The organism is Pseudomonas sp. GW823-FHT02E01, assembly GCF_058797535.1.
The window spans coordinates 1-226433 of sequence record NZ_JBXAJS010000002.1 but is presented as its reverse complement, the minus strand read 5'-3'; the positions used below and the strand labels follow the sequence as shown (position 1 = coordinate 226433).

At 59.6% G+C, this 226433-nt stretch carries 214 protein-coding genes and 3 pseudogenes (1 of these 217 running past the window's edge); 106 read left to right on the top strand and 111 right to left on the bottom strand.

What is annotated here, in order from left to right; translation table 11 throughout:
• Positions 1-442 carry the 3' portion of a hypothetical protein gene (locus AC1RDQ_RS04795; RefSeq protein ID WP_057712738.1) on the top strand. 299 nt of this gene lie to the left of the window's left edge, so only the last 442 of its 741 coding nucleotides appear in the window; the start codon falls outside the window, past its left edge; its stop codon occupies positions 440-442.
• A gap of 138 nt (positions 443-580) precedes the next feature.
• On the opposite strand, the gene AC1RDQ_RS04790 is transcribed toward AC1RDQ_RS04795, so the two are convergent.
• Positions 581-1438, bottom strand: a complete 858-nt coding sequence (locus AC1RDQ_RS04790) for an SDR family oxidoreductase (RefSeq protein ID WP_150812725.1) — start codon at positions 1436-1438, stop codon at positions 581-583.
• A 188-nt stretch (positions 1439-1626) separates the two neighbouring features.
• Between AC1RDQ_RS04790 and exbB the strand changes: the two genes are divergently transcribed.
• From exbB to AC1RDQ_RS04760, 6 genes are all read left to right on the top strand, one after another.
• On the top strand, positions 1627-2598 hold the full coding sequence (exbB, locus tag AC1RDQ_RS04785; RefSeq protein ID WP_090452168.1) for a tonB-system energizer ExbB: 972 nt from the start codon (positions 1627-1629) through the stop codon (positions 2596-2598).
• A gap of 6 nt (positions 2599-2604) precedes the next feature.
• Positions 2605-3033 (top strand): TonB system transport protein ExbD, encoded by a 429-nt coding sequence (gene exbD, locus AC1RDQ_RS04780; protein ID WP_007989589.1) that lies wholly within the window; start codon positions 2605-2607, stop codon positions 3031-3033.
• Positions 3030-3779: an energy transducer TonB family protein gene (locus AC1RDQ_RS04775; protein ID WP_492586552.1), complete on the top strand. Its 750-nt coding sequence runs from the start codon at positions 3030-3032 to the stop codon at positions 3777-3779. Before exbD ends, AC1RDQ_RS04775 begins: the two co-directional genes overlap by 4 nt.
• 283 nt (positions 3780-4062) lie before the next feature.
• Positions 4063-4992 carry a hydrogen peroxide-inducible genes activator gene (locus AC1RDQ_RS04770; protein ID WP_008047093.1) on the top strand — a complete coding sequence of 310 codons (930 nt, stop codon included), beginning with the start codon at positions 4063-4065 and terminating at the stop codon, positions 4990-4992.
• Positions 4993-5001: 9 nt separating this feature from the next.
• Complete coding sequence (recG, locus tag AC1RDQ_RS04765) at positions 5002-7077, top strand: ATP-dependent DNA helicase RecG (protein WP_492586550.1); 2076 nt, start codon at positions 5002-5004, stop codon at positions 7075-7077.
• Between the two features lie 78 nt (positions 7078-7155).
• A complete protein-coding gene (locus AC1RDQ_RS04760; RefSeq protein WP_057712733.1) occupies positions 7156-8559 on the top strand; it encodes an aminoacyl-tRNA deacylase and HDOD domain-containing protein in 1404 nt (467 codons plus the stop codon).
• Between the two features lie 141 nt (positions 8560-8700).
• Here the strand turns inward: AC1RDQ_RS04760 and AC1RDQ_RS04755 are convergent, their stop codons facing one another.
• On the bottom strand, positions 8701-9072 hold the full coding sequence (locus tag AC1RDQ_RS04755) for a helicase (RefSeq protein WP_090452172.1): 372 nt from the start codon (positions 9070-9072) through the stop codon (positions 8701-8703).
• A 202-nt stretch (positions 9073-9274) separates the two neighbouring features.
• Between AC1RDQ_RS04755 and AC1RDQ_RS04750 the strand changes: the two are divergent.
• Positions 9275-9535, top strand: a pseudogene (locus AC1RDQ_RS04750) (DUF6124 family protein); the annotation flags it as partial.
• Between the two features lie 88 nt (positions 9536-9623).
• Here AC1RDQ_RS04750 and AC1RDQ_RS04745 read toward each other — a convergent pair.
• From AC1RDQ_RS04745 to AC1RDQ_RS04735, 3 genes are all read right to left on the bottom strand, one after another.
• On the bottom strand, positions 9624-9899 hold the full coding sequence (locus AC1RDQ_RS04745) for an HU family DNA-binding protein (protein ID WP_003195589.1): 276 nt from the start codon (positions 9897-9899) through the stop codon (positions 9624-9626).
• Positions 9900-10093: 194 nt separating this feature from the next.
• Positions 10094-11242, bottom strand: a complete 1149-nt coding sequence (locus tag AC1RDQ_RS04740) for an NAD(P)/FAD-dependent oxidoreductase (RefSeq protein ID WP_008045504.1) — start codon at positions 11240-11242, stop codon at positions 10094-10096.
• 18 nt (positions 11243-11260) lie between these two features.
• Positions 11261-11431: a rubredoxin gene (locus AC1RDQ_RS04735; RefSeq protein WP_007995385.1), complete on the bottom strand. Its 171-nt coding sequence runs from the start codon at positions 11429-11431 to the stop codon at positions 11261-11263.
• A 199-nt stretch (positions 11432-11630) separates the two neighbouring features.
• Here AC1RDQ_RS04735 and AC1RDQ_RS04730 point away from each other — a divergent pair, with 199 nt between their 5' ends.
• A complete protein-coding gene (locus tag AC1RDQ_RS04730; RefSeq protein WP_057712730.1) occupies positions 11631-12194 on the top strand; it encodes a chorismate--pyruvate lyase family protein in 564 nt (187 codons plus the stop codon).
• Complete coding sequence (gene ubiA, locus AC1RDQ_RS04725; protein WP_492586548.1) at positions 12194-13084, top strand: 4-hydroxybenzoate octaprenyltransferase; 891 nt, start codon at positions 12194-12196, stop codon at positions 13082-13084. The genes AC1RDQ_RS04730 and ubiA overlap by 1 nt, the downstream gene beginning before the upstream one ends.
• 121 nt (positions 13085-13205) lie before the next feature.
• Here the strand turns inward: ubiA and AC1RDQ_RS04720 are convergent, their stop codons facing one another.
• Positions 13206-13592 (bottom strand): COG4315 family predicted lipoprotein, encoded by a 387-nt coding sequence (locus AC1RDQ_RS04720; protein WP_090452175.1) that lies wholly within the window; start codon positions 13590-13592, stop codon positions 13206-13208.
• A gap of 153 nt (positions 13593-13745) precedes the next feature.
• On the opposite strand from AC1RDQ_RS04720, the gene phoB reads away from it, so the two are divergent.
• The 3 genes from phoB (at position 13746) to AC1RDQ_RS04705 (ending at position 17267) form a co-directional block, all read left to right on the top strand.
• Positions 13746-14435, top strand: coding sequence for a phosphate regulon transcriptional regulator PhoB (phoB, locus tag AC1RDQ_RS04715; protein WP_003229608.1), 690 nt, complete (start codon positions 13746-13748; stop codon positions 14433-14435).
• Between the two features lie 80 nt (positions 14436-14515).
• Complete coding sequence (gene phoR / locus AC1RDQ_RS04710; RefSeq protein ID WP_492586846.1) at positions 14516-15802, top strand: phosphate regulon sensor histidine kinase PhoR; 1287 nt, start codon at positions 14516-14518, stop codon at positions 15800-15802.
• A 124-nt stretch (positions 15803-15926) separates the two neighbouring features.
• Positions 15927-17267, top strand: a complete 1341-nt coding sequence (locus tag AC1RDQ_RS04705) for a hemolysin family protein (protein WP_007975205.1) — start codon at positions 15927-15929, stop codon at positions 17265-17267.
• A 67-nt stretch (positions 17268-17334) separates the two neighbouring features.
• Here the strand turns inward: AC1RDQ_RS04705 and AC1RDQ_RS04700 are convergent, their stop codons facing one another.
• The 8 genes from AC1RDQ_RS04700 to AC1RDQ_RS04665 all read right to left on the bottom strand — a co-directional run bounded on the left by AC1RDQ_RS04700 (position 17335) and on the right by AC1RDQ_RS04665 (position 28052).
• Entirely contained in the window at positions 17335-18231 is an 897-nt protein-coding gene (locus tag AC1RDQ_RS04700; RefSeq protein ID WP_154860878.1) for a peptidoglycan DD-metalloendopeptidase family protein, read from the bottom strand.
• Positions 18232-18453: 222 nt separating this feature from the next.
• Positions 18454-19356, bottom strand: coding sequence for a response regulator (locus tag AC1RDQ_RS04695; RefSeq protein ID WP_154860877.1), 903 nt, complete (start codon positions 19354-19356; stop codon positions 18454-18456).
• A 168-nt stretch (positions 19357-19524) separates the two neighbouring features.
• Complete coding sequence (phoU, locus tag AC1RDQ_RS04690; protein WP_057712724.1) at positions 19525-20286, bottom strand: phosphate signaling complex protein PhoU; 762 nt, start codon at positions 20284-20286, stop codon at positions 19525-19527.
• Between the two features lie 121 nt (positions 20287-20407).
• Complete coding sequence (pstB, locus tag AC1RDQ_RS04685; RefSeq protein ID WP_007971742.1) at positions 20408-21241, bottom strand: phosphate ABC transporter ATP-binding protein PstB; 834 nt, start codon at positions 21239-21241, stop codon at positions 20408-20410.
• A gap of 165 nt (positions 21242-21406) precedes the next feature.
• Positions 21407-23077, bottom strand: a complete 1671-nt coding sequence (gene pstA, locus AC1RDQ_RS04680; protein WP_090452181.1) for a phosphate ABC transporter permease PstA — start codon at positions 23075-23077, stop codon at positions 21407-21409.
• Positions 23078-23093: 16 nt separating this feature from the next.
• The gene (locus AC1RDQ_RS04675) at positions 23094-25127 is read right to left on the bottom strand and encodes an ABC transporter permease subunit (RefSeq protein ID WP_191622239.1); all 2034 of its coding nucleotides are present in this window, start codon (positions 25125-25127) and stop codon (positions 23094-23096) included.
• A 422-nt stretch (positions 25128-25549) separates the two neighbouring features.
• A complete protein-coding gene (locus tag AC1RDQ_RS04670; RefSeq protein ID WP_150753828.1) occupies positions 25550-26551 on the bottom strand; it encodes a phosphate ABC transporter substrate-binding protein PstS in 1002 nt (333 codons plus the stop codon).
• A gap of 202 nt (positions 26552-26753) precedes the next feature.
• Positions 26754-28052 carry an MFS transporter gene (locus tag AC1RDQ_RS04665; protein WP_057712720.1) on the bottom strand — a complete coding sequence of 433 codons (1299 nt, stop codon included), beginning with the start codon at positions 28050-28052 and terminating at the stop codon, positions 26754-26756.
• A gap of 362 nt (positions 28053-28414) precedes the next feature.
• Between AC1RDQ_RS04665 and AC1RDQ_RS04660 the strand changes: the two genes are divergently transcribed.
• Positions 28415-28819 (top strand): acyl-CoA thioesterase, encoded by a 405-nt coding sequence (locus tag AC1RDQ_RS04660; RefSeq protein WP_007942704.1) that lies wholly within the window; start codon positions 28415-28417, stop codon positions 28817-28819.
• Between the two features lie 69 nt (positions 28820-28888).
• Entirely contained in the window at positions 28889-29788 is a 900-nt protein-coding gene (locus tag AC1RDQ_RS04655) for a D-hexose-6-phosphate mutarotase (protein ID WP_492586546.1), read from the top strand.
• A 138-nt stretch (positions 29789-29926) separates the two neighbouring features.
• Here the strand turns inward: AC1RDQ_RS04655 and AC1RDQ_RS04650 are convergent, their stop codons facing one another.
• From AC1RDQ_RS04650 to purE, 4 genes are all read right to left on the bottom strand, one after another.
• Positions 29927-30463, bottom strand: a complete 537-nt coding sequence (locus AC1RDQ_RS04650; RefSeq protein ID WP_090452186.1) for a DUF3299 domain-containing protein — start codon at positions 30461-30463, stop codon at positions 29927-29929.
• 87 nt (positions 30464-30550) lie between these two features.
• Positions 30551-30796, bottom strand: coding sequence for a GlsB/YeaQ/YmgE family stress response membrane protein (locus AC1RDQ_RS04645; protein ID WP_007928514.1), 246 nt, complete (start codon positions 30794-30796; stop codon positions 30551-30553).
• A gap of 106 nt (positions 30797-30902) precedes the next feature.
• Positions 30903-31985, bottom strand: a complete 1083-nt coding sequence (locus AC1RDQ_RS04640) for a 5-(carboxyamino)imidazole ribonucleotide synthase (protein WP_090452187.1) — start codon at positions 31983-31985, stop codon at positions 30903-30905.
• An 11-nt stretch (positions 31986-31996) separates the two neighbouring features.
• Positions 31997-32488, bottom strand: a complete 492-nt coding sequence (purE, locus tag AC1RDQ_RS04635) for a 5-(carboxyamino)imidazole ribonucleotide mutase (protein WP_046038893.1) — start codon at positions 32486-32488, stop codon at positions 31997-31999.
• Between the two features lie 429 nt (positions 32489-32917).
• Here purE and AC1RDQ_RS04630 point away from each other — a divergent pair, with 429 nt between their 5' ends.
• Both AC1RDQ_RS04630 and AC1RDQ_RS04625 read left to right on the top strand, forming a co-directional pair.
• The gene (locus AC1RDQ_RS04630) at positions 32918-33592 is read left to right on the top strand and encodes a hypothetical protein (protein ID WP_429521712.1); all 675 of its coding nucleotides are present in this window, start codon (positions 32918-32920) and stop codon (positions 33590-33592) included.
• Positions 33593-33658: 66 nt separating this feature from the next.
• Complete coding sequence (locus AC1RDQ_RS04625; RefSeq protein WP_492586544.1) at positions 33659-34222, top strand: zinc metalloprotease; 564 nt, start codon at positions 33659-33661, stop codon at positions 34220-34222.
• 63 nt (positions 34223-34285) lie between these two features.
• On the opposite strand, the gene AC1RDQ_RS04620 is transcribed toward AC1RDQ_RS04625, so the two are convergent.
• A complete protein-coding gene (locus AC1RDQ_RS04620; RefSeq protein ID WP_090452193.1) occupies positions 34286-35197 on the bottom strand; it encodes a LysR substrate-binding domain-containing protein in 912 nt (303 codons plus the stop codon).
• A gap of 180 nt (positions 35198-35377) precedes the next feature.
• On the opposite strand from AC1RDQ_RS04620, the gene AC1RDQ_RS04615 reads away from it, so the two are divergent.
• The 8 genes from AC1RDQ_RS04615 to AC1RDQ_RS04580 all read left to right on the top strand — a co-directional run bounded on the left by AC1RDQ_RS04615 (position 35378) and on the right by AC1RDQ_RS04580 (position 48946).
• Complete coding sequence (locus tag AC1RDQ_RS04615) at positions 35378-36802, top strand: aspartate ammonia-lyase (RefSeq protein ID WP_034152112.1); 1425 nt, start codon at positions 35378-35380, stop codon at positions 36800-36802.
• A 533-nt stretch (positions 36803-37335) separates the two neighbouring features.
• Positions 37336-38787, top strand: a complete 1452-nt coding sequence (locus AC1RDQ_RS04610; protein WP_090452195.1) for an alanine/glycine:cation symporter family protein — start codon at positions 37336-37338, stop codon at positions 38785-38787.
• 167 nt (positions 38788-38954) lie between these two features.
• A complete protein-coding gene (locus AC1RDQ_RS04605; protein WP_492586542.1) occupies positions 38955-39959 on the top strand; it encodes an asparaginase in 1005 nt (334 codons plus the stop codon).
• A gap of 174 nt (positions 39960-40133) precedes the next feature.
• Positions 40134-41126, top strand: coding sequence for an AraC family transcriptional regulator (locus tag AC1RDQ_RS04600; protein WP_057712711.1), 993 nt, complete (start codon positions 40134-40136; stop codon positions 41124-41126).
• Between the two features lie 269 nt (positions 41127-41395).
• Positions 41396-42424 (top strand): histone deacetylase family protein, encoded by a 1029-nt coding sequence (locus tag AC1RDQ_RS04595; protein WP_489339473.1) that lies wholly within the window; start codon positions 41396-41398, stop codon positions 42422-42424.
• 15 nt (positions 42425-42439) lie between these two features.
• Positions 42440-43540 carry a polyamine ABC transporter substrate-binding protein gene (locus AC1RDQ_RS04590; RefSeq protein WP_492586540.1) on the top strand — a complete coding sequence of 367 codons (1101 nt, stop codon included), beginning with the start codon at positions 42440-42442 and terminating at the stop codon, positions 43538-43540.
• Between the two features lie 157 nt (positions 43541-43697).
• Positions 43698-48281 (top strand): dermonecrotic toxin domain-containing protein, encoded by a 4584-nt coding sequence (locus AC1RDQ_RS04585; protein WP_492586538.1) that lies wholly within the window; start codon positions 43698-43700, stop codon positions 48279-48281.
• 377 nt (positions 48282-48658) lie between these two features.
• Complete coding sequence (locus AC1RDQ_RS04580; RefSeq protein WP_492586536.1) at positions 48659-48946, top strand: hypothetical protein; 288 nt, start codon at positions 48659-48661, stop codon at positions 48944-48946.
• Positions 48947-48981: 35 nt separating this feature from the next.
• On the opposite strand, the gene pdxR is transcribed toward AC1RDQ_RS04580, so the two are convergent.
• Positions 48982-50535 carry a MocR-like pyridoxine biosynthesis transcription factor PdxR gene (pdxR, locus tag AC1RDQ_RS04575; RefSeq protein ID WP_492586534.1) on the bottom strand — a complete coding sequence of 518 codons (1554 nt, stop codon included), beginning with the start codon at positions 50533-50535 and terminating at the stop codon, positions 48982-48984.
• 92 nt (positions 50536-50627) lie between these two features.
• On the opposite strand from pdxR, the gene AC1RDQ_RS04570 reads away from it, so the two are divergent.
• The 3 genes from AC1RDQ_RS04570 to AC1RDQ_RS04560 are packed head-to-tail and all read left to right on the top strand — an operon-like array spanning position 50628 to position 52396.
• On the top strand, positions 50628-51251 hold the full coding sequence (locus AC1RDQ_RS04570) for an FMN-binding negative transcriptional regulator (RefSeq protein ID WP_057712705.1): 624 nt from the start codon (positions 50628-50630) through the stop codon (positions 51249-51251).
• Between the two features lie 10 nt (positions 51252-51261).
• Positions 51262-51708, top strand: a complete 447-nt coding sequence (locus AC1RDQ_RS04565) for a GNAT family N-acetyltransferase (protein WP_057712704.1) — start codon at positions 51262-51264, stop codon at positions 51706-51708.
• Positions 51709-51724: 16 nt separating this feature from the next.
• Entirely contained in the window at positions 51725-52396 is a 672-nt protein-coding gene (locus AC1RDQ_RS04560; RefSeq protein ID WP_057712703.1) for a GNAT family N-acetyltransferase, read from the top strand.
• 254 nt (positions 52397-52650) lie between these two features.
• Here the strand turns inward: AC1RDQ_RS04560 and oadA are convergent, their stop codons facing one another.
• The gene (oadA, locus tag AC1RDQ_RS04555; protein ID WP_057712702.1) at positions 52651-54459 is read right to left on the bottom strand and encodes a sodium-extruding oxaloacetate decarboxylase subunit alpha; all 1809 of its coding nucleotides are present in this window, start codon (positions 54457-54459) and stop codon (positions 52651-52653) included.
• An 11-nt stretch (positions 54460-54470) separates the two neighbouring features.
• Positions 54471-55886: an acetyl-CoA carboxylase biotin carboxylase subunit gene (locus tag AC1RDQ_RS04550; protein WP_007971702.1), complete on the bottom strand. Its 1416-nt coding sequence runs from the start codon at positions 55884-55886 to the stop codon at positions 54471-54473.
• Between the two features lie 190 nt (positions 55887-56076).
• On the opposite strand from AC1RDQ_RS04550, the gene AC1RDQ_RS04545 reads away from it, so the two are divergent.
• On the top strand, positions 56077-57039 hold the full coding sequence (locus tag AC1RDQ_RS04545; protein WP_008018315.1) for a LysR family transcriptional regulator: 963 nt from the start codon (positions 56077-56079) through the stop codon (positions 57037-57039).
• Here the strand turns inward: AC1RDQ_RS04545 and AC1RDQ_RS04540 are convergent.
• From AC1RDQ_RS04540 to AC1RDQ_RS04530, 3 genes are all read right to left on the bottom strand, one after another.
• On the bottom strand, positions 56981-57190 hold the full coding sequence (locus AC1RDQ_RS04540; protein ID WP_008018316.1) for a PA3496 family putative envelope integrity protein: 210 nt from the start codon (positions 57188-57190) through the stop codon (positions 56981-56983). The two genes, AC1RDQ_RS04545 and AC1RDQ_RS04540, sit on opposite strands and share 59 nt — an antisense overlap.
• A 219-nt stretch (positions 57191-57409) precedes the next feature.
• Positions 57410-58276: a transcriptional regulator HexR gene (gene hexR, locus AC1RDQ_RS04535; protein WP_007954250.1), complete on the bottom strand. Its 867-nt coding sequence runs from the start codon at positions 58274-58276 to the stop codon at positions 57410-57412.
• Between the two features lie 200 nt (positions 58277-58476).
• The gene (locus tag AC1RDQ_RS04530) at positions 58477-61347 is read right to left on the bottom strand and encodes an EAL domain-containing protein (RefSeq protein WP_057712701.1); all 2871 of its coding nucleotides are present in this window, start codon (positions 61345-61347) and stop codon (positions 58477-58479) included.
• Positions 61348-61603: 256 nt separating this feature from the next.
• On the opposite strand from AC1RDQ_RS04530, the gene uvrD reads away from it, so the two are divergent.
• The 4 genes from uvrD to AC1RDQ_RS04510 all read left to right on the top strand — a co-directional run bounded on the left by uvrD (position 61604) and on the right by AC1RDQ_RS04510 (position 65970).
• Positions 61604-63787 (top strand): DNA helicase II, encoded by a 2184-nt coding sequence (uvrD, locus tag AC1RDQ_RS04525; RefSeq protein WP_492586532.1) that lies wholly within the window; start codon positions 61604-61606, stop codon positions 63785-63787.
• Between the two features lie 138 nt (positions 63788-63925).
• Entirely contained in the window at positions 63926-64366 is a 441-nt protein-coding gene (locus AC1RDQ_RS04520; RefSeq protein ID WP_492586530.1) for an EamA family transporter, read from the top strand.
• 179 nt (positions 64367-64545) lie between these two features.
• The gene (locus AC1RDQ_RS04515; protein WP_057712698.1) at positions 64546-65424 is read left to right on the top strand and encodes a Tim44 domain-containing protein; all 879 of its coding nucleotides are present in this window, start codon (positions 64546-64548) and stop codon (positions 65422-65424) included.
• A 138-nt stretch (positions 65425-65562) separates the two neighbouring features.
• Positions 65563-65970, top strand: coding sequence for an SMI1/KNR4 family protein (locus AC1RDQ_RS04510; RefSeq protein ID WP_003187120.1), 408 nt, complete (start codon positions 65563-65565; stop codon positions 65968-65970).
• Positions 65971-65992: 22 nt separating this feature from the next.
• On the opposite strand, the gene AC1RDQ_RS04505 is transcribed toward AC1RDQ_RS04510, so the two are convergent.
• Positions 65993-67756: a cation:proton antiporter gene (locus AC1RDQ_RS04505; RefSeq protein WP_057712697.1), complete on the bottom strand. Its 1764-nt coding sequence runs from the start codon at positions 67754-67756 to the stop codon at positions 65993-65995.
• A gap of 289 nt (positions 67757-68045) precedes the next feature.
• Between AC1RDQ_RS04505 and AC1RDQ_RS04500 the strand changes: the two genes are divergently transcribed.
• On the top strand, positions 68046-68528 hold the full coding sequence (locus tag AC1RDQ_RS04500) for an acyl-CoA thioesterase (protein WP_057712696.1): 483 nt from the start codon (positions 68046-68048) through the stop codon (positions 68526-68528).
• Positions 68529-68654: 126 nt separating this feature from the next.
• Here AC1RDQ_RS04500 and pdxY read toward each other — a convergent pair whose 3' ends face one another.
• On the bottom strand, positions 68655-69527 hold the full coding sequence (gene pdxY / locus AC1RDQ_RS04495; RefSeq protein ID WP_057712695.1) for a pyridoxal kinase PdxY: 873 nt from the start codon (positions 69525-69527) through the stop codon (positions 68655-68657).
• A 119-nt stretch (positions 69528-69646) separates the two neighbouring features.
• Here pdxY and AC1RDQ_RS04490 point away from each other — a divergent pair, with 119 nt between their 5' ends.
• Entirely contained in the window at positions 69647-70060 is a 414-nt protein-coding gene (locus AC1RDQ_RS04490; RefSeq protein WP_057712694.1) for a DUF3301 domain-containing protein, read from the top strand.
• Between the two features lie 4 nt (positions 70061-70064).
• On the opposite strand, the gene AC1RDQ_RS04485 is transcribed toward AC1RDQ_RS04490, so the two are convergent.
• Positions 70065-71036, bottom strand: a complete 972-nt coding sequence (locus AC1RDQ_RS04485; RefSeq protein WP_492586528.1) for a CobW family GTP-binding protein — start codon at positions 71034-71036, stop codon at positions 70065-70067.
• Between the two features lie 27 nt (positions 71037-71063).
• On the opposite strand from AC1RDQ_RS04485, the gene AC1RDQ_RS04480 reads away from it, so the two are divergent.
• Positions 71064-71420: an NADH:ubiquinone oxidoreductase gene (locus AC1RDQ_RS04480; protein ID WP_154909763.1), complete on the top strand. Its 357-nt coding sequence runs from the start codon at positions 71064-71066 to the stop codon at positions 71418-71420.
• A gap of 15 nt (positions 71421-71435) precedes the next feature.
• Here the strand turns inward: AC1RDQ_RS04480 and zigA are convergent, their stop codons facing one another.
• Positions 71436-72641 (bottom strand): zinc metallochaperone GTPase ZigA, encoded by a 1206-nt coding sequence (zigA, locus tag AC1RDQ_RS04475; RefSeq protein WP_492586526.1) that lies wholly within the window; start codon positions 72639-72641, stop codon positions 71436-71438.
• Positions 72642-72783: 142 nt separating this feature from the next.
• On the opposite strand from zigA, the gene AC1RDQ_RS04470 reads away from it, so the two are divergent.
• The 7 genes from AC1RDQ_RS04470 (at position 72784) to AC1RDQ_RS04440 (ending at position 78250) form a co-directional block, all read left to right on the top strand.
• Positions 72784-73161, top strand: a complete 378-nt coding sequence (locus tag AC1RDQ_RS04470; RefSeq protein ID WP_492586524.1) for a glutamine synthetase — start codon at positions 72784-72786, stop codon at positions 73159-73161.
• Positions 73162-73296: 135 nt separating this feature from the next.
• The gene (gene folE2, locus AC1RDQ_RS04465) at positions 73297-74193 is read left to right on the top strand and encodes a GTP cyclohydrolase FolE2 (protein WP_429521701.1); all 897 of its coding nucleotides are present in this window, start codon (positions 73297-73299) and stop codon (positions 74191-74193) included.
• A complete protein-coding gene (locus AC1RDQ_RS04460) occupies positions 74190-74858 on the top strand; it encodes a metal ABC transporter ATP-binding protein (protein ID WP_492586522.1) in 669 nt (222 codons plus the stop codon). Before folE2 ends, AC1RDQ_RS04460 begins: the two co-directional genes overlap by 4 nt.
• On the top strand, positions 74858-75724 hold the full coding sequence (locus tag AC1RDQ_RS04455) for a metal ABC transporter permease (protein ID WP_492586520.1): 867 nt from the start codon (positions 74858-74860) through the stop codon (positions 75722-75724). Before AC1RDQ_RS04460 ends, AC1RDQ_RS04455 begins: the two co-directional genes overlap by 1 nt.
• Positions 75725-75735: 11 nt before the next feature.
• Positions 75736-76611 (top strand): metal ABC transporter substrate-binding protein, encoded by an 876-nt coding sequence (locus tag AC1RDQ_RS04450; RefSeq protein ID WP_218494590.1) that lies wholly within the window; start codon positions 75736-75738, stop codon positions 76609-76611.
• Positions 76608-77168 carry a gamma carbonic anhydrase family protein gene (locus tag AC1RDQ_RS04445; RefSeq protein ID WP_057712685.1) on the top strand — a complete coding sequence of 187 codons (561 nt, stop codon included), beginning with the start codon at positions 76608-76610 and terminating at the stop codon, positions 77166-77168. Before AC1RDQ_RS04450 ends, AC1RDQ_RS04445 begins: the two co-directional genes overlap by 4 nt.
• 194 nt (positions 77169-77362) lie before the next feature.
• The gene (locus tag AC1RDQ_RS04440; RefSeq protein ID WP_340312775.1) at positions 77363-78250 is read left to right on the top strand and encodes a His/Gly/Thr/Pro-type tRNA ligase C-terminal domain-containing protein; all 888 of its coding nucleotides are present in this window, start codon (positions 77363-77365) and stop codon (positions 78248-78250) included.
• Between the two features lie 89 nt (positions 78251-78339).
• On the opposite strand, the gene AC1RDQ_RS04435 is transcribed toward AC1RDQ_RS04440, so the two are convergent.
• The gene (locus tag AC1RDQ_RS04435; RefSeq protein ID WP_057712683.1) at positions 78340-78861 is read right to left on the bottom strand and encodes a DUF3617 domain-containing protein; all 522 of its coding nucleotides are present in this window, start codon (positions 78859-78861) and stop codon (positions 78340-78342) included.
• 132 nt (positions 78862-78993) lie between these two features.
• On the opposite strand from AC1RDQ_RS04435, the gene cls reads away from it, so the two are divergent.
• Entirely contained in the window at positions 78994-80433 is a 1440-nt protein-coding gene (gene cls, locus AC1RDQ_RS04430; protein ID WP_057712682.1) for a cardiolipin synthase, read from the top strand.
• On the opposite strand, the gene cfaB is transcribed toward cls, so the two are convergent.
• The 5 genes from cfaB to hflK (AC1RDQ_RS04405) form a co-directional block, all read right to left on the bottom strand.
• On the bottom strand, positions 80430-81614 hold the full coding sequence (gene cfaB / locus AC1RDQ_RS04425; protein ID WP_057712681.1) for a C17 cyclopropane fatty acid synthase CfaB: 1185 nt from the start codon (positions 81612-81614) through the stop codon (positions 80430-80432). The genes cls and cfaB overlap by 4 nt on opposite strands.
• Before the next feature lie 218 nt (positions 81615-81832).
• A complete protein-coding gene (locus AC1RDQ_RS04420) occupies positions 81833-83743 on the bottom strand; it encodes a cation-translocating P-type ATPase (RefSeq protein ID WP_492586518.1) in 1911 nt (636 codons plus the stop codon).
• Positions 83740-84798 carry a protease modulator HflK gene (hflK, locus tag AC1RDQ_RS04415; protein ID WP_492586516.1) on the bottom strand — a complete coding sequence of 353 codons (1059 nt, stop codon included), beginning with the start codon at positions 84796-84798 and terminating at the stop codon, positions 83740-83742. The genes AC1RDQ_RS04420 and hflK (AC1RDQ_RS04415) overlap by 4 nt, the downstream gene beginning before the upstream one ends.
• A complete protein-coding gene (gene hflC, locus AC1RDQ_RS04410; RefSeq protein WP_492586514.1) occupies positions 84795-85832 on the bottom strand; it encodes a protease modulator HflC in 1038 nt (345 codons plus the stop codon). The genes hflK (AC1RDQ_RS04415) and hflC overlap by 4 nt, the downstream gene beginning before the upstream one ends.
• Positions 85829-87820 (bottom strand): protease modulator HflK, encoded by a 1992-nt coding sequence (gene hflK / locus AC1RDQ_RS04405; protein WP_492586512.1) that lies wholly within the window; start codon positions 87818-87820, stop codon positions 85829-85831. The genes hflC and hflK (AC1RDQ_RS04405) overlap by 4 nt, the downstream gene beginning before the upstream one ends.
• A 187-nt stretch (positions 87821-88007) precedes the next feature.
• On the opposite strand from hflK (AC1RDQ_RS04405), the gene lpdA reads away from it, so the two are divergent.
• Positions 88008-89408, top strand: a complete 1401-nt coding sequence (gene lpdA / locus AC1RDQ_RS04400; protein ID WP_057712677.1) for a dihydrolipoyl dehydrogenase — start codon at positions 88008-88010, stop codon at positions 89406-89408.
• 112 nt (positions 89409-89520) lie between these two features.
• Here the strand turns inward: lpdA and AC1RDQ_RS04395 are convergent, their stop codons facing one another.
• Positions 89521-89994: an Lrp/AsnC family transcriptional regulator gene (locus AC1RDQ_RS04395; protein ID WP_057712676.1), complete on the bottom strand. Its 474-nt coding sequence runs from the start codon at positions 89992-89994 to the stop codon at positions 89521-89523.
• A 145-nt stretch (positions 89995-90139) separates the two neighbouring features.
• Between AC1RDQ_RS04395 and AC1RDQ_RS04390 the strand changes: the two genes are divergently transcribed.
• Positions 90140-90769 carry a LysE family translocator gene (locus AC1RDQ_RS04390; protein ID WP_057712675.1) on the top strand — a complete coding sequence of 210 codons (630 nt, stop codon included), beginning with the start codon at positions 90140-90142 and terminating at the stop codon, positions 90767-90769.
• Between the two features lie 3 nt (positions 90770-90772).
• On the opposite strand, the gene AC1RDQ_RS04385 is transcribed toward AC1RDQ_RS04390, so the two are convergent.
• The 5 genes from AC1RDQ_RS04385 to AC1RDQ_RS04365 all read right to left on the bottom strand — a co-directional run bounded on the left by AC1RDQ_RS04385 (position 90773) and on the right by AC1RDQ_RS04365 (position 98090).
• Complete coding sequence (locus AC1RDQ_RS04385) at positions 90773-92890, bottom strand: hypothetical protein (protein ID WP_492586510.1); 2118 nt, start codon at positions 92888-92890, stop codon at positions 90773-90775.
• The gene (locus tag AC1RDQ_RS04380) at positions 92877-94073 is read right to left on the bottom strand and encodes a DUF3142 domain-containing protein (RefSeq protein ID WP_492586508.1); all 1197 of its coding nucleotides are present in this window, start codon (positions 94071-94073) and stop codon (positions 92877-92879) included. Before AC1RDQ_RS04380 ends, AC1RDQ_RS04385 begins: the two co-directional genes overlap by 14 nt.
• Before the next feature lie 274 nt (positions 94074-94347).
• Positions 94348-96378 carry a pyridoxamine 5'-phosphate oxidase family protein gene (locus AC1RDQ_RS04375; RefSeq protein ID WP_492586506.1) on the bottom strand — a complete coding sequence of 677 codons (2031 nt, stop codon included), beginning with the start codon at positions 96376-96378 and terminating at the stop codon, positions 94348-94350.
• A gap of 63 nt (positions 96379-96441) precedes the next feature.
• Positions 96442-97068: a glutathione S-transferase family protein gene (locus tag AC1RDQ_RS04370; RefSeq protein WP_349735862.1), complete on the bottom strand. Its 627-nt coding sequence runs from the start codon at positions 97066-97068 to the stop codon at positions 96442-96444.
• Between the two features lie 119 nt (positions 97069-97187).
• The gene (locus AC1RDQ_RS04365) at positions 97188-98090 is read right to left on the bottom strand and encodes a LysR family transcriptional regulator (protein WP_492586504.1); all 903 of its coding nucleotides are present in this window, start codon (positions 98088-98090) and stop codon (positions 97188-97190) included.
• A 582-nt stretch (positions 98091-98672) separates the two neighbouring features.
• Between AC1RDQ_RS04365 and AC1RDQ_RS04360 the strand changes: the two genes are divergently transcribed.
• From AC1RDQ_RS04360 to AC1RDQ_RS04345, 4 genes are read left to right on the top strand one after another with little or no spacing between them, the layout of a single operon-like run.
• The gene (locus AC1RDQ_RS04360; protein ID WP_057712669.1) at positions 98673-99803 is read left to right on the top strand and encodes an AI-2E family transporter; all 1131 of its coding nucleotides are present in this window, start codon (positions 98673-98675) and stop codon (positions 99801-99803) included.
• Positions 99804-99817: 14 nt separating this feature from the next.
• On the top strand, positions 99818-101329 hold the full coding sequence (locus tag AC1RDQ_RS04355; protein ID WP_057712668.1) for an efflux transporter outer membrane subunit: 1512 nt from the start codon (positions 99818-99820) through the stop codon (positions 101327-101329).
• Complete coding sequence (locus tag AC1RDQ_RS04350) at positions 101322-102440, top strand: HlyD family secretion protein (protein WP_340312766.1); 1119 nt, start codon at positions 101322-101324, stop codon at positions 102438-102440. Before AC1RDQ_RS04355 ends, AC1RDQ_RS04350 begins: the two co-directional genes overlap by 8 nt.
• Positions 102430-103455, top strand: a complete 1026-nt coding sequence (locus AC1RDQ_RS04345; RefSeq protein WP_057712666.1) for a DUF2955 domain-containing protein — start codon at positions 102430-102432, stop codon at positions 103453-103455. The genes AC1RDQ_RS04350 and AC1RDQ_RS04345 overlap by 11 nt, the downstream gene beginning before the upstream one ends.
• Before the next feature lie 46 nt (positions 103456-103501).
• Here AC1RDQ_RS04345 and glmS read toward each other — a convergent pair whose 3' ends face one another.
• From glmS to rpmH, 21 genes are all read right to left on the bottom strand, one after another.
• Complete coding sequence (gene glmS, locus AC1RDQ_RS04340) at positions 103502-105334, bottom strand: glutamine--fructose-6-phosphate transaminase (isomerizing) (RefSeq protein ID WP_218494554.1); 1833 nt, start codon at positions 105332-105334, stop codon at positions 103502-103504.
• A gap of 1 nt (position 105335) precedes the next feature.
• The gene (locus AC1RDQ_RS04335) at positions 105336-106112 is read right to left on the bottom strand and encodes a DeoR family transcriptional regulator (protein ID WP_057712664.1); all 777 of its coding nucleotides are present in this window, start codon (positions 106110-106112) and stop codon (positions 105336-105338) included.
• A gap of 220 nt (positions 106113-106332) precedes the next feature.
• The gene (gene glmU / locus AC1RDQ_RS04330) at positions 106333-107700 is read right to left on the bottom strand and encodes a bifunctional UDP-N-acetylglucosamine diphosphorylase/glucosamine-1-phosphate N-acetyltransferase GlmU (RefSeq protein WP_090452263.1); all 1368 of its coding nucleotides are present in this window, start codon (positions 107698-107700) and stop codon (positions 106333-106335) included.
• A 113-nt stretch (positions 107701-107813) separates the two neighbouring features.
• Complete coding sequence (locus AC1RDQ_RS04325) at positions 107814-108239, bottom strand: F0F1 ATP synthase subunit epsilon (RefSeq protein WP_007969909.1); 426 nt, start codon at positions 108237-108239, stop codon at positions 107814-107816.
• Between the two features lie 45 nt (positions 108240-108284).
• On the bottom strand, positions 108285-109664 hold the full coding sequence (atpD, locus tag AC1RDQ_RS04320; protein ID WP_008002330.1) for a F0F1 ATP synthase subunit beta: 1380 nt from the start codon (positions 109662-109664) through the stop codon (positions 108285-108287).
• Positions 109665-109691: 27 nt separating this feature from the next.
• Positions 109692-110552, bottom strand: coding sequence for a F0F1 ATP synthase subunit gamma (gene atpG, locus AC1RDQ_RS04315; RefSeq protein WP_008045673.1), 861 nt, complete (start codon positions 110550-110552; stop codon positions 109692-109694).
• Between the two features lie 50 nt (positions 110553-110602).
• Positions 110603-112147, bottom strand: a complete 1545-nt coding sequence (atpA, locus tag AC1RDQ_RS04310; protein WP_030132553.1) for a F0F1 ATP synthase subunit alpha — start codon at positions 112145-112147, stop codon at positions 110603-110605.
• Positions 112148-112168: 21 nt separating this feature from the next.
• Complete coding sequence (locus tag AC1RDQ_RS04305) at positions 112169-112705, bottom strand: F0F1 ATP synthase subunit delta (protein WP_008045680.1); 537 nt, start codon at positions 112703-112705, stop codon at positions 112169-112171.
• 12 nt (positions 112706-112717) lie between these two features.
• Entirely contained in the window at positions 112718-113188 is a 471-nt protein-coding gene (locus AC1RDQ_RS04300) for a F0F1 ATP synthase subunit B (RefSeq protein WP_008045681.1), read from the bottom strand.
• 58 nt (positions 113189-113246) lie between these two features.
• Positions 113247-113504, bottom strand: coding sequence for a F0F1 ATP synthase subunit C (gene atpE / locus AC1RDQ_RS04295; RefSeq protein ID WP_003097235.1), 258 nt, complete (start codon positions 113502-113504; stop codon positions 113247-113249).
• Positions 113505-113637: 133 nt separating this feature from the next.
• Entirely contained in the window at positions 113638-114507 is an 870-nt protein-coding gene (gene atpB, locus AC1RDQ_RS04290; RefSeq protein ID WP_057712662.1) for a F0F1 ATP synthase subunit A, read from the bottom strand.
• Positions 114508-114523: 16 nt separating this feature from the next.
• Positions 114524-114931 carry a F0F1 ATP synthase subunit I gene (locus AC1RDQ_RS04285; RefSeq protein ID WP_008045685.1) on the bottom strand — a complete coding sequence of 136 codons (408 nt, stop codon included), beginning with the start codon at positions 114929-114931 and terminating at the stop codon, positions 114524-114526.
• A gap of 148 nt (positions 114932-115079) precedes the next feature.
• Positions 115080-115952, bottom strand: a complete 873-nt coding sequence (locus tag AC1RDQ_RS04280) for a ParB/RepB/Spo0J family partition protein (protein ID WP_057712660.1) — start codon at positions 115950-115952, stop codon at positions 115080-115082.
• Between the two features lie 9 nt (positions 115953-115961).
• Positions 115962-116759, bottom strand: coding sequence for a ParA family protein (locus AC1RDQ_RS04275; RefSeq protein ID WP_046038783.1), 798 nt, complete (start codon positions 116757-116759; stop codon positions 115962-115964).
• Between the two features lie 18 nt (positions 116760-116777).
• Positions 116778-117422 carry a 16S rRNA (guanine(527)-N(7))-methyltransferase RsmG gene (gene rsmG, locus AC1RDQ_RS04270; protein WP_492586439.1) on the bottom strand — a complete coding sequence of 215 codons (645 nt, stop codon included), beginning with the start codon at positions 117420-117422 and terminating at the stop codon, positions 116778-116780.
• Positions 117419-119317, bottom strand: a complete 1899-nt coding sequence (gene mnmG, locus AC1RDQ_RS04265) for a tRNA uridine-5-carboxymethylaminomethyl(34) synthesis enzyme MnmG (RefSeq protein WP_349735866.1) — start codon at positions 119315-119317, stop codon at positions 117419-117421. The genes rsmG and mnmG overlap by 4 nt, the downstream gene beginning before the upstream one ends.
• Positions 119318-119867: 550 nt before the next feature.
• Complete coding sequence (gene mnmE, locus AC1RDQ_RS04260; protein WP_090452271.1) at positions 119868-121238, bottom strand: tRNA uridine-5-carboxymethylaminomethyl(34) synthesis GTPase MnmE; 1371 nt, start codon at positions 121236-121238, stop codon at positions 119868-119870.
• Between the two features lie 79 nt (positions 121239-121317).
• Positions 121318-122991, bottom strand: coding sequence for a membrane protein insertase YidC (yidC, locus tag AC1RDQ_RS04255; protein ID WP_492586437.1), 1674 nt, complete (start codon positions 122989-122991; stop codon positions 121318-121320).
• 2 nt (positions 122992-122993) lie between these two features.
• Positions 122994-123239 carry a membrane protein insertion efficiency factor YidD gene (gene yidD / locus AC1RDQ_RS04250; RefSeq protein ID WP_010207715.1) on the bottom strand — a complete coding sequence of 82 codons (246 nt, stop codon included), beginning with the start codon at positions 123237-123239 and terminating at the stop codon, positions 122994-122996.
• Entirely contained in the window at positions 123232-123633 is a 402-nt protein-coding gene (gene rnpA, locus AC1RDQ_RS04245; protein ID WP_056727027.1) for a ribonuclease P protein component, read from the bottom strand. The genes yidD and rnpA overlap by 8 nt, the downstream gene beginning before the upstream one ends.
• A 16-nt stretch (positions 123634-123649) precedes the next feature.
• Positions 123650-123784 carry a 50S ribosomal protein L34 gene (rpmH, locus tag AC1RDQ_RS04240; RefSeq protein WP_003213577.1) on the bottom strand — a complete coding sequence of 45 codons (135 nt, stop codon included), beginning with the start codon at positions 123782-123784 and terminating at the stop codon, positions 123650-123652.
• A gap of 566 nt (positions 123785-124350) precedes the next feature.
• Here rpmH and dnaA point away from each other — a divergent pair.
• Genes dnaA through gyrB form a run of 4 tightly spaced genes read left to right on the top strand, consistent with a single transcriptional unit; the run spans position 124351 to position 130561 of the window.
• Positions 124351-125871, top strand: coding sequence for a chromosomal replication initiator protein DnaA (gene dnaA / locus AC1RDQ_RS04235; protein ID WP_090452273.1), 1521 nt, complete (start codon positions 124351-124353; stop codon positions 125869-125871).
• A 39-nt stretch (positions 125872-125910) separates the two neighbouring features.
• A complete protein-coding gene (gene dnaN, locus AC1RDQ_RS04230) occupies positions 125911-127014 on the top strand; it encodes a DNA polymerase III subunit beta (RefSeq protein ID WP_007969885.1) in 1104 nt (367 codons plus the stop codon).
• A gap of 20 nt (positions 127015-127034) precedes the next feature.
• Positions 127035-128138: a DNA replication/repair protein RecF gene (gene recF, locus AC1RDQ_RS04225; protein ID WP_492586435.1), complete on the top strand. Its 1104-nt coding sequence runs from the start codon at positions 127035-127037 to the stop codon at positions 128136-128138.
• 5 nt (positions 128139-128143) lie between these two features.
• Entirely contained in the window at positions 128144-130561 is a 2418-nt protein-coding gene (gene gyrB, locus AC1RDQ_RS04220; protein WP_057716535.1) for a DNA topoisomerase (ATP-hydrolyzing) subunit B, read from the top strand.
• Positions 130562-130621: 60 nt separating this feature from the next.
• Here the strand turns inward: gyrB and AC1RDQ_RS04215 are convergent.
• The 5 genes and pseudogenes from AC1RDQ_RS04215 to glyQ form a co-directional block, all read right to left on the bottom strand.
• Positions 130622-130804: pseudogene (locus AC1RDQ_RS04215) on the bottom strand (winged helix-turn-helix domain-containing protein); the annotation flags it as partial.
• A 281-nt stretch (positions 130805-131085) separates the two neighbouring features.
• Positions 131086-131865: a lysophospholipid acyltransferase family protein gene (locus AC1RDQ_RS04210; protein WP_057712652.1), complete on the bottom strand. Its 780-nt coding sequence runs from the start codon at positions 131863-131865 to the stop codon at positions 131086-131088.
• A gap of 83 nt (positions 131866-131948) precedes the next feature.
• Positions 131949-132488, bottom strand: coding sequence for a D-glycero-beta-D-manno-heptose 1,7-bisphosphate 7-phosphatase (gene gmhB, locus AC1RDQ_RS04205; RefSeq protein WP_167362881.1), 540 nt, complete (start codon positions 132486-132488; stop codon positions 131949-131951).
• Positions 132489-132492: 4 nt separating this feature from the next.
• Positions 132493-134547, bottom strand: coding sequence for a glycine--tRNA ligase subunit beta (glyS, locus tag AC1RDQ_RS04200; RefSeq protein WP_349735868.1), 2055 nt, complete (start codon positions 134545-134547; stop codon positions 132493-132495).
• Positions 134544-135497, bottom strand: coding sequence for a glycine--tRNA ligase subunit alpha (gene glyQ, locus AC1RDQ_RS04195; RefSeq protein ID WP_003187265.1), 954 nt, complete (start codon positions 135495-135497; stop codon positions 134544-134546). The genes glyS and glyQ overlap by 4 nt, the downstream gene beginning before the upstream one ends.
• A gap of 81 nt (positions 135498-135578) precedes the next feature.
• Here glyQ and tag point away from each other — a divergent pair, with 81 nt between their 5' ends.
• The 3 genes from tag to AC1RDQ_RS04180 all read left to right on the top strand — a co-directional run bounded on the left by tag (position 135579) and on the right by AC1RDQ_RS04180 (position 137463).
• Complete coding sequence (gene tag, locus AC1RDQ_RS04190) at positions 135579-136136, top strand: DNA-3-methyladenine glycosylase I (RefSeq protein WP_057712649.1); 558 nt, start codon at positions 135579-135581, stop codon at positions 136134-136136.
• A gap of 40 nt (positions 136137-136176) precedes the next feature.
• On the top strand, positions 136177-137064 hold the full coding sequence (locus AC1RDQ_RS04185) for a lysophospholipid acyltransferase (RefSeq protein ID WP_057712648.1): 888 nt from the start codon (positions 136177-136179) through the stop codon (positions 137062-137064).
• Positions 137065-137223: 159 nt separating this feature from the next.
• On the top strand, positions 137224-137463 hold the full coding sequence (locus AC1RDQ_RS04180) for a PilZ domain-containing protein (RefSeq protein WP_057712647.1): 240 nt from the start codon (positions 137224-137226) through the stop codon (positions 137461-137463).
• On the opposite strand, the gene AC1RDQ_RS04175 is transcribed toward AC1RDQ_RS04180, so the two are convergent.
• From AC1RDQ_RS04175 to def, 5 genes are all read right to left on the bottom strand, one after another.
• Positions 137464-137778 (bottom strand): tetratricopeptide repeat protein, encoded by a 315-nt coding sequence (locus tag AC1RDQ_RS04175; protein ID WP_057397334.1) that lies wholly within the window; start codon positions 137776-137778, stop codon positions 137464-137466.
• 157 nt (positions 137779-137935) lie between these two features.
• A complete protein-coding gene (gene trkA, locus AC1RDQ_RS04170) occupies positions 137936-139312 on the bottom strand; it encodes a Trk system potassium transporter TrkA (protein ID WP_057712646.1) in 1377 nt (458 codons plus the stop codon).
• Positions 139313-139334: 22 nt separating this feature from the next.
• The gene (gene rsmB / locus AC1RDQ_RS04165; protein WP_429521690.1) at positions 139335-140645 is read right to left on the bottom strand and encodes a 16S rRNA (cytosine(967)-C(5))-methyltransferase RsmB; all 1311 of its coding nucleotides are present in this window, start codon (positions 140643-140645) and stop codon (positions 139335-139337) included.
• On the bottom strand, positions 140642-141601 hold the full coding sequence (fmt, locus tag AC1RDQ_RS04160; RefSeq protein ID WP_492586433.1) for a methionyl-tRNA formyltransferase: 960 nt from the start codon (positions 141599-141601) through the stop codon (positions 140642-140644). Before fmt ends, rsmB begins: the two co-directional genes overlap by 4 nt.
• A gap of 57 nt (positions 141602-141658) precedes the next feature.
• Complete coding sequence (gene def / locus AC1RDQ_RS04155) at positions 141659-142165, bottom strand: peptide deformylase (RefSeq protein ID WP_057712643.1); 507 nt, start codon at positions 142163-142165, stop codon at positions 141659-141661.
• A gap of 242 nt (positions 142166-142407) precedes the next feature.
• Here def and AC1RDQ_RS04150 point away from each other — a divergent pair.
• The 3 genes and pseudogenes from AC1RDQ_RS04150 to tsaC form a co-directional block, all read left to right on the top strand.
• A pseudogene (locus AC1RDQ_RS04150) lies at positions 142408-143160 on the top strand (peptidoglycan-binding protein); the annotation flags it as partial.
• A gap of 81 nt (positions 143161-143241) precedes the next feature.
• Positions 143242-144348 carry a DNA-processing protein DprA gene (dprA, locus tag AC1RDQ_RS04145; RefSeq protein ID WP_492586431.1) on the top strand — a complete coding sequence of 369 codons (1107 nt, stop codon included), beginning with the start codon at positions 143242-143244 and terminating at the stop codon, positions 144346-144348.
• Between the two features lie 54 nt (positions 144349-144402).
• Positions 144403-144960 carry an L-threonylcarbamoyladenylate synthase type 1 TsaC gene (gene tsaC, locus AC1RDQ_RS04140; protein ID WP_150812662.1) on the top strand — a complete coding sequence of 186 codons (558 nt, stop codon included), beginning with the start codon at positions 144403-144405 and terminating at the stop codon, positions 144958-144960.
• Between the two features lie 98 nt (positions 144961-145058).
• On the opposite strand, the gene AC1RDQ_RS04135 is transcribed toward tsaC, so the two are convergent.
• Entirely contained in the window at positions 145059-146036 is a 978-nt protein-coding gene (locus AC1RDQ_RS04135; protein ID WP_102669495.1) for an NADPH:quinone reductase, read from the bottom strand.
• Positions 146037-146199: 163 nt separating this feature from the next.
• On the opposite strand from AC1RDQ_RS04135, the gene hemF reads away from it, so the two are divergent.
• Entirely contained in the window at positions 146200-147114 is a 915-nt protein-coding gene (gene hemF / locus AC1RDQ_RS04130) for an oxygen-dependent coproporphyrinogen oxidase (RefSeq protein ID WP_057716534.1), read from the top strand.
• Positions 147115-147127: 13 nt separating this feature from the next.
• On the top strand, positions 147128-147949 hold the full coding sequence (gene aroE / locus AC1RDQ_RS04125; RefSeq protein WP_090452288.1) for a shikimate dehydrogenase: 822 nt from the start codon (positions 147128-147130) through the stop codon (positions 147947-147949).
• Positions 147950-148066: 117 nt separating this feature from the next.
• Here aroE and AC1RDQ_RS04120 read toward each other — a convergent pair whose 3' ends face one another.
• The 3 genes from AC1RDQ_RS04120 to betC all read right to left on the bottom strand — a co-directional run bounded on the left by AC1RDQ_RS04120 (position 148067) and on the right by betC (position 152322).
• Complete coding sequence (locus tag AC1RDQ_RS04120; protein WP_090452290.1) at positions 148067-149635, bottom strand: SulP family inorganic anion transporter; 1569 nt, start codon at positions 149633-149635, stop codon at positions 148067-148069.
• Positions 149636-149870: 235 nt separating this feature from the next.
• The gene (choX, locus tag AC1RDQ_RS04115) at positions 149871-150791 is read right to left on the bottom strand and encodes a choline ABC transporter substrate-binding protein (protein WP_154860837.1); all 921 of its coding nucleotides are present in this window, start codon (positions 150789-150791) and stop codon (positions 149871-149873) included.
• Between the two features lie 16 nt (positions 150792-150807).
• On the bottom strand, positions 150808-152322 hold the full coding sequence (gene betC, locus AC1RDQ_RS04110; protein WP_057712635.1) for a choline-sulfatase: 1515 nt from the start codon (positions 152320-152322) through the stop codon (positions 150808-150810).
• A 114-nt stretch (positions 152323-152436) separates the two neighbouring features.
• Between betC and AC1RDQ_RS04105 the strand changes: the two genes are divergently transcribed.
• Positions 152437-153387, top strand: a complete 951-nt coding sequence (locus AC1RDQ_RS04105) for a choline sulfate utilization transcriptional regulator (protein WP_057712634.1) — start codon at positions 152437-152439, stop codon at positions 153385-153387.
• Here AC1RDQ_RS04105 and AC1RDQ_RS04100 read toward each other — a convergent pair.
• The gene (locus tag AC1RDQ_RS04100; protein WP_057712633.1) at positions 153384-154046 is read right to left on the bottom strand and encodes an NAD(P)-dependent oxidoreductase; all 663 of its coding nucleotides are present in this window, start codon (positions 154044-154046) and stop codon (positions 153384-153386) included. The genes AC1RDQ_RS04105 and AC1RDQ_RS04100 overlap by 4 nt on opposite strands.
• 86 nt (positions 154047-154132) lie before the next feature.
• On the opposite strand from AC1RDQ_RS04100, the gene AC1RDQ_RS04095 reads away from it, so the two are divergent.
• Positions 154133-154459 (top strand): DOPA 4,5-dioxygenase family protein, encoded by a 327-nt coding sequence (locus AC1RDQ_RS04095; protein WP_057712632.1) that lies wholly within the window; start codon positions 154133-154135, stop codon positions 154457-154459.
• Here the strand turns inward: AC1RDQ_RS04095 and AC1RDQ_RS04090 are convergent, their stop codons facing one another.
• A complete protein-coding gene (locus tag AC1RDQ_RS04090) occupies positions 154460-154861 on the bottom strand; it encodes a GFA family protein (protein WP_349735879.1) in 402 nt (133 codons plus the stop codon).
• A gap of 320 nt (positions 154862-155181) precedes the next feature.
• Here AC1RDQ_RS04090 and AC1RDQ_RS04085 point away from each other — a divergent pair, with 320 nt between their 5' ends.
• The 9 genes from AC1RDQ_RS04085 (at position 155182) to AC1RDQ_RS04045 (ending at position 165547) form a co-directional block, all read left to right on the top strand.
• Positions 155182-156489 carry a CitMHS family transporter gene (locus tag AC1RDQ_RS04085; RefSeq protein ID WP_008045759.1) on the top strand — a complete coding sequence of 436 codons (1308 nt, stop codon included), beginning with the start codon at positions 155182-155184 and terminating at the stop codon, positions 156487-156489.
• 85 nt (positions 156490-156574) lie between these two features.
• A complete protein-coding gene (locus tag AC1RDQ_RS04080) occupies positions 156575-157342 on the top strand; it encodes a TerC family protein (protein WP_090452298.1) in 768 nt (255 codons plus the stop codon).
• Between the two features lie 293 nt (positions 157343-157635).
• On the top strand, positions 157636-159294 hold the full coding sequence (locus AC1RDQ_RS04075; RefSeq protein WP_150812656.1) for a Na/Pi cotransporter family protein: 1659 nt from the start codon (positions 157636-157638) through the stop codon (positions 159292-159294).
• 56 nt (positions 159295-159350) lie between these two features.
• Positions 159351-160727, top strand: coding sequence for a M16 family metallopeptidase (locus AC1RDQ_RS04070; protein ID WP_492586429.1), 1377 nt, complete (start codon positions 159351-159353; stop codon positions 160725-160727).
• A 228-nt stretch (positions 160728-160955) separates the two neighbouring features.
• Positions 160956-161984, top strand: coding sequence for a DUF5924 family protein (locus tag AC1RDQ_RS04065; protein WP_057712627.1), 1029 nt, complete (start codon positions 160956-160958; stop codon positions 161982-161984).
• A gap of 54 nt (positions 161985-162038) precedes the next feature.
• Positions 162039-163187: an ABC transporter permease gene (locus tag AC1RDQ_RS04060; protein WP_057712626.1), complete on the top strand. Its 1149-nt coding sequence runs from the start codon at positions 162039-162041 to the stop codon at positions 163185-163187.
• Positions 163184-163987 (top strand): ABC transporter ATP-binding protein, encoded by an 804-nt coding sequence (locus tag AC1RDQ_RS04055; RefSeq protein ID WP_492586427.1) that lies wholly within the window; start codon positions 163184-163186, stop codon positions 163985-163987. The genes AC1RDQ_RS04060 and AC1RDQ_RS04055 overlap by 4 nt, the downstream gene beginning before the upstream one ends.
• Before the next feature lies 1 nt (position 163988).
• Positions 163989-164927, top strand: a complete 939-nt coding sequence (locus AC1RDQ_RS04050; RefSeq protein WP_492586425.1) for an MlaD family protein — start codon at positions 163989-163991, stop codon at positions 164925-164927.
• On the top strand, positions 164924-165547 hold the full coding sequence (locus tag AC1RDQ_RS04045) for an ABC-type transport auxiliary lipoprotein family protein (RefSeq protein WP_492586423.1): 624 nt from the start codon (positions 164924-164926) through the stop codon (positions 165545-165547). Before AC1RDQ_RS04050 ends, AC1RDQ_RS04045 begins: the two co-directional genes overlap by 4 nt.
• A gap of 124 nt (positions 165548-165671) precedes the next feature.
• Here AC1RDQ_RS04045 and AC1RDQ_RS04040 read toward each other — a convergent pair whose 3' ends face one another.
• Positions 165672-166322: an HAD family hydrolase gene (locus AC1RDQ_RS04040; protein ID WP_349735882.1), complete on the bottom strand. Its 651-nt coding sequence runs from the start codon at positions 166320-166322 to the stop codon at positions 165672-165674.
• A 25-nt stretch (positions 166323-166347) separates the two neighbouring features.
• On the bottom strand, positions 166348-166893 hold the full coding sequence (locus tag AC1RDQ_RS04035) for a gamma carbonic anhydrase family protein (protein WP_340312705.1): 546 nt from the start codon (positions 166891-166893) through the stop codon (positions 166348-166350).
• Positions 166894-166981: 88 nt separating this feature from the next.
• Here AC1RDQ_RS04035 and prlC point away from each other — a divergent pair, with 88 nt between their 5' ends.
• The gene (gene prlC, locus AC1RDQ_RS04030; protein ID WP_492586421.1) at positions 166982-169033 is read left to right on the top strand and encodes an oligopeptidase A; all 2052 of its coding nucleotides are present in this window, start codon (positions 166982-166984) and stop codon (positions 169031-169033) included.
• Complete coding sequence (locus tag AC1RDQ_RS04025; protein ID WP_057712619.1) at positions 169030-169317, top strand: YheV family putative zinc ribbon protein; 288 nt, start codon at positions 169030-169032, stop codon at positions 169315-169317. Before prlC ends, AC1RDQ_RS04025 begins: the two co-directional genes overlap by 4 nt.
• A 41-nt stretch (positions 169318-169358) precedes the next feature.
• Here AC1RDQ_RS04025 and AC1RDQ_RS04020 read toward each other — a convergent pair whose 3' ends face one another.
• From AC1RDQ_RS04020 to AC1RDQ_RS04010, 3 genes are all read right to left on the bottom strand, one after another.
• Positions 169359-170003 carry a phosphatase domain-containing protein gene (locus AC1RDQ_RS04020; RefSeq protein ID WP_198530227.1) on the bottom strand — a complete coding sequence of 215 codons (645 nt, stop codon included), beginning with the start codon at positions 170001-170003 and terminating at the stop codon, positions 169359-169361.
• 109 nt (positions 170004-170112) lie between these two features.
• Entirely contained in the window at positions 170113-170661 is a 549-nt protein-coding gene (locus tag AC1RDQ_RS04015; RefSeq protein WP_492586419.1) for a hypothetical protein, read from the bottom strand.
• Between the two features lie 85 nt (positions 170662-170746).
• The gene (locus AC1RDQ_RS04010) at positions 170747-171049 is read right to left on the bottom strand and encodes a hypothetical protein (protein WP_492586417.1); all 303 of its coding nucleotides are present in this window, start codon (positions 171047-171049) and stop codon (positions 170747-170749) included.
• A 224-nt stretch (positions 171050-171273) separates the two neighbouring features.
• Here AC1RDQ_RS04010 and AC1RDQ_RS04005 point away from each other — a divergent pair, with 224 nt between their 5' ends.
• From AC1RDQ_RS04005 to AC1RDQ_RS03995, 3 genes are all read left to right on the top strand, one after another.
• Positions 171274-172332: a PA0069 family radical SAM protein gene (locus tag AC1RDQ_RS04005; protein WP_340312696.1), complete on the top strand. Its 1059-nt coding sequence runs from the start codon at positions 171274-171276 to the stop codon at positions 172330-172332.
• Between the two features lie 244 nt (positions 172333-172576).
• The gene (locus AC1RDQ_RS04000) at positions 172577-173308 is read left to right on the top strand and encodes a carbonic anhydrase (protein WP_008045785.1); all 732 of its coding nucleotides are present in this window, start codon (positions 172577-172579) and stop codon (positions 173306-173308) included.
• Positions 173309-173399: 91 nt separating this feature from the next.
• Entirely contained in the window at positions 173400-174926 is a 1527-nt protein-coding gene (locus AC1RDQ_RS03995) for a SulP family inorganic anion transporter (protein ID WP_492586415.1), read from the top strand.
• 119 nt (positions 174927-175045) lie between these two features.
• Here the strand turns inward: AC1RDQ_RS03995 and AC1RDQ_RS03990 are convergent, their stop codons facing one another.
• Complete coding sequence (locus AC1RDQ_RS03990) at positions 175046-175696, bottom strand: hypothetical protein (protein ID WP_057712613.1); 651 nt, start codon at positions 175694-175696, stop codon at positions 175046-175048.
• Between the two features lie 369 nt (positions 175697-176065).
• On the opposite strand from AC1RDQ_RS03990, the gene coxB reads away from it, so the two are divergent.
• From coxB to AC1RDQ_RS03970, 4 genes are all read left to right on the top strand, one after another.
• Complete coding sequence (gene coxB, locus AC1RDQ_RS03985) at positions 176066-177193, top strand: cytochrome c oxidase subunit II (RefSeq protein WP_057712612.1); 1128 nt, start codon at positions 176066-176068, stop codon at positions 177191-177193.
• Between the two features lie 82 nt (positions 177194-177275).
• A complete protein-coding gene (ctaD, locus tag AC1RDQ_RS03980; protein ID WP_057712611.1) occupies positions 177276-178868 on the top strand; it encodes a cytochrome c oxidase subunit I in 1593 nt (530 codons plus the stop codon).
• A 129-nt stretch (positions 178869-178997) separates the two neighbouring features.
• Positions 178998-179549 (top strand): cytochrome c oxidase assembly protein, encoded by a 552-nt coding sequence (locus tag AC1RDQ_RS03975; protein ID WP_056726726.1) that lies wholly within the window; start codon positions 178998-179000, stop codon positions 179547-179549.
• Positions 179550-179574: 25 nt separating this feature from the next.
• The gene (locus AC1RDQ_RS03970) at positions 179575-180462 is read left to right on the top strand and encodes a cytochrome c oxidase subunit 3 (RefSeq protein ID WP_057712610.1); all 888 of its coding nucleotides are present in this window, start codon (positions 179575-179577) and stop codon (positions 180460-180462) included.
• 8 nt (positions 180463-180470) lie between these two features.
• On the opposite strand, the gene AC1RDQ_RS03965 is transcribed toward AC1RDQ_RS03970, so the two are convergent.
• The gene (locus tag AC1RDQ_RS03965; protein WP_057712609.1) at positions 180471-180674 is read right to left on the bottom strand and encodes a twin transmembrane helix small protein; all 204 of its coding nucleotides are present in this window, start codon (positions 180672-180674) and stop codon (positions 180471-180473) included.
• A 71-nt stretch (positions 180675-180745) separates the two neighbouring features.
• Here AC1RDQ_RS03965 and AC1RDQ_RS03960 point away from each other — a divergent pair, with 71 nt between their 5' ends.
• Genes AC1RDQ_RS03960 through AC1RDQ_RS03940 form a run of 5 tightly spaced genes read left to right on the top strand, consistent with a single transcriptional unit; the run spans position 180746 to position 184645 of the window.
• Positions 180746-181486 (top strand): SURF1 family protein, encoded by a 741-nt coding sequence (locus tag AC1RDQ_RS03960; RefSeq protein ID WP_057712608.1) that lies wholly within the window; start codon positions 180746-180748, stop codon positions 181484-181486.
• Positions 181452-182045: a PA_0111/PP_0108 family redox-active disulfide protein gene (locus tag AC1RDQ_RS03955; protein WP_090457722.1), complete on the top strand. Its 594-nt coding sequence runs from the start codon at positions 181452-181454 to the stop codon at positions 182043-182045. The genes AC1RDQ_RS03960 and AC1RDQ_RS03955 overlap by 35 nt, the downstream gene beginning before the upstream one ends.
• Before the next feature lie 10 nt (positions 182046-182055).
• Complete coding sequence (locus AC1RDQ_RS03950) at positions 182056-183126, top strand: COX15/CtaA family protein (RefSeq protein ID WP_150812643.1); 1071 nt, start codon at positions 182056-182058, stop codon at positions 183124-183126.
• Positions 183114-184013 carry a heme o synthase gene (cyoE, locus tag AC1RDQ_RS03945; RefSeq protein WP_008045805.1) on the top strand — a complete coding sequence of 300 codons (900 nt, stop codon included), beginning with the start codon at positions 183114-183116 and terminating at the stop codon, positions 184011-184013. Before AC1RDQ_RS03950 ends, cyoE begins: the two co-directional genes overlap by 13 nt.
• On the top strand, positions 184010-184645 hold the full coding sequence (locus tag AC1RDQ_RS03940; protein ID WP_057712605.1) for an SCO family protein: 636 nt from the start codon (positions 184010-184012) through the stop codon (positions 184643-184645). Before cyoE ends, AC1RDQ_RS03940 begins: the two co-directional genes overlap by 4 nt.
• Positions 184646-184811: 166 nt before the next feature.
• On the opposite strand, the gene AC1RDQ_RS03935 is transcribed toward AC1RDQ_RS03940, so the two are convergent.
• The 7 genes from AC1RDQ_RS03935 to zur all read right to left on the bottom strand — a co-directional run bounded on the left by AC1RDQ_RS03935 (position 184812) and on the right by zur (position 190494).
• Complete coding sequence (locus AC1RDQ_RS03935) at positions 184812-185582, bottom strand: MetQ/NlpA family ABC transporter substrate-binding protein (protein WP_102669524.1); 771 nt, start codon at positions 185580-185582, stop codon at positions 184812-184814.
• 60 nt (positions 185583-185642) lie between these two features.
• Positions 185643-186317: a methionine ABC transporter permease gene (locus tag AC1RDQ_RS03930; RefSeq protein WP_057712603.1), complete on the bottom strand. Its 675-nt coding sequence runs from the start codon at positions 186315-186317 to the stop codon at positions 185643-185645.
• Positions 186317-187324, bottom strand: a complete 1008-nt coding sequence (locus tag AC1RDQ_RS03925) for a methionine ABC transporter ATP-binding protein (protein WP_057712602.1) — start codon at positions 187322-187324, stop codon at positions 186317-186319. Before AC1RDQ_RS03925 ends, AC1RDQ_RS03930 begins: the two co-directional genes overlap by 1 nt.
• A 367-nt stretch (positions 187325-187691) precedes the next feature.
• Positions 187692-188408 (bottom strand): PA5502 family lipoprotein, encoded by a 717-nt coding sequence (locus tag AC1RDQ_RS03920; RefSeq protein WP_492586413.1) that lies wholly within the window; start codon positions 188406-188408, stop codon positions 187692-187694.
• Positions 188409-188445: 37 nt separating this feature from the next.
• Positions 188446-189234, bottom strand: a complete 789-nt coding sequence (gene znuB, locus AC1RDQ_RS03915) for a zinc ABC transporter permease subunit ZnuB (protein ID WP_057712600.1) — start codon at positions 189232-189234, stop codon at positions 188446-188448.
• Positions 189227-190012, bottom strand: coding sequence for a zinc ABC transporter ATP-binding protein ZnuC (gene znuC, locus AC1RDQ_RS03910; RefSeq protein WP_007989407.1), 786 nt, complete (start codon positions 190010-190012; stop codon positions 189227-189229). The genes znuB and znuC overlap by 8 nt, the downstream gene beginning before the upstream one ends.
• Entirely contained in the window at positions 190012-190494 is a 483-nt protein-coding gene (gene zur / locus AC1RDQ_RS03905) for a zinc uptake transcriptional repressor Zur (RefSeq protein WP_008045818.1), read from the bottom strand. Before zur ends, znuC begins: the two co-directional genes overlap by 1 nt.
• A 57-nt stretch (positions 190495-190551) precedes the next feature.
• Here zur and znuA point away from each other — a divergent pair, with 57 nt between their 5' ends.
• Positions 190552-191481, top strand: coding sequence for a zinc ABC transporter substrate-binding protein ZnuA (gene znuA / locus AC1RDQ_RS03900; protein WP_492586411.1), 930 nt, complete (start codon positions 190552-190554; stop codon positions 191479-191481).
• Positions 191482-191595: 114 nt separating this feature from the next.
• Here znuA and AC1RDQ_RS03895 read toward each other — a convergent pair whose 3' ends face one another.
• Together AC1RDQ_RS03895 and AC1RDQ_RS03890 are read right to left on the bottom strand one after the other, a co-directional pair.
• Complete coding sequence (locus tag AC1RDQ_RS03895; protein WP_007969797.1) at positions 191596-192546, bottom strand: homoserine kinase; 951 nt, start codon at positions 192544-192546, stop codon at positions 191596-191598.
• Positions 192547-192606: 60 nt separating this feature from the next.
• Complete coding sequence (locus AC1RDQ_RS03890; RefSeq protein ID WP_057712597.1) at positions 192607-192894, bottom strand: DUF2782 domain-containing protein; 288 nt, start codon at positions 192892-192894, stop codon at positions 192607-192609.
• A gap of 74 nt (positions 192895-192968) precedes the next feature.
• Here AC1RDQ_RS03890 and polA point away from each other — a divergent pair, with 74 nt between their 5' ends.
• Positions 192969-195773: a DNA polymerase I gene (gene polA, locus AC1RDQ_RS03885; protein ID WP_492586409.1), complete on the top strand. Its 2805-nt coding sequence runs from the start codon at positions 192969-192971 to the stop codon at positions 195771-195773.
• Between the two features lie 501 nt (positions 195774-196274).
• Here polA and yihA read toward each other — a convergent pair.
• Positions 196275-196919 carry a ribosome biogenesis GTP-binding protein YihA/YsxC gene (yihA, locus tag AC1RDQ_RS03880; RefSeq protein WP_057712595.1) on the bottom strand — a complete coding sequence of 215 codons (645 nt, stop codon included), beginning with the start codon at positions 196917-196919 and terminating at the stop codon, positions 196275-196277.
• Positions 196920-197110: 191 nt separating this feature from the next.
• Between yihA and AC1RDQ_RS03875 the strand changes: the two genes are divergently transcribed.
• From AC1RDQ_RS03875 to AC1RDQ_RS03845, 7 genes are all read left to right on the top strand, one after another.
• Positions 197111-197401 carry a c-type cytochrome gene (locus AC1RDQ_RS03875; protein ID WP_218494524.1) on the top strand — a complete coding sequence of 97 codons (291 nt, stop codon included), beginning with the start codon at positions 197111-197113 and terminating at the stop codon, positions 197399-197401.
• A gap of 45 nt (positions 197402-197446) precedes the next feature.
• Positions 197447-198076 (top strand): c-type cytochrome, encoded by a 630-nt coding sequence (locus tag AC1RDQ_RS03870; protein ID WP_057712594.1) that lies wholly within the window; start codon positions 197447-197449, stop codon positions 198074-198076.
• Between the two features lie 199 nt (positions 198077-198275).
• Entirely contained in the window at positions 198276-198917 is a 642-nt protein-coding gene (gene dsbA, locus AC1RDQ_RS03865; RefSeq protein WP_057712593.1) for a thiol:disulfide interchange protein DsbA, read from the top strand.
• Positions 198918-198931: 14 nt separating this feature from the next.
• Positions 198932-199810 carry an endonuclease/exonuclease/phosphatase family protein gene (locus tag AC1RDQ_RS03860; protein ID WP_057712592.1) on the top strand — a complete coding sequence of 293 codons (879 nt, stop codon included), beginning with the start codon at positions 198932-198934 and terminating at the stop codon, positions 199808-199810.
• Positions 199807-201765, top strand: coding sequence for a GGDEF domain-containing protein (locus AC1RDQ_RS03855; protein WP_340312671.1), 1959 nt, complete (start codon positions 199807-199809; stop codon positions 201763-201765). The genes AC1RDQ_RS03860 and AC1RDQ_RS03855 overlap by 4 nt, the downstream gene beginning before the upstream one ends.
• Positions 201766-201868: 103 nt before the next feature.
• The gene (locus tag AC1RDQ_RS03850; RefSeq protein WP_057716533.1) at positions 201869-202648 is read left to right on the top strand and encodes an N-acetylmuramoyl-L-alanine amidase; all 780 of its coding nucleotides are present in this window, start codon (positions 201869-201871) and stop codon (positions 202646-202648) included.
• Positions 202649-202724: 76 nt separating this feature from the next.
• A complete protein-coding gene (locus tag AC1RDQ_RS03845) occupies positions 202725-204338 on the top strand; it encodes an EAL domain-containing protein (RefSeq protein ID WP_057712590.1) in 1614 nt (537 codons plus the stop codon).
• 7 nt (positions 204339-204345) lie between these two features.
• Here the strand turns inward: AC1RDQ_RS03845 and AC1RDQ_RS03840 are convergent, their stop codons facing one another.
• Positions 204346-206136 carry a KinB sensor domain-containing domain gene (locus AC1RDQ_RS03840; RefSeq protein WP_090452335.1) on the bottom strand — a complete coding sequence of 597 codons (1791 nt, stop codon included), beginning with the start codon at positions 206134-206136 and terminating at the stop codon, positions 204346-204348.
• 10 nt (positions 206137-206146) lie between these two features.
• Positions 206147-207493 (bottom strand): sigma-54-dependent response regulator transcription factor AlgB, encoded by a 1347-nt coding sequence (gene algB / locus AC1RDQ_RS03835; RefSeq protein WP_057712588.1) that lies wholly within the window; start codon positions 207491-207493, stop codon positions 206147-206149.
• A gap of 437 nt (positions 207494-207930) precedes the next feature.
• Here algB and AC1RDQ_RS03830 point away from each other — a divergent pair, with 437 nt between their 5' ends.
• The 4 genes from AC1RDQ_RS03830 to AC1RDQ_RS03815 all read left to right on the top strand — a co-directional run bounded on the left by AC1RDQ_RS03830 (position 207931) and on the right by AC1RDQ_RS03815 (position 212042).
• Positions 207931-208218, top strand: coding sequence for a hypothetical protein (locus AC1RDQ_RS03830; RefSeq protein WP_057712587.1), 288 nt, complete (start codon positions 207931-207933; stop codon positions 208216-208218).
• A gap of 71 nt (positions 208219-208289) precedes the next feature.
• Positions 208290-208454, top strand: coding sequence for a DUF1328 domain-containing protein (locus AC1RDQ_RS03825; RefSeq protein ID WP_090452337.1), 165 nt, complete (start codon positions 208290-208292; stop codon positions 208452-208454).
• 838 nt (positions 208455-209292) lie between these two features.
• On the top strand, positions 209293-210624 hold the full coding sequence (gene gltP, locus AC1RDQ_RS03820; protein WP_057712586.1) for a glutamate/aspartate:proton symporter GltP: 1332 nt from the start codon (positions 209293-209295) through the stop codon (positions 210622-210624).
• Positions 210625-210812: 188 nt separating this feature from the next.
• On the top strand, positions 210813-212042 hold the full coding sequence (locus AC1RDQ_RS03815) for a nucleoside recognition domain-containing protein (RefSeq protein WP_057712585.1): 1230 nt from the start codon (positions 210813-210815) through the stop codon (positions 212040-212042).
• On the opposite strand, the gene AC1RDQ_RS03810 is transcribed toward AC1RDQ_RS03815, so the two are convergent.
• Positions 212024-213121, bottom strand: coding sequence for an aminopeptidase (locus AC1RDQ_RS03810; RefSeq protein WP_150812636.1), 1098 nt, complete (start codon positions 213119-213121; stop codon positions 212024-212026). The two genes, AC1RDQ_RS03815 and AC1RDQ_RS03810, sit on opposite strands and share 19 nt — an antisense overlap.
• A gap of 59 nt (positions 213122-213180) precedes the next feature.
• Here AC1RDQ_RS03810 and AC1RDQ_RS03805 point away from each other — a divergent pair, with 59 nt between their 5' ends.
• Positions 213181-213603, top strand: coding sequence for a PA0061/PA0062 family lipoprotein (locus AC1RDQ_RS03805; RefSeq protein WP_090452343.1), 423 nt, complete (start codon positions 213181-213183; stop codon positions 213601-213603).
• Positions 213604-213643: 40 nt separating this feature from the next.
• Positions 213644-214063: a PA0061/PA0062 family lipoprotein gene (locus AC1RDQ_RS03800; protein ID WP_057712582.1), complete on the top strand. Its 420-nt coding sequence runs from the start codon at positions 213644-213646 to the stop codon at positions 214061-214063.
• Positions 214064-214067: 4 nt separating this feature from the next.
• Here the strand turns inward: AC1RDQ_RS03800 and AC1RDQ_RS03795 are convergent, their stop codons facing one another.
• Positions 214068-214301, bottom strand: coding sequence for a DUF1161 domain-containing protein (locus AC1RDQ_RS03795; RefSeq protein WP_057712581.1), 234 nt, complete (start codon positions 214299-214301; stop codon positions 214068-214070).
• Positions 214302-214480: 179 nt separating this feature from the next.
• Positions 214481-214912, bottom strand: coding sequence for an OsmC family protein (locus tag AC1RDQ_RS03790; protein ID WP_090452349.1), 432 nt, complete (start codon positions 214910-214912; stop codon positions 214481-214483).
• Between the two features lie 239 nt (positions 214913-215151).
• Here AC1RDQ_RS03790 and AC1RDQ_RS03785 point away from each other — a divergent pair, with 239 nt between their 5' ends.
• The gene (locus AC1RDQ_RS03785) at positions 215152-216153 is read left to right on the top strand and encodes an LLM class flavin-dependent oxidoreductase (RefSeq protein ID WP_150812635.1); all 1002 of its coding nucleotides are present in this window, start codon (positions 215152-215154) and stop codon (positions 216151-216153) included.
• 66 nt (positions 216154-216219) lie between these two features.
• On the opposite strand, the gene AC1RDQ_RS03780 is transcribed toward AC1RDQ_RS03785, so the two are convergent.
• Positions 216220-216441 (bottom strand): DUF1161 domain-containing protein, encoded by a 222-nt coding sequence (locus AC1RDQ_RS03780; protein ID WP_008045869.1) that lies wholly within the window; start codon positions 216439-216441, stop codon positions 216220-216222.
• Between the two features lie 121 nt (positions 216442-216562).
• Complete coding sequence (locus tag AC1RDQ_RS03775; protein ID WP_057712579.1) at positions 216563-216778, bottom strand: dodecin; 216 nt, start codon at positions 216776-216778, stop codon at positions 216563-216565.
• A gap of 157 nt (positions 216779-216935) precedes the next feature.
• On the opposite strand from AC1RDQ_RS03775, the gene AC1RDQ_RS03770 reads away from it, so the two are divergent.
• Positions 216936-217259 carry an ElaB/YgaM/YqjD family protein gene (locus AC1RDQ_RS03770; protein WP_150812634.1) on the top strand — a complete coding sequence of 108 codons (324 nt, stop codon included), beginning with the start codon at positions 216936-216938 and terminating at the stop codon, positions 217257-217259.
• On the opposite strand, the gene AC1RDQ_RS03765 is transcribed toward AC1RDQ_RS03770, so the two are convergent.
• Positions 217256-218149, bottom strand: a complete 894-nt coding sequence (locus AC1RDQ_RS03765; RefSeq protein ID WP_492586406.1) for a LysR family transcriptional regulator — start codon at positions 218147-218149, stop codon at positions 217256-217258. The two genes, AC1RDQ_RS03770 and AC1RDQ_RS03765, sit on opposite strands and share 4 nt — an antisense overlap.
• 124 nt (positions 218150-218273) lie before the next feature.
• On the opposite strand from AC1RDQ_RS03765, the gene trpB reads away from it, so the two are divergent.
• Positions 218274-219494, top strand: a complete 1221-nt coding sequence (gene trpB / locus AC1RDQ_RS03760) for a tryptophan synthase subunit beta (RefSeq protein WP_008002146.1) — start codon at positions 218274-218276, stop codon at positions 219492-219494.
• Positions 219494-220306, top strand: a complete 813-nt coding sequence (gene trpA / locus AC1RDQ_RS03755; protein ID WP_015092933.1) for a tryptophan synthase subunit alpha — start codon at positions 219494-219496, stop codon at positions 220304-220306. The genes trpB and trpA overlap by 1 nt, the downstream gene beginning before the upstream one ends.
• A gap of 153 nt (positions 220307-220459) precedes the next feature.
• Here trpA and AC1RDQ_RS03750 read toward each other — a convergent pair whose 3' ends face one another.
• From AC1RDQ_RS03750 to AC1RDQ_RS03715, 8 genes are all read right to left on the bottom strand, one after another.
• Positions 220460-222421 (bottom strand): DUF7844 domain-containing protein, encoded by a 1962-nt coding sequence (locus AC1RDQ_RS03750; RefSeq protein ID WP_057712575.1) that lies wholly within the window; start codon positions 222419-222421, stop codon positions 220460-220462.
• Positions 222418-222738: a DUF2388 domain-containing protein gene (locus AC1RDQ_RS03745; protein WP_057712574.1), complete on the bottom strand. Its 321-nt coding sequence runs from the start codon at positions 222736-222738 to the stop codon at positions 222418-222420. The genes AC1RDQ_RS03750 and AC1RDQ_RS03745 overlap by 4 nt, the downstream gene beginning before the upstream one ends.
• Positions 222739-222766: 28 nt before the next feature.
• Complete coding sequence (locus AC1RDQ_RS03740; RefSeq protein ID WP_492586404.1) at positions 222767-223084, bottom strand: DUF2388 domain-containing protein; 318 nt, start codon at positions 223082-223084, stop codon at positions 222767-222769.
• Positions 223085-223192: 108 nt separating this feature from the next.
• Positions 223193-223513 carry a DUF2388 domain-containing protein gene (locus AC1RDQ_RS03735; protein WP_057712572.1) on the bottom strand — a complete coding sequence of 107 codons (321 nt, stop codon included), beginning with the start codon at positions 223511-223513 and terminating at the stop codon, positions 223193-223195.
• A 142-nt stretch (positions 223514-223655) separates the two neighbouring features.
• Entirely contained in the window at positions 223656-223865 is a 210-nt protein-coding gene (locus tag AC1RDQ_RS03730; protein ID WP_223501719.1) for a DUF1127 domain-containing protein, read from the bottom strand.
• 258 nt (positions 223866-224123) lie between these two features.
• Positions 224124-224339, bottom strand: coding sequence for a DUF1127 domain-containing protein (locus AC1RDQ_RS03725; protein ID WP_008018491.1), 216 nt, complete (start codon positions 224337-224339; stop codon positions 224124-224126).
• Positions 224340-224658: 319 nt separating this feature from the next.
• Positions 224659-226152, bottom strand: coding sequence for a succinyl-CoA:acetate CoA-transferase ScpC (gene scpC / locus AC1RDQ_RS03720; RefSeq protein ID WP_223501721.1), 1494 nt, complete (start codon positions 226150-226152; stop codon positions 224659-224661).
• A 213-nt stretch (positions 226153-226365) separates the two neighbouring features.
• Positions 226366-226433, bottom strand: a 68-nt coding sequence (locus AC1RDQ_RS03715; protein WP_371047206.1) for a hypothetical protein, incomplete at its 5' end; no start/stop codon positions are given.

Below are 226433 nucleotides of genomic sequence, written 5' to 3'. Positions count from 1 at the left end.
GAAGCGTGACGGCAAACAACTGAGCCAGTCCGCCAGCGACAATGAGCCTGAGCAAGTCTTCGACCGCGTACAGATCCAGGTACCGGATGGCGCACCGATGGGTGCCACCTTCGAACGCGCCCTGTATTCAGCCTACATGGGCGGCGGCTGGACAATCGTCAACGGCCCGGGCGAAGGCAACACGGTTCAATTCCAGGCCGACGGCCAGGTGACCGGCCTGCCGGGCAGCGACCGTTATGCGTTGTGCCTGGCCGGCGATTGCGCATCCATGAGCGGCGGCAATGACAACATGTGGCTGCAACTCAATGGCCAGGGCAACGCCTGGATCTTTGCGCGCAAGGGCAAAGAGCTGGAGATTTTCCAGACCGTGAACACGGCGCAGGCGGACGAGATGCCTCAATACACGCCGGGTGATCGCAAGTGGTTGCTGGAGAAGCAATAAGCGTCCCTTGAAAGCACCACGAAACACTGTGGGAGCGAGCTTGCTCGCGATGAGGCCATAACATCCAACATTATCGTTGACTGTTATGCCGCCATCGCGAGCAAGCTCGCTCCCACAGGTGTTTACGGTGCCTGGAAGTCAGCAGCGCCCTTCAATGATCGCCGCATACCCCTCGCGAAAACTCGGATACTTCGGCGTCCAGCCCAACGCTTTGGCCCGCGCATTACTGCAGCGCTTGCTGCCAGTGCGACGCACGCTGTCGTCATCGGCCCATTCGGTCACACCCAGATATTCGCGCAACCAGCCCACCACATCGGCCAGCGCTGCCGGCGCATCATCGACGCCGATGTAGACATCATCCAGCGCCACCCCACGCCGATCCGCCTCAAGCAGGCACGCGATCAACCCTGCGGCATCGTCGGCATGAATCCGATTGGCATACAACGGTGGCTCGACCGCCACGCGATAACCCCGGCGCACCTGGGTCAGCAGCCATTCACGGCCGGGACCGTAAATGCCGGTCAGGCGCACGATACTGGCCGGAATGCCGCTCTTGAGGGCAAGTTGCTCGGCTTCGAGCATCACACGTCCGGAGTAGCCCGCCGCCACGGCCGGTGAAGCCTCGTCGACCCATTCGCCATTCTGCTGACCGTAGACACTGCTGCTGGAAACGAACAACAGGCGATTGGGCATCTGCCCGTAGTCGTCCAGCCACTCCAGCACATGCTCCAGCCCCTGAACATACGCAGCGCGGTAACCGGCTTCGTCGTGATCTGTGGCCGCCGCACAATACACCAGGTAATCCACGGCGCCGATTGGCCAAGTGTCCGGGCAGTCTTTGTTGAACAGGTCACCGGCCACGCCGATGACGCCCTTGGGCAGGCGTGAAACGTCGCGTCGCAGGCCATGGACCTCCCACCCCGCCGCCAGCAATTGCGTGGCCAGGCGGCTGCCGACATCACCGCAGCCGGCGATCAAAACAGTAGGCGCAGACATCAGAAAACTCCCATCGGAAAGCCACAGACTAGCGCCGGCAACAGACAGGCGGCTAGTAATGCAGGAAAAAAAGAGACGCTATTACTTCTGTTAACAAGAATTACTTGCAATAATGCCTCCCCACTTTTGTTCTCGGCCTTCGAGGCTTGGAAGAACATCACCCGTTTTTTCTCTCAGGTCCGGCCAGCATGACACGCAATCAACTCTCCGCTTCGCCAACCAAACGACCTCGCGCCTGGAGCGCGGTGGCCGCCCTGTTCTTCAGCCTGATGCTCGCGCCAGTCGCCGCTTTCGCCGATGCCCAGGCGCCAGCCACACCAGCCGCCACCGCGCCTGCTCCGGCCGATCACGCCGCCCCGGCCGTTGCTCCGGTCGCGACCGATCCTGCCCAGGCCGCACCGACAGAAGCGTTGGGCGAAGACGTCCCTGAAGTCCTCGAAGCCGACAACACCCTGGGCATGGCCCACGACCTGTCGCCGTGGGGCATGTACAAGAATGCCGACATCATCGTGAAAATCGTGATGATCGGCCTGGCCATCGCCTCGATCATCACCTGGACCATCTGGATCGCCAAGGGCCTTGAGCTGATGGGCGCCAAGCGTCGTCTGCGCGGTGAAATCGCCCAACTGAAAAAATCCGCCTCCCTCAAGGAAGCCAGCGCCACCGCGGCGAAGGAAGGCACCCTGGCCAACCTGCTGGTACATGACGCCCTTGAAGAGATGCGCCTGTCGGTCAACAGCCGCGAGAAAGAAGGCATCAAGGAACGCGTCAGCTTCCGTCTTGAGCGCCTGGTCGCGGCCTGCGGTCGCAACATGAGCAGCGGCACCGGCGTGCTGGCCACCATCGGTTCCACCGCGCCGTTCGTCGGCCTGTTCGGTACCGTGTGGGGCATCATGAACAGCTTCATCGGCATCGCCAAGACCCAGACCACCAACCTCGCCGTCGTCGCCCCCGGTATCGCCGAAGCCCTGCTGGCTACCGCGCTGGGCCTGGTTGCAGCTATCCCTGCGGTCGTGATCTACAACGTCTTTGCCCGCTCCATCGCCGGTTACAAGGCTCAGGTGTCCGACGCGTCGGCACAGGTCCTGCTGCTGGTCAGCCGCGACCTCGACCACCAGCCTGAGCGCAGCTCGCAACCGCACATGGTGAAAGTGGGGTAATCGGCCATGGGCCTGCATTTGAAAGAAGGGGCAGACGACGATCTGTCCGAAAACCACGAAATCAACGTTACGCCGTTCATTGACGTGATGTTGGTGCTGTTGATCATTTTCATGGTGGCGGCCCCGCTGGCCACCGTGGACATCAAGGTCGACCTGCCCGCCTCGACCGCCAAGCCGGCTCCGCGGCCAGAGAAACCGGTGTTCCTCAGCGTCAAGGCTGACCAGCGCCTGTTCCTTGGTGAAGACGAAGTGAAGGCCGAAGCACTCGGCGCCACCCTCGACGCCAAGACCCAGGGCAAGAAAGACACGACAATCTTCTTCCAGGCCGACAAAGGCGTGGATTACGGCGATCTGATGAGCGTGATGGACAACCTGCGTTCCGCCGGTTACCTGAAGGTAGGTCTGGTCGGACTCGAGACGGCAGCCAAGAAATGATCACGACGCGCCATAAGCTGATGCGTTACAGCGGTAGCCTGGCGGTGGTGCTGGGCGTTCACGCGCTGGCCATCGCGCTGGCGTTGAACTGGTCCGCCCGTCCGCCCATCGAATTGCCCCCTCAGGCAATGATGGTCGAACTGGCACCGGTTCCTGCCCCGCCACCGCCTGCTCCGCCGAAGGTCGTCACCCCGCCGCAGCCACCGGCTCCGGTTGAAGAACTGCCGATACCCAAGCTCGCTGAAGCGCCGAAAGCTGAAATTGCCGTGCCCAAGCCCGTCAAGCCAAAGCCAAAGCCGCAGCCACCCAAGCCGGTAGAGAAAAAACCCGAACCGCCGAAGGAAAAACCGGCCGAGGAAAAGCCTGCCGAAACGCAACAGACTCAGGCACCAACGGAGAAATCCGCCCAGCCTGCGCCGGGCCCATCGCCTGCTCAATTGGCAGCCAAGGCCAGTTGGCAAGGCACGCTGTTGGCACACCTGCAGAAGTACAAAAAGTATCCTGCAAGTGCCCAGGCGCGGGGCAAGGAAGGCATGAACCGTCTGCGCTTCGTCGTGGATGCCGAAGGCAATGTGTTGTCGTTTGAGCTGGTAGGAGCCTCGGGCACTGCCGATCTGGACCGGGCCACTCTGGAAATGATCCGTCGCGCCCAACCGCTGCCCAAGCCACCGGCCGACATGCTGACCAATGGCTCCATCGAAATCGTTGCACCGTTTGTTTATTCGCTGGAAAAACGCCGCCGTTAAAACAGTACTGCCCCTGTGGGAGCGAGCTTGCTCGCGATAGCGGTCTAACATTCAACGCAGATGTCGAATGCTGGGCCCTCATCGCGAGCAAGCTCGCTCCCACAGAGATTTCTGCCAGCAGGAAGCTCGCGTTCCAAGCCCAAAAGGCACCGAAAGGTGCCTTTTGCATATCTGCCAGCGGCAAACTGGGATTACCCGGTGTCACTCGACACACTCAGTCTGATAACGTGCGTCTATCGATTGCAGCCGGTATGCTTGGCCCGCAACTACATGGACGCTTGCTATGACCCTCACAGAATTACGCTACATCGTTACCCTCGCCCAAGAGCAGCACTTCGGCCACGCGGCCGAGCGTTGCCACGTCAGCCAGCCGACCCTGTCGGTGGGTGTGAAAAAGCTTGAAGACGAACTCGGTGTGCTGATTTTCGAGCGCAGCAAAAGCGCCGTGCGCCTGACGCCGGTCGGCGAAGGCATCGTGGCCCAGGCCCAAAAGGTATTGGAACAAGCCCAAGGCATCCGCGAACTGGCCCAGGCCGGCAAGAACCAGCTGACCGCCCCACTCAAAGTCGGCGCGATCTACACCGTCGGGCCGTACCTGTTTCCGCATCTGATTCCACAACTGCACCGGGTCGCCCCGCAGATGCCGTTGTACATCGAAGAAAACTTCACCCACGTGCTGCGCGACAAACTGCGCAACGGCGAGCTCGACGCGATCATCATCGCCCTGCCGTTCAATGAAGCCGACGTGTTGACCCTGCAGCTCTACGACGAGCCGTTCTACGTGCTGATGCCGGCGCAGCACCCGTGGACACAAAAGGAATCCATCGACGCCAGCCTGCTCAATGACAAGAGCCTGTTGCTGCTCGGCGAAGGCCACTGCTTCCGCGATCAGGTATTGGAAGCCTGCCCGACCCTGACCAAAGGCAACGACGGCGCCAAGCACACCACCGTGGAATCCAGCTCCCTGGAAACCATTCGCCACATGGTCGCCTCGGGTCTCGGGATTTCGATCCTGCCGTTGTCGGCGGTCGACAGCCATCACTACGCCCCCGGCGTGATCGAGGTGCGTCCGTTGTCGGCACCCGTACCGTTCCGCACCGTGGCCATTGCCTGGCGCGCCAGTTTCCCGCGCCCGAAAGCGATTGAAATCCTCGCTGACTCCATTCGCCTGTGCTCGGTCGCCAAGCCAGCGGCGCAAGTCGCTGCGGGCTAAGCAACGGTCATGAACGAGTTGTCGCAAGTGTCGGTGACGGCACTCAAGGGTGTCGGTGAAGCCATGGCCGAGAAACTGGCCAAGGTCGGCCTGGAAAACCTCCAGGACGTGTTGTTTCACCTGCCCCTGCGTTATCAGGACCGCACTCGCGTGGTGCCAATCGGCGCACTGCGGCCCGGTCAGGATGCGGTCATCGAAGGCACTGTCAGCGGTGCCGATGTGGTCATGGGGCGTCGGCGCAGCCTGGTAGTCCGGTTGCAGGATGGCACCGGGGGCTTGAGCCTGCGCTTCTACCATTTCAGCAACGCGCAAAAGGAAGGCCTCAAACGCGGCACGCGGATTCGTTGTTACGGCGAGGCACGGCCTGGTGCTTCGGGGCTGGAGATCTACCACCCGGAATACCGCGCCATCACCGGCGACGAACCGCCGCCGGTGGATGAAACCCTGACCCCGGTCTACCCGCTCACCGAAGGCCTGACCCAACAGCGCTTGCGCCAGTTGTGCATGCAGACCCTCACCCTGCTCGGCCCCAGCAGCCTGCCCGACTGGCTGCCGAGCGAACTGGCCCGCGACTACCAACTGGCACCGCTGGCCGATGCGATCCGCTACCTGCACAACCCGCCCGCCGATGCCGACGTCGATGAACTGGCCCTCGGTCACCACTGGGCGCAGCACCGTCTGGCTTTCGAAGAACTGCTGACCCATCAACTGTCGCAACAGCGCCTGCGAGAAAGCATGCGCGCCCTGCGTGCTCCAGCGATGCCCAAGGCAACGAAGCTGCCAGCCAAATACCTGGCCAACCTCGGCTTCAGCCCGACCGGTGCCCAGCAGCGGGTTGGCAACGAAATCGCCTATGACCTCAGCCAGCACGAACCGATGCTGCGGCTGATCCAGGGCGATGTCGGCGCCGGCAAAACCGTGGTCGCCGCCCTTGCCGCACTGCAAGCGCTGGAGGCCGGTTATCAGGTCGCGCTGATGGCGCCCACCGAGATTCTCGCCGAGCAGCACTTCATCACCTTCAAGCGCTGGCTCGAACCGCTGGGCATCGAAGTTGCGTGGCTGGCCGGCAAGCTCAAGGGCAAGAACCGCGTCGCCGCGCTGGAGCAAATCGCCAGCGGCACGCCGATGGTGGTCGGCACCCACGCGCTGTTCCAGGACGAAGTGCAATTCAAGAACCTGGCACTGGTGATCATCGACGAACAGCACCGTTTCGGCGTACAGCAGCGTCTGGCCCTGCGGCAGAAAGGCGTCGGCGGGCGCATGTGCCCGCATCAGCTGATCATGACCGCCACGCCGATTCCGCGCACGCTGGCCATGAGTGCCTACGCCGACCTCGACACCTCGATCCTCGACGAACTGCCCCCCGGCCGAACCCCGGTCAACACCGTGCTGATCACCGACACCCGACGGATCGAAGTCATCGAGCGAGTGCGCAGCGCTTGCGCCGAAGGGCGTCAGGCCTATTGGGTGTGCACGCTGATTGAAGAGTCGGAAGAGCTGACCTGCCAGGCAGCGGAAACCACTTTTGAGGACCTCACCGCCGCCCTCGGCGAACTGAAGGTCGGGCTGATCCACGGCCGCATGAAGCCTGCGGAAAAAGCCGCGGTGATGGCCGAATTCAAGGCCGGCAACCTGCAATTGCTGGTCGCGACCACGGTGATCGAAGTCGGCGTGGACGTGCCCAACGCCAGCCTGATGATCATCGAGAATCCTGAACGCCTGGGTCTGGCGCAATTGCACCAGTTGCGCGGCCGCGTCGGCCGGGGCAGCGCCGTCAGCCATTGCGTGCTGCTCTACCATCCGCCGCTGTCGCAGATCGGCCGCCAGCGCCTGGGCATCATGCGTGAAACCAACGATGGTTTCGTCATCGCCGAAAAGGATCTGGAACTGCGCGGCCCCGGCGAAATGCTCGGCACCCGGCAGACAGGTTTACTTCAATTCAAGGTCGCCGACCTGATGCGCGATGCCGATTTGCTGCCCGCCGTGCGGGATGCCGCCCAGGCATTGCTCGAGCGCTGGCCGACCCACGTCAGCCCGCTACTCGATCGATGGCTGCGTCATGGCCAACAATACGGCCAAGTGTGACAACCGTCACGGTTTCTGAGGCGTGGCCCCAAGCAAGCTGGTTATACTCCTGCAATTGTTTAAGTCCGGATACAGACCATGACCGACGTTGCCTTCGCACCCGACACCCCGCACGCTCCGTCGGTTATTCGGCTGATGCTGGGCAAGTTGGGCATTGCCTACGAAGAAGTGCTGGACCGTCACGGTCTCAATGCCGCGCGCAAAGTGCAGGCTGTTCTCCTGGATGACAGCATTGGCGTATTGATGGTGCTGTTCCCGCAGAGCCAATTGCTGGACCTAAATCGCCTGACCGAACTCACCGGTCGCCGCCTCGCCGCCGTACCCACCGAACGCCTGACAAAAATGCTCGGCAAGCACAATCTCAGCTTGCTGCCGGGCTTGCCGGCGCTGACCAGTTCACCGTGCCTGTATGACGAAAGCCTGCTGCGCGAGCCGAAGTTGCTGATCAACTCCGGTGAGCCGGGCGTGCTGCTGGAAATCACCAGCGAAGACTTCAAGGCGACCATGCTGACCAAGGCCAGCGCCGCCAACTTCGGCGAAAACCTGACCAGCATCCGTCCCAACCTCGACCGCCCCGATGACGACCGCGAGGAAATCACCCAGGCCGTCCAGGCGTTCACCGCACGGCGTATCCAGCAGCGTCTGGAAGCGACCATCGAAATTCCGCCGCTGGCCGAAACCGCGCAAAAAATCATCAAGCTGCGCGTCGACCCCAACGCCACTATCGACGACATCACCGGCGTGGTCGAAACCGACCCGGCGCTGGCCGCACAAGTGGTGAGCTGGGCGGCATCGCCCTACTACGCGTCGCCGGGAAAGATCCGCTCCGTTGAAGACGCCATCGTGCGCGTGCTGGGCTTCGACCTGGTGATCAACCTGGCGCTGGGCCTGGCCCTGGGCAAAACCCTGAGCCTGCCCAAGGACCACCCGCAACACTCCACCCCGTACTGGCAGCAATCGATCTACACCGCCGCCGTCATCGAAGGCCTGACCCGCGCCATGCCGCGCGCCCAGCGTCCGGAAGCCGGCCTGACCTACCTCGCCGGCCTGCTGCACAACTTCGGCTACCTGCTGCTGGCCCATGTGTTCCCGCCGCACTTCTCGCTGATCTGCCGTCACTTGGAGGTCAACCCGCACCTGTGCCACAGCTACATCGAGCAACACCTGCTGGGCATCAGCCGCGAACAAATCGGCGCATGGCTGATGCGCCACTGGGACATGCCCGAAGAACTGTCCACAGCGCTGCGCTTCCAGCACGACCCAGCCTACGACGGCGCCTACGCCGAGTACCCGAACCTGGTCTGCCTGGCCGTACGCCTGCTGCGCAGCCGTAACATCGGCTCCGGTCCCGACGAAGACATCCCCGACGCCCTGCTCGAACGCCTCGGCCTGAGCCGCGAAAAAGCCAACGACGTGGTAAGCAAAGTGCTGGAAGCCGAGATGCTGCTGCGCGAACTGGCTTCGCAATTCACTCAAGGCTGAAAAGCATCGCGAGCAAGCTCGCTCCCACAAGGATCACCAAAACCTTGTAGGAGCGGGCTTGCTCGCGAAAGTCGTCAACGATGACGCGTGCATCCTGGATAAACGCGGGGGGGCTTGAGTTTCTCGCGAGCAAGCTCGCTCCTACACCTTCTTCGGCTTCAAATACTTCGTCAGCCCCTGGAACCAGATCACCAGCGCCGGGTTGCCCTTGATCTGAATCGACTTGTCCTGAATCCCCGTCATGAACGCCAGCTGCTTGTTCTTCGCCTGCATCGTGGCAAAGCCATACGCGGCGTCTTTAAAGGCAATCGCAAACGCAGGCTCGGCATGCACACCCGATTGACTGGTGATGCGCTGGTCCTTCACGCGGAAATGCCGCGCCACTTTCCCGTCCAGGGTCTGCAGCTGAAAGACCAGGTCCTTGTCACCCAGCTGCTGCTGAAACGCCGGATTATTCCGGCTGGCCTTACCCATCAACAAACCCAGCATCCACAGCAGAAAACGAAATTTCATGCGCACAGCCTCAGAAGGAAAATGAACGGCTTGGGCAGTTTAACGGCTTCAGGCGATAACACCAGTATCTGCTTGCGTTAGAAGAAGATCAGAACTATTACCCTCACGATGACCACCAAGTCACAATTATCAAAACTTCCTTCAAGACCACTCCACACACCACTCCTACACCAAACGAAACACATTCTGTAGGAGCTCAACGAAACGCAGCGGCCAACTCTTCAGCGTCTGCCCGGACATCAACACCGAAGCACTCCTGGCCAACGCCTCGGAAGATCTGCTGTCCATCAGCGCCATCGCCGCTGACCTGGCCGATGATGTAGACGGCTCACACCGCTCAGTAGCCCTGGCGATCAGTCGCGTGGCTGAGGGTACGCATTTGCTGGTAGAGCGGGCGCTGGATCATCTGGATGAGCCGGAAATGGCGGCGGTTCTCGCCAAGCAACAAAGCGGGCTTGGCTGATTCGCACCCACAAAAAATGGGCACCCAACCCTGGTTGGCGTGCCCATTTTTTATTCCACTCCCCCGCTACGCGGAAGGTGAAAACGGATTACGGATTAACGCTGTCTTTCAACGATTTCCCAGGCTTGAAAGCAACGGTGTTGCTGGCCTTGATTTTGACGGGTTCACCGGTTTGCGGGTTTTTGCCGGTGCGGGCACCGCGATGGCGTTGCAGGAAGGTGCCGAAGCCCACCAGCGTCACGCTGTCTTTGCGGTGCAGGGCACCGGTGATTTCTTCAAGAACGGCGTTGAGAACGCGGTTGGCTTGTTCTTTGGTGAGGTCTGCTTTTTCAGCAATGGCTGCAGCGAGGTCTGGTTTACGCATGTGAGTGAAGCCCCTTTGACGGTTTGTTGTTGTTATGTCCGTGCTGCTCTCTACGGAGCAGCGCCCAAAGCGCCGCAGATGCTCTACTCTGCGGCAGACGGGAGTGAGGATGGCACGCAGTGAGGCCCCGCGCCAGTATCGGCGCGGCCATTGTTAGGGCAAAAGGGGGGTGATTCCGACAGAACGACCGGTATTTATGCCAACAGGGCCGGAAGCTCTTTGTTCAGGGCCAGTTTTTCCATCACGGCGGCACCGGTGAGGGCGTAACCGAGCAGCTTGCCCGCGGCATCGCGGCATAAAACCTTGATGTCGGCGCCCTGCCCTTCGACTGTCCAGATGCCCTCTGCGCCCCGTGGCGGCGGGGACACCACCAACGGGCAGACCGGGGTCTTGACGGTGATCGGCATCGGGCCATAGGTGACGGCGGTCGGGTTGCCGGCCAGGGTTTGCGCCAGCGCTCGCGCACAGCTCATCAGGGGCATCACGTACAGCAGGTTCAGCCCGTCGACCTCGGCGCAATCGCCCAGGGCGTAGATGTTGGCGTGGGAGGTCTTCAGGTGCCGGTCGACCATGATGCCGCGGTTGACCTGCAGACCGGCCGCAGCCGCCAGGTCGACGCGCGGTCGCAGGCCAATGGCCGAGACCACCACGTCGCACGGGATCACCTGGCCATCGGACAGGTGCGCTTCCAGGCCGTCAGCCACGCGCTGCAGGCGGTTGAGCACCGGCCCGAGGTGGAAGCGAGCGCCAAGGCTTTCGAGGCCTGCCTGCACCGCAGCGGCGGCCGCCGGGTGCAACAGGGTCGGCATGACTTGTTCGCACGGCGCAACCAGCTGCACTTCGTAGCCACCCAGGGTCAGGTCGTTGGCGAACTCGCAGCCGATCAGGCCGGCGCCGAGCAGCAGCACGCGGCGCTTGCCGGCTGCCGCCGCACGGAAGCGTGCGTAGTCTTCCAGGTCGTTGATCGGGAACACGCAGTCCGCCGCGTCACCTTCAATGGGTACACGCACGGTTTCGGCGCCCCAGGCCAGGATCAGGTCGCGGTAGATCACCGCTTCTTCACCGATCCACAAGCGCTTGTGGCCCGGGTCGATGCCGCTGATGCGCGTGTGGGTGCGTATTTCAGCCTTGAGCTGTTCGGCCATGGCGCCGGGTTCGGCCATGCTCAGGCCGTCGGCATCCTTGTTTTTGCCGAAGCCGGTGGAGAGCATCGGCTTGGAGTAGGAGCGCCCGTCATCGGCGGTAATCAGCAGCAGCGGGGTTTCGCTATCGAGTTTGCGAAACTCGCGGGCCACGTTGTAGCCAGCCAGGCCGGTGCCAATGATTACGACAGGTGCGTTCATTCCTTACTCCTCAATTATTCAGGCAGCGATTTCGATCATTTCAAAATCCATTTTGCCCACACCGCAGTCCGGGCACAGCCAGTCTGCCGGGACGTCTTCCCAACGGGTGCCCGGCGCAATGCCGTCATCCGGCCAACCGTCGGCTTCGTTGTAGATCAGGCCGCAGACGATACATTGCCACTTTTTCATCAGGTACTTCCTCAGGGTTCAGGCGTTTTGCCGGCCGGACGGTCGATGGTTGTAGCACTGCCGTCCAACTCAGCGCGTTTTGTACTGATCGGAGCCATCGGATGCAAGCCTGTTCGGCGCAACGGCAGGCCATTTCAATCGATATCGGCGGCTGACATGTTAAGCTCGCCGCCTCATTTGCTGCCAATAATGACTCATTGTGCATCACACAGAATCCCCCTCTCCAGCTCCTCTCTGGCTCTCGCGCAGCGAACTGGCGCCCCTCCCCGATGCCTCCACCCTCGACTGGCTGTTCGACGAAGGCTCGCTGACCAGACGTCTGATTCATCTGTCGAATGACGCCTTCAGCGTCTCGCCGATGTTCGAAGGCTGGCAGCCCCTGCGTGCCGACGAATGCGCAGCACTGGACCTGGCCGATGGCAGTGAGGGCTGGGTCCGCGAGGTGTATTTGCGTGGTCATGGCCAGGCGTGGGTGTTTGCGCGCAGCGTGGCGTCACGCAGTGCATTGCAAGGCGACGGCTTGCACATGGACGAACTGGGCAGCCGCTCGCTGGGCGAATTGCTGTTTTGCGATCAGGCCTTCCAGCGCCGGGCCATCGAGGTTTGCCATTATCCGCAAGCGTGGCTGCCCGCCGAGGTGCAATCGCCTGGACTGTGGGGCCGCCGCTCGCGCTTCGACCGCGGCGCCTTGAGCGTTTTGGTGGCCGAAATTTTCCTGCCTTCCCTGTGGGACGCCGCCTGCGCCCAATCGGAGAACCGTTGATGTACCAAAGCCTGCTCAAGTCCTTGAACCGCTTGAACCCTCGGGCCTGGGATTTCATTCAGCTGACCCGCATGGACAAGCCGATCGGCATTTACCTGCTGCTCTGGCCAACGCTGTGGGCGCTGTGGATTGCCGGCAAGGGTTCGCCCTCCCTGGCCAATATTGTGATTTTCGTCCTTGGCGTGGTGCTGACTCGCGCTGGCGGCTGCGTGATCAACGACTGGGCGGACCGCAAGGTCGATGGTCATGTGAAGCGTACCGAGCAGCGGCCGCTGGTGAGCGGCAAGATCAGCTCCAAAGAGGCACTGGTATTCTTCGCGCTGCTGATGGGCGTGAGTTTCCTGCTGGTGCTGTGCACCAATGCCGCGACCATTTGGCTGTCGTTGGGCGGCCTGGCGCTGGCGTTCAGTTACCCGTTCATGAAGCGCTACACCTATTACCCGCAAGTGGTGCTGGGCGCTGCATTTTCGTGGGGGATGCCGATGGCGTTCACCGCAGAAACCGGTGAACTGCCGGCTGTCGCATGGCTGCTGTGGATCGCCAACCTGATGTGGACCGTGGGTTACGACACGTATTACGCGATGACCGACCGCGATGACGACCTGAAGATCGGCGTGAAATCCACGGCGATTCTGTTCGGCGACGCGGACCGGGCGATCATCCTGACCCTGCAAGGGCTGGCGCTGGGTTGCCTGTTGCTGGCGGGTTCGAAGTTCGAGCTCGGTGGCTGGTTCCACCTTGGATTACTGGCGGCCGCGGGCTGCTTTGCCTGGGAGTTCTGGTACACCCGCGACAGGGACCGCATGCGTTGCTTCAAGGCGTTTTTACACAACCATTGGGCAGGGTTGGCGATTTTTGTGGGGATTGTTTTGGATTACGCAGTGCGTTAACGCCATATCGTGTGTAGGGGCGAGCCCGCTCGCGATGAATTTGAAGACGACGCGGTTATCCAGACGGCCCGCATAATCGTTCACGCTCATCGCGAGCAAGCTCGCTCCTACATGAGATGTCTTACATCTTCGGCCCTTGGAGGACGTGCCAGACCTTGTTCTTCATGTCGCCCGTCTTGTCTCCGGGTTTCTTGTCGTCGTCGTAGTAGTACAGCGGCTTGCCGTCGTAGGCCCATTGCATCGTGCCATCGTCACGCTGGACGACTGTCCATTTACCTTCAGCCTTGGCACCCGCTTCAGCCTTGAGCGGCGGCCAGTGTTTTGCACACTCACCGGTGCATACCGACGTGCCGCCAGTGTCCTTGTCGAACGTGTACAAGGTCATGCCCTTATGGTCGACCATCATGCCGTCTTTCATCATCGCCGGCTCAGCTGCGAAGGCCATGGTCGGCAAGGAAAACGCCGCAACCAGTAGCAGAGCCTTGAAGGATTGCGAGATTTGCTTCATGGAAACCTTCCTTTTGTGGTTGTCAGGATTCGGACTTAAAGCTTAGCCCAGGATCCCGCCAATCGCCGACCGACTAAAATACTGTCACACGACTGCAATAATTCCGTTATCTAATGCGGCGCAAGACAGTTAAATGACAAGAGGATTAAGGGCATGGTTGGCAGGAGCATTCTGATCGTCGACGACGAAGCGCCTATTCGCGAAATGATCGCCGTTGCGTTGGAAATGGCCGGCTATGACTGCCTGGAGGCTGAAAACTCCCAGCAGGCCCACGCCATTATCGTCGACCGCAAACCGGACCTGATCCTGCTCGACTGGATGCTGCCCGGCACGTCCGGCATCGAGCTGGCCCGTCGTCTCAAGCGTGATGAATTGACCGGGGACATCCCGATCATCATGCTCACCGCCAAAGGTGAAGAGGACAACAAGATCCAGGGCCTGGAAGTCGGCGCCGACGACTACATCACCAAGCCGTTTTCCCCCCGTGAGCTGGTAGCGCGCCTGAAGGCCGTGCTGCGCCGTGCCGGCCCGACCGATGGCGAGGCGCCAATCGAAGTCGGCGGCCTGCTGCTGGACCCGATCAGCCACCGCGTGACCATCGACGGCCGTCCTGCCGAGATGGGCCCGACCGAATACCGCCTGCTGCAATTTTTCATGACCCACCAGGAGCGCGCCTACACGCGTGGCCAGTTGCTGGATCAGGTCTGGGGCGGCAACGTCTACGTTGAAGAGCGTACCGTCGACGTGCACATTCGTCGCCTGCGCAAAGCCCTCGGCGATGCTTACGAAAATCTGGTACAAACCGTGCGCGGCACCGGTTACCGCTTTTCTACCAAAGCCTGACCCGGACCTTTACCGCCCGACAAGCTGACAAGGACGCGCGTCAAGTGAACCAAAACTGGCATGGCACCCTGATTCGCCACATGCTGCTGCTGGTCACCGCCTGCCTGGTGATCGGCCTGATTACCAGCTATTACGGCTGGAGCCTCGCCGCAGGCCTGGGTCTTTACCTGGCCTGGACCCTCAAGCAATTGCTGCGTCTGCACGAGTGGCTGCGCCTGCACAAACCCGATGAAGCACCACCCGACGGCTACGGCCTGTGGGGCGAGGTGTTCGACAGCATCTACCACCTGCAACGCCGCGACCAACGGGTACGCGGGCGCCTGCAAGCGGTGATCGACCGGGTTCAGGAATCCACCGCCGCGCTCAAGGATGCGGTGATCATGCTCGACACCGACGGCAACCTGGAATGGTGGAACCGCGCCGCCGAAACTCTGCTGGGCCTCAAGACGCCACAGGACAGCGGCCAACCGGTGACCAACCTGGTGCGCCATCCGCGCTTCAAGGAATACTTCGAGCAAGACAGCTACGCTGAGCCGCTGGAAATCCCTTCGCCAACCAACGACCGCGTGCGCATTCAGCTGTACATCACCCGCTACGGCAACAACGAACACTTGATGCTGGTGCGCGATGTGACGCGCATCCATCAGCTTGAGCAAATGCGCAAAGACTTCATCGCCAACGTTTCCCATGAACTGCGCACACCGTTGACGGTGATCTGCGGTTACCTGGAAACCTTGCTCGATAACGTCGACGAGGTGAACCCGCGCTGGGGCCGTGCCTTGCAGCAGATGCAGCAACAAGGCGGACGCATGCAGACCCTGCTCAACGACCTGTTGTTGCTGGCCAAGCTGGAAGCCACCGATTATCCGTCGGACAACCAGCCGGTACCGATCGACGGCTTGCTGCAATCGATCAAGAGTGACGCGCAGCAGTTGTCTGGCCAGAAAAACCAGAAAATCACCCTGGAAGCCGACCCGACGATTCTGCTCAAGGGCAGCGAAGCGGAGTTGCGCAGCGCGTTTTCCAACCTGGTGTTCAACGCGGTGAAATACACCCCGGCCGAAGGCAATATCCGCATTCGCTGGTGGGGCGATGACCAAGGGGCGCACCTGAGCGTGCAGGATTCCGGGATCGGCATCGATAACAAACACCTGCCGCGCCTGACCGAACGCTTCTATCGCGTCGACTCCAGCCGCAACTCCAACACCGGGGGCACCGGCCTGGGGCTGGCGATCGTCAAACACGTCTTGTTACGACATCGGGCACGCATGGAAATCAGCAGCGTGCCGGGCCACGGCAGTACCTTTACCTGCCACTTTGCCCCGGCCCAGGTCACCAAATCACGGGTTATCAGCACCGCTGACTGATACCGGCCAGCACGCGCCACTAGGCAACTGGCCGGTCAGCCGCTACATTGGCTGACTTGTGCCTGCCTTTCAGGCGCGGTTTTTTACTTCCCTCTCGAATATACGGAACCCGCAAAACTCCATCATGGACCCTTCCCCTGGCTTGACCCTCGCTACAATTTTCGCCGACTTCGGCATGATTCTTTTTGCTCTGATCCTGGTTTTGCTCAACGGATTTTTCGTTGCGGCGGAATTTGCCATGGTCAAACTGCGCTCGACCCGGGTCGAGGCCATCGCCGACAAAAACGGCTGGCGCGGGCACATCCTGCGCACCGTGCACAGTCAGCTCGATGCTTACCTGTCGGCTTGCCAATTGGGTATCACCCTCGCCTCCCTGGGCCTGGGCTGGGTCGGTGAACCCGCGTTTGCCCACATTCTTGAGCCGGTGTTGAGCGCAGTCGGCGTCGAGTCGGCCGAAGTGGTCAAAGGCATCTCGTTCTTCACCGCCTTCTTCATCATTTCGTACCTGCACATCGTGGTCGGCGAACTGGCCCCCAAATCCTGGGCCATCCGCAAACCCGAGTTGCTGTCGCTGTGGACCGCCGTGCCGCTGTACCTGTTCTATTGGGCCATGTACCCGGCCATCTACCTGCTCAACGCCAGCGCCAACACTATCCTGCGCATTGCGGGGCAAGGTGAACCCGGCCCGCATCACGAGCATCACTACAGCCGTGAAGAACTGAAACTGATCCTGCACTCCAGCCGCGGCCAAGACCCGAGCGACCAAGGCATGCGCGTGCTGGCCTCAGCAGTGGAAATGGGTGAACTGGAAGTGGTCGACTGGGCCAACTCCCGCGAAGACCTGGTGACCCTGGAGTTCAACGCGCCGCTCAAACAGATCCTGGCGATGTTCCGTCGCCACAAGTTCAGCCGCTACCCGGTGTACGACAGCGAGCGCCAGGAGTTCGTCGGCCTGCTGCACATCAAGGATCTGCTGCTGGAACTGGCGGCGCTGGACCACATTCCCGAGTCGTTCAACCTGGCCGAACTGACCCGCCCGCTGGAGCGCGTGTCGCGGCACATGCCGCTGTCGCAGTTGCTGGAGCAGTTCCGCAAGGGCGGCTCGCACTTCGCCGTGGTCGAAGAGGCCGACGGCAACATCATCGGCTACCTGACCATGGAAGACGTGCTGGAAGTGCTGGTCGGCGACATCCAGGACGAACACCGCAAGGCCGAACGCGGGATCCTCGCGTATCAGCCGGGCAAGCTGCTGGTGCGGGGCGATACGCCACTTTTCAAGGTTGAAAGGTTGCTGGGCATCGACCTCGACCACGTCGAAGCCGAAACCCTTGCCGGGCTGGTCTATGAGAGCCTCAAGCGCGTTCCGGAAGAGGAAGAAGTGCTGGAAGTCGAAGGCCTGCGGATCATCATCAAGAAGATGAAAGGGCCGAAGATCGTTCTGGCCAAGGTGTTGATGCTGGATTGATCTGCGGCTGAAGGGCATTTTGTGGCGAGAGGGCTTGCCCCCTCGCCACAGTTGATCACCGAAAACTTCACTTCCCGCCCAACGCAAAGTTGGGCAGCGCACCCACCGGCTGGTTGAACTGGTACGGAATCGAGACCAGCCCCAGCCCGGTATTGCGCTGCACCACAAAGTGCAAGTGCGGCCCGGTACTGTTGCCGGTGTTGCCGGACAACGCCAACGCACTACCTACCGTTACTCGCTGACCTTCCCGAACGCAGACCGAACCTTTCTTGAGGTGCAGGTAAACACCCATGGTCCCGTCATCGTGCAGCACCCGCACGAAATTGCCGGAAGCGTCGGTGCCGCGTCCGCTCTGCCTGTTCTCGGTTTTCACCACCACCCCGCCTCGCGCGGCAATGATCGGCGTGCCCTCAGGCATTGCGATGTCTATGGCATATCGGCTCTTGGGCCCGAAGTGGCTGTAGGGGCCATTGGCGCCCTGACTGATCCGGAATGGTCCACCACGCCAGGGCAACGGGTACCGATAGCCCACCGTGGGCCCAGAGGGGTCGCCCAGGGAGTATTTGAACTTCGGGACGTATGCGAGGGGCCTCCCGCCTTTAGTCGCCGTGAGCCGCGCCAGACGAACGCTGCTGCGTAGCGGTATCACCCGCCGAATCGTCCCGCCCGGCACGCCGCTGGCGTTCTTCACCCCGGCAAAACTCAATTCGACTTCTACTGGCGCATACAGGTCATTGCGCACGTACACGTTGTGCACGCCGTTCTTCTTCATGATGATGAGGCGCACCTGACGCTCAAGGTGCTCGACCATGCCATCGCGAAAAACGAACACATGGGCGCCTTTGCTGGGGCGGTCGCTGTAGGAAACCACGCCATAGGCGTCCTTGGACTTGTAGATGGTCATGGCCACGGCCGAGGTGGCGACCATGAACAAGCCACATAAAAACAGCAGGCGCGTGAACATGAGCAAGGATTCTGTCGAGTGAGATCTGGGATTGAGCCTAGCAGCTGCAATGGACCCGGGTAGCCGGCAGATGTTTCAGAAAAGGTGTTCAGCAGATGTGCGGTAAAAGTGATGACCCCTTCGTCGGATCGCCGCCCGGAGCAAGCTCGCTCCCACAAGAGAACGCATTACAAATGTGGAAGCGAGCCTGCTCGCGAAAGCGGACTGTCAGGCGGCCCTATATCAAGCGCCAGGAACAAAGTGCTTCTGCGCCGTACCCCGTGCAATCAGGCGGGAGATGTAATCGAGCTTCTGCGCATCCTGGTCGACAAAGCGGAAGGTCAGTTGCAGCCAGTCGCTGTCGGGCTTCGGTTCGTGGGCCACGACGGCGTGCAGGTAACCGTTGAGGCGGGCGATTTCGGCGTTGTCGCCCTGCTCAAGATCCAGCACGGCGCTGTCGAGGATCTGCGGCAGGGTCTCGGTGCGTTTGACCACCAACAGGGCTTCCTTGAGGCTCAAGGCCTTGATCACACATTGCGCGATGCCATTCGGCAAACGCAGTTGACCCTGGCCACGGCCACTGGTGGGTGCCGAGGAGGTCGCAGGCGTCTTGACCGGTGGACTGTTGAGCAAGCCTTTGGACGGTGCGGGTGCGGCCGTTGGGGTCGCTACGGGTGCCTTGCCACCGGTCAAGGCGGCAAGGGAGTCGTTACCGAAGGCAGGGCTGGTTTTGGTTGCGGCTACGTTGATCAAGGCGTCGAGTTTGCCGACCTTGTGCAGCGCCTGCTTGACCTTGGTGATCAGTTGCTCGTTGGTGAACGGCTTGCTGACGTAACCGGAAACTCCGGCCTGGATCGCCTGGACAACGTTCTCCTTGTCGCCACGGCTGGTGACCATCACGAAGGGCATTGTTTTGAGGGTGTCTTGCTCGCGGCACCAGGTCAGCAGTTCCAGGCCGGACATTTCCGGCATTTCCCAGTCGCACAGGACCAGGTCGAAGGCTTCCTTGGCCAGCATGGCCTGGGCCTTTCTGCCATTGATCGCGTCTTCAATCCGCATGCCCGGGAAATAGTTGCGCAGGCACTTCTTGACCAGGTCACGAATGAACGACGCGTCGTCCACGACCAACACATTGACCTTACTCATCCAAAACCCCTTTAAAAAATCCCGGCCAGCATACCGCCTTGCTGATGGCACATTGCCAAAAACCTTCAGTCACGCCGGACTTTTCGTTCGCGGGGTGCTGCTTTTCGAATTCGTGAAGCTCAAACAAAAACGCCCGGCCAAAAGGCCGGGCGCTTTACTTGGGCAACCTTACTTATCGTCAGTTTTGCCCGGAACATTAGCGCTTTCGCCGGTTGTTCCTTCGACTTCTTCCTTCATGCGCTTGAGACCCAGGTGCCGCACGTCGGTGCCGCGTACCAGGTAGATCACCAGCTCCGAGATATTGCGCGCGTGGTCGCCGATACGCTCCAGCGAACGCAGCACCCAGATAATGCTCAGAACCCGCGAAATGGAACGCGGATCTTCCATCATGTAGGTAGCCAGCTCACGCAGGGCAGTCTTGTATTCGCGGTCGATGATCTTGTCGTACTGCGCCACCGACAAGGCCAGTTCGGCGTCGAAACGGGCAAAGGCGTCCAGTGCATCGCGAACCATGTTGCGCACCTGGTCGCCGATGTGACGCACTTCGACGTAACCGCGCGGCGCTTCGCCTTCTTCGCACAGCTGGATGGCACGACGGGCGATCTTGGTCGCTTCGTCACCGATGCGCTCCAGGTCGATCACCGACTTGGAAATGCTGATGATCAGGCGCAGGTCGGACGCTGCCGGCTGACGACGGGCCAGAATGCGCAGGCATTCTTCGTCGATGTTGCGTTCCATCTGGTTGATCTGATCGTCGATCTCGCGCACCTGCTGTGCCAGGCCGGAGTCGGCCTCGATCAGCGCGGTCACCGCGTCGTTGACTTGCTTTTCCACCAGCCCGCCCATGGCCAGGAGGTGGCTGCGCACCTCTTCAAGCTCGGCGTTGAATTGCGCGGAAATGTGGTGGGTAAGGCCTTCTTTACTAATCATCTTTTTCGCTCCGCGAAAGTTGCAAGCTTCAAGCTGCAAGCTTCAAGCAGTTATGTACAAGTCCTGGAATCGCACCGCTTCTTTCTTGCCGCTTGTAGCTTGTAGCTCGCGGCCGCCTCAACTAGCCATACCGACCAGTGATGTAGTCTTCGGTCTGCTTCTTCGCCGGATTGGTGAACAGGGTATCGGTGTCGCCAAACTCGACCAGCTTGCCCATGTACATGAACGCGGTGTAGTCGGACACCCGCGCGGCCTGTTGCATGTTGTGGGTCACGATCACGATGGTGAACTTGGATTTCAGCTCGTAGATCAGCTCTTCGACTTTCAGCGTGGAGATCGGGTCGAGTGCCGAGCACGGTTCGTCGAGCAACAGTACTTCCGGTTCCACGGCAATGGTGCGGGCGATCACCAGACGTTGCTGCTGACCACCGGACAGACCCAGTGCCGACTCGTGCAGACGGTCCTTGACCTCGTCCCACAGTGCCGCGCCTTTCAACGCCCACTCGACGGCTTCGTCGAGGACGCGCTTCTTGTTGATGCCCTGGATGCGCAGGCCGTAAACCACGTTTTCGTAGATGGTTTTCGGGAACGGGTTCGGCTTCTGGAACACCATGCCGACGCGACGACGCAGTTCGGCCACGTCTTCGCCCTTGCGATAGATGTTGTTGCCGTACAGGTTGATCTCGCCTTCAACGCGGCAGCCGTCAACCAGATCGTTCATGCGGTTGAAGGTACGCAGCAGCGTGGACTTGCCACAGCCGGACGGGCCGATGAAGGCGGTCACGCGCTGTTTCGGGATGTTCATGCTGACGTCGTACAGCGCTTGTTTTTCGCCGTAGAACAGGCTCAGGCCCGGCACTTCGATGGCTACGGTTTCCTGCTCGAGGTTCAGGCTCTGTTTGTCGCGACCCAGCGCCGACATGTTGATGCCGTGGGTATGTGCTTCGTGCTGCATGGGAGGCTCCCTGTGCTAACAAATTCGGTTCGGTTGCCACTGGCCAAGGCCCGCGGTTACACAATTCTTTCTGTAGGAGCGAGCCTGCTCGCGATGGTCGTTCAGACACAGAAAATGTGTCGGATGTACCTTCTTCGCGAGCAGGCTCGCTCCTACAGGGTGTTATCAGCTATCCAGCGCCTTGTACTTCTCGCGCAGGTGGTTACGGATGTACACCGCCGACAGGTTCAATGTCGCGATCACCAGCACCAACAGCAACGCCGTGGCGTACACCAGCGGTCGCGCGGCTTCGACGTTCGGGCTCTGGAAGCCGACGTCATAGATGTGGAAGCCCAGGTGCATGATCTTCTGGTCCAGGTGCAGGTACGGGTAGTTACCGTCCACCGGCAGCGACGGCGCCAGCTTCACCACACCCACCAGCATCAGCGGTGCCACTTCACCTGCGGCGCGAGCCACGGCGAGGATCATGCCGGTCATCATCGCCGGGCTGGCCATCGGCAGCACGATCTTCCACAAGGTTTCAGCCTTGGTCGCACCGAGGGCCAACGAGCCTTCACGCACGGTGCGAGGAATCCGCGCCAGGCCTTCTTCGGTGGCCACGATCACCACAGGCACCGCCAGCAGCGCTAGGGTCAGCGAGGCCCAGAGCAGACCCGGCGTACCGAAGGTCGGTGCCGGCAGTGCTTCCGGGAAGAACAGACGGTCGAGCGAGCCGCCCAGCACATAGACGAAGAAGCCCAGGCCGAACACGCCGTAAACGATCGCCGGAACACCCGCCAGGTTGTTCACCGCGATGCGGATGATTCGGGTCAGTGCGTTCTGCTTGGCGTATTCACGCAAGTAAACCGCTGCCAACACGCCGAACGGAGTCACGATCATCGCCATGATCAGGGTCATCATCACGGTGCCGAAAATCGCCGGGAAAATCCCGCCTTCGGTGTTTGCTTCACGCGGGTCGTCGGACAGGAACTCCCAGATCTTGCTGAAATAGAAACCGATCTTGGTGAAGGTGCTCATGGCGTTCGGCTGGTAGGCGTGAACCACTTTGCCCAGACCGATTTCGATTTCTTTGCCATTGGCGTCGCGGGCTGTCAAAGCGTCGCGGTTGAACTGTGCATGCAAGTCAGTCAGACGTGCTTCGATATCCTGATAGCGGGCGTTCAGCTCAGCGCGCTCGGATTCCATGTCCGCTTGTGCGGTTGCGTCGAGTTTACCTTCCAGCTCCAGCTTGCGGCCGTGCAGACGGATGCGCTCCAGACCTGCGTTGATCGCACCAATATCACTCTTTTCCAGTGACTTCAGTTGCGCAGCAAGCTTGTTGACGCGGTCGACACGGGCCTGCAACTCAGGCCATGCAGCTTCGCCTTCAGCGACGACTTTGCCATCCTGTTTGACGTTGACCAGGTAACCGTAGAAGTTACCCCACTCACGACGCTCGATGGCCATCAACTCCGGCGGCGTCGTTTGCTGGGTCAGCCACTCGCCGACGATCCAGGTGAAGTCGTTGCCGTTCAGATCACGGTTGCCGACCTTGATCAGCTCGCGGGTCATGAACTCCGGGCCTTCGTCAGGCACCGGCAGGCCGGCGCTCTTCAGTCGGGCACGTGGCACTTCTTCTTTCTGCACCACTTCGCCAATGACCAGGTGTTGGCCCTGGCCCGGCACGTCATAGCTGGCGTGGATCAGATCCGCCGGCCAGAAGTGACCCAGGCCACGCACGGCAATCACTGCCAGCAGGCCAATGGTCATGATGACCGCGATGGACACCGCGCCACCGCTGATCCAGACGCCGGGGGCGCCGCTCTTGAACCATCCTTTCAGGGAGTTCTGTTTCACAGACTTCTACCTTTGCTTAAAGCGACGAGTATTTCTTGCGCAGACGCTGACGAATCAGTTCTGCGAGGGTGTTCATGACGAAGGTGAACAACAGCAGCACCAGCGCCGAGAGGAACAGCACGCGGTAGTGGCTGCCGCCGACTTCCGATTCGGGCATTTCCACTGCAACGTTGGCTGCCAGGGTGCGCAGGCCTTCGAACAGGTTCATTTCCATGACCGGGGTGTTACCGGTGGCCATCAACACGATCATGGTTTCACCGACCGCACGGCCCATGCCGATCATCAGCGCCGAGAAGATGCCCGGGCTCGCGGTGAGGATCACCACGCGGGTCATGGTCTGCCACGGCGTGGCACCGAGGGCCAGGGAGCCGAGGGTCAGGCCACGTGGCACGCTGAACACGGCGTCTTCGGCGATGGAGTAGATGTTCGGGATGACCGCGAAGCCCATGGCCAGACCGACCACCAGGGCGTTGCGCTGGTCGTAGGTGATGCCCAGGTCGTGGGAGATCCACATGCGCATGTCGCCGCCGAAGAACCAGTTCTCCATGAACGGGCTCATGTACAGCGACAGCCAGCCCACGAACAGGATCACCGGAATCAGCAGCGCACTTTCCCAGCCATCCGGGACTTTCAGGCGGATCGACTCAGGCAGGCGGCTGAAGGTGAAACCGGCGACCAGGATGCCGATCGGCAGCAACATCAGCAGGCTGAAGATGCCCGGCAAATGCCCTTCCACATAGGGTGCGAGGAACAGGCCGGCGAAGAAACCGAGGATCACCGTCGGCATCGCTTCCATCAGCTCGATCACCGGCTTGACCTTGCGGCGCATGCCCGGAGCCATGAAGTAAGCGGTGTAGATCGCAGCGGCAACGGCCAGTGGAGCGGCCAGCAGCATGGCGTAGAACGCGGCTTTCAGGGTACCGAAGGTCAGCGGTGACAGGCTCAGCTTGGGTTCGAAGTCGGTGTTGGCGGCAGTCGATTGCCAGACGTATTTAGGCTCGTCGTAGTTCTCGTACCAGACCTTGCTCCACAGCGCGCTCCACGAGACTTCCGGGTGCGGGTTGTCGAGCAGCAGCGGGTGCAACTTGCCGCCAGCTTCCACGATCACACGGTTGGCGCGCGGCGACAGACCGAAAATGCCCTGGCCTTCAGCGACCGGCTCCACCAGCAAAGTGCGGTGGGCAGTGCTGTGGAACACGCCGAGCTTGCCGGAAGCGTCGAGGGCGACGAAGCCCTTGCGGCGCTCTTCGGCTGTGATTTCAACGATAGGCGTGGTGCCCATCTGGAAGGTGCGGATCTGCTTCAGGCGTTGCTCGCCATCGGGGTCGCGCGCCATGAACCACTGGGCCAGGCCGCCTTTGGAGTCACCGATGATCAGCGAGATGCCGCCCACCAGTTGGGTGCTGGCGGTGACTTGAGCCTCACCGTCTTCAAGCAGTTTGTAGCGACCGTTGAGGCTCTTGTCGCGCAGGCTGAAAACGTCGGCCTGGGCACGCCCGTTGACCACGTAAAGCCACTGCTGACGCGGGTCGACGAAAATATTCTTCACCGGCTCGGTCATTTGCGGCAGTTCGATGCGCTTCTGCTCGTTGGTGACTTCGCCGGTCATCATGTTCTCTTCGCTGGTCAGCGACAGAACATTGAGTTGCGAACCGGTGGAGCCGACCAGCATCAGGGTCGAATCATTGGCGTTGAGGCTGACGTGTTCCAGCGCACCGCCGGCTTCGTTGACCGCGATTGGCGTTTCGCCGTACGGGTACTCGACGGCCGGGGTGATGGTTTTCTTGCCTTCCGGGTAGCTGACTTTATAGGTGTGACGGAACACCAGGGCCTGACCGTTGGACAGACCTACGGCCACCAGCGGGTGACCTGGCTGGTCTTCACCGATGGAGGTCACGGTGGTGCCGGCCGGGATCGACAGATCGACGCGCTTCAATTCAGCGCCACTGTCGATATCGAAGAACAACGCCTGGCCCTTGTCGGAAACGCGCATGGCCACCTGATTCTGCTCTTCGAGCGAGATCATCAGTGGCTTGCCAGCGTCCTGCATCCAGGCCGGGGTAATGGACTCTTTCGCGGTCAGGTCGGCACCCTGGAACAGCGGCGCAACAACATAGGCGAGGAAGAAGAAGATCAGGGTGATGGCTGCCAGCACCGCCAGGCCGCCGATGAGGACGTACCAACGGGTGAAGCGATCTTTGAGCGCGCGAATGCGGCGCTTGCGTTGCAGCTCAGGCGTATTGAAGTCAATTCGCTTGGGGGGATTAGTAGTCATGTTGGAATTGGCCAGATCATTCATGCGCTCACCCTAGCGATCCTGTATGACAGAAAGATGACAATGCAGTGACGCACCAAATCCACCGCCAGCGGGACTGGCAGAGGATCGAAAATTTGAGGTGTGTAAAAGGCCGGCCTGCAAGCAGATCCGGCCTTTTACTTGAGTCCGGAAGGGTTCACCCCGGACTCAATTTGTTACTTTTTTACGACTGCAGCGCCGCCTTCCGCCAGACCCAGGTCAGCCAGTGCTTTTGCAGCAACCTTGGCTGGCAGTGGGATGTAGCCGTCTTTCACCACAACTTCCTGGCCCTGTTTGGACAGAACCAGCTTCACGAACTCAGCTTCCAGCGGAGCCAAAGGCTTGTTCGGGGCTTTGTTGACGTACACGTACAGGAAGCGCGACAGCGGGTACTTGCCGTTCAGGGCGTTTTCTTCAGTGTCTTCAACAAACTCGGTGCTGCCTTTCTTGGCCAGGGCCACCGTCTTCACGCTGGCAGTCTTGTAACCGATACCCGAGTAACCGATGCCGTTCAGCGAGGAGCTGATCGACTGCACAACCGAAGCCGAGCCTGGCTGTTCGTTGACGTTTGGCTTGAAGTCACCTTTGCACAGGGCTTCTTCCTTGAAGTAGCCATAAGTGCCGGATACCGAGTTACGACCGAACAGCTGAACCGGCTTGTTGGCCAGGTCGCCGGTCACACCCAGGTCACCCCAGGTTTTGACGTCGGCTTTGCCGCCGCACAGACGGGTGGACGAGAAGACCGCATCGACCTGTTCCATGGTCATATGCTTGATCGGGTTGTCCTTGTGTACGAATACGGCCAAGGCATCCACGGCAACCGGAATAGCGGTTGGCTTGTAACCGTATTTGGTTTCGAAGGCCTGCAGCTCGTTGTCCTTCATTTTGCGGCTCATCGGACCCAGGTTAGCGGTGCCTTCGGTCAGCGCAGGTGGCGCGGTAGAAGAACCGGCGGCCTGAATCTGGATGTTTACGTTCGGGTATTCTTTTTTGTAGTTCTCAGCCCAGAGGGTCATGAGGTTGGCCAGGGTATCGGAGCCGACGCTGGACAGGTTGCCCGACACACCAGTGGTCTTGGTGTAGCTCGGGATAGCAGGGTCAACAGCGGCAACCGCGTTGGCAGTCGCAACGCCAGCAGCGACAAAAGTCATTGCCGCCATCAAACGCTTCAGTTTCATGCCTTACTCCTAGCAGATAGGGTGTGTTAAGTCGGGGCCAAGTATCAGCAGGCCGTGTGAACACTCTATGGCTGAAATATGACAATTGGATGAAAGGCCAGCATTCCGCTCGGAAGGCTGGCCTTTCAGTTGTAACTGTAAATGTTGAAATTGGCTGGATTTAGCCGAGAGCGCAGCGCCCGCCGTTGCCACTACTAACGGATCAACGGCCTTTCTTCCATAGCCAGGCGCCGACCAGGATCCCCACCCCGCACAGCACCGCCACATAATAGGCAGGCCCCATCGCACTTTCTTTGAGCAACAGGCTGACGATCATCGGCGTCAGACCACCGAAAATCGCGTAGGCGACGTTGTAGGAGAACGACAGGCCGCTGAAACGCACCACCGGCGGGAACGCCTTGACCATCACATACGGCACCGCGCCGATGGTGCCGACCAGCAGACCGGTCAGGGCATACATCGGGAATAGCCAGTCGGGATGATCGGCCAGGCTGTGGTAGAAGGTCCAGGAACTGGCCAGCAATGCGGTACAGCCGATCACGAAGACTCGTCCCGCACCGAAGCGATCGGCCAGTGCGCCGGCAATGATGCAACCAAAACTCAGGAACACGATCGCCACGCTGTTCGCCTGCAGGGACGTGGTTGGCGAGAAGTGATAGACCGTCTGCAACACAGTCGGTGTCATCAGGATCAACACCACGATGGCGGCCGACAGCAGCCAGGTCAGCAGCATCGAAATGGCGATGGCGCCACGATGGTCACGCAACACCGCACGCAGCGGCACTTCTTCGGCCAGGGCCTTGCGCTGTTGCAGCTCGGCGAACACCGGGGTTTCGTGCAGCCAGCGACGCAGGTACACCGAGAACAGACCGAACACGCCACCCAGCAGGAACGGAATTCGCCAGGCGTAATCCGCTACTTCCACCGGGGTGTAGATACTGTTGATCGCCGTGGCGACTAGCGAACCGAGCAGGATGCCCGCCGTCAGGCCGCTGGTCAGGGTCCCGCAGGCATAGCCGATATGCCGTTGCGGCACGTGTTCGGAAACGAAGACCCATGCACCCGGCACTTCACCGCCAATGGCCGCGCCCTGGATCACCCGCATCAGCAGCAACAGGATCGGCGCCCACATGCCGATCTGTGCATAAGTCGGCAGCAAACCCATGATCAAGGTCGGCACCGCCATCATGAAAATGCTCAGAGTGAACATTTTCTTGCGGCCCAGCAGGTCACCGAAGTGCGCCATCACGATGCCGCCCAGCGGCCGCGCCAGGTAGCCGGCGGCGAAGATGCCGAAGGTCTGCATCAGGCGTAGCCATTCAGGCATGTCCGCCGGGAAGAACAACTTGCCCACCACCGTAGCGAAAAACACGAAGATGATGAAATCGTAGAACTCCAGCGCGCCGCCCAGGGCAGACAGCGATAGAGTCTTGTAGTCGTTGCGGGTCAGCGGACGTGCGGGTTGGTCTGGCTGCGCGATGCTCGAGGGCGCTGTGGTCATGGCAAGGGCTTCTCTTATAGTCGGATCTGCTACCTCAACAACGCTGGCTGAGGTTTGGGCAGGTCCGGCACGATAGCAAATTGTTCGAAAAAGCACATAGAGGTGCGTTTTTGACAGTCAAAATGAGAACCGGACGGTCGTCGCGGAGTCTACCGACCGATATACTCAAAGCCTGCTCCGGTTTTTGAGGGGTTGCTGTGCGAAAGCGCCTGTCAGGTTCATAGGCGATTTCGCAGAGTTTCCCTTTAGGCGCCTGATGGAAAACGTGACGAACGTAGTATGTTCGGTGCTGAATCGTTTTTCCCGAAGACGGCTACCACCAGCAATACCAACGAAGAGTCACGGGTCAGAGGCCCCCCGGCATGATAGAACTCGAACAAGAAGATCCGATCCCGCAAGGCGACCTGGCCTTGCAAATCACCGCGCTCCCACGCGAAACCAACGGCTTTGGCGATATTTTCGGCGGCTGGCTGGTGGCGCAGATGGATTTGGCAGGCACCGCGATGGCCAGCAAGGTCGCCGGCGGACGCGTTGCTACCGTTGCAATCGACCGCATGGCGTTTCTGGTTCCGGTGGCGGTGGGCGCTCAGCTCTCCTTTTATACCCAGGCCCTGGAAATCGGCCGCAGCTCGATCAAGATGATGGTCGAGGTCTGGAGCGACGACCCACTGTCCAGCGAGTGGCGTAAAGTAACCGAAGCGGTGTTTGTGTTCGTTGCCATCGACGGCAGCGGTCGCACCCGTTCGGTTCCGCCCCGGGCTCGCTGAAAGAACTTCTAAACCTGGTAGCCGTTTTGCGGTCGATAGTCGTCCACGTTACTGATCGAGAGCTGTCCCATGAGCACGCCCAATGTTGAAGCCGTAAAACTGGATGAACTGAACTGCTGGCGAATTCGCCACGGTCAGGCTGAATTACTGGTGGCCCAGCAAGGCGCGCACATCCTCAGCTATCAACTGGCCGGCCAGCCGCCGCTGATCTGGCTCAATGACGAGGCCGTGTTCAAGACCGGCAAGAGCATCCGTGCCGGCGTGCCGGTGTGCTGGCCGTGGTTCGGCGTCTTCGACCGTAACCCGCAAAGCGTGCAGGCGATGCGCGTCAGCAATGAAGCGCCGTCGGCTCACGGCTTCGTGCGAGCGATGGATTGGGAGCTGGGCGGCATCGAAGCCGAAGGCGAAAGCCTGAAAGTCGAATTCCTCCTGCCCTACCCCGACGGCGGCTTTCCTGGCTGGCTGCACCAGGTGGACTTGACGCTGAGCATTCGCCTGGACGAGCAGTTGCACATCCACCTGACCAGCCATAACCGGGGCGCTGAAACCGTCAGCATCAGCCAGGCGCTGCACAGCTATTTTGCCGTCAGCGATGTGCGCGAGGTGCATGTCGAAGGTGTGGGCGGTCTCAAATACATCGAAACCCTGGATAACTGGAAAACCGTAACCCAGAGCGGTGATCTGCGTTTTACCGGCGAAACCGACCGCATCTATCTCGATGCCCCGCCACTGCTGAGCATCGTCGATCCGGCCTGGGAGCGACGCATCGAACTGACCAGCATGGGCTCGCGCACCGCGGTGATCTGGAACCCATGGATCGACCGCGCCGCCGCGTTCAGCGACATGGCCGACGACGGTTGGCAGCGCATGCTGTGCATCGAGACGGCGAACGTGATGGACGATGTGGTGAACCTGAAACCAGGGGCCAGCCATACCCTGGGTGTGAGCGTCGGTAGCAAGCCGCTCTAAGCAACACCACAAAACCAATGTGGGAGCGAGCTTGCTCGCGATGGCGGCGTAACAGGCAACATAAATGTTGAATGTTATGGCCTCATCGCGAGCAATCTCGCTCCCACAGTTTTTTGTGCCATGCCATCTGACGGCGCGTTACAAATCCGACTCTTTCACCACCCGTACCGTCGCCGCATCCAGCGCATACGCCGCATCCGCCAAGTCATTGCTGACCTTCTCGACCTTCAGCGTGCCGGTGACCCACAGCGGCGTGTAGATATCGTTCAGTTTCAGGCCCTTTGGATAGCGCACCAGCACCAGTTGGTTGGGCGGCGGCGGCGGCACGTGGATGCACGCGCCCGGGTACGGCACCAGGAAGAACAACGTACTGCGGCCCTTGGCATCGGACTCCAGCGGCACGGGGTAACCGCCAATGCGGATGTTCTTGTCGTTCATCGACGCAACGGTCTTGGTCGAGTACATCACCGCCGGTAAGCCTTTGGCCTGCTTCATCCCACCCTTGTCGGTGAAAGTGCCATTGGCTTCAGGGGAGTTGTGGTCGATTTCAGGCATGGCCTCGAGGGCCTTCTGGTCCGACTTGGGCATCAATTCGAGCCAGTCGGTTTCCGGCAGTTCACCGGCATGGGCAAGGCCCGTTCCCAACAAAAGTAGAGTCAGCAGAAGACGGCGCATGAAGGTGCTCGGTATAGGAAGGATCAGGAAACGCCGAGCATTCTAGCCCTCCCGGCTTGTGCGGCCGAGAGGACTTTGTCGCCTGGATCAGTTCTTTTTGACCAGGCCGTAGATCACCAGCAACACAACGGCGCCCACCAGCGCACCGATGAAACCTGCGCCTTGGCCGGCCTGATAGATGCCCAGGGCTTGACCGCCGTAAGTGGCCGCCAGCGAACCGCCGATGCCGAGCAGGATCGTCATGATCCAGCCCATGCTGTCATCGCCCGGTTTCAGGAACCGTGCCAGCAGACCGACGATCAAGCCGATAAAGATGGTTCCGATAATTCCCATGGCATTCCCCTCTCAATGAAGTCGCTATTGGAAAGCCTAGTCAGACTTTCGTGACCTGCCATGAGAGAACGGTGCAACCTGAAGGTTCCACCGTTGCACATAAATACTATTCGGCTATCAGTGCTTCAACCTTTAGAATCTGGGCCGTCAGCGTCTCGCGGTCTGCACAACGAAGGTTGGCGTGACCGACCTTGCGACCGACCTTGAACGCCTTGCCATAGTGATGCAGATGGCAATCGGCGATGGTCAGGACCTTCTCGGTCTCTGGCACTTTGCCGATGAAGTTGAGCATCGCGCTTTCGCCGACCTTGGCCGTCGAACCCAACGGCAGACCGGCAACGGCCCGCAGGTGGTTTTCGAACTGGCTGCACTCGGCGCCTTCGGTGGTCCAGTGCCCGGAGTTGTGCACTCGCGGGGCGATTTCGTTGGCCTTGAGGCCGCCGTCGACTTCAAAGAACTCGAACGCCATCACGCCCACGTAATCCAGTTGCTTGAGCACACGGCTGGAGTAGTCTTCGGCCAAGGCTTGCAGCGGGTGATCGGTGCTGGCCACGGACAGCTTGAGGATGCCGCTGTCGTGGGTGTTGTGTACCAGCGGATAGAAGCGGGTTTCACCGTCGCGGGCACGCACGGCGATCAGCGAGACTTCACCGGTGAACGGCACGAAGCCTTCCAGCAGACAGGCCACGCTGCCCAGCTCGGCAAAGGTGCCAACCACATCTTCTGGCGTGCGCAGGACTTTCTGACCCTTGCCGTCGTAACCCAAAGTACGGGTCTTCAGCACTGCCGGCAGGCCGATGGAAGCCACGGCGGCGTCCAGGTCAGCCTGGGACTGAATGTCGGCGAACGCCGGGGTAGGAATCCCCAGGTCCTTGAACATGCTCTTCTCGAACCAACGATCGCGGGCGATGCGCAGCGCTTCGGCGCTCGGGTAGACCGGGACGAATTGCGACAGGAAGGCCACGGTCTCGGCCGGAACGCTTTCGAACTCGAAGGTCACCAGATCGACTTCATCGGCCAGCTGGCGCAGGTGATCCTGATCGCCGTAATCGGCTCGCAGGTGTTCGCCCAACGCGGCTGCGCAAGCATCCGGAGCCGGGTCCAGGAAAGCGAAGTTCATGCCCAGCGGAGTGCCCGCCAGCGCCAACATGCGACCCAACTGGCCGCCACCGATTACACCGATCTTCATCGTCAACAACCTCAGGCGATGCGTGGGTCTGGATTGTCCAGGACGCTGTCTGTCTGCTCAGCACGGAAGGTTTTCAGCACCGCGTGGAACTGCGGGTGCTTGGCGCCAAGGATACTCGCCGACAGCAGCGCCGCGTTGATCGCGCCCGCCTTGCCGATGGCCAGGGTGGCGACCGGAATGCCCGCCGGCATCTGCACAATGGATAGCAGCGAATCAACGCCCGACAGCATTGCCGATTGTACTGGTACGCCCAGCACCGGCAGGTGGGTCTTGGCCGCACACATGCCAGGCAAATGGGCCGCGCCACCGGCACCGGCGATGATCACCTCGATGCCACGCGCCTCGGCTTCTTCAGCGTACTGGAACAGCAGGTCCGGGGTGCGGTGGGCAGAAACCACTTTCACCTCGTAGGGGATGCCGAGCTTTTCCAGCATATCGGCGGTGTGGCTAAGGGTGGACCAATCGGACTTGGAGCCCATGATCACGCCAACCAGTGCACTCATCGTCGTGCCTCTTCTCTCTGGGCGCCCGCAGGCGCATCAAAAAACAACAAGCCACGCAGGATGCGTGGCTTGATTGTACGAATTATGGCCGGTCGTAACCGGCCGAAGGCCGCGCAGTATACCGCAATACGACAGATAAACAGCCCCTGTCGCGACCATCTGTCATCTGGGGCCAAACAGCGGTTTATTGATTTTAAGGTCAAGAATTTTAGTTAGTAATGAAGCCTCGAAGATCACTAACAACTTCAAACCAATAAACTTCGATCACTGCCCTGCGCAATACTATTTAAAACACTATCAAAAGCAAACCCATGCGCCGGATGATATATAACTGCACGACAGTTATTTTTAATAATCGCCCCAACCTATTTATAGATACGTCAAATCCCCTCACATAGTTTGAAGGCGGATTCACAATGAGATATCGAAATGCAAAACCCGTTGATGAAATTCATGACTTTTATAGCTGCATTACTTTTGAGCCTCAATATTCACGCTAACGACAGCCCGCCATTGAAAGATGACCGTCTCGATCCAATTCGGATTTACTTCATCTTCCATGACGACATACCGAAGTCGAAAAGAGACAGCATACATGGTGATTACATTCATCCTTTCATTGAAGAGTTTCAAAGCATCACCGGCCGCAAGGCCCATGTGGTTTTTGATGAACACATAGCCCCATACAGTAACTTCAAATACAGAAGTTCCGACCGGGAGAAAGTAATAAAGGAATGGAGAGAACTTGCCTGGCAATACAGAAAGAAAAGAAATGATGATAAGGAATTTCGAATATCTCGCAACGACAGAGTGCTTTTGATCACTAACGATATGATTAACGGCCATCCCTTATTCGGAGGCGTTGGAGGTATCGCGGATGCACAACCGGGAAGAGCCGCCATTGCGTCTCTTGATTTCAAGCAAGGGGTCGGCCATGAACTGGGGCACACCTTCAACGCCGATCATGAAGATGGCGAAGTTTTGTACAACGGTTGGTGGTGCGAAACCTTCATGCTCCCAGCCCTGCAGCTCAGGTCGAATTGCATGGTATTTAGCGATGCAAATCGAAAGCGCATCAAGGACTATGTAGACAGCCTGTATTGAAACTTCAACGCACCCCCCAATTTCAACTCGAGCCATTTATGATTTGAAAAACCAATGGATTATATTATGTCAAAACGACCGATCAAGCTTAACGTCTTCCTGCACGAAGATCTGAAAGGCATTAACGAAGACTTGCTCCACCAAGATTATTTCGACTGGCTGGCAGATACGGTCTCCCGAATCTCAGGCCGCACAATGGACGTTATTTTAATACAACCTTCAGACGCCCTAACATTAAGCAGCTTCAACTATAAGTCGGATAATATTGAGCGCTTGATGGATAAATTTCAGGATGCTCTTCTTACCCATCTGGGAAATCAAGATCGCACCACTTACGATGCCTCCATCGATTTGTATTTGCTATTAACGCGCGACGACATCAATAAAACTACGCTGGGTGTTGCTCAACAACCGGGTGTGATGGGTATTGCCTCGATTACATCGAAATTAACTGCATCCCATGAGGTTGGGCATATGCTTAACGCTGCTCATGAAGACAGCGATGAAAACGTTTCGACCTACTACGGAACCTACAAATCGATAATGTACAAAACTGCATGCAAGTCAGCTTTTACCTTCAGCAAGAAAAACGAAGAGAACATTCGCAATTACCTCAATCAGTACCCTTGATCTGATTGACGCCGTTTTCGACAGATCAAGGCCAACTCGATTGGCCTTGATCACGCTTCGCCCTCAGGAAGCAGAACCCGCCGCTCCGCCTTCCAGTTTGCGCCACAACAACCGCACATTAGCCTTGCGCACAAGGGCGCAGCGGTAGAGACGAATTTCCAGCGGCACATGCCATTGCGGCCCTCCGCAGACCACCAGTTCACCGCGCGCCAGTTCGGCACGCACGCTCAGTTGTGGCACCCAGGCAATGCCCAGGCCTTCAAGAGCCATGCTTTTCAGGCTGTCGGCCATCGCAGTTTCGTAGATGGTGGTGAAGCGCAGCGCCCGTTGGCGCAGCAACATGTTCACCGAACGACCGAGGAACGCACCGGCGCTGTAGGCCAACAGCGGCACGCTGCCCTCGCCTTCCAGATCGAACAGCGGCTTGCCCTCGGCGTCTGCCGCGCAGACCGGCAGCATCTCGGTGTGGCCAAGGTGTAGCGAGGGGAAGATTTCGGGGTCCATCTGCATTGCCGCATCCGGGTCATAGAACGCCAGCATCAGATCGCAGCCGCCTTCGCGCAAGGCATGCACGGCGTCACCGACGTTGGTCGCCACCAGCCGCGTGGCGATGTTCAAACCTTCGTTGCGCAACTGCGCGATCCAGCGCGGAAAGAAACCGAGCGCCAGGGAGTGCGCGGCAGCGACCTGCATCACTTCGCCCTGCCCGCCCTCCAAGTGATGCAGATGGCGCAATACTTCGCCCAGCTGTTCGACCACGGTGCGCGCGGTGACCAGAAACAATTGCCCTGCCGCCGTCAGCTCCACCGGCGTGCGCGAACGGTTGACCAGGGTCAGCCCCAACGCGGCTTCAAGGCTGCGGATTCGCCGACTGAACGCCGGCTGCGTCACAAAACGCCGCTCGGCGGCCTGGGAGAAACTGCGGGTGGCGGCCAGGGCACTGAAGTCCTCCAGCCATTTGCTTTCCAGATTCATCACGTCCTCCCGGACACGCACCAATTTAGGTCACACGTTCGCCGTCAAGCCGGCGTCACACGGGCATTATGCCGAATATGCATAGCCTAGTGTTTAACAGCATTGGCCCAAAATTCTACACAAGCCTAGCATTCACAGCGTTCCGGCACAGACCGGGTCCATATTGAGATGATTTCTATCATGTCCTCCGCTGCATCATTCCGCACAGAAAATGACCTGCTTGGCGCCCTCGAAGTACCGGCTCAAGCGTATTACGGTATCCAGACCCTGCGAGCGGTGAATAACTTCCGCCTTTCGGGCGTTCCGATTTCGCACTACCCGAAACTGGTTGTCGGTCTGGCCATGGTTAAACAGGCCGCTGCTGACGCCAACCGTGAGTTGGGTCACCTGAGCGAAGCCAAGCACGCCGCCATCAGCGAAGCCTGTGCCCGATTGATCCGCGGTGATTTCCACGAAGAGTTCGTGGTCGACATGATTCAAGGTGGCGCCGGTACCTCCACCAACATGAACGCCAACGAAGTGATCGCCAACGTTGCTCTGGAAGCAATGGGTCACCAGAAAGGCGAGTACCAGTACCTGCACCCGAACGACGACGTCAACATGGCGCAGTCGACCAACGACGCTTACCCAACGGCGATCCGCCTGGGTCTGCTGCTCGGTCACGACACCCTGCTGGCCAGCCTCGACAGCCTGATTCAGGCGTTTGCGGCCAAGGGCAAAGAATTCGATCACGTCCTGAAAATGGGCCGTACTCAACTGCAAGACGCCGTGCCAATGACCCTCGGCCAGGAATTCCGTGCCTTCGCCACCACCATGGGCGAAGACCTGGCCCGTCTGAAGACGCTGGCCCCGGAACTGCTGACTGAAGTGAACCTGGGTGGCACCGCGATCGGTACCGGCATCAACGCCGACCCACGTTATCAAGCACTGGCGGTACAGCGCCTGGCACTGATCAGCGGTCAACCGCTGGTGCCAGCGGCCGACCTGATCGAAGCGACTTCCGACATGGGCGCCTTCGTGCTGTTCTCCGGCATGCTCAAGCGCACCGCGGTCAAGCTGTCGAAGATCTGTAACGACCTGCGCCTGCTGTCCAGCGGCCCACGCACCGGCATCAACGAAATCAACCTGCCGGCGCGTCAGCCAGGCAGCTCGATCATGCCCGGCAAGGTCAACCCGGTCATCCCGGAAGCTGTGAACCAGGTAGCGTTCCAGGTCATCGGTAACGACTTGGCACTGACCATGGCAGCCGAAGGCGGCCAACTGCAGCTGAACGTGATGGAGCCGCTGATCGCCTTCAAGATCTTCGACTCGATCCGCCTGCTGCAACGTGCCATGGACATGCTGCGCGAGCACTGCATCGTCGGCATCACCGCCAACGAAGCACGCTGCCGTGAACTGGTCGAGCACTCGATCGGCCTGGTCACCGCGCTGAACCCGTACATCGGCTACAAAAATGCCACCCGTATCGCCGGCCTCGCCCTTGAAAGCGGCCGTGGCGTGCTGGAACTGGTGCGCGAAGAAGGTCTGCTCGACGAAGCCATGCTCGCCGACATCCTGCGCCCGGAAAACATGATTGCTCCGCGTCTGGTGCCTCTGAAGGCATAACCCGACGCGTTACTTGTAGCACCGCTCACCAGGTCGAGGGACTAGACACCTCTCACCTTTTGAGGGCTTGGGGATTTAGTCCCCAGGCCCTTTTTTTTAACCATTTGCCAGTGAAAACCGTATGTCTGGGGACTGACCAATGTGGGAGCGGGCTTGCTCGCGAAGGCGGTGGCACATTCAACAATGACGTGTCTGATACACCGCTTTCGCGAGCAAGCCCGCTCCCACCAAGAGCAGTTCCCACATAGCCTGACAGCAAAAATGTCAGGTGTTTCAAAGGCTTCGTTTCACCGCATGCACCACAACCGTGCAGACGGACGGCACTGTCATCGGTATAGTGCCGCCCCTCTTCGCATGAGCGGTCGTCGGTAGCGAGGCCACAACCCATGCGAAACCCGAACTAATAACAAACCCGCGATATGAAACCGGGACGAACTTCGTACCGCCCATTGTGCCGTGCGCCAAGGGGTGTAACTCGATGTGTCTGTCCGGCCAGCATTGTTGCCTACACAAAAAACAGCGAGGAATAATCCATGCTCGAAGTCATTAACGACTTCCTCTCAGGGAAAGTACTGATCGTGCTCATTGTCGGGCTCGGTAGCTACTTCACGATCCGCTCGCGTTTCGTTCAATTGCGTCACTTCTTCCATATGTTCGCGGTGTTCCGCGACAGCCTCAAAAGCAGCGCCGGGCAACTGAGCTCGTTCCAGGCCCTGATGCTCAGCCTCGCCGGCCGCGTCGGTGCGGGCAACATCGCCGGTGTCGGCATTGCCGTGACCCTCGGTGGCCCAGGTGCGGTGTTCTGGATGTGGGTGACCGCGCTGGTCGGCATGTCCAGCAGCTTCTTCGAATGCTCCCTCGGCCAGCTCTACAAGCGCTGCGATTCCGAGGGCCAGTTCCGCGGTGGCCCGTCCTATTACATCCAGCACGGTTTGCAAAAACGCTGGTTGGGCATGCTGATGGCGTTCCTGTTGCTGGTGACGTTCGGCTTCGCCTTCAACGGCCTGCAAGCCCACGCTGTAACGCACTCGTTGAACAACGCGTTCGGCCTCGACACCACTTACACCGGCATCGGCCTGGCCGTACTGCTGGGTCTGGTGTTCATCGGCGGGATCAAGCGCATCGCCAAGGTCGCCGACCTGTTGGTGCCGGTGAAAACCCTGGCGTACATCGGCGTGACCATCTACGTGATCGTGCTGCAGTTCGACCAGGTGCCGGACATGCTGATGACCATCGTCAAGAGCGCCTTCGGTCTGGACCAGGCTTTCGGTGGCCTGATCGGCAGCGCCATTATCATGGGCGTGAAGCGTGGCGTGTTCGCCAACGAAGCAGGTCTGGGCAGTGCACCTAACGTGGCGGCGGTTGCAGCGGTCGAACACCCGGTGGCGCAAGGCGTGGTCCAAGCGTTCAGCGTGTTCCTCGATACCTTCGTGATCTGCACCTGCACCGCGTTGCTGATTCTGCTCTCCGGTTTCTACACCCCTGGCTTCGAAGGCGACGGCATTGCCCTGACCCAGAACTCGCTGGCCGCCGTGGTCGGTGACTGGGGCCGGATGTTCATCTCCGTAGCCCTGGCGTTGTTCGTGTTCACCTCGATCCTCTACAACTACTACCTGGGTGAGAACAACCTGCGCTTTTTGATCGGTGAAAACCGCAAAGCGCTGATGGGCTATCGCGCGCTGGTACTGGTGCTGATTTTCTGGGGCGCCATCGAAAACCTCGGCACCGTGTTCGCTTTCGCCGACATCACCATGACCATGCTCGCGTTCGTCAACCTGATCGCGCTCTTCCTGCTGTTCAAGGTCGGCATGCGCATCCTGCGTGACTACGATGACCAACGCGCCGCCGGGATCAAGACTCCGGTGTTCGACTCCGCCAAGTTCCCGGATCTGGATCTGGATCGCCAGGCGTGGCCGGCCAACCCGCCTGCCGCTGTCGGCAAGACTGAAGTTGAGCCGCAAGGCGTACCCGCAGCGCAACGCTGACAGGTAAATGACGGGCGCATCGCGTGCGCCCGTCAGTTAAAGTTCGAAAAACTGTGGGAGCGAGCTTGCTCGCGATGGCGCACTGTCAGTCAACATAGCGATGTCTGACATACCGCTATCGCGAGCAAGCTCGCTCCCACAGGAACTCTTCCTTTCGGAGAATCTTCATGAATTCGTCGACCTACCCCGCCGCCCAGCACGTCATGGTGCTCTACACCGGTGGCACCATCGGCATGCAGGCGAGCGCCAACGGCCTGGCCCCGGCGTCCGGTTTCGAAGCGCGGATGCGCGACTATCTGCACAGCCAGCCTGAACTGGTGGTACCGCAATGGCGTTTCCGTGAAATGTCGCCGCTGATCGACAGTGCCAACATGACCCCGACGTACTGGCAGCAGTTGCGTGAAGCGGTGGTCGATGCGGTGGATGTTCAGGGCTGCGACAGCGTGCTGATCCTACATGGTACCGACACCCTGGCCTACAGCGTGGCCGCGATGAGTTTCCAGTTGCTCGGCCTGCATGCCCGCGTGTGCTTCACCGGCTCGATGCTGCCGGCAGGTGTAACTGACAGCGACGCCTGGGAAAACCTCGGCGGCGCGCTGGTTGCGCTGGGCCAAGGCCTGGCGCCGGGCGTGCATCTGTACTTCCATGGCGAACTGCTGGACCCGACCCGTTGCGCCAAGGTGCGCAGTTTTGGCCGTCATCCCTTCAAGCGACTGGTGCGTCAGGGCGGCGGTGTGAAAGCGGCCTCGATTCCGGCACAACTGAACTACAACCAGCCGAAGCAATTGGCGAAGGTCGCGGTATTGCCGCTGTTTCCCGGCATTAGCGCCGAGGTGCTGGATGGTTTGCTCGACAGCGGCATTCAGGGTCTGGTGCTGGAGTGCTACGGCAGTGGCACCGGGCCGAGCGACAATCCAGAGTTCCTCGCCAGCCTCGGCCGTGCACGGGACAACGGCGTGGTGGTGGTTGCCGTTACCCAATGCCATGAAGGTGGCGTGAAGCTCGATGTGTATGAGGCAGGCAGCCGCCTGCGTGGCGTTGGCGTGCTGTCCGGTGGTGGCATGACCCGTGAGGCGGCGTTTGGCAAGTTGCATGGCTTGCTGGGAGCCGGACTCGAAGCTGCCGAGGTTCGCCGTCTCGTTGAACTCGACCTCTGCGGCGAATTGAGCTGACACACCACACCACGTGTAGGAGCGAGCTCGCTCGCGATGGTCGTTAACGATAACGCCGGGAGCCTGGCACCCCGCGGCGCTCTCAGGCTTTTCGCGAGCGGGCTCGCTCCTGCAGTTTCCAGCGCTCGGCATATAACTTGCTGTGTTCCAGCTATCCCAAGGCTGGAAGTCCTTATGCTCCACTCCCACCTCACCACCCTCAATGCCGTCTCCCTGGTACTCGATGCCTTCAAGGCACAAGGCTTGTCCAGCGAAGCACTGCTGGCCGGAAGCGGCATCAGTGCGGCGGATCTGAACCGTGCCGACACGCGCATCACCACCAATCAGGAAATGCAGGTCTGTGCCAACGCCGTCGCGCTCAAGCGTGACATCGGCCTGGAACTGGGCCGGCGGATGCACGTCTCCTGCTACGGCATGCTCGGTTACGCCCTGCTCACCAGTGCCACCTTCGGTGACGCTTTGCGTCTGGCGATGCGCTATCCGGCGCTGCTGGGAACACTTTTCGAACTGAGCCTTGAAGACGATGGCGAGCGCATCTGGTTCGCCGCCGCCGATTACCGCGAGAGCCCCGCCATGGCGGTGTTCAATGCCGAGTTCTGCCTGGTGTCGCTGAAAGTCACCTGCGACGACCTGCTCGGCCATCCCCTGCCCTTGCTCGGCGCACGCTTCGAACATGCCGCGCCCGACTACGAAGCAACCTACGCCGAACACTTCAACTGCCCAGTGCACTTCGGAGCACGCAACAACGCCTTCGCTTTCGACAAGCGCTGGCTCGACCAACCATTGCCGCTGGCCGATGTCATCACCCATCAAGCCATGGCCGAACGCTGCCGCAAACAGAACATCGAGTTCACCGGGCGACAGGCCTGGTTGGGACGGATCCGCCAATTGCTCAGCGCGCAACTGAATGCCGCGCCCGGGCTGGAGGGGCTGGCCGAGCAAATGAACTGTTCGGCGCGGACCTTGCGCCGGCATCTCAAGGACATGGGTTGCAGCTACCAGGAGCTGCTCGACGAACTGCGCTTCGAGCAGGCCAAGCAAATGCTTTGCGAGGATCAATTGCCGATCTATCAGATTGCCGAAGCGTTGGGCTTCAGCGAGACCGCGAGTTTTCGCCATGCCTTTGTGCGCTGGAGTGGTGTGGCGCCGAGTCAGTTCCGGCCCTGAGGGCTGTAGTGACCGATCTGCCGCCATCGCGAGCAAGCTCGCTCCCACAAGGGGTATGCGACTTACAAAAAAATCGCGGGCACTGAGGCTCACCTGTGGGAGCGAGCTTGCTCGCGAAGGCGGCCGCGAGAGCTCCGCATTATCAAGGGGCGAATTTCGGTCAAATGTTTTGGCCATATCGATCCCCTTTTGGCCTTTCCTGCCGTTCTCCGATTCGCCGTGCGCCGCAACACTGGGGGCAACCGAATCAGCCCTGCGGAGAACAACAAATGCTGACGATCTACTCTGACGATCACCACCTGCACCATGGCCGCTGCGAACTCATCGACGGCCAGCTCAAGCCGTGCTTCGAGATGCCATCGCGCGCCGATCATGTGCTGCAACGCGTGCAGAACCAAAACCTTGGCCCAGTCGAAGCGCCAAAGGATTTTGGTCTTGAACCCATCGCCCGCATTCACAGCCGCGACTACCTCGATTTCTTCAAAGGTGCCTGGGCACGCTGGACCGAGTTCAACACCGACGGTGACCTGCTGCCCTACACCTGGCCTGCACGCACCTTGCGCCCGATCAAACCGACCAGCCTGCACGGCCAACTCGGCTATTACAGCTTCGACGGCGGCGCCCCGATCACCGCCGGCACCTGGCAAGCGGCGTACAGCGCAGCACAAGTCGCGCTCACCGCCCAAGCTGAAATCCAGCGCGGCGCCCGTTCTGCTTTCGCCCTGTGCCGTCCACCGGGACACCACGCCGCCAGCGATTTGATGGGTGGTTATTGCTACCTCAACAACGCCGCCATCGCTGCCCAGGCGTTCCTCGATCAGGGCCACAAAAAAGTCGCGATCCTCGACGTCGATTACCACCACGGCAACGGCACCCAGTCGATTTTCTACGAGCGAAGCGATGTGCTGTTCACCTCGATCCACGGTCACCCGGAAGCCGAGTTCCCGTTCTTCCTAGGCTATGAAGACGAACTCGGCGAAGGCGCCGGTGAAGGCTTCAACTTCAACTACCCGTTGGCCGCCGGTTCAGGCTGGGATACCTGGAGCGCAGCGCTGGAACAAGCCTGTAAAGAGATCGAAAGCTATGGCGCCGACATCGTCGTGGTGTCCCTTGGCGTCGATACCTTCAAGGATGATCCGATCTCGCAATTCAAACTCGACAGCCCGGATTACCTGGCCATGGGCAAGCGCATCGCGGCGCTCGGCAAACCCACGCTGTTCGTCATGGAAGGCGGCTATGCCGTGGAAGAAATCGGCATCAATGCCGTGAACGTTCTCGAAGGTTTTGAAAGCGCTTGATGAGGAAGTAGAAGAATGAAAAGTCTTAAGCGTTTTATTTTTCCAGCGCTGTGCGCCACGGTGCTCAGTGGCGCCGCCCACGCTGAAGAGCGAACCCTGCGCGTCTACAACTGGTTCGACTACATCACCCCCAAGGCCCTGGAAGACTTCAAGGCTCAGAACGCCCAGACCAAACTGGTCTACGACATCTTCGACACCAACGAAGCACTGGAAGCCAAGCTGCTGACCGGCAACTCCGGCTACGACGTGGTGGTGCCGTCCAACGTGTTCCTCGCCAAGCAAATCGAAGCCGGCGTATTCCAGCCCCTGGACCGCAGCAAGCTGCCGAACTGGAACCACCTCGATCCCAAGCTGATGAAGCTGATCGAAGCCAACGACCCGGGCAACAAATTTGCCGTGCCGTACATGTACGGGACCATCCTGATCGGCTTCAACCCGGACAAGGTCAAGGCAGCCCTGGGCGCCGACGCGCCGGTAGACAGCTGGGACCTGATCTTCAAGGAAGAGAACATCAGCAAGCTCAAGCAGTGCGGTGTCGCCCTGCTCGACTCGCCCTCGGAGATCCTGCCGCTGGCCCTGCAACACCTCGGCCTGGACCCCAACAGCAAGAAGCCTGCGGACTATGACAAGGCTGAAGCACTGCTGATGAAGATCCGTCCGTACATCACCTACTTCCACTCGTCCAAGTACATGGCTGACATTGCCAACGGTGACATCTGTGTCGCAGTCGGCTATTCCGGCAGCTTCTCGCAAGCCGCCAATCGCGCCAAGGAAGCCAAGAATGGGGTGGTCGTCGACATGCGTTTGCCGAAGGAAGGCGCGCCGATCTGGTTCGACATGCTGGCGATTCCGAAGGGGGCGAAAAACCCCGAAGACGCCTACACATTCATCAACTACCTGCTACAGCCGCAGGTGATTGCACCGGTCAGTGACTTTGTCGGTTACCCAAACCCGAACAAGGACGCCACGGAACTGGTCGACCCGGCAATCCGCAACAACCCGAACCTGTACCCGACCGATGCGGCGATGGGTACGCTCTACACCCTGCAACCGCTGCCGCGCGATGCCGAGCGCGCGCGGACCCGGGCCTGGACCAAGATCAAGTCGGGCACCTGATAGCCGACGCGGGTTTATCCTGACCTGCGCTTGCGCAGGTCTTTTTTTTGCCCGCGATATTTATTTACCGCCAACGCCGCTATACCCGTCGCTACTTTGCAATGGACCGCGCACCGAACCTTCCACGGTGCCTGCTACCCTCACAAAGGATGTGACCATGACAAGTACCTCCAGCCCTTCGTCTGAAACCAGCCTCCCCTCTGATCAAGATGCCCTTCTCACCCAATTGGTAACCGGCCCCTCGATCAGGGAAGTCGCCACACATGCGCTGCAACCAGCCCTGAAAGCGCTGTACCCGAATTTGCAAATCGATCCCCGCCTGGCCATGGTGGTGACGCCGACCTGGATCTTGCACAATGGCAGTGTCGAGCCTGGGTCAAGGCGCTTCGAGTCACTGACAGACGCACTGGTGCGCCATGGCGTAGCGCGAACGCCCGTGGTCTACCTCGACGGCGAGCACTACCTAACGTTGCAACCCCAGGTGCAGACACCGGCGCAACTGCCCGTCAGCATCGATGCCATCGGTCGCCTGCTCAATGAGTTGGCGCCACTGCTGTTTGTCGCGTTTCAAGAGCAACAAGTCGATTACTGGAACCAGTTCACCCGCGCATCGGCTCCACGCTGGCAGGCACTGTCCAAATCCTTGCGCGACCTATGGAACATCGAAGCCAACCCGGACTGGGACAGCGACCAGCACGCCATGGCCGGCAAGCTTTTCGCCTACCCGGACAAAAACGCACGTCGTGCGCATGACCCTTATCAGTCACGCGCCTGCCTGATTGACCTGGACGGCCAAAGCGGCGCGGCTTCGACGCACATTAACATCGTCGACACGGCGGTACTGATCGGGACGCTGGGTAGCCGTACTCTGGTTCTCACTCACACCATCACCCGTGGCTTCCAGGCGTTTGACTCCTTGCAGGAACTGGGCGCGTCGTTGCTGGCGGACACCGATGGGCAAGTACCGGGAAATGTCCTGCATTGGCGCCTGATCGAACCGCCGGGCAATTATTTCGACCGCCTGGCGTGCAACCTGATAGCCCTGCAGGCCGATGCAATCGGTGCGCTGGCCAACGAACCCGCGGCGGCAAACCCGGACCTGGCGCCCCACGTCAGCCGTACGACCAACGAGCTCGACCCGACGGACAAACAGTCATCCTCGCGATTCAATCAGGTCGAGCAATCGCTGCCAGACTGGATGGCCGATGCGTCATCCACCGATCTCACCGCTTACAGCCGTCATCTGATGGATCTGGTGACGGTGCGCAATCAGAACGCCGGGAAGTCCTTTCTGGACGGGCTCAAACCGATCCGCGAATTTGCGCTGGATCGACTGCGCGAAGCCATGCTCGCGCAACATGCCGATGCCGCACATCTGAACCTGGCGGACATCGAAATCGTGGTCGACAGCGTGGTGGTCTGGGGCAGCTTTGTGCCAACGGTGGACCCTGAGCGCACCACCCTGAGCCTGGTCGACCTGGCGCTGCAAAACCTGACTGCCCTGCCGCAAGGCAACAAATTCGTACGCAGTTCCAGCGCCGCCGCGCTGCCGCAGTGGATGACGGTGAGCTATCTGGAGGAGCTGATTACACGCGTCGACATCGGCCAGCACTACCCGGCGCTGATCAAAAGCAAGCTGCTCGCCGAACCCGTGGACAGCCTGCGGCGTCAGAACCTGTTCACCAGCCATTTGCGCGTCGAGTTACCGCTGCTGGCCTTACAGCTGAAGATTCGCAAGCAGCACGGCATCGACGAGACCGGTTACCGCTATGTCGCCGCCGTGGTGCAAGTGCTCGACGCCAATCGCTGGGTGGATGGCCAGGAGATCGTGATTCGCCCACTGGCATTCGCGCCCGGCTGGCGCATCGGTGGCGCCACCGATGAAGTGACCAACATGTTCGTGATCGGGCCCCGCCAGATGGACAAGGGGCCTTGCCTGCTTTACCGGCCAATGCTTGAACAACCGCTGAGCCAGTATCCAACGCCGGCCAACCTGGTCTACACCATCAAACACTCGCCGACGTTGCGCCAGTCCGTACTCGCCTGGCTGCCGGACGGTGCCCGCGCCAACTATGCCAACTATGTGTTCACCGGTGACCGACCTTCGGTCTGGAGCATTTCTCAACTGCTGGGCGACCCGCTGACCTCCCTGCAAATGAGCGGCCCGATTTCCCTCGGCTCGCGGGTTCTCAGCGGCAATTACCTGGCCGTCCTGTACAAGGCCAACGTCAATGCGCTGGTCGAACTGGCGCAACGGCAATCGCTGTCCAACGCGCAAAATCGCTGGGCGACTTTCAAGCGTACAGCCTGGACGCTGCTCAATGCGGCGCTGCCCTTTCTTGGTCGAACCGTCGGGACGGCCGCCTGGATCTGGCAAGTGCTGGATGACTTGCAGCAAACCCTCGATGCTGCCGACAGTGGCGACTATCAGCAGCAGAAATCCGCCATGACCGACCTGTTGCTGACCCTGGCCATGGTGCTTGCCCATCACGCCAGTACGCGTAATCCGCCTGCGCGCAGGGTCCAGGAAAAGCCCATTGCAAAAGCGATCGAGCAACAGGAAAAACCGGCCCGACAACCTGTGACCGTCGTGCAATTACCCGACATCGTCAGCGAGCCCCCTCCTGTGCAACATCGCCAGACAGTGGCAACCGATGCGGCCTTGGACCTGACAAAAACCCTGGATCAGTTCAAGGTCACTCCACCCGAACAGCTCACACCGCCCGATAGTGGTAACGGCGTCTATCGCCACCTCTATCGAAAGGAAAACACCTTTTATGCGCCGGTGGGCGAGCGCTGGTTCGAGGTGGCCGTCGAGGACACGGGCGAAGTGTCGATCATCGACTCTCGTCAGCAGCCCGTTCGCAGCGGTCCGGCACTGATCAGCAACCAACGCGGTGACTGGTTCGTCGACACGCGCCTGCGCCTGCGCGGCGGCGGTCTGTCGAGCCGACGCAAGGCACTGAAGCAACAAAACCGTGCACGCATCGCCGAACTCAAGAAGCAACTGGCCGAGTTTGACAATGAACGCGAGCGGGCACGTACAGAGCTGACGGACGCCCACAACGCCATGAAAAAATCAGTCGGTGACGAAGCACTGTCGGCCGCGCAAACGCAGTTCCTCGAGAAGCTCGAGCACCGCACCCAGGAATACGCCGCCCCTATCGAGCAGTTGAAGTCGCTGAACCTGCTCGAAACGGTGCCCAACTACCGAACCGCCATGGTCGAGATGCTCGGCACTCAATTGTTCTTCAACCAGACGTGGCTCGATCAGCACAATGCAACGTTTACGCAGACCTTGAGGGAAACCCTGGCGCTGCTCGATGCCGAGGAAACGACAGGCGGGACCGGTAATTCTGCAACCTACCGGAAAATGGTCGACCTGACCGAGGGTGTGATCGGCAAAATAGAGTTTGCCCAATCGCGGCTCCATGACTTGAGTCGACTCGGTAGAAATGCTGCTGAAGTGGCCAGTACCTACCGGGCAAAACTGCCCGCTTTCAGTGTTAACGATCTCAAGGCGCTCCAGGTTTCGCTGGCTCGCGACGTCTGCTTGAAAGAAGGAAACAGTGCCGCGCTGATCGACGCCCGGGGCGCATTCGAGCGCTTGCTCGATACCACCAACCTGGTCATACAGACCTCGCAAGAACTGATGCTGCAAAACAGTGCCTGGGCGGCAGGCGAACGTATCGAAGGCCTCAACGGCATGCTCGAACAGTTTGCCGCTATCGACCAGGCCTTTGAAGACTTCAGCCTCACCCACAAGGACGCGGTTCTGGAGCAACCGTTCAAACACGTACGTACACGGATCAGTGAATTCCAGCAGGACACCGAAGCCAATCTGGCGCAACTGCTGCGCGAACAACGGCCGGTAGAACCCCGGCCCGGTCCGTCAAAGCCCGCATCGGCATCGCGTAAACGAGTGGTCAAGACACGCTTCAAGGGTACGGTTGTGGGCGAAGTGCGTCCCTCGGCATCGGGAGAGCCGGTCCTGCTGGATGTGAAATCGCCCTTGACCGGCAAAGTGATCGCCACCTTTCACGAAAAAACACCCGGCGTCTGGATTGAGCGCGTGCAACCCAGACGTCGCCGCCCAGCGGTACAACTACCGGACCTCGCCACACAAATCACTCAAGGTCAGGAGCTGCTCGATGGCGTGGAAAGCTTCATCCAGAAAACCGAAGCGAGTGCAAAAAAACCCGGCCGCATCCCGGTGGAAATCGAAGAGTTGTTCCAGCACAAAGCCGAACAGCTCGACAAAAGCGCGAAGACACTCGAGCAAACCCTGACCGCTTCGAATACGACCGTCGCTGCGACAACACTGGGCGCGGCCTTGAACACGGCACGTGTTCGACTGTACGCCGAGGGCTACCGGATTCGCGTCCAGATGATCAAGCAACAGCCGCCCACGGCCGCCCGCATCGAATGGCTATCAAGCAAAAATGAAATCGATGTCGTGCGCAGTGGTGAACGACGCCGACTCAAAGGCCCGCGCAAGGATTACCTGCAGGAGTACGAAATTCGCGAGCGAGGCACCGGGCAACCGTTGTGGTACGCCCATTTTCACTACGCCGCTTCTGATACGCCTGTCGAGGCGTTTACCGCCGCCCATTTGAAACTGCGTGATCAACGGATGATGGCCGGAAGGGGCGACCTTAATTCCGCCTCCAGCAGCCAGGTGATCGCCATTTATCGCAGCGCGATCAGCCCGCAACTGGCGGGCTCGCTGTTCTTTTCGTAAGCCGCCACGTCAAAAAGGAAAATGACGATGACAGATCACCCAGAGAATACCCAAACCCCCGGCTTGCTAAAAAAGAGCCAAGTGAATTACCAGACCAGCAGGGGTCCCACTGTCGATAGCGTCGCCGCCCTTCTACTGCGCCAAGCGCTGAAGGCGCTGCAACCCGAGCGCAAGATCGACCCTGACCAAACCATGATCGGCACGCCTCAATGGCGGGTCCGCGACGGCACGCTCGTGGCCATGCCCACACAGTTCGAATCGCTGACCCAGGCGCTGGTCCGAGCTCGGAGCTCAATGGTGCCGCCGTCCAGCTACGCGCTCAAGGCATCGGTATTCGCGCCAGCCTACTCAAGGATCGACAGCCCCGACAGGCGTACTTGCAGTGGCTGCTGGACAACGACCAGGTCCGTATCGTCCGCAACGAACAGGGACGAATCAAGACCAAAAAGCACAGGGATTATTTCCAGGAGTACCAGGTGCTAGACACCACCAACAAGGATCAGCCTCTGCGGCTTGCGCACTTTCACTACGATTCGCTTGATGCGCCGATGGAGCAGTTCACGACCGAACGCCGCCAGGTACTCACGACTCTGGCGCCAATCGACTACGTGCTGCGGCGTATCAGCGACCCGAATCTGTTCCTCAAACTCCAAACTCAACCCTGATGAACGACTGCGGGCGGACTGCTGGTCCGCCCGCTTCATCGACCGCGCCACGCCTCTCGCAATCGCTCCAGCGCCGCCTCGACCGACTTTTCGGGCACCGCCGCAAAGCCCAGTACCAACCCGGCGCGTTGATCGAAGGGCGTGGTGGATTCCGGCAGCCAATAGCTGCTCAAACCGTTGATCTCGACATCGACACTGCGCGCCAATTCGATCAGTTCCTGTTCGCGCGCCACGCTTTCGACTGACACGGTCATGTGCAGCCCGGCAGCGACTGTGGGCAACGGGCCAACGCCGGGGATATCCAGCGGCCAACCACTGAGCAGCGTATTGCGCCGACTCAGTGCCGCACGGCGCATGCGGCGGATATGCCGCTGGAAGTGTCCGGCCGCCATGAACTCGGCCATGACTGCCTGCGTGCTGACCTCGGAGTGGCGCACATCCACGGCACGACGCTGGGAAAACGCGTCCACCAGCCCCATTGGCAACACCAGATAACCCAGGCGCAACGCCGGAAACGCGACCTTGCCGAACGTGCCGACATACAACACTCGCCCGTGACGATCGAGTGCCGCCAAAGGCGCCAATGGCGCACCGCTGTAGCGGTACTCGCCATCGTAATCATCCTCGACAATCCAGCCTTGAGTGCGCTCGGCCCAGGCCAGCAACTCCAGACGGCGAGCGAGGCTCATCACCACGCCAGTCGGGTATTGATGTGACGGCGTGACATAGGTCAGGCGGCAATCACTGAGTCCCGCCAGCTCACCGCAGTCGATGCCCTCGCTATCCACCGCTACCCCGTGCAAGCGCGCCCCGGCCACGGCGAAGGCATGACCCGCCGCGCGGTAGCCAGGATTTTCGATCGCCACCCCATCGCCCGGCTCCACCAGCAGCTGTGCACAAAGGCTGATTCCCTGCTGCGCGCCACTGGTGATCACAATTTGTTCAGCCGTGCACTGCATGCCCCGCGAGCTGCGTAGATACGCCGCGATCATCCCCCGCAAGCGCGCATCACCTGCAGGGTCGCCGTAGCACAGCTGCTGGAAATCCGGTTTACGCCAGAAAGCCGCATTCAGCTTGGCCCAGACCTCGAACGGAAACAGATCGAACGCCGGAACACCAACCCGAAAAGCCTTGGGCGGACCACTGGGCGGCATGGGTAAATGGTTCTTTTCGACGCGAGTCAATGCACCACTGTGGATAACTTTGCTGGATGAATCCACAGGTAAATCGAGCCAATTTGTGGATAAGGTTGTGGGTAACCCTGTTGAAAACCCTGTGGATACTTTTGTGGATAGTTTTTTTGCCGGCACGGTTGCCTGGGGCAGTTGCGCGACATAAGTCCCATCGCCTACCCGCCCTTCGATAAACCCTTCGGCGTACAACTGATCATAAGCGCGCACCACGCTGTTACGGGAAATCGCCAGCGCGGCTGCCAGATCACGACTGGCAGGCAGACGCGTACCGCTGGCCAGTCGCCCGTCCAACACACGCGTGCGCAATGCCTGGTAGAGCTGACGACTCAGCCCCTGGCGACGATCAAGTTCGATACCTGCCGGGTTGAAGGTCAGGGACAGTGGTTCGCTAGTCATCACAATGGACCTATGAAATTGGTCATTAATGGCTCTTACAACAGACCAATAGCCTGCCTAGGATGCAGACATTCGCCAAGGAAAATATCTCCATGTACACGCCACGTGCTTTTGCCATCGACGAGTTGTCCCAACTGCATGAACTGATCCTCGCCACCCGTCTCGCCATATTGGTGACCCACGGTGAAAGCGGCCTGCAAGCCAGCCATGTACCGGTGCTGCTGCATTGCGAGCAAGGCTCGAACGGCACGTTGTACGGGCATCTGGCCAAAGCCAATCCACAGTGGAAAGACCTGCGCGACGGCGCCGAAGCCCTGCTGATTTTTGCCGGTGCCGACGCCTACGTCAGCCCTGGCTTCTACCCGAGCAAGGCCGAACACGGCAAAGTCGTGCCAACCTGGAACTATGTCGCCGTACACGCCTATGGCCGAGCCGAAACCTTCAGTGATGGCGGGCGGCTGCTCGACATCGTCAGCACCCTCACCGATCGTCATGAAGCTGGCCGCGCCCAACCGTGGTCAGTGGCCGATGCCCCCGCCGATTACATCGACGGCATGCTCAAAGCCATCGTCGGTTTCGCCATTCCCATCGACCGTCTGGAAGGCAAGCGCAAGCTCAGCCAGAACCGCAGCCCCGCCGACATCGCCGGCGTGCGCAAAGGCCTGGCCGCCAGCCCCGACGTCAACGACCAAACCCTCGCCCAATTGATGCGCTAAGGAAATCACCATGAGTCAGATCGACATTCGCCAAGTCACCGCCGGTGATCACGCGGCATGGTTGCCGCTGTGGCACGCCTACCTGCGCTTCTACAACACTGAACTTGCGGATACCGTCACTCAAAGCACCTGGCAGCGCATGCTCGACCCGAGCGAACCGACCCACGCCGCCCTCGCCTGGGCCGATGACAAAGCGGTGGGGATGGTGCACTTCATCTACCATCGTTCGAACTGGGCCATCGAAAACTCCTGCTACCTGCAAGACTTGTTGGTGGTCCCGCAAACCCGTGGTACCGGCGTCGGCCGCCAGTTGATCGAGTTCGTCTACACCACAGCCAAGGCCGACGGTTGCAACAAGGTCCACTGGCTGACCCACGAAACCAATGCCACCGCGATCCAGCTCTACGAGCGCATCGCCGAACGCCCCGGTTTCATCCAGTTTCGCAAAGCCATATAGGTTCAAGGAGAACAGCATGTCGATTTCACTCGCCGACTGGAAAGGCGTCCCGCCCCCCACGACTCAACTGATCGAAGGGCGTTACATCCGCCTGGAAAGACTCGACCCGGCGCGCCACGGCGACGACCTGTTCAAGGCCCTGCAAGGCCCGGGCGCTGACCCGAAATTGTGGGACTACCTGCCTTACGGCCCCTTCCCGGAGCGCAGCGTCTTCAACGACTGGCTGAACAACCACGCGACCAGCAGCGATCCGTATTTCTTCAGCGTGATCGACCGCGTCAGCGGCGAGGTCCAGGGCATTCTCAGCCTAATGTCCATCGTCCCGGCCCAGGGCCGCATCGAAATCGGCCACGTCACCTTCGGCGCCCCGATGCAGCGTTCGCCGAAAAGCACCGAGGCGGTTTACCTTCTGGCCAAGGAATCCTTTGCCCTGGGTTACCGTCGCCTGGAATGGAAATGCAACAACGGCAACGCTCGCTCCAAATACGCGGCTGAGCGACTGGGTTTCAGTTTTGAAGGGGTGTTCCGTCAGCACATGGTGGTCAAGGGGCAGAACCGGGATACGGCGTGGTATTCGATCCTGGATTCGGAGTGGCCGGCAATTGGTGCGGGGTTTGAAAAGTGGCTGAGCGATGAGAACCAGACCGGTTCGGGGCAGGTGAAGTCGTTGGTGGAGTGTCGCGGGTAATCGTCAGCGCCTGGAATTACGCCATCGCGAGCGAGCTCTTGATCAATTAACACCCGCTTCACTGATGGGACACAGCACCTGTGGGAGCGAGCTTGCTCGCGATGGCGGCATCACATTCAGCAATTGTTGAGACTGATGCTCCGCTATCGCGAGCAAGCTCGCTCCCACAGGGTTTCAGGCACGGATTTGCAGGCATAAAAAAAGGGGAGCACATGCCCCCCCGAGGTATAAAGCGTTGTATCGAGGCTGTTAACTCAGCCTTCGATCTCGATCAGGATCTCGCCCGGGTTTACCCGGTCGCCCTTGGCCACGTGAATGGCGGTGACTTTACCGGCGATGGCTGCCTGGACTTCTGTTTCCATCTTCATCGCTTCGGTGATCAACACGGCCTGGCCTGCCTTGACGGTGTCGCCCTCCTTGACCAGCACGTCGACGATGTTGCCCGGCATGGTGGTGCTGACGTGACCCGGTGCAGTGGCTTGCTTGCGCTTGCTGCTGCCGCCGCCGACAAATTCGTTGAGCGGCTCGAACACCACTTCTTCCGGCATGCCGTCGATGGACAGGTAGAAGTGACGCTTGCCTTCGGCCTTGACGCCAACACCGGTGATGTCGACGCGGTAGGTTTCACCGTGCACGTCGATGACGAACTCGGTCGGCACACCTTCGCCACCGGCAGAGGCCACGCCACCCGCTTCAGGAATCGGCAGCAGAACCTCTGGCGTGAGGGTGCCAGCGGCGCGTTCCTCGAGGAACTTGCGACCGATGTCCGGGAACATGGCGTAGGTCAGCACGTCTTCTTCAGACTTGGCCAAGGCACCGATATCGGCACGCAGCTTGGCCATTTCCGGCTTGAGCAGGTCGGCCGGGCGAACGTCGATAACCTCTTCGCTGCCGATGGCCTGGCGACGCAGTTGTTCGTTCACGGTGCCCGGCGCCTTGCCGTAGCCGCCTTGCAGGTACAGCTTCACTTCGTTGGTGATGGTCTTGTAGCGCTCGCCGGCCAGCACGTTGAAGAACGCCTGGGTACCGACGATCTGCGAAGTCGGGGTCACCAGCGGCGGGAAGCCGAGGTCTTCACGAACGCGCGGGATTTCGGCCAGCACTTCGCTCATGCGGTTGAGCGCACCCTGCTCTTTCAACTGGTTGGCCAGGTTGGAAATCATCCCGCCCGGTACCTGGTTGACTTGAACACGGGTGTCGACGGCGGTGAACTCGCTTTCGAACTGGTGGTACTTCTTGCGCACTGCGTAGAAGTACAGACCGATCTCTTGCAGCAGTTCCAGGTTCAGGCCGGTGTCGAACTCGCTGCCTTTAAGGGCGGCGACCATCGACTCGGTACCCGGGTGGCTGGTGCCCCAGGCGAAGCTGGAGATCGCGGTGTCGATGTGATCGGCGCCGTTTTCGATGGCCTTCATCTGGCACATCGCGGCCAGGCCAGCAGTGTCGTGGGAGTGAATGAACACTGGCAACGATTGCTCGGCTTTCAGAGCCTTGACCAGTTCGCCGGTGGCGTACGGGGTCAGCAGGCCAGCCATGTCCTTGATCGCCACCGAGTCGCAACCCATGGCTTCCATTTGCTTGGCCTGGTTCACGAACGCCTCGATGGTGTGCACCGGGCTGGTGGTGTAGGCGATGGTGCCCTGGGCGTGTTTGCCGGCGGCTTTCACCGCTTCGATGGCCACGCGCAGGTTACGCACGTCGTTCATGGCGTCGAAGATGCGGAACACGTCGATACCGTTGACCGCTGCCTTGGCCACGAAGGCTTTGACCACGTCGTCGCTGTAGTGGCGGTAGCCCAGCAGGTTCTGGCCGCGCAACAACATTTGCAGGCGGGTGTTAGGCAGCGCGGCGCGCAGCTGGCGCAGACGCTCCCACGGATCTTCTTTCAGGAAACGTACGCAGGCGTCGAACGTCGCGCCGCCCCAGCACTCCAGCGACCAGTAGCCGACTTTGTCGAGCTTGTCGCAGATCGGCAGCATGTCTTCGGTGCGCATGCGGGTGGCGAGCAGCGATTGGTGGGCGTCGCGCAGGATAGTGTCGGTAACGTGGATTTGTTTGCTCATTGTTCTATTCCTCACAGGCCTGCGTGGGCGGCGATGGCGGCGGCGATGGCCAGGGCCAGCTCTTCGGGTTTGCGCTTGATCGAGTAGTTGGTCAGTTCAGGGTGGCTTTCAACGAAGCTGGTGTTGAACTGACCGCTACGGAATTCCGGGTTACGCAGGATTTCCTGGTAGTACGCGGCGGTGGTCTTGACCCCTTGCAGACGCATGTCATCCAAGGCGCGCAAGCCACGGTCCATCGCCTCTTCCCAGGTCAGCGCCCACACCACCAGTTTCAGGCACATGGAGTCGTAGAACGGTGGAATGGTGTAGCCGGTGTAGATCGCCGTGTCGGTTCGCACGCCGGGGCCGCCGGGAGCGTAGTAACGGGTGATCTTGCCGAAGCTCGGCAGGAAGTTGTTCTTCGGGTCTTCGGCGTTGATCCGGAATTGCAGGGCGAAGCCGCGGTGCTGGATGTCTTCCTGTTTCACCGAAAGCGGCAGGCCGGAGGCAATGCGAATCTGCTCGCGGACAATGTCGATGCCGGTGATTTCTTCGGTGATGGTGTGTTCCACCTGCACCCGGGTATTCATCTCCATGAAGTACACCTCGCCCTCGGCGAGCAGGAACTCCACGGTGCCGGCGTTCTCGTATCCCACGGCCTTGGCTGCGCGCACCGACAGATCGCCGATATAGGCGCGCTGTTCCGGGGTCAGCTGTGGGCTTGGGGCGATTTCGATCAGCTTCTGGTTGCGGCGCTGGATCGAGCAGTCACGTTCGAACAGGTGCACCACGTTGCCGAAGCTGTCGCCAAGAATTTGCGCTTCAATGTGCTTCGGATTGACGATACATTTTTCCAGGAACACTTCCGCCGAACCAAAAGCCTTGGTGGCTTCGGAAATGACCCGCGGGAAAGCCTGTTCGAGTTCTTCACGGCTGTTGCAGCGACGAATGCCGCGACCGCCACCACCGGAAGTGGCCTTGAGCATCACCGGGTAACCGATGCGATCGCCTTCGGTCAGGGCTTCTTCGATGCCCGACACGTTGCCTTCAGTGCCCGGGGTCACCGGTACACCGGCCTTGATCATGCTGCGACGGGCTTCGGTCTTGTCGCCCATGCGGCGAATCACTTCAGCCGACGGGCCAATGAACTTGATCCCGCGTTCGGCGCAGATCTCCGCCAGCTCGGCGTTTTCCGAAAGGAAGCCATAGCCTGGGTGCAGTGCATCGCAACCGGTTTCCACAGCCAGGTTCACCAGCTTGCGCGGGTTCAGGTAACCGGCCAGTGGCTCGGCACCAATGCTGTGGGCCTCGTCCGCTCGCTTGACGTGCAAGGCATGACGGTCGGCATCGGAGTAGATCGCGACCGAGCGAATGCCCATTTCGGCACAGGCACGTACGATTCGTACGGCAATCTCACCACGGTTGGCGATCAGGATCTTTGTTATCACTTGGAAATTCCCTTGAGCCGGTGGTACCCACGACCTGCTAGACCAGGTCGACGCGTGACCAAATGTTTCAATTTGGTCGCAGGTCCACACTAGCGCTCACAAGGGATTAACAAAAATGAATAATTATTGGGTCACGCATAAGTAAAGACTTATAGTTGATTCACCTGTTAGCGACGAGAGTGATCACGTTATGCGTAAGTCATTGATGCGTATGACTTTACGGCAATTGCAGATCTTCAACGAGGTCTGTGATTTGCGGTCGTACAGTCGCGCGGCCGAGGAAATGTCGCTCACACAACCTGCCGTCAGCCTGCAGATTCGTCAACTTGAGGAGCTGATTGGCCAGCCTTTGTTCGATTACGTCGGCAAAAAACTCTACATGACCGAAGCGGCTGAAGCGTTACAGCGGGCCAGCCGGGATATTTTCGGACGCCTGGAAAACCTCGACATGCAGCTGTCGGACATGCAGGGTTCGTTGCAGGGGCAATTGAAACTGGCGGTGGAATCCAGCGCCAAATATTTCGTGCCGCACTTGTTTGCCGCATTCAAACGCCAGCACCCGGAGGTGAACCTGCAACTGACGGTGGTCAATCGCGGTCAGGTCATTCGGCGTTTGTCGGACAACCGCGACGACCTGGTGATCATGTCTATGGTGCCTCAGGACATGGGCCTGGAATTCCTGCCGTTCCTGAACAACCCGATCGTCGCCGTGGCGCCACCGGATCACCCGCTGTGTCATATGGGGCCGCTGCGCTTGCAGGATCTCGAACCCTACACACTGCTGCTGCGTGAGCCAGGCTCCGGGACGCGGCTGGCGTGCGAAGAATACTTCAAAGAGAAACGCGTGCACTTCAACCAGACTCAGGAAGTCTCGTCTGCCGAAGCCCAGCGAGAATGTGTACTGGCAGGCCTGGGCGTTGCGCTGTTGACGCGCCACGCCCTGAACCTTGAGCTGGCAACCGGTGGGCTGATCGAGCTACCGGTCGAAGAGCTGCCACTGTTTCGCAGTTGGTGCCTGGTGCAGGCCAAGGCGAAACGCCTGTCACCGGTGGCTCACGCCTTCCTGGCGTTTATCCGTAGTGAACGGATTCAAATCAGCGCGCTGGTTGAGCGTTTCGACGGGAAGTCGAGGGAGTTGCCTGCCAGAAGTTGAGTTCCAACTCCGGAAAATCGCCAATTTCGGCCAGAAGCTGACGGCGTTCGCAGCGATCTTCGATGGCGCGACGGAATTCCATGCGGCGCTGATCTTCTTGCTGACGACGGGTTTTGACAGCGCTGTTGCGTTCTTCGTAGGGCATGGCCATTTCGAGTCTCCCAAGGCGAGTACGGGAGTTTCAAGATAGGCGCGGGGGATGACGGTTTGGCGGCTTGGGGGTTACAAACTGATGAAAATTGCGGTGCATTCGAGGCCGCCATCGCAAGCAAGCTCGCTCCCACAGGTTCTGCGGTGTGCACGATCAAATGTGGGAGCGAGCTTGCTCGCGATAAGGTCGGAACGACCTTCATGCAATCTCAGGCCTGACTCAATCGTCCAGCGCTTTCACCGACTTGGGCGACAACCGCAAGCTGCGCAGGCTGCGCTTGACGCTCTTGAGGTGGTTGACCAGGCTCGGGCCACGCGCCATGGCCACGCCCATCGCCAGCACGTCGATCACCACCAGGTGGGCGATACGCGAAGTCAGCGGCGTATAGATTTCAGTGTCTTCATGCACATCGATTGCCAGATTGACCGTAGACAGTTCGGCCAACGGCGTCTGGCTCGGGCACAAGGTGATCAACGAGGCACCGCTTTCACGCACCAGGTTGGCAGTGATCAGCAGGTCCTTGGAACGCCCGGACTGGGAAATGCAGATCGCCACGTCGGTTGGCTTGAGCGTCACGGCCGACATCGCCTGCATGTGCGGGTCGGAATACGCCGCAGCGGTGAGCAGCAAACGGAAGAACTTGTGCTGGGCGTCCGCCGCGACCGCACCCGAGGCACCAAAGCCATAGAACTCGACACGCTGGGCCTGGGACATCAGCGTCACCGCCCGCTGCAATTCCAGCGGATCGAGTTTCTCGCGAACCTCCATCAGCGTATGCAGGGTGGTGTCGAAGATTTTCAGGCTGTAGTCAGCGACCGAATCATCCTCATGGATCGCGAACTGGCCAAAACTTGCGCCTGCCGCCAGGCTCTGGGCCAGCTTCAGCTTCAGGTCCTGAAAGCCGGAACAACCGATGGCACGGCAAAAACGCACGATGGTCGGTTCGCTGATGCCCACGCTGTGGGCCAGGTCGGCCATGGAACTGTGCATCACGGCCGCAGGATCAAGCAGCACGTGGTCGGCGACCTTGAGCTCCGACTTGCGTAACAGGTGGCGAGACTGGGCGATGTGTTGCAGCAGATTCAAAGGGCTGGACTCTTTGTTATTGGCAGGTGCCGGGGATGTAGCACGCTTGTAGTTATACTACATGAATCGGCTTTTTGCCTGCTCAATGCGTTACCGAATCCCTCGATTTCAGGTGCCCGCGCTTCATGTAGCACTCATGGCGCCTGTCCAGGTGTGCCGGGTGCACGTTTTAAAGGACAAAAGCTACTTACGTATCCTCGTCAGCTTGCGGCTTGCGCGTGCAGCAAACCTGCCAACGTCTCAGCCTCAACCGGGCGGCTGATCAAATAGCCCTGAACCTCATCGCAGCGCTCGGCTTTCAGGAACTCAAGCTGTTCTCCGCGCTCCACTCCTTCCGCTACGACCTTAAGCTTCAGGCCGTGGGCCATGGCAATGATTGCCCGGGTAATCGCCGCGTCTTCGCTGCCCTCACCCAAGCCACGGATAAATGCCTGATCAATCTTCACGTAATCCACCGGGATCCGCTTGAGATAGCTCAGGGATGAGTAACCAGTGCCAAAATCGTCAATGGCCAGTTTCACCCCGAGATCACGCAACTGCTGGAAGGTTGCGATGATGTGTTCGACGCTGTCCAGCAACTGGCTTTCGGTGAGTTCCAGCTCCAGCAGTTGCGGCGCCAGCCCGGTCTCTTCCAGCACCTGCCGCACCAGACTGACCAGCTTGCCTTGGCGCAATTGATGCACCGACAGATTGACCGACACCCGAATTGCTTCGAGTCCCTGCCGTTGCCACTCACAGGCTTGCCAGCAGGCCTGACGCAGCACGAACTCACCGATCGGGCCGATCAATCCGGTTTCTTCAGCCAGGCCAATGAAATCCCCCGGCGGCACGCGGCCCATGGTCGGATGATCCCAACGCACCAAGGCTTCGGCGGCATTCAACCTGCCAGTGGCCAGGCACAGTTTCGGTTGGTAAAACACCTTCAGTTGTTTGTCTTCGATGGCTTTGCGCAAGTGGTTTTCCAGCTGTAAACGCTCCAACGTGCTGGCTTGCAAGCTGTCGGTGTAAAACTGGAAATTATCGCCACCCAGGTGTTTGGCGTGCTGCATTGCCATGTTCGACTGACTGACCAGTGCCGATATTTCCCGCGCGCTGTCCGGCAACAAGCTGATGCCCATCGACGCGCTGAGCACCAGCTCATGCCCGTCAATGGTCACCGGCAAACGCAACTTGTTCGCCAGACGAGTCGCCACCCTCGCCAGGCTCGAAAGGTTGCCGTAGGAATTGAACAGCACGGCAAACTCATCACCGGAAAGACGCGCGATGGTGTCTGCTTCAGGCAATGCATTCACCAGTCGCCGGGCCATTTTCTGCAATAACTGATCGGCGACTTCATGCCCCAGGCTGTCGTTGAGTTGCTTGAACCGATCGAGATTGATGTGCAGCAACGCCAGGCTGCGATAACCGCCCTGCCGCACTCGTTGATGAGCCTCGTTGAGTCGTTCGCGAAACATCGCGCGGTTGGCCAGACCGGTAAGTTCGTCGTAATGGGTCAGATAGCGCATACGCTGTTCGGACTCTCGACGAGCCGAGAGATCAGCGAAGAAGCCCACAATATGGCTCACGTTTCCTCGGGCATCGCGCACGGCATTCAGTTGCAGCCATTGCGGATACATCTCGCCGTTCTTGCGGGTTTCCACCAATTCGCCCTGCCAGCTGCCTTGCTGTTCCAGCGCCTGATGTATCGCGGCGTAATGCCTACGCGCATCGCGACTGCATGGCAACTCGACGACATTGCGTCCGATCATGTCGTCAATGTCATAACCGGTCACCCGACTGAAGGCTTGATTGATCGCGATCAGGACGTAGTTAGGATCGAAAATCACGATCCCTTCGCTGGCCGCCTCGAACACGGTCGCCGCCAATTGCCGCTGCTCTTCCAGACTTTTGCTGGCGCTGATATCGCGGCGAGTGCCGACCATGCGAATCACCCGGCCGTTGTCGGCACGCTCGACTGCCCGCCCGCGGTCCTCGATCCAGACCCAGTGGCCGTCGCCATGCCGCACGCGATACTCGATTTGATAGTCCTCGGTGCGGCCCTTCAAATGCTCGACCAGCGCCCTTTTCAGCGCAGGAAGATCCTCGGGGTGAAGGCGCGGCTTGAGGTGACGCAATATCGCCGTGACCTGTTCCGGCTCCAGGCCGAACAATTCCTGTATTTGTGTGTGATGGACTTCGTCGGTTTGCAGATTCCAGTCCCACAACCCCAACTCGCTGGCCTTCAATGCCAGCGCCAGGCGCGCCTCACTCTTGCTCAGTGCCTGGTTGGCGGCGTCCAGTTCCAGGCTGCGCTGAGCGACTCGGTTTTCCAGGTCGACCTGGATCTCTCGCAATTCGTCCTCGGCACGTCGGCGCTGTTCTATCTCCTTGGCCAGCTTCTGATTGAGCTGATCACTGCAGCTTTGCGCCTGCTGCAAATGCTCGATCAGTGCCTGGTTCTGAAAGCGTCGCATCAAGCCCCGATCGATCAATCGATTGACTTGCCAGGCAACCACGCTCAACGCACCGAGCAGGATCAGCCCGAACCAGCCCCAACCTTGCTGCTGTTCGTCAGCCCCCCAAAACATATAGGCGATGGCCGGCAACAGGCAGGGCAAGGTGAATGACAGGAAGGCCGGCAAGCTGACCGCATAAGCCACGCTGGCCGAGAGCGCTGCGGCACCGATGAGGCCGAAGACCCAGGCTTGCTGAATGAAGTTATCGGCCGGAACCAGGGCGATGCCGGCACCGGCCAGGGTCAGACCGGTGAGGCCGGAGCCCAGCAAAAACATCCGCCGCCAGATGGGATGGGCCTGACGGTTGGGAATGGCCGAATCAAAGGCTGCGACCTGAATCACCCGCAATGCCACCAATGACAACAACCACACCAGCCAGACACTGACCAGGAAATAGCGCTGCGGGCTCCAGAGCAAACCGGCACAGACCAGGCCATTGATCAGCATGAACAACGTGGGCAGCAGCGAGCCTTGATACAACAGGCGCGTGCGTTCGACCGCCATTTCCATGGCGTACTGTTTACGGATCACCCGGGGTTCCACAGTGGGGCCCGACAGGTCGAAGCTGAGGGTCATAGGCGATGTTCTTGTTCTTATAATGATGAGCATGTGCCCGAAACTGCTCGGAGCATACACAAGCAATTGCCCGGACCAAACTGCTGCTGATCAATAAATCGCCAAATTTTTCGGACGCCGATGCCACTGAAAATGCTGAAGGCACATCCCGCCAATGCCTGCAGCCGATGACTGACCGGTCGTCCTTCGCATAACTTTCATCGGTTAAAGCGAAGCGGGGTTTGCCCGGTGTGTCGCTGCCCCCTAGAATGCCCCGATGCGCGATGATCTCTCCCTTCTGCTGAACTCCCTCAACGATGCCCAACGCCAGGCCGTAGCGGCCCCCGTGGGTCGTCAGTTGGTCCTGGCCGGTGCTGGTTCCGGTAAAACCCGAGTGCTGGTGCACCGTATCGCCTGGTTGATCCAGGTCGAAAACGCCTCGCCCCACTCCATCCTGTCGGTGACCTTCACCAACAAGGCCGCTGCCGAGATGCGCCTGCGCATCGAGCAGCTGATGGGCATCAACCCGGCCGGTATGTGGGTTGGCACCTTCCACGGCCTGGCGCACCGCCTTCTGCGGGCACACTGGCAGGAAGCGGGCTTAAGCCAGACCTTCCAGATTCTCGACAGCGATGACCAGCAGCGGTTGGTCAAGCGGGTGATCCGCGAGCTCGGCCTGGACGAACAGCGTTGGCCGGCCCGTCAGGCCCAATGGTTCATCAACGGCCAGAAAGACGAAGGCCTGCGCCCGCAACACATTCAAGCCAGTGGCGACCTGTTCCTGGCAACCATGCGCGGTATCTATGAGGCCTACGAGGCCGCCTGCCTGCGTGCCGGTGTCATCGACTTCTCCGAATTGCTGCTGCGCGCACTCGATCTGTGGCGCGATCACCCAGGCCTGCTCGCTCACTATCAAAAGCGTTTCCGGCACATTCTGGTAGACGAGTTCCAGGACACCAACGCCGTGCAATACGCCTGGTTGCGACTGTTGGCCAAGGGTGGCGACAGCCTGATGGTGGTGGGCGACGACGACCAGTCGATCTACGGCTGGCGCGGCGCCAAAATCGAGAACATCTACCAGTATTCCGAAGACTTCCCGGACGCCGAAACCATTCGCCTGGAGCAGAACTATCGCTCCACCGCCGGCATCCTGAAGGCTGCCAACGCCTTGATCGCCAACAACACCGGGCGCCTGGGCAAAGAGCTGTGGACTGACGGCGGCGACGGCGAAGCGATCAACCTGTACGCCGCCTTCAACGAGCACGACGAAGCACGCTACGTTGTCGAAACCATCGAAAGCGCGCTGAAAACCGGCTTGTCTCGAAGCGATATCGCGATTCTGTACCGCTCCAACGCCCAGTCGCGGGTTCTGGAAGAAGCCTTGCTGCGCGAGCGCATTCCCTACCGCATCTATGGCGGTCAGCGCTTCTTCGAACGCGCCGAAATCAAGAACGCCATGGCCTACATGCGCTTGCTCGAAGGCCGCGGTAACGATGCTGCGCTGGAACGGGTCATCAACGTACCGGCCCGTGGCATCGGCGAGAAAACCGTCGAAGCGATCCGCGACCATGCGCGCCACAGCGATGTGTCGATGTGGGAAGCGATGCGCCAACTGGTGGCCAACAAAGGCCTGACCGGTCGTGCAGCCGGTGCCCTCGGCGCGTTTATCGAGCTGATCGAGAACCTCGCCGCCAAGTGCATGGAAATGCCACTGCACCTGATGACCCAGACCGTCATCGAGCAGTCGGGGCTGATCGCCTATCACGAAGCGGAAAAAGGCGAGAAAGGCCAGGCCCGGGTAGAAAACCTTGAGGAACTGGTCAGCGCCGCGCGCAACTTCGAAAACAGCGAAGAAGACGAAGACCTGACGCCATTGGCGGCGTTCCTTGGTCACGCATCGCTGGAGGCCGGCGACACGCAGGCCGACGAGCACGAAGACAGTATTCAACTGATGACCCTGCACAGCGCCAAAGGCCTGGAGTTCCCTTACGTGTTCCTGGTGGGCATGGAAGAAGGCCTGTTCCCGCACAAGATGAGCCTGGAAGAACCCGGCCGCCTGGAGGAAGAGCGTCGTCTGGCCTACGTAGGCATCACCCGGGCCATGCAGAATCTGGTGATGACCTTCGCCGAAACCCGGCGCCTTTATGGCAGCGAGACCTACAACAAGGTGTCGCGCTTCGTACGCGAAGTTCCGAAAGGCCTGATTCAGGAGGTGCGGCTGTCCAACAGCGTCAGCCGTCCGTTCGGTGGCAACCAGTCGATGAGTGGCAGCAACCTGTTCAGCGGCAGCGAAATTCCGCAGACCGGCTTCAGCCTGGGCCAGACTGTGCGCCACTCGATCTTCGGTGACGGCGTGATCCTCAACTTCGAAGGCGCCGGGGCTCAGGCCCGGGTGCAGGTGAACTTCAGCGAAGGCAGCAAGTGGCTGATGCTGGGGTATGCCAAACTGGAAGCAATCTAGCCTTTCTGTGGGAGCGAGCTTGCTCGCGATAGCGGTAGATCAGTCGACATTATTTCTGGTTGTCAGTCCGTCATCGCGAGCAAGCTCACTCCCACAGGGTTCTGCGCTGGCCTTGACTGATCCGGGAGACGCAAACACATGGGCTCAGGCTTTTTTTCCTCCTGGACATTCTGGGCCCTGTTATCCGCGGCATTCGCGGCAATGACCGCCATTTTCGCGAAAGTCGGCATCGAAAACGTCAACTCCGACTTCGCCACCCTGCTGCGTACGATGGTGGTATTGGTCAGCCTGGCCTTGATTTTGTACGCCACGGGCCAATATCAGTCCTTGGGATCGATCTCTGCGAAGAGCTACCTGTTCCTGATGTTGTCGGGCCTTGCCACCGGTGCATCGTGGATCTGCTATTTCCGCGCACTCAAGGTCGGTCCGGCGTCACTGGTTGCTCCAGTGGACAAACTCAGCGTGGTGCTGGTGGCTGTCCTTGGCGTTGTCCTGCTGGGTGAAAAACTCGACTTGCGCCAATGGGGCGGAATAGGCCTGATCACGGCCGGAGTGGTCATGCTTGCCCTGCGATGCTAGGCAAGCGTCCTACAAGCCCTGTCCACTCATCTGACAGATCAAAGTCAAAAGGCCTTATTGCACGGACTGGAGCTGAACACGACCTGTCAGGCAAAAGCCCGAAACACTCTGCCGCTAGCCAGCAACACTTCACCTGTGCAACATGGCGCGCGTGCCTTCCACAAATGGGAATTCCCTTTATGAAACGTTTTCTTAGCATCGCCATGGCGTTGTGCATCGGCCTGACGATGAGTCTCGACGTCAATGCCGCCAAGCGCTTCGGTGGTGGCAAAAGCGCAGGCGCTGCGCCGACTCACCAGACCAGCCAGATGGCTCCTTCTTCTCCAGGCATGGGCGGCGCTGCGGCGACCGCTGGTGCTGCCGGTGCCGCTGGCGCTGCTGCCAAGGCCGGTGGCGCTTCGCGCTGGCTCGGCCCACTGGCCGGTATCGCGGCCGGTGGCCTGCTCGCATCCATGTTCATGGGTGACGGCTTCCAGGGCATGCAGATCTTCGACATCCTGATCATGGCCGTCATTGCGTTCCTGGTCTTCCGCTTTATCGCCGCCCGTCGTCGCAAGCAGCAGGAGCAGTACGCTCCGGCCGGCCACGCGCCGATGCAACGTGAGGCGTTCGAACAAAAGCCTGCCGGCGGTTCGATCTTCGGTGGTTCGGCAGCGCCTGTTGCCGCTCGCCCGGTGATCAACGCGCCAGCCTGGTTCAACGAAGGAAACTTCGTCGAAGCGGCACGCAATCACTTCCAGTCCCTGCAACAGCACTGGGACGCCAACGAAATGGACAAGATCGCCGAGTTCGTGACCCCGCAAATGCTGGAGTTCCTCAAGCGTGAGCGTGCTGACCTGGGCGACGGCTTCCAGTCCACCTACATCGATAACCTCAATGTACAGCTGGACGGTGTGGACGATCGCGCCGACAAGACCATCGCCACCCTGACCTTCACTGGCCTGTCGAAAACCTCGCGTTTCGACCAGGGCGAAGTCTTCAGCGAAAGCTGGAACATGGAACGTGCACAGGGCGAAAACCAGCCTTGGCTGGTAGCCGGTATCCGCCAGAACGGCTGATTACCCTCCGCGTTTCACTTGTTGTAAACAAAACCCCGGCCCAGGCCGGGGTTTTCTATTTCGCGGTTGCATCTATAGCAAGCTACTGTATAAACCGCCCCATATAAACCGCGCCATACAAGCAAGAGGATCCCGGACGTGGAAGAAATCATCGAACAACTGCGTGAAGCCAACGAACCGGTACCGGTCCCCTTGGAGTTGCCCGACGAAGACCTGCTGGTCGAAATCGAAGAACAACTGTTCATCGACATTCCGTTCGTCTTCAGAGAATTTCTGCTGACCGTCAGCGATGTGGTCTACGGCAGCCTGGAACCGGTCACCGTGACCGACCCGCAATCCCACACCTACCTGCCCGACGTTGCCGCCAACGCCTGGGACGCCGGCGTCGATCGCAGCCTGATCCCGATCTGCCAGGACGGTGATGACTACTATTGTGTCGAAGAAGACGGCACCGTGGTGCTTTGGCAGGCCGAAGAAGAACTGATCGCCGAAGAGACCTGGGAGTCGGTTTGGCACTGGGCACGGGACGTCTGGCTGGAAAGCTGATCCAGTCAACGCCGCGGGGTGGTCAATGCCCGGACGACTCCTTGTGATTGTCGAGGGTTTCCAGCAACGCCACCTGCATCCGCGTATGCACACGAATGAACCAGCGCCACAACAGCGCCGCCACGGCGGCCGCGACCACGGCGATCAGTACCAGCAACTTGTTGGTCGGCAGAATACTGGCCGACAAGGCTGCCAGCAGAAAAAAGATCACCAGCAGCGACAGGATCGGGATCACTTCGGCGATCACCCGGCGCACTCGCTGCGTGTGGCGCCCGGCCATCTCCGGCTTCACGCCCATTTCCGCGAGCAACATCGACAGCGCCTTTAGCTTGCGGTACGCCGCAATCAAAAACGGCAGCGATAACAACAGCGCCCCGCCCCAGATCAACGCCTTTTGCCAGCTCGGATCGCTGATCCAGCCTTGCAGGTAAGCCGACATGCGTTCGGCGAAGTAAGCGCCCGAAAAGAAGATCGCGATCACCAGCGCCAGATTGACACCCACCTGCAGCAAGATCCTGCGAATCATGGATGCCAGTAACGCACCCTCACCCTGCGGCTGGATGCTGCGCAGCCATTCGCCATACATCCCCAGCACCCGCCCCAAGCGTTCTGGCATCGCGCTGGCGAGCTTGATCGACAATGGATCGGCCGCACGGATCAGATAAGGCGTCAGCAGGGTCGTGATCACCGAAACCGCCACAGCCACGGGGTATAAAAAGTTACTGGTGACCTGCAACGTCATGCCCAGTGCCGCGATGATGAAAGAGAATTCGCCAATCTGTGAAAGACCCATCCCGACTCGCAGCGAGGTACGTCCGTCATTGCCGGCGATAAATGCACCAAGGCCGCAGGACAACATCTTGCCAAGCACCACGGCTACGGTGATTACCGCGATTGGCCAGGCGTACTGAAGCAGGATCGCCGGATCGAGCATCAGCCCGATGGCCACAAAGAAAATCGCACTGAAAAGATCGCGAACCGGTTCAATCAAGCGCTCGATTTTCAGCAGTTGCCGGGATTCCGCCATGATCGCGCCGATCAGGAATGCACCGAGGACCATGCTGTATTCAAGCTTGACCACCAGCAGGCAGAAACCAAAACACAGGCCCAGCACCGTGATCAGCAGCATTTCGTTGCTTTCGAATCTGGCGACGTAGGCCAGCAACCGCGGCACCATCAGGATGCCAATGACCAAGGCGACGATCATGAACAGCGACAGCTTGCCGACCGTGGAAAACACTTCGCCGGAGCTGACCGTACCGCTGACCGCGATGCTGGACAGCAGCGCGATGATGCCGATGCCCAGAATGTCTTCGACGATCAGCACTCCGAATATCAACTGGGCAAACCGCTCGTTCTTCAGCTTCAGATCATTGAGCGCCTTGACGATGATGGTGGTTGAGGAAATCGCCAGGATCGCGCCGAGGAACAGTGAATCCATGGTGTTCCAGTCGAACCAGCGACCGATCTCGTAGCCGATCCAGATCATCAGCACGATTTCCAAGAATGCCGCGATGAATGCCGTGGCACCGACCTTGAACAACTTGCGCAGACTGAACTCCAGGCCCAGGCAGAACATCAGGAATATCACACCGAGCTCGGCCAGGGTCTTGATGGTTTCTTCGTCGTGGATCAGGCCGAATGGCGGGGTGTGCGGGCCAATGATGAAACCGGCGACGATGTATCCCAATACCACCGGTTGCTTCAGGCGATGAAAGACCACGGTGACCACGCCTGCGATCAACATGATCACTGCCAGATCCTGAATGAAACTGATGGCATGCATGGCGTGAGACTCCCTGGGTGGTATTGCTCGATCCCCGGACGTAGGAAAAGCCTGATCGAGCAGAACAAAAATCGGAATTGCACGTAGGAAATGCCCTTGAGGCGGGGCTTTTTTGCAGGGTAACACCGCGACTTCTGGCAGAAAGGCGGTGCAATATATGGAAACAGATCGATCCGGCGTGACGGCGACCCGGCACCCGGCGTCCCGATAACTGTTGGTTTGAAAAAAAACCGCCGAGGCACCCGCAGAGGTGCATCCCTCAAACCTGGCCTTGACCCGTGAGAATGCTATGGAACCCGGAAACGCCCAGCTGTCGATGACGGTATTGATGACCCCCGACATGGCCAATTTCTCTGGCAATGTTCACGGCGGCACCCTGCTCAAATACCTCGACGAAGTGGCCTACGCCTGCGCCAGCCGTTATGCCGGCCGCTATGTGGTGACCTTGTCGGTGGATCAGGTCATTTTCCGTGAGCCGATCCATGTCGGCGAACTGGTGACCTTCCTGGCCTCGGTCAACTACACCGGCAACACCTCCATGGAGGTGGGCATCAAAGTGGTGACCGAGAACATCCGCGAACGCTCGGTGCGCCATACCAACAGTTGCTTCTTCACCATGGTCGCGGTGGATGAGCAGCGTAAACCTGCATCGGTACCACCGCTGCAACCGCAGAACAGCGAAGACAAGCGCCGCTATATGCAGGCCCAGCAGCGTCGGCAGATTCGTCAGGAGCTGGAAAAGCGCTATCAGGAAATCAAGGGCGACGCCTGAGCTGGTCTGTCAGGCTGATGGTGTTCGTTAGATAGCCATTCGCGAGCAAGCCCGCTCCCACACTGGATCTATGCAATACCGAAGATCAAATGTGGGAGCCTGCTCGCGAATGGGGGCAACGCAGAATCAAAGGCTGATCGAGGTCGCCTCGAACCGCACCCGCGGATGGGCAATCCGGTCCTGAGCCCGAACCAGTTCCAACTCGTAGCTGGCACAAGCCTGGGTTTCCAGCAGCACTTCATGCACCGCCGATGCCGTGAACTCGAACGCGGCCACCAGGCTGTCGCCCAGCAGCACACGCGCCAGAAACAGGCCGGACGTCAAATCGCCCACGCCCACCGGCTGACGCGGGAACGCCAGCAACGGGCGCTGCAAATGCCAGCTGCCTTCGGCCGTCACCAGCAGCATCTCGAAGACCTCAGCAGACTTGCCTGGGTAGTCCAGATGCTTGACCAGCACCGCTTTCGGACCGCGCACCAACAATGCACGCGCCATTGCCAGGCAATCGAACAGCGATTGCGGCTTGCGTCCGGAGAAGCTGTCCAGCTCCAGCTGGTTCGGGCACATGAAGTCCGCCACGGCGGCGGCCTCCTCCAGCAGAAAATCACTGACCTCCGCCGGAACACTGCAGCCCTTCTCCGGATGCCCCATGACCGGGTCACACAGGTACAGCGCCTTGGGGTTCATCGACTTGATCCGCTCCACCCCCGTCAGGATCGCCCGGCCCTGGGCCGCACTGCCGAGGTAACCGGAGAGCACCGCATCGCAGTTGCCCAGCTCGCCAATCGCCGCGATGCCTTCGACCAGGTCAGGTATCTGGTGCGGCGCCAACACTTCACCGGCCCACTGACCGTACTGGGTGTGATTGGAGAACTGCACGGTGTTGAGCGGCCAGACATTCACCCCGACCCGTTGCATCGGGAAAACCGCGGCACTGTTGCCGGCGTGACCGAATACCACGTGGGACTGGATAGCGAGCAAATGCGGTGTACGTTTCATGCGGTGGATTTCCGTAAAACGATTGAAATTCTAGCCGCGCAGTATGCGACTAAACGCAGCCTGTACGACAGACCAGCGACACAGTTAAGCTGACACTATCTTGTTGGAGCACCCTGTTGATGCTGACCCTTGGAAATATATTCGTGCTGATGCTGTTCGCCACTGCCGGCGCATGGCTATGGCACAACCACGGCTTGCGCGAGCGCGCGCTGGAGCGGGTCAAGCAGCATTGCGGCAAACTCGGGATCGAATTGCTCGACGGCAACGTGGCCTTGAAAAGAATCGCGTTCATCAGGGATGCCAGTGGTCGGCGACGCCTGGCCCGTGTGTATAACTTCGAGTTCACCGTGACGGGCGAAACCCGCCACAACGGTACCATCACCCAGTTCGGCGCTCACAGCGCACAGATTGAGCTCGCACCCTACCCGGTCCCGTTCGACGAAACCGAACCGGTGGTCGAAGTGGCGAAACCTCGCGCGGAAGTGATCGAGCTGAGCCAGTGGCGTCAGGAACACACCAAGTGGCGACCTTGAGCCATTAACCCGATCCGGATCGACACGCTGCCAGCTCACGCTGCAGTTGTTCTGCGTTCTGCGTTTCACTGAAAATCAGCTCGATACGCGAATCCTGCCGCCATTCACTGGGCTGCCAGTCCAGCACCGAGTTATCCACAGCGTTCGCCGAGACCCACCCGTGGGCGCTGTGGATAACCAGCTTCGCCCGCTTCCAGCCAAGGCAGTCAAGCCACCGGCCAACCAGAGCGGCATCAAACACCTGGCTTGGGTGCCAACGCCATCCGATGCTCCAGCCTCCGTCCTGTTCCTGACTCAAGCAAATGGGCAACGCGGGATCACTCCAGACCGCCGGCAGCTGCGCCAATCCCTTGGGCAAGACGAAGTTATCCACACCTGCCAGCGCTTTGGCATGCAGCCCCGGCAACTCGCTCAAGGGTAAAGCCGCCTGTTGCGTCCAGCACAGGGGGAGCGGCGGCAATTGCCCGGTGATTCGCTGGCGGCTTTCTTCTTCGAGCCCTTCAGACTTGTTCAACAGTAATAATCCCGCATGGCCCAGCGCTTGCTGTTGAACATCCGGCAGCGGTTTGCCAGCGGCGAGCGACTGGGCATCCAACACCAGCACACAAGGCTGGACAGCCAACACGCCTTGCCACGGCGCTTCGCTCAATTGCCTGAGCAACTGCGCCGGATGCCCCAGCCCCGAGGGTTCGATGAACAGCCGATCCGGTTGTGCCTTGCGCAACAAGCGCCCAAGACCAATCTGAAACGGCGCACCGTTGACGCAACACAAGCAGCCCCCGGCCACTTCCCCCAGTGCGATACCATCGGCGTCCTGGGTCAGTAGCGCAGCGTCGAGACCGATCTGGCCAAACTCGTTGATCAACACCGCCCACCGCTCGCCAGCCGGGCGCTGGGCCAGCAGGTGCTTGATCAGGCTGGTCTTGCCGGCACCCAAGGGGCCGGCAATGACATGAGTGGGGATATTCTGCAGCATGGTTGATGATTTCTGAGGAGGTGATGGATGCGGTTGATTGGCTTGGCGTTGCTCCTGGCGCTCGTTTCAGGCGAAGCGCTGGCCCAGGCTTGTGTGGTTCATAGCCAGGGCGAGCGACTTGATGTCCAGGTTTGCCAGCAGAACCGCAACATCCCGCCAAAACTCTTCGCTGATGGTTTCTGCCAACCGAACCTGGCTGGGCAGAAAGTCGATGTGCAGTATGTCGATCAATGTCCCGGCGGCGCATTTGGTATCTGCAGCAACGCCCAAGTCGCCAATATGCCCTACCGACAGGATATTCACTATTACGACGTTGCCACCGACGCGGCGTATTTGCAGCCGTACTGCGAGGCCCAGAACCAGGGCACCTGGATCAGGCCCTGAAGCGCCAGCAGAGGATCAGGCAGCTTCTTCGTACCAAGGGCCGAATGGATCAGGCAGCAAATGCCAGCCCCCTACGCCCAGCGCCATTTCCTCATCGGTCAGCAGGCATGCGTCCAGCTCGGTCGCAAGCTGCGTGAAGTCGATGTTCTGGCCGATGAAAACCAGTTCCTGACGACAGTCCCCGCTGTCAGCGGTCCAGTTTTTCATGATCCCGGCGGTACTTTCTTCGTCTTGCGGCCATTGGTTTTTCGGTACGAAACGCCACCAGCGTCCGGCGAAGCCGTAGCGCATCAAACCACCGGCCTGAGACCAGCTGCCGGCATCCATGTGCTTGCTCGCCAGCCAGAAAAAGCCCTTGGAGCGCAGCAGTTTGCCGTTGTCCCAAGGACCGTCGATGAAGTTGAAGAAACGCTGTGGATGGAACGGTCGGCGAGCCCGGTAAGCACTGGAAGCAATGCCGTATTCTTCGGTTTCCGGCACATGTTCGCCGCGCAGCTCCTGCAACCATCCCGGTGCCTGGGCAGCCTTTTCGAAGTCAAAACGACCGGTGTTGAGAATCTTGTTCAAGGGGATTTCACCCATCGACATCGCAATGATTTCCGCCCTGGCGTTGAGCCGTTCAAGTATGGCGATCAACTCCTCACGCTGGTGGCTGCTGATCAAGTCGATCTTGCTGAGCAAAATCACATCGGCGAACTCGACCTGCTCAATCAACAGATCGGTAATCGAACGTTCGTCTTCCTCCCCTAGTGTTTCTCCTCGGGAAGCCAGGCTTTCGGCAGCCTGGTAATCGAGCAGGAAGTTCATGCCATCGACCACCGTGACCATGGTGTCCAGACGTGCGATGTCGTTGAGGCTCTGGCCGTTTTCATCGCGGAAGGTGAAGGTTTCCGCCACCGGCAGCGGTTCGGAAATACCGGTGGACTCGATCAGCAGATAGTCGAAGCGACCCTCCCTGGCGAGTTGGCTCACTTCCTCCAGCAAATCTTCACGTAACGTACAGCAAATACACCCGTTACTCATTTCCACTAACCGTTCTTCAGCGCGATTAAGGCTGACATCACGCTGGACTTCGGTGCCATCGACGTTGATTTCGCTCATATCGTTGACGATGACTGCAACCCGTAAACCATCGCGATTACGTAGTATGTAATTAAGAAGTGTACTTTTTCCGGCACCAAGAAAGCCGGAGAGAACGGTCACGGGGAGTCGATTGGACATCTGCATATTCCTCACAGGGATGCCCGGTCGCTGTGTCGGGCTTACATAATGTTATACTGTAACAACACAAATAAACCATCCCCTCTTGCTCAGCAGGGAGAACGACAGGATGCTGAACGCCGCTGCCCTCGTGAGAAAGCCCATGTGCAACGCCCTTAAACCCGTATTGATCATGCTCTCCCTGCTGGTGGCTGCCGACGCGATGGCACAGGTCCCGAGCCTGGCCAAGTGCACTCGCAGCGCCAACCTGCTGGCCTGCGTGGATGCGGATGGCAACGCCTACAGCGTCAATACCGCCGGAAGCACGATCTATTTGCGGGGTTTCGAAGTAGCCGGAAAACGCTATTGGGCACAGACCAGCAGCCGCTACGGCCAGCTAACGTTTTTCACCGGTATCGCTTCCGACGGCGAAACCTGGGTTGGCTACAACCGGCGCGTCGGCTGGACCACGATCAACCGGTTTTCCAGCTCCGGCGGCAGCAGCGCCAGGTTCACCTGCAGCCGGATCGCTGGCTGTTAGGCCGGCTTGTTTTTCTGCTCTTGCTGCCAGGCAAATGACGTCTGTGCATGATGAAGACCTGTTCATGAAAAAGGCATCGTCGATTTGATTGCAATACTATAACATTGCAAATCAACTCCCACGATGGACCTGCTCATGAATGCGCTGACTCTGCCGGATATCGCCGCGCAGGCCTCACGCCAAGCCCTGCCACTGGAGTGGGTGGGCATGTGCGGCATTGCTCTTCCCGTTTTGTTTGAGGGCCAACGACTGAATGCAAAGGCCGATGCCGGCGTGAGCCTCGACGATGGCAACGCGCGTGGCATTCACATGTCACGGCTCTATCTGGCACTTGAATTGTTGGAACAGGAAAGTCTTTCAGCGGCTTTATTGCGGCGGGTTTTGCAGCGTTTTCTTGAGAGCCATGAAGGGCTGTCCAGCAGCGCCCACTTGACCCTTCACGCCGATTTGTTGCTGAAAAGGCCCGCGCTAATCAGTCCATTGGCTGGCTGGAAAAGCTATCCGGTCAGCATCGAAGCACGTTTAAAAAACGCAATGTTCCACGTGGAACTAAAAATCGAGGTGCCTTATTCCTCAACCTGCCCGTGTTCTGCTGCTCTTTCTCGACAGTTGATTCAGCAGCGGTTCGTCGATGATTTCGCCAACAAGCCACTGCAACACGCCGACGTTTTAGCGTGGCTCGGCTCCACGAATGGCATCGTCGCCACACCTCACAGCCAACGCAGCAGCGCAAAGTTGCGCGTACGGCTGGCTGATTTTTTAGACGAGTTGCCTCTGATCGCCGTCATCAATGACGCCGAAGCCGCACTCGGCACAGCCGTTCAAACAGCGGTAAAACGCGCCGACGAACAGGCCTTCGCCCTCGCCAATGGTCAGAACCTGATGTTCTGCGAGGACGCCGCACGCCGCTTGAATCTGGCCCTGAAGCGCTCCACGGGCATTAACGCCTTCCACATTCGTGTGATCCACGCCGAAAGCCTGCACGCCCACGACGCCGTAGCCGAAAGCCGTTTCAACTGGGAGGTCGCATGATCGGTTGCCACGCCTTGCGCTGGGGCGCACCGGGGCAGCCACTGACGCCAGCGCTGGACTTCGAACTGTCGAAGGGCAGCCTGACCGCCATCATCGGTGCGAACGGCTCCGGGAAAAGCAGCCTGCTGAAGGTCATCGCCGGCTTGCAAAAACCGTTGGCCGGAAAGGTTCAACTAGATGTTCCACTCAAGGGCGGTGTGTCGTTCCTGCCCCAGCAACAACACTTGGACAGGCAATTTCCGATCAGCCTTCAGGCATTGGTCGCCGCCGGTTTCTGGGGCAACAAACAATCACCGGTAATCCGTAGCCAACGACTGGCAACCGTCCTCGAAAACTGGTGCCTGAATGGCCTGGAAGATCGACCCTTGATGGCCCTTTCCGGCGGCGAATTGCAACGTGCCCTGCTCGCCCGATTGAGCCTGACAGATGCACCCGTGCTGTTGCTCGATGAACCCCACGCGGCCCTCGATGAACTCGGTCAGGCATTGCTCTGGAAACACATACACGATTGGCACCTCGAAGGCCGGACACTGGTGGTCGTGTGCCATGACCTCGCCGCTGTTCGCGAGCACATCCCACATACATTGCTGATCAAAAGCAACGGTTGTGTATTCGGCCCGAGCGCCGAACTGATCCGCCAACAACCTCAATCGCAGGTGGCCTGATGATCGCTGCCGCGCATCTCTGGCAACCGTTCCACGAATTCGTGTTCATGCGCCGAGCGCTTCTCGGTGGATTGGTCCTGGCATGCAGCACGGCGCCCCTGGGGGTATTTCTGATCCTCAGACGCATGAGCCTGATCGGTGATGCCGTCGCCCACGGCATCCTCCCCGGTGCGGCGTTAGGTTTCTGGTTTGCCGGGTTGAGCCTCCCGGCGTTGACCATCGGTGGCCTCGGCGCGGGCCTGAGCATGGCAGGCCTCGCGGCCTGGATTACGCGACGCACCGGCCTGCGAGAGGACGCCAGCCTTGCGGCGATCTACCCGATTTCCCTGGCCGGTGGCGTGCTGATTCTCGGCATCGCCGGCAAACGACTGGACCTGTTGCACCTGCTGTTTGGTTCCGCGCTGGCAGTCGACGGCCCGACCTTGACCGGCATGCTTTGGGTCTCGGGCCTGAGCCTGATGGCCATGGCACTAATCTACAAACCACTGCTGCTCGACACCCTCGACCCGCTTTTTCTGCAAACCGTCAGCCGGCTCGGCCCACTGGCCCACGGCGTATTCCTGACGCTGGTGGTGTTGAATCTGGTCATCGGCTTCCAGGCGATCGGCGCGTTGATGGTAGTCGGCCTGATGATGTTGCCTGCCGCCGCGGCACGTTTCTGGAGTCGCCGCCTGCCAATACTGATCGTCGTCGCCGCCGTGCTCGGCAGCCTCTCGGTATGGTTCGGTTTATTGATCTCATTCTATTACTCGCTGCCCAGTGGCCCGGCAATCGTGCTGGTGGCCGGCGGTGGATATCTGTTGTCCGTGGTGTTTGGGCCGGTGCACGGCTTGCTGCGCCGCCCGCCTTTGCTCACATCCCAATGAGGTGTTAACCGATGCGCGCTTTACTTGTGCTGTTCAGCTTGATGGTGTCGATGTCGCTGTCCGCCGCCGAAAAACTTCAGGTGGTCACCAGCTTCAGCATCCTCGCCGACATGACCCGGCAGGTCGGCAAGGATCACATCCAGATCACCAACATGGTCGGCCCGGACGCGGATGCGCACACGTACGAGCCGACACCCGACGACGCCAAAGCGCTGCTCAAGGCCAGGCTCATCATCAAGAACGGCCTGGGTTTCGAGCCCTGGCTGGATCGCCTGGTGACAAGCACAGAGACTCGGGCGGCGGTCATCAGCGCAAGCCACGGTGTCATACCCCGTAGCCTGGATGAAGACGGTAAAACCGTTCCCGACCCGCACGCCTGGCATAACCTGGCGAACACCGAGCTGTACATCACCAACATCACCAAAGCGCTGATCGCCGCTGACCCAGCGAACACCGCCGACTATGAGCGCAACAGCAAGCTGTACCTAAAACAGGTCTACGCCCTGCTCGCCGAAGCCAAGGCCAAACTCGGCTCACTGCCACCGGGCAACCGCAAGGTCGTGACGTCCCATGATGCCTTCGGTTATCTCGGCCAAGCCTACGGCATCGAGTTCATGGCACCTCAAGGACTCTCAACCGAGCGCGAGCCTTCAGCCGCCGAAGTGGCCGCACTGATTACCCAGATTCGTCAGGCCAAGGTCAAGGCGGTGTTCATGGAAAACATCAAGGACGCCCGCCTGCTCAAGCAGATCGCGGATGAAAGCGGCGCTCAGATCGGCGGCACGCTGTACTCCGATGCCCTGGCGGCGAGTGGTCCGGCCAGCACCTTCACAGGGTTGTTCGAGTACAACCTCAACACCCTTTACAACGCGTTGAGCAAGCCATGATCCGCAAGAACCCCTCTGGAGATTTACCGCTGATTGCCGAATCGGCCTACGTCGACAAGACGGCAATCATCTGCGGCAAAGTGGTGATCGGGGAGAACGTGTTCGTCGGCCCCTACGCGGTGATACGTGCTGACGAAGTCGATGACTCGGGCGACATGCAGCCGATCACCATCGGCGCCAACTCGAACATCCAGGACGGCGTGGTGATCCACTCCAAATCCGGTGCGGCGGTGACCATCGGCGAATTCAGTTCCATCGCCCACCGCTCGATCGTTCATGGGCCCTGCACCGTCGGCAATCGAGTGTTCATCGGCTTCAACAGCGTGCTGTTCAACTGCGTAGTCGGTGACGGTTGCGTGGTGCGGCACAACTCGGTGGTCGATGGTCGTGACCTGCCTGAAGCTTTCTACGTACCTTCCACCACGCGGATCGGCCCAAACACCGACCTCTCGCAATACCCGCCGGTGAGCGTCAGTGCTTCGGAATTTTCCGAAGATGTGGCGCGCACCAACGTCGACCTGGTACGCGGCTACAAAGCCCTGCAAAACGAGTTCTGAGCATGAGTAGCGTGCTGATTCGCAATGCCCGCGTTGCAGGAACCGGTCGCGGAACAGATTTTGCCGATCAGCACACTGGTGGCCAGAACCAGCCATCGTGTCAGGACAAATTGCCTGGCACGACAAACGTCTTAATGAAGCACCCCTACGGTTTATGCGATAACGCTCGTTAGAAGCACCAGAGTACGCCGACCATGATCCAGATCACCCTGCCCGATGGTTCATTGCGTGAGTACGACCAGCCGCTGTCCGTGCACGAGGTGGCCGCCAGCATCGGCCCCGAACTGGCCATCGCGGCCGTAGCGGGAAGGGTCAATGGTGTACTGGTGGACTGCGAATACCTGATCGAGGCGGATGCCCGGGTCAGCATTGTCACCCCCCGGGAGCCGGACGGCCTGGAGATCCTGCGTCGCTCCTGTGCATTGATGCTGGCCATGGCGGTCAAGCAACTCCACCCTCATGCGCAATTGCGTTCGGGAAAGGAACTGGGTGATGGTTTCTTTTACGAGTTTGCAGTCGAGCAACCGCTGACCCCCGCAGACCTGCCTCTAATCGAAGCGCGCATGCAGTCATTGGCAGCAACCAATCACTCGATCCGTCGTCGGCCGGCGCGCGAAGCAGTGTCGCTGTACCGTCTGGGGGACGCCGAGTACCAGAGCCATGGACCGCACGTCCCAACCACCAAAGTCTTGCAGGCGTTTGCTCTCGATCACATCAGCGGCACGTTGCAACAACGGATCTACGGCACCTGCTGGTCCAGCCATCAGGAGCTGCAACACTGGCGCGTTCCACCCCATGTGGTCGTCGTGAGCATGGATGAACGCCAGGCGACTTATGCACAAGCGGTGACCGAGTCCTTGCGCCAAAAAGGCGTGCATGCAAAGGCCGACCTGCGAAACGAAAAGGTCCGCTACAAGATTCGCCAGCACAGCCAGACCGTGCCGTTCCTGGTCGTGGTTGGCGAAATGGAACAGGCTGGGGGGTTCGTCAGTGTGCGCAGTCGCACGGGGGAGGATTTTGGCCGGATGGCTGTCGAGGCGGCGTGTGAGTGGTTAAGTCGGCCGGGGATTCAGGGCGGCTGAACGGACGCTTTCGCGAGCAGGCTCGCTCCCACAGGGGATTTGTGTTCGACACATAACCAATGTGGGAGCGAGCCTGCTCGCGAAGCTTTTTAAGCTCTTGGCTTCACCGTGCCACAATCCTGCCCCAACCAGACGGCGCGGGATTCGAGGCTGCCCTTCTGCTGAATGCCGGTGGCGTTGAACGTCCCGTTGACCTTGGTGGTGAATTCGCGATCACTGAGGAACGTCGCCACGCCGGCTCCCTGGGCTTTCGGGCAGCTGAAACGGAATTTCCACTGATTGCCGGAGCGGTCGGTGATTTCCTGTTTGCAGCCCGACTGCGGATCGGTCAGCGGAATGTTGTCGGTCTTGACCTGTTCAGGGGTCAGGCACGCCCGGATCCCTTTGCCGCCCATGGTGATGCCCTGCTTTTCCAGCTGCGCACGCTGCTCGGGAGTCATCTGGTTCTGGATCTGGCCGAGGATCAATTGCAGGTCCGGCATATTCTGCTCGTCGACCTTCATGTTGCTCGTGGTCAGCTCCCACAATCCTGGTTGCAGCATTTGCGCGTGAGCGGCCACAGGAAGTGCCAAACCCAGTGCCATGGCCAAACCCAGCAGACGAACGTTCATCGAGTAACTCCTGATCAGTAGTGGCCGTTAGACGTCAGCCGCGGGCTTCGGTTCATGGTCGAATTAATTAGCGACATTCTGCACGGAACATGGTCTGTTAAGCACTGAATCTTCAGGAGCAAGGCAGCCCCCATGGATTACTTCGGACCACATATTTTCGGTTATACCATCGCCCTGTTGCACTCGCTGGGCATGATTGCGGCCATACACGCCGTGTTGACCGTCCGTACCGCCCAAGGCTCGATCGCCTGGGCCCTGTCGCTGTTTTTCATCCCTTACCTGACGCTGATCCCTTACCTGATGTTCGGCCGCAGCACCTTTGATGGCTACATCAAGGCCCGGCGGCAGGCCAACGACGAGATGCGCAAGGCTGTTTCCGAACTCAACTGGCGGCCCTGGGTAGAAGAAGCCCTCACCGCCCGCGCTTCTTCTGCCTACGCCTCGCTCAGAGCGATGCCCAAGCTCGGACACATGCCCTGCCTGGCCAATAACCAGATGCGGCTGTTGATCAACGGCCAGTCTACGTTCGAGGCCATTTTCGATGCCATCGGCCAGGCGAAAGAAGCCGTGCTGATCCAGTTTTTCATCGTCCACGACGACCGCCTCGGCCAACGCCTGCAGACTTTGCTGTTGAAGAAAGCCGCCGAAGGCGTAGCGATCTATCTGTTGTATGACCGAATCGGCAGCCATTCCCTATCCAACGGCTACGTGCAGGCCTTGCGTGATGGCGGGGTCGAGGTCAAGGCTTTTGGCCCTCGTAATGGCTGGTTCAATCGCTTTCAGGTGAACTTCCGTAACCATCGCAAAATTGTGGTGGTGGACGGCATTCTCGGCTTCGTTGGCGGGCACAACGTCGGTGATGAATACATGGGCGAGAAACCGCCCCTGGCCCCTTGGCGCGATACCCACGTGCAAGTGCGCGGGCCAGTGGTGGCGTGCATGCAGGAGTCTTTCGCTGAAGACTGGTTCTGGGTGGCTCATGCCCTGCCGCCACTGATCCTGCCCGAGGTTTATCCGGAAGACGGCGTGCTGTGCCAGTTGCTCGCCAGCGGGCCGGCAGACGCCTACGAAACCTGTTCTCTGTTCTTTGTCGAAGCGATCCATGCAGCGACGGAACGGATCTGGATCACCAGCCCGTACTTCATCCCCGATGAAGCCGTATTCGCAGCGTTGCGTCTGGCGGTCCTGCGGGGTGTGGATGTGCGGCTGCTGTTGCCGTCTCGACCCGACCATCGAATCGTCTACGCCGCCTCCAGCCTCTACGCCTTCGAAGCCGTGCGCGCCGGTGTTCGGGTGTTCCGTTACGAGCCCGGTTTCCTGCACCAGAAAGTGGTGTTGATCGACTACGAAATCAGCGCCATCGGCAGCGCCAACCTGGACAACCGTTCGTTCCGGCTGAATTTCGAAGTGATGTTGCTGACCGTCGACAGCGCCTTTGCCGCAGAGGTGGAACAGATGCTCAACGATGATTTCGCCAACGCCCACGAAATCGCCAAAGGAGAAGGCCGGGAGACTCACCGCCTGCAGCAGGTCGGCATGCGGGTCGCCCGGCTTATTTCGCCGGTTCTCTAGAGGTAGATATCGTCACGGGTCCATGGCAGTTCATGACTGCCATCGGCGTGGGCCTTCACCGCGAGAATCTGATGCAGGTTGATCCAGCCCCGGGCAAAGGCGTAAGCGCAACCGGCCAGGTACAACCGCCAGATACGCAGGGCTTGTTCCGGTACGAGTCTAGAGGCCGCTTCGAGGTTGTCCTCCAGGCGTTCGCTCCAGTGATCGAGCGTACGTGCGTAGTGCAGACGCAAGCTCTCGACGTCGACGATTTCCAGCCCGGCTTCACTGATCTCGGCAGAGATCATCGACAGGTGCGGCAACTCGCCGTTGGGGAACACATATTTTCCAATGAATTCACCGGCACCGCGTCCCACCGGACGGCCATCGGTGTATTTGGCGGTGATCCCGTGGTTCATCACCAGGCCACCGTCTTTCACCGCACCGAACAGGGTCTTGCAGTACTCGGCAAGATTGGCGTGGCCGACGTGTTCGAACATGCCGACGCTGACCACTTTGTCGAAACGGCCATCCTGCGGCAGATCGCGATAGTCGAGCAGTTGCAGTTCGACCAGGTCCTCCAGGCCTTCCGCTTTTACGCGTTCCCGGGCCAGGGCCAACTGCTCCTTGCTGAGGGTGATACCGAACACTTTCGCGCCAAATTCTCGCGCAGCAAAACGCGCCAATCCGCCCCAACCACAACCCACATCCAGCAGATACTCGCCGGGCTGCAGGCGCAGCTTGCGGCACAAATGACGGAACTTGGCTTGCTGGGCTTGTTCCAGGGATTCGCTGCCGGTCTCGAAATAGGCGCAGGAATATGCCATGTCGCTGTCGAGCCACAGCTGATAGAACGCGTTGGAAAGGTCGTAGTGGTAGGAAATCGCCTTGGCGTCCATCTCTTTGTCGTGGGCGTTACGAACCGGCTGATTGTCGTCGCCTTCATCCAGCAACGCCTGGCTCCATTCATCGCAGACGCGGATCACATCGCTGATGGAGCCTTCAAGCTCAAGTTTGCCTTCGACAAATGCAGCACCAAGGGCGTCCAGGCTTGGATGGGTAAACTGGGTGACCATTTGTGGGTCCTTGACCACAATCGTGACACTGGGCGTCGGCCCCAGATTGAATTCATGGCCATCCCAGAGTCTCAGGCGAAGCGGCAATTGCAGATTCTGTAAGGCCGGTGGAAGATGCGCGAGCATGGAGAAGCCCCCTTGTTTCAGACGTCTAAACAGAGGGTAGACCATCTTTGAAAAATAGCTGGCTATCGAATTAATAGCCGTTTTCAATGATTCGCGACGCCAGAACCGGCCGCCGCGAACGCACAAAATGATGTGCCCTCATCTTCAAAGACTACGAACCGGGCGCACAGTTCTAAAAAGTTGAAGCCCCGTGATTACCCGGTTTAGAGCATTCGCCTTCAGGCTTCATCCTTGAGCTTGAGCAGTGGCTCCTGGAACCGCAGCAAACGACCGGCATTGCCCAACACCAGCAAGGTGCTGAGGTTGTGCAGCAACGCCGCAATCATCGCCCCGGCAGCGCCAAGCCAGCCGAACGCGGCGAAGGCCACGATCGCCAGGGTCCAGCCTAGCCCGATGATCACATTCACCTGTAACGTTTGGCGGCACTGACGACTCAGGCGCACGCAAGTACCGAGGCGGCGCAGGTCACTGCCGATCAGCACGATATCCGCCGATGCCAGGGCGATGTCCGCACCGCCCGCGCCCATGGCGACACCCACCACGCCAGCCTTGAGGGCCAGGGAATCGTTGATCCCATCGCCGACCACCATCGGCCGGAAACCGCTGTCGATTTCCTTGAGCACACGCTTCAGTTTGTCTTCGGGCAGGGCCTGCGCTTCGACATCACTGATCCCGACATCCCGGGCGAGCGTTTGTGCGACGCTGTGCCGGTCACCGGTGAGCAACAACTGGCGACCCAACCCGAGGTCGCGCAACTCACCCAAGGCAAATTGCGCCTCGGGTTTGACGCTGTCGGCCAACAACAGCCAGGCGAGAAATTCACCGTTGAGCGCCAACCCGGCAATCGGACCGTCGTGATCGGGAACCTCCGTTGTACTGATGCCCAGTTGCGCGAACAGTTCCGGTCGGCCGAGCGCTGCTTCGCCCTGCCCGGTCATCGCCACCACGCCCAGGCCCTGGCGCTCATGGATGTCAGTAAGCAGCAGGAAATGCTCCTGGGTCACCAACCCCGCCAGCGCACGGCTGACCGGGTGACTGCTGGCCGAGCCAAGGCTGGCGGCGAGCTTCAGGAGATGACTGCGATCCTCCAGCGGACTGTCGATGGATTGCAGGCGCAAGGTGCCGAAGGTCAGCGTCCCGGTCTTGTCGACCACCAGCGAAGTCAGGTCCGCCAACTCTTCAAGGAACGCAGAACTGCGAATCAGAATCCCGTGGCGTGCCGCTACCGCCACCCCGGCAATCGCCGTGGCCGGCGCCGACAACACCAGCGCACAAGGACAGGCCGCCACCAACACCGCGAGCATCGCTTGAGCGTTGTTGGTGATGAACCAGGTCACCGCCGCCAGCAGCAACACCAGCACCATATAGCTGCCCGCGTAACGCTCCAGCAGACGAGTGATCGGCGGTTTCGAGCGCTCGGCGTTTTGCATCAGGGCGATGACTTTTCCGAGGGTCGATTCCTGGCCGGTGCGGGTCACTTCGATCCGTAGCAGACCGTCGAGGTTGATCGCGCCGCCGAACACCGACATGCCGACGCCCGCCTCCATCGGTACCGATTCGCCGGTAATGGAGGCGGTGTCCAGGCTGGCCTGGCCGGACAACACCCGGCCATCCGCGGGCACCCTATCCCCGGCGCGGACCTCGACCAGGTCGCCCGCCTTGAGCGTGCCGTTGTCGACTTCGATGATGGAGCCGTCCGCCTGAACCTTGCGCGCGTGGCTGCGGGTCAGTTTGCCGAGGGCGTGAATCGCCTCCTGGGAACCGATCACGCTACGCTCTTCCAGCACGTGGCCAAAGATCATGATGATCGGCAACAGGGCCGCCGTCAGCAGATCCCCGGTGGCCCAGGCACCCAGCATGGCCAGGGCGATCAATTGATCGGTGATGCCGTGCAGGCTTGGATAACGCAGGCTGTACCAGGCTGAACGCATGACCGGAACGGCGACCAGCAACGAAGCAAAACCCAGCAGCAGTTGACTGACACCAGTCTGCTCCGGCGCCAGCCAACGCCAGATCAAGCCCAGCGCGAGCAGGCCCAACGCGAGCATGGCCAGGGTCAACTGGCGCGCGGCGCGGCGCTGTTCGGCCGATGACAACAGGCTCGGTACGGCGGCGGTTTGAGCGGTCATTGTGCAGCTCCCTGAATGATCAGGCGGGAATCGTCTTTAGGGTCGACCGTCGTGACGGAGCCGGCCTGGCCGAGGATCTTCGGCATCCGCTCGCGATAAATGCGCAGCAGCATTTGCGGGTCAGTCCCCTGCTGCTGAGCCTTGGCCAGGCTCAATACTGTGGCGGTATCTGCCGAGGCTTTGGCCAGTCGTTCGCTCGCCTGGGCATGGGCCACTTGTAGCGTACGGTCGGCTTGCTCGTTGGCGGTCTGCGTCAACTTCTCGGCTTCGGTGCGCGCATTGGCGACGGCCTTATCGGCTTGCTGGCTGGCCGTCAGTACCGCGTTGAAAGCGTTCACCGCAGGGCTGGGCAGACTCGATTGCACATCGACCCGCGCCACTTCGATCCCCAAGCCCTGCCCCGTTGCGGTGAGTTCGGCCAGCCGTTGATTGATGCCCTGCACCAGATCGCCACGCAAGCGCTCGCGCCGTTCCGCCGCCTGGCTATCAGCGCCGATCAATTCCGGGCGAGCGACCAGGATAGTGTCCAGATCCCGTGCGGCCGTGAGCGCGACCGCACTGCGGGTCACCAGACGATCCAGTGCCGGCAACACGTGTTCGCCCTGAAGCACGAACGTATAGGGCTCGGTGACTTTGTAGAAAACCCGCACATCCAGTTGCACCACACCGGCATCACCCGTTAACAGATAGCCGGAGCCTGCGAGGGCATCGCTGATGGGCGTGGCAAAACTGGCCACGCGATCTGCCTGCATCGCGGCACCACTGCGCAACAAGCCTTCCACTCGGCGCTCGATCACCCGATCCGCCGCCGGCAACAAAATCACCTGCTCGAACGGTTGTGGCCAGGCCAATAACAGCCCGGCATTCTGAATGCGATCCAGCGCGCCGAAATGCAAAACCACTGCGCGATTCTGCGGATCAATCTGCCGCACATTGGAAAACGCCCACGCCAACGCCGCCAACACCGTCACCGCGTAGAGGGCGAGAAACGCCAAGCGCCCGGCCTGAATCCAGGAGCTGCTCAACTCATTTGTTCCACGTGGAACCAAACTCATGGCTGCGATCCGGACTTGTTGTCGAGGCTCGGCGGACCGTCAACCAAGACCCGGAACGGTGCGGCGTCGGTACGCAGAATCAGCTTGGTTCCTGGCGTCACCACCGTGCCCAAGGTGTCGAGCGAGCGCAGCAGGTTGTAGAGCTGCGGCGATTGCGCGTAGGCGCGGCCATAAATCTGCGCCGCTTCGACGCGCGATTGCGCTTCGATATCTGCTGCTTTCACTGTGGCATCGGCCTGCACAATTCGCGCATCACGCTCGGCGGCGGAACGAATTTGCGCGGCTTCACGCTTGCCGATGGCCGTGCGCTCAGTAGCGATGGTTTCGCGCTCGGCACGCATCCGGTCGACTGTCGCGGTGAGCGTCACCGAAGGCAGCGTCAATCGCTCGATACCGACCTGCAACACGCGCACACCATAAGTGGTGAGCAACTGCTGATCTATTTGCTTGCGCAGTTGTGTTTCGAAATCGGCGATGCGTACCTGGCTGGCATCTGTATTGACGAGATTCGCCAGATCAAAACTGCTGGCGGTGGTTTCCAGCGCGGAGCCGACAAAGGTGCGAATCTGCCGCGCGGCTTCATCGGGCTGGTTCTGCACCGCACGCATGAAACGTTGCACATTGTCCGGATCGCCCTGCACCTGCCACGCCACGTAGGCCTGAACGATGATGCGCAGACCGTCCCGTGTGCCGACATCCTGCAAACCGCTGGACGTGGTACGCAGCCGCAGATCCACAGGGATCGCTGCTTCGAACGGTGCCGGCCAGCGCCAGCCCAGTCCCGGCTCCAGCAAGACCCGTGAGGGGTTGCCGAAGCGCGTGATCACCGTGGCCTCACCTGAACGCACCTGCACCAGGCTCGCGGCAGCGACCGCAAACGCCACCAGCAATGCCGCCCACCCCATCCGACGCCATGGGAATGGACCGGCCTCCTGCGGATCGCCGTGATGATGATGGCCGTGGTGATGGTGCCCGCCATGGCCGTGATCGTGGCCGGCGTGGTCATCGTGATCGTGAGTATGGGACTGGCTCAATTGGCAGCTCCTGGCTGAGCGGTTTTACGCGACGGCGCAGGGTCAACCGGCAGCGTGAACGTTCGGAGGTCGATGGTCGGCGCATTGCTGCTGCCGCCCAGACGATGATCAAGAACCAGCAACTTGGCATTGGCCAAACCCTGGGATAGTTGGCTGAAATACTGCTCCAGCACAAAGGCCTGACCGGCGCTGGCATAGGCTTTTTGTTCGGCGTTGAATTTCAGGTCCGCTGCCTGGGCGCCAGCATTGATTTCGCGGGCGCTGGCCGTCGCCTGATCGCGGGCGATGCTGGCCTGCAACTGCGCCTGATTGGTAGCTTCGGCAGCGGCACCACGTTCACGGGCGATCAAGGCTTGCGCGCCAATCTGCGCCGCTTGCACGCCGTGATAGGCATTGGCTGCACCGGCCGGAGGGTGAATCGCCTCGACCACCGTGGCGAGAATTTCCACGCCGCTATCGAGTTTTTGCAGGTCCGCCTGAACCGCGCGGCCGATCTCTTCAGCCAGCCCTACCCTGTCCTCGCCAAGCAATCCGTCGAGAGTGCGCGAGGCGAAGTCGTGAACCAGGATTCGGCTGGCGGTGCTGCGAATCAACATCGGTACATCGGCACTGTTATAGGTCGCAGCCAACGCCGCCTCATCGCTCAGACCAATGCGATAGACGAAGCGTACGTCCATGTTGACGATCTGAAAGCTCTGCTTGTCGGCTCGGCTGCTGGCGATCACCTGGGACTTGTCGTTCACATGGCTGGCGTCCCACAGACGATTGGCAACTGCCGGGGCCGGGCCTTCAGCGGGGTCCGCCTGAGCAGTGGCCGTGGTTTCGCCAACACTGGTGGCCAACTCGTGTACCACGCCATTCTCGACGCTCAACACCCGGCCCAATGGCCAAGGCAACCCCATATGCAAACCTGGGCCAAACACCTCCACTGGCTTACCGAATCGTTCGTAGATGCCACGCTCTTGCAGGGCAATTTCGTGAATGCCGGTCAGCGACCAGCCAACAAGTGCAACCACCGCCAACACCGGCAGGAAGGCCCGACGCATGTAACTGAAGGCCCAGATCTGCCGCAGATCGATGCCGAAGCGGTTATGCAATTCGTGCTGCAAGGCCAGCAATGGCTGTGGTGGCCAGCGCAACATGTCAGCGATAAAACTGCGCGCCAGTAGCTCTGGCTCAAGACGTTCACGGCGGGGGCTGAACAATGACAACACCGCGCGCAGCAACAGTTCTGCCGCCACCAGCCCCGGCAGCAGTCCAATCAACACCGCCAGGCGTACGGGCCATACCGAGGTTTCATCGGCAAACAACAGACAAAAAGCACAGAGCGCCAGACTGATGATCGCCACACGGATCAATTGCGCCAACGTAGCGGCTTCAGGCCATTGCGCGGTGTTTTCCTGCGCCAGATGACGCTCCATCACCAACAGGCCGAACGCCAACAGCAAGAAGCACGCTGCCCCGACATTGGCTGCCAGCCCCAGTGCTGCCGGGGGCAATGTGAGGTTCCAGGCCTGTTCGACGCCCAATACCGCCAACAATGCCCAGCTACCAAGCCACAGCGTTGGCGCGCCGATTTGCCCGAGCAGGTGCTGCGATTGCAGGCTGATCCGGTCCAGCAAACGCTCATACCACCCCGAAGGCGCGACAGACTCGTCGACAACAACCAATGGCACTGCGGGATTCATGGCGCGGGCACGCCACTGGGTTATCCACCAGGCCGATTGCAAACCGGCCATCAACACCACAGACGCCGCGCTCAGGTTCAGCAGCAACGCCGGCCACAGTGTTTGCGATGCAAACAGCCCGGCAAAAAACGCCAGCAGCACACCTACCGTCGCGAGCACGCCCGCACCGATGGCGAACTGGCGCAAACGCCGCCCTTGAATGAACGCCTGCTGAAAGCGCGGCAACCCGGCTAACGGCGTTTCATCAACATCGAGATCGAGATCGACTTGCATACCACCCCAGAGTGTCTTCGCTTGCATGGCAATTCGTTACGATATAACGAAAATGGTGAAATTTTCGTACTCGAGCGCGCTATCTAAAGATGCCCAACCTGTCACTTGGCTGAAGCCTTGACCGAAATGCGACAGAACGCACATATTACGTTCGTAATTTTACTCAGGAACTACTTTTACCCATCCCTTCCCCATTCGATCCAGGAGTACATCCATGAGCACTTATGACGTCGTGATACTCGGCGGTGGCCCCGGCGGTTACAACGCGGCGATCCGCGCCGGACAACTGGGTCTGAAAGCTGCCTGCGTGGAAGGACGCGCCACACTCGGCGGCACCTGCCTGAACGTCGGTTGCATGCCATCCAAGGCGTTGCTGCATGCCTCCGAACTGTACGACGCGGCCAAGGGCGCGGAATTCGCCAATCTGGGGATCGAAGTCAAACCCGTGCTCAACCTCAACCAGATGATGAAGCAAAAGGATGAAAGCGTTACCGGGCTGACCAAGGGCATCGAGTTTCTTTTCCGCAAGAACAAGGTCGACTGGATCAGAGGCTGGGGCCACATCGACGGGCCGGGCAAAGTCACGGTGACCGATAGCGCCGGCGGCAAGACCGAACTGAGTGCCAGGGACATCATCATCGCCACCGGTTCCGAGCCTACGCCCCTGCCCGGCGTGGATATCGATAACAAACGCATCCTCGACTCCACCGGTGCTCTGGCGCTGACCGAGGTGCCCAAGCATCTGGTAGTGATCGGCGCCGGCGTGATCGGCCTGGAGCTGGGTTCGGTATGGCGGCGCCTTGGGGCGCAGGTAACGGTGGTCGAGTTTCTCGACCGGATCTGCCCCGGTGTGGACATCGAAGCCGGCAAAACCCTGCAGCGCTCCCTGAGCAAACAAGGCTTGAGTTTCAAATTGAGTTCAAAAGTGACCAGCGCCACCACCTCCGCCACCGGCGTGCAGCTCAGCATCGAGCCTGCCGCAGGCGGTGCCGCCGAATTGCTTGAAGCCGATTACGTGCTGGTGGCCATCGGGCGCCGACCTTATACACAGGGCCTGGGCCTGGAGAACGTCGGCCTCGCCACGGACAAGCGCGGCATGCTCGCCAACAAGGGGCATCGCACCGAAGCCGTCGGGGTCTGGGTGATTGGTGACGTGACCTCCGGCCCCATGCTCGCCCACAAGGCCGAGGACGAAGCCATGGCCTGCGTCGAGCAGATGGTCGGCAAGGCTGGCGAGGTCAATTACAACCTGATCCCCAGTGTGGTCTACACCAAACCGGAGCTGGCCAGCGTCGGCAAAACCGAAGAGCAGCTCAAGGCTGAAGGTCGGGCGTACAAGGTCGGCAAGTTTCCCTTTACCGCCAACAGCCGGGCGAAGATCAACCACGAGACCGAAGGCTTCGCCAAAGTGCTGGCCGATGAACGCACGGACGAAGTCCTCGGCGTGCATCTGGTTGGCCCGAGCGTCAGTGAAATGATTGGCGAGTATTGCGTGGCCATGGAGTTCAGCGCCTCGGCCGAAGACATCGCCCTGACCTGCCACCCACATCCGACCCGTTCAGAGGCCTTGCGCCAGGCGGCGATGAATGTGGAGGGGATGGCGACGCAGATGTAAGACTTGAAGAGTTGCAGTGACTGATTTATCGCCTTCGCGAGCAGGCTCGCTCCCACATGGTTTGCGCTGTACCTGTGGGAGCGAGCTTGCTCGCGATGGCAGGCAACTCGGTCTACAGCGGCAAATGCTCCAGCGGCAACACCCCCGGGGCCTTCACAGTATGAATCGCAAAGTTGCTGCGGATGTCGCTCACCCCCGGCAGCTTCAGCAAACGCCCGGTGAGAAACCGGTCATAGGCACGCAAGTCCGGCACCACTACCTGCAGCAGAAAATCCGACTCACCTGATACCAGAAACGCCGAAATCACCTCCGGCAATGCCGTCACCGCCAGTCGAAAGGCTTCGGCTTGCTCATCGTTATGACGCTCGACCTTGACCCCGACAAACACTGTCAGCCCCAACCCCACTTCGTCGCGATCCAGATTGGCCTGGTAGCCGCGAATCACCCCCGCCTCTTCAAGCATCCGCACCCGGCGCAAGCATGGCGATGCCGACAGGCCGATCTCGTCTGCCAGTTGCACATTGCTCAGGCGGCCATCCCGTTGCAGTGCGGCGAGAATCTTGCGGTCGTAGGCGTCGAGTTTCATGGTTTGGCAGATCCTGATGGTTCAATCTTGATTAAGTGGCAGATTATGCCAATACATGACCCGATAGAAGCTGACAACGCAAGCACCTGCCCCGCCCTTCAGCCCTAGACTGGCACGACCAAATCGACAACGAATGGGGTGCAACATGCAAGGTCTCTGGCTGTTTTTCATGGCACTGGCGGTGGTCTACCTGTTGCCGGGGCCCGACATGATCCTGCTGTTGCAGACCGGTGCCCGCCAAGGCAAAGGCGCCGCGCTGGCCACGGCCGTGGGCCTGGGTATTGCCCGGGGTTGCCATGTGGCATTGGCGGCGCTGGGGCTGGCGGCACTGTTCAAGGCAGCGCCCTGGACGTTCGACGTGGTACGCCTGGCCGGTGCCGCGTACCTGCTGTGGATCGGCATTCAGTGCCTGCGAACCACGATGCTGCCGAGCCTCCCCAGCGCCGACCCAACCGGCGAAAAACCGCGCTGGGGCGCAGCCATCCGACGCGGACTGCTGACCAACCTGCTCAATCCCAAGGCACTGCTGTTCTGCTCGGTGCTGCTGCCGCAATTCATCGACCCACAGTCTGGGCCGGTGCTCGGGCAATTTGCGACCTTGGGCGTGGTGCTGGTTAGTGTCGGGTTGCTGTTCGACAGCGCATACGCCCTGGTCGGCGCCGCACTCGGCCGTTGGCTGCAACGCAGCCCCTCAGCCCAGCGCCTGCAACAATGGTTGTTCGGCAGCCTGTTGATCGGTTTCGCCGTGCGGCTAACCTTTGTGCAACAGGCTTGAACCTCACTGCGCCTTGCGGCGGCGGCGTTTGAACATCAACAGCGCCGCTACCGCGAACACCACTACGCAACCAACCTGTAAAGGCATCTTGTACGGTCGCAAGGCCGAACGCGCAGCGTCGGTCACTTGGGTCACGTAGCGTTTGTCGGCGTTTTCGAAGTCGGGGTACGGGCACTGGTGGCCGAAATCGGCGGCCCATTCCACGTAAGGCCCTTCTTTGACATAACGCTGATATATCGCACTTTGCTCTTCGAGGCTGCTGTTCCACCCCGACGCCTCGCACAGCACCGCCGCAAACGCCTGACTGGTGTGAGGCAAGTTATCCGCCGCCTTGCTCGCCAGCGCGGTGGCCACGAAGCGATAGTGATAACGCTGATCAGGCTGGGCAGCGCTGGCCTGCTGGCGCTTCACTTCGTCCTCGGCCACCAAAGGACCGACCTTGAGTTCGGTGTTTTCGAGAATGTAGTTACCGCCGAACGTGGCGTAATCCGGCGCCATTTCGTAGCCCAGGATGTCCATCCCCCACTCGCGTGCCGTCCAGGCCGCATTGAACAGAGCAGCGGCGCGACGGGTCGGCCACCAGGCTGAATCAGCCGCCAGACGTTGCTCGCCATACAGTTTTGCCTTGTGCCGCAAGCCGTCATTGTCGAAGTACGCCGGCGCTTGCTCGTAATGCCCCTCGCGCAACAGCCGCCGGCCCAGCAGATTGCGCAGACTCGCCGCCACCGGCAAGGGCACATAGTTGTCGCGGTCCTGCTGGCTGAGCGGCGGCGGGGCCGGCACTTGAGTGTCTACGTAGTGCTTGAGTTCTTCGAGGGTCAACACGCGCTCGGCAACGGTGGCGGCGTCGAACCAGTAAATGCTCTGGCTGCGATACAGCTGATCGAAGGCTTGCAGGTAATCCCCGCGTTGCAGGGCCAGGATCGCACTTTCACCCTCGACCCGGCATTTGGGCTGGAGTGTTTCGTAATCGAAGTCCGGTGTGCGGCGCTCGCCCCAGGATTCATTCTGCGGGAAGGCCTGCGCCGCTTTGGCATAGGCTGCGACGGCCGCGCTCTTATCGCCCTCGCGCACCGCCAGTTTTGCCCGCAGCCACCAGGCCAACCCACCATCGCCAGCGTGTTCGAGGAAAGCCTTGGCGCTGGCGTAATCACCCTGTTGATAATTCATCGCCGCCAGGCGGTCGGCGTTTTCGAGACTGCCACGGGTACTGTTTTGCAGCAGCTTGATCATTTTCTGTTCGTTGGGCGGTTGATCACCGAACGACCACCCCAACCGACTGATCAGCGATGCTGTCACCAATTGCTGCACTGGCTGGCCCTTGAGCAACTCGGCCACTTGATCATCCGGCAGCGTCATCAGGTCCGCCATCAACAGCTTCAACGAGGTGTAGCCCACCGCGGAGCCGTGCAGATTCTGCGTGGCGTACAACTCGATGGCGCGGTTCCAGTCGCCAGCGGTGCGCACCACCCGGGCTTCTTCACCGAGGCTCGCGACACCCAGTTCCAGTGGATCACTGAAGCCGTCGATGCTCAGTTGCCGGGTTTGCTCGAAGGCGTCACGGGATTGTTCGAGCAGATCCGGAGCCGCATTGGCTTCGGCGCTCATGGCGAACAACGCTCGACCCAACGAGTAAGCCGCCCAGGTACTGCGCGAGGCCCGTTGCTCTGCGGGCAGGGCCAGCACTTTCTTGAAATACCCGGCGGCCAAGGCAGGATCACCCACGGCAAATGCCACAGCGCCGGCCAGGTACAACCTGAGCTCAGGCGGCAGTTGCGCGCCCTCGCTTTCAACCTGGCGGGCATCGGTCAGGCTGCGCAAGTGTTTCACCAGCACCTGTTGCTCGGCGGAAAGTCCCGCCTGCTCGGCTTGATCGCGCAGCGCTACAGCGTCAGGTACATCCGTGTAGTCAACGCCAGCGGTGACGTTCTTCAACCCGTTGATGGCGTGGCCGAGGCGGCTGATTTCGAAGCTGAAGTTGCCTTCCGGCAGTTCTGCCAGCGACTGGCCTCGGTTATCCAGCAGGCGCATGGGGAAGTCCGGGCCGCAGGCCAATGCCGAACCCAGCGGCAGGCTGAGGCTCAGGCAAAGCAAATGACGCGGCCAGTTACGGGTGAACATTCGAACCTCCTTGATCAATGTGTGCGCAGCGAGCCCAACCAACGGCACGCTGCCCGCCGGCCGGTATTCGGCCATCACGCAGGCGGGTGAAGGTAAGCAGATCCGGACGCTGTTGCAACGCGTAACCGGCCAAGGCATCGGCCCCCTCACAACCGCTGACCGCCAGTGTCAGGCGTTCGGGCCAGGCGCTGTCGAGATTGCCCTGGTTGCTGATGCCGATGTCATAGAGGCCATTGTCGGCCGAGAGTTTCAGTTTCAATTGACTGTCGAGGACATCACCACGCGCCACGGCGAGCAAAGTGGTCAAGCTCCAGGCCCGACGGTCGTTGGCCAATGGCAGGCGAAACCAGATCAGGCCCGCCAGATGTTTCGGTGGATCGGCACGCAACTCGGTGCCGAGGGTGCGCAATGACTGAGGGTCGGCAAGCAATTCCCGACGCAGCCCTTCACGCTCCACCGTCACTTCGCTTTCCACAACGGGCGCGCCACCCGCCGAGGGCAGCAACGCCACGCCATAGGCCGGCAGCGCCAGATAGAACGGTTTCGTCGTGATACGGCTCCAGGCCTTCGCCCATTGCCGGGCCTGATCAGCATCGAACAAGCCACGACGCGGATCGCTCACCGCGTGCACCTGCAACACACTGCTGTCGACTGTGGATAACAGCGCCGGCAGTTCGCGACTGTCGAGCCAGGATGGCAACGCGGTGATGCTCAGTACCAGCGAAGTCGGCAATGCTCCGCGCAACTGCGCGAGAAATTGGCGGTACTCCGGTAGCCGAGCGTTACCGGCATCGTGGTCGATTTCCACGCCGGCGAGGTTAAGCCCATGTCCCTGCCAATCGCCGATCACCTGGCGGATTTGCGCGGTGATCTCATCCTGATCCAGCGCCTTGAGCTGCCCATCCAGGCGAATCACCGCAATCACCGGCCGGCCATCGCGCTTGAGCAGTGACGGGTCAACCCGGGCCCGACTCCAGCCCGCGTTGGGAAAGGCCTGCAAGGCCAGCACCCGCAACGTCGAAAAGTCGGCGCGGCTATCCCTGAGGGCAGCGTCGTGGGCCGGCGTCCACTGCCGTTGCCAGACGTAGAGTTGCTGATCCAGCGGCGGTGCGTCCTGTCTTTCGCAACCGGTGGTGAGCGCCAGCGCCATCAGCAAGACCATCGAGCGAGTGAAAAAAACCATTGAAACGCCTGTTCCTGAAATGCAGAAAGGGCCTGTGCGGTGAATGCCAGTCAGTTAAGCGTTTAAACACCGCAAACCTTGTGGGAGCGAGCTTGCTCGCGATGACGGTTGGACAGTCACACAAGGGGTGCCTGACGGTCCGCTATCGCGAGCAAGCTCGCTCCCACAATGTCCGGGGCTTAACTGACAGGCACTACCCTCTGCGGCCCTTGTTCGTTCTGCCCCTACCCTACTCAGCCATCGACCGGCGGGCAATGTTCGCCTGAAATGATATTCAGATATCGAGTACCAGCGGTTGCGCGCCCTGCGCCGGAATCGCACAGCAAATCAGCACCTGTCCATCATCCGGCACCTCCGCTGGCGGCAGTGGGTAATGCACCTGACCGCTGATCAAGCGCGTTTTGCAGGTGCCGCAGGAGCCGCCGCGACAACTGAATTCCGGGCGCAGGCCACGGCTTTCCGCCAACTCCAGCAAGCTGCCGCCGTCTGGCTGCCAACGCGCCTCCTTGGCCGAACGCTGGAACACCACGGGCACGGACGTGGTGGCGGCTGGCGGTTGTTCGATGACCACCGCATCGGGGTCCGGTCGCCGGCGCAAGGTGGACGGGCCGAAGGTTTCGGCGTGAATCCGCGAATCGCGAATGTCCAACTCGCGCAAGCCGTCGTACAACGCCTGGGTAAAACTCCCGGGACCGCAGACCACAAAATCCGGCTGATCGTAGTCCTCGACTGTCAGCAGATCCTTGAGCAGCGCGACGTCGATCCGTCCACTGAGGTCGAAGTCCTCTCCTTGTATCGCCTCGGCTTCCGGTTGACTGAGCAAACGCACTACCCGCACCGCGTCACCGGCATCCTCGAGCAAGCGATCCAGTTCGCGGCGAAATGGCTGGTCGGCCAGCGTGCGCGAACTCTGGATGAACCATGTGGGCCGGATATGCCGGGTGCGCAACCCTTGGTAAACCACTTCCCGCAGCATCGATAACAGCGGCGTGATGCCGACCCCGGCCGCCAACAACACCAAGGGTCGACGCTCATGGGGCGCCACGGTGAAATGCCCTTGCGGCGCCCGCGCCTCCAGCAGGTCGCCGACACGAATCTGCTCATGCAAATGCGTCGACACCCGTCCGTCACGCTTCACGCTGATGCGGAAAAAATCATCGGACGGTGCGCTCGATAAACTGTACGTGCGGATATGCACATCGCCATCAATGTTGAAGCGCAAAGGCAAATGCTGCCCGGCCTGGAACAGTGGCAACCCCGCTCCGTCGGCGGGCTCCAGGTAAAGCGAGCGAATGTTGTGGCTTTGCGCTTCAATCCGCGTCACCCGCAACGGCCGCCACTGATCGCCCAGGGTCTTGGCCTGCAAACGCGCCTTGGCCTGCTCCCAGGTACCGGTGAGCAAACTGGTGGGTGAAACGCCGTCGAAGCGCCAGCGCAACGACAGGGCAGCCGGACGACGTATCACCTGCTCGACATCGATCGTCCACAGGCGCTCGGCCCCCTGGAACGCCTCGACCTGAGGACCGTCCAGGATGATTTCGGTGCGCCCACTGAGCTGCAGCAAATCACCGGTATTGAAATCGATGAACAACAACCCGGCCCGGGGATTGAGCAGCAGGTTGCCCAAGGTGTTGAAATGCAGGTTGCCGGCGAAATCCGGAATGGTCAGGCGATTGCCTTCCACCTGTACGAAACCGGCCTGACCGCCGCGGTGAGAAACATCCACCGAGCGTTCACCGTCGACGTCCACATAACTGGCAACGAAAAAGGTGTCCGCCTCGGCGATCATGGCTTTGCTCGCGTCATCCAGTTCGCCGAAATGCTGGGCGGCACGGGTCGCAGGATCGGTCAGCGGCACCGAGCGAAACTGGCGCAACTGAATGTACTGCGGGCAATTGCCGAAGGATTGGTCCACCGTCACTGCGAAACCATCCATGGTCATGGCACTGACATGCCCATTGATGCGGTTGCGCCGTCGGGTGTGCAACTCGATGCCCAGCAGTCCGATGGCCGAGCCTTCGCTCAACTGCGCGGGATCATCAAAGGCCGGCAGACTGCGAAATTGCAGCAAGCCAGGTTCTGGCGAATGTGCGAAACCGGGCTGGCCTTCAAGGACACTGGCCCAGGGATGACCGTCGGCATCCACCGCTGCGTACAGCATGAACGGCAATTGTTGATAGAAGGCGCGGTGCTGGTCCGGCATCTCGCTGCGAATCACCTTACGACCGAACGCCTCCATTCGTTCGGCAACGCCCACATGCGCCTGCAATTGTTTCTCGCCGACATGCCAGGGTGAACGGTCCATACGGCTGCTCCCTTGCGCCTGTGGCGCAGAACGGGGCGGCCCGGCAACACCGGGCCACCAGCATCAGGCGGTTTTTTGCAGGCCGGCGACGGTGCGCGGCATGCCGACAAAACCCGGCAAGGCTTCGATGCGGGCCAGCCAGGCACGAATGTTGGTGTACTCGTCCAGCGACACATTGCCCTCAGGCGCATGGGCGATGTAGCTGTAGGCGGCGACGTCGGCAATCGTCGGATCAGTGCCGGCAAGATACGGCGTATCGGCCAATTCGTGATCGATTACCTTGAGTACGGTATGGGCATAGGCAATCACTTCTGCAGCGTTGTAAGGCGCGCCGAACACAGTAATCAATCTTGCCCGGGCAGGGCCGAAGGCAATCGGACCGGCCGCCACCGACAACCAGCGTTGGACCTTGGCGGCCCCTACCGGATCAGCCGGCAGCCAGCGACCGTTGCCGTACTTTTGCGCCAGGTAAACCAGAATCGCGTTGGAATCGGCCAACACCACGCCCTTATCATCAATCACCGGCACCTGACCGAAAGCATTGAGCGCGAGGAACGCCGGTTGCTTGTGTTCGCCTTTGGCGAGGTCAACGAAGATCAATTCGGTCGGCAGTTTCAGCAGGGACAGCATCAACTCGACACGATGAGCGTGGCCGGAACGTGGGAAGTTGTAGAGTTTGATCGCTTGCATGGTCGACACCTCGGGTGAGTGCTGCTGTTCAGGGGAGAGATGGGTCGTATCTTCTACCCTCGACCAAAACAACAGAATCACCAGCAAACGCAATCCATTATTTCACCGGATGAAATAACTCAACGCCTGAGCGCCGGATGCTCGCGCAGCGTGTTCACCGCGAAATCAACAAAACTGCGCACCCGGGCCGGTGCTTTACGTCCGCCCTGATAGACCACATGGATGGGCAACGGCGGCAGTTCGAAGTCCGCCAGAATGATTTCCAGCTCTCCGGCAGCCACCTTGTTCGCGACTTGATAAGACAGCACCCGCGTGAAGCCTAACCCCAAACTGGCCGCCGTGATGGCTGCCTGATTCGCCGTCACCACCAGTCGCGGTTCAGCCCGCACGCTCAAGGTTTCGCCGTCTTCGATGAATGGCCAACTCCGCAACTGGCCTATGGCCGATGTCGCAATGATTGGCGCCTGGGCCAGTTCCCGGGGATGTCGGGGCCGACCATGGCTGGCGAGAAACTGTGGCGAGGCGCAGATCACCCGCCGCACGTCCCCCACGCGGATCGCATGCTGATTGCTGTCAGGGAGTTCGCCAATGCGGATGGCCACATCGACGCCCTCCTCGACCACGCTCACGATCCGGTCCACCAGCAGCGCGTTGATGCAGACCTCGGGGAATTGCGTCAGATAATTCACCATCAACGGCGTGACAAACAGCTCGCCAAACAAGACCGGTGCGGTGATGGTCAGTTGCCCACGGGGATGGATATGGCTGCCCGCTGCCGAGTCCTCGGCTTCCTGCACCTCGGCGAGAATTCTCCGACAATCCTCCAGATATCGCTGACCGGCCTCGCTCAAATAAACGCTGCGCGTCGTACGCGTGAGCAGTTGTGTGCCTATTCGCTTCTCCAGCGCCGCGACCGCTCGGGTGACGCTGGCCGCCGACAGACCCAAACCCCGCGCCGCCGCCGAAAAACCCTGCTCCTTGGCGACAGCAGCGAAGACCTGCATTTCCTGGAAGCGGTCCATGGGACTGTCCTCATTTCAGATAGATAAACCGCAACCGAAGGCCGGAATGTTAAGCGCAAATGTTCAACAACATAGTTGGGCGCCAGACCATCAGGTAAATCAATGGGCTACTGCACTGTAGCGCCTGCACCGTAAAAACCAAGCGTGTCACAAACCTCAAAAAGCGGACCGGGGATTATTGATAATTAATGACGATTATTTTCTTGCGACGGGTGCGACTGTTGGCAATTATTCTGATCAGCCCGCTGCAACGGCAAATGCCCGGTAGAGAAAAAGGAGCCATTTGCTCAGCTTCCAAACCGCTTCAGTCAAGGGCTCGCAGCGGACTCCATCAACTGCAGCAGGATTCCAGCCTGTATAAACAGGCGGAATATACGACTGCTCCTATACTACAAACCACCTGTTACCTATTGGGTTTTTGGTAGGTACCTCATTGAAGTTTTCTCTACTTAAAGTAAGGCGTTATCGGTTTTTAACGCTTTGACGGCTGCCCGTCGATCCTGCTTTATGGATTCACTTAGTAGGGAAGAGTTGAACTTCAACGGCCTGGCTAACCTGTGTGACACAGCAAGGAGTTCGACAATGTTGCGCACTAATATTTCCGCTAGAGCACTGTCCGGTGGTTTGCTCGATGTACTGATTCGCGCCGGGTTGATTACGGTGCTGGTACTGTTCTGCTTCCAGATCTTCCACCCCTTCCTCAACCTGATGCTCTGGGCAATGATTCTGGCCATTACCCTGTATCCACTGCATGCGCTCATCAAGCGCAAGCTGGTCAACAAGGACGGTCGTGCCGCCACCCTGATCGTGGTGGTCGCCCTGGCTTTGCTGATGGTACCGATCTACCTGCTGGGCACCTCGATCAGTGAATCGGTCCAGGGCACCCTGGCGGTCCTCAAGTCCGATACGTTGCAGATTCCGCTCCCCAGCGAAAAAATCGCTTCCCTGCCGCTCATAGGCGAGCCGCTTTATGGCTACTGGATGCAGGCCGCCACCGACATGAGCAGCGTGCTCATGAAGCTGATGCCTTATATCAAGTCCGTCGGCCTGACCTTGTTGGGCAAAATGGCCGATGTTGGCGTGGGCTTTCTGTTGTTCATCGGCGCCCTGATCATTGCCGGCGTGTTCATGGCCTATGGCGAAAACGGCGAAAGAAGCGCCCTGGCCATCACCTCGCGCCTTTCCGGACCAGAGCGTGGGCCACGCATTACCGTGCTCTGCACTGCAACTATCCGCGCGGTCGCCCAGGGCGTAGTGGGCATCGCGTTCATTCAGATGTTGCTGGTCGGCGTGGGTTTCGTGCTAATGGGTGTCCCCGGTGCCGGGCTACTGGCCATGGTGGCGCTGTTGATGGGGATCATGCAATTGCCGGTACTGCTGGTAACCCTTCCGGTGATCGCTTTTGTCTTCGCCACCGAAGGGACCAGCCTGGCCACCGTCGTGTTTGGCATCTACAGCCTGATTGCCGGGATGGCCGACAACGTCCTCAAACCGTTGATGCTGGGTCGTGGCGTCGATGTCCCGATGCCGGTGATTCTGATTGGCGCCCTGGGCGGCATGGTAAGCGGCGGCTTCATCGGTTTGTTCATCGGGCCGGTGGCGCTGGCGGTGGGCTACCAATTGTTCTGGCAATGGGTCCAGGACCAACCGTCTGCCGAGCTAATGAACGAGACACCCGAGATCGAGGCGTTGAACGATCAGCGTCCTGTCTGAGGAGTTTGCGCTTGATGCCACGCCCTGCTCGCATCAGCCGGCTTCTGCTCTGTGGCACCGTCGTCCTGGGGGGCTGTGTACAACTGGGCCCGGATTTCCAGTCGCCGGCCCAGCCCTGGGTCGACCACTGGAACAGCCCGGCCCTGGAGGTCGCCGGCCAACAACACGCGCAACCTGACAGCCGCCAATGGTGGCGCGTGTTCAACGACCCGGTGCTGGACCATTTGATGGCCGAAGCCGATGCCCACAACGCCGACCTGCACCTCGCTGGCCTTCGGGTCATGGAGTCCCGGGCGCAATTGGGTATCGCCCTGAGTGGACGCTACCCGCAATTGCAGCAGGCCAGCGCCGACAGCCTGTACTTGAACCGTCGACAATCGGGCGGCGCCAACCCTCAGGACACGCATTTCTGGCAATACAGCGCCGGTTTCGATATCGGCTGGGAGCTGGATTTCTGGGGGCGTTTCAGCCGTGCCATCGAGTCGGCGGACGCATCCTGGTTTGCCGCCCAGGCCAACTATGAAAATGCCTTGGTGCTGTTGCACGCGCAACTGGCGCAAAACTACTACGCCTTGCGCACCGCCGAGGCGCGCCTGGCCATCGCCCGCAGTAACGCCAAATTGCAAAAACGCAGCTACGAGATCACCGAGCGCCTGTTCAACAGCGGGGCCGAAGCCGAACTTGATCTGCAACAAGCCAAGACCCAGTACCTGGGCACCCTCAGTACCATCCCGGATTTCGAGAGCCAGGTTGCGAGCTTGCGCAATGCGTTGTCCACCCTGATCGGCCAGCCACCCGGCTCGATCCCTGACCTCAATCGCAACACCGGCTTAGTGCCGCTGCTCGATACTGCGATCTTGCAGGATGTGCCGGCCAACCTGCTGGTGCGGCGCCCCGATGTTCGTGCTGCCGAGTTGCAAGTGGCGGCGCAGTCGGCGTTGATCGGTGTGGCCGAGACTGACCTGTACCCCTCCATCAGCCTGCTGGGCAGCATCGTCTGGTCTGCCAGCTCGCTCAGCGGTGCATCCAACACCCTGGACATGGTGGCCGGCCCCAGTTTGCGCTGGGACATCTTCGACCACGGCCGGATCACCAACAACGTCCGCGTGCAGGATGCGCGCTTGCAGCAACTGATCGTTATCTACCAGGACAGCGTGCGCCAGGCGGCACGCGAGGCGGACGACGCCGCGACCGGCTTGATCAAGGCACTGGAGCGCGACCGGATCCTCAGCGATGCATCGGTGGCCGCCGAACGTTCGGTGACCCTGGCCAATGCCCAATACCGCGAAGGCTATTCCGATTTCCAGCGCGTGCTGGATGCCCAGCGGGCTCTGTTTGCCCAACAGGATATCTACCTGGTCAACCGTGGCACCGCGGTCAACAGCCTGATCGCCCTATACAAGGCTCTGGGCGGAGGCTGGTACAGCGACCAGCCGATGATCGACCCGGCCACCCGCAAACAAATGCAAGAACGGACCGATTGGGGCGATCTGCTCGACGAACCGAAGGAAAGTGCCAATGACTGACAGCCAACAACCGGCCGCCGAGAAAGCCCCGACACCTGCCGCCGACCCTGCGAAAAAAGCGATCAACTGGGTGGTGCTGCTGATCATCCTGAGTCTGGTCTGGTACCTGATGGCCGACCGTTACACCCCCTACACGCAACAGGCACGGGTGCAGGCCTTCATTGTACCGGTGGCCGCCGAGGTATCCGGCAGGGTGACCAAGGTGCACGTACGCAACAACCAGGACGTAAAGGCTGGCGAATTGCTGTTTGAAGTCAACCCGGAGCAGTACCAGATTGCCGTCGATCGCGCTCGCGCCGACCTTGAGTCGACCCGTCGCCAGGTGGGCGCCAACACCGCCGGTGTCGACTCCAAGCAAGCATCACTGCGTGCATCCCAGGCCAACGAGCTCAAGGCACGCCAGGACATCCAGCGGCTTGAACGCCTGTACCGCGAAGACCCGGGCACCATCTCGCTGCGACGCCTGGAGATATCCCGCGCCACCCTGGAAGAATCCATCAGCCAGGTCGCCGCGGCCAAGGCCGAAGTGCAACGTGCGCGCGAACAACAGGGCGGTAACGAAGACGAAAACGCCCAGTTGCTCAGCGCCGCCAGCAACCTTGAAAAAGCCGAGCTGGACTTGAGCAATACGAAGGTCCACGCGCGCTCGGCCGGCCTGATTACCGATTTGCGCACCGACGTCGGCCAGTTTGCTTCCGCCGGTGCGCCGGTGATGACCCTGATCGCCATCCACGATGTGTGGATCAGCGCCGACATGACCGAAAACAATCTGGGAAGTGTCCAGCCCGGGACGCCGGTATCCATCGTCCTCGACTCCCTGCCGGGGAGAATTTTCAAAGGCCATGTGCGTAGCGTCGGCTATGGCGTCGATATCGGCCAGACCACCCAGCCGGGCAGCCTGCCGAAAGTGGAGAACAGCCGCGATTGGTTGCGCCCTGCCCAGCGCTTTCCGGTGATCATCGAGTTCGAACCCGGTGAGTTGACCGGCCCGCAAGGCATCCGGTCTGGCGGGCAGGCCGAAGTCATGGCATTTCCGAGTGAAAGTAACCCGCTGAATTTCCTGGGTCGCCTGTTCCTGCGCCTGATGAGCTGGATGTCCTATGCGTATTGAGCGCCCGCCCCGGGTTCAGCGCGCCCTGCGCCTGAGCTTCGGCACGGCGCTGTGCCTGGCGGCGAGCTTTGGTCTGGCCCTGCCCATCCCGTTCCTCTCTCCGATGCTGGCGCTGATGATGCTGGCAGCGATGAACCGACCATTGCCGTTCAAGGCCAGCCTGGGCCTGATCCTGATCCTTATGCTGACCACCGGGACCGGCCTGTTGCTCATTCCCCTGCTGCGTTACTACCCGTTCAGCGGTGTGCTGCTGGTAGGGCTATGCCTGTTCCTGGCCTTCGGTTATGGCTTGCGCGGCGGCAACCCGCTGGTGGCGACGTTTCTGGTGGTGGGCCTGACCTTGATCAGTTCGGCCGGAACCGCTGAATTCGCCCTGGCGCTTGAGGTGATCGTGGCCCTGGTCAAGGGGCTGTTCCTTGCCGTCACCACGCTGACCATAAGCCATTGGCTGTTTCCCGACCCCGCCAGTGCCCCCGCGGCCAAACCCGGCCCGAGCCTTACTCCAACCGAAAGCAGTTGGCTGGCGCTACGTGCCACGCTGGTGGTACTGCCGACTTTCCTGCTGGCCATGATCGACCCGGCCAGCTACCTGCCGATCATCATGAAAGCCGTCAGCCTCGGCCAACAAAGCTGCGCGACCAGTGCCCGCACCGCCGGCCAGGAGTTGCTCGGCTCGACCCTGCTCGGTGGCCTGATGGCAATTCTTTTCTGGTGCGCACTCAGCCTGTTCGTCAACCTGTGGATGTTCTTTCTGTGGATGCTGCTGTTCGGTTTGCTGGTGGCCAGAAAACTCTACGGTGTGGCCATGACTCGACAACCACCGAGTTTCTGGCTCAACAGCCTGGCGACCCTGATCATTCTGCTCGGCCAATCGGTACAGGACAGTGCGGCGGGCAAGGACGTCTACACCGCCTTCGCCATCCGCATGGGCCTGTTCATACTGGTGACCTTGTACGCCTGTGTCATGGTCCATCTGCTGGACATGCGGCGGGAGCGTCGAATTACGACCGCCTAGAAACAGAAAAACCCCCTGAGAAGGGGGTTTTTCACCTGTGGATAACTTATTCCACAGTGACCGACTTCGCCAGGTTGCGCGGCTGGTCAACGTCGGTGCCCTTGAGTACGGCAACGTAGTACGACAGCAGTTGCAGCGGGATGGTGTAGAGAATCGGCGACAGGATGTCGTGGATGTGCGGCATGTGCACAACGTGAGTGCCTTCACCGTTGGTCATGCCGGCCTTCTCGTCAGCGAAGACGATCAACTGGCCACCGCGGGCGCGGACTTCCTGAAGGTTGGACTTCAGCTTCTCCAGCAGTTCGTTGTTCGGCGCCACGGTCACCACTGGCATGTCGTTATCCACAAGCGCCAACGGGCCATGTTTCAGCTCGCCAGCCGGATAGGCTTCAGCGTGGATGTAGGAGATTTCCTTGAGCTTGAGTGCCCCTTCCATCGCCACCGGGAACTGCGCGCCACGGCCGAGAAACAGCGTGTGGTGTTTCTCGGCGAACAGCTCGGAGATTTTTTCCACGGTGCCGTCCATGGCCAGCGCCTCGCCCAGACGGGTCGGCAAACGACGCAACTCTTCGACCAACGTCGCTTCGACACCTTTGGCCAAGGTGCCACGAACCTGGCCCAGGGAAAGTGTCAGCAACAGCAGGCCAACCAATTGCGTGGTGAAGGCTTTGGTCGAAGCCACACCGATTTCGCGACCGGCCTGGGTCAACAGGGTCAGATCGGATTCGCGCACCAGCGAGCTGATGCCGACGTTGCAGATCGCAAGGCTGGCCAGGAAGCCCAGTTCCTTGGCGTTGCGCAGCGCGGCCAGGGTGTCGGCGGTTTCGCCGGACTGAGAAATGGTCACGAACAAGGTGTCCGGCTGCACCACAACCTTGCGGTAGCGGAATTCGCTGGCGACTTCGACCTGGCAAGGAATGCCGGCCAACTCTTCGAGCCAGTAACGCGCGACCATACCGGCGTGGTAACTGGTGCCACACGCGACGATCTGTACGTTACGCACTTTGGCGAACAGTTCGGCAGCCTGTGGGCCGAATGCCTGTACCAGGACCTGGTTCTGGCTCAGGCGACCTTCCAGGGTGCGCTGCACCACGGACGGTTGCTCGTGGATTTCCTTGAGCATGAAGTGGCGGAACTCGCCCTTTTCAGCGGCTTCGGCGCCGTCGCGATACTGCACGGCTTCGCGCTCGACGACCTTGCCGTCAACGTCCCAGATCTGCACGCTGTCGCGGCGGATTTCAGCGATATCGCCTTCTTCCAGATACATGAAACGGTCAGTAACCTGACGCAGGGCCAACTGGTCGGATGCCAGGAAGTTTTCCCCAAGGCCCAAGCCGATCACCAGCGGGCTGCCGCTGCGGGCTGCAACCAGGCGATCCGGTTGCTGCGCGCTGATCACTGCCAGGCCGTAAGCACCGTGCAACTCTTTGACGGTCGCCTTGAGGGCGACGGTCAGATCGCGCAGATCCTTGAGTTTGTGGTTCAGCAGGTGGGAGATGACTTCAGTGTCGGTGTCCGAGGTGAACACATAGCCCAAGGCTTTGAGTTGTTCACGCAGGGCTTCGTGGTTTTCGATGATGCCGTTGTGCACCACCGCCAGGTCGCCGGAGAAATGCGGGTGGGCATTGCGCTCGCACGGCGCACCGTGGGTGGCCCAGCGCGTGTGGGCAATGCCCAGGCGACCGACCAGCGGCTCGGTGGTCAACGCCTGCTCCAGCTCACTGACCTTGCCCGGACGACGCACGCGCTCGAGTTTTTCATCGTTGGTGTAGACCGCCACGCCAGCGCTGTCATACCCACGGTATTCGAGGCGTTTCAGGCCTTCGACGAGGATGGCGGTGATGTTACGTTCTGCGACTGCGCCGACAATTCCACACATGCTATTTCTCCTGACTGACAGCCGCGCAAATCAAAGTGATGCCGCGGGCCTGAATCTGATCGCGAGCCTCAAGGGGCAGGCGTTCATCGGTAATAATGGTATGGACACTGCTCCATGGCAGCTCCAGGTTTGGAATCTTGCGGCCGATTTTGTCGGCCTCCACCATCACGACTACTTCGCGGGCGACTTCAGCCATGACCCGGCTCAGCCCGAGCAGCTCGTTGAAGGTGGTTGTACCGCGAACCAGATCGATGCCATCAGCGCCGATAAACAGCTGGTCGAAGTCGTAGGAGCGCAGTACCTGCTCGGCAACCTGCCCCTGAAATGACTCGGAATGCGGGTCCCAGGTGCCACCGGTCATCAACAGCACCGGTTCGTGCTCAAGTTCGCTCAGGGCATTGGCGACATGCAGCGAGTTGGTCATCACCACCAGACCGGGTTGCTGTCCGAGTTCCGGGATCATGGAAGCGGTGGTACTGCCACTGTCGATAATGATGCGCGCATGCTCGCGAATTCGCGCGACGGCGGCACGGGCGATGGCTTGTTTGTATTTGGAAACCGGCTGACCAATGTCGGCCACCAGTTCCTGAGGCAGGGTGATCGCCCCGCCGTAACGACGCAGCAACAGGCCATTGCTTTCAAGTGCCGCCAGATCCTTGCGAATCGTAACTTCCGACGTTTCGAAGCGCTTGGCCAACTCATCCACACTGACTTCGCCCTGCTGATTGAGCAAGGCGAGGATGTTGTGACGACGCTGAGGTGTGTTGCGCTTTGACATGAGCTGGTAAGTTTCGTTTCGAAAGATAGCGGAAGCAATCAAAACCTATCAGCGAAACTTCGTCAAGCACCATGCGATAAAAAGAGCTGTGGATAACCCTGTGTAGGAGCGAGCTCGCTCGCGATGGACTTAAGGGCGCTGCTTTTATTCAGACTGACCTCGTCATCATTGACGTCCATCGCGAGCGAGCTCGCTCCTACACAAGGGAGTTGTGGATAACTCAGCCCTTCTTGATCTTCTCCGGCCGCTTCCAGCCGTCGATGTTCTTCTGACGAGCACGCCCGATGGCCAACTGGGATTTATCCACAGTCGAAGTAATGGTCGAGCCAGCCGCGGTGGTTGCACCGGACAGGATATCCACAGGCGCTACCAACGAGTTGTTGGAACCAATGAACACATCTTCGCCCAACACGGTTTTCCACTTGTTGGCGCCGTCGTAGTTGCAAGTGATGGTGCCGGCACCAATGTTGGTGCGCGCCCCGACTTCGGCATCGCCCAGGTAAGTCAGATGACCGGCCTTGGCACCTTCGCCCAGGTGAGCATTTTTCAACTCGACGAAGTTACCCACATGCGCCCGGGCTTCCAGCACGGTACCTGGACGCAGACGCGCAAACGGACCGGCATCGCTGCCCTCACCCAGAATGGCACCTTCGATATGACTGTTGGCCTTGATGACCACGCCTTTGCGCAGGGTGCTGTCCTTGATCACGCAGTTCGGGCCGATCACCACGTCATCTTCAATGACCACCTTGCCTTCAAGGATCACGTTGATGTCGATCAGCACATCACGCCCGACCGTCACTTCGCCACGAACATCGAAACGAGCCGGGTCGCGCAGCGTCACACCTTGAGCCATCAAACGACGACCCGCGCGCAATTGATAATGCCGTTCAAGTTCGGAAAGCTGCTTGCGGTCATTGGCGCCCTGCACTTCCATGGCGTCGTGCGGTTGCTCGGTGGCCACCACCAGACCATCGCTCACTGCCATGGCAATGATGTCGGTCAGGTAGTACTCGCCCTGGGCGTTGTTGTTGGAGAGTCGGCTCATCCAGTCGCCGAGACGGGCAAAAGGCAGCGCCAGAATGCCGGTATTGCCTTCGGTGATCTGGCGTTGGGCTTCATCGGCATCTTTCTGCTCGACAATGGCGGCAACCTTGCCAGCGCCATCACGAACGATGCGGCCGTAACCGGTCGGATCGTCCAGTTCGACGGTCAGCAGTCCCAATTGCTCTGGACCCACCTGCTTGAGCAGGCGCTGCAGTGTTTCGACCTCAATCAACGGTACATCACCGTAGAGCACCAGCACGGTGTCGGACTGAATGAACGGCACGGCTTGAGCAACGGCGTGGCCGGTACCCAACTGTTTATCCTGCAGGACGAAGTTCAGGTCATCCGCCGCCAGGCGTTCGCGCACCGCATCGGCACCATGACCGATCACGACGTGAATGCGCTGTGGATCAAGTTGCCGGGCGCTGTGGATAACATGGCCGAGCATGGAGTTGCCGGCAATCGGGTGCAAAACTTTCGGCAAAGCAGAACGCATACGCGTGCCTTGGCCAGCAGCGAGAATAACGATTTCAAGAGACATGACTGGCTACCAATCCTGGGTGGTCAGCGGCTGCGACCGGGTTGTAAAAATCGGAAAAGAAAAAAGGGTAGCCGAGGCTACCCTTTTTAATCAATCACACAACAAGTGCAGCCTTAGTGGCCGAACTTCTTGCGGATCTGCTGGACGGTGCGCAGCTGAGCTGCAGCCTCGGCCAGACGTGCGGCAGCAGAACCGTAATCGAATTCTGCGCCACGTTCATGCAAGGCCTTCTCGGCTGCCTTAACGGCTTCCTGAGCGGAGGCTTCATCCAGGTCGGCAGCACGTTGCACGGTGTCGGCAAGAACCTTGACCATGTTCGGCTGAACCTCGAGGAAACCACCGGAGATGTAATACACCTCCTCTTCCCCGCCCTGCTTGACCAGGCGGATCGGACCTGGCTTCAGATTAGTGATCAGCGGCGCGTGACCCAGAGCGATACCAAGATCACCCAGTGCACCGTGCGCAATCACCATCTCGACCAGACCGGAAAAGATTTCTCCTTCCGCGCTGACGATATCGCAATGGACTGTCATAGCCATCTGATTGCCTCAACCTAAATTAGCGCCCGTTGCCGGGCGCCGGGATTACAGTTTCTTGGCTTTCTCGATCGCTTCTTCGATGCCGCCAACCATGTAGAACGCTTGTTCTGGCAGGTGGTCGTAGTCACCGTTGAGGATGCCTTTGAAGCCAGCAATGGTGTCTTTCAGGGAAACGTATTTACCCGATGCACCGGTGAAGACTTCAGCCACGAAGAACGGCTGCGACAAGAAGCGCTGGATCTTACGAGCACGGTTTACCAACTGCTTGTCGGCTTCCGACAGCTCGTCCATACCCAGGATCGCAATGATGTCCTTCAGTTCTTTGTAACGCTGCAGAACGTACTGAACGCCGCGAGCGGTGTCGTAGTGGTCCTGGCCGATTACGTTCGGGTCCAGCTGGCGCGAAGTCGAGTCGAGTGGATCGACCGCTGGGTAGATACCCAGGGAAGCGATGTCACGGGACAGAACGACGGTAGCGTCCAAGTGGGCGAAGGTGGTCGCTGGCGACGGGTCGGTCAAGTCATCCGCAGGTACGTATACCGCTTGGATCGAAGTGATCGAACCTTCCTTGGTCGAAGTGATACGTTCTTGCAGAACGCCCATCTCTTCAGCCAGGGTCGGCTGGTAACCTACTGCCGAAGGCATACGGCCCAGCAGTGCGGATACTTCAGTACCGGCCAGGGTGTAACGGTAGATGTTGTCGACGAACAGCAGAACGTCGTTACCTTCGTCACGGAACTTCTCGGCCATGGTCAGGCCGGTCAGTGCTACGCGCAGACGGTTACCCGGCGGCTCGTTCATCTGACCGTAAACCAGTGCCACTTTGTCCAGAACGTTGGAGTCCTTCATCTCGTGGTAGAAGTCGTTACCCTCACGAGTACGCTCACCCACACCGGCGAACACGGAATAACCGCTGTGCTCGATGGCGATGTTACGGATCAGTTCCATCATGTTTACGGTTTTGCCTACACCGGCACCACCGAACAGACCGACTTTACCGCCTTTGGCGAACGGGCAAACCAGGTCGATAACCTTGATGCCGGTTTCCAGCAGGTCGTTGCCGCCTGCTTGTTCAGCGAACGAAGGCGCTGGACGGTGAATGCCCCAACGCTCTTCAGTGGCGATAGGGCCAGCTTCGTCGATCGGGTTGCCCAGAACGTCCATGATCCGGCCCAGAGTCGCTTTACCGACCGGTACGGAGATGGCTGCGCCAGAGTCGGTAACTTCCAGACCGCGCTTCAGGCCTTCGGTGGAACCCATCGCAATGGTACGAACCACGCCGTCGCCCAGCTGCTGCTGAACTTCCAGAGTGGTCCCGGCCGCGCTTTGTACTGTCAGCGCGTTGTAGATGCTCGGTACGCTGTCGCGTGGAAATTCCACGTCGATAACGGCGCCGATGATTTGAACGATACGTCCGCTACTCATAGCTGGATCCTCTGAATATTTGAACCGTTAAACCGCGGCAGCGCCGCCGACGATTTCCGAGATCTCTTGGGTGATCGCAGCCTGACGCGCCTTGTTGTAGACCAGCTGCAAATCGCTGATCAAATCACCGGCGTTGTCGGTAGCGTTCTTCATCGCGATCATCCGCGCAGCTTGTTCAGCCGCGTTGTTCTCGACCACCGCCTGGTAGACCTGCGACTCCACGTAACGGACCATCAAGCCGTCGAGCAGCTCCTTGGCATCCGGTTCGTAGAGATAGTCCCAGTGGTGCTTGAGGTCTTGATCCGGGGTTGCCACCAGTGGAATCAACTGCTCCACGGTAGGCTGTTGCGTCATGGTGTTGATGAACTTGTTGGACACCACGGACAGGCGGTCAATACGGCCGTCCAGGTAGGCATCCAGCATCACCTTGACGCTGCCGATCAGATCATTGATCGACGGCTCTTCACCCAGGTGGCTGATAGCTGCAACGACGTTACCGCCGAAGTTGCGGAAAAAGGCCGCACCCTTGCTACCAACGACACACAGATCGATCTCGACGCCGTTTTCGCGGTTTACCGCCATGTCCTTGACCAGGGCCTTGAACAGGTTGGTGTTCAAGCCGCCGCACAGACCACGGTCACTGCTCACTACGACATAACCAACACGCTTGATTTCGCGGTCGATCATGAACGGGTGGCGGTATTCCGGGTTGGCGTTGGCCAGATGCCCAATTACCTGGCGGATACGCTCCGCATAAGGACGGCTAGCAGCCATGCGCATTTGTGCCTTGCGCATTTTGCTGACCGCCACTTTTTCCATGGCGCTGGTAATCTTTTGCGTGCTTTTGATGCTCGCAATCTTACTGCGAATCTCTTTTGCGCCTGCCATGTAACACCTATCAGGTTAGCAAGCGGGAGCCTTGCGGCTCCCGCTGCGGCTTACCAGGTTTGGGTGGCCTTGAACTTCTCGATACCGGCTTTCATGCCAGCGTCGATTTCGTCATTGAAGTCACCTTTCACGTTGATCTTCGCCATCAAATCGGCGTGATCGCGGTTGAAGAAAGCAATCAGCGCTTGCTCGAAGCTGCCGATCTTGGCGATTTCAACGTCAGTCAGGAACCCACGCTCAGCGGCATACAGCGACAGCGCCATGTCAGCGATCGACATTGGTGCGTATTGCTTCTGCTTCATCAGCTCGGTAACGCGCTGACCATGCTCAAGTTGCTTACGGGTCGCTTCGTCCAGGTCAGAAGCGAACTGGGCGAATGCCGCCAGTTCACGGTACTGAGCCAGAGCGGTACGGATACCACCGGACAGCTTCTTGATGATCTTGGTCTGAGCGGCACCACCCACACGGGATACCGAAACACCGGCGTTCACTGCAGGACGGATGCCCGAGTTGAACATGGCCGATTCCAGGAAGATCTGACCGTCGGTGATGGAAATCACGTTGGTCGGAACGAACGCGGAAACGTCGCCAGCCTGGGTTTCGATGATCGGCAGTGCGGTCAGGGAACCGGTTTTGCCGGTCACTGCGCCGTTGGTGAACTTCTCTACGTATTCTTCCGAAACGCGGGATGCGCGCTCCAGCAGACGGGAGTGGAGATAGAACACGTCGCCTGGGTAAGCTTCACGGCCTGGTGGACGGCGCAGCAGCAGGGAAATCTGGCGGTAAGCCACTGCTTGCTTGGACAGATCGTCATAAACGATCAGCGCGTCTTCACCGCGGTCGCGGAAGAATTCACCCATGGTGCAACCGGAGTACGGTGCCAGGAATTGCAGCGCTGGAGATTCCGAAGCACTGGCAGCCACGATGATCGTGTTGGCCAGGGCGCCGTTTTCTTCCAGCTTGCGAACCACGTTGGCGATGGTCGATTGTTTCTGACCGATTGCTACGTAGACGCAGAAAATGCCGCTGTTCTTCTGGTTGATGATCGCGTCGATCGCCAGAGCGGTTTTACCGATCTGACGGTCACCGATGATCAGCTCACGCTGGCCACGGCCGACTGGGATCATGGCATCGACAGCCTTGTAGCCAGTCTGTACAGGCTGGTCTACCGACTTACGCCAGATCACGCCTGGAGCAACTTTCTCGACCGCGTCGGTCTCGGTGTTGCCCAGTGGACCTTTGCCGTCAACAGGGTTACCCAGTGCGTCGACTACGCGACCCAGCAGTTCCTTACCAACCGGAACTTCCAGGATGCGGCCAGTGCACTTGGCGCTCATGCCTTCAGCCAGAGACTGGTATGCGCCCAATACAACGGCACCTACGGAGTCTTGCTCCAGGTTGAGGGCCATACCGAAGACGCCGCCCGGAAACTCGATCATCTCGCCGTACATTACGTCGGCCAGACCGTGAATCCGCACGATACCGTCAGATACGCTGACGACAGTGCCTTCGTTACGGGCTTGGGAGGTCACATCGAGCTTGTCGATGCGGCCCTTGATAATTTCACTTATTTCGGAAGGATTGAGTTGCTGCATTGCTCTGCTGCCCCTTCAAACTCAAGATTTCAATGCTTCGGCAAGTTTCGCGATTTTGCCGCGAATCGAGCCATCGATAACCAGGTCGCCGGCGCGGATGACGACACCACCAATAAGGGCAGCGTCCTCCGCAACTTGCAGGCGCACTTCCCGGTTGAGTCGTGCACTGAGAACCTTGGCGAGTTTGTCTTGCTGTTCTTGGTTCAATGCAAAAGCACTGGTGACTTCAACGTCTACCGACTTCTCTTGTTCGGCCTTGTACAGGTCGAACAGAGCGGCGATCTCCGGCAACAGCGGGAGACGGTCGTTTTCGGCAACGACGTGGATGAAGTTCTGTGCCTTGGCATCAAACTTGTCGCCGCACACGTCAATAAACGTGGCGGCCTTTTCTGCGCTCGTCAGTCGCGGGGCCTTGAGCACGCGCTGCATGGTGTCGTCTTCCGACACCGCTGCAGCCAGGCCGAGCATGGCTGACCAATTGGCCAGTTGCTGGTGGGCCTGAGCGTGCTCGAAGGCCGCCTTAGCGTAAGGTCGGGCCAACGTGGTCAGTTCTGCCATGATCGCCCTCGCTTAGATTTCAGCAGCCAGTTGGTTAACCAGCTCTGCGTGCGCGTTTTGATCGATTGTGGCACCCAGGATCTTCTCGGCGCCGCCGACTGCCAGCAAGCCCACTTGGGCACGCAGCGCGTCTTTGACACTGTTCAGTTCCTGTTCGATCTCGGCCTGAGCCTGAACCTTCACACGGTCAGCGTCGACACGGGCCTTTTCAACAGCCTCTTCGACAATCTGGTTACCGCGTTTCTTGGCTTGCTCGATGATTTCAGCTGCCTGAGCTTTCGCTTCGCGCAGTTGGTGACCCGCTTTTTCTTGGGCCAACTCCAGGTCGCGAGCTGCACGGCTGGCAGCGTCCAGACCATCAGCGATCTTCTTTTGACGTTCGTGCAGTGCCGCAATGACCGGAGGCCATACGAACTTCATGCAGAACAGTACAAAAATCAGGAACGCAACGGACTGGCCAATCAGGGTCGCATTAATGTTCACGCCAACACCTCGCAGTTACGTTGTCCATCACACCAAATTACCCGGAAGATCCGAGTAATTAGCCAGCGATTTGACCAACGAACGGGTTCGCAAAGGTGAAGAACAGAGCGATACCAACACCGATCATGGTTACGGCGTCGAGCAGACCGGCAACGATGAACATTTTAACTTGCAGCATTGGAACCATTTCTGGCTGACGCGCTGCGCCTTCCAGGAACTTGCCGCCCAGCAGGCCGAAACCAATTGCGGTACCCAGTGCGCCCAGGCCGATCAACAGTGCAACAGCGATAGCGGTTAGACCAACTACAGTTTCCATCTTTCCTCCCGACTTTTACGTCGTATGGTTTAGGTTTTTTAGATTAAAGCGGTAAAACAAATCGTTTCAGATGCCCCGTAAGGAGCACCTTCCCGTTTTACCGGGAAGGACATCAGACTAGTCGAGACTGGCCTTAATGGTTTTCTTCGTGCGCCATCGACAGGTAGACGATGGTCAACATCATGAAGATGAACGCCTGCAGGGTGATGATCAGGATGTGGAACACAGCCCACGCCCACTGCAGAACAACGCCCAGGCCACTAAGCCAGAGCAGACCGCTGCCGAACATCACAGCAATCAGAATGAAGACCAGCTCGCCGGCGTACATGTTGCCGAACAGACGCAGAGCCAGGGAGATCGGCTTGGCGATCAGGGTCACGAATTCCAGCAGGAAGTTCACCGGAATCAGCAGCGCCTGAACGAAGATGTTCTTGCTGCCGAACGGGTGCAGGGTCAGCTCGCCGATGAAGCCGCCGAGGCCCTTGATCTTGATGCTGTAGAAAATGATCAGCGCGAACACCGTGAAGGCCATGGCCAGAGTAGCGTTCGGGTCGGTGGTCGACACGGCGCGGAACGGAATGTGCGCATCGCCGGAGATCAGGATGGCCAGCTGAGGAATCCAGTCGACCGGTACCAGGTCGACGGCGTTCATCAGGAACACCCAGACGAAGATGGTCAGTGCCAGCGGTGCAATCACCGGGCTACGGCCATGGAAGCTGTCTTTCACGCTGCCATCGACGAATTCGACCAATACTTCAACGAAGTTCTGCAAAGCACCAGGCTGACCGGAAGTCGCTTTCTTGGCCGCCATGCGGAAAAGAAGAACGAAGATCAGACCCAATGCGACCGACCAGCCGAGAGTATCGACGTGGAAAGCCCAGAAGCCCATTTCTTTGGCTTCTGCTGCGGTGTGGGCAAAGCCCCAGCCGCCGGTAGGGTGCTGACCGAAGGTCAGGTTCTGCAAGTGGTGCTGGATATAGCCCGAAGCGGTTGTTTCTGCCATGGTTGCCTCAAACGCCCTAAGGTCTCGAAAGTCTTGTTCTCATCAGCAGGGGAGCGAACCAGCTGACCGACTGAGTCAGCACGAAGGCACCGAATACTGCAATCGGCGCCAGTGGCTTCACACCTGCAAACACCAGTGCAAACAGCACTGCCGTCAAAATCAGTTTGCCTGCCTCGCCGGCATAAAAAGACCGGACGATGGACTGGGCTGCTCGGGCGCCGGAAAACCGAAATGCCCTGTGAGCGAAATAAACATTGGGTAGCAAGGCTATCAGGCCTCCGCAGAGTCCCGAGTACCCGGCAACGACTCCATATCGGTACCAGAGCGCCAAAGCGGCGATCAGCAACACGACAAATTGAGCCATTAACACCGGAAAAACTGCCAGGCGATGGAAGGGCAGGCGGTTTGGCGTGCGGGTTTCCATCACTTTTACTCCCCAATGGTCGGCTGCCGAAATTCAATAACTTGGCATAATTTGTGCCGACAAAATGCGCGCAGAGTATAGGGGCGGTTCTGCCCCTATTCAACTGTCAGGTAGTGATTTCCGACTGCGCGCTACATGAGGAAATGTTTCAGCGGATATGTGCAAGTACGCCTTGAAGCTCATCCAGTGAGTTGTAGCCAATCACCAACTGCCCTTTACCCTTCTTACCGTGGCGGATCTGCACCGCAGAGCCTAGGCGCTCGGCCAGGCGCTGTTCGAGACGGGCGATATCCGGGTCCGGTTTTGCCGCTTCCACAGGCTCCGGTTTACCACTCAACCACTGGCGAACCAGTGCCTCGGTTTGGCGCACGGTCAGCCCGCGTGCGACAACATGTCGCGCCCCTTCAACCTGTTGAATTTCCGGCAAACCGAGCAAAGCACGGGCATGACCCATTTCCAGGTCGCCGTGGGACAACATGGTCTTGATGACTTCCGGCAAGGAAATCAGGCGCAACAGGTTGGCCACGGTCACCCGGGACTTGCCCACAGCCTCGGCCACTTGTTGCTGGGTCAGCTGGAACTCCTGCTGCAACCGCTGCAGGGCCACCGCTTCTTCAATCGGGTTCAGGTCTTCGCGCTGAATGTTCTCGATCAGCGCGATGGCGATCGCGGTTTCATCAGGTACATCGCGAACCATCGCCGGGATGGTTTCCTGCCCGGCTTGCTGGCTGGCGCGCCAGCGGCGTTCGCCGGCAATGATTTCAAAGCGGCCGCTGCCGATCGGGCGAACCACGATGGGCTGCATGACGCCCTGGGCCTTGATCGATTGCGCCAGCTCTTCGAGCGCCTGCGGATCCATGTCACGACGCGGCTGGTACTTGCCGCGTTGGAGCAGATCCAGGGGGAGATGTTGCAGCTCACGCTGATCGGCTTGCGCCGCTTGTTCTTCCAGCGAGCTGACAGTCGGACCACTCAACAGAGCATCCAGTCCACGTCCGAGACCTCGTTTCTTGACGGCCATGGGGATTCCTTAAGTTGCCTGAGCAGCGGCGATGCGTGAGTTTTTGCGTTGACGACGAACCATTTCGCCCGCCAATGCCAGGTAGGCAACGGCGCCTCGCGAAGCTTTGTCGTACGCCAGCGCCGGCATGCCGTAGCTTGGCGCTTCGGCCAGACGGATATTGCGCGGAATGACGGTGTCGTAGAGCTGCTCGCCGAAGTGTTCCTTGAGCTGCGCCGAGACATCGTTCATCAGGCTCAGGCGTGGGTCGTACATCGTACGCAGCAGGCCTTCGACCTTGAGGTTCGGGTTCAGCAGTTCAGAGATACGCTTGATGTTATCCACAAGGTCGCTCAAGCCTTCGAGTGCGAAGTACTCGCACTGCATGGGGATAATGACCCCGTCAGCGGCAACCAGTGCGTTCAAGGTCAGCATCGACAGCGACGGCGGGCAGTCGATCAGGATGTAATCGTAGTTTTCCCGGATCGGCGCCAGCGCGCTGCGCAGACGGCTTTCCTTCATCTGCATTTCCAGCAGCACCACTTCGGCCGCGGTGAGATCGCGGTTGGCCGGCAACAGCTGGTAACCACCGTGTTCGGAGAAGTGCATGGCCTGGGCCAGATCACATTCTCCGATCAGCAGGTCGTAGACCGAGTTTTCCAGGCCATGTTTATCCACACCGCTACCCATGGTGGCGTTGCCCTGTGGATCAAGATCGATCAACAGCACCCGGCGCTTGGTCGCGACCAGGGATGCTGCGAGGTTGATGCAGGTGGTGGTTTTGCCCACGCCACCCTTTTGGTTCGCAATCGCGAATACCTTAGCCATTCTTGCTTGTGTTCCCAATCATGCCGTGCGGCGCAGTATCAGCAGATGGCGTTGGCCTTGGCAACCAGGTACGGCCAGGGCGTGTTCGCTATCGAGGTGGAAGTCTGCCGGCAATGCTACCAGCTCATCGGCCGGATGAACGCCCTTCATTGCCAGCCAGCGTGTTTCGCTATCGCCGAGGTGGCGCGTCCAGTTGCTGAAGTTCTCCATGCTGCTGAACGCCCGGGAAATGATTCCGTTGAAGGGCTGCGCAGGCTGGAAGGCTTCGACGCGACTGTGGATAACTTGCAGGTTATCCAGTTTGAGTTCGAGTTTGACCTGGGTCAGGAAGCGGGTTTTCTTGCCGTTGCTGTCCAGGCAGGTCACTTGCGACTCTGGAAACAGGATGGCCAACGGAATGCCCGGCATACCACCGCCGCTGCCGACGTCCAGCCACCGGCCGTTTTCGACGAACGACATCACGCTCAAACTATCGAGCAAGTGGCGGGAGACCATCTCGTCCGGATCGCGTACCGCGGTCAGGTTGTAAGCCTTGTTCCATTTTATCAACAGGGCCAGATAACCCAGCAACTGCGCGTGCTGGGTTTCTGTCAGCGTGACACCGAGCTGGCGAGCACCTGTGGATAACTCTTCTGCGTGTTGCGAAGTGACCAACGAACTCAAGCGCTTTGCTCCAACTGACGGCCCGCGCCGCGTTTTTTCAAATGAATCATCAACAGCGAAATGGCTGCCGGCGTAACGCCCGGTATACGCGAGGCCTGGCCCAGAGTTTCTGGACGGGTCGCGCCGAGTTTGCTCTGGATCTCCTTGGAGAGACCGGAAATATTCGTGTAATCGATATCCACAGGCAATTTGGTGTCTTCGCTGGCTCGCAGGCGGGCGATTTCATCCTGTTGACGATCAATGTAGCCGGCGTATTTGGTCTTGATCTCGACCTGCTCGGCAACCTGTGGATCTTCCGCGCCCCCACCGGTCACGGAGATGAGACCAGCGTAGTCGATTTCCGGACGGCTCAAGAGATTGAGCAGGTTGTATTCGTGAGTCAGCGGTGTGCCGAATTTTTCGGCGATGGCATCGCCCTGTTCGGTGCCCGGGCGGACCCAGGTACTTTTCAGGCGCTGCTCTTCCAGTTCGATGCTTTCGCGTTTTTTGCAGAAAGCCGCCCAGCGCACGTCATCCACCAGACCCAGTTCGCGACCTTTTTCGGTCAAGCGCAGGTCGGCGTTGTCTTCGCGCAGGATCAAGCGATATTCGGCACGTGAGGTGAACATCCGGTACGGCTCTTGGGTACCGAGGGTTATCAGGTCGTCGACCAACACGCCGATATAGGCCTCGTCGCGACGCGGGCACCAGGCCTCTTTGCCTTGCGCACGCAGTGCAGCGTTGGTCCCGGCGAGCAAACCCTGGGCACCGGCTTCTTCGTAACCGGTTGTGCCGTTGATTTGCCCGGCGAAGAACAAGCCGCCGATGACTTTGGTTTCCAGGCTGTATTTCAAATCCCGTGGATCGAAGTAGTCGTACTCGATCGCGTAGCCCGGACGCACGATGTGCGCGTTTTCCATGCCGCGGATCGATTGCACGATCTGCAATTGCACGTCGAACGGCAAGCTTGTGGATATCCCGTTCGGATACAGCTCATGGGTGGTCAAACCTTCCGGTTCGATAAACACCTGATGGCTTTCCTTGTCGGCGAAGCGATGGATCTTGTCTTCGATCGACGGGCAATAACGCGGGCCGATCCCTTCGATCTCACCGGCAGCGGAATACATCGGCGAACGGTCGAGGTTCGCGGCAATGATTTCGTGGGTGCGCGCATTCGTGTGGGTAATCCAGCAGCTGACTTGCTTCGGATGCTGCTCTTTTGACCCCATGAACGACATCACCGGGATCGGCGTATCACCCGGTTGCTCGGACATCACCGAGAAATCCACAGACCGACCGTCGATACGTGGCGGAGTACCGGTTTTCAAACGACCCACGCGCAATGGCAGTTCACGCAGACGGTGAGCCAGCGCGATCGATGGCGGATCACCGGCGCGACCGCCGGAAAAATTCTGCAAACCGATGTGGATAAGTCCACCGAGGAACGTACCGGTGGTCAACACCACGGAATCAGCGAAGAAACGCAGGCCCATTTGGGTGACAACACCACGGACTTGTTCCTGCTCGACGATCAGATCGTCAGCGGCCTGTTGAAATATCCACAGGTTCGGCTGGTTCTCCAGGATTTCGCGGACAGCTGCCTTGTACAGAACCCGGTCTGCCTGCGCGCGGGTTGCTCGCACGGCCGGGCCTTTGCGGCTGTTCAACACGCGAAACTGGATACCGCCTTTATCGGTAGCCATGGCCATCGCGCCGCCAAGGGCGTCGATTTCCTTGACCAGGTGGCTTTTGCCGATCCCGCCAATGGCCGGATTGCAACTCATGGCACCGAGGGTTTCCACGTTATGCGTCAGCAATAGGGTTTTAACCCCCATACGTGCTGAGGCCAGTGCTGCCTCGGTACCGGCATGACCGCCGCCGATGACGATCACTTCAAAACGGGAAGGGAAATCCACCACGCACCTCGTGCCTGCTTAAGTAGGTAATTCAGGAATAGTTTGAGCTCAGGTTTTTGGACCTGGTCGACAAGTATAGGGACTTCGCCCTTCCTAAAGAACCCTTTGCACAAAATTTAACCAGCTGTGGAAAAGTCGGAGTTATAGAAATTAAAAAGAAAGAAATTTATTAAATCTTTGTTTTTATGTTTATTTCTATGCACCTACCTTTCTGTGGATAGATTGCTATAGCCCTTTATTTTCAATGTGTACAGAGATTCAAAACCCTGTGTTCATGTGCCAATGAGGCCCTTGGATAACCGGTTTAAGCCTGTGGATGAAAGGGGTGGTTATCCACAGAGGCGGTTATGTCCAGTTTTCGAGCCCTGTTATCAACTGACCTTAGCCGCGGTTATTCACAGGGCTTAATCCACAGAAAAGTGCCGTTCGCTCGAAATTCGGGTGCAGGAATTCCGCTCAAGCAGACGAAGTCCGCTCGGCACTGGGAGTTTTTTTCAGAAAAGGAGAGAACAGACAGGCACGAATGGCCTGTCTGTGAATAACAGGAGGGCTACTTACCGATACAGAAGCTGGAAAAAATCCGCCCCAGCAGGTCATCGGAACTGAAAGCACCGGTGATTTCACCCAGCGACTGCTGAGCCTGGCGCAAATCCTCGGCCAACAACTCGCCAGCACCGGCCAGGGTCAATTGGGCACGGCCATGCTCGAGGGCAGCACTGGCATGACGTAGCGCCTCAAGGTGTCGCCGGCGAGCGCTGAAGCTGCTTTCGGACGTCTGTTCATAGCCCATGCAGGCCTTGAGGTGATCACGCAGCAGCTCCAGCCCGACACCACCCGACTTGGCGCTCAGGCTGATGGTGACATGGCCGTCCTGGCTGACCTCCAGCGCAATGGCTTCGCCCGTAAGGTCGGCTTTGTTGCGGATCAGGGTGACTTTCGCGGGATCGGGACGGATTTCGAGAAACTCCGGCCAGAGTGCGAAAGGATCGAGGGCTTCCGGTGCAGTGGCATCAACCACCAACAGTACCCGATCGGCTTCGCCGATAGCTTTCAAGGCACGCTCGACGCCGATTTTTTCCACATGATCATCGGTATCGCGCAGACCGGCGGTATCCACGACGTGCAGCGGCATGCCATCGATGTGGATATGTTCGCGAAGCACGTCGCGGGTGGTGCCGGCAATTTCGGTCACGATCGCCGCTTCACGCCCGGCCAGGGCATTGAGCAGGCTGGATTTACCGGCATTCGGACGACCGGCAATGACCACGGTCATACCGTCACGCAGCAAGGCGCCCTGCCCGGCTTCGCGCATGACGGTGGATAACTCGTCGCGCACCTTGTCGAGCATGCTCAGGACGTGGCCATCGGCGAGGAAGTCGATTTCCTCTTCCGGGAAATCGATGGCCGCTTCGACATAGATTCGCAGGCCGATCAGTTGCTCGGTGAGGTTATGCACACGTGACGAGAAAGCACCTTGCAGGGAGCGCAATGCGTTTCGCGCAGCCTGGGCAGAACTGGCTTCAATCAGGTCGGCAATGGCTTCGGCCTGGGCGAGGTCCAGTTTGTCGTTGAGGAAGGCGCGCTCACTGAATTCCCCCGGTCGGGCGAGGCGGCAACCCAGTTCCAGGCAGCGCTTGAGCAACATATCCAGAACAATCGGACCGCCATGGCCTTGCAGCTCCAGCACATCTTCACCTGTGAACGAGTTCGGGCCGGGGAAATACAGGGCAATGCCCTGGTCCAGCACCTCGTCGTTTTCACTGAAAAACGGACCGTAGTGGGCAAATCGCGGCTTGAGCTCGCGACCGCTGAAGGCCTTGGCCGCAACGCTGGCCAACGGCCCGGAAATACGCACGATGCCTACACCGCCGCGACCTTGAGCGGTGGCGACAGCTGCGATGGTTTCGCGAGGAACGCTCATAAACCGGTATCCAGACAAAAGTGACAGATAGCAAAACGCCCCACTAGGGGGCGTTTTGAGTGGTTATCCACAGTGTAAATCAGGCAGCTGCTTTAGCGGCCGCTTCGATTTTACGCGTGATGTACCACTGTTGTGCGATGGACAGCACGTTGTTTACAACCCAGTACAGCACCAGACCGGCCGGGAACCACAGGAAGAAGAAGGTGAAGATGATAGGCATCAGCTTCATCACCTTGGCCTGCATCGGATCCGGAGGAGTCGGGTTCAACTGCTGCTGGATGAACATGGTTGCGCCCATGATGATCGGCAGAATGAAGAACGGATCCTTGATCGACAGGTCAGTAATCCACAGCATGAACGGCGCTTGGCGCATTTCAACGCTTTCCAGCAGAACCCAGTACAGCGAGAGGAAAACCGGCATCTGCACGAGGATTGGCAAGCAACCACCCAGCGGATTGATCTTCTCTTTCTTGTACAGTTCCATCATGGCTTGCGACATTTTCTGCCGGTCATCGCCATGTTGCTCTTTCAGCGCGGCCAGTTTCGGCGCCACTGCACGCATGCGCGCCATGGATTTGTAGCTGGCAGCCGACAGCGGGAAGAAGATCCCTTTGATCAGCATGGTCAGGAAGATGATCGACCAGCCCCAGTTACCCACAATGGCGTGGATGTGTTGCAGCAACCAGAAGATCGGTTGGGCGATGAACCACAGAATGCCGTAGTCGACCGTCAGTTCCAGACCTGGGGACAACTCTTTCAGCACAGCCTGGCTTTTCGGACCGGCGTACAGAACAGCGCTGGTCTCGGCCTTAGCACCCGGCGCAACACTCATCGATGGGCCGGTGTAGCCGATGATGTAGTTGCCTTTGCTGTCTTTACGGGTCTGGACGACGTTGTTTTCGCCCTTGGCCGGAATCCATGCGGTCACGAAGTAGTGCTGCAACCAGGCAACCCAACCGCCTGTGACGGTTTCTTTCAGCGGCGCCTTGTCCATGTCCTTCATGGACACTTTCTTGTACGGCTCGGAACTTGTCCACAGGGCGGCGCCCAGGTAAGTCGCGGTGCCGGTAGCCGTAGTCGATGAAGGATCGGCGCTGGCGTCGCGCTTCAACTGGGCGAACATCGCACCATTCCAGGGCTGGGCGCTCTGGTTGTCGACCAGGTAGGAAACGGTTACGTCATACAGGCCGCGTTTCAGGGTGAAACGCTTGATGTAGTTGACGCCGTCTTTGCTGAACTTCAGGTCTACGACCAATTGGTCCTGACCGTCAGCCAGCTGATAAATCTTCTTCTCCGAGGAATAAACCGGACGACCGGCCGGATTTGCATCCGGACCGTTGGTGCCGATCAGACCGCTTTGCGCCAGATAAGTACGTTCGCCGCCGTTATCGAACAGCTGGAACGGAATTTCCGGGTGATCCTGACGACGCGGATACAGCGGCAGGGTCAACTGGGCAACATCGCCACCTTGTGGGTCGACAGCCAGGTCCAGTACATCCGTTTTGATCTGGATGAGGTCCTTGCTCACAGCCACCGGCGTTTCGGCAGGTGCGCTGGTGTCGCTTGCAGCACGTGGAATGTCGTCACTGGCAGAAGAGCCAGATGCCGTATCCGGCAGGCCCGATGCAGTCGTATTGGTGGCAACATTCTGAGTCGGCAGGGCAGCCTGGCCATAGTCCTGGTTCCATTTAAGAACCATAACGTAGGACACGATTGCCAGGGCGACGATCAGGATCGTGCGTTTGATATCCATGATTACTCGGCCATCGAAGAAGAACGGGAGGTAGGGATAGGTGGAACCGGGTCATAACCACCGGGATTCCACGGATGACAGCGACCTAAACGACGAAAGGTCAGCCAGCCACCGCGAAGAAGGCCATGATTTTCGATGGCTTCTAACGCGTAGCAGGAACAACTGGGGTAGAAACGACAGTGACTGGCCATCAGAGGACTAATGGCATAGCGATAAAACTGGATCGGAACGAGTGCCAGTTTACGCATCTGGACTGTCTACCCCTACAGTTTCGGTTTTGACTGCTGGTACTGGCGAACTGCGAGCCAGTCGTTTCCAGAGTTTGCCGAAATGCTGAATCAATTCGGGGTTTTCTACGTCGCCCAAACCTTTGCGCGCGACGATAACAATGTCCCAGCCGACCAGAGAATCCTGGTTCAGGCGAAACGATTCGCGCATCAGACGTTTGAGGCGATTGCGCTCGACGGAGAGCTTTACGCTCTTTTTCCCGATTACCAACCCGAGACGGGGGTGATCAAGATCGTTGTTGCGCGCAAGGAGCAGGAGATTTTTCCCCGGAACCTTGCCGGTAGGGGAGTCAAAGACTGCCTTGAATTGCCGGGGGGTAAGCAGACGCTTTTCCCGACTGAAGTCCTGACTCACCTCCAGTGCCGGATTATCAAACTGCCAGACGCGCACGACCTTTGGCGCGACGACGCGACAGGACGGCACGACCGTTCTTGGTAGCCATGCGAGCACGGAAACCGTGGGTACGAGCGCGTTTGATAGTGCTTGGTTGGAAAGTACGTTTCATTGTCGTGTTACCTGGTTCGTCCACAACGGGCCGGAATGGCCCCCGTTTTAAGAGACCGGGGATTCTAGAGAAAGCAAGCCTTCAGGTCAATTTCCAACCAACGTTTCCTTATAAATAGATCTCCAGAGGTTTTTCGGCGCTTGCTCCTTGCGTAGATATAAAAATAAGAAAGGAAAGTATTTAAAGCTTTTCTGTAAAGCTTATAAAAGCTAGGCTCGCCCCCTTCTGTGGATAACTCGATTCAGCCCTTGTTTTACCTGCTGTACAGAGAATGACAACTACGGTGGAAAACAGTGTTCAGCCTGTGCTGCGCTGTCGGATAACCTGTGCGTGAAAGGTCGCTTTATCCACAGGCCGGTTATCCACCGAGTTTCGCCCCCACTTGTGCAATGACCTTAACCCCGGTTATCCACAGAGCTTATGCACAGACCACTGGTCGCCTTTTTTGCGTATGAAACGGTGATTCTTCTTGGTCGATGAACCACCTTCGTGTGGATAAGTCGGCGTCTGGTCGCTACAATGGCCGCTTGTTTTTGCCTCACCGGCTTTCAACTTAGGGGATATCCGTGTCAGTGGAACTTTGGCAGCAGTGCGTGGAGCTTCTGCGCGATGAGCTGCCTGCCCAACAATTCAACACTTGGATCCGTCCACTACAGGTCGAAGCCGAAGGCGACGAGTTGCGTGTGTATGCACCCAATCGTTTTGTTCTGGACTGGGTCAACGAAAAGTACCTGGGGCGTGTTCTCGAATTGCTCGATGAGCACGGCAATGGCATGGCGCCTGCGCTTTCCCTATTAATAGGCAGCAAACGCAGTTCGGCACCCCGGGCTGCGCCCAATGCTCCCCTGGCTGCCGCGGCTTCCCAGGCCCAGGCTGCTCAAGCGCCCGCCAGTCCGCCGCCGGCACCTGCCGCCGTGACGACCAAGCGTGCGACGCAAAAAGTGGCTGAGGTCACCGAGGAAGAACCTTCCCGTGACAGCTTCGACCCGATGGCAGGTGCCAGTTCGCAACAGGCTCCGGTTCGTGCCGAGCAACGTACCGTGCAGGTCGAAGGTGCGCTCAAGCACACCAGTTACCTGAACCGCACCTTTACCTTCGAGAATTTCGTTGAAGGTAAATCCAACCAGCTGGCGCGCGCCGCCGCCTGGCAGGTGGCAGACAACCCCAAGCACGGTTACAACCCGCTCTTCCTTTATGGTGGCGTCGGCCTGGGTAAAACCCACTTGATGCATGCTGTGGGTAACCATCTATTAAAGAAGAACCCGAATGCCAAGGTGGTGTACCTGCATTCCGAGCGTTTCGTGGCGGACATGGTCAAGGCCCTGCAACTGAACGCGATCAACGAGTTCAAACGCTTCTACCGTTCGGTGGATGCGTTGCTGATCGATGACATTCAGTTCTTCGCCCGCAAGGAGCGTTCCCAGGAAGAGTTTTTCCACACCTTCAACGCCCTGCTCGAAGGCGGGCAGCAGGTCATTCTCACCAGTGACCGCTACCCGAAGGAAATCGAAGGCCTTGAAGAACGCCTCAAATCCCGTTTTGGCTGGGGCCTGACCGTAGCGGTCGAGCCGCCGGAGCTGGAAACCCGCGTGGCGATCCTGATGAAGAAGGCCGATCAGGCCAAAGTCGAGTTGCCTCACGACGCCGCGTTTTTCATTGCCCAACGCATTCGCTCCAACGTCCGTGAGCTGGAAGGTGCGCTCAAGCGCGTGATCGCCCACTCGCACTTCATGGGCCGCGATATCACCATCGAGCTGATTCGCGAATCCCTTAAGGACTTGTTGGCGTTGCAGGATAAACTGGTCTCTGTGGATAACATTCAGCGCACTGTCGCCGAGTACTACAAGATCAAGATCTCCGACTTGCTGTCCAAACGCCGTTCGCGTTCGGTCGCTCGTCCGCGTCAGGTCGCCATGGCGTTGTCCAAGGAACTGACCAACCACAGCCTGCCGGAAATCGGCGATGTGTTTGGCGGCCGCGACCATACGACGGTCTTGCACGCGTGCCGCAAGATCAACGAACTTAAGGAATCCGACGCGGACATCCGCGAGGACTACAAGAACCTGCTGCGTACACTGACCACTTGATGAACACCAGCGCAGCTAATTAAGGCAAGGGACTAGACCATGCATTTCACCATTCAACGCGAAGCCCTGTTGAAACCCCTGCAACTGGTCGCAGGCGTCGTCGAACGCCGACAGACCTTGCCGGTACTTTCCAACGTGCTGCTGGTTGTCGAAGGCCAGCAATTGTCGCTGACCGGTACCGACCTGGAAGTCGAGCTGGTCGGTCGTGTTCAACTCGAAGAGCCGGCGGATCCGGGTTCCATCACCGTGCCGGCGCGCAAGCTGATGGACATCTGCAAAAGCCTGCCGAACGATGCGCTGATCGACATCAAGGTCGACGAGCAGAAGCTTGTGGTCAAGGCTGGCCGTAGCCGCTTCACCCTGTCGACACTGCCGGCCAACGACTTCCCTACCGTGGAAGAAGGCCCGGGTTCGCTGACCTGCAGCCTGGAGCAAAGCAAACTGCGTCGTCTGATCGAACGCACCAGCTTCGCCATGGCCCAGCAGGACGTGCGTTACTACCTCAACGGCATGCTGCTGGAAGTCTCCGCTGGCGTCATCCGCGCCGTAGCCACCGACGGTCACCGTCTGGCCATGTGCTCGATGCAGGCCGACATCGGCCAGCCGGATCGTCACCAGGTTATCGTGCCGCGCAAAGGTATCCTCGAACTGGCTCGCCTGCTCACCGAGCCGGACGGCAATGTCAGCATCGTGCTGGGTCAGCATCACATCCGCGCCACCACCGGTGAGTTCACCTTCACCTCGAAGCTGGTTGACGGAAAATTCCCGGACTACGAGCGAGTTCTGCCTAAAGGTGGCGACAAGCTGGTTCTTGGTGATCGTCAGGCTCTGCGCGAAGCGTTCAGCCGTACCGCCATTCTGTCCAACGAGAAGTACCGTGGTATCCGTCTGCAACTGGCCAGCGGTCAGCTGAAGATCCAGGCGAACAACCCGGAGCAGGAAGAAGCGGAAGAAGAAGTGGGCGTTGAATACAACGGCGGCTCTCTGGAAATCGGCTTCAACGTGAGCTACCTGCTCGACGTACTGGGCGTGATGACCACCGAGCAGGTTCGTCTGATCCTTTCCGACTCCAACAGCAGCGCGCTGGTGCAGGAATCGGATAACGACGACTCGGCCTACGTTGTCATGCCGATGCGTCTGTAATCATGTTCAGCAGAAGCTAGATGTCCTTAAGTCGCGTCTCGGTCACCGCGGTGCGCAATCTGCACCCGGTGACCTTCTCCCCCTCCCCCCGCATCAATATTCTTTACGGCGCCAACGGCAGCGGCAAAACCAGTGTTCTGGAAGCCATCCATCTGCTGGGGCTTGCCCGTTCGTTTCGCAGCACCCGTCTGTTGCCGGTCATTCAATACGAACAGCTTACCTGTACGGTTTTTGGCCAGGTTGAACTGGCGGAGGGTGGGCATAGCGCCTTGGGCATCTCACGGGATCGCCAAGGGGAATTCCAGATCCGTATCGATGGGCAGAATGCTCGCAGCGCCGCGCAACTGGCCGAGATCTTGCCACTGCAACTGATCAATCCGGATAGCTTTCGATTGCTGGAAGGCGCGCCGAAGATTCGCCGACAGTTTCTCGACTGGGGTGTGTTCCACGTGGAACCGCGCTTCATGTCAACCTGGCAGCGCTTGCAGAAGGCCCTGCGCCAGAGAAACTCTTGGCTGCGGCATGGTACACTTGACGCCGTTTCGCAAGCGGTTTGGGACAGGGAACTGTGCCAGGCCAGCGCTGAAATCGATGAATACCGCCGCGCTTATATCAAAGCCTTGAAACCAGTCTTTGAACAAACCTTGAGCGAACTGGTTGAGCTTGAAGGCTTGACGCTCAGCTATTACCGCGGCTGGGACAAGGACCGTGAACTGAGTGCTGTGCTCGCCGGGTCTCTTCAACGGGACCAGCAAATGGGACATACCCAGGCCGGACCACAACGCGCTGATTTGCGGCTCAGACTGGGCGCGCACAATGCCGCGGACATCTTGTCCCGAGGCCAGCAGAAGTTGGTGGTTTGCGCATTACGGATTGCCCAAGGGCACTTGGTCAGCCAGGCTCGACGCGGTCAGTGTATTTATCTGGTGGATGACTTGCCGTCCGAACTGGACGAGCACCACCGTCGCGCCCTTTGCCGCTTGTTGGAAGACTTACGCTGCCAGGTATTTATCACCTGTGTAGATCACGAATTATTGAGGGAAGGCTGGCAGACGGAAACGCCAGTCGCTCTGTTCCACGTGGAACAGGGCCGTATCACCCAGACCCACGACCATCGGGAGTGAAGGCATTGAGCGAAGAAAATACGTACGACTCAACGAGCATTAAAGTGCTGAAAGGCCTGGATGCCGTACGCAAACGTCCCGGTATGTATATTGGCGATACCGACGATGGCAGCGGCCTGCACCACATGGTGTTCGAGGTGGTCGACAACTCGATCGACGAAGCGCTCGCCGGCTACTGCGACGACATCAGCATCATCATCCACCCGGATGAGTCCATCACCGTTCGCGACAACGGTCGTGGCATCCCGGTAGACGTACACAAAGAAGAAGGCGTTTCGGCAGCCGAGGTCATCATGACCGTGCTGCACGCCGGCGGTAAATTCGACGACAACTCCTACAAGGTTTCCGGCGGTCTGCACGGTGTGGGTGTGTCGGTAGTTAACGCCCTGTCGGAAGAGCTGGTCCTGACCGTTCGCCGTAGCGGCAAGATCTGGGAACAGACTTACGTCCACGGTGTTCCGCAAGAGCCGATGAAAATCGTTGGCGACAGCGAAACCACCGGTACGCAGATCCACTTCAAGGCTTCCAGCGAAACCTTCAAGAACATCCACTTCAGCTGGGACATCCTGGCCAAGCGGATTCGTGAACTGTCCTTCCTCAACTCCGGTGTCGGTATCGTCCTCAAGGACGAGCGCAGCGGCAAGGAAGAACTGTTCAAATACGAAGGCGGCCTGCGTGCGTTCGTTGAATACCTGAACACCAACAAGACCCCGGTCAACCAGGTGTTCCACTTCAACGTCCAGCGTGAAGACGGCATCGGCGTGGAAATTGCCCTGCAGTGGAACGACAGCTTCAACGAGAACCTGTTGTGCTTCACCAACAACATTCCACAGCGCGACGGCGGTACTCACCTGGTGGGTTTCCGTTCCGCACTGACGCGTAACCTGAACACCTACATCGAAGCAGAAGGCCTGGCGAAGAAGCACAAAGTCGCCACCACCGGTGACGATGCCCGTGAAGGCCTGACCGCGATCATTTCGGTGAAGGTGCCGGATCCGAAGTTCAGCTCCCAGACCAAAGACAAGTTGGTGTCTTCCGAAGTGAAGACCGCGGTCGAACAGGAAATGGGCAAGTACTTCTCTGACTTCCTGCTGGAAAACCCGAACGAAGCCAAGCTGGTCGTCGGCAAGATGATCGACGCGGCCCGTGCCCGTGAAGCGGCACGTAAAGCCCGTGAGATGACCCGCCGCAAAGGCGCGCTGGACATCGCCGGCCTGCCGGGCAAACTGGCCGACTGCCAGGAAAAAGACCCTGCCCTGTCTGAACTGTACCTCGTGGAAGGTGACTCCGCGGGCGGCTCTGCCAAGCAGGGACGTAACCGCAAGACCCAGGCGATTCTGCCCCTCAAGGGTAAAATCCTGAACGTCGAGAAGGCACGCTTCGACAAGATGATCTCTTCCCAGGAAGTGGGCACCTTGATCACTGCGCTGGGCTGCGGCATCGGTCGCGAAGAGTACAACATCGACAAGTTGCGCTATCACAACATCATCATCATGACCGATGCTGACGTCGACGGTTCGCACATCCGTACCCTGCTGCTGACCTTCTTCTTCCGTCAGCTGCCGGAGCTGATCGAGCGTGGCTACATCTACATCGCTCAGCCGCCGTTGTACAAAGTGAAGAAAGGCAAGCAAGAGCAATACATCAAAGACGACGACGCCATGGAAGAGTACATGACGCAGTCGGCCCTGGAAGATGCGAGCCTGCACTTGAACGAGGATGCACCGGGTATCTCCGGCGAAGCCCTCGAGCGTCTGGTGAATGACTTCCGTCTGGTGATGAAGACCCTCAAGCGTCTGTCGCGCCTGTACCCACAGGAACTGACCGAGCACTTCATCTACCTGCCGGCTGTCAGCATGGATCAGTTGTCCGATCATGCAGCGATGCAGGACTGGCTGGCCCAGTACGAAGTGCGTCTGCGCACCGTCGAGAAGTCGGGTCTGGTCTACAAGGCAAGCCTGCGTGAAGACCGTGAGCGTGGCGTGTGGCTGCCAGAGGTCGAACTGATCTCCCACGGCCTGTCGAACTACGTCACGTTCAACCGCGACTTCTTCGGCAGCAACGACTACAAGACCGTTGTTTCCCTGGGCGCTCAACTGAGCACCCTGCTCGACGATGGCGCGTACATCCAGCGTGGCGAACGCCGTAAGTCGGTCACCGAGTTCAAGGAAGCCCTGGACTGGCTGATGGCTGAAAGCACCAAGCGCCACACCATCCAGCGATACAAAGGTCTGGGCGAGATGAACCCGGATCAGCTGTGGGAAACCACCATGGACCCAAGCGTGCGTCGCATGCTGAAAGTGACTATCGAAGACGCCATTGGCGCGGACCAGATCTTCAACACCCTGATGGGTGATGCGGTCGAACCACGTCGTGACTTCATCGAAAGCAATGCCCTGGCGGTGTCCAACCTGGACTTCTGATCCCGGTCGACCCCAACGAAAAGGCCAATGCATTTGCATTGGCCTTTTTTTGCCCGCGTTTTACTCGCTCGCCGGTGCCACACTCTCCAACCGATACCCATAAATCGTCAGCAACTGCCAACCGCGATCCGCCGTCAGCCCAAGCTTGTTGCGCAGGCGATAGACGTGAGTATCGAGCGGCCGGGACGAGGACACTTCTTCATCGGGCCAGAATCGTTCGTACAGGTAATCCCGCGACCAGGCGCTGCCCATCGCGCAGCTGAAGATCGAACTGTTCAGCCAATACCGACGCTTTTCTTCCGCCCAAGGTATCGATGGCGTGTGGTTGGGATTATCGATGGTCAAAGCCGTTGTGGATGGGCATAAAAAAACCGGCTATATCCGCCGGTTTTTTTACGTCCAAAAAAAACTTATGCACGTTTTTATGGTTTTTATCATTCTAAGAAATATGTAAAAAAATCATAATGTTACGTACAAAAAACGACGCTTTTCAATGAAACGGTACACAGGTTATCCACAGAATCTCAGACAACCACCTGATCGTTTGAAACCGGTGCTTGCGGAGCCGGTGGCAGTGAGCCCATTTCCCGTTGCATCTGCTCGTTCCACGCCTGGACCCGGTCGTTCAATTCAGCAATGGCTCGTGGTCCGGTGCCTGCGGCATACATCGGCTCGCCAATAATCACAGTGATGACGCCCTGCTTCTTCGCCCAACCGGTTTTCGGCCAGAACTTGCCTGCGTTGTGCGCAATCGGCAGCACCGGCAATTCGGCGTTGACCGCCAAGGCACTGCCACCGCGCGAGAACTTTCCGACGGTGCCGAAAGGAACGCGCGTGCCTTCGGGGAAGATCAGCACCCAGACATTGTCCTTGAGCAACTCATCACCTTTTTGAGCCACATGCTTGAGTGCTGCTTTCGGGTTGTCGCGATCGATGGCGATCGGTCGCAGCATGGCCATGGCCCAACCGAAGAACGGCACATAGAGCAACTCACGTTTGAGCACCTGGCTCAGCGGTGAGAAGTAGGCGGAGAGAAAAAACGTCTCCCAGGTACTCTGATGGTTCGATTGAATCACGCACGGCCGTTCAGGTACGTTCTCGGCACCCTTCACTTCGTAGCGAATACCAAGGAACACTTTGCTCAGCCACAGGGCACAACGGCACCAATACACGTTGATGAAGCGATAACGTGCCTTGAAGGGCAGAAACGGCGCGATAAAAAAACTCAGGCTGCACCACAGCAAGGAGCTGGTGCCCAGCAGCAGGTAAAAGAGGAAGGTTCTGATGGCCTGCAATATCGACATGGTGACGTTTACCGTTGCGGGAATTGCCCGCCTGTATAAAGCGCACTCCTGATGGGTCCTTTATCAGGAATTTCAGAAGCACTCTAATTGTGGATAAGTTCTGCGGCAATCGCCGCCAGATCGTCAAAAATCAATGTGCCAACCGGAAGGGTCTTGCCCAAAGTCTTTTCGCCTTTCCCGGTCTTTACCAAAACTGGCTGTGAATCGACGGCTTTGGCGGCTTCCAGGTCACCAAGGCTGTCGCCGACGAACCAGAGATCGGTCAGCGACACGTTGTAATGAGCGGCGATGGTTTTCAACATCCCGGGTTTCGGCTTGCGGCAATCGCAGCCTTCGTCCGGCCCATGCGGGCAGTAGACGATCAGGCCGACTTCACCACCCTGCTCCGCCACCAACGCGCGCAAGCGCTCGTGCATGGCATTGAGGGTGGCAAGGTCGTAGTAGCCGCGAGCGATGCCCGACTGGTTGGTAGCGACGGCTACCGTCCAGCCAGCCTTGCTCAACTGCGCGATGGCTTCGATCGATCCGGGGAGTGGAATCCACTCCTCCACCGACTTGATGTAAGCGTCGGAGTCGTAATTGATCACTCCGTCCCGATCGAGAATCAGCAGTTTCAACAGCAGTCCCTCAACCCAGCAGCGAAATGTCGGCGACGCCGAGGAACAGCCCACGCAGACGTGCCAGCAACGCATAACGGTTGGCGCGGACCTTTGCGTCCTCCGCATTGACCATCACGGCTTCGAAGAACGCATCCACCGGTTCGCGCAGTGCAGCCAGGCGTGCCAGTGATTCGCTGTACTGACGCGAGGCGGCCATTGGCTGTACAGCCTGGTCAGCCTGCTGGATCGCCGAGTACAGGGAGAACTCGTTGGCGTTGTCGAAGTATTTGGCTTCCACGACTGTCGGAACGGAGCCTTCAACCTTGCTCAGCAAGTTCGACACGCGCTTGTTCACGGCGGCCAGGGCGGCAGCTTCCGGCAGTTTGCGGAAAGCCTGTACCGCTTGCACGCGCTGGTCGAAGTCCAGGGCCGAACCGGGCTTCAGGGCACGTACCGACAGGTAGGTCGCCACATCGACGCCTTCGTCTTCGTAACGGGCACGCAGGCGGTCGAAGATGAATTCCAGCACCGAATCGTTCAGGCCCGCAGCCTTGACCTTGGTACCGAACGCATTCACAGCGAAGGCCACGGCGTCGTTCAGGTCCAGATCCAGTTGCTTCTCGATCAGGATACGCAACACGCCCAGTGCAGCACGGCGCAGGGCGTACGGGTCTTTGCTGCCGGTCGGCAGCATGCCGATACCGAAGATTCCCACGAGGGTGTCGAGCTTGTCGGCAATGGCCACGGCCGCACCGGTCAGGGTGCTTGGCAGTTCAGCGCCGGCACCGCGCGGCATGTACTGCTCGTTCAGCGCCAGTGCGACATCTTCCGGCTCGCCATCGTTGAGGGCGTAGTAGTAACCGGCGACACCTTGCATCTCCGGGAACTCGCCGACCATCTCGGTCGACAGGTCACACTTGGACAGCAGGCCTGCACGAGCAGCCCACGAAGCGTTGCCGCCAATGCGCGCCGCGATGTAGGCGGCGAGTCTGGAAACGCGTTCGGCCTTGTCGTAGACGCTGCCGAGTTTTTCCTGGAACACCACGTTTTGCAGGCGCAGGTTGAAGTCTTCGAGCTTTTGCTTCTTGTCTTGCTTGAAGAAGAACTCGGCGTCGGTCAGGCGTGGGCGAACCACTTTCTCGTTACCGGCGATGATCTGCTGTGGGTCCTTGCTCTCGATGTTGGCCACGGTAATGAAACGTGGCAGCAACTTGCCGTCGGCGTCCAGCAGGCAGAAGTACTTCTGGTTGTCCTGCATGGTGGTGATCAGGGCTTCCTGCGGCACGTCGAGGAAGCGCTCCTCGAACGAGCACACCAGCGGCACCGGCCATTCGACCAGCGCGGTCACTTCATCGAGCAGCGCTGGAGGAACGATTGCCGTGCCTTCCTGACGGGTGGCCAGCTCTTCGGTGCGCTTGCTGATGATCTCGCGACGCTCGTTGGCGTCGGCCAAAACGAAGGCGGCACGCAGGTCGGCCAGGTAGCTGGACGGCGAACCGATGCGCACGTTTTCCGGGTGATGGAAGCGGTGGCCACGGGAGTCGCGGCCGGCCTTCTGGGCGAGGATGGTGCAGTCGATGACCTGGTCACCGAGCAGCATCACCAGCCACTGGGTCGGACGAACGAATTCTTCCTTGCGCGCGCCCCAACGCATGCGTTTCGGGATCGGCAGGTCGTTCAGCGAATCTTCGACGATGGTCGGCAGCAGGCTCGCAGTCGCCTTGCCGGCGATGCTCTGGCTGTAGCGCAGTTTCGGGCCGCTCTGATCGATTTCGCTCAGCTCGACGCCGCACTTCTTGGCGAAGCCCAATGCTGCCTGGGTCGGGTTGCCTTCAGCATCGAACGCGGCCTGACGCGGCGGGCCGTCGAGGTTGATGCTGCGATCCGGCTGCTGGGTGGCCAGTGCGGTGATCAGCACGGCCAGGCGGCGCGGAGCGGCATAAACGGTTTTGCTCTCGTAGTTCAGGCCGGCAGCTTGCAGGCCCTTGTCGATACCGGCGAGGAACGCCTCGGCCAGGGTGTTCAGGGCTTTGGGTGGCAGTTCTTCAGTGCCCAGTTCAACCAGAAAATCCAGAGCACTCATTGTGCAGCCTCCAGCTTGGCCAGTACTTCATCACGCAGGTCCGGGGTCGCCATCGGGAAGCCCAGCTTGGCGCGAGCCAGCAGGTAGGCTTGCGCAACGGAACGCGCCAGGGTGCGTACACGCAGGATGTATTGCTGACGCGCGGTCACCGAGATCGCCCGGCGCGCATCCAGCAGGTTGAAGGTGTGGGAAGCCTTCAACACCATTTCGTAGCTCGGCAACGGCAGCGGCTGGTCGAGTTCGATCAGGCGCTTGGCTTCGCTTTCGTAGAAATCGAACAGTTCGAACAGCTTGTCGACATTGGCGTGTTCGAAGTTGTAGGTGGACTGCTCCACTTCATTCTGGTGGAACACGTCGCCGTAGGTCACTTTGCCGAACGGACCGTCAGCCCACACCAGGTCGTAGACCGAGTCCACGCCTTGCAGGTACATGGCCAGACGTTCGAGGCCGTAGGTGATCTCGCCGGTCACCGGGTAGCACTCGATGCCGCCCGCTTGCTGGAAGTAGGTGAACTGGGTCACTTCCATGCCGTTGAGCCAGACTTCCCAGCCCAGACCCCAGGCGCCGAGGGTCGGCGATTCCCAGTTGTCTTCGACGAAGCGAATGTCGTGGACCAGCGGGTCCAGGCCAACGTGCTTGAGAGAGCCCAGGTACAGTTCCTGGAAGTTGTCCGGGTTCGGCTTCAGGACCACCTGGAACTGGTAGTAGTGCTGCAGACGGTTCGGGTTTTCACCGTAACGGCCATCAGTCGGACGGCGGCTTGGCTGCACGTAGGCGGCGTTCCAGGTTTCCGGGCCGATGGCGCGCAGGAATGTTGCGGTGTGGAAAGTGCCGGCGCCTACTTCCATATCGTAGGGCTGAAGTACCACACAACCTTGCTCGGCCCAGTATTGCTGGAGGGCGAGGATCAAGTCTTGGAAGGTACGCACGGCTGGCGTAGGCTGGCTCACGAAATTCACCTGTTTCTTGGGCTGCGATTTAAAGAGCGGGAGTATACCCGATTCATTGCTGCGCACGCCCCCTGGAGCCTTATGCCACGCTGCTTTTGGTGTTCCGAAGATCCGCTGTACATGGCTTATCACGATCAGGAGTGGGGCACGCCGCTACGGGATGCGCAGGGATTGTTCGAGTTGCTTTTGCTCGAAGGGTTCCAGGCCGGGCTCTCCTGGATCACCGTGCTGCGCAAGCGCGAGCGTTATCGCGAAGTTTTGTTCGGCTTCGACGTGCAGCGCGTGGCGCAGATGAGCGATGCCGAAATCGACGAGCTGATGCTCGATCCCGGCATCATCCGCAACCGACTCAAGCTCAACGCGGCCCGGCGCAATGCCCAGGCCTGGCTGGCGCTGGAGGATCCGGTGGCGTTTCTGTGGTCATTCGTCGGCGGCACGCCTGTGATCAATCATTTCAAGGATCGCAGCGAGGTCCCGGCCGTGACGCCGACTGCCGTGGAAATGAGCAAAGGCTTGAAAAAGGCCGGTTTCACGTTCGTCGGGCCGACCATCTGCTACGCGCTGATGCAGGCCTCGGGCATGGTCATGGATCACACCCGCGATTGCGACCGCTACGCGCAGCTGGCGAACGGCGGTTAGAATGGCCGCCTCGCGCACAGCACAAGATCAGGAGTGACCTGTGGATAAGTTTAAAGGCGCCTTGCTGGTAGGCGCTCTGCGGCTGTTTGCCCTGCTTCCGTGGTGGGCCGTGCAGGCCGTGGGCTCGGCGATTGGCTGGGTTATGTGGAAAACCCCGAACCGTTCCCGCGACGTGGTACGGATCAATCTGTCCAAGTGCTTTCCGGACATGGACCCCGCCGAGCGTGAACGCCTGGTGGGCCAGAGCCTGAAAGACATCGGCAAGTCCCTGACCGAGAGTGCCTGCGCCTGGATCTGGCCGGCCCAGCGCTCCATCGACCTGGTGCGCGAAGTCGAAGGCCTCGACGTATTGAAGGACGCCCTTGCCTCCGGCAAAGGCGTGGTCGGCATCACCAGCCACCTGGGCAACTGGGAAGTGCTCAATCACTTCTATTGCAGCCAGTGCAAACCGATCATTTTCTACCGTCCGCCGAAATTGAAGGCAGTAGATGAATTGCTGCAAAAGCAGCGGGTGCAGTTGGGTAACAAGGTCGCTGCTTCCACCAAGGAAGGCATCCTCAGTGTCATCAAGGAAGTGCGCAAAGGTGGTGCAGTGGGCATTCCCGCTGACCCGGAACCGTCCGAATCCGCCGGGATCTTCGTGCCGTTCTTCGCCACTCAGGCACTGACCAGCAAGTTCGTACCGAACATGCTGGCCGGCGGCAAAGCGGTCGGCGTGTTCCTGCACGCCCTGCGCCTGCCGGACGGTTCGGGCTACAAAGTGATCCTTGAAGCCGCGCCAGAGGCCATGTACAGCACCGATACGGCAGAGTCCTGTGCGGCCATGAGCCAAGTGGTCGAGCGCTATGTGCGGGCGTACCCGAGCCAGTACATGTGGAGCATGAAGCGCTTCAAGAAGCGCCCACCGGGTGAAGAGCGTTGGTATTGACTTACTTGGCACACTCTGTGGATAACCTGTAAGAGCGAGCTTGCTCGCGATGGACGTTAACGATGATGTGGGCTGCCAGGTTGAACGCGGCACCCTGGCATCCATCGCAGCAAGCTCGCTCCTGCACGTATCCACAACCGTTCATCAGGGCGCAAAAAGATGTCCGAACACCGCAAATCATTTCGCATCAAGATCAGTCACGAAAGCATCGGCGATTGCCTGGGCCAGACGCGCAACCTGTCGACCACCGGCGTCTACGTCAAGCATCCGAAACTGTCGGCGCTGCCCAGGGGGGCGGTGGTTTACGGACAGGTGCAGGACTTACCCACAGGCGCGCCTCGCGTGCGCATGGAAGTGGTGCAGGTGGACGCCGAGGGCATCGGTTTGCGCTATCTCTGATCAGTGGGCCTGACGCTCGAGCTTCTTCAGGAACACCGTCATTTCCTTCTCCGCCTGCTTGTCGCCATGGCCGCGAGCAGCTTCCAGGCCTTGCTCCCAGGCCTGCCGCGCGGCCGCAAAGTCCGCCAGCGCCAGATGGGCCTTGCCCAGTAGTTTCCACGCCGCCGAATACTTCGGATCGAATTCGACGCAGCGCTGAAAATGCTCCGCAGCCTTGGCGTTCTCCCCCAGATCCAGATAACCCTTGCCCAGGCCGAAGCGCAGCAAAGCGTTATCCACACCCTTGGCGAGCATTTTTTCCAGGGATTCGATCATCGGTGGATTCCTTGCCTGAGGCATGTCATGGGTTGATTTACTGTAGGAGCGAACTTACTCGCGATGAACCTGAAAGCGACGCGGGGTGTCTGGTTTCCAGCATTATCGTTGACGACCATCGCGAGCAGGGCTCGCTCCTACAAAGGCAGGCCCCGGATCAGAAGAAGCTCAGCCCCACATGGAACAACTTCTCTACATCGCGAATATGCTTTTTATCCACAAGGAACAGAATCACATGGTCGCCCGCTTCGATCACGGTGTCGTCATGGGCGATGATCACTTCTTCGTCGCGGATAATCGCACCGATGGTGGTGCCTGGCGGCAGGCCAATGTTCTCGATGGCCTTGCCGATCACCTTGCTCGATTTCGCATCACCATGGGCAATTGCCTCGATGGCTTCCGCCGCACCCCGGCGCAGTGAGTGCACGCTGACGATGTCGCCCCGGCGCACGTGGGCCAGCAATGTGCCGATGGTCGCCAGTTGCGGGCTGATGGCGATGTCGATGTCGCCGCCCTGGATCAGGTCGACATAAGCCGGGTTGTTGATGATGGACATCACCTTCTTCGCGCCCAGGCGCTTGGCCAGCAACGACGACATGATGTTGGCTTCGTCGTCGTTGGTCAGGGCCAGGAAAAGGTCAGCGTCGGCGATGTTCTCTTCCATCAGCAGGTCGCGGTCCGAAGCGCTGCCTTGCAACACCACCGTGCTGTCCAGTGTGTCGGAGAGATGACGGCAGCGTACAGGGTTCATCTCGATGATTTTCACCTGATAACGGCTTTCGATGGCCTCGGCCAGACGCTCGCCAATCTGCCCGCCACCGGCGATGACGATGCGTTTATAGGTTTCGTCGAGACGGCGCATTTCGCTCATCACCGCACGAATGTTCGCCTTGGCGGCGATAAAAAATACTTCGTCGTCGGCCTCGATCACCGTGTCGCCCTGGGGCAGGATCGGCCGGTCACGACGGAAAATCGCCGCAACGCGGGTTTCCACGTTCGGCATGTGTTCACGCAACTGCCGCAGTTGCTGGCCCACCAGCGGCCCGCCGTAGTACGCCCGCACCGCCACCAATTGCGCCTTGCCTTCGGCGAAGTCGATCACCTGCAAGGCACCGGGGTGCTGGATCAGGCGCTTGATGTAGTTGGTGACCACTTGTTCCGGGCTGATCAGCACGTCCACCGGAATCGCTTCGTTCTGGAATAATTGCTCTTCGCGGGTCAGGTACGCGGCTTCGCGAACCCGGGCGATCTTGGTCGGGGTGTGGAACAGGGTATGGGCGACCTGACAGGCGACCATGTTGGTTTCGTCGCTGTTGGTCACCGCGACCAGCATGTCGGCGTCATCGGCTCCAGCCTGGCGCAACACGGTCGGGAATGAGCCACGACCTTGTACCGTGCGGATGTCCAGGCGGTCACCAAGGTCGCGCAGACGTTCGCCATCGGTGTCGACCACAGTAATATCGTTGGCTTCGCTGGCCAGGTGTTCCGCCAGCGAACCGCCGACTTGCCCTGCACCGAGGATGATGATTTTCATCCAGTCACTCCATTGAATCCATTTAACCGCGCGTGGCGGTGATCTTGATCAGCTTGGCGTAGTAGAAGCCATCGTGGCCACCTTCCTGGGCCAGCAACTGGCGACCATGGGGCTGCTTGATGCCAGCCGCCGTGGCGAGGTCCAGTTCACGAGCACCCGGCGTGCGGGCGAGGAAGGCTTCGATGACCTCGGTGTTCTCGGTCGGCAGCGTGGAACAGGTGGCGTACAGCAGGATGCCGCCGACCTCCAGGGTTTTCCACATGGCATCGAGCAACTCGCCCTGCAGCAGCGCCAGCGCGACGATGTCGTCGGGTTGGCGGGTCAGTTTGATATCCGGGTGACGACGAATCACACCGGTGGCCGAACATGGCGCGTCCAGCAGGATGCGCTGGAACGGCTTGCCGTCCCACCACACCTGAGTGTCGCGGCCGTCGGCGGCAATCAGTTCGGCGCTCAGTTTCAGGCGTTCGAGGTTTTCCCGCACCCGCACCAGCCGCTTGGCTTCCAGGTCTACCGCCACGACGCCGGCCAGTTTTGGCTCGGCTTCGAGGATGTGGCAGGTCTTGCCACCTGGTGCACAGCAAGCGTCGAGCACCCGTTGACCCGGCGCGAGGTCGAGCAGATCAGCAGCCAGTTGCGCGGCTTCGTCTTGCACGCTGATCCAGCCCTCGGCGAAACCCGGCAGGCTGCGCACATCGGCGGCGGCGTCGAGCACGATGCCGTCGCGGCTGTAGACACACGGCGTGGCGGCAATTCCCGCGTCAGTCAGCAAACCGAGGTAGGCATCACGGGTGTGATGGCGACGGTTGACCCGCAGGATCATAGGCGGATGCGCATTGTTCGCCGCGCAAATGGCTTCCCATTGATCTGGCCAGAACGCTTTCAAAGATTTCTGCAGCCAGCGTGGGTGAGCGGTGCGCACCACCGGATCACGTTCCAACTCGGCGAAAATCGTTTCGCTTTCGCGCTGAGCGTTACGCAGCACAGCGTTGAGCAGCGCCTTGGCCCAGGGTTTTTTCAGCTTGTCGGCGCAACCGACGGTTTCACCAATGGCGGCATGGGCCGGGACACGGGTGTAGAGCAACTGATAGAGACCTACCAGCAACAGCGCCTCGACATCGGCGTCGGCAGCCTTGAACGGCTTCTGCAGCAGCTTGGCCGCCAACGCCGACAAACGTGGCTGCCAGCGCGCGGTGCCGAACGCCAGGTCCTGGGTAAAACCGCGATCACGGTCCTCGACCTTGTCCAACTGCGTAGGCAGCGAACTGTTGAGCGAGGCTTTTCCGTTCAGGACGGCAGCGAGTGCCTTGGCGGCGGCCAGACGCGGATTCATTGAGCGTCCGCCACTTGGCCGAGGACAGTACCGGTGGCGAATTTCTCGCGACGGCTGTTGAACAGATCGCTGAAGTTCAGCGCCTTGCCGCCGGGCAATTGCAGACGGGTCAGGCACAAGGCCTGCTCGCCGCACGCGACGATAAGACCGTCCTTGCTGGCGCCGAGGATTTCACCCGGGGCGCCTTTGCCTTCGGCGACGTTTGCGGCCAGCACTTTCAGGGCTTCGCCATTCAAGGTGCTGTGGGTAATGGGCCACGGGTTGAAGGCACGGACCAGACGCTCCAGCTCAACCGCCGGGCGACTCCAGTCGATGCGTGCTTCGTCCTTGTTCAATTTGTGCGCATAGGTAGCGAGGCTGTCGTCCTGCACTTCGCCCTCCAGGGTTCCGTCGGCGAGGCCGGCAATCGCCTGGACTACAGCCGGCGGGCCCATTTCGGCCAGGCGATCGTGCAGGCTGCCGCCGGTATCTTCGGTGCTGATCGGCGTGGTGACCTTGAGCAGCATCGGCCCGGTGTCGAGGCCGGCTTCCATACGCATCACGGTCACGCCACTTTCGGCGTCGCCCGCCTCCACGGCGCGCTGGATCGGCGCCGCACCCCGCCAGCGTGGCAGCAGCGAGGCGTGACTGTTGATGCAACCCAGACGCGGAATATCCAGCACCACTTGCGGCAGGATCAGGCCGTAGGCGACCACCACCATCAAGTCCGGCTTCAGTGCAGCCAGTTCAGCCTGAGCATCTTCGTTGCGCAGAGTGGGCGGCTGCAGCACCGGGATATTGTTCTCCAGAGCAAGCTGCTTGACCGGGCTCGGCATCAGTTTTTGCCCGCGACCGGCCGGACGATCCGGTTGGGTGTAGACCGCAACGATCTCGTAAGGGCTGCTCAGCAGGGCCTTGAGGTGTTCGGCGGCGAATTCCGGGGTGCCGGCAAAGACGATGCGCAGTGGCTCAGTCATGGGTGACGTCTCTTGAAAAGAAAAAGGCTTGCCGCAGCAAGCCTTTGAAGATGGGCATCAGGCGTTCTGGCGATGAAGCTTTTCCAGTTTCTTCTTGATGCGGTCGCGTTTGAGCGTCGACAGGTAATCGACGAACAATTTGCCGTTGAGGTGGTCGCATTCATGCTGGATGCACACCGCGAGCAGGCCTTCGGCGATCAGTTCGTAGGGTTGGCCATCGCGGTCCAGCGCCTTGACCTTGACCCTTTGCGGGCGATCGACGTTTTCATAGAAGCCGGGTACCGAAAGGCAGCCTTCCTGGTATTGCTCCATCTCGTCGGTCAGGGGTTCGAACTCGGGGTTGATGAACACTCGCGGTTCGGTGCGGTCTTCGGAGAGGTCCATCACGACGATACGTTTGTGCACGTTGACCTGGGTAGCGGCGAGGCCGATGCCAGGCGCTTCATACATTGTTTCAAACATGTCGTCGACCAACTGACGCACTTCGTCGTCCACTACGGCCACTGGCTTGGCGATAGTGCGCAGACGCGGATCAGGGAATTCGAGGATGTTTAAAATGGCCATAAGCTTGATAAGTGCACGTGTGAAGTAAGGTCGGGTCGATGGCCTGGCGGTCCGAAGATGCAGGCTACCGTTGTAAAACGTAGCTCCCTTTTGTTGACAAGCAAGCCGGGAGCGAGCCACTGACGGCTCTGGCGTTTCACGCGAATGCACATAATAAAGGGATTCACCGCATGAGGAAATCACTACTCGCCCTGCTGCTCCTGGCTTCGGCAGGTTGGGCGTACGGGCAAGGGCAGCTTCGGGAAGAGATTCCCACCATAAAGCTGTCGCCTCAGGTTCGCAGCAGCCCGGTGACCGAGGCTATCCCCAGCATTGCTCTGAAATCGATCAACAGCTTTCTGCTGAGCAACCGCATCGTCGACAAGGCCGAGGAATTCGACAAGGCGCCTTACATCGTCGCTGGTGATTCCGAACGGGTGCTCAGCGGCGCGGGTGACCGCATCTTTGCCCGCGGCCATTTCGATCCGGCGCAACCGACGTACGGTATCTTCCGCCAAGGCAAGGTCTACACCGATCCGCAGAGCAAGGAAATTCTGGGGATCAACGCCGACGATATCGGCGGCGGCGATGTCGTGGCCATCGAAGGTGACGTCGCCACCCTGGAGTTGCTCCGCACGACTCAGGAGGTCCGCCTCGGCGATCGCTTGTTCAGCGGTGAAGAGCGCGCGATCAACTCGACCTTCACGCCCAGCGCACCGAGCCACGAAATCAACGGTTTGATCATCGATGTGCCGCGTGGGGTCACGCAGATTGGCGAGTTGGATGTGGTAACGCTGAACAAGGGTCAGCGCGACGGCCTGGCCGAAGGCAATCTGCTGGCGGTAATGAAAACCGGTGAAACCGTGAGGGACCGGATCACTGGCCAGCCATTGAAAATTCCCGATGAGCGCGCCGGTTTGCTGATGGTTTTCCGTACCTACGACAAGCTCAGTTACGGGCTGGTGCTCAGCGCCTCGCGCTCGCTGTCGGTGATGGACAAGGTACGAAATCCGTAAAAGTGCTTCACAAGTTACCAACAGAGTTATCCACAGCTTATTCCCGTTTGTACGGGTGCTCATAACGATCAAGGATGATCCATGTCGCTGTCTGCCGTTACACCGGTTTCCCCCGCGGAACTGGAAGCTCGTTTACGTCTGCACCGTTTGCCGGAACTCGGCCCGGCGCGTTTCAAGAAATTGCTCGAAGCCTTCGGCTCGGCATCCAAAGCCATCAGTGCGCCAGCCAGCGCCTGGCGCGCGCTGGGTTTGCCACTGGCCTGTTCCGAGGCCAGGCGTAGCACTGAGATCCGTGACGGCGCCAGTCATGCATTGGCCTGGCTGGAGCGCCCGGCCCAGCATTTACTGATGTGGGACCAACCGGACTACCCGGCACTGCTGGCACAAATCAGCGATGCACCACCGCTGTTATTTGTCGCGGGCGATCCGGGCATTCTGGAAAAACCACAACTGGCGTTGGTCGGCAGCCGTCGCGCTTCCCGGCCAGGAATGGACACCGCTGCCGCGTTTTCCCGCAGCCTGGCGGGTGCCGGTTTTGTCATTACCAGCGGCCTGGCCCTGGGCATTGACGCCGCCGCGCACCAGGCCGCGCTCGACGTCGGCGGGCAAACGGTCGGTGTGCTCGGCACGGGGCTCGAGAAGTTTTATCCACAGCGAAATAGACGCCTGGCGGACGCCATGATCGCTTCGGGCAGCGCAGTGCTTTCGGAGTTTCCGCTGGATGCAGGTCCCAGCGCCAGCAACTTCCCTCGGCGCAATCGCATCATCAGTGGTTTGTCCCTCGGAGTGCTGGTGGTCGAAGCCAGTGTCGCCAGCGGTTCACTGATCACCGCGAGGCTGGCGGCGGAACAGGGGCGCGAGGTGTTTGCGATGCCCGGGTCGATCCATCACCCCGGCGCGCGCGGCTGTCATCAGTTGATTCGGGACGGTGCGGTGCTGGTGGAAACCATCGAACATATCCTCGAAGCCTTGCGCGGTTGGCAACGACTGTCGTTATCCACAGAAACCTGCACCCCTGCGACGACTCACCCACTGCTGAAACTGCTGCATGCCGCGCCTCACACCAGTGAAGCGCTGGCCGACGCAAGCGGCTGGGCCTTGCCGAAAGTGCTGGCGGCGCTGACAGAACTGGAAATGGATGGCCGCGCCGTGTGCGAAAACGGGCGCTGGTTTGCACGGGTGAGCTAGGTTTTATAAACAAGATCGGTAAACTGCGCAGAGCCTTAGTCTGGAGTGTTTTTCATGGTCAACAGTTGGCGTGTGCAACAAGCCGCGCAAGCAATTCGCGCCGGGGCGGTGATTGCCTACCCAACCGAAGCAGTCTGGGGCCTGGGTTGCGACCCGTGGGACATCGATGCGGTGGAACGTCTGCTGCTGATCAAGGGCCGCTCTGTGGAAAAGGGGCTGATTCTGGTCGCCGACAACATCCGTCAGTTCGATTTCCTCTTCGAAGACTTCCCCGAGTTGTGGATGGACCGCATGGCCAGTACCTGGCCGGGTCCGAACACCTGGCTGGTGCCGCACCAGAACCTGCTGCCGGAGTGGATTACCGGCGTGCATGAAACCGTGGCGCTGCGGGTCAGCGATCACCCGCTGGTGCGGGATTTGTGCGCGCTGGTCGGGCCGCTGGTGTCGACGTCGGCCAATCCGCAGGGGCGCCCGGCGGCACGTACGCGGATTCGCGTCGAACAGTATTTCCGTGGCCAGGTGGATCTGGTGCTGGGCGGAAACCTGGGCGGACGCAAGAACCCGAGCGTGATTCGCGATCTGGCGACCGGAAAGGTTGTGCGTCCGGACTGATACCGAGGCGCGCCCATCGCGAGCAAGCTCGCTCCCACAGGGGTTCTGTGTCGAACACAAATCCCCTGTGGGAGCGAGCTTGCTCGCGATGGCGTCCGTCAGGGCAACAGGACAACCGAACCTGTCGTGCGCCGCGCCGACAACTCGGTCTGCGCCTTCGCCGCGTCAGCCAGTGGATAACGCTGGCTGATGTCCACGGTCAGCTTGCCGCCGATGATCATCTCGAACAACTCGTCGGCCATGCGTTGCAGGTTTTCGGCGTTGTTCGCATAAGTGCCCAGGGTTGGCCGGGTCACGTACAACGAGCCTTTCCCCGCCAGGATCCCCAGGTTCACGCCGTCGACCGCGCCGGACGCATTGCCGAAACTCACCACCAGCCCACGCGGCGCGACGCTGTCGAGTGAAGTCAGCCAGGTGTCCTTGCCAACGCCGTCGTACACCACCGGGACTTTTTTGCCGTCGGTCAATTCCAGCACACGTTGCGCGACATTTTCATGGCTGTAATCGATGGTCGCCCAGGCGCCGTTGGCCTTGGCCAGCGCGGCTTTCTCCGCCGAGCTGACAGTGCCGATCAGCTTCACGCCCAAGGCCTTGGCCCATTGGCAGGCCAGGGAACCGACCCCACCGGCCGCGGCATGGAACAGGATGGTTTCGCCACCCTTGAGTTCATAAGTCTGACGCAGCAGATATTGCACGGTCAGGCCCTTGAGCATGACGCCAGCGGCCTGTTCGAAGCTGATGGCGTCCGGCAGTTTCACCAGATTGGCTTCGGGTAAGACGTGAACATCGCTGTAGGCGCCCAGCGGCCCGCTGCCATAGGCCACGCGATCGCCGATCTTGAAGCGGGTCACGTCGCTGCCCACTGCCTCGACCACGCCCGCACCCTCTGAACCGACACCCGACGGCAGGGACGGCGGTGGATACAAACCGCTGCGGTAGTAGGTATCGATGAAGTTCAGGCCGATGGCCTTGTTGGTCACGCGTACTTCCTTCGGACCTGGCTCGGCGGGTTGGTAATCCACATATTCGAGCACTTCGGGGCCGCCATGGGCGCGGAACTGGATACGCTTTGCCATCAGAACTCTCCATAGGTCGTTTTACCAAGCTCCCTATCGGACTCCTAAGCTTGATCTTCGTCAACTGCGGCGGGGTGACTTGCGATGGTATGCTACGCGCCCATTTGCGCAGGCTGAGCTCCAATGGAGCGCCGCGTTGTTTTGCCCGATTCAAGGTGATGACATGACGACCCGCACCGAGGCCGTAAAAGCCTACCTGCTCGACCTGCAAGACCGTATTTGCGCCGCCCTGGAAGCCGAAGACGGTGGCACGCAATTCGTCGAAGACGCCTGGACCAGGCCGGCGGGCGGTGGCGGTCGCACCCGTGTGATAGAAAACGGCGCGGTGATTGAAAAGGGTGGCGTCAACTTTTCCCATGTCTTCGGCAGTGGTCTTCCACCGTCTGCCAGCGCCCATCGACCGGAGCTGGCCGGCCGCGGCTTCGAAGCCCTCGGCGTGTCGCTGGTCATCCACCCGCACAATCCGCATGTGCCGACTTCCCACGCCAACGTGCGTTTTTTCATCGCCGAAAAGGAAGGTGAAGAGCCGGTCTGGTGGTTCGGTGGCGGCTTCGACCTGACCCCGTATTACGGCAACGAAGAAGACTGCATCCACTGGCACCGCGTGGCCGAGCAGGCCTGCGCGCCGTTCGGTCCGGACGTCTACCCGCGTTACAAGGCCTGGTGCGACAGCTACTTCCACATCAAGCATCGTCACGAGCCGCGTGGCATCGGCGGCCTGTTTTTCGACGACCTGAACGAGTGGGACTTCGACACCAGCTTCGCCTTCATGCGCGCCATCGGTGATGCGTACATCGACGCTTACCTGCCCATCGTGCAGCGCCGCAAGAACGATGCGTTCACCGCCAAGCAGCGTGAGTTCCAGGAGTTCCGCCGTGGCCGCTACGTTGAATTCAACCTGGTCTACGACCGTGGCACGTTGTTCGGCCTGCAATCGGGTGGGCGTACCGAGTCGATCTTGATGTCGCTGCCGCCGCAAGTGCGCTGGGGCTACGACTGGAAAGCCGAGCCTGGCAGTGAAGAAGCGCGTCTGACCGAGTACTTCCTGCAAGACCGCGATTGGTTGGCCGAAGCCTGAACGAGGAATCCTGATGGACCGTTATGTCGTATTCGGTAACCCGATTGGTCACAGCAAGTCGCCGCTGATCCATCGCCTGTTCGCCGAGCAGACCGCGCAGAAACTGGATTACAACACGCTGCTGGCGCCACTCGACGACTTTTCCACTTGTGCCCGGAGGTTTTTCCTAGAAGGACGCGGCGCCAACGTGACGGTGCCGTTCAAGGAAGAAGCCTATCGGCTGGCGAACAGCCTGACGGCGCGGGCGCAACGGGCCGGAGCGGTGAACACCCTGAGCAAACTGGCCGATGGCAGTCTGCTGGGCGACAACACCGACGGTGCCGGGCTGGTGCGGGACCTGACGGTCAACGCCGGGTTCAGCCTCAAGGGCAAACGCATCCTGCTGCTCGGTGCTGGCGGTGCGGTGCGCGGTGCTTTGGAGCCGTTGCTGGCCGAGCAACCGGCCTCGGTGATCATCGCCAACCGCACGGTGGACAAGGCCGAGCTGCTGGCGGAACTGTTCTGCGATCTGGGGCCGATCTCGGCCAGCGGCTACGACTGGTTGCAGGAGTCGGTGGACTTGATCATCAACGCGACCTCGGCGAGCCTGACCGGTGATGTGCCGCCTATTGCCCCCAGTTTGATTGAGCCTGGCAAAACGGTGTGCTACGACATGATGTATGGCAAGGAACCGACCTCGTTCTGCCGCTGGGCCAGCGAACACGGGGCGGCGGTGTCGATGGATGGCTTGGGCATGCTGGCCGAGCAAGCGGCGGAAGCGTTCTTCCTGTGGCGCGGCGTGCGCCCGGATACGGCGCCGGTGCTGGCTGAGTTGCGTCGACAGTTGGCCTTGTAACCTACTGTAGGAGCGAGCTTGCTCGCGAAAAACCTGAGGGCGCTGTTGGGCATCTGGTTTTGCGCGTAATCGTTCACGACCTTCGCGAGCTAGCTCGCTCCTACAGAGAGCGGTGTTTCAATCCTCAAACCGGATCGGGCATTTCTCCGCCCCTTCCAGCTTCCTCAACTCTTCCACCACCTGCGGCCGGGCCCGGCGCAAGGTCAGGCTGCGGTCCTGGCGAAGCAGGCGCCGCGCTTCCTGATGCAGCATTTCCACCCCTGAGTAGTCGATGAAGTTGATCTGCTGCGCCTCGATCACCACACGCACGCCGTGCATGCGTTGCAGGCGCACTTGCAGGTAATGGCTGGCGCCGAAAAAAATCGAGCCCCCCACCCGCAGAATGTCTTCCTCGCCATCTCGCACATGCTGCACCCGTGGTTGCGATGTGCGTTTGAGGTAGAAAAAAAGCGAGGCCAACACGCCAGCGTAGATCGCCGTCTGCAACTCCAGCAGCAGCGTGGCGACGCAGGTCAGCGCCATGACCACAAATTCGGCGCGGCTGACCCGCAACAACGCGCGAATGCCGCGATGGTCCACCAGTCCCCAGGCGATCAACAGAATGCTGCCGGCCATGGCTGGAATCGGGATGTGCGCGATCAGGCTAGCGCCGAAGATCGCAAACAGCGCCACCCACAATGCCGAAAAAATCCCGGCCAGCGGCGAACAGGCCCCCGCTTCGTAGCTCAGGCCTGAGCGAGTGAAGGAGCCGGCCGACAGCGATCCGGAAAAAAACGCACCGACGATATTCGACAGGCCCTGGGCGCGGACTTCCTGATTCGCGTCGAGTAATTGCTGCGAACGTGCGGAGATCGAGCGGGCAATCGACAGGCTGGTTACTAGCCCGAGCATTCCGACCGCCACCGCGCTGGGCAGCAGGCGCAGGATCAGATCCAGGTCCAGGGGCAACGGGCTGAAGGGCGGCAGTTTGCCGGTGAAGGCGCTTACCAGTTGCACATGGCCGAACATTGATGGCCAGAGCCAAACCAGCAAGCCACCGAGAATCAGGGTGATCAAGAGCGTCGGCCAGCGTGGCAGCAGCAGTTTGAGGATCACGCCGACCACCACGGTCGCCAGACCCAGCGCCAGCGAAGGTTTGTCCATTTCGCCGAGATGGCGCAACAACGTGATGAAACTATCCAGCGCGGTGGCCTGGCTGGGCAAGTCCAGCCCCAGCAGGTTAGGCAATTGACCGATGGCAATCACCACGGCAGCACCCAGGGTGAAGCCGAGTACCACCGAGTGCGAGACGAAATTCACCAGCGCGCCGAACCGCAGCAAACCCAGCAGCCACTGAAAGATGCCGGCAAGAAACGTCAGCAACAGGATCAACATGACGTAGTCCTGCGACGCTGGAACGGCCAGAGGACTGACGCTGGCATACAGGACAATGGAGATGGCGGCCGTAGGACCGCAGATCAAATGCCACGACGAACCCCAGAGGCAGGCGATCAGAACGGGGATGATTGCTGCGTACAGGCCGTATTCCGGTGGTAGGCCGGCGATCAGTGCGTAGGCAATGGATTGCGGCAACGCGAGGATCGCGCCGCTGAGGCCGACAATCAGGTCGCGCCCGACACTGGCGCGGGTTTGCCGGGGTAGCCAGGTGAGGAAAGGGAAGAGTGAATGGCGGCTGGGAAGGGCCATGGGTCCTCTCGGGTGGGGATTTTGCGCAAGGGTAGCAGGACAAGGCGATCATTGTGGCGAGGGGGCTTGTCGGACCGCCGCACCGCCCCGTTCGATGGCGCAGCCGTCCCAAAACCATTGAATGTGGTTTATCAGGTAGACCGCATTCAATGGTTTTACGATCGCTTCGCAATCGAACGGGGCGGTGCGGCGGTCCGACAAGCCCCCTCGCCACAAAGACCATATCGCCTCTGGTTTAGAGTTTGGCTTTGACCGCTGGCAAAGCATCCTTGCCATCCACTGTCTTCACCCCATCGAGCCATTTATCCAGCACTGCCGGGTTGGCCTTGATCCACGCCTTGGCCGCGTCGGCATTGCTGACCTTCTTGTTCACCACCTCGGCCATGATGCTGTTTTCCATCTCCTGAGTGAAACTCAGGTTGGTCAGCAGTTTGCCGACGTTCGGGCAGGCCTGTGCATAACCTTTTCGGGTCAGGGTATGCACGCTGCCGGTGTCACCGAAGTATTTCTCGCCACCCTTCAGATAGTGCATTTTCAACTGCACGTTCATCGGGTGCGGGGTCCAGCCGAGGAAGGTCACGAATTTCTGTTTTTTCACCGCGCGGGACACTTCCGCCAGCATCGCCTGCTCGCTGGACTCGACCAGTTTCCACTGGCCCATGTCGAAATCGTTTTTCTTGATGATCTCTTGCAGCGAGATATTCGCCGGTGCACCGGAGCCGATGCCATAGATCTTGTGGTCGAACTTGTCGGCGTACTTGTTCAGGTCGGCAAAGTTATGCACACCCGCGTCCCACACGTAGTCCGGGACAGCGAGGGTGAATTCGGTGCCGTCGAGATTCTTCGCCAGTTGCGTGACATCGCCGCTTGCGACGAATTTGTCGTAGAAGCCCTGCTGCGCCGGCATCCAGTTACCCAGGAACACATCGACCTGGCCGTCCTTCAACCCGCCAAAGGTGATCGGCACCGCGAGGGTGTCGACCTTGGCCTTGTAGCCCATGCCGTCCAGCAGAAACCCGGTGATGGCGTTGGTCGCGGCGATGTCGCTCCAGCCCGGGTCGGCCATTTTCACCGTCTCGCAACTCTGATCGGCAAACGCCGAGGCACTGCCCAGAGCCAGGAGCCCGACCGTCAGTACTGTGGATAACCTTTGCATGGACTTCCCCTTAACATTATTGGTTTTGGCAGGGTTGTGGATAACGTGCTTTACGTTCCAGATCGTCGAGGTCGATGTGGTTACGCATGTACTGCTGACTGGCGTCCACCAGCGGCTGGTGATCCCAGCTCTTCAGCTTGCCGAGGGTCAGCGCCTCGGCCACGAAGCGTCGGCGCCGCTGGCTTGCGAGCACCTGCTGGTGAATCGCCGGGATGTTCCATTTGGCCCGCGCTTCGGCGAGAAAATCGTCGAACAACTGGCGATGTTGCGGCGAATGACTGAGTTCTTCCAGTTCGCGAGGGTCATTCTGTACGTCGAAGAGTAGGCAAGGGTCGTCTTCGCTATAGATGAATTTGTAGGCACCGCGACGGATCATCATCAACGGGCTGACGGTGCCTTCGGCCATGTATTCACCGAACACTTCATCGTGACCGCCCTGCCCTTGCAGGTGCGGGACCAGCGAGCGGCCGTCCAGCGGCAAGCCCGGTTCCAGCGAGCCGCCGGCCAGTTCGACGAATGTCGGCAACAGGTCCGCTGTGGAAACACTGGCGCTGACCCGGCCGGCGCCAAACTGCCCCGGTGCGCTGACCAACAGCGGCACCCGTGCGGCCATCTCATACCAGTGCATTTTGTACCAGAGGCCGCGCTCGCCGAGCATGTCGCCGTGGTCACCGGAAAACACGATGATGGTGTCATCGATCAGCCCGGTATCTTCGAGGGTTTGCAGGAGTTTGCCGACGTTGCTGTCGATATAGCTGCACGCGCCGAAATAGGCGCGACGGGCATCGCGGATCTTATCCACAGGCAGTGGCTTGTCCCACAGGTCGTAGACCTTGAGCAAACGTTGCGAGTGCGGATCGAGGTCATGCGGGTCCGGGGTTGTAGGCAGCGGGATATCGGCATCGTCGTACAAATCCCAGAAAGCCTTGGGAATGGTGTACGGATCGTGCGGGTGAGTCATCGAAACGGTCAGGCAGAACGGCTGGTCGCCATCCTCGCGGATATGGTCGAACAGGTACTGCTGGGCCTTGAACACCACCTCTTCGTCGAAATCCAGTTGATTGGTGCGTACGCACGGGCCGGCTTGCAGCACCGATGACATGTTGTGATACCAGGTCGGGCGCACGTCCGGTTCATCCCAGTTTACCGCCCAGCCGTAGTCGGCCGGGTAAATGTCACTGGTCAGGCGTTCTTCGTAGCCGTGCAACTGGTCTGGCCCGCAGAAATGCATCTTGCCCGACAGGGCGGTGCGGTAGCCGAGGCGGCGCAAGTAGTGGGCGTAGGTCGGTACGTCAGCGGGGAAATCGGCGGCGTTGTCGTAGGCGCCGATCTTGCTCGGCAACTGGCCGCTGACCAGTGTGAAACGCGATGGCGCGCACAATGGGCTGTTGCAATAGGCGGAGTCAAACACCACGCCTTGTGCGGCGAGGCGACTGAGATTGGGCAATTTGATGGGCGATGGGCCGTAGAACGGCAACATTGGCGCGGCCATTTGATCGGCCATGATGAAAAGAATGTTCTTGCGCTTCATGTGATCGCGGCATTCCATAGTGGATGTTTATGCGAGAGTGCTGGCTTTGAGAATGAAACCCTCGCACCTTGTGGTAAAGCCCATACGCGGCAATGACTAGGATAAGCACAGCTTATGTATGACGCCCTTGGTGACCTGTCACTGGATCTGCTTCGCGCCTTCGAAGCGGCGGCCCGTCAGCGCAGCTTCACAGCGGCGGCGGTTGAACTGGGCACCACGCAACCGGCCATCAGCCAGCAGATCAAGCGCCTGGAAGAACAACTGGCAACACGGCTATTCGACCGCATTTATCGCGGAATCGAACTGACAGAGGCTGGGCAGATTCTTTTTGAGCAGGTTCAGCTCGGTTTGCAGAATATCGACGCAGGATTGAGCGCAATCAGCGCACAGCAACAGCATGAAGTGCTGCAGGTGGCCACGGATTTTGCCTTCGCCGCCTATTGGTTGATGCCGCGTCTGCACCGCTTTCACGCGGCCAATCCGCAGGTGGATGTCAGCCTGGTCACCAGTGAACGCAGCCATAACATGCTACGTACCGATATCGATGTGGCGGTGCTGTTCGGCGATGGCCGCTTCAAGCAGGGTGAAAGCCATTGGCTGTTCAGCGAGGAAGTGTTTCCGGTGTGCAGCCCGCAGTTGTTGAGCGAGCGTCCACTGCCCTTGCCAGCCCAGGCATTGCTGGAGTTTCCTTTGTTGCACCTGCGTGGGGAACACAGCAGTAACTGGTTCGACTGGAGTGGTGTGTTCCGCGAGCTGGGCATTACCTCGCCCCCGGCGCCCGGGCAGTTGCGCTTCGATAATTACACCTTGCTGATTCAGGCGGCGATTGGCGGCCAGGGCGTGGCCATCGGCTGGCGCCACCTTGTGGATAACTTGCTGGCGCAAGGGTTGTTGTGTCGACCGATCGGCGAAACGGTGATGTCGAGGCTGGGTTACTACGTGGTTCTGCCCCAGCGCAAAAGACGCGGAGCATTGATCCAGCAGTTTGTGGATTGGTTGATGGCGGAACAGGCCTGCAGTGCGCAATCGCTCAACGGCCTGACGCTGCCGTCCATTGCGGTTTAACTGTCGGTTGCGATGAAGTTGACGTGCTCGCCGATGTGCAGGTTCAGGTGCAATTCATCGGCAATGCCCACGGCAGTGCGGGCCAGCCGTTTGAGCGGTTCAACCAACCCCGGTTCGGGGTTGCCACCGATGTTGGCAAAGTGTTCGATGGTCAGCCCTGGTACCCCGCGCGGTTCGTTAACCAGCGTCCACTTCAAAGGACTGCTTTGCAGTGCCTCGCGGATTTCCTCGGCGGCGTGACGTTGCAAGCTATCCTCGGTTTCCGGGTCGTCCAGCACGTCGAAATCACCCACCAGAAACAATCGGGCGATGTTTGCTGCCTGCATGCCATCGATGAGCGCATCCACTGCCAGCACCTGCTCGACCGGGCCGGGCACGATGGCTTTTTCCACGTGTTCGCTATTGAACGGTAACCCTGGTGCGTCCAGTAAGCAGATAACCACTGAACTGCCGGCCACACTCTGCTTGACCCGTTGCGCGTCGAACAGGTCGCCAGTCTTGGTGCGCAGCCCCGGACGGGGTGCCAGCGCCGTCAGGTCATCGAGAATCGCGATCACTTCATGCTGGCGTCGCAGCATTTCAGCCATCAGCGCACTGCCCAGGCTACTCATGGCACCATAAAGCACCACTTTCACGACGGGGGTTTCGGCATTTTTCATGGCTGGGCTTCCTGTTTTCCAGCGTCTGTATAACGTTTGACCCGCAGGAAACGGCGAGGGTTCGAACAACTTTCAGAGGGATTCAGATGCAGCAGATAACGGGCTACCACGCCCACGTTTATTTCGATGCCAACACGATCTCGCAGGCGCGAGCCTTATGTGAACGGGCGGCGCAATTGTTTCCATTGAAAATGGGCCGCGTGCACGAGCGCCCGGTCGGTCCGCACCCGGACTGGAGCTGCCAGTTGGCGTTCGAACCGCAGGTGCTGGGCGACGTGCTGCCGTGGCTGGCGCTGAACCGCAAGGGGCTGGTGGTGTTCCTGCACCCGGACACCGGCGACGATTTGCTTGACCACACCGAGCACGCGATCTGGATGGGCGCGATTCGGCCGTTGGACCTGTCTGTTTTTTGATCAGAGTGTTTCTTCAGCCTCACCGGGCAAATGTTCGTCCAGATGCAGCCACGGCAAGCGGCTGTCGGTCCAGATGTGCCGCTCGGCTGGTGCTTGCTCAGGATGGTCGAGGGTGGCGATGGTCAGGTCGATGCTTTCCGGGCTTAGTTGCGTCGCTAGTGCCAGTTGCGCCCCACAGTGGCCGCAGAAATATCGCGCACAGGTGGATGAAGATTCGTACCGCGACGGCGTCCCGGCCAGCCATTGAAAGGCGGATGCCGGCACGGTTATCCAGGTAGTCACGATGCCGCCGCTGACCCGTCGGCAAATCGAACAATGACAGTGGGCGATATCGTGCAGCGGCCCGCTGAATTGATAGCGCAGTTGCCCGCAATGGCAGCCGCCGGTGTGAAGCTCGCCCATGTTCAACCTCCCGCCCTGTGTTCAGGGACTTGAAACCCAATCCGACGATCGGTTGCACATCCGGTCCTTGCTTTCATTGGCGAAAGCTGGCTGAAAGCTTCCCCGATTAGGATCGCCCCCACTACCGGCAACAGACCGGTTGGCCAATGCCAGCGTTTTATCGCTCGCACAGCCCATTTAACAACAACAATGGTGATTCTGATGTCCTCTTCCATCCGCCGCTTCGCTGCAACTCCGCCCGTACGTCTCGTGCTTCCCGTTCTGCGCTGATCCCGCCTGATCCGCCCATTCCCTAGCCGCGCTACGCCTGGAGTATTCCCATGCTGACTTTCCTTGGCTTCGCCATGGTCATCACGTTCATGTTCCTGATCATGACCAAGCGCCTGTCCGCGCTGATCGCCCTGATCATCATTCCAATCATCTTTGCCCTGTTCGGCGGTTTTTCGCCGAAGATCGGTCCGATGATGCTCGAAGGCATTACCAAGCTTGCGCCAACCGGCGTGATGCTGATGTTCGCTATCTTGTACTTTGCCCTGATGATCGACTCCGGCCTGTTCGACCCGGCCGTGCGCAAGATCCTCAAACTGGTCAAGGGCGACCCGCTGAAGGTTTCGGTCGGCACCGCCGTTCTGGCGCTCGTTGTCTCCCTCGATGGTGACGGCGCGACCACTTACATGATCTGCGTGGCCGCCATGCTGCCGCTCTACAGCCGTATCGGCATGAGCCCGCGAATCATGGCCGGCCTGATCATCCTCGCCGGTGGCGTGATGAACATGACCCCATGGGGTGGCCCGACTGCTCGCGCCGCCAGTGCGTTGCATGTGGATCCTTCCGACATCTTCGTACCGATGATTCCTGCGATGCTGGCTGGTGTGGTGGCGATCCTGGTCATTGCCTACTTCTACGGCAAGCGTGAACGTGCGCGTCTGGGTGAACTGCACCTGGTGGGCGATGAAATCGACCACAGTGAAATCAGCGTTTCGCAGTTCCCGGATGCCCGTCGTCCGAAGCTGATCTGGTTCAACGGCGCCCTGACCCTGGCCTTGATGTGCACCCTGATCGCCGGCCTGCTGCCGTTGCCGGTACTGTTCATGGTGGCGTTCAGTATCGCCATGATCGTCAACTACCCTTGCCTGCAACAGCAGAAGGATCGCGTCGCGGCTCACGCCGGTAGCGTACTGGCGGTGGTCGGGTTGATCTTTGCGGCCGGTATCTTCACCGGTATCCTGACCGGCACCGGGATGGTCGACGCCATGTCGAAGAGCCTGTTGGCGGTGATTCCGGACTTCCTCGGCCCGTACCTGGCAGTGATCACGGCGTTGGTAAGCATGCCGTTCACTTTCTTCATGTCGAACGATGCATTTTATTACGGCGTGTTACCGGTACTTGCCGAAGCCGCCAGCCATTACGGTATAACCGCGGTGGAAATGGCACGTGCCTCGATCGTCGGTCAGCCCGTCCACCTGTTGAGCCCGCTGGTTCCATCGACCTACCTGTTAGTGGCCCTGGCCGGCATCGACTTCGGTGACCACCAGCGCTTCACTCTCAAGTGGGCAGTGCTGGTTTGTATCTGCATACTGATTGCTGCACTGCTGTTGGGGACTTTCCCGGTGTTCAGCACTCTATAAGCCCAAGACTCACCACTTCGGGTCCAGGCTTCGCTGTTTGAAGCCCGGGCCCGTTTTGGTTTAACAATCGCTCAAAGGAATACACATGGAATGGCTGACCAACCCTGAAATCTGGGTTGCCTTCTTCACCCTGACCGCCCTGGAAATCGTCCTGGGTATCGATAACATCATCATGATTTCGATCCTGGTCAGCCGCATGCCCAAACACATGCAGGCGCGCACCCGGATTTTCGGTCTGGCGCTGGCCATGATCACGCGAATCCTGCTTCTGCTGTCGATCACCTGGGTCATGCGCCTGACGGCGGACCTGTTCGTAGTATTCGGCCAGGGTATTTCCGGACGCGACCTGATCCTGTTCTTCGGTGGTCTGTTCCTGCTGTGGAAGAGCTCGCAAGAGATGTACCACGCGCTGGAAGGTGAAGACGAAACCAACGAAGAGCCTTCGGGCAAGGGCGGCAACTTCCTCTACACCATCGTCCAGATTGCGATCATCGACATCGTATTCTCCCTGGACTCGGTGATCACTGCGGTCGGCATGGTGTCCCACGTACCGGTCATGGTCGCGGCAATCATCGTGGCCGTACTGGTGATGATGTGGGCATCTGGCACCATCAGTGAGTTCATCGACAAGCACCCATCGCTGAAGATGCTGGCGCTGTCGTTCCTGCTGATCGTCGGTACGGTGCTGATTGCCGAATCCCTGGACGTGCACGTGCCAAAAGGCTACGTCTACTTCGCCATGGCGTTCTCGCTGGCGGTGGAAGCGATCAACATCAGGATGCGCACTGCCATCGCGAAAAAGAAGAAACAGCAGGATCCGGTAAGGCTGCGCAAGGACATTCCGGGCCAGTAACCCGGTAGCGGTCAATACGCAAAACCTGTGGGAGCGAGCTTGCTTGCGATGGTGGTCTGTCAGTCAACGTCAAAGTTGAATCTGATGGCCTCATCGCGAGCAAGCTCGCTCCCACAGTGTTTTGTGTGGCTGGAAGATCGCTCTTTTCATGACAGTTTTGTTTCAATCGCGTCTTTGGCTATGCGATGCTGGCGCGCAGACCGTTAGCCAACTACAGCTTAAGTACAGAACGTAGAACGTCGCGCGGTACCGTCAACTTGCTCCTTTGGGGCGCTACACCACAGGGGGTCATTATGCTCACCCTGCTCAATTTGCTTTCTGCCGTGGCCCTGCTGATCTGGGGCACGCACATCGTCCGAACCGGCATCCTGCGGGTCTACGGCACCAACTTGCGCCATGTCATCAGCCATAACATGTCCAACCGCTGGCTGGCTTTCCTCTCCGGGATCGCCGTGACGGCGATGGTCCAGAGCAGCAACGCCACCGCGATGCTGGTCACCTCCTTTGTCGGCCAGGGCCTGATGGCGCTTACGCCAGCGTTGGTCACCATGCTCGGTGCCGATGTCGGTACGGCCCTGATGGCGCGGGTGCTGACGTTCGATCTGTCGTGGTTGTCGCCCCTGCTGATTTTTGCCGGGGTGATTTTCTTTCTGTCGCGCAAGCAGACCCGACTCGGACAGATGGGCCGTGTCGCCATTGGCTTGGGGTTGATCATTCTGGCGCTGCAACTGATTGTTGAAGCCGCGCACCCGATTACCCATGCCAAAGGGGTGAAGGTGATTTTCGCCTCGCTCACCGGTGATATCCTGCTCGACGCCCTGGTCGGCGCGCTGTTCGCGATGCTTTCCTATTCCAGCCTGGCCGCTGTATTGCTCACCGCGACCCTGGCGGGCGCCAACGTGATCAGCCTGCCGGTGGCCATCGGGCTCGTGATCGGCGCCAATATCGGCAGCGGCATACTCGCGTTCCTCAGCACCAGCATGCAGAACGCCGCCGGGCGCCAAGTGGCGCTGGGCAGCCTGCTGTACAAACTGATTGGTCTTTTACTGATCATTCCAGTGCTCGATCCGCTGGTGCACTGGCTCGATGGCCTGGATTTCAGCCCTCAGGAAATGGTCATTGGCTTTCACCTGCTCTACAACATCGCGCGTTGCCTGATCTTGCTGCCCAGTGTTGGGCCGATGGCCAGGTTTTGTGCCTGGGTGCTGCCGGAGCGCCCGCTAGTCAACGGTACGGCCAAGCCCCGACACCTTGACCCCACGGCGTTGGTCACCCCCGGTTTGGCGCTGGCCAACGCGGCCCGGGAAACCCTGCGCATGGGCGACCTGATCGACAACATGCTCGAAGCCATGCTCGACGTGTTGCGCGGAAAGCAAACCGCCGTCACCCAGGAAATGCGGCGTCTGACCGACGATGTCGAAGCGCTCTACAGCGCGATCAAGTTGTATCTGGCGCAAATGCCCCGGGAAGATCTCAGCGATCAGGACAGCCGGCGCTGGGCGGAAATCATCGAACTGGCGATCAACCTGAAACTGGCCAGCGACTTGATCGAACGCATGCTGCGCAAGGTCCAGCAGCAGAAAACCTCGCAGCGCCGGTCGTTTTCCGAAGTGGGGCTGGACGAATTGACCGGGCTGCAAACTCAGTTGATTTCCAACCTGCGGCTCGGGATGTCGGTGTTTCTCAGTGGCGACCCGGAAAGTGCCCGCCAGCTGGTGCGTGAAAAACGTCGTTTCCGCGCACAGGAGCGGCGCCTGGCTCACGCTCATGTCAGCCGCTTGCAACGTAAAATCGTGCAAAGTATCGAAACCAGTTCGTTGCACCTGGAGCTGATCGCCGACATGAAGCGTCTTAATTCGCTGTTTTGCAGCAGTGCCTACGTTGTGCTGGAAACATCGGACACAGGTGCGCTGGTGGTCGACGATTTGAGCGACATCACTCATTCACCCTGAACGTCCACAGTTGCCTGAAGTCTGTTGAACTTACGCTAGCCGTACGGAAGCTCGTTATGCGTTGTCTGTTGTTCGCCTGCCTGTTGCTAGGTTCACTCCCGTCATTCGCCCTGGATCGCTTCCAGGTCGAGGGCTACACCCTGCGCAACGGTTTGCAGTTGCTGCTCAAGCCCGGCACTGACCACGGGCATGTGGCAATCCGGCTGGTGGTCGGCGTTGGCCTGGACGATTTCAAGTGCGAAGAAAAGGAGTTGCCGCATCTGCTGGAACACTTGTTGTTCAGCGGTATCGACGCCAGCGGCGAAGGCGGCCTGGAAGAAAGCATGCAGGCTCTGGGCGGCGAGTGGAACGCGTTCACCAGTAATGCCGATACGACTTTCGTCATCGAAGCCCCGGCGAAAAACCAGCGCAAGGTGCTCGACCTGTTGCTGGCGCTGCTGACCCAGACCCGCTTCGACGACAGTGCCATCAACGCGGCCAAGCAAGTGGTCGAGCGTGAAGACGGCGGCCATTACTCGCACCTGCAACGCTGGCTCGATCGTCAGGACCTCGGCCACACGGCCAGCAACCAACTGGCCGTGGAATTGGGCCTCAAATGCCCGGAGCGTGCGCAAGTCGATGACCTGACCCGTGAACAACTGGAGCAGGTGCGCAAGGACTGGTATGCGCCGAACAACATGACCCTGATCGTGGTCGGCGACCTCGACAAGTTGCTGCCAGCCTATCTGGAACGGGAGTATGGCGCGCTGGACGCGATCACCCCTGGCGAGCATCCGCCGCTGCCGCAAATCCAGGCCAGCGCCACCCATGAGCGCACCTTGACCCACAGTCTGGTCGGCAACGGCGCCAAGTTGCATTGGCTGGTGCCGGAGCCGGTACTGGAGGATGGGCACGATGAAACCTTCGATTTGCTCAAGGACTATCTGGATTGGGCGCTTTATCGCCAGTTACGCCTGGCTCACGGTTTGTCCTACGGCCCGTGGGCGGAGCGCGAGGTGTTCGGCGGCGTAGGTTTCATGAGCCTCAACGCCGACCTTGAGCGCGACGCCGTGGCCGATGCCGAACAAGTACTCGAGGAACTGAAGGCCGGCCTGCTCAAGGACGGCCTCAATGCCGACACCTTCAACCGCCTCAAGCAGGCCGCGATTGCCCGCCAGGCCTGGGCCGTACAAGGCAACAGCGCGTTGGCCGACTACTACTGGAGCGCCATCGGTAACTACGAGGACGGTCACTTCACCAACCCGGCCCGGGAGCTGCAAGGGGTGACCCTGGAAGAAGCGAACAAGGCCGTGCGTGAATTGCTCCTGCAACCGGGGTATTTGCGGATCGAGAAGCCTTTGTTCAGTTATGACCAGTTGATGTGGCTGGTGGTCGGTGGGGTGGGCTTGATCGTGTTGATGTTGGTGGGCTGGCGTTTGCACCGCAGGAAGTAACCATTCCATGTGACAACGGACTGAGAGGCCTTGCCGGTTCCCTGTGGGAGCGAGCTTGCTCGCGATAGCGGATTGTCAGCCGCCGAAAATGTTGGATGTGCCGGCCTCATCGCGAGCAGGCTCGCTCCTACAGGTTGCGTGGTGTAACTGATCGTGAACCCTCGCCACAGCGCCGCACCAGCGGTACCCTGTCGAGGTTTTTTCCTACGACGACTGTGAAACCACCGAATGCAAAACCTATCCCTTTTCGTACAGCGCATCCTTGATTTGATGAAGCGGTACCCTGGGGTCATTGCGCTCTTTGGTTTCATCTCCGGGGTGGGCAGTTTCATTCTGGTCGATCGCCAGCAAGGCCTGGCGAGCTGGATCACCACCATCATGCTGATCAGCTGGATCTGGCTGATGCTGGAAAACAGCCTGACCAAGCTGTTCACGCGCATCTTCAAGCGCGAAATACCGGAACCGTTGTTGCGTTACGCAACGCAGATGATCCATCAGGAAAGCCTGTTCTTTGTCCTGCCGTTCTTCTTCATCACCACGACGTGGAACAGCGGCCAGTTGTTTTTCACCGGGTTGCTGGGCGTCGCGGCGCTGATTTCGATCGTCGACCCGCTCTACTACAAGTGGCTGGCTCCACGGCGCTGGGCGTTTCTGGCCCTGCACACCCTGACCCTGTTCGCCGCGCTGCTCACCGCATTGCCGGTGATCATGCACCTGACCACCGCGCAAAGTTTCAAATGGGCACTGGGTATCTCGGTGCTGCTGTCGTTCCCGAGCCTGGCGTCGATCTTCCCGATTCGTACCCTGCGCAATGCGCTGGCGATCTTGAGTATCACTCTGGGCATCGGCGCCGTTGGTTGGGAGCTGCGCTCGTGGGTGCCGCCGGCGACGCTGTGGATGACCGACGTGGCCATCAGTACGCAAATGCAGGATCGCACACCTGGCGCCAGTCTCGACGAAGTCAGCGCCGAACAGATCCGTAATGGCGGGCTTTATGCGTACACCGCGATCAACGCCCCGCGTGGCCTGGACGAGCGGATTTATCACGTCTGGCAGTTCAACGGTAAAGAGGTCGACCGCATCCCCTTGGATATTCGTGGCGGGCGCAAGGAAGGTTACCGGGCCTGGACCCACAAGCAGAACTTCCCGGGCAACCCGGCCGGTAAATGGCAGGTTAGGGTCCTGACCGAAGATGGCCAGGTCATTGGCGTGCTGCGCTTCAAAGTCACGGACAGCACAGCGATCAAAGAAAAGTAGTCCGGTTCGTGCTATTACGTAGAGCTGCGTAATCACTGAACAAGCACGGAGCTTATGATCAGCAGCACGATGGCCGGCAACGCCCGATTGGACTCCTCGAGTACCCCTGCGCGGTTGCGGGTGACGGGCGACTGGACGCTTGCCCATTACGCTGACCTCAAGCTGTTGAGCGAAAAACTCCACGGCCAGTACGACGCCAACACCCCCATCGACCTCAATGGTCTCGGCGCCCTCGACACCGCCGGTGCCTCGCTGTTGGTCGAGCTGCTCGGCTCCGAGCGCCTCGGTCGTTCTGCCGAACATCCTGATTGCACACTCTCTGCCGCTGATCGGGCGTTGCTGCAAACCGTCTACTGCTCGTTGACCGATTTCTGCGTACCGATCAAGGAACCGGAAGTCAGCGTTTCCATTCAGTTGCTGACCCGCATTGGCCGCGCGGTGGACACTGTCTGGCAGGACACCCTGCAACTGCTGGGTTTCGTCGGCCTGATCATCGAAACCATCGTCCGCGGCCTGTTCCGTCCCAAGCGCTGGCGCGTCACGCCGATGATCGCCCATATCGAACAGACTGGTCTCGACGCCGCCCCCATCGTTGCGTTGCTGACTTTTCTGGTGGGCGCCGTGGTGGCGTTTCTCGGGTCGACGGTGCTGGCCACTTTCGGCGCCACCGTCTTCACCGTGGACCTGGTGGGGTTTGCCTTCCTGCGCGAATTCGGTGTGCTGCTGACCGCGATCCTGATGGCCGGGCGCACCGCTAGTGCGTTCACGGCGCAAATCGGTTCGATGAAGGCCAACGAAGAAATCGACGCCATCCGCACGCTGGGCCTCGATCCCGTGGAGTTGCTGGTGGTGCCGCGGGTCCTGGCGTTGCTGATCGCCCTGCCGATGCTGACCTTCCTGGCGATGCTGTCAGGGATTATCGGCGGTGCCGTGGTCTGCGCGGTGGCGCTGGATATCTCGCCAGCGATGTTCCTGTCGCTGCTGCAAACGGACATCGGCGTTCAGCACTTTCTGGTGGGGATCGTCAAAGCGCCGGTGTTCGCCTTCCTCATCGCCGCCATCGGTTGCCTCGAAGGCTTCAAGGTCAGTGGCAGCGCTGAGTCTGTGGGCGCGCACACCACGTCGAGTGTGGTGCAGTCGATTTTCGTGGTGATCGTGATGGATGCGATCGCCGCGATGTTTTTCATGGAGATGGGTTGGTGAGTCGTATCCCCAGAGCGCCCTCCGAGGCGGTGATTGAAGTCCGTGGATTGTGCAACCGTTTTGGAAGCCAGAGCGTGCACGAGAACCTCGACCTGGACTTGTACAAGGGCGAGATCCTCGCCGTGGTCGGCGGCTCCGGCAGCGGCAAGTCGGTGCTGCTGCGCAGCATTGTCGGGTTGCGCCAGCCCAGCGAAGGCGTGGTGAAAGTTTTCGGGAAAAACCTGCCGACCTTGTCCGAGCACGAGCGTTCGCTGGTGGAGCGGCGATTCGGCGTTCTGTTCCAGAAAGGCGCGCTGTTCTCTTCACTGACGGTGACCGAAAACGTTGCCCTGCCGCTGATCGAACACGCCGGCTTGAGCCGCAACGACGCCGAGCACCTGGCGGCGGTGAAAATGGCCCTGGCCGGGTTACCGCTGTCGGCCGCAGAGAAGTACCCCTCGTCGCTGTCCGGCGGCATGATCAAGCGCGCCGCGCTGGCCCGGGCATTGGCGCTGGACCCGGACATCCTGTTTCTCGACGAACCCACCGCCGGTCTCGACCCGATCGGCGCCGCCGCGTTCGACCAATTGATCCTGACCCTGCGCGATGCTTTGGGCCTGAGTGTCTTTCTGGTGACCCACGATCTCGACACGCTCTACACCACCACTGACCGGGTGGCGGTGCTGGCGCAGAAAAAAGTGCTGGTGGCGGACGCCATCGACAAGGTTTCGGAAATCAACGATGCGTGGATTCACGAATACTTCCATGGCCCTCGTGGCCGCGCGGCATTGACGGCCGCCCAACAGCTCAACGAGGTCTGACATGGAAACCCGAGCCCATCATGTATTGATCGGCCTGTTCACCGTGATTGTGGTGACGGCCGCGCTGCTGTTCGGCCTATGGCTGGCCAAGTCCAGTGTCGACACCGAGTTCAAGGACTACGAGGTCGTGTTCAACGAGGCGGTTAGCGGTTTGTCCCAAGGTAGCTCGGTACAGTACAGCGGGATCAAGGTCGGCGACGTGATCTCGCTGCGCCTGGACCCGAAAGACCCGCGCCGGGTGCTGGCGCGAATTCGCTTGGCCGGCGATACCCCGGTCAAGGAGGACACCCAGGCCAAACTGGCCCTGACCGGCGTCACCGGGACTTCGATCATCCAACTCAGCGGCGGCACACCACAGAGTCCGACGCTCAAGGGCAAGGACGGTAACCTGCCGACCATCGTCGCCTCGCCCTCGCCCATCGCCCGGCTGCTCAATGACAGCGAAGACCTGATGGCCGGGGTGAGTACGCTGATGCATAACGCCAACCTGATGTTCTCCACGGAAAACATCGAGCGCATCAGCAACACCCTGGAGCACCTGGAGCAAACCACCGGGGCCATTGCCGATCAGCGCGGCGATATCCGCCAGGCCATGCAGCAACTGGCCTCGGTGGGTAAGCAGGCCAACACCATGCTGGAGCAGACGACGGCGTTGATGCGCAATGCCAACGGGCTGCTCAACGAGCATGGCAAGGAAGCGCTGGGCAGCGCCGAGCAGGCGATGAAGTCGCTGCAGGAGAGCAGCGCCACCCTCAACAAACTGATCACCACCAATCAGGATTCGCTCAACAGCGGCATGCAAGGCCTTAATGGCCTGGGCCCGGCGGTCCGTGAGATGCGCGAAACCCTGAGTTCGTTGCGCACCATCACCACACGCCTGGAAGCCAACCCCAGCGGTTACCTGCTGGGCAGTGACAAGACCAAGGAATTTACGCCATGAAGCTGATTCGGATTGCCCTCCTCGCTGGCTTCACATTGATCAGTTCGTGCTCGATCCTGCCCAAGCCCGAGCCCTTCGAGGTCTATCGATTGCCGTCGGCCCAGAGCGCATCGGCCAGCCATGGCACGCCGCAGCGCTGGTCGCTGCGCCTGAGCAAATTCCAGTCCAGCGAAGCGTTGAACAGTCCGAACATTGCCGTAATTCCCCAGGGCGATGTGATCAGCCACTACAAGGGTTCACGCTGGAGCGACTCGGCGCCGGTGCTGGTGCGCAATCGCCTGCTGGAAGGTTTCCAGCATGACGGGCGGGTGCCGCTGCTGAGCACAGATGACAGCATTTTCCAGACCGATCTTGAATTGGGCGGTAGCCTGCAGGCGTTCCAGACTGAATACCAGGGCACGAATGCCAGCGCGGTCGTGCGTCTGGATGCATTGCTGGTGCGCAGTTACGACCAGCGCATCCTCGCCAGCCGCCGCTTTGAAGTGCGCCAGCCACTCAGTGAAGTGCAGGTCCCGGCGGTGGTGGCCGGGTTCGGTCAGGCGAGTGATCAGTTGACTGTGCAGGTGGTGAGCTGGGCGGTTGAGCAAGGACAGAAACTCGCCCCGCCGCCCAGACCTTGAGGACTTGCGCAGTCCTGTGGGAGCGAGCTTGCTCGCGATGACTGAGGCACCTTCACAATCAATGTGCCTGACACACCGCTATCGCGAGCAAGCTCGCTCCCACAGTTGACTTGTGTCGGCCTGATCAGCTCGGCAAAAACGCCTGATGCAACTCTTCCAGCGTCTCAAAGTGATACGCCGGCGCTTCGGCGCTCAACTCTTCATGGCTGCCGAACCCGTAACCTACCGCCGCCGCGTCCAGGCCATTGCTGCGCGCGCCGATCAGGTCGTGCTTGCGGTCGCCGATCATCAAAGTGTTGGCCGGGTCCAGGTTTTCTTCGGCCATCAGGTGAGCGATCAGCTCGACCTTGTTGGTCCGGGTGCCGTCCAGTTCGCTGCCGTAAATCACCTTGAAGTGTTTGGCAAAATCGAAATGCCGGGCGATTTCCCGGGCGAACACCCACGGTTTCGAGGTCGCGATGTACAGCTGTCGGCCTTGCCCGCTCAGGGTTTCCAGTAGTGGCGTGACACCATCGAACACCCGGTTTTCGTAGAGGCCGGTGACCTTGAAGCGCTCGCGGTAGAAATTCACCGCTTCCCAGGCCTTGGCTTCATCGAAGTCGTAGAACTGCATGAATGCCTGCAACAACGGCGGGCCGATGAAGTGTTCGAGTCTGGCCAGGTCCGGCTCATCGATACCCAGTTTGCTCAGGGCGAACTGGATCGAACGAGTAATGCCCTCGCGTGGGTCGGTCAGGGTGCCATCGAGGTCGAACAAAACGGTTTGGTAATGCATGTCGAATCCTGAATAAGGGGCCGGGTCAAAGCTGGTCGTAGCCTTCGGCCAGATGCAGGTCCTTGAGCTTCACGTAGTTCGCCGCGCTGTAGGTGAAAAACGCGCGTTCCTTGTCATTCAGCGGGCGGATCTGCTTCACCGGGCTGCCCACATACAGGAAGCCGCTTTGCAGATGCTTGCCCGGCGGCACCAGGCTGCCGGCACCGATGATCACCTCATCGTCGACCACCGCACCGTCCATGACGATGCTGCCCATGCCGATCAACACCCGGCTGCCCACCGAACAGCCATGCAGCATGACCTTGTGGGCGATGGTCACGTCATCGCCGATCAGCAGCGGGAAGCCATCCGGGTTGAACGGCCCGGCGTGGGTGATGTGCAACACGCAGCCATCCTGCACGCTGGTGCGCGCGCCGATGCGGATTCGATGCATGTCGCCACGGATCACTGTCAGCGGCCAGACCGAGCTGTCTTCGCCGATTTCAACGTCGCCGATCACCACTGCCGAGCCGTCGACAAAAGCGCCTTTACCCAGCAGCGGCGTGTGGTTCTGATACTTGCGAAGGTTCACGATAGGGTTTCTCTCTGTTGCTGATAGCTGCGGTGAACGTCGATTGTAATTAAGATGGCTGCATGTTTCTCCAGCCAAGGTATCAACCGTGAGCGTGAACAACCCTCTTTTGCAGTCCTATGACCTGCCGCCGTTCTCCGCCATCCGCGCCGAACACGTACAACCGGCCATTGAACAGATCCTGGCTGACAACCGTGCCGCTATCGTCGAGATCCTCAAGACCCAGGTCAAACAGCCAACGTGGGCTGGCCTGGTGCTGGCGATGGACGAACTCAACGACCGTCTGGGCGCCGCCTGGAGCCCGGTCAGCCACCTCAATGCCGTGTGCAACAGCGCCGAACTGCGTGAAGCCTACGAGTCGTGCCTGCCGGCCTTGAGCGCCTATTCCACTGAAATGGGTCAGAACCGCGAACTGTTCCAGGCTTTCGAAGCCCTGGCCAGCAGCCCGGAGGCCACCGGTTTCGACGTGGCGCAGAAAACTATCCTGGAACACTCCCTGCGTGACTTCCGTCTGTCGGGCATCGACCTGCCGGAAGCCGAACAAAAGCGTTACGCCGAAGTGCAGAGCAAACTGTCCGAACTGGGCAGCCGTTTTTCCAACCAGTTGCTCGATGCCACTCAGGCCTGGACCAAGCACATCACCGATGAAGCCGCCCTCGCCGGCCTGACCGATTCGGCCAAAGCGCAAATGGCCGCCGCGGCTCAGGCCAAGGATTTGGACGGCTGGCTGATCACTCTGGAATTCCCGAGCTATTACGCGGTGATGACCTACGCCCAGGACCGCGTGCTGCGTGAAGAAGTCTACGCCGCGTACTGCACCCGGGCGTCGGACCAGGGGCCGAATGCCGGCCAGAACGACAACGGCCCGGTCATGGAAGAAATCCTCGACCTGCGTCAGGAACTGGCAAAACTCTTGGGGTTCAGCAGTTTCTCCGAGTTGAGCCTGGCGACCAAAATGGCCGAGTCCAGCGATCAGGTGCTGAGTTTCCTGCGCGACCTGGCCAAGCGCAGCAAACCGTTCGCTGCCCAGGATCTGGAACAGCTCAAGGCTTATGCCGCCGAACAGGGCTGCCCGGATCTGCAAAGCTGGGACAGCGGTTTCTACGGCGAAAAACTCCGTGAACAGCGTTACAGCGTCGCCCAGGAAGCCCTGCGCGCCTACTTCCCGATCGACAAGGTACTCAGCGGCCTGTTCGCCATCGTCCAGCGCCTGTACGGCATCGAGATTGCCGAGCAGAAAGGCTTCGACACCTGGCACCCGGATGTCCGCCTGTTTGAAATCAAGGAACACGGCCAGCACGTCGGCCGCTTCTTCTTCGACCTCTATGCTCGCGCCAACAAGCGTGGCGGCGCCTGGATGGATGGCGCCCGCGACCGTCGTCGCACCGCTGGTGGTGTATTGCAAAGCCCGGTAGCCAACCTTGTGTGCAACTTCACCCCGGCCGACAGCGGCAAGCCTGCGCTGCTGACCCACGACGAAGTCACCACCCTGTTCCACGAGTTCGGTCACGGCCTGCATCACCTGCTGACCCGCGTCGAGCATGCTGGCGTGTCCGGCATCAACGGCGTGGCTTGGGATGCGGTCGAGCTGCCGAGCCAGTTCATGGAAAACTGGTGCTGGGAGCCGGAAGGCCTGGCGCTGATTTCCGGTCATTATGAAACCGGCGAACCGCTGCCTCAGGACCTGCTTGGGAAGATGCTTGCGGCGAAAAACTTCCAGTCCGGCCTGATGATGGTGCGCCAACTGGAGTTCTCGCTGTTCGACTTCGAGCTGCACGCCACCCACGGCGACGGCCGCAGCGTGCTGCAAGTGCTTGAAGGCGTGCGTGACGAGGTTTCGGTGATGCGTCCGCCGGCCTACAACCGCTTCCCCAACAGCTTTGCGCACATCTTCGCTGGCGGTTACGCCGCGGGTTACTACAGCTATAAGTGGGCTGAAGTGCTTTCGGCCGATGCGTTCTCGAAGTTCGAAGAAGAAGGCGTGCTCAACGCCGACACCGGTCGTGCGTTCCGCGAAGCAATCCTGGCCCGTGGCGGCTCCCAGGAGCCGATGGTGCTGTTCGTCGACTTCCGTGGTCGTGAGCCATCAATTGACGCACTCTTGCGCCACAGCGGCCTGAGTGAGGGCGCGGCAGCATGAGTGAGGGACCTGTGATTACGAAAAAACGCTTTATCGCCGGGGCGGTCTGCCCGGCATGCAGCGAGCCGGATAAATTGATGATGTGGAATGAAGACCAGGTCCCGCACCGAGAGTGCGTGGCCTGCGGTTACTCCGACACACTCAATGAGCAAGGGCTGTCGGTGCCCAAGGAGTTGGGTACGCGGGTGAACACCAGCGCCCCCAAACCTGCCGACACCAAGGTTCAGCCGGTTCAGTTCTTCCCGAATCCGAAGCTGAAGAAAAAGCCTGACGAACAAAACTGAGTGAAAAAAGCCCCCGTTGCGCAATGCAACGGGGGCTTTTTTTATTCGATGTGAGCGGACTTGAACCAGCTCTTCATTGAACACGCAGCGAACGGGCTGGTGCTGCAATCGCCATTGGCCAGGGCCGTGCGCAGTTTTTCCACGTCGGCCTGCATCATGTAGCGAATTCCGTCCTTGAAGTGGGTGCTGTCGCCAAAACCACCCTGGGTCATTTCGTTCAGGGCCTCCTCCTTGGTCCAGCCCTGGATGACAGCCCGGTACATGGCGGCCATCAGGCCGGTACGGTCGGAACCGTGTTTGCAGTGCATCAGCACCGGGCCTTTGGCTTCGGCGGACCGAATGGCGCGCAAGGCCTTGAGCACATCGGCGTCATCCACATGGTTGGTGCGATAAGGCAGTTGTACTTGCGTGATGCCTGGCGCGGACAACCAACTGGAGTCTGCTTCGGGCAGGAAATTGATCACAGTACCCACCTTGAGTTTCTCCAGCAGCGGCACCGCGCCCTTGTCCGGCAAGGCGCTGCGATAGAGCGTCGGCGACATCTGGAAGAGGTTGTATTGCTTCTCTATCTGTTGAGCCCAGTCTGCTGGACGCTGCATCACACTGTCGTCAGCAAGTGCCGGTGTCAGGTTAGCGAGCACAACCAGCGACAAGCATATTGCAGATAAAAAACGTGGAAAAAGCATGCTTGAGCGACCGTTCAGAAAGGGACGGGAAGATGGTGGCAAGGATCAGCCATGCACGGTCAAAGGCCTGTGAGCTGACTGTCAAAGAATCGTGAAGTCCGCGCTCAGGTTATAGTTTCAGTTTGATGAAGGATTTGAGCAGCTCGTTCAGTCCGACCCCATAGTTAAACACCTGTCCAGTTAAAGGGTTGCGCTTGCGACCTTCAAAAGACGAGCCGGCATTCGCAGATTTAGTCTCGTACACACCGCGGCTATACAGTTGATGATCATCTTCATCAATTTCAAATTCCTCAACGTCTACTCGAAGCTCGGGTGATTCAGCGGGAAGACGATAAAGGTACGCTATGCCCTCTGGAGCAATTATTTGTTGATGATAAAAAGCGAGTGCAAGTTGTGTAAGGGCGGCAATGTCCTTTTCGTCGATGCTATTGTCTGGAGTGACATTGATATCGGACCAAGGATCAAAATCGAGCTTTGAAGTCTTGCCTTCGTCTTTTATATGGAGTGTCACTGAGGGAGCGCCTGCGAGAATATCAGCGAATTGCTCCATTGTTTTGTTCGGATACTCGCCTGCCCTTATTAGCTTGATAATTACCTGCACACCTTTCGTCGTTTCTATTTGTTGTAGATAAGCACCAGTTTTTATGAGAATTGACATTTTTATCCTCCAGGCTGTCTGGAATGCATGCGGGAGCCCGCATGCATTCGGCAATAGCACTTTCCAGTGATCGGAAAGTCAGGGCTCAGGGATTGACGATACTGGCATAAGCCTTTGCCAGCGCCTGTAACTTGGCTTTGTCGTCGGCATCGATGGTCCCGTCTCCATCGACATCCTTGCCCACGGTCCGGATGCTGAAAGAGTTGCCAAGGTCGGTGGAAGTGGCGGTGTAGTAAGTTGAGTCGACCAGCTTTTCAATTTGCATTTCATTTTCCGCATCCCAACTCAACTCTTTGCGAGCCAGTTGCAAAGAAACCAAGGTGTTGGGTTCCGAAGGGCCTGGTTTCATGAGTTGAAGGAAAATACCGCGTTGATTAAAGAAAGACATTAATAAATCCTTTTATTTGATTGCTGTTGAGGGTATTGCCTGTTGGGTTGAATATACGGTTGGGTATTGAATCTAACCACTGACTATATGTTTCCTGAGTTTTCTGATTATCAATGAACAAGTAAGCATCATGATGCCCCGTTGTCAGATGAAGGGCTGAGCGGTACTGGTCGACAGGCAGTGAGTCGGTTACTGTATGGATATACAGATCAAGGAGTCCGCTGATGGTTAGCTCTCTGCCTCCCCGCGGCCGCGGCACCGCAACCAACCCGCACAACCGCTTTGCCCCCAGCCATTCGGTGGTTGAGGACGACGGCTGGTATCAGGAAGTACCGCTTACCCAGGGCACCGAGGTGAGCATTGAAACGGCGAAAACCATCATTACCCGCAATACGTCGCCGGACTTGCCCTTCGATCGATCTATCAATCCCTATCGCGGTTGCGAGCATGGCTGCATCTACTGCTACGCGAGGCCAAGCCATGCCTATTGGGACATGTCGCCCGGGCTGGATTTCGAGACAAAGCTGATCGCCAAGACCAACGCTGTGGATGTGTTGGAGCAACAACTGTCCAAACGCGGCTATCAATGTGCGCCGATCAACCTCGGCTCCAACACCGACCCCTATCAGCCGATCGAGCGTGAATACAGGATCACCCGGCATACCCTCGAAGTACTGCTGCGATATCGCCATCCCGTGACCATCGTCACCAAAGGCTCGCTGATACTTCGCGATTTGGACCTGCTGACCGAACTTGCACAGCAAAACCTGGTGGCGGTGATGATCAGCCTGACCACCCTGGACGACGATCTCAAACGCATCCTTGAACCCCGCGCCGCAGCGCCCAAGGCCCGGTTGCGGGCGATCAGGGTCATGCGCGAGGCGGGCATTCCGGTGGGCGTCCTGTGTTCACCGATGATTCCGATGATCAACGACAGCGAACTCGAAAGCCTGCTCGCCGAGGCTCACGACGCCGGAGCACAAAGCGCCGCCTACATGATGCTGCGTCTGCCGCTGGAAGTGGCGCCGCTGTTCGAAGAATGGCTGGGCGCCCACTATCCGCAACGGGCGGCGCATGTGCTGAGCCTGATTCGCCAGAGCCGTGGCGGTGAACTCTACGACAGCCGCTTTGGTGCTCGAATGCGCGGCGAGGGTCCTTTCGCCGACCTGCTGGCACAGCGTTTTGCCAAAGCCATCAAGCGCCTGGGGCTCAATCGCCGGGAAGGCTTTGACCTGGACTGCAATGCCTTTTGTCCGCCCGGTCGCCAAATGTCATTGATTTGAGGACAATTGGCCTATGGTTGAGTACTGAAGATCGCGCTTGCGTCTTAGGCTGGTCACGTTTTTTGTGACCTGCAACACGCATTCTAGAGCGTTTTATTCAGTTTCAATTAAGATTCGGCCGCTACCTTGTTCATCGAGTGACTGATGGGTCGAGATGTTTGGCCTGGATGTTTTTTAACCAGCCACTGGCTTCACACCGGACCACACGGGATGACTCCCTGAGCCCGCCAATGAGGATGAATTGATGAGTGACAAGGATAAACAGCCGTTGGCTGCGTCGGCTTCAGCCCAACCCGAGGCCGAAACCGCCGATGCAGCGTTGCAGCATATCGTTGACGGCTTTTTGCATTTTCATCATGAGATCTTTCCTCAACAGGAAGAGCTCTTCAAGAAACTCGCCACGGCCCAGCGGCCACGAGCGATGTTCATCGCCTGCGCCGATTCGCGCATCGTTCCCGAGTTGATTACCCAGAGCTCCCCCGGCGACCTGTTCGTGACCCGTAACGTCGGCAACGTCGTGCCGCCTTACGGGCAAATGAACGGTGGTGTTTCCACGGCCATCGAGTACGCCGTACTGGCTCTTGGGGTGCATCACATCATCATTTGCGGGCATTCCGACTGCGGCGCCATGCGCGCGGTGCTCAACCCGGACAGTCTGGAAAAAATGCCCACGGTCAAAGCCTGGCTGCGTCATGCCGAAGTGGCCAAAACCATGGTGCAAGAGAACTGCAACTGCTCCAGCGAAAGCGAAAGCATGCACATCCTCACTGAAGAGAATGTGATCGCCCAGTTGCAGCATCTGCGCACCCATCCGTCGGTTGCTTCGCGCATGGCCAACGGTCAGCTATTTATTCACGGCTGGGTCTACAACATCGAAACCAGCGAAATCAAAGCGTACGACGCCGATCAAGGCTGTTTCCTGCCGCTCAATGGCAGCCTGCCAATTCCCGTGGCGACGCCCAAAGCGCGCTTCTAAATCCTCCTAAATCGTTGTGTGGTTCAGCCGAGGCTGCCGTTCAGGCAGCCTGGCTTTGCCATGCCTGAAGAAAAATTTCGGGAGACTCACCATGCGTGCTGCTCGACTCAAAGCTGTTCTGCCACGGGAGCTGCTGGCTTCGGTGGTTGTGTTTCTGGTCGCCCTGCCTCTGTGCATGGGCATCGCGATTGCTTCGGGGCTGCCGCCGGCCAAAGGCCTGATCACCGGCATCATCGGTGGTCTGGTGGTCGGCTGGTTGGCCGGTTCGCCACTGCAAGTCAGCGGCCCGGCGGCGGGCCTGGCCGTTCTGGTGTTCGAGTTGGTCCGCCAGCACGGCATCGCCATGCTCGGGCCGATACTGTTGTTGGCGGGTTTGCTGCAACTGGTGGCTGGCCGATTGAAGCTGGGCTGCTGGTTTCGAGTAACGGCACCCGCGGTGGTGTACGGCATGCTGGCCGGGATTGGCGTGCTGATCATCCTGTCTCAGGTGCATGTGATGCTGGATGCCGTGCCCAAACCTTCGGGTCTGGATAACCTGGCGGCCTTCCCGGCGGCGCTGTCTCTGGCGTTGCCCACGTTTGGCTGGCAAGCCGGGTTGCTCGGTTTGTCGACAATCGCCGTCATGTGGCTGTGGGATAAATTCCGTCCGCAATCCCTGCGCTTCGTTCCTGGCGCGCTACTTGGCGTCGGTCTGGCCACGCTTGCCAGCCTGGTGCTGGCGTTGCAGGTCAAACGGGTTGAGGTTCCGGCCAACCTGACGGAGGCCATCGACTGGCTCAAGCCAGCGGATCTGCTCAACCTGGCTGATCCGACCTTGCTGATCGCGGCGTTTGCCGTGGCTTTCATCGCGAGCGCCGAAACCTTGCTCTCAGCCGCCGCGGTTGATCGTATGCACAGTGGCCAGCGCTCGGACTTCGACCGGGAATTGTCGGCGCAAGGTATCGGCAACATGCTGTGTGGCCTGCTTGGAGCGTTGCCGATGACCGGCGTTATCGTACGCAGTTCGGCGAATGTTCAGGCTGGCGCAACCACGCGGTTTTCGACCATTTTCCACGGCCTGTGGTTGTTGGCGTTCGTACTGTTGCTGTCCAGCGTGCTGCAAAGCATTCCGGTGGCGAGCCTGGCGGGCGTGCTGGTGTACACCGGTTTCAAGCTGGTGGATCTCAAGGTATTCCGTGGTTTGGGCCGGTATGGTCGGGCGCCGATGTTCACCTATGCGGCAACCGCGCTCGCCATCGTTTTCACGGACCTGCTGACTGGCGTATTGATTGGCTTCGGCCTGACGCTGGTGAAACTGGCGCTGAAAGCTTCGCGGTTGAAAATCAGCCTGATCGACCTGCCTCAGGAAGGGGAAATGGAATTGCGCCTGGTGGGCGCGGCGACCTTCCTCAAAGTGCCGGCGCTGACCCAGGTGCTGGGTAGTATTCCACCAGGCGCGACGGTGCATGTGCCGCTTAACAACCTGAGCTACATCGATCACTCGTGTCTGGAGCTTCTGGAGGAGTGGGGCCGGGCGAATGCGGCCAAGGGGGCGAAGCTGTTGATTGAATCGCGGGGGCTGAAGCGCAGACTTGAAGGCAGGGTTCGTACCAACACGGGCATAGGTGCGGCTGGCTGAGGCCCGATGTGGGAGCGAGCTTGCTCGCGATGGCGGTAGATCAGTCAACTTTGATGTTGAATGACATAGCCTCATCGCGAGCAAGCTCGCTCCCACAGGGGATTGTGTTTACCGGTGAATCAAGCCGCCGGCTGATCCAGTTCCAGGCCTACGCCCAAACGGCGGGACATGCACGGCCAGCGTTTCCACGCGGCGCCAGTGTCCGGGCTGTTAAGCTTCTCGCGGTAGGCTTCCACGGACTCCAGTGCGAAGGTTTCGTCGTTGAGCATCTCGTCGATGGCGTGATGCACCACTTCGTCCAGTTGGTTGGCGAACGTCTCACCGATCAATTGGTGAGCAATCAGGTTGGCGACAGTCATGTCCAAGGGGATCAGTGGCTGGCCAAGATGCTTGATGTACAGGTCGTTGACCTCTTCGACAAACCGGTGCGCCAGATAGGCTTCATCCAGCAGACTGTCGAGCCCGGCATGGCCGGCCATGATGGCTGGCGGCTGGAGGAAGTACTGCTCGGCGATTTTCAGCACAGGTTTGATCTGTGACTCAATGCCCGCTTCCCTGGCGACTTCATTGGCTGCATCCAGCAGATCAGGCACTTCTTCGATGTAGGCGGCGACAAATCGCGTCAGTACGCCTTTGGTATCGGCCTCCGGCAATTGGATCGCCGGGTGCAGATGAGCCAGTTTGCTTTCCAGTTGACGCGTCAGCAGACCGGTCTCGGCTTCGTGTTGTTGGGCTGTTTGGATCTGCTCGCGCAATGCGGCGGTGTTCATGAAAACTCCAGGAAACAAGGCAATGAAATAGGGAAGACATAACTTAGCTGGCTTACGAAAAATGCTAAGACGCATTTGTCATAATTATTTCATCCTTGAGACGGTCCCGTTATATCGATTTGCCACCACTCGTCTGCATCCTTCTCCATTCGTGCCCTGCAACGCAAGTTAATGCTGTTTCAGATCATTTACGCCTTCGCATTGCGAGGTGAGAGTCGCTGTCTATACTCGGGGTGGAATGGAGTTAGCTGATGACGCCCGACTGCATATGCAGCAAGGCCCGGTGCTCAAGTTCGTAGTCTGATGCAGCCGCTCCCTTGCCGCAGGTGAAAGCCGGCGGGATAACAAGAACGATAAGGGGAACCCGCAATGATGCGACATCCACATGTCTGGATGGGCCTCCTGTTGTGGTCGATTTTCAGTCAGGCGCAAGCGGCCTGGACTGTGAATATGGCGCCTGGAGCGACTGAAATCAGTCACGCAGTATTCGACCTGCACATGATCATTTTCTGGATCTGTGTGGTGATCGGCATCATCGTATTTGGTGCCATGTTCTGGTCGATGATTCTCCACCGCCGCTCGACCGGGCAGGTGGCCGCCAAATTTCATGAAAGCACCACCGTCGAAATCCTCTGGACCATCGTGCCCTTCCTGATCCTGGTGGCCATGGCGGTTCCCGCTACCGCGACCCTGATCAAGATGTACGACGCCAGTGAGCCGGAAATCGACATCCAGATCACCGGTTACCAGTGGAAGTGGCACTACAAATACCTGGGCCAGGACGTCGAGTTCTTCAGCAACCTGACCACCCCCCAGGATCAGATCCACAACAAGGAAGCCAAGGGCGAGCACTATCTGCTCGAAGTCGACAAGCCATTGGTGCTGCCGGTCGGTGCCAAGGTGCGCTTCCTTGTGACCTCCGCCGACGTGATCCACTCCTGGTGGGTGCCGGCTTTCGCGGTCAAGCGCGATGCGATTCCCGGGTTCGTCAATGAAGCCTGGACCCGTATCGACAAGCCCGGCATCTACCGTGGCCAGTGCGCCGAGTTGTGCGGCAAGGATCACGGCTTCATGCCGACCGTGGTCGAGGTCAAGGAAAAGGCCGATTACGAAAAGTGGCTGGCCGATCGCAAGGCCGAGGCCGCGCAGCTCAAAGAGCTGACCAGCAAGGAATGGACGCTCGAGGAGCTCAAGGAACGCGGCGACAAGGTCTATCACACCACCTGCGTGGCCTGTCACCAGGCCGAAGGCCAGGGTCTGCCGCCGATGTTCCCGGCACTCAAGGGCTCGAAAATCGCCACCGGACCGAAAGACGCTCACCTGAGCATTGTTTTCCACGGCAAGCCTGGCACTTCCATGGCCGCATTCGGCAAGCAACTCTCGGAGGTCGATATCGCGGCGGTCGTGACCTATGAACGTAACGCCTGGGGCAACAACAAGGGCGACATGGTCACGCCTAAAGAAGTGCTGGAGCTGAAACAGGCGGAAAGCAAATGACCCGGTCTATTGCGCACGTAAGGAACCGGTCGGGGCTACGCACCCCGGCCCGCCCAGTCCATCTGTTTGCAGGAGACAGGACATGACTGCTGTAATCGATGAACATGTTCATACCGCCACCGACCACGCCCATGGCCCCGCAAAAGGCCTGATGCGCTGGGTGCTGACCACCAACCACAAGGACATCGGTACGTTGTACCTGTGGTTTGCGTTCTCCATGTTCCTGCTTGGCGGTTCGTTCGCGATGGTGATTCGCGCCGAGCTGTTCCAGCCGGGGCTGCAGATCGTCCAGCCGGAATTTTTCAACCAGATGACCACCATGCACGGTCTGGTGATGGTCTTCGGTGCGGTGATGCCGGCCTTCGTCGGCCTCGCCAACTGGATGATCCCGCTGATGATCGGCGCGCCGGACATGGCCCTGCCGCGCATGAACAACTTCAGCTTCTGGCTCTTGCCGGCAGCGTTCCTGATGCTGGTGTCGACCCTGTTCACTGCCGGTGGCGGGCCGAACTTCGGCTGGACGTTCTATGCGCCGCTGTCGACGACCTACGCGCCGGAAAGCGTGACCTTCTTCATTTTCGCCATCCACTTGATGGGGATCAGTTCGATCATGGGCGCGATCAACGTGATCGCCACCATCCTCAACCTGCGCGCCCCCGGCATGACGCTGATGAAAATGCCGTTGTTCGTCTGGACCTGGCTGATCACCGCGTTCCTGCTGATTGCGGTGATGCCGGTACTGGCCGGTTGTGTGACGATGATGCTGATGGACATCCACTTCGGCACCAGTTTCTTCAGTGCCGCCGGTGGCGGAGACCCGGTGCTGTTCCAGCATGTGTTCTGGTTCTTCGGTCACCCCGAGGTGTACATCATGATCCTGCCGGCCTTCGGCGCCGTCAGCTCGATCATTCCGGCCTTTTCGCGCAAGCCACTGTTCGGCTACACCTCGATGGTCTACGCCACGGCGAGTATCGCGTTCCTGTCGTTCATCGTCTGGGCGCACCACATGTTCGTGGTCGGCATTCCGCTGGTGGGCGAGTTGTTCTTCATGTACGCCACGTTGCTGATTGCGGTGCCGACGGGCGTGAAGGTGTTCAACTGGGCCAGCACCATGTGGCAGGGTTCGTTGACGTTCGAGACGCCGATGCTGTTTGCCGTGGCGTTCGTGATCCTGTTCTCCATCGGCGGTTTCTCCGGGTTGATGTTGGCCATCGCCCCGGCGGACTTCCAGTATCAGGACACCTACTTCGTGGTCGCGCACTTCCATTACGTGCTGGTGCCGGGGGCGATCTTCGGGATCTTCGCCTCGGCCTACTACTGGCTGCCGAAATGGACCGGCCACATGTATGACGAAACCCTCGGCAAGCTGCATTTCTGGCTGTCGTTCATCGGCATGAACCTGGCCTTCTTCCCGATGCACTTTGTGGGGCTGGCGGGCATGCCACGACGGATTCCGGACTACAACCTGCAGTTCGCCGACTTCAACATGGTGTCGTCGATCGGCGCGTTCATGTTCGGCGCCACGCAGATCTTTTTCCTGTTCATCGTGATCAAGACCATTCGAGGCGGCGCGCCGGCACCGGCCAAGCCGTGGGATGGGGCTGAAGGTCTGGAGTGGAGCATCCCGTCGCCGGCGCCGTATCACACATTCACCACGCCGCCGGAAGTGAAATGAACACTGTGGCCCTTGTAGGAGCGAGCTTGCTCGCGATGGTCGTCAACGATGACGCTGGAAGCCTGACACACCACGGCGCTCTCAAGTTTTTCGCGAGCAAGCTCGCTCCTGCAGGGTTGTGCGGAAATCATGGCTGACTCGATTTCGATGAAGAAACTGGTCACGCGCCTGCTGACCGTGGTGGTGGCAATGTTTGTGTTCGGCTTTGCCCTGGTGCCGATCTACGACGTGATGTGCAAGGCCTTCGGCATTAATGGCAAGACCGGCGGGCAGTACGAGGGTGAGCAAACGGTCGACACCTCGCGGCAGGTGCGCGTGCAGTTTCTGTCGACCAACACCGCCGACATGCCGTGGGACTTTTACCCCAAACATGACGAATTGACCGCGAACCCGGGGGCGGTGAACGAGATGATCTTCATCGCCCACAACCCCACCGATAAACCGATGAGCGCCCAAGCCGTGCCGAGCATCGCGCCCAGCAATGCGGCGGCGTACTTCCACAAGACCGAATGTTTCTGCTTTACCCAGCAAGTGCTGCAGCCCGGTCAGCGGATCGAAATGCCGGTACGTTTCATCGTTGATCGTGACATGCCCAAGGATGTGAAGCACCTGACGCTGTCCTACACGCTGTTCGATATCACCGCCCGACATCCACCGGTAGCTGTAAACACTGGCGGCTGAGCGTGCCCGATAAGGAGAACAATAAATGGCAACTCATGAACATTATTACGTCCCGGCCCAGAGCAAATGGCCGATCATCGCCACGGTCGGGATGTTCGTCACGGTGTTTGGCCTGGCCACCTGGTTCAATGATCTGAAAGCAGCGCGTCCGGAATCCCACGGGCCGCTGATCTTTTTCGTCGGTGGCCTGTTGCTGGCCTACATGCTGTTTGGCTGGTTCGGCACGGTGATCAAGGAAAGTCGCGGCGGCTTGTACAGCGCACAGATGGATCGCTCGTTCCGCTGGGGCATGAGCTGGTTCATCTTCTCGGAGGTGATGTTCTTCATCGCCTTTTTTGGCGCGCTGTTTTATGTGCGTCAAATCTCCGGACCGGCGCTCGGTGGTGAGGGTGCCAAAGGCATGGCGCACATGCTGTGGCCGAACTTCCAGTTCACCTGGCCGTTGCTGAGCAACCCCGACTCGAAACTGTTTCCGCCGCCCAAGGAAGTCATTAGCCCCTGGGGCCTGCCGCTACTCAATACCGTGTTGCTGGTCAGTTCCAGCGTGACCGTGACCATCGCCCACCATGCCTTGAAAAAGGGCCATCGCGGCGCACTGAAACTCTGGCTGGCGCTCACTGTATTGCTCGGCAGTGCGTTCCTCATCTTCCAGGCCGAAGAGTACATGCACGCCTACCGCGAACTGGGCCTGACCCTGGGCTCGGGCATCTACGGCGCGACCTTCTTCATGCTCACCGGGTTCCACGGCGCCCACGTCACCATCGGCACCATCATCCTGTTCGTGATGCTGATGCGGATCATGCGCGGGCACTTCGACAACGAGCACCAGTTCGGTTTCGAAGCGGCGACCTGGTACTGGCACTTCGTGGATGTGGTGTGGATCGGGCTGTTTGTTTTCGTCTATGTGCTTTAAAGCAGCAGTTACCAGGGGGCATTGGAAACCAGCTGGCCGCTGAAAAAGCCCCAGGCAATCAAGCCAAGGGTAAGGGCGGCCAGGGTCACACGAACACTCAAGGCAATGACGAGGCGGTTTGAGCGGCTGTCGTCCTTGACCAGAAAAAACAGGCCGCTGAACAGGCTGACAACCGTGGCAATCAGCATCAGGACGATGGCTGCTTTGAGCATGGTGAGACTCCGGGGGGACAAGCGATGTACTTGAGTATAGCTATCGCGATGACCGATTTTCTGGCAATGCCATGAAGTGCTTTCGGCCAGGTATCGTGCCAACGCTGGTGGTGGCGCTGCTGCTGCCGCTACTGGTGTCCCTGGGGTTCTGGCAGTTGAGTCGGGGCGCGGAGAAAAGCGCGCTGCTGCAAAGCTACACCGAGCGGCGGGCCGCCGAGCCGATGGCCAGCACCGAACTGCAACACACGACAGACCCGGCCTTCCGTCGGGTTCACCTGTACGGCCGGTTCGATGCCGAACACAGCCTGCTGCTGGATAACAGTCAACGCAACGGCAGGGTTGGCGTCGAGCTGTTGCAACCCTTTCACGATCAGGCCACCGGGCTTTGGCTGCTGGTCAATCGCGGCTGGTTGCCTTGGCCGGAGCGCCGCACACCACCGCAATTCAAGACACCCACCGAGGCGGTAAGCCTTGACGCGTGGGTCTACGTCTCCCCTGGGGCGACGTTCCAATTGCACGCAGATCCCACAACGTTGACATGGCCGAAGCTGATTACGGCCGTTGAGCCAGACAAGCTCTGGACAGCACTGAGCCGCGAAGGCTTTGCCTACGAACTACGTGCCGAAACCGGACCCGCCATCTACCAGGCCGACTGGCCCGTAGTCGCCATGGGCCCGGAAAAACACATCGCTTATGCCGTGCAGTGGTTCGCCATGGCGATCGTCCTGTTCGGTCTTTATCTCTATCTCGGCTGGCACAACGCAAAGGAGAAACACCATGGGAGCGGCCATGAATCCACCCAGCATGTCTGAGGCGAAACCGTTGGTGAACCGGCGCAAGGGCCGTATGCAACTGCTGCTGATCCTGCTCGGGGTGATCGGTCCGATGATCCTTGCCACCGGCATGTACAAGCTGAATTTCTGGGTTCCCGAGGGCCGCAGTTATCACGGCGAGCTGATCGGTAACGGTCAGACCCGGGCGGACATCGGCGTGCAGGCCCAGGAAGAGCGTTGGCAGATACTGGTGACCGCGCCCAAGGATTGCGCGGTGGACTGCCAGCAACTGGTGTATCTGGCGCGGCAAATCCAGATCGGCCTGGGCCGCGATGCGTCCCGCGCCAGCCATGCATTGGCCACCGCGCAGACGCTGAACAGCGATTACGAGACTAAACTTCAACGCGAGTACCCGCAGTTGCAACGTTATTCACTGGACTTGCCTGCCTACACAAAAGGCGCTCAGAGCAATGACGTGCCGCACCTGTGGATCATCGACCCCCACGGCAATCTGGTGCTGCGCTACGACCCGTCGGTGAAGGGCAAGGACTTGCTCAACGATCTGCGCCACCTGCTGAAACTGTCGAACATCGGATAAGGGCATCGTCATGGCCAAGCCTGGATTTCGCCTCGCGTTGTTTGCCACCTTGCTGGCACTGATTGTGGTGTTGCTCGGCGCCTACACCCGCCTGACCCACGCCGGCCTCGGCTGCCCGGACTGGCCCGGCTGCTATGGCTTCATCAGCGTGCCGAAAAGCGAAGCCCAACTGGCCCATGCCGAATTGCATTTCCCGGACGCTCCGGTCGAGGCCCATAAGGGCTGGAACGAGATGATCCACCGCTACTCCGCCGGCACGCTGGGGCTGTTAATCGCGGTGTTGGCGGGTCGTGCGTGGGTGCATCGCCGCCATCCCGGACAGCCGGTGAAGCTGCCGTTGTTCCTGTTGGCGGTGGTTTTTGGTCAGGCCGCGTTCGGCATGTGGACGGTAACGCTCAAGCTCTGGCCGCAGGTGGTCACCGGGCATCTGCTGGGCGGCTTCGCGACCTTGAGCCTGTTGTTTCTGCTGACCTTGCGCCTGTCCGGCGTACTGCCGGCGTTGACGGTGCCACGACGTTTACAGCACTGGGCGACGGCAGGGCTGTTGCTGGTGATCGGGCAAATCGCCCTCGGGGGCTGGGTCAGTTCCAATTACGCCGCCGTGGCCTGCATCGACTTTCCGACCTGCCACGGCCAGTGGTTGCCAGCGGCGGACTTCGCCAACGGCTTTCACCTGACACAGCACATCGGCCCGAACTACCTCGGCGGGCAACTGGACAGCGATGCCCGTACGGCCATTCACCTGACTCATCGCATCGGCGCGTTACTGGTCACCCTGGTATTGCTCGGTCTGGCCTGGCAACTGAAGGCGGTTGGCATGACGCGCCTGGCAGGCCTGGTGCTGATCGCACTCGGCGCACAAATCACCCTGGGCATCAGCAACGTGTTGTTCCATCTGCCGCTGCCGGTGGCCGTCGCGCATAACGCGGGCGGCGCGGCGCTGTTGCTGACCATGGTGCTGGTCAATTACCACGCCCGAACCAGTCTGGTCCGGGTCAAGCAAGCGCGCTGGCACTTCAGCCCACGTAAACACTCAGCCGGGCCCATAACAATAAAAGGAGAAATGCCATGGCGATTCTGATCGGCGAACGTCCCAGTCAGGCGATCTGGCGTGACTACCTGGAACTGACCAAGCCCAAAGTGGTGGTGCTGATGCTCATCACTTCACTGGTGGGGATGTTCCTCGCGACCCGTGCGGGCGTGCCGTGGACGGTGCTGATTTTCGGCAACCTGGGCATCGCCCTGTGTGCCGGTGGCGCGGCGGCGGTCAATCATGTGGTGGACCGGCGCATCGACGCGGTGATGGCGCGCACCCACAAACGGCCGCTCGCCGAAGGCCGGGTTTCGCCGACCGCCGCGCTGACGTTCGCGCTGGTATTGGCGGTCCTCGGGCAAGCCATGCTGCTGGCGTTCACCAACCCGCTGACCGCGTGGCTGACCCTCGCCTCGTTGCTCGGCTACGCGGTGGTCTACACCGGATTTCTCAAGCGCGCGACCCCGCAGAACATCGTCATCGGTGGACTGGCCGGTGCCGCACCGCCGTTGCTCGGCTGGACTGCTGCCACCGGTCACGTCAGCGCCGAACCGCTGCTGCTGGTGCTGATCATCTTCGCCTGGACACCGCCGCACTTCTGGGCGCTGGCGATCCATCGCAAGGAGGAATACGCCAAGGCCGACATCCCGATGTTGCCGGTCACCCATGGCGAGCACTACACCAAGATTCACATCCTGCTTTATACCTTCGCATTGCTTGCCGTCAGCCTGATGCCTTATGTGATCCACATGAGCGGCACGCTCTACCTGGTCTGTGCGCTCGGGCTGGGCGCGCGGTTTCTGCAATGGGCCGTGGTGCTGTACCGTGGCACTCGGCCGCACGCGGCGATCAACACGTTCAAGTACTCTATCTACTACTTGTTCCTGCTGTTTATCGCCCTGCTCGTAGACCACTACCTATTGTTGAACCTATGACTCGAACCCAGAAAACCGTCTTCATACTTGTCGCCCTGGTCGCACTGATCCTGGGCCTGACCGTCAACAAGGTGCTGTCCGGGAAAAACCAGGGCGATCCGACGGCACTGATCGACGCCGGCATCATCTTGCTGCCGCAGAGCCGTAATCTGCCGGACGTGATGATGACCAATCAGGACGGCCAGCCGGTCGCGATCAATGAATTGAAAGGCAAGTGGAGCCTGCTGTTCTTCGGCTACACCTTCTGCCCGGACATCTGCCCGACCACCCTCGCCCAGTTGCGGCAGATCAAGAGCGAATTGCCACCCGAGGCTGTGGATAAATTGCAGATTGTGCTGGTCAGCGTCGACCCGAACCGCGATACGCCCAAGCAGCTCAAGCAGTACCTGGGCTACTTCGACCCGCAGTTCATCGGCCTGACCCCGGCGTCGACCGATGAACTGCAAACGATCGCCAACGCAGTGAGCATTCCGTTCATTCCGGCGGACACCAGCAAGCCGAACTACACCGTTGATCACAGCGGCAACCTCGCGGTGATCGGGCCGGACGGCACCCAGCGCGGCTTCATCCGCGCGCCGTTGAACAATGCGAAGCTGGTGGCGCAGTTGCCGGTGATGCTCAAGCGCAATTAAACAACACAAAACCCTTGTAGGAGCGAGCTTGCTCGCGATGGAGTGTCAGTCGACACCTATGCAGCTGACACACCTTCGCGAGCAAGCTCGCTCCTACAAGGGGTGGTGGTTCGGGCACAAAAAAGGGGCGCATTCAATGCGCCCCTTTTTCGTTTACGTCAGCTGATCAGAACGCCGGCACCACCGCGCCTTTGTACTTCTCGAGGATGAAGGCTTTCACTTCCGGGCTGTGCAGCGCGGTAACCAGCTTCTTCATCGCATCGCTGTCCTTGTCGTCCGGGCGAGCCACCAGAATGTTCACGTAAGGCGAGTCGCTGCCTTCGATCACCAGCGCATCCTTGGCCGGATCGAGCTTGGCTTCCAGCGCGTAGTTGGTGTTGATCAGCGCCAGGTCGACCTGAGTCAGCACGCGCGGGATGGTCGCGGCTTCCAGTTCGCGGATTTTCAGATCCTTGGTGTTCTCGGTGATGTCCTTGACGGTCGACAGGATGTTGTTCGAATCCTTCAACTTGATCAGGCCGGCCTTGGCCATCAGCAACAGCGCACGGCCGCCGTTGGTAGCGTCGTTCGGGATGACCACGTTGGCGCCGCCAGGCAGTTCAGCGAGGGTCTTGTACTTGCTGGAGTAAGCGCCCAGGGGCTCCAGATGCACGCCAGCCACAGAAACCAGATGGGTGCCCTTGGCCTTGTTGAACTCATCCAGGTACGGCTGGTGCTGGAAGAAGTTGGCGTCCAGGCGTTTTTCCGCGACCTGCACGTTCGGCTGGATGTAGTCGGTAAATACCTTGACCTTCAGGTCCACGCCTTCTTTGGCCAGGGCCGGCTTCACGAATTCGAGGATCTCGGCGTGCGGAACCGGAGTGGCCGCGACGGTCAGGGTTTCAGCGTGGGCAGAGAATGCCGCAACGGCCGCGAAGGCCACGAGTAGTTTTTTCATTCAGCTAACTCCATGTGAGGCGCCCGTTTGGCGCCTGCCAGCGAATGGCCGGCTCATGTCTTACTTACGGGAAAAGTGGACGACCAATTTGTCGCCAACGGTTTGCAGTACCTGGACCAGTACCAGCAGCAACACCACTGTCACCACCATCACATCGGTCTGGAAACGCTGGTAACCGAAACGGATCGCCAGGTCACCCAGACCACCAGCGCCAACGACACCGGCCATCGCCGTGTAGGACACCAGTGTAATGGCGGTCACCGTAATCGCCGCGAAGATGCCCGGACGAGCCTCAGGCAGCAAGGCATTGGTGATGATCTGTCGTGTAGTCGCGCCCATGGCCTGGGTCGCTTCGATGATGCCGCGATCCACTTCACGCAGGGCGGTTTCCACCAGGCGCGCGAAAAACGGCGTGGCACCCACTACCAGCGGCGGAATTGCACCGGCGACACCAAGGGAGGTACCGGTGATCAACACGGTGAACGGAATCATCACGATCAGCAGGATGATGAACGGCAGCGAGCGCAGGATGTTCACCACCAGCGACAACATCGCGTAGATGCCTTTGGCTTCCAGCAACTGGCGCGGGCTGCACAGGAACAGCAGCACACCCAGCGGCAGGCCAAGCAGTACGGTGAACAACAGCGAACCACCCAGCATCAGCAAGGTGTCACCGGTGGCCAGCCAGATTTCGAACCAGTCGATATTGGCGAAGAAACTTGTCAGGGCTTCCATTAGCGCAGCACCTCCATGTGGACGTCGGCTGCGGTGAAGCGGGCGAAGGCTGCTTCCATGTCACCGCCGGTCACGGCCAGGGTCAGTTGCCCGTAGGGGATGTCTTTGATGCGGTCGATGCGACCGGCCAGGATGCTGTAGTCCACACCGGTTTCCCGGGCGACGGTGCCCAGCAACGGCGCGTAGGTCGCGTCGCCCTGAAAGGTCAGACGCACGATGCGGCCTGGCACGTGAGCGAAGTCGTCACGCTGTTCGCTTTCGTCGATCTGCTCGTCTTCCTGCACGAAGCGCTTGGTGGTCGGGTGCTTCGGATGCAGGAACACTTCGGCCACCGAGCCTTGCTCGACGATCACGCCGGCGTCCATCACGGCTACCTGGTCGCAGACCCGGCGGATCACGTCCATCTCGTGGGTGATCAACACGATGGTCAGTTTCAGCTCGCGATTGATCTCGGCCAGCAATTGCAGGACCGATGCGGTGGTTTGCGGGTCGAGGGCGCTGGTGGCTTCGTCGCACAGCAGGATTTTTGGCTTGGTCGCCAGCGCACGGGCAATGCCGACACGCTGCTTCTGCCCGCCGGACAATTGCGCCGGGTACTTTTTCGCGTGGTCGGACAAGCCGACCCGCGCCAGCAACTCGGCCACGCGCGAATCGATCTCGCTGCGCGACAATTCGCCGGCCAGGGTCAGAGGCAGCGCGACGTTGTCGGCGACAGTCTTGGAGGCCAGCAGGTTGAAGTGCTGGAAAATCATCCCGACCTGCTGACGGAAGCGGCGCAGGCCGTTGGCGTCGAGTGCGGTGACTTCTTCACCGTCGACGGTGATTTTGCCGCCACTGGCGTTTTCCAGGCGATTGATCAGACGCAGCAGGGTACTTTTTCCTGCGCCGGAATGACCGATCAAGCCGTAAACCTGCCCGTTCTCAATCGTCAGACTGGTCGGATGCAGGGCGGGGATTTCCTTACCGGCGACGCGGTAGGTTTTATGGACGTTTTGAAACTCGATCACGTAGCGAACCTTGTGGGGCGCGTTAGAAAAGGATCAGCGGTTAGCCGGGCGCGCATTTTAGCCTGTCCGTATAGAGGTTCTTAGCATTTATTTCGTATTTGTCCTGTCATTTGGCAATAACGCGATCAAAGGTCAGAAAAAAGGAACGGCTGAAGAAACTCACCCAAGGCCGAAGGCAACTTCGACATGGTGGGCAGCATCGGGTTTGGGATAGGGAGGCGAAGGCCAAGGCGATTCCGGCCTGAAGATCTGCGGAGCCAGGGAGACCGCCATCGCGAGCAAGCTCGCTCCTACAGTAGAGATGTGTTGGTCACAAAATGTGTGGGCAACCCGAATCCCTGTGGGAGCGAGCGTGCTCGCGATGCTTTTAAGATTTACCAGGCGTTAGAACCATCTGCGCCGGGACGCTGCGCAAAATCTGCCGCTCCAGCTTCAGGTCAAACTCAGGATCGAGTTTCTTCACCCGTTTGGTCAGCAAGTTGGCCAGCCAAGGGTAATCATTGGTGCGTGGAGCCTGAATGCTCACGTCGCACTGAAAATTCACCACATCGGCGGCAATGGCATCCAGTTGGCGACGCAGTTTGCCCATATCGTTGATATTGAGCACGACCGTGGTGCTTTCAGCCGTCAGGTCGATAACCTTGGCTTTTGGCTTGGCTTCGGCAGCCTTGAGGGCGGCTTCGGCTCTTTCCAGTTCGGCCTTGCGCGCCTGGGCAATCGAGCCGTTGACTCCGCCGGTCAGTGCCGGAGCCTTGGGCATCAACGCGCGGGCACGGCTCAGGGCAGTTGCTGCGGCATCCACGTCACCCTTTTGCAGCACGATCTGGCTGCGGCGCAGATAGGCTTCGGCCAGCTGCCGCTGGTATTGCTCAAGGGAAGCATCGTTGCGCGATTCGGCCTGCAAGGCTGCCAATTGGTCTTCGGCGATGGCCAGTTCATCGCTGGCGATGTTTTGTTCCAGCTGTACGATGGCCGCGGCCCGCGCATCGGCGGCCTCGGTGGCCGCCGGTGGCGTGCTTTGGCAGGCGCCCAGCAGCAAAGAAAATGCGACAAGGAGCAGATAACGGGAGGCGAACGACTTCATTCCTGCGACTCTCTATTTGCGCAAAAAACGAGCAAGTCTACACCCCTCGACGGGGCAGAACAAAACTCAGCAGAAATAGCGCGGCGGCCGTCACCACAATCGACGGGCCGGCCGGGGTGTCCTTGAACCAGGACAGCGCCAGCCCGCCACACACGGCGAGTATGCCCAGCAGGCTCGCGCCCAGTGCCATCTGTTCCGGCGAGCGAGCGTGACGTTGTGCCGCAGCCGCCGGGATGATCAGCAACGAAGTAATCAGCAATACGCCGACGATTTTCATCGCCACGGCAATTACCACGGCGATCAACAGCATTAACGCCAGGCGCAATCCCGCCACGGGCAAACCTTCGACCCTGGCCAGTTCTTCATGCACCGTGATCGCCAGCAATGGGCGCCACAACGTAACCAGCAAGACCAGTACCGCCGCGCTGCCGCCAAGAATCCAGGCCAGATCGGTCGGGCTGATCGCCAGCAGGTCACCGAACAGATAGGCCATCAGGTCGATCCGCACTTCGTGCATGAAGCTTAGTACCACCAGGCCCAGAGAGAGCGTGCTGGGTGCGAGAATTCCCAAAAGTGTGTCGGATGCCAGCGGCTGGCGTTGTTGCAACGTCACCAGCATCACCGCCAACAGCAAGCAGCCAACAGTGACGGCAACGGTCGGGCTGACATCCAGCAAAAAGCCCAGGGCCACGCCGAGCAATGCCGCGTGGGACAGGGTGTCGCCGAAATAGGCCATGCGCCGCCAGACCACGAAAGACCCCAGCGGGCCTGCGACGACGGCCAGGGCCAGGCCTGCAAGCAGGGCGTAGAGCAGAAAATCAGCCATGCTTGCAGCTATCTCCGTGAACATGGGGTTGGCCCGACGCGGGCGCCTTGACCACCGAGCCATGCAAGTCGTGGGCGTGGTCGTGATGGTGGTGATAAATCGCCAGGCTTTGTGCGTTCTTTCCGAACAGCTCGACGAAAGCCGGATCGCCGCTGACCTGCTCGGGATGGCCGGAACAGCATACGTGACGATTGAGGCAAACCACCTGGTCCGTGGTGCTCATCACCAGATGCAAATCGTGGGAGACCATCAGCACACCGCAACCATGACGGTCACGCAGGCGGGTGATCAGGCTGTACAGCTCGGCCTGGCCGGCCACGTCGACACCCTGTACCGGTTCGTCGAGTACCAGCAGTTCCGGTTCGCGCAACAAGGCACGGGCCAGCAACACACGTTGCATTTCGCCACCGGAAACGCTTTGCACCGGGCTGTCGATCACCTGTTCGGCGCCGACTTCCTTGAGTGCAGCCAAGGCCATCGCACGGTCCACCCCCGGTACCAGGCGCAGGAAACGCAGGACCGACAGCGGGAGGGTCGGATCGACATGGAGTTTTTGCGGCATGTAACCGACCCGCAGTTTCGGCTTGCGCCAGACGCTGCCGCTGTCCGGTTTCAACAGGCCGAGCACGGCACGCACCAGGGTGGTTTTGCCTGCGCCGTTGGGGCCGATCAGGGTAACGATCTGCCCCGGCTCGACGCTCAGTTCGATGTTGTCCAGCACCGGTTGCCCGGCGAACGTGACGGCAACCTGCTCAAGACGGATCAGCGCGTTGCTCATCAAGCCCCCTGGCAACCGGAGCAGAGACCGACCACTTCAACGGTCTGGCCTTCGACGACAAACCCGACATCCCTGGCGCTGGCGATGATCGCGTCGCTGATGGATTTTTGCTCAAGTTCGATCGCGGCGTGGCACACACGGCAGATCAGGAACTGACCCTGGTGAGCATGTTCCGGGTGGTTGCAGCCGATGAAGGCGTTGAGCGAGGAAATCCGATGGACCAGGCCGTTTTCCAGCAGGAAATCCAGCGCGCGGTACACCGTCGGCGGTGCGGCGCGACGACCGTCCTGTTCGCTGAGGACCGCGAGAATGTCGTAGGCACCCAAAGGCTTGTGGCTTTGCCACACCAGCTCCAGCACTCGCCGGCGCAACGCGGTCAGGCGCAGACCTTGACGTGCGCACAGGGCATCGGCCTCGGACAAAGCGCTGTGAACGCAATGTGAGTGGTCGTGGGGACGGCTGGCGATCGGTGTTTTTAGCATGAGCGGCGACGAGGTTTGTGAGAGACGTTATTATGTTACCCGTTCTCGCCTCTTCGAGTGGTCATCGTGTCCCGACTTTTTTCTGTTTTTGTCGTATTTATCGCAAGTTTTCTGCTGATCGGTTCGGCGCAGGCCGAGGTCAAGGTCCTTACCAGCATCAAGCCTCTGCAACTGATCGCCGCGGCGGTGCAGGATGGCGTGGCGATCCCCGAGGTTTTGCTGCCACCGGGTGCCTCACCACATAACTATGCGTTGCGTCCTTCCGACGTACGCAAGGTGCAATCGGTGGACCTGCTGTACTGGATCGGCCCGGACATGGAGGGCTTCCTGCCACGGGTGCTCAATGGTCGTACGTTGCCCAACGTCGCCGTGCAGGATTTGCCGGGCATGAAACTGCGTCACTTTGCCGAAGATAACCACTCCCACGCTGAAGAAGCCGACGAACACGACCACGATCACCGTCCGGGCAGCCTGGATGCGCACTTGTGGCTGTCGCCGGTCAACGCCCGGGTCATCGCCACGAAAATGGCGGCTGACCTGAGTGCCGCCGATCCTGCAAATGCCGCGCGCTATCAGAGCAATCTGAAAGCCTTCGACGAGCGTCTCGATGCGTTGGATGCGCGCCTGAAGAAGCGCCTGGCCGATGTTCAGGGCAAGCCCTACTTCGTTTTCCACGAAGCCTTCGACTACTTCGAAGACGCCTACGGCCTCAAGCACGTGGGTGTGTTCAGCGTCGCGGCCGAAGTGCAACCCGGTGCCCAGCATGTCGCGGCGATGCGCGCGCGATTGCAGGAAGTCGGCAAGACCTGCGTGTTCAGCGAACCGCCGCTGCGGCCCCGTCTGGCGGAAACTCTGGTGGCGGGTTTGCCGGTGAAACTGGCTGAGCTGGATGCGCTGGGCGGGTACACGCCGGCGACGGCCCAGGGCTATGAGCAGGTGTTGGAGAAATTGGGGAATGATCTGGCGGGGTGCCTGGAGTCGTTGTAACCGACACCAGACCCTGTGGGAGCGAGCTTGCTCGCGAAGGCGGCATTACATCAACATCAATGTTGACTGACCTGCCGCTATCGCGAGCAAGCTCGCTCCCACAGGTCAAAGCCTTTAAAGGGCGAAAGGCAACGGCGTATTGACCGTCTGCCGCTGCGCCAGGCGCAACTGGAACTCCATCGGATCGTGAATCAACACATCCTGTCCGGCAAACGACTCCGCCGCGATCAGGCGTGACAACCAGAACCGTACGCAAGCCACCCGCAGCATGGTTGGCCACAACTCGGCTTCGGCGGCGGTGAACGGTCGCAAGGCCGCGTAAGCGCCCAGCAAGGCCCGCGCTCGCGGTCCATCGATTACGCCATCGTCGTCCGAGCACCAGTCGTTCAAGGCAATCGCCACGTCGTAGAGCATCGGCCCGGAGCAGGCGTTGTAGAAGTCGATCAGCCCGGTCAGGTGCGTGCCTTCGAACATCGCGTTGTCGCGGAACAGGTCGGCGTGAATATTCGCCCGCGGCAATGCCAGGATTTTTTCTTTCTGCCGGGTGATTTCTTCCAGCGCCCGTTGCAGCAGGTCTTTCTGTTCGGCATCGAGGTGCGACAAAAACTGCGTGCCCTCCTCCAGCATCCAGTCCAGGCCGCGATCGGTTTTGCGCTTGATCATATTGGCCTGGGTCGCCAGGTGCAGATGGCCGAGCAATTCACCCACCTGCGCGCAATGTTGCGCGTTGGCTTGCTTGATGTGCTTGCCGGCCAGGCGCGGTTGCAGCAACGCAGGTTTGCCCGCCAGTTCGCGCAAGGCCACGCCGTCTGTGGTGCGCAAGGCGTAAGGCACCGGCAGGTCGGCGCCGTGCAGTACGTCGAGCAGTTCGATGAAGAATGGCATCTCCTGAACCGGACCGCGCTCGACCAGGGTCAGGACAAATTCGCCCTGCTCCAGGCTGATAAAGAAATTGGTATTTTCGCTACCGGCGGCAATCCCCTGGAAATCAAGCAGGCGGCCGAGGCCATAAGGGGCGAGAAAAGCTTCCAGCTCGGGCCGAGCCAGGGGGGTGAACACAGACATGTTTAAGCTGCCAGTACGGGCGCCGTTGTTGAGCCGGCGCCGATTAAAGTTAAGGACGACTTACCACTTAAAAATTTCCCACGCCGGAATCAGCATATCCGGGTAGTCGGAACGGACGAAGTTTCCCTCCGAGCCATCCGCGCGCACCAGGAAATACGGTTTGCCAACCTTTGGGGTGACCTTGATGGCGTACAAAAAGCCGTTTTGCCGGTATTCCTGAATGAGTTTATCCCCTTCCGTGCGAATGGTGACATCCGGGTCCGCCGATGGCGCATCGTCCGCCGCCATCACGGCCGATGGTGCGATTGCAAACAAGCCAGCCAGCAACAGGCGATTTAGTGTGCGCATGATAACCTTGTCCCTTTGTCGTCAACGGTCCCGCTATTCTAGCGCCGGACCCGCCGAAAAGGTTGATCCTGCTCATGAGCCAAGCCCCCCTCGTCCTGGTGGACGGTTCTTCTTACCTGTACCGCGCCTTTCACGCGCTGCCACCGCTGACCACGTCCAAAGGCCTGCCGACCGGCGCGGTCAAGGGCGTGCTGAACATGCTCAAGAGCCTGCGCAAGCAATATCCGGACAGTCCGTTCGCCGTGGTGTTCGACGCCAAGGGTGGGACTTTTCGCGATGAGATGTTCGCCGAATACAAGGCCAACCGTCCGAGCATGCCCGACGATATGCGCGTGCAGATCGAGCCGCTGCACCAGAGCGTGATCGCCCTGGGCTTCCCGCTGCTGTGCGTCGAAGGCGTCGAGGCCGATGACGTGATCGGCACCCTGGCCCGCAGCAGCGCGGCGGCGGATCGTCCGGTGATCATCTCCACCGGTGACAAGGACATGGCGCAACTGGTCGACGGTCACATTACCTTGGTCAACACCATGACCGGTAGCAGCATGGACGTGGAGGGCGTGAAGGAGAAATTCGGCGTCGCTCCGGAGCAGATCATCGATTATCTGGCGCTCATGGGCGATTCTTCCGACAACATTCCGGGTGTTCCAGGCATCGGTCCGAAGACGGCTTCCGGCCTGCTGGTCGGTGTGAACGGCGGTCTGACCGAGCTCTATGCGCAACTCGACATCGTGCCGACCCTGCCGATTCGCGGCGCCAAGACCCTGCCGGCCAAGCTCGAAGAGCACAAGGAAATGGCCTTCCTGTCCTATCAGCTGGCGACCATCAAGGTTGACGTGCCACTGGACGTTGGCCTCGACGACCTGAAAATGGGCGCGGAAGATCCTGCGAAACTCTACGAGTTGTACTCCCTGCTGGAGTTCAAGAGCTGGCTGAACGACCTTGATCGCGACGCCAAACGCCTGGAACTGAGCGCTGCTACCGAGCCAGCACCGGCCGCCGATCTGTTCAGCGAACCAGAGGCCGAAGCACCGGCCGTCGCTGCTGAAGCCGCCTATGAAACCATCCTCGATCAAGCGCGGTTCGATGCCTGGCTGGAAAAACTGAACAACGCCAGACTGTTTGCCTTCGACACCGAAACCACCGGCATCGATGCGCAGCAGGCGCAACTGGTGGGCCTGTCGTTCGCGGTTCAGGCTAACGAAGCGGCCTACATCCCGTTGACTCATTCCTACATCGGCGTGCCACAGCAGCTGGATCGTGACACGGTCCTGCGCGCGCTCAAGCCGATTCTGGAAGATCCGAACAAGCTCAAGGTCGGCCAACACGCCAAGTTCGACATGAACATCCTGGCCAACTGCGCCATCGGCGGCGATCAGGACAACGGCATTACCGTGCGTGGCATCGCCTTCGACACCATGCTTGAGTCCTACGTGCTCAACTCCACGGCCACCCGCCATGACATGGACAGCCTGGCGCAGAAGTATCTGGACCACACCACGGTAAGTTTCCAAGACATCGCCGGCAAAGGCGTGAAACAGCTGACGTTCGACCAGATCGCCCTGGAGCAGGCCGGGCCTTACGCCGCCGAAGATGCAGATATCACCTTGCGTCTGCACCATGCCCTGTTCGAAAAACTCTCGGCTATTCCGAGCCTGGCCAGCGTACTGACCGACATCGAAATCCCGTTGGTGCCGGTATTGGCGCGTATCGAGCGCCAGGGCGCATTGGTCGACGCCGCCTTGCTGGGCGTGCAAAGCATCGAACTGGGCGACAAGATGGTGGCGCTGGAGCGTGAAGCCTTCGAGATTGCCGGCGAGGAATTCAACCTCGGTTCGCCCAAGCAACTTGGCGTGATCCTATACGAGAAGCTCGGCCTGCCGGTACTGAAGAAAACCGCCAAGGGCCAGCCATCGACCGCCGAAGAAGTGCTGGCCAAACTGGCAGAAGACGACTATCGATTGCCGAAAGTGCTCATGGAATATCGCTCCATGAGCAAGCTGAAAAGCACCTATACCGACCGTCTGCCGGAGCAGATCAACCCGCGTACCGGGCGGATCCATACCTCGTATCACCAGGCGGTGGCGTCCACCGGGCGGCTGTCCTCCAGCGATCCGAACCTGCAGAACATCCCGGTGCGCACCGCCGAAGGGCGTCGCATCCGCCAGGCCTTCGTGGCCCCGGTCGGTTACAAGCTGCTGGCGGCGGACTATTCGCAGATCGAACTGCGGATCATGGCGCACCTGTCCCGGGATGAAGGGCTGATGAACGCCTTCCGCCACAATCTGGACGTACACACCGCGACCGCCGCCGAAGTGTTCAAGGTCGAACTGGCCGAAGTGACCTCCAACCAGCGCCGCAGTGCCAAGGCGATCAACTTCGGCCTGATCTACGGCATGGGCGCGCAGAAGCTCGGCAAGGACATCGGCGTGGACACCAAGACCGCCAAGGCCTACATCGATACTTACTTCGCCCGGTACCCCGGCGTTCGCCAGTACATGGACCGCACGCGTGCCCAGGCCGCCGAGCAAGGTTATGTCGAGACGTTCTTCGGCCGTCGCCTGTATCTGCCGGACATCAACTCCAACAAGCCGCAAGAGCGCGCCGCTGCCGAACGCACGGCAATCAACGCACCGATGCAAGGCACCGCTGCGGACATCATCAAGAAAGCCATGGTCGCGGTGGATAACTGGCTGACCGCGTCGGGCCTCGATGCCAAAGTCATCTTGCAGGTGCACGATGAACTGGTGCTCGAGGTGCGTGAAGACCTGGTCGACCAGGTTCGCGATGAAATTCGCGTACACATGAGCGAGGCGGCGAAGCTGGATGTGCCGTTGCTGGTCGAAGTGGGTGTTGGAAATAACTGGGATGAGGCTCACTGAGCCTTCTTGTAGGAGCGAGCTTGCTCGCGATGGAGTGTCAGACACATCGATTTCGACTGAAATTCCATCGCGAGCAAGCTCGCTCCTACAGAAAATTGTCGAGTTCTGCTGCGGCATAGTGCCGCGGCAGAAGGGCGTAAAAAAACAGCTTGGGCCGGAGGGCTATCAGAGTTATTTCAAAGCTCTCTGAAAAAAATCTGAACTAATCTTGCGCACCACCACTCAGAGTTACTGAATGGCTGGTGAAGCCCTTCGATGCTCCTATGTTGTGTTAAGTGTTGGCAGATATCTGGACCCCGCCCTAGCGGTCTAGAGCTTCAACCCCGGAACTTCTCCCTCCCCATATGAAGCCCGGGGTTTTTTTTGCCCCGAGAAAAACTGTCTGTGATGCGCTCAGGCTGCGTTAAAAGCGCGGCTCGAAATGCTCATTTAGGCCCCTAAACTCCGCTTTCGAGCCGCGCTTTTGCCTTGCCTGAGCGCACCACAAACAGTTTTTGATATTTATTGAATCTCTGCTTCGGCACCCTTGTCCGCCAGCTCCATCCAGCCAGCCAGCACGGTGTAGGCATCTTCCAGGCCCATGCGTTTGGGGGCCGAAAACAGCTGGATTGTCACCAGATCGCCCCAACCCTTGCGGATTTCCGCCTGAACCTTGAGCAGGGTGTTCTTGGCCGCGCCATAGGTCAGCTTGTCCGCTTTGGTCAGCAGAATGTGCATCGGCATCCCGGCAGCCACGGCCCAGTCGAGCATTAGCAGGTCGAAATCGGTCATCGGATGGCGGATGTCCATCATCAGGATCAGACCCTTCAAACTCTCGCGACCACCCAGATATGCCTCCAGGTGACGCTGCCAGTGTTGCTTGAGCGGGATCGGTACTTTTGCATAACCGTAGCCCGGCAGGTCGACCAGACGGCGTTCATCGTCTAGCTTGAAGAAGTTCAACAGCTGCGTGCGTCCCGGGGTTTTCGAGGTGCGCGCCAGGCTGGCGTGGGTCAGGGTGTTCAAGGCACTCGACTTGCCGGCGTTGGAACGCCCGGCGAAGGCGACTTCGAAGCCCTCGTCATCCGGACATTGATCGACTTTGGCGGCGCTGAGCATGAAGGTGGACTGTTGGCACAGACCGAGGATGGGATTCTTGAGTTGCATGGGATTTCCGATGTGGGCGGCGCCAGGAATGGGTGCGGCAAGCAGTGTCGCTTCCGTTTCAGTGACGCCAGTATATAATGCCGCAGATTTTGTGTGCGCTTTGTCCCAGCGTAGGACGAAGTTCACGAGAGCGACAGACCTTGATTGCGCACTAGAACGCAGCTCGCTCTCAACCCTGAAAAGGTCGTTTTATGACGAAATGGCTGCTAGCTGCCGGTGTATTGATGCCGCTTTACAGCGCTCAGGCTACACAGGATCCGGAAGCTGTGTACAACCGTGTTTGTGGTGCCTGTCATTCCGGCCAACTCCCCATGGCGCCGAAAAAAGGCGATCAGGAAGCTTGGACGCCGAGGTTGGCGAAAGGTATGGAGACGCTGGTGCAACACGTGACCCAGGGTTTCAAGGCGATGCCGCCGCGTGGTTTGTGCATGGACTGCAGTGCCGAGGATTACCGAGCCATCATCCTTTGGATGAGCGAGTAAGCCCGGTCCATAACTCTTAACCCTTAGCCGTAGTTGGATTAGCTGATGAAGAAATTGATCGTGAGTCTGCTGTTGACCGTGGGCATCTCCGGCATGGCCCATGCTGCAGGTGAGGCAGTACAACCGGGTGATGCAAAAGCCGGCCAGGCCAAAGCCGCCGTCTGTGGCGCCTGCCACGGCCCGGATGGCAACAGCATGGCGCCAAACTTTCCGAAACTGGCAGGTCAGGGTGAACGCTACCTGACCAAGCAATTGCACGACATCAAGTCGGGCAAGCGCACCGTTCTGGAAATGACCGGCCTGCTGACCAACCTGAGCGATCAGGACCTGGCGGACATCTCCGCCTACTTCGCCAGCCAGAAGGGCAGCGTCGGTGCCGCCGATCCGAAGATCGTCGCTCGCGGTGAGGCCCTGTTCCGTGGTGGTGACCTGGCCAAGGGCCTGCCAGCCTGCACCGGTTGCCACTCGCCAAATGGCGCAGGTAACGCGGCTGCCGGTTTCCCGCACCTGGGTGGCCAGCACGCTCAATACGTCGGCAAGCAACTGGTCGATTTCCGCAAGGAAGAAGGTGGCCGCACCAACGACGGCGATACCAAACCGATGCAGAGCATTGCCAAGAAGCTGAGCGACGAAGACATCGCCGCGGTGTCCAGCTACATTCAAGGCCTGCACTAAGGCCGGTGGATCGGGCGTTGAACGGCGTGCTGATCGCCTGCAACGTTAACGCTCGATTAATCCGTCTCGGCAAGTATAAAAAGGGTGGCCTTGGCCGCCCTTTTTTGTGGCCGCTGCCGTTACACTACAGAACTCAACCCCGCCAGGATCTGTCTGAAAACAATCGCGCGCGGCGAAAAAATTTGTCCAGGAGTAAAGCATGCGTAATCTGATCATCAGTGCCGTTTTTGCCGCTGCCAGCCTGTTTGGCATGACTGCCCAGGCCGCCGACGCCCCAGCCGCCCCTTATGTCGAGCTGACCAATCCGGTTCCGGTTGCCGTGCCTGGCAAGATCGAAGTGGTGGAGCTGTTCTGGTACGGCTGCCCGCATTGCTATCATTTTGAACCGACAATCAATCCTTGGGCTGAAAAGCTGCCATCCGATGTGAATTTCAAGCGTATTCCAGCCATGTTCGGCGGAGCTTGGGATGCTCATGGCCAAATGTTCTTGACCCTTGAGTCCATGGGTGTTGAGCAAAAGGTTCATGCCGCGGTATTCGACGCGATCCAGAACAAAAAAATGAAGCTGATCGACAAGAATGACATGGCTGACTTCCTGGCTACCCAGGGCGTAGACAAGGATAAATTCCTGGCCACCTTCGACTCCTTTGCTATCAAGGGCCAGGTTGTTCAAGCCCGTGAACTGGCCAAGAAGTATGAAATCTCCGGCGTTCCAACCCTGGTCGTCAACGGCAAGTATCGCTTCGACGTGGGTTCTGCCGGCGGTGCCGAACAGGCCCTGCAACTGGCCGACAAACTGATCGACAAAGAGCGAGCGGCTAACAAGGCTGCCGCCAACTAAGGGCAGTCACTGCCATGCGCCGATGGGGTACTGAACGCATCGTTGGCCTGCATGATCCGCGGGTCAACGAGCATCATCTGGAATCCACGGGCCTGCCCGCAGACAGTCGTCTGCGCTTGCTCAGTTTCAATATCCAGGTCGGTATCAGTACCGAGCGCTATCGGCATTACCTGACCCGGGGCTGGCAGCACCTGCTGCCGCACACGGGGCGTGCCGATAACCTGCAGAAAATCGGCAATCTGCTAGGCGACTTCGATCTGGTCGCCTTGCAAGAGGCCGATGGCGGCAGCCTGCGATCAGGTTACGTCAATCAGGTCGAACACCTGGCCCAGCTCGGCGCCTTTCCCTACTGGTATCAACAACTCAATCGTAATCTCGGTCGCCTGGCCCAGCACAGCAATGGCGTGCTCAGCCGATTGCGTCCGTGGGCAATTGAGGATCATCCGTTGCCGGGACCAAAGGGTCGCGGAGCCATTCTGGTACGGTTCGGCGAAGGCCCGGAAGCGCTGGTGGTGGTCATGATGCACCTGGCGTTGGGCGCCCGGGCACGCAGTCTGCAATTGGCCTACATCCGCGAGTTGATCGGCGACTACAAGCATCAGGTGCTGATGGGCGACATGAACACCCATGCCAGTGACCTGCTGCAACATTCCCCGTTGCGCGATCTCGGCCTGCTTGCGCCGCAACTGGAAGCGACGTTTCCCAGCTGGCGCCCACAGCGCTGCCTGGACCATATCCTGCTGAGCCCGAGCCTGACCCTGGAAAAGGTTGAGGTGCTGGCACAGCCCATTTCCGATCACCTGCCGGTCGCGGTAGAGATTCGTTTGCCGGGTTCGCTCACGGCCGATGCATTGCCCGCGTTGAGTCCTGCCCCTCGCGGATCCCATGAATGAGCGACGAAGCACAGCGCTGGAAAGAGAAATACCTCAAAAGCATCGAACAACAGGAAAAGCTCGAACGTCGCTGGGACGCGCGGCTCGACTTGCTGCGTCGCGGGCTGGTGCGCAGCACCCTGGCAGCGGAAGGTACGGATCGCGCCGTTGACCAATGCATGAAGGAAATGCGCGAAGTCGTGCGTACCGATGACATGGACGCCGGCCTGGCTGCGCTGATTCCACGCCTGGAAAAAGCCGTGCTTGACTCCGAACAGCGTCGGGAAACCCGAGTCAACCAGACCAGTGCCGCCTTGACTGCGCTGGTCACGCAACTGCAAACATTGCCATTGCCACGGGATGTGAGTCGGCCACTCAAGAATTTCGCCAAGCACCTGGATGCGCGGGTCAGTCAGGCGCGCGAGATGCCCTTGCTGCTCAGCGAGCTGAGTGGCTTGCAGGGCAAGGCCCTGAGCCAGCTGGAGACCCCAACGGAGAACGGCCGGCCGGGCTTGCTGCAGCGGTTGTTCGGCGGTCGTGAAGCGCAGGAGACGGAGGCATCAACGGCCTCTGCTCCTGCGCTGGCTGCCCCTGTAGCCGAGAGCCCTGCGGCAAGCTGCGAGGTACCCGCTGTTGAGCGAGTCGAGGACGAGTTCGCGCCGACCGAGCCAACCGTGGCTTTTGCACCTCCGGCTGCGGAGCCTCAACCACCCAGTGCAGCCGCGGCGGAAATCGAATCGGCCGAGAAACCAACCCCGGAAACCATCGCGATATCACCTGAGTCGCAAGCGAACCCCGACGAGCTGACCGCGCAAGCATCACCCGATAGCTTGCCCTTACCTCCGATTCCGATGCAGGACGTGGCCGTCGTCGATCAGGCGTCATCCGAACACGACATTCTCTACGCACTCCCGGATTCCCCCGAGCCCTCCTACAGCTCGGTGGCCAGCCACATCGAAGACACGTTGCTGGGGCTGCTCGACGACCTGACACTGCCCGAGCGTCATCGCCCGCAAGCAGAATCCATGCGCGATCGTCTGAAAAACGGTCTGAACTGGTACGAATTGCTGCCGATTCTCGACGACTTCGCCACATTGATGCTGGCCATTACCGACAGCGGCCAGCATGAGTTCGAAGCCTATCTGCAACGACTGAACGAACGTCTCGAATCGTTCCAGAGCAACTTGCAGGCCGCCACCGCGGGACACGCCGACAACCGTTCGGCTGCGCGACAGATGGACACGCAGATCCGCGAACAGGTCGATGGCCTGCAAAGCAGCATGCAGGAAGCCGCGGACCTGGAAGATCTCAAGCACGTACTGGAAAACCATCTCGAAGGCTTGCTGGGCACCATGGACCAGCACCAGAAACAGCGCGATGAGCGCGAGCAGGAGGTCGCTGCGCGCCTGCACAGCCTGGCCGAGCGGGTCGCCCATATGGAGCAGGAGGCCCAGGGTTACCGCGAGCACCTTGAAGAGCAACGACAGAAGGCATTGGTCGACCCGTTGACCGGGCTGCCCAACCGCGCGGCCTGGAGCGAGCGCCTGGGTCATGAAGTCACACAATGGCAACAACATGGCAACACGCTGTTGCTGGCCATGCTCGACCTCGATCATTTCAAGCGCATCAATGACAACTACGGGCACCTGGCCGGTGACAAAGTGCTGAAAATCATCGCCAGCGTGTTGCGCAAGCGGCTGCGCGGAACGGATTTCATTGCCCGGTTCGGCGGCGAGGAGTTTGTGCTGTTAATGCCATCCACGGTGCCGGCGGCGGGGCTGAAGATGCTGGAAAGCTTGCGGGCCTCCATTGAAGCCTGTCCGTTCCACTTCAAGGGAGAGCCGGTGACCATCACCGTGTCTATCGGAATGACGGCGTTCAGGCCGGGTGAACATAGCGATCAGGTACTTAAAAGAGCCGATCAGGCGCTGTATCGCGCAAAAAATGCCGGCCGCAACCGAGTGGAACCGAGCTGACGGTGATCTGTTCCATTTTGTTTAATTCGATGGGATTGCCGTCCGCCCGCAAGGCATTACGTTACACTGTTGCATTATTGTCTTGTGTGTACTGCCTTTCGCCATGAAATATTTTGCTCTGATCTTATCGCTGATTGTGCTTGCCGGCTGTGCCAGCGGCCCCCGTTTCAACACCAGCCACTCTTCGGCCAATTACGACAGCCGCGTGCAATTTGTGGTGGTGCATTACACCAATGCCTCGCTGGAGCGTTCGTTGCAATTGCTGACCCACGGTGAGGTCAGCAGCCATTACCTGATCGGCGACGACAAGGGCGCCACCATCTACAAGCTGATGGATGAAAATGTGCGGGCCTGGCACGCCGGGGAGAGTGAGTGGAATGGCCGCACCTGGCTGAACTCCAGTTCCATCGGTATCGAAATCGTCAACCCGGGCTTCGAGGACACCCCGACCGGACGCGTGTGGTATCCCTACACCGAAGACCAGGTCCAGTCGCTGATCGTGTTGCTCAAGGACATTAGCAAACGTCACGGCATAAAACCTCGCGAGATCATTGGCCATAGTGATATTGCACCCTTGCGCAAGCTGGACCCGGGGCCGCTGTTCCCCTGGAAGCGTCTGGCCGCCGAAGGCTTGGGCATCTGGCCGAATGAACAGTCGGTGGCGCGCCAGCAAATGTTGTTCGCCGAGCAGTTGCCGAGCATCAGTTGGTTTCAGGCGCAGTTGGCCCGCCTGGGTTATGCCTCGCCACAGACCGGCGAGCTCGATGTCGCGACACGACATGTGATAGCGGCATTTCAGATGCATTTCCGTCCGGCGCGTTTCGATGGCACTCCGGATGCGCAAACCGCCGCGCTACTGTGGGTGTTGAACCAGACAAAATAATGACGCCCGCCCGACGGTCAGGGCTTTTTTCCAATCAGCAGCTATAACTCATTGGTAATACATCGGATATTGCACAATGACTGCTGCTCGAGAGACCTTCCGTAGTTGGTTCCATCGCCCCTGGTTCCTGGGGCTGATGTCTACTGTCTTGAGCGCAACATTATTGATGGCCGGCAGCCTGTTCGTCGCCATACACCAGGTCGAGCAAAGCGAAAGCGAAGAAATGAATGCTCAGGGCGAACGCTTCCTCGCCCGTCTCGAACAGCTCTTCGGGCAACTGCGTGAAAGCCTTGATGACCTTGAAGCGCAACCGTTGCGCGGCTGCGATGCTGAAATGATCGCGACCTTGCAACAGGTTACGTTCAATTATCGCTTCGTCTACGAAGCCGCCTACATGGACTCTTCACGAATCTGCTCCAATCGCCCTCGTCAGGAAGGGCTGTCGCTGAGTCGATCGCCAGACATCAAAGGCCCGACTTACAGCTATTGGCTCAATACCACCACTGAACCCGATGAAAACCGTGCCGCGCTGATGCTCGGGCGCGGGAATTTCCGGGTGGCGACCTCTCGCGGGCATTTGACCGATATGGTCGACCTGTCGCCGGGCAGCAGCCTGCTGGTGGTCCTGGACCATGGCGCGCGCGCGATTCCGGTGCTGGGCGCTTCTCAGGTCTGGCCGCCGGCCGAGGCCTGGCCACCGAAAAACCGTGATGCGCTGCAGATCACCCAGGCACGCCTGATATACCGGATGCCCACCGACAACCCGGAATATCAATTGGTGTTGATCAGCCCGCGCACCGGCATGCATATCCCGGCAGTCTGGTGGTGGCTACTACCGGCCAGCCTTGCGCTGGGCATATGCGTTGGGTTCCTGGTGTTTTTGCTGGTGCGCCAACGGCAGTCGCTGGACGCCGAACTGGCCGGCGCGATTCGCCGTGGCGAGTTGCAGGTGCTGTACCAACCGATCTTCGACCTCGATAGCCGCAACTGTGTCGGGGCAGAAGCACTGCTGCGCTGGCGCAGGCCGGACGGTACCCTGACCAGTCCCGACCTGTTCATTCCGATGGCGGAGAACACCGGGCAGATTCGCCAGATGACGGACTTCGTCTTGCAGCGCCTGCTCGAGCAACTCGGCCAGTTGCTGCGTGCGAACCCGCAGCTGTACATCTCGGTCAATCTCGCGGCGTGTGATGTGATGGTTCCGCGGATTGGCCAGGTGATGGCGCGGCTGCTGACCCTGCATCGCGTCGCTGCGCGGCAAATTGCCTTTGAAGTCACCGAGCGCGGGCTGGTCGATGTGGTGGTGGCCCGGGAAAACCTGCAAGCGCTACGGGATGTCGGGCATCAGGTGTTGATCGATGATTTTGGCACCGGCTATTGCAGCCTCGCCTATTTGCAAACCCTGCCGGTCGATTGCCTGAAAATCGACAAGGCGTTCATTGATGCGCTGGGCCATGACGCCGCCAGCAGCGGCGTGGCCCCGCATATCATTCACATGGCCCAGTCGCTGCACCTGAAGGTGATTGCCGAGGGCATCGAACATGAGGCCCAGGCCGCGTTCCTGTGCAGTGAAGGTGTGAAGTTCGGCCAGGGCTGGCTGTTCGCCCGCGCGTTGAGCGCAGTGCAGTTCACTGAATTGATTACCCGGGGACGGCGTCGAGCCGGCCGGCGCCTGGATGACGAGGCGTGAGGGTGACCTAAACGGTCAGCGTCATGTAGAACTGAGTACCTTGCCCCGGCCGTGAATAGACACCCATCCGTCCGCCATGCAATTGCACGATTTCCTTGCACAAGGCCAGGCCGAGCCCGGCCCCGCCCTTCTTGCGTCCAACCTGCACGAAGGGCTCGAAGATCCGCCCCTGCTGACCGTAGGCAATACCTTCGCCGTTGTCCTCGACACTGATGATGACCCGGTCACCGTGACGCCGGGCCTGCAAGCGTATCCGCCCGCCGGAGCCGGTGTGACGCAAGGCGTTGTCGAGCAAATTGTCGAGTACCCGCTCCAGTTGTGGCTGGTCGGCCTGCAACCGCGGCAAAGGCCCCTGCACTTCCACGAGCAGATTGATTTCCTTCTCTTCGGCCGATGTGGCAAAACGTGACCGAGCCTGTTCCAGCAACGCCTCGATGGAACACGGCGTCAGGGTGAGTTTCTGCAAACCGTTCTGGTAACGGGAGAAATTCAGCAGGTCATTGATCAACTGCATCAGCCGCTGCATCTCTTCGTTAACGGTATCGAGCAGGTCGGCTTCCCGGGAATCCGGGGCAAAGTGAGCGCGCTCACGGAACAATCCGAAGGCCATGTGCATGCCGGTGACCGGTGTGCGCAATTCATGGGAGGCTCGCAATACGAATTCGCTGCGTACCCGTTCGAACGCTCGTTGCTCCGTGACGTCATGCAGCACCATCACGGCACCCAGAATATGGCCCTGGGTATGGCTGACCGGGGTCAGGCTATAGGTCAGCAGTCTCGACTCACCATCGACTTCGACACTCAAGTCTTCCGGCGCCCGCTCCAACGTGCCGCCGCGCAGCACCAGTTGCAGCTGCTCATCGAGCTCGGGGCGCTCCAGCGCCGTACCCAGCCCCTGACCCAGACGATCGGACTCCCAGCCCAACTGACGCTGGGCTACAGGGTTAAGGTGTTCCAGATGGCCCTGACGGTCGATCATCAGCAGTCCGTCGTCGATGCTGTCGAGCACGGCCTGCAAGCGCTGCTGACCGGCTAGCAGCTCATCTACGTTGGTGGCCTGATGTTCACGCAGCGCCTGGGCCATGATCCCGAAACGCCGGGTCAGCTGGTTCAGTTCCACCGCCGAAGAAATCGGCAGGGTGACATCGAAATTGCCTTGGCCGATATTGTCCGCCGCCTTGGCCAAGGCCTCGATGGGCTCCCCGAAACGCCGGGCGATGGCTTGTGCGGTCACGAAGCCGATGATCAGCACCGCCAGCCCCACCAGGCCAAGCAACCCGGCAAACAGCAGCGCCTGCTCCCGGGCCTGGCGCTCGGTATCGCTGATGTTATCAAGCGCGCGCTTGTGCTCGGCGATCAGGCCATTGCGTAGCGCATTGAATTTTTCCGTCAGGTTGTCGTGGCTGCTGAGCACCTTCGACGGGTCCGGGGACGCTTCATAAGCCTGGATAAAACGCTCGTAGTCGGCCTTGGCTTTTCTGAAACCGTGCTCGCTTGCGGTTTCCTCCGGTTCCTGGGCGATGCCTTCCTCCAGCAGTTCGAAGTAACGCTGCTTCGAGGCGGCGAAAGCGGCGGAGTCAGGCTTCTCGCTGAGCATGATGATCAGTTGATCACCCAGGGTCTGACGCAGCTTGAGCCCCAGGTCCAGGGTGATGAAGTTACTGCGGATCAGTGCTTCCTGGCTGCCGGCCATCTGCATCACGCTGACCAGCCCGAGCAAGAGCCCGAGCAACGCGACGGTGATCAGTGCGGAGATGCTCAGGAAAAGCCGGGTCCGCAATTTCATCGCCAGTTTCATCGGCGATTGCTCACAAGTTGTACTGCTTGCGTTTGCGGTACAGCGTCGAGGCGTCGATGCCCAGGGTTTTCGCCGCTTGATCCAGGGTGTCGGCGGTGGCGAGGACCGCGCCGATGTGGGCCTTCTCCAGCTCATCCAGGCTCAGTGCCGCGCCGATGCGCGGCGCATTGTTGACCGGGGTTTCAGCCATGCCCAGATGACTGATCTCGACCCGCTCCTGCGGACAGATGATGCTCGCCCGTTCGATCACGTTGCGCAGTTCACGGATGTTGCCCGGCCAGCGATAGCCCAGCAGTGCTTCCCGGGCCTCGTCGCTGAAGACGCGCGCGGGACGGGCGTACTCCTTGACGAAGCGTGCCAGGAAACGGTCGGCCAGGTTGAGAATATCTTCGCGGCGTTCGCGTAGCGGTGGCAGGTGCAAGGTAATGACATTCAGGCGATAGAGCAGGTCTTCACGGAAACGACCGTCGCGCACCATGTCCTCAAGGTTGAGGTTGGTGGCCGCAAGGATGCGCACATCGGCACGGCGGGTCACCGGATCACCGACGCGCTCATATTCCTTGTCCTGAATAAAGCGCAGCAACTTCGGCTGCAATGTCAGGGGAAAGTCGCCGATCTCGTCGAGAAACAGCGTTCCGCCGTCAGCTTGGTTGACTCGGCCCAAGGTGCTTTCGCTGGCGCCGGTGAAGGCGCCGCGGCTGTGGCCGAAGAGTTCGCTTTCCATGAGCTCGGCGGTCAGCGACGGGCAGTTGATCGTGACGCAGGATTTCTTCGCGCGTTTGCTCCAGCCGTGAATGGCTTGGGACAGTTCGCCCTTGCCGGTACCGGATTCACCCAGAATCAGGATATTGGCATCGGTCGTGGCAACCTGGCGGGCGGTTTCGAGTACCACTTTCATGGCCGGGCTGTGGGAGTCCAGACCATCCATGGGCTTGCGTACCTCGCCTTCCAGGGCTTCCAGTCGCGCCGACAATTGCCGCACTTCCAGTTGCTTGGCGGTTGCCAGCCGCAATTGATCGGGGCTGCACGGTTTGACCAGATAGTCGGCGGCGCCAGCCTGAATCGCATCCACCGCCGTGTCGACGGCAGAGTGCGCAGTGACGATCACCACCCGCATCCAGGGCGCCTGGATACGCATCTGGGCCAGCACATCGAGGCCGTTGTCTTCACCCAGGCGCAAGTCGAGGAAGCACAGGTCGAAGACCTGCCGTTGCAACAGGGCTTCTGCCTGCGCGGCGCTGGTGGCGGTGGCCACGCTGTAGCCTTCGTCTTCGAGGCAATAACGGAAAGTACGCAGGATGGCGGATTCGTCATCCACCAGCAGAATGCGGCCTTGATGCTCAGTGGCGGACTCCATTTTCCTACGCTCCTTAATGAATGATCGTTATTTAGTCTCGGAGAAATCGGGCAAGTTGCATGATTGATTCTGAGCCATTCCTGTCATGGCAGGGTAGCTTTCATCCCATGTATCGCTTAGCCGGCTAATTTCGTGGGTCTTAAATGGATGCCCGGTTTCCTGCAAAGGCCAGCGTGTATTTCTGACATCCTCGCCCTTCTCTCAATTCAAAAAATTTACGTCTTCCTTCAAACCAATCGTGCAATACGCACGACTGAACAAGAGGCATCGTGCAGGATGCGTGCGAAGTGAATTTTTTTATGCTCATAAAGCATTGATATAAAAAGAAATTATTCAAAATAAAAGCTGGCATGCAGGCTGCAATTGTCTGGTTAACCAGGGCATTCAAAAACAAACGCCCGCAATCGAATACCGACCCCAGTGGTAGGAGCTCCAGGATGAACCGTCAACGTGCCGCCCACCTGCACCTCTCGCCTGTGTCTATCCAGCAAGGGTTGTTTGCCGTTCTGGCACTGTTGATCACCCTGATCGGCGGCCAGCAGTTTCTGCGCTGGGAGCAGAGCCAGCAGCCGGAAGCGCCACGCTTGTCGATTCCGCATCCGACCCAAACCCATTTCAGCGCTGTCAGCAGCGGTCAGGCCGATAGCCCCCCGATGCGCATGATGGATGTCGACCAGGCCGGGCCTGTGGGTGAGATACGTCATCAAGAGCGTTGGGTGTTCTAGGCAAAACTTCCGCCGCACCCCATGCGCCGGGAAACGCAGCACCTTTAAACAGAAGCGTAAGGAGAATCACCATGTTGAGCTGGGCAATCACATTCCTGATCATCGCCATCATCGCTGCTGTACTGGGCTTCGGTGGTATCGCGGGCACCGCCACGGGTATCGCCAAGATTTTGTTTGTCGTGTTCCTGGTGATGTTCATTGTCTCCTTCTTCTTGGGCCGTCGCGGTCGAGGCTGATATGAGAGGGTTGTTCAAGACTTGGCAGCCGCCCAGCTGTTGGGCGGTAGTGCCATGGCATGCGGGCTGGCGTTTCCCCGATATGCCTGACCTGCCCATGCAGGCTTGTTGACCGGACAGAATTTGTACACGAAGGAGGCCACAGCGCCTCTTTCCACCTGCGCCACCTGAGGAAGGCCGGCGCATGACCAAGGGGTCGGGACGTTCTGCCTGTTTCAGGGGCGGAGTGACCTACGGGTACAGGGAGTACCTGCGCAAGGGCCGGGTCAGGAAAAGCTGCTGCGCAAGTTCGTCGGACCGCCAAGGCTCGACGGACTTGCCAAGGGCTTGATCAAGCAACACATTGAAATAGAGCGCTCGTCTCGATTTCATCAGTGTTATCCCGTCCTTGTCCGTGTTACGTCGGAAAATACTTTTCCCGGTGTTTCATCTGCGACCGTATATCGAGAAAAATCACCTTTCTTTGGCCGCGATTTTTCCCTTCGTCCTGCGCGATTTTGCTGAAAAATCAACGCTCGGCCACTGCTCGAAAAATACTCAATCTGCTCTGTGATGGCCGGTTCACGGCACTTATGCCTGCCGAAATGTCGTATTCGAACCGGTTGGGACGCGCGTTTCGGTAAAAAAACCTCATGCCGATTCGGCATGGGGTAGGCGTTTACGGCATTAGACGGCGCTTCCTTGCATCGGAATAGTTGCGCCTTTTTTCGCCTGCCAGAGAGCCGTAAACACGCGTTCCGGGGCACCTTATACGGGGGGCAGATGCACTGGACTTTTTCGCCACAAGCGTTCCAGTTCGCGCATCTCCCTGAGTCAAACAACAAGTAAGGGTAAAGATATGAAGAAGGCAAAGCTTAGCCTCGCCTGGCAGATCCTCATCGGTCTGGTATTGGGGATTGCAATCGGTGCGCTGCTCAACCATTTCAGTGCCGAAAAAGCCTGGTGGATCAGCAACGTCCTGCAACCGGCAGGCGATATCTTTATCCGTCTGATCAAGATGATCGTGATCCCGATCGTCATTTCCTCTTTGATCGTCGGCATTGCCGGCGTCGGTGACGCCAAGAAGCTGGGGCGCATCGGCTTCAAGACCATCATCTACTTCGAAATCGTCACCACCATCGCCATCGTGGTCGGCCTGCTGCTGGCCAACCTGTTCCATCCGGGTGCCGGCATCGACATGAGCACCCTGGGCACTGTGGACATTTCCAAGTACCAGGCCACGGCGGCCGAGGTTCAGCATGAACATGCGTTCATCGAAACCATCCTCAACCTGATCCCGTCGAACATCTTCGCGGCCATGGTTCGCGGCGAAATGCTGCCGATCATCTTCTTCTCTGTTTTGTTCGGTCTCGGTTTGTCGAGCCTGCAGGCGGACCTGCGCGAGCCGCTGGTGAAGATGTTCCAGGGCGTATCGGAAAGCATGTTCAAGGTCACTCACATGATCATGAACTACGCCCCGATCGGCGTGTTCGCACTGATCGCGGTGACCGTTGCCAACTTCGGCTTCGCGTCGCTGATACCGCTGGCCAAGCTGGTGATCCTGGTTTACGTCGCCATCGCCTTCTTCGCTTTCGTAATCCTGGGTCTGATCGCTCGCCTGTTCGGCTTCTCGGTGATCAAGCTGATGCGCATCTTCAAGGATGAACTGGTACTGGCCTACTCCACCGCCAGCTCCGAAACCGTGCTGCCGCGCGTGATCGAGAAGATGGAAGCCTACGGCGCGCCGAAAGCCATTTGCAGTTTCGTGGTGCCGACCGGTTACTCGTTCAACCTCGACGGTTCGACCCTGTACCAAAGCATCGCGGCGATCTTCATTGCCCAGCTGTATGGCATCGACCTGTCGATCAGCCAGCAACTGCTGCTGGTACTGACGTTGATGGTCACCTCCAAAGGCATCGCCGGCGTACCGGGTGTGTCCTTCGTGGTACTGCTGGCCACCCTGGGCAGCGTCGGTATTCCTCTGGAAGGCCTGGCGTTCATCGCTGGTGTCGACCGCGTCATGGACATGGCTCGTACCGCACTGAACGTGATCGGCAACGCTCTGGCCGTTCTGGTTATCGCTCGTTGGGAAGGCATGTACGACGACGCCAAGGGCCAGCGCTACTGGAACTCCCTGCCGCACTGGCGCAGCAAGGAAAAACTGCCGGCGGGTGAAACCTCCAGCAATTGATGCAAAACCTGTGGGAGCGAGCTTGCTCGCGATGGCGGCAGGGCACCGGGCTTATCCAGAATGCCCGCATCATCATTGACGTCCATCGCGAGCAAGCTCGCTCCTACAACAAACCCCGGAGAAATCCGGGGTTTGTCGTTTCTGGCTACCCCGCTATCATTCGCGGATCTTTTGGGGGGATTTGACTGATGCTCAATGGCCTGTGGCTTGGCTTCTTCATCGTGGCAGCTGTATCGGCGCTGGCCCAGTGGCTGATCGGTGGCAACGCCGGGATATTCGCGGCGATGGTGGAAAGCATTTTTGCCATGGCCAAGCTGTCGGTCGAAGTCATGGTGCTGCTGTTCGGCACCCTCACCCTCTGGCTGGGTTTTCTGCGCATCGCCGAGAAAGCCGGGATCGTCGAATGGCTGGCAAGGGCCCTGGGGCCACTGTTTTTGCGCCTGATGCCTGAAGTCCCGCCGGGTCATCCAGCCATCGGCCTGATCACCCTTAACTTCGCGGCCAACGGCTTGGGCCTGGACAACGCCGCCACGCCGATCGGCCTCAAGGCCATGAAGGCACTGCAGGAACTCAATCCCAGCGCTACCGTCGCCAGCAATGCACAGATCCTGTTCCTGGTGCTCAACGCCTCCTCGCTGACCCTGCTGCCGGTGACCATCTTCATGTATCGCGCCCAGCAAGGTGCGCCGGACCCGACGCTGGTGTTCCTGCCGATCCTGCTGGCGACCAGTTGCTCGACCATTGTCGGCTTCCTGTCGGTGGCGTTCATGCAGCGCCTGCGCGTCTGGGACCCCGTTGTGCTGGCCTACCTGATCCCCGGCGCCCTAGCCCTCGGTGGCTTCATGGCGTTGCTGGCGACCCTTTCGGCGACCGCTCTGGCCGGCCTGTCATCGATCCTCGGCAACCTGACGCTGTTTGGCCTGATCATGCTGTTTTTAGTGATCGGCGCGCTGCGCCAAGTGAAGGTCTACGAGGCCTTCGTTGAAGGTGCCAAAGAGGGTTTCGATGTCGCCAAGAACTTGCTGCCCTACCTGGTGGCGATGCTCTGCGCGGTGGGTGTCCTGCGGGCATCCGGGGCACTGGACTTCGGTCTGGACGGGATCCGGCATCTGGTGGAATGGGCCGGTTGGGACACGCGTTTCGTCGATGCGCTGCCGACGGCGATGGTCAAACCCTTCTCGGGAAGCGCCGCCCGGGCGATGCTGATTGAAACCATGAAGACCTCGGGCGTGGACAGCTTCCCGGCGCTGGTGGCAGCAACAATCCAGGGCAGTACCGAAACGACGTTCTATGTGCTGGCGGTGTACTTCGGTGCCGTGGGCATCCAGCGCGCACGCCATGCGGTTGGCTGCGCATTGCTGGCGGAGCTTGCCGGGGTGCTGGGGGCTATCGGGGTTTGCTACTGGTTCTTTGGTTGATCGGCCCCGCCAGCCAACACTTTCAGCGCGGCCTTGCGCTCGCCCGTCGGCAAGGCGCCGAGCTTTTCCACGGCGGTGTAAAATCTGAGCCAGTCGCCACCCTCCTGATGGAACAGCGCGGCAAAAGCCGGCACCCATTGGTCGTACAAACCAAACGGCAATAACCGGGCGTTGTTCATGGGGGCATGAATCCACGCGTCGTAGCGTTTGTCTGCGGCCCACTGACTGTCACGCAACTGCCGGTATTCGCTGCGCAAGCGTTCGAACTCGGCCGCCTTGCGCTGGCGCATCTGTTCGGTTGGCAACGGCAAGGTGTAGAGCTTTTCCAGTCGGGTGCGGGTCTTGAGTACCAGCTCAGTGAACTGGTCGCGCTGACGTGCCTGCGCATTGTTATCCGGTGGCATGTGGCGGTAGGCGCGCCATTGGCGAGTACCTTCCTGCTCGACGAAGGTGGCGAAGGATTCGTTGAACTCCGTGTCGTCCTTCACATAGAAACGCTGATGGGCGAGCTCGTGAAAGATCAGCGTGGCCAGTCGCTCATCCCCCCAGCCCATCATCGAACTGATGATCGGGTCGTTGAACCAGCCAAGTGTCGAATAGGCCTCGACGCCGCCAATCGACACGTCCATGCCTTGCAAGCGTTGCAAGGCCGCTTCGCCGCGGGCTGCGCTCTGGCTGTAGTAACCGCGATAAGCAACACAACCGGCGATGGGGAAGCAGTGGTTTACGGGCTTGAGGGAAAATTCCGGTGTGGCGAAGACATTCCAGACGACGAAGGGGCGCCCAATGTCCGCGTACAGGCGGTAGCTCTGGTTGTCCGGCAGGTGCAATTGCTGGCTGGCGAAGGTTCGGGCCTTTTGCGATTGCTCCAGGTGTGTACGCAGTTTTTGATCGCGCGCCGGGTCGGCAATCACGCTGGAAACAGGCTCCCTCGCCCGCAGCAACTGCAGTTGGCCGCTGGCCAGTTGGCTGTAATAGCTGGTGCTGGTGCAACCGTTGAGCAACAAAAACAGCAGGCTCGGAAACAAAACGCGAAAAACGCGATCAAGTAACCCAAGGCTAGGAAGCGGCCTGATCACAATAATTCTTCCTTGGAGAGTCTTTCCACAAGACTATCCCGCCAGACTGGAGCTCCGCTATGCGCATGTTGATACTGTCAGGAGGCCTGCTGATGCTGGCCGGCTGTGCTGGTTTCGGAATACCCCGCCATGATCCTGCGCAAGCCTGGATCGACCTTGATTCGAAGCAGGAAGATACGGCGCTGCAGGCGCTGGAGGTCGATGACAAAATCACTGACGATAAACGCTATTTCCAGGTTCATCCCGGTAGCCATGAGTTGACGGTCCGCTACCAATTCGCAGTCCAGCCCACCAATATCGGCCCGGACGCCGAGCCGTTGTGGCGCGATTGTCAGTTGAGCGTGAAATTCAGCGACTTCAACGCGGGTGAGCGTTATCAACTGCAGGCGGGGAACATCGGTTTTCGGCCTTGGGCGAAACTCTACGATCAACAGCGCAAAGTGATTGGCCAAGGCACACCGGCAGGCTGTCAACACACCTGATCGGCGTTATGCTGGATGCATATCCCTTGGGACATCCATCATGCGCAGGTTGATGCTGTTACTCGCCGTCGGTGTTGTCGCGGGCTGCCAAAGCCCGATGCCGACACCCAATCCACAGATGGCCTGGGTCGAATTCTCGACGCCCTTCCCTAACGACAAGTTGTTGATGGCCGAACGACTGGATAAACAACGCCTGCGCGACGGGCGTTTTTTCGAGGTCACGCCGGGAAGCCATGAACTGATCGTGCGTTTCGACTTTGAAGTACCTGGTGGCGGATTGGGGATGATGGGCGGCCCCTCGGAACGGCTGTGCTACCTGACCATCAATTACGATCATTTCGAAGCCGGTCAGCGTTATGTGCTCGAAGGCCGTTCCATCGCCTTTACCCCCGGTGCCCGGCTGTACAATGCCAAGCGCGAAATCGTTGCTGAAGACCGGGAATCCTACTGCCTGATGTGAGCGGTCAGCGGTCGTTTTTCTGGTAGATGATTTTCTTGGTGCCGTTTTCGCACGAACCCACAACCATGTTCTGGTCATGGACCTCGTCGTTGGTGACGATTTCAAGCGTGTAGGAAGATACGCCGCTGGCCTGGATCTTGGCTTCGATCTCGGCCTTGAGCTCTTCGCAGGGTTTCGGTGCCGCCAAGGCCGAAGTGGCCAGTGCGCAACAGATAACCGCCAAGGCAAAACGTTTCATGGTTGAAGCTCCTTTGAGGCAGCACGCACAATCGTGGTTTTCGCTGCTGTCATTTATTCGACCACAGTTTTAGCGGGCGAGTCTGTCGCGACGCAAAAAAGATCGCAGCCTTGAGCACCTTTTGCCAAATAATCCCGGCAGGTTGCGCAAGGCTGCGATCTTTTCGTTTCAATTAAAATCTAGCCGACCAATGTTGCCTCCAGGCTGATCTTCGCATTCAACACTTTGGATACCGGGCAACCCTCTTTGGCCTTGTTGCTGAGTTCTTCGAACTGCGCCTGCGTCGCCCCGGGGATTTTCGCTTTCAGAATCAATTTCACTGCGGTGATCGCAAAACCGCCGTCCACTTGATCCAGAGTGACTTCTGCCTGGGTGTCGATGCTATCGGCCTTCAGGCCGGCATCACCGAGAATCATGGAAAACGCCATGGAGAAACAGCCGGCGTGGGCCGCGCCGATCAACTCTTCCGGGTTGGTGCCCCGGCCGCCCTCGAAGCGCGCCTTGAAGCCATAGGGAGCTTCCCGGAGCACGCCGGTTTCTGTGGAAATCGAGCCGATGCCGGTTTTCAGATCACCTTCCCAATGGGCCGATGCTTTCTTAACGATAGCCATGCCTGTCTCCTCAAGATTGGCGCGAAACGTCGCGCCTTCGTGGTTTTCACTTGCCAGGGTTGTGAGGATAGACAGTGGCGCAAAGTTCATCTCGCCCGATCAGTCTGCTTTTTTCGCGGGATTTTTTACTGGGCTATTGAAACTCGGGTATATGCCCACATTGCATGAATACGCTTTTGGATTCGGCAGGTTTGCGTTCGCAAGAACAAACCTGCGCCCTCAATTGGAGAAGCAGGTTTATGAAACGACTGTCCGATATCAAGTTCTCGACCCTCGATCTGGTGCCCGTGCGCGAGAACGGCAGCGCGGCCCAATCGCTGCGCAACTCGCTGGACCTGGCGCAGCATGTCGAGAAGTTCGGTTACAACCGCTTCTGGGTGGCTGAGCACCACAACATGGATGGCATCGCCAGCTCCGCGACTTCGGTGCTACTTGGGTACCTGGCCGGTGGCACGTCGACCATTCGAGTCGGTTCGGGCGGGGTAATGTTGCCCAACCACGCACCGTTGGTGATCGCCGAACAGTTCGGCACCCTGGAAAGCCTTTATCCGGGCCGGATCGATCTGGGCCTGGGGCGTGCCCCCGGTTCCGACCAGATGACCGCACGTGCGCTGCGCCGCGAACGCTCCGGCAGCGCCGACGACTTCCCGGAAGACGTGGCGGAACTGGTGCGCTACCTTGGGCCACGTACCCCGGACCAACGCATCATCGCCATGCCGGGGACCGGGACCAATGTGCCGGTCTGGTTGTTGGGATCGAGCCTGTTCAGTGCGCAACTGGCCGGTGAGCGCGGTTTGCCCTACGCCTTCGCATCGCATTTCGCACCGCGCTACATGCATGAAGCGATTCGGGTCTACCGAAATCACTTCAAGCCGTCAGCCGTTTTGGACAAGCCCTACGTGATGCTCGGCGTACCATTGGTGGCAGCCGATACCGACGAGCAGGCCGATTTCCTGGCGACCTCGGTGTTTCAGCGGATTCTCGCCCTGATGCGTGGCCAAAGCCTGGTACAGCGTCCACCGGTGAAGACCATGGACGGCCTGTGGCTGCCCCATGAGAAAGATGCCGTGCACGACTTCCTTGGCCTGGCGATGATCGGCAGCCCGCAGAAAATCCGCGCCAAACTCGAGGTCCTGATCGAACAGACCCAGGCTGACGAGCTGATTTTCACCTGTGACCTGTACGAACATTCGGATCGCGTGCATTCCTACGAGTTGCTGGCGCAGGTCATGCGAGGCTGATACTCAAACGGCAGGCGTAAAAAAGCCGACACCGTGGTGTCGGCTTTTTTTCAGGCGGAATTCTGCCTACTTTTTATAGACGATCACTTTGGCACCCGCTTCGCATTTGCCAACAACTTTCCCGCCGGCAGCGGCACCTTTGTCGACAATCTCCAGCGAGTAACCGGAAACGCCCTTGGCATCAAGTTTCGCTGCGATTTCGGCTTTCAGTTCTTCGCATGGCTTGCCGCCCGCCAACGCGCTCCCCGCAAGGCTCAACAAACCTACTGCCAACATAAACTTCTTCATCGGTTGCATTCCCTGGTCGGATCATAGGGGTAACCAGCCGTCAGCCGGACGCACTCATGTAGTGCTTTGCCATTCCCTATGGCATTCGACCGGCGTGCAAGTTCAGAAGACTAGCCCAAAGTCAGCTGCTGGCAATCCGGAACCCGACTTTCAAGGTCACTTGAAAGTGCGCAGCCTTGCCGTCCCTTATGTGCCCACGGGTCTCGGTCACTTCAAACCATTCCATGTACTTGATGCTTTTGCTGGCTTCGGCCAGCGCGTTGTTGATCGCATCTTCGATACTGCTGGTGGACGAGCCGATCAGCTCGATTTTCTTGTAGGTGTGATGGTCAGACATGGCGTTCTCCTCGGCGTGTGAATTACAGACTAGCAGTGATTTTTCCTATTTCTTCTGTTGGTCGTTCTGAGGGTGAAGTTCAGATTTTCTGCACTTTCTCGAACCCATGAAGTCCCAACCAACACACGCCACTCATCACCAATGCAGGAGAGCCACCATGGCCAACAACTCGTTACGCAAAGCCTCATTGCAAAGCATGGAAGCCGAGATCGAGAGTCTGCTCAAGTCTTTGGAAAGCCTGAAAGACGACGCCTCGGACGAGTCGCGTAAAACCCTCAAGACCTTGAAAAGCAACGCCGAGAATGCCTTGAAGCACTCGCGCCATTTGCTTGGCGATGCCTATGAAGAGGTCAAGGTCAAAACCCGTGAAACCGGGATTGCCACCCGGGACTACGCCCAGGAACATCCTTGGACAACAGCTGGTGTCGCCGTGGGTGCATTAGGCTTGCTGGCCGCTTATCTGTTGTGCAAGCGTGATTAATCCGCGCGACGCAGCTCGTTCTTGAGCCACTGCGCCAGTTGCCGGGCGCGCCCGTCCGCGGCGCGCTTGGGTAGCCACAACGCCAGTTGCGCCGGGGTTTCACTGAAGCCCCAAGGCGCAACCAGGCGGCCGGCCTTCAAGTCCTCCGTCACCAAGGGTTCGGGGGCAATCGCCACGCCCAGACCTGCGACGGCGGCTTCCAGCAAGTAATACAAATGTTCAAATCCCTGACCGTACTTCAGCGCCCTGGCGTCGAGCCCGCGTGGTTGCGCCCAGTTCGGCCAGGCTTGCGGGCGTGACGTGGTGTGCAGCAAGGGTTCGTTCAGCAGTGCAGTTTCCGGCGCCTTCTTGAGCCGTTCATAGCCGGCGAACCGCGGGCTCATGACCGGGCCGATACGTTCGCTGGCCAGCTCAAAAACCTGCATGTCCGCCGGCCAGGGTGGCTCGGCAAATACCAGCAAGGCATCCAGCCCCGGTCTTCGCGGATCCAGATCGCCTTCTCCGGCCGACAGGTGCAAGCGCAAGTCCGGCAGGTCGGCATTGAGTCTCCCCAGTCTTGGGATGAACCAGCGCGCCAGCAGACTTCCAGAGCAACCGAGCACGAATGGCGCATCGGCGGAGCTTTGTGTGAGTTCGGCGCAAACGCTGCGCAGGCGCTCGAAGGCTTCGCTGCTGGCGTCACGCAGGCGCAACCCGGCATCTGTGAGTTTCAGGCCGCGACCGTCCTTGATGAACAGGCTTACGCCGAGGTGTTCTTCAAGTAACTTGAGTTGCCGACTGACTGCGCCGTGGGTGACGTGCAGCTGTTCGGCCGCCTGACTGACGCTGTTCAAGCGGGCAGTGGCTTCGAAGGCGCGAAGCGCGTTCAGCGGAGGAAGGTCATGGCTCATTTGATCTGTGAGTTTTCCTGACAGGTTGTGGCGATCTTATCGGTTTTCAGGCCGAGGCGTCAGGGGTAGAGTGAAGCCCACTATCTCTTTATGCATCACTTCATGCATTCAACTGGAGCGCCCCATGACCCAGACTAATCTGCGCAACGGCCCTGATGCCAACGGCCTGTTTGGCGCGTTCGGCGGCCGCTACGTTGCCGAAACCCTGATGCCGTTGATCCTCGACCTGGCCCGCGAATATGAGTTGGCCAAGGAAGATCCTGCATTCAAGGAAGAACTGGCCTACTTCCAGCGCGACTACGTCGGACGTCCAAGCCCGCTGTACTTCGCCGAGCGTCTGACCGAGTTCTGCGGCGGCGCGAAGATCTACCTCAAGCGTGAAGAGCTGAACCACACCGGCGCGCACAAGATCAACAACTGCATCGGCCAGATCCTGCTGGCGCGGCGCATGGGCAAGAAGCGCATCATCGCCGAGACCGGCGCCGGCATGCACGGTGTGGCCACGGCCACTGTTGCTGCGCGTTTCGGTCTGGATTGCGTGATCTACATGGGCACCACTGACATCGAGCGTCAGCAGGCCAACGTGTTCCGCATGAAGCTGCTGGGTGCCGAAGTGATTCCGGTGGTAGCTGGTACCGGCACGCTGAAAGATGCGATGAACGAAGCCCTGCGTGACTGGGTGACCAACGTCGACAGCACTTTCTACCTGATCGGTACCGTGGCTGGTCCGCACCCTTACCCGGCGATGGTTCGCGATTTCCAGGCCGTAATCGGCAAGGAGACCCGCGAGCAGCTGCAAGCCCAGGAAGGTCGCCTGCCGGACAGCCTGGTGGCGTGCATCGGCGGTGGTTCCAACGCCATGGGCCTGTTCCACCCGTTCCTCGACGACAAGAGTGTCGAGATCATCGGCGTTGAAGCCGCCGGCTACGGCATCGAGACCGGCAAGCATGCGGCCAGCCTCAATGGCGGCGTTCCAGGCGTCCTGCACGGCAATCGTACGTTCCTTCTGCAGGACGACGATGGCCAGATCATCGATGCCCACTCGATCTCCGCCGGCCTGGACTACCCGGGCATCGGCCCGGAACACGCCTGGTTGCATGACATCGGCCGCGTTCAGTACACCTCGGTGACCGACGACGAAGCCCTCGCTGCGTTCCACCAGTGCTGCCGCCTGGAAGGGATCATCCCTGCCCTGGAAAGCGCCCATGCCCTGGCTGAAGTATTCAAGCGCGCCCCGACCTTGCCAAAGGATCACCTGATGGTGGTCAACCTGTCCGGCCGTGGCGACAAAGACATGCAGACCGTGATGCACCACATGGAACAATCAAAGCAGGAGAAACACTGATGAGCCGCCTGCAAACGCGTTTTGCCGAACTCAAGGAACAAAACCGTGCCGCCCTGGTGACCTTCGTGACCGCCGGCGACCCGGGCTATGACACGTCCCTGGCTATCCTCAAGGGCTTGCCGGCGGCTGGCGCCGATGTGATCGAGCTGGGCATGCCCTTCACCGATCCGATGGCTGACGGCCCGGCAATCCAGCTCGCCAACATCCGTGCGTTGGGTGCCAAGCAGAATCTCGCGAAAACCCTGCAAATGGTTCGCGAGTTCCGCCAGGACAACAACGAAACACCGCTGGTGCTGATGGGGTACTTCAACCCGATCCACATGTACGGCGTACCGCGCTTCATCGCCGAAGCCAAGGAAGCCGGCGTTGACGGCCTGATCGTGGTCGACCTGCCGCCAGAGCATAATGGCGAACTGTGCGACCCGGCGCAGGCCGCGGGCCTGGACTTCATTCGCCTGACCACGCCAACCACCGACGATGTGCGCCTGCCGACCGTTCTCAACGGCAGCTCCGGCTTCGTCTACTACGTATCGGTGGCCGGTGTGACCGGCGCCGGCGCTGCCACGCTGGAACACGTCGAGGAAGCGGTCGCCCGTCTGCGTCGCCATACCGACCTGCCTATCAGCATCGGTTTCGGTATCCGGACTCCGGAACAGGCGGCGTCCATCGCGCGTCTGGCCGACGGTGTTGTAGTGGGCTCGGCGTTGATCGATCACATCGCCAATGCCACCTCCCCGGAACAAGCCGTGGATGGCGTGTTGAGCCTGTGCTCAGCGTTGGCCGAAGGCGTGCGTAAGGCCCGCGTCAGCTGAAGGTAAAGTGCCTGAGACAGTGGAATTAGAGCCGCGCGGCACAGGCTGAACAGCAAAAAGGGCTTCAGGACTGAGTTCTGAAGCCCTTTTTGCTATGTGTGGCTAAACGCTGTAATTCTTGTGGGAGCGAGCTCGTTCCCACAAGTTACGGTATCAAGGTAACTCTATCCCGCCTGATGCCTTGTGCAGTTTGCGCAGGTGTTCACCAATCTGCTTCACGTTGGCCTCGTTGGCGGCCATTTCGGCGGCGCGGCCCGGTTCAAGCAATGCCCTCACTTCCTTGTCCAGATCCCCGGACAGCGCCAGAAGCTGCTTCTGGCGCTGGCTGCTTTCCGATTCCAGATGCTCCCACTCGCTCGGTTGCGGCAGGCCATAACCCTTGGTGCCCAGCAGTTCTGCCGGTCGGCTGAGGAAACCACTGTTGGCCAGAATGTCCTTGAGCGTCTCGTTGGCCTTGTCCATGCCGCCATTCTTTAGTTCTCGGGCGCCAAGATAGCGCTGCTTCACTTCATCCTGGGCCAGCAGCAACTGCTGACGGAAGCTGGCTTGTTCCAATAGCAACAACGCCGCGCTGGTGCGCAAATCGGCCTGCTCGAACCATTGCCGACGCTCTGCCGCTTTCAATTCGAGCCAGTCTTCGACGGTTTCCTGTTTGATCGGCAAGTGCTTTTTCAGGATCTCGAACATCGCCTGATAACGCTCGCGAAAGGAGTCGAAACGATAACCCAGGCGCAAGGCTTCTCGTGGGTCGTCCAGCACACTGGCGTCCGCCAGTCCGCGGCCCTTCAGCACTTCGAGCAAACCGTTGGGCATGATGTTGTCGAGTCCCACCAATTGCGGGTTATTGGTGCCGCCACGCAGTAACTTCAGCTCTTCTACCGCGCAGTTGTTCGACAGGAAGAAGTAGTTGCCGTCGTAGCTCCAGTGCATCTCGGCGGCACGTCCGACCACGTCTTCAATCTCTCTGCGCGACAGGTTCAGGGGCACGGAGGCCAGGCTGCGCAGTTCGGTCTTGGTGTATTCGTCGATGACCTGGGATAGCGGCAGGATAAACAGTCGCGACGGGTATTTACCGACCAGGCCATCCCAGCTCGACAGCTGCACGTCGCCGACGAAGGCGCGGTAAGACAGCACCAGATGCTGGTCCAGATCCAATCGGCAATCCGGTCCGCGTGGTCGGCCTGGCGCGCAGATCACCAGGCGCAACATGCTGTGACCCCAGCGGCTGAACAGGTTCTGGTTGGCCTCGGCCAGCAGATAGTCAACGGCATAGACTCGCTCCGGATCGACCTGGCCCAAAGGTGTCTTGGCGAAGTCGCTGCCGGCATTGAGGAACGCGAAGGTCTTGCTACAGGTGTCTTTGGCGGCAGGCGCCCAGCCGAAATGTTCCTGGTAGTAGCGATACAGCGAGGGACGGCGGCAGGCGTAGCTCGGGTCGAGGAGGAAATACTCCATGTTGACCGCGACGAACTCCTTTGGACTGCTGGTCTCGTAGATGTCCGGGCTGCGGGCAATCTGGCGATTGTGCTGTTCGCGTTCACCGCGACGGCCTACGTATTGCTGCCAGCCGGCGAGGTCGAGCAGACGCGGATCGTCACTGAGGGTAAAACGCCGATCGGACTGGCCCCGGCATTGGTCGGGAATGCCAACCAGCCCTGAGCTGTTGTTGCGCTGGGTGCAGCGCTGAATCAGCTTGCGTTCGGCATCCGGCCACAGGCGCGAGCGATCGTAGATGTGAGTCAGCTCGTGCACCACCGTGGCCAGCATTTCCCGGCGCACGGTGCCATGGGGGCGAAGGGTTTTCTTGGTCGCGGCGCTGCCATCGGTGAGGCTGGCCAGCAGGTTGCGGTTCAGATCGAGTTCGGACACCAGTGACGCCTGACCGTAGGCGTTGCCCGGCATGTCATCCGTCCAGTCGACGTCGATCCGTCGATCGAGTTGCTCGATAAAGCGTGGCGGCAGTGCCTGCATGGCTTCATCGAGCAACGCCTGGCTGGCTTGCTGTTGCGCGGGAGTCAGACCTTCGGTCTTGAGCTGTAATTGAAGGCCAGCGTGGGCCGTGTTGCCGAGCAGCAACATGGCCCCGGCCAGCAGCCAGGCACCTTGACGCTTCACAGTGCGAGGATGGCTTCGGCGAGATCCTGGTCACTGGCGTCACGAGCTTCCGGCACACGGGTACGCAGTAAATCGAAGGCGGATTCCAGGTGAGCGCCACGAATGTCGCCATTGCTGGCAACGAAACTGGCGGCATCGTCCTGGGCTTCGCGCACGATTTTCGAATCGCGAATGGACGTGGTGGTGTCGGAGGTGAAATCGAGGGTGCGCTGGGTAGCACGGATCAGAATATTACTGGTGGCAACCAGAGTATGTGCCTGGGCCACATCGGCCAACAGCAGCAGACCTAAGGTGGCAGCAATCAGCGGGTTACGCATGGAATGACTCCAGAAAAAACAGGGATAACTATTGGACGAGAATTGCTTGTGCCAGTTCAAGGTCGTTGGCATGAAGTTTTGCCTGGGGTCGACGCAGATACCGCAAGGCCGACTCCAATCGTGCGCCTCTCAGTTGGCCGTCACTGGCAATGAATGCCGCGGCGTCATCATGGGCAGCGAGCAGCAGTTTATGGTCGAAGGGGGCGGAGGTCACCAAACTTGTGGCGTAACCGCTGGCGACGATGCCTTGGGTGGACAGGTTGAAGGCGTCATAAGCGTGGGCCGATCCGCAGTAACCAAGGGTAAGAAAGGCTGGAGCGATCAAGAAACTTGAAGGAAAACGCATGAGACTCGACAGTTGAGAGTGAGTCCCAAGGCTAGCGCAAGGCCCGTTCTAGAGCCAGCGCCGAAACATTGGGGCACGTCGGGCGTGCCCCATGCCTTGTGCAGTCGTTTAGATCGTCAGGATCGCCTGCGCCAGTTGTGCGTCGGTTGCGTTCAGCTGTGGCGCCTGGCGGTGAATGTGGTCGATGGCGCTTTCCAGTTTCACTCCGCGAATGGAACCTTCGCTGGCGACGAAACTGGCGGCGTCATCACGGGCCGCGAGGACGATCTTGTCATCCTTGAAGGACGACGATATGACGTCGGAGGTCGCATCGGATGTGGCTTTGAGCGCGTTAACTACAGCGTCGGTGGTCACGATGAAGCTGGTTGCGCTGGCATTGGCTGCCACGGCAAACAGGGCTGCAGCGCTGAGCAGGCGGAGACGGGACATGGGTAACTCCTTTGGGTAAACCAGTTGAAAAATGGCGCAGTGTCTGCAAAGTCAGACGCCAGGCGCTTGGCGCTCGCCACGTTCTGACTTGATATTAGGCCTGAGTGTGTCAGTTCGAACAGCCCGTCATGCAAACAGGCAGTCAGCGCCAGAACGGTTTATCCAGTTCATTGATGCGCTCAGCGTGGCTGATGCCAAGATCCGATAGCTGACGATCATCGAGTTGAGCCAGTAAACGTCGTGTTCTCGCCCTTTCCAGGCTAGCGAAGAATCCTGTCAGCAGATCTCTGACCCAGTGCAGGCAAGGTCTTGATCGAAATGATGGGGTCGAAACATCCTGTAAAGAACTCATGGCGCGTTCCCTGTCCTGATAAGTGGAGGGCTCCATGCTGACACCGGTCGAATCTCCGTTGCAGACACACTGCGACGATATTGTACTCATTCAGTTTGTAGTTTTTGCAAACTGTACTGGTGTTCAGGGTTCCCTACTGTAAAAGCGGATTTGACAGGCCAAAACGACAAAACCCGTCGTGGCTTCCCACGACGGGTTTTGTTTTTTCAATTCGGGTTGCTGGCGGTGGACCTTCAGGTCAGAGCCAGCGACGCTAACTTAGCGCCAGAACGGCTTGCTCAGCTCTTCGTAGCGTTGTGCTTCGCTAATCCCGGCGTCAGCCAGCAGGCGCGAATCCAGACGAGCCAATTGATGGCGGCTGGTGATGCGGCGCTGCCACAGCATCAAGTTGGCGATAACGCGCAGAGGCAGGGAAGCCTGGGTTTTTGCAGCGGTGTCTTCGAAGAACAGTTCGGAACTGAGTGTACGTTCCATGGTTTTCATCCTTCCGCTTATGGCGGGATTAGGTAGTGGCTTAACTGGTGCCCATGATCCTCTCGTTTGCCTAGTCTCTGTAGATACAGTTCACCTGTATTGTGCGAGCTCAGTTAACTGTTTATAGGGGGTGTACTGGTCGAATTTGAGGCAACTGTACCTGTCTGCACTGTTAAGGTGCAAAATTGCTGTTTTGACTCGACGAGGTAGGAATTTTCCTTAGGAAATGACCGGTACAGTAGTACAGTTTTTTCCATAATGTGAAGCAGCAAGAGCAAGCTGACGAAACTGTGTTTGCGTCAGCTGCTATCTGTACCAATTACTTGTTCAGCATTTGCCCGGTTTCTTCCAGGTTGATGTGCCAGCTCAGGGCATCACGCAGTATGTGCGGGGTGTGCCCGCCGATGGCGCACGCGGTGGTGAAGTAATCATTCAGCGCCTGGCGGTAATCCGGGTGCACGCACTTGTCGATGATGACCCGGGCACGCTCCCGAGGCGCCAGGCCTCGCAAGTCCGCCAGGCCCACTTCGGTCACGAGGATGTCGACGTCATGTTCGGTGTGGTCAACATGGCTGACCATCGGCACCACGCTGGAGATCGCACCGCCCTTGGCGATCGACTTGGTCACGAACACGGACAGGTGCGCGTTGCGCGCGAAGTCGCCCGAGCCGCCGATGCCGTTCATCATCCGCGTGCCGCAGACGTGAGTGGAGTTGACGTTGCCATAGATGTCGAACTCCAGTGCCGTGTTGATGCCGATGATGCCAAGGCGACGCACGACTTCAGGGTGGTTGGAGATCTCCTGCGGACGCAGAACCAGTTTGTCCTTGTAGCGCTCCAGATTGCCGAACACGTCGGCATTGCGCCGGCTCGACAGGGTGATCGAACTGCCCGAGGCAAAACTCAGCTTGCCCGCGTCGATCAGGTCGAAGGTCGAGTCCTGCAGCACCTCGGAATACATTGTCAGGTCTTCGAACGGCGAGTCGATCAGGCCACACATCACCGAGTTGGCGATGGTGCCGATACCGGCTTGTAGCGGGCCGAGCTTGTTGGTCATGCGCCCTGCTGCCACTTCCTGTTTGAAGAAGTCGATCAGGTGGTCGGCAATGGCTTGGGTCTCGACGTCCGGCGCCAGCACAGTGGAGGGCGAGTCAGCCTGGTTGGTGACCACGATGGCGACGATTTTTTCCGGTGGAATCGGGATGGCGGTGCTGCCAATGCGATCGTCGACCTTGACCAGCGGAATCGGTGTACGGGTCGGACGGTAGGTCGGAATGTAGATGTCGTGCAGACCTTCGAGATTCGGGTTGTGCGCCATGTTGATTTCGACGATCACGTGCTTGGCGAAAATCGCGAAGCTGGCCGAGTTGCCGACCGAGGTGGTTGGCACGATATGCCCTTGCTCGGTGATCGCCACGGCTTCAATCACGGCAATGTCCGGCAGCTTCAATTGCTGGTTGCGCAATTGCTCCACGGTTTCCGACAAGTGCTGGTCGATGAACATGACTTCGCCGGCATTGATCGCCTTGCGCAGAGTGCTGTCGACCTGAAACGGCATGCGCCGCGACAGCACGCCAGCTTCGGTCAACTGCTTGTCGAGGTCGTTGCCCAGGCTTGCGCCGGTCATCAGGCTGATCTTGAGCGGCGTGACCTTGGCACGCTCGGCCAGCGCCTGGGGAACGGCCTTGGCTTCGCCTGCGCGAGTAAAGCCACTCATGCCGACGGTCATGCCGTCCTCAATCAGAGCGGCAGCGTCGGCAGCGCTCATCACTTTGTCCAACAACGAAGGCAGGCGAATACGGTCACGGTACATGGATTGTTATCTCGGGTAACAGGTAGCAGGACGTGCAGTCTAGTGAATTGCGCTGGCTTCTGTCCCGCTACCAAGGTCGCAATCGAGGCGTCTATTCCGGGCCTTTCAAGCAAAACACCGTTACCGGATCGGTAACAAAAGGATAGTTTGTCCGACGATTTGCGCAAACAAAAACGCCCCGACGAGTCGGGGCGTTCCGTGTGCCGCAGAGGGTTACTCGACGGCTTTGACCATGTCTTCGATGACCTTTTTAGCGTCGCCGAACACCATCATGGTCTTGT

What these genes read in the sequence shown, in the direction of transcription:
- AC1RDQ_RS04790 (WP_150812725.1), bottom strand. Translation starts at nt 1,438, where the DNA reads ATGTCTGCGCCTACTGTTTTGATCGCCGGCTGCGGTGATGTCGGCAGC.
- exbB (WP_090452168.1), top strand. Translation starts at nt 1,627, where the DNA reads ATGACACGCAATCAACTCTCCGCTTCGCCAACCAAACGACCTCGCGCC.
- exbD (WP_007989589.1), top strand. Translation starts at nt 2,605, where the DNA reads ATGGGCCTGCATTTGAAAGAAGGGGCAGACGACGATCTGTCCGAAAAC.
- AC1RDQ_RS04775 (WP_492586552.1), top strand. Translation starts at nt 3,030, where the DNA reads ATGATCACGACGCGCCATAAGCTGATGCGTTACAGCGGTAGCCTGGCG.
- AC1RDQ_RS04770 (WP_008047093.1), top strand. Translation starts at nt 4,063, where the DNA reads ATGACCCTCACAGAATTACGCTACATCGTTACCCTCGCCCAAGAGCAG.
- recG (WP_492586550.1), top strand. Translation starts at nt 5,002, where the DNA reads ATGAACGAGTTGTCGCAAGTGTCGGTGACGGCACTCAAGGGTGTCGGT.
- AC1RDQ_RS04760 (WP_057712733.1), top strand. Translation starts at nt 7,156, where the DNA reads ATGACCGACGTTGCCTTCGCACCCGACACCCCGCACGCTCCGTCGGTT.
- AC1RDQ_RS04755 (WP_090452172.1), bottom strand. Translation starts at nt 9,072, where the DNA reads ATGAAATTTCGTTTTCTGCTGTGGATGCTGGGTTTGTTGATGGGTAAG.
- AC1RDQ_RS04745 (WP_003195589.1), bottom strand. Translation starts at nt 9,899, where the DNA reads ATGCGTAAACCAGACCTCGCTGCAGCCATTGCTGAAAAAGCAGACCTC.
- AC1RDQ_RS04740 (WP_008045504.1), bottom strand. Translation starts at nt 11,242, where the DNA reads ATGAACGCACCTGTCGTAATCATTGGCACCGGCCTGGCTGGCTACAAC.
- AC1RDQ_RS04735 (WP_007995385.1), bottom strand. Translation starts at nt 11,431, where the DNA reads ATGAAAAAGTGGCAATGTATCGTCTGCGGCCTGATCTACAACGAAGCC.
- ubiA (WP_492586548.1), top strand. Translation starts at nt 12,194, where the DNA reads ATGTACCAAAGCCTGCTCAAGTCCTTGAACCGCTTGAACCCTCGGGCC.
- AC1RDQ_RS04720 (WP_090452175.1), bottom strand. Translation starts at nt 13,592, where the DNA reads ATGAAGCAAATCTCGCAATCCTTCAAGGCTCTGCTACTGGTTGCGGCG.
- phoB (WP_003229608.1), top strand. Translation starts at nt 13,746, where the DNA reads ATGGTTGGCAGGAGCATTCTGATCGTCGACGACGAAGCGCCTATTCGC.
- phoR (WP_492586846.1), top strand. Translation starts at nt 14,516, where the DNA reads ATGCTGCTGCTGGTCACCGCCTGCCTGGTGATCGGCCTGATTACCAGC.
- AC1RDQ_RS04705 (WP_007975205.1), top strand. Translation starts at nt 15,927, where the DNA reads ATGGACCCTTCCCCTGGCTTGACCCTCGCTACAATTTTCGCCGACTTC.
- AC1RDQ_RS04700 (WP_154860878.1), bottom strand. Translation starts at nt 18,231, where the DNA reads ATGTTCACGCGCCTGCTGTTTTTATGTGGCTTGTTCATGGTCGCCACC.
- AC1RDQ_RS04695 (WP_154860877.1), bottom strand. Translation starts at nt 19,356, where the DNA reads ATGAGTAAGGTCAATGTGTTGGTCGTGGACGACGCGTCGTTCATTCGT.
- phoU (WP_057712724.1), bottom strand. Translation starts at nt 20,286, where the DNA reads ATGATTAGTAAAGAAGGCCTTACCCACCACATTTCCGCGCAATTCAAC.
- pstB (WP_007971742.1), bottom strand. Translation starts at nt 21,241, where the DNA reads ATGCAGCACGAAGCACATACCCACGGCATCAACATGTCGGCGCTGGGT.
- AC1RDQ_RS04675 (WP_191622239.1), bottom strand. Translation starts at nt 25,127, where the DNA reads ATGCAGGACGCTGGCAAGCCACTGATGATCTCGCTCGAAGAGCAGAAT.
- AC1RDQ_RS04670 (WP_150753828.1), bottom strand. Translation starts at nt 26,551, where the DNA reads ATGAAACTGAAGCGTTTGATGGCGGCAATGACTTTTGTCGCTGCTGGC.
- AC1RDQ_RS04665 (WP_057712720.1), bottom strand. Translation starts at nt 28,052, where the DNA reads ATGACCACAGCGCCCTCGAGCATCGCGCAGCCAGACCAACCCGCACGT.
- AC1RDQ_RS04660 (WP_007942704.1), top strand. Translation starts at nt 28,415, where the DNA reads ATGATAGAACTCGAACAAGAAGATCCGATCCCGCAAGGCGACCTGGCC.
- AC1RDQ_RS04655 (WP_492586546.1), top strand. Translation starts at nt 28,889, where the DNA reads ATGAGCACGCCCAATGTTGAAGCCGTAAAACTGGATGAACTGAACTGC.
- AC1RDQ_RS04650 (WP_090452186.1), bottom strand. Translation starts at nt 30,463, where the DNA reads ATGCGCCGTCTTCTGCTGACTCTACTTTTGTTGGGAACGGGCCTTGCC.
- AC1RDQ_RS04645 (WP_007928514.1), bottom strand. Translation starts at nt 30,796, where the DNA reads ATGGGAATTATCGGAACCATCTTTATCGGCTTGATCGTCGGTCTGCTG.
- AC1RDQ_RS04640 (WP_090452187.1), bottom strand. Translation starts at nt 31,985, where the DNA reads ATGAAGATCGGTGTAATCGGTGGCGGCCAGTTGGGTCGCATGTTGGCG.
- purE (WP_046038893.1), bottom strand. Translation starts at nt 32,488, where the DNA reads ATGAGTGCACTGGTTGGCGTGATCATGGGCTCCAAGTCCGATTGGTCC.
- AC1RDQ_RS04630 (WP_429521712.1), top strand. Translation starts at nt 32,918, where the DNA reads ATGCAAAACCCGTTGATGAAATTCATGACTTTTATAGCTGCATTACTT.
- AC1RDQ_RS04625 (WP_492586544.1), top strand. Translation starts at nt 33,659, where the DNA reads ATGTCAAAACGACCGATCAAGCTTAACGTCTTCCTGCACGAAGATCTG.
- AC1RDQ_RS04620 (WP_090452193.1), bottom strand. Translation starts at nt 35,197, where the DNA reads ATGAATCTGGAAAGCAAATGGCTGGAGGACTTCAGTGCCCTGGCCGCC.
- AC1RDQ_RS04615 (WP_034152112.1), top strand. Translation starts at nt 35,378, where the DNA reads ATGTCCTCCGCTGCATCATTCCGCACAGAAAATGACCTGCTTGGCGCC.
- AC1RDQ_RS04610 (WP_090452195.1), top strand. Translation starts at nt 37,336, where the DNA reads ATGCTCGAAGTCATTAACGACTTCCTCTCAGGGAAAGTACTGATCGTG.
- AC1RDQ_RS04605 (WP_492586542.1), top strand. Translation starts at nt 38,955, where the DNA reads ATGAATTCGTCGACCTACCCCGCCGCCCAGCACGTCATGGTGCTCTAC.
- AC1RDQ_RS04600 (WP_057712711.1), top strand. Translation starts at nt 40,134, where the DNA reads ATGCTCCACTCCCACCTCACCACCCTCAATGCCGTCTCCCTGGTACTC.
- AC1RDQ_RS04595 (WP_489339473.1), top strand. Translation starts at nt 41,396, where the DNA reads ATGCTGACGATCTACTCTGACGATCACCACCTGCACCATGGCCGCTGC.
- AC1RDQ_RS04590 (WP_492586540.1), top strand. Translation starts at nt 42,440, where the DNA reads ATGAAAAGTCTTAAGCGTTTTATTTTTCCAGCGCTGTGCGCCACGGTG.
- AC1RDQ_RS04585 (WP_492586538.1), top strand. Translation starts at nt 43,698, where the DNA reads ATGACAAGTACCTCCAGCCCTTCGTCTGAAACCAGCCTCCCCTCTGAT.
- pdxR (WP_492586534.1), bottom strand. Translation starts at nt 50,535, where the DNA reads ATGACTAGCGAACCACTGTCCCTGACCTTCAACCCGGCAGGTATCGAA.
- AC1RDQ_RS04570 (WP_057712705.1), top strand. Translation starts at nt 50,628, where the DNA reads ATGTACACGCCACGTGCTTTTGCCATCGACGAGTTGTCCCAACTGCAT.
- AC1RDQ_RS04565 (WP_057712704.1), top strand. Translation starts at nt 51,262, where the DNA reads ATGAGTCAGATCGACATTCGCCAAGTCACCGCCGGTGATCACGCGGCA.
- AC1RDQ_RS04560 (WP_057712703.1), top strand. Translation starts at nt 51,725, where the DNA reads ATGTCGATTTCACTCGCCGACTGGAAAGGCGTCCCGCCCCCCACGACT.
- oadA (WP_057712702.1), bottom strand. Translation starts at nt 54,459, where the DNA reads ATGAGCAAACAAATCCACGTTACCGACACTATCCTGCGCGACGCCCAC.
- AC1RDQ_RS04545 (WP_008018315.1), top strand. Translation starts at nt 56,077, where the DNA reads ATGCGTAAGTCATTGATGCGTATGACTTTACGGCAATTGCAGATCTTC.
- AC1RDQ_RS04540 (WP_008018316.1), bottom strand. Translation starts at nt 57,190, where the DNA reads ATGGCCATGCCCTACGAAGAACGCAACAGCGCTGTCAAAACCCGTCGT.
- AC1RDQ_RS04530 (WP_057712701.1), bottom strand. Translation starts at nt 61,347, where the DNA reads ATGACCCTCAGCTTCGACCTGTCGGGCCCCACTGTGGAACCCCGGGTG.
- uvrD (WP_492586532.1), top strand. Translation starts at nt 61,604, where the DNA reads ATGCGCGATGATCTCTCCCTTCTGCTGAACTCCCTCAACGATGCCCAA.
- AC1RDQ_RS04520 (WP_492586530.1), top strand. Translation starts at nt 63,926, where the DNA reads ATGGGCTCAGGCTTTTTTTCCTCCTGGACATTCTGGGCCCTGTTATCC.
- AC1RDQ_RS04515 (WP_057712698.1), top strand. Translation starts at nt 64,546, where the DNA reads ATGAAACGTTTTCTTAGCATCGCCATGGCGTTGTGCATCGGCCTGACG.
- AC1RDQ_RS04505 (WP_057712697.1), bottom strand. Translation starts at nt 67,756, where the DNA reads ATGCATGCCATCAGTTTCATTCAGGATCTGGCAGTGATCATGTTGATC.
- AC1RDQ_RS04500 (WP_057712696.1), top strand. Translation starts at nt 68,046, where the DNA reads ATGGAACCCGGAAACGCCCAGCTGTCGATGACGGTATTGATGACCCCC.
- pdxY (WP_057712695.1), bottom strand. Translation starts at nt 69,527, where the DNA reads ATGAAACGTACACCGCATTTGCTCGCTATCCAGTCCCACGTGGTATTC.
- AC1RDQ_RS04490 (WP_057712694.1), top strand. Translation starts at nt 69,647, where the DNA reads ATGCTGACCCTTGGAAATATATTCGTGCTGATGCTGTTCGCCACTGCC.
- AC1RDQ_RS04485 (WP_492586528.1), bottom strand. Translation starts at nt 71,036, where the DNA reads ATGCTGCAGAATATCCCCACTCATGTCATTGCCGGCCCCTTGGGTGCC.
- AC1RDQ_RS04480 (WP_154909763.1), top strand. Translation starts at nt 71,064, where the DNA reads ATGCGGTTGATTGGCTTGGCGTTGCTCCTGGCGCTCGTTTCAGGCGAA.
- zigA (WP_492586526.1), bottom strand. Translation starts at nt 72,641, where the DNA reads ATGTCCAATCGACTCCCCGTGACCGTTCTCTCCGGCTTTCTTGGTGCC.
- AC1RDQ_RS04470 (WP_492586524.1), top strand. Translation starts at nt 72,784, where the DNA reads ATGTGCAACGCCCTTAAACCCGTATTGATCATGCTCTCCCTGCTGGTG.
- folE2 (WP_429521701.1), top strand. Translation starts at nt 73,297, where the DNA reads ATGAATGCGCTGACTCTGCCGGATATCGCCGCGCAGGCCTCACGCCAA.
- AC1RDQ_RS04460 (WP_492586522.1), top strand. Translation starts at nt 74,190, where the DNA reads ATGATCGGTTGCCACGCCTTGCGCTGGGGCGCACCGGGGCAGCCACTG.
- AC1RDQ_RS04455 (WP_492586520.1), top strand. Translation starts at nt 74,858, where the DNA reads ATGATCGCTGCCGCGCATCTCTGGCAACCGTTCCACGAATTCGTGTTC.
- AC1RDQ_RS04450 (WP_218494590.1), top strand. Translation starts at nt 75,736, where the DNA reads ATGCGCGCTTTACTTGTGCTGTTCAGCTTGATGGTGTCGATGTCGCTG.
- AC1RDQ_RS04445 (WP_057712685.1), top strand. Translation starts at nt 76,608, where the DNA reads ATGATCCGCAAGAACCCCTCTGGAGATTTACCGCTGATTGCCGAATCG.
- AC1RDQ_RS04440 (WP_340312775.1), top strand. Translation starts at nt 77,363, where the DNA reads ATGATCCAGATCACCCTGCCCGATGGTTCATTGCGTGAGTACGACCAG.
- AC1RDQ_RS04435 (WP_057712683.1), bottom strand. Translation starts at nt 78,861, where the DNA reads ATGAACGTTCGTCTGCTGGGTTTGGCCATGGCACTGGGTTTGGCACTT.
- cls (WP_057712682.1), top strand. Translation starts at nt 78,994, where the DNA reads ATGGATTACTTCGGACCACATATTTTCGGTTATACCATCGCCCTGTTG.
- cfaB (WP_057712681.1), bottom strand. Translation starts at nt 81,614, where the DNA reads ATGCTCGCGCATCTTCCACCGGCCTTACAGAATCTGCAATTGCCGCTT.
- AC1RDQ_RS04420 (WP_492586518.1), bottom strand. Translation starts at nt 83,743, where the DNA reads ATGACCGCTCAAACCGCCGCCGTACCGAGCCTGTTGTCATCGGCCGAA.
- hflK (WP_492586516.1), bottom strand. Translation starts at nt 84,798, where the DNA reads ATGAGTTTGGTTCCACGTGGAACAAATGAGTTGAGCAGCTCCTGGATT.
- hflK (WP_492586512.1), bottom strand. Translation starts at nt 87,820, where the DNA reads ATGCAAGCGAAGACACTCTGGGGTGGTATGCAAGTCGATCTCGATCTC.
- lpdA (WP_057712677.1), top strand. Translation starts at nt 88,008, where the DNA reads ATGAGCACTTATGACGTCGTGATACTCGGCGGTGGCCCCGGCGGTTAC.
- AC1RDQ_RS04395 (WP_057712676.1), bottom strand. Translation starts at nt 89,994, where the DNA reads ATGAAACTCGACGCCTACGACCGCAAGATTCTCGCCGCACTGCAACGG.
- AC1RDQ_RS04390 (WP_057712675.1), top strand. Translation starts at nt 90,140, where the DNA reads ATGCAAGGTCTCTGGCTGTTTTTCATGGCACTGGCGGTGGTCTACCTG.
- AC1RDQ_RS04385 (WP_492586510.1), bottom strand. Translation starts at nt 92,890, where the DNA reads ATGTTCACCCGTAACTGGCCGCGTCATTTGCTTTGCCTGAGCCTCAGC.
- AC1RDQ_RS04380 (WP_492586508.1), bottom strand. Translation starts at nt 94,073, where the DNA reads ATGGTTTTTTTCACTCGCTCGATGGTCTTGCTGATGGCGCTGGCGCTC.
- AC1RDQ_RS04375 (WP_492586506.1), bottom strand. Translation starts at nt 96,378, where the DNA reads ATGGACCGTTCACCCTGGCATGTCGGCGAGAAACAATTGCAGGCGCAT.
- AC1RDQ_RS04370 (WP_349735862.1), bottom strand. Translation starts at nt 97,068, where the DNA reads ATGCAAGCGATCAAACTCTACAACTTCCCACGTTCCGGCCACGCTCAT.
- AC1RDQ_RS04365 (WP_492586504.1), bottom strand. Translation starts at nt 98,090, where the DNA reads ATGGACCGCTTCCAGGAAATGCAGGTCTTCGCTGCTGTCGCCAAGGAG.
- AC1RDQ_RS04360 (WP_057712669.1), top strand. Translation starts at nt 98,673, where the DNA reads ATGTTGCGCACTAATATTTCCGCTAGAGCACTGTCCGGTGGTTTGCTC.
- AC1RDQ_RS04355 (WP_057712668.1), top strand. Translation starts at nt 99,818, where the DNA reads ATGCCACGCCCTGCTCGCATCAGCCGGCTTCTGCTCTGTGGCACCGTC.
- AC1RDQ_RS04350 (WP_340312766.1), top strand. Translation starts at nt 101,322, where the DNA reads ATGACTGACAGCCAACAACCGGCCGCCGAGAAAGCCCCGACACCTGCC.
- AC1RDQ_RS04345 (WP_057712666.1), top strand. Translation starts at nt 102,430, where the DNA reads ATGCGTATTGAGCGCCCGCCCCGGGTTCAGCGCGCCCTGCGCCTGAGC.
- glmS (WP_218494554.1), bottom strand. Translation starts at nt 105,334, where the DNA reads ATGTGTGGAATTGTCGGCGCAGTCGCAGAACGTAACATCACCGCCATC.
- AC1RDQ_RS04335 (WP_057712664.1), bottom strand. Translation starts at nt 106,112, where the DNA reads ATGTCAAAGCGCAACACACCTCAGCGTCGTCACAACATCCTCGCCTTG.
- glmU (WP_090452263.1), bottom strand. Translation starts at nt 107,700, where the DNA reads ATGTCTCTTGAAATCGTTATTCTCGCTGCTGGCCAAGGCACGCGTATG.
- AC1RDQ_RS04325 (WP_007969909.1), bottom strand. Translation starts at nt 108,239, where the DNA reads ATGGCTATGACAGTCCATTGCGATATCGTCAGCGCGGAAGGAGAAATC.
- atpD (WP_008002330.1), bottom strand. Translation starts at nt 109,664, where the DNA reads ATGAGTAGCGGACGTATCGTTCAAATCATCGGCGCCGTTATCGACGTG.
- atpG (WP_008045673.1), bottom strand. Translation starts at nt 110,552, where the DNA reads ATGGCAGGCGCAAAAGAGATTCGCAGTAAGATTGCGAGCATCAAAAGC.
- atpA (WP_030132553.1), bottom strand. Translation starts at nt 112,147, where the DNA reads ATGCAGCAACTCAATCCTTCCGAAATAAGTGAAATTATCAAGGGCCGC.
- AC1RDQ_RS04305 (WP_008045680.1), bottom strand. Translation starts at nt 112,705, where the DNA reads ATGGCAGAACTGACCACGTTGGCCCGACCTTACGCTAAGGCGGCCTTC.
- atpE (WP_003097235.1), bottom strand. Translation starts at nt 113,504, where the DNA reads ATGGAAACTGTAGTTGGTCTAACCGCTATCGCTGTTGCACTGTTGATC.
- atpB (WP_057712662.1), bottom strand. Translation starts at nt 114,507, where the DNA reads ATGGCAGAAACAACCGCTTCGGGCTATATCCAGCACCACTTGCAGAAC.
- AC1RDQ_RS04285 (WP_008045685.1), bottom strand. Translation starts at nt 114,931, where the DNA reads ATGGAAACCCGCACGCCAAACCGCCTGCCCTTCCATCGCCTGGCAGTT.
- AC1RDQ_RS04280 (WP_057712660.1), bottom strand. Translation starts at nt 115,952, where the DNA reads ATGGCCGTCAAGAAACGAGGTCTCGGACGTGGACTGGATGCTCTGTTG.
- AC1RDQ_RS04275 (WP_046038783.1), bottom strand. Translation starts at nt 116,759, where the DNA reads ATGGCTAAGGTATTCGCGATTGCGAACCAAAAGGGTGGCGTGGGCAAA.
- mnmE (WP_090452271.1), bottom strand. Translation starts at nt 121,238, where the DNA reads ATGAGCGTTCCTCGCGAAACCATCGCAGCTGTCGCCACCGCTCAAGGT.
- yidC (WP_492586437.1), bottom strand. Translation starts at nt 122,991, where the DNA reads ATGGATATCAAACGCACGATCCTGATCGTCGCCCTGGCAATCGTGTCC.
- yidD (WP_010207715.1), bottom strand. Translation starts at nt 123,239, where the DNA reads ATGCGTAAACTGGCACTCGTTCCGATCCAGTTTTATCGCTATGCCATT.
- rpmH (WP_003213577.1), bottom strand. Translation starts at nt 123,784, where the DNA reads ATGAAACGTACTTTCCAACCAAGCACTATCAAACGCGCTCGTACCCAC.
- dnaN (WP_007969885.1), top strand. Translation starts at nt 125,911, where the DNA reads ATGCATTTCACCATTCAACGCGAAGCCCTGTTGAAACCCCTGCAACTG.
- recF (WP_492586435.1), top strand. Translation starts at nt 127,035, where the DNA reads ATGTCCTTAAGTCGCGTCTCGGTCACCGCGGTGCGCAATCTGCACCCG.
- AC1RDQ_RS04210 (WP_057712652.1), bottom strand. Translation starts at nt 131,865, where the DNA reads ATGTCGATATTGCAGGCCATCAGAACCTTCCTCTTTTACCTGCTGCTG.
- glyS (WP_349735868.1), bottom strand. Translation starts at nt 134,547, where the DNA reads ATGAGTGCTCTGGATTTTCTGGTTGAACTGGGCACTGAAGAACTGCCA.
- tag (WP_057712649.1), top strand. Translation starts at nt 135,579, where the DNA reads ATGCCACGCTGCTTTTGGTGTTCCGAAGATCCGCTGTACATGGCTTAT.
- AC1RDQ_RS04180 (WP_057712647.1), top strand. Translation starts at nt 137,224, where the DNA reads ATGTCCGAACACCGCAAATCATTTCGCATCAAGATCAGTCACGAAAGC.
- AC1RDQ_RS04175 (WP_057397334.1), bottom strand. Translation starts at nt 137,778, where the DNA reads ATGATCGAATCCCTGGAAAAAATGCTCGCCAAGGGTGTGGATAACGCT.
- trkA (WP_057712646.1), bottom strand. Translation starts at nt 139,312, where the DNA reads ATGAAAATCATCATCCTCGGTGCAGGGCAAGTCGGCGGTTCGCTGGCG.
- rsmB (WP_429521690.1), bottom strand. Translation starts at nt 140,645, where the DNA reads ATGAATCCGCGTCTGGCCGCCGCCAAGGCACTCGCTGCCGTCCTGAAC.
- fmt (WP_492586433.1), bottom strand. Translation starts at nt 141,601, where the DNA reads ATGACTGAGCCACTGCGCATCGTCTTTGCCGGCACCCCGGAATTCGCC.
- def (WP_057712643.1), bottom strand. Translation starts at nt 142,165, where the DNA reads ATGGCCATTTTAAACATCCTCGAATTCCCTGATCCGCGTCTGCGCACT.
- dprA (WP_492586431.1), top strand. Translation starts at nt 143,242, where the DNA reads ATGTCGCTGTCTGCCGTTACACCGGTTTCCCCCGCGGAACTGGAAGCT.
- tsaC (WP_150812662.1), top strand. Translation starts at nt 144,403, where the DNA reads ATGGTCAACAGTTGGCGTGTGCAACAAGCCGCGCAAGCAATTCGCGCC.
- AC1RDQ_RS04135 (WP_102669495.1), bottom strand. Translation starts at nt 146,036, where the DNA reads ATGGCAAAGCGTATCCAGTTCCGCGCCCATGGCGGCCCCGAAGTGCTC.
- hemF (WP_057716534.1), top strand. Translation starts at nt 146,200, where the DNA reads ATGACGACCCGCACCGAGGCCGTAAAAGCCTACCTGCTCGACCTGCAA.
- aroE (WP_090452288.1), top strand. Translation starts at nt 147,128, where the DNA reads ATGGACCGTTATGTCGTATTCGGTAACCCGATTGGTCACAGCAAGTCG.
- AC1RDQ_RS04120 (WP_090452290.1), bottom strand. Translation starts at nt 149,635, where the DNA reads ATGGCCCTTCCCAGCCGCCATTCACTCTTCCCTTTCCTCACCTGGCTA.
- choX (WP_154860837.1), bottom strand. Translation starts at nt 150,791, where the DNA reads ATGCAAAGGTTATCCACAGTACTGACGGTCGGGCTCCTGGCTCTGGGC.
- betC (WP_057712635.1), bottom strand. Translation starts at nt 152,322, where the DNA reads ATGAAGCGCAAGAACATTCTTTTCATCATGGCCGATCAAATGGCCGCG.
- AC1RDQ_RS04105 (WP_057712634.1), top strand. Translation starts at nt 152,437, where the DNA reads ATGTATGACGCCCTTGGTGACCTGTCACTGGATCTGCTTCGCGCCTTC.
- AC1RDQ_RS04100 (WP_057712633.1), bottom strand. Translation starts at nt 154,046, where the DNA reads ATGAAAAATGCCGAAACCCCCGTCGTGAAAGTGGTGCTTTATGGTGCC.
- AC1RDQ_RS04095 (WP_057712632.1), top strand. Translation starts at nt 154,133, where the DNA reads ATGCAGCAGATAACGGGCTACCACGCCCACGTTTATTTCGATGCCAAC.
- AC1RDQ_RS04090 (WP_349735879.1), bottom strand. Translation starts at nt 154,861, where the DNA reads ATGGGCGAGCTTCACACCGGCGGCTGCCATTGCGGGCAACTGCGCTAT.
- AC1RDQ_RS04085 (WP_008045759.1), top strand. Translation starts at nt 155,182, where the DNA reads ATGCTGACTTTCCTTGGCTTCGCCATGGTCATCACGTTCATGTTCCTG.
- AC1RDQ_RS04080 (WP_090452298.1), top strand. Translation starts at nt 156,575, where the DNA reads ATGGAATGGCTGACCAACCCTGAAATCTGGGTTGCCTTCTTCACCCTG.
- AC1RDQ_RS04075 (WP_150812656.1), top strand. Translation starts at nt 157,636, where the DNA reads ATGCTCACCCTGCTCAATTTGCTTTCTGCCGTGGCCCTGCTGATCTGG.
- AC1RDQ_RS04070 (WP_492586429.1), top strand. Translation starts at nt 159,351, where the DNA reads ATGCGTTGTCTGTTGTTCGCCTGCCTGTTGCTAGGTTCACTCCCGTCA.
- AC1RDQ_RS04065 (WP_057712627.1), top strand. Translation starts at nt 160,956, where the DNA reads ATGCAAAACCTATCCCTTTTCGTACAGCGCATCCTTGATTTGATGAAG.
- AC1RDQ_RS04060 (WP_057712626.1), top strand. Translation starts at nt 162,039, where the DNA reads ATGATCAGCAGCACGATGGCCGGCAACGCCCGATTGGACTCCTCGAGT.
- AC1RDQ_RS04050 (WP_492586425.1), top strand. Translation starts at nt 163,989, where the DNA reads ATGGAAACCCGAGCCCATCATGTATTGATCGGCCTGTTCACCGTGATT.
- AC1RDQ_RS04045 (WP_492586423.1), top strand. Translation starts at nt 164,924, where the DNA reads ATGAAGCTGATTCGGATTGCCCTCCTCGCTGGCTTCACATTGATCAGT.
- AC1RDQ_RS04040 (WP_349735882.1), bottom strand. Translation starts at nt 166,322, where the DNA reads ATGCATTACCAAACCGTTTTGTTCGACCTCGATGGCACCCTGACCGAC.
- AC1RDQ_RS04025 (WP_057712619.1), top strand. Translation starts at nt 169,030, where the DNA reads ATGAGTGAGGGACCTGTGATTACGAAAAAACGCTTTATCGCCGGGGCG.
- AC1RDQ_RS04020 (WP_198530227.1), bottom strand. Translation starts at nt 170,003, where the DNA reads ATGCTTTTTCCACGTTTTTTATCTGCAATATGCTTGTCGCTGGTTGTG.
- AC1RDQ_RS04015 (WP_492586419.1), bottom strand. Translation starts at nt 170,661, where the DNA reads ATGTCAATTCTCATAAAAACTGGTGCTTATCTACAACAAATAGAAACG.
- AC1RDQ_RS04010 (WP_492586417.1), bottom strand. Translation starts at nt 171,049, where the DNA reads ATGTCTTTCTTTAATCAACGCGGTATTTTCCTTCAACTCATGAAACCA.
- AC1RDQ_RS04005 (WP_340312696.1), top strand. Translation starts at nt 171,274, where the DNA reads ATGGTTAGCTCTCTGCCTCCCCGCGGCCGCGGCACCGCAACCAACCCG.
- AC1RDQ_RS04000 (WP_008045785.1), top strand. Translation starts at nt 172,577, where the DNA reads ATGAGTGACAAGGATAAACAGCCGTTGGCTGCGTCGGCTTCAGCCCAA.
- AC1RDQ_RS03995 (WP_492586415.1), top strand. Translation starts at nt 173,400, where the DNA reads ATGCGTGCTGCTCGACTCAAAGCTGTTCTGCCACGGGAGCTGCTGGCT.
- AC1RDQ_RS03990 (WP_057712613.1), bottom strand. Translation starts at nt 175,696, where the DNA reads ATGAACACCGCCGCATTGCGCGAGCAGATCCAAACAGCCCAACAACAC.
- coxB (WP_057712612.1), top strand. Translation starts at nt 176,066, where the DNA reads ATGATGCGACATCCACATGTCTGGATGGGCCTCCTGTTGTGGTCGATT.
- ctaD (WP_057712611.1), top strand. Translation starts at nt 177,276, where the DNA reads ATGACTGCTGTAATCGATGAACATGTTCATACCGCCACCGACCACGCC.
- AC1RDQ_RS03975 (WP_056726726.1), top strand. Translation starts at nt 178,998, where the DNA reads ATGGCTGACTCGATTTCGATGAAGAAACTGGTCACGCGCCTGCTGACC.
- AC1RDQ_RS03970 (WP_057712610.1), top strand. Translation starts at nt 179,575, where the DNA reads ATGGCAACTCATGAACATTATTACGTCCCGGCCCAGAGCAAATGGCCG.
- AC1RDQ_RS03965 (WP_057712609.1), bottom strand. Translation starts at nt 180,674, where the DNA reads ATGCTCAAAGCAGCCATCGTCCTGATGCTGATTGCCACGGTTGTCAGC.
- AC1RDQ_RS03960 (WP_057712608.1), top strand. Translation starts at nt 180,746, where the DNA reads ATGAAGTGCTTTCGGCCAGGTATCGTGCCAACGCTGGTGGTGGCGCTG.
- AC1RDQ_RS03955 (WP_090457722.1), top strand. Translation starts at nt 181,452, where the DNA reads ATGGGAGCGGCCATGAATCCACCCAGCATGTCTGAGGCGAAACCGTTG.
- AC1RDQ_RS03950 (WP_150812643.1), top strand. Translation starts at nt 182,056, where the DNA reads ATGGCCAAGCCTGGATTTCGCCTCGCGTTGTTTGCCACCTTGCTGGCA.
- cyoE (WP_008045805.1), top strand. Translation starts at nt 183,114, where the DNA reads ATGGCGATTCTGATCGGCGAACGTCCCAGTCAGGCGATCTGGCGTGAC.
- AC1RDQ_RS03940 (WP_057712605.1), top strand. Translation starts at nt 184,010, where the DNA reads ATGACTCGAACCCAGAAAACCGTCTTCATACTTGTCGCCCTGGTCGCA.
- AC1RDQ_RS03935 (WP_102669524.1), bottom strand. Translation starts at nt 185,582, where the DNA reads ATGAAAAAACTACTCGTGGCCTTCGCGGCCGTTGCGGCATTCTCTGCC.
- AC1RDQ_RS03930 (WP_057712603.1), bottom strand. Translation starts at nt 186,317, where the DNA reads ATGGAAGCCCTGACAAGTTTCTTCGCCAATATCGACTGGTTCGAAATC.
- AC1RDQ_RS03920 (WP_492586413.1), bottom strand. Translation starts at nt 188,408, where the DNA reads ATGAAGTCGTTCGCCTCCCGTTATCTGCTCCTTGTCGCATTTTCTTTG.
- znuB (WP_057712600.1), bottom strand. Translation starts at nt 189,234, where the DNA reads ATGGCTGATTTTCTGCTCTACGCCCTGCTTGCAGGCCTGGCCCTGGCC.
- znuC (WP_007989407.1), bottom strand. Translation starts at nt 190,012, where the DNA reads ATGAGCAACGCGCTGATCCGTCTTGAGCAGGTTGCCGTCACGTTCGCC.
- zur (WP_008045818.1), bottom strand. Translation starts at nt 190,494, where the DNA reads ATGCTAAAAACACCGATCGCCAGCCGTCCCCACGACCACTCACATTGC.
- AC1RDQ_RS03895 (WP_007969797.1), bottom strand. Translation starts at nt 192,546, where the DNA reads ATGTCTGTGTTCACCCCCCTGGCTCGGCCCGAGCTGGAAGCTTTTCTC.
- AC1RDQ_RS03890 (WP_057712597.1), bottom strand. Translation starts at nt 192,894, where the DNA reads ATGCGCACACTAAATCGCCTGTTGCTGGCTGGCTTGTTTGCAATCGCA.
- polA (WP_492586409.1), top strand. Translation starts at nt 192,969, where the DNA reads ATGAGCCAAGCCCCCCTCGTCCTGGTGGACGGTTCTTCTTACCTGTAC.
- yihA (WP_057712595.1), bottom strand. Translation starts at nt 196,919, where the DNA reads ATGCAACTCAAGAATCCCATCCTCGGTCTGTGCCAACAGTCCACCTTC.
- AC1RDQ_RS03875 (WP_218494524.1), top strand. Translation starts at nt 197,111, where the DNA reads ATGACGAAATGGCTGCTAGCTGCCGGTGTATTGATGCCGCTTTACAGC.
- AC1RDQ_RS03870 (WP_057712594.1), top strand. Translation starts at nt 197,447, where the DNA reads ATGAAGAAATTGATCGTGAGTCTGCTGTTGACCGTGGGCATCTCCGGC.
- dsbA (WP_057712593.1), top strand. Translation starts at nt 198,276, where the DNA reads ATGCGTAATCTGATCATCAGTGCCGTTTTTGCCGCTGCCAGCCTGTTT.
- AC1RDQ_RS03860 (WP_057712592.1), top strand. Translation starts at nt 198,932, where the DNA reads ATGCGCCGATGGGGTACTGAACGCATCGTTGGCCTGCATGATCCGCGG.
- AC1RDQ_RS03855 (WP_340312671.1), top strand. Translation starts at nt 199,807, where the DNA reads ATGAGCGACGAAGCACAGCGCTGGAAAGAGAAATACCTCAAAAGCATC.
- AC1RDQ_RS03850 (WP_057716533.1), top strand. Translation starts at nt 201,869, where the DNA reads ATGAAATATTTTGCTCTGATCTTATCGCTGATTGTGCTTGCCGGCTGT.
- AC1RDQ_RS03845 (WP_057712590.1), top strand. Translation starts at nt 202,725, where the DNA reads ATGACTGCTGCTCGAGAGACCTTCCGTAGTTGGTTCCATCGCCCCTGG.
- AC1RDQ_RS03840 (WP_090452335.1), bottom strand. Translation starts at nt 206,136, where the DNA reads ATGAAACTGGCGATGAAATTGCGGACCCGGCTTTTCCTGAGCATCTCC.
- algB (WP_057712588.1), bottom strand. Translation starts at nt 207,493, where the DNA reads ATGGAGTCCGCCACTGAGCATCAAGGCCGCATTCTGCTGGTGGATGAC.
- AC1RDQ_RS03830 (WP_057712587.1), top strand. Translation starts at nt 207,931, where the DNA reads ATGAACCGTCAACGTGCCGCCCACCTGCACCTCTCGCCTGTGTCTATC.
- AC1RDQ_RS03825 (WP_090452337.1), top strand. Translation starts at nt 208,290, where the DNA reads ATGTTGAGCTGGGCAATCACATTCCTGATCATCGCCATCATCGCTGCT.
- gltP (WP_057712586.1), top strand. Translation starts at nt 209,293, where the DNA reads ATGAAGAAGGCAAAGCTTAGCCTCGCCTGGCAGATCCTCATCGGTCTG.
- AC1RDQ_RS03815 (WP_057712585.1), top strand. Translation starts at nt 210,813, where the DNA reads ATGCTCAATGGCCTGTGGCTTGGCTTCTTCATCGTGGCAGCTGTATCG.
- AC1RDQ_RS03805 (WP_090452343.1), top strand. Translation starts at nt 213,181, where the DNA reads ATGCGCATGTTGATACTGTCAGGAGGCCTGCTGATGCTGGCCGGCTGT.
- AC1RDQ_RS03800 (WP_057712582.1), top strand. Translation starts at nt 213,644, where the DNA reads ATGCGCAGGTTGATGCTGTTACTCGCCGTCGGTGTTGTCGCGGGCTGC.
- AC1RDQ_RS03795 (WP_057712581.1), bottom strand. Translation starts at nt 214,301, where the DNA reads ATGAAACGTTTTGCCTTGGCGGTTATCTGTTGCGCACTGGCCACTTCG.
- AC1RDQ_RS03790 (WP_090452349.1), bottom strand. Translation starts at nt 214,912, where the DNA reads ATGGCTATCGTTAAGAAAGCATCGGCCCATTGGGAAGGTGATCTGAAA.
- AC1RDQ_RS03785 (WP_150812635.1), top strand. Translation starts at nt 215,152, where the DNA reads ATGAAACGACTGTCCGATATCAAGTTCTCGACCCTCGATCTGGTGCCC.
- AC1RDQ_RS03780 (WP_008045869.1), bottom strand. Translation starts at nt 216,441, where the DNA reads ATGAAGAAGTTTATGTTGGCAGTAGGTTTGTTGAGCCTTGCGGGGAGC.
- AC1RDQ_RS03775 (WP_057712579.1), bottom strand. Translation starts at nt 216,778, where the DNA reads ATGTCTGACCATCACACCTACAAGAAAATCGAGCTGATCGGCTCGTCC.
- AC1RDQ_RS03770 (WP_150812634.1), top strand. Translation starts at nt 216,936, where the DNA reads ATGGCCAACAACTCGTTACGCAAAGCCTCATTGCAAAGCATGGAAGCC.
- AC1RDQ_RS03765 (WP_492586406.1), bottom strand. Translation starts at nt 218,149, where the DNA reads ATGAGCCATGACCTTCCTCCGCTGAACGCGCTTCGCGCCTTCGAAGCC.
- trpB (WP_008002146.1), top strand. Translation starts at nt 218,274, where the DNA reads ATGACCCAGACTAATCTGCGCAACGGCCCTGATGCCAACGGCCTGTTT.
- trpA (WP_015092933.1), top strand. Translation starts at nt 219,494, where the DNA reads ATGAGCCGCCTGCAAACGCGTTTTGCCGAACTCAAGGAACAAAACCGT.
- AC1RDQ_RS03745 (WP_057712574.1), bottom strand. Translation starts at nt 222,738, where the DNA reads ATGCGTAACCCGCTGATTGCTGCCACCTTAGGTCTGCTGCTGTTGGCC.
- AC1RDQ_RS03740 (WP_492586404.1), bottom strand. Translation starts at nt 223,084, where the DNA reads ATGCGTTTTCCTTCAAGTTTCTTGATCGCTCCAGCCTTTCTTACCCTT.
- AC1RDQ_RS03735 (WP_057712572.1), bottom strand. Translation starts at nt 223,513, where the DNA reads ATGTCCCGTCTCCGCCTGCTCAGCGCTGCAGCCCTGTTTGCCGTGGCA.
- AC1RDQ_RS03730 (WP_223501719.1), bottom strand. Translation starts at nt 223,865, where the DNA reads ATGAGTTCTTTACAGGATGTTTCGACCCCATCATTTCGATCAAGACCT.
- AC1RDQ_RS03725 (WP_008018491.1), bottom strand. Translation starts at nt 224,339, where the DNA reads ATGGAACGTACACTCAGTTCCGAACTGTTCTTCGAAGACACCGCTGCA.
- scpC (WP_223501721.1), bottom strand. Translation starts at nt 226,152, where the DNA reads ATGTACCGTGACCGTATTCGCCTGCCTTCGTTGTTGGACAAAGTGATG.